At 64.5% G+C, this 227,367-nt stretch carries 205 protein-coding genes and 2 pseudogenes (1 of these 207 running past the window's edge); 110 read left to right on the top strand and 97 right to left on the bottom strand.

The window, feature by feature from the left end:
* Positions 1-115: 115 nt before the first annotated feature.
* The gene (locus tag FIU66_RS17365) at positions 116-292 is read left to right on the top strand and encodes a hypothetical protein (RefSeq protein WP_167624138.1); all 177 of its coding nucleotides are present in this window, start codon (positions 116-118) and stop codon (positions 290-292) included.
* 320 nt (positions 293-612) lie between these two features.
* Here the strand turns inward: FIU66_RS17365 and FIU66_RS17360 are convergent, their stop codons facing one another.
* The gene (locus FIU66_RS17360) at positions 613-2,343 is read right to left on the bottom strand and encodes an alpha/beta hydrolase (RefSeq protein WP_240544818.1); all 1,731 of its coding nucleotides are present in this window, start codon (positions 2,341-2,343) and stop codon (positions 613-615) included.
* Between FIU66_RS17360 and FIU66_RS17355 the strand changes: the two genes are divergently transcribed.
* Both FIU66_RS17355 and FIU66_RS17350 read left to right on the top strand, forming a co-directional pair.
* Positions 2,344-2,589 (top strand): hypothetical protein, encoded by a 246-nt coding sequence (locus FIU66_RS17355; protein ID WP_167623881.1) that lies wholly within the window; start codon positions 2,344-2,346, stop codon positions 2,587-2,589.
* 77 nt (positions 2,590-2,666) lie between these two features.
* Positions 2,667-3,509 (top strand): PhzF family phenazine biosynthesis protein, encoded by an 843-nt coding sequence (locus FIU66_RS17350; RefSeq protein WP_167624136.1) that lies wholly within the window; start codon positions 2,667-2,669, stop codon positions 3,507-3,509.
* 66 nt (positions 3,510-3,575) lie between these two features.
* Here the strand turns inward: FIU66_RS17350 and FIU66_RS17345 are convergent, their stop codons facing one another.
* Positions 3,576-5,408, bottom strand: coding sequence for a heavy metal translocating P-type ATPase (locus tag FIU66_RS17345; protein WP_370528988.1), 1,833 nt, complete (start codon positions 5,406-5,408; stop codon positions 3,576-3,578).
* A 201-nt stretch (positions 5,409-5,609) separates the two neighbouring features.
* A complete protein-coding gene (locus tag FIU66_RS17340) occupies positions 5,610-6,962 on the bottom strand; it encodes a calcium-binding protein (RefSeq protein WP_167624134.1) in 1,353 nt (450 codons plus the stop codon).
* A gap of 696 nt (positions 6,963-7,658) precedes the next feature.
* On the opposite strand from FIU66_RS17340, the gene FIU66_RS17335 reads away from it, so the two are divergent.
* On the top strand, positions 7,659-10,646 hold the full coding sequence (locus FIU66_RS17335; protein WP_167624133.1) for a hypothetical protein: 2,988 nt from the start codon (positions 7,659-7,661) through the stop codon (positions 10,644-10,646).
* Positions 10,647-11,022: 376 nt separating this feature from the next.
* Positions 11,023-11,289: a GtrA family protein gene (locus tag FIU66_RS18345; RefSeq protein WP_370528979.1), complete on the top strand. Its 267-nt coding sequence runs from the start codon at positions 11,023-11,025 to the stop codon at positions 11,287-11,289.
* A 143-nt stretch (positions 11,290-11,432) separates the two neighbouring features.
* Here FIU66_RS18345 and FIU66_RS17325 read toward each other — a convergent pair whose 3' ends face one another.
* The 9 genes from FIU66_RS17325 to FIU66_RS17285 all read right to left on the bottom strand — a co-directional run bounded on the left by FIU66_RS17325 (position 11,433) and on the right by FIU66_RS17285 (position 23,518).
* Positions 11,433-13,721 (bottom strand): arginine/lysine/ornithine decarboxylase, encoded by a 2,289-nt coding sequence (locus tag FIU66_RS17325; RefSeq protein WP_167624131.1) that lies wholly within the window; start codon positions 13,719-13,721, stop codon positions 11,433-11,435.
* Positions 13,722-13,936: 215 nt separating this feature from the next.
* On the bottom strand, positions 13,937-14,104 hold the full coding sequence (locus tag FIU66_RS17320; RefSeq protein WP_167624130.1) for a hypothetical protein: 168 nt from the start codon (positions 14,102-14,104) through the stop codon (positions 13,937-13,939).
* Positions 14,105-14,533: 429 nt separating this feature from the next.
* Positions 14,534-15,664, bottom strand: a complete 1,131-nt coding sequence (locus FIU66_RS17315) for a M20/M25/M40 family metallo-hydrolase (RefSeq protein ID WP_167624129.1) — start codon at positions 15,662-15,664, stop codon at positions 14,534-14,536.
* Entirely contained in the window at positions 15,661-16,836 is a 1,176-nt protein-coding gene (locus FIU66_RS17310; protein ID WP_167624128.1) for a M20 aminoacylase family protein, read from the bottom strand. Before FIU66_RS17310 ends, FIU66_RS17315 begins: the two co-directional genes overlap by 4 nt.
* Positions 16,820-18,493 carry an ABC transporter ATP-binding protein gene (locus FIU66_RS17305; RefSeq protein WP_167624127.1) on the bottom strand — a complete coding sequence of 558 codons (1,674 nt, stop codon included), beginning with the start codon at positions 18,491-18,493 and terminating at the stop codon, positions 16,820-16,822. The genes FIU66_RS17310 and FIU66_RS17305 overlap by 17 nt, the downstream gene beginning before the upstream one ends.
* 4 nt (positions 18,494-18,497) lie before the next feature.
* Positions 18,498-19,373 (bottom strand): ABC transporter permease, encoded by an 876-nt coding sequence (locus FIU66_RS17300; protein ID WP_167624126.1) that lies wholly within the window; start codon positions 19,371-19,373, stop codon positions 18,498-18,500.
* Positions 19,373-20,314 carry an ABC transporter permease gene (locus FIU66_RS17295; RefSeq protein ID WP_167624125.1) on the bottom strand — a complete coding sequence of 314 codons (942 nt, stop codon included), beginning with the start codon at positions 20,312-20,314 and terminating at the stop codon, positions 19,373-19,375. Before FIU66_RS17295 ends, FIU66_RS17300 begins: the two co-directional genes overlap by 1 nt.
* Positions 20,315-20,377: 63 nt before the next feature.
* Positions 20,378-21,943 carry an ABC transporter substrate-binding protein gene (locus FIU66_RS17290; RefSeq protein ID WP_167624124.1) on the bottom strand — a complete coding sequence of 522 codons (1,566 nt, stop codon included), beginning with the start codon at positions 21,941-21,943 and terminating at the stop codon, positions 20,378-20,380.
* Between the two features lie 42 nt (positions 21,944-21,985).
* On the bottom strand, positions 21,986-23,518 hold the full coding sequence (locus FIU66_RS17285) for a M81 family metallopeptidase (protein ID WP_167624123.1): 1,533 nt from the start codon (positions 23,516-23,518) through the stop codon (positions 21,986-21,988).
* Positions 23,519-23,674: 156 nt separating this feature from the next.
* On the opposite strand from FIU66_RS17285, the gene FIU66_RS17280 reads away from it, so the two are divergent.
* The 3 genes from FIU66_RS17280 to FIU66_RS17270 all read left to right on the top strand — a co-directional run bounded on the left by FIU66_RS17280 (position 23,675) and on the right by FIU66_RS17270 (position 26,440).
* Positions 23,675-24,391: an IclR family transcriptional regulator gene (locus tag FIU66_RS17280; protein WP_370528978.1), complete on the top strand. Its 717-nt coding sequence runs from the start codon at positions 23,675-23,677 to the stop codon at positions 24,389-24,391.
* A gap of 295 nt (positions 24,392-24,686) precedes the next feature.
* Positions 24,687-25,274, top strand: a complete 588-nt coding sequence (locus FIU66_RS17275) for an ANTAR domain-containing response regulator (RefSeq protein ID WP_167624122.1) — start codon at positions 24,687-24,689, stop codon at positions 25,272-25,274.
* Positions 25,271-26,440: an ABC transporter substrate-binding protein gene (locus FIU66_RS17270; protein WP_167624121.1), complete on the top strand. Its 1,170-nt coding sequence runs from the start codon at positions 25,271-25,273 to the stop codon at positions 26,438-26,440. The genes FIU66_RS17275 and FIU66_RS17270 overlap by 4 nt, the downstream gene beginning before the upstream one ends.
* On the opposite strand, the gene FIU66_RS17265 is transcribed toward FIU66_RS17270, so the two are convergent.
* The 15 genes from FIU66_RS17265 to FIU66_RS17195 all read right to left on the bottom strand — a co-directional run bounded on the left by FIU66_RS17265 (position 26,437) and on the right by FIU66_RS17195 (position 42,572).
* Positions 26,437-29,064: a nitrate reductase gene (locus tag FIU66_RS17265; RefSeq protein WP_167624120.1), complete on the bottom strand. Its 2,628-nt coding sequence runs from the start codon at positions 29,062-29,064 to the stop codon at positions 26,437-26,439. The genes FIU66_RS17270 and FIU66_RS17265 overlap by 4 nt on opposite strands.
* A gap of 10 nt (positions 29,065-29,074) precedes the next feature.
* Positions 29,075-29,410 (bottom strand): nitrite reductase small subunit NirD, encoded by a 336-nt coding sequence (gene nirD / locus FIU66_RS17260; RefSeq protein WP_167624119.1) that lies wholly within the window; start codon positions 29,408-29,410, stop codon positions 29,075-29,077.
* Complete coding sequence (gene nirB / locus FIU66_RS17255) at positions 29,407-31,836, bottom strand: nitrite reductase large subunit NirB (protein ID WP_167624118.1); 2,430 nt, start codon at positions 31,834-31,836, stop codon at positions 29,407-29,409. Before nirB ends, nirD begins: the two co-directional genes overlap by 4 nt.
* A 10-nt stretch (positions 31,837-31,846) precedes the next feature.
* Positions 31,847-33,061 (bottom strand): nitrate/nitrite transporter, encoded by a 1,215-nt coding sequence (locus FIU66_RS17250; RefSeq protein ID WP_167624117.1) that lies wholly within the window; start codon positions 33,059-33,061, stop codon positions 31,847-31,849.
* Positions 33,062-33,402: 341 nt separating this feature from the next.
* Positions 33,403-34,149: a fumarylacetoacetate hydrolase family protein gene (locus tag FIU66_RS17245; RefSeq protein WP_167624116.1), complete on the bottom strand. Its 747-nt coding sequence runs from the start codon at positions 34,147-34,149 to the stop codon at positions 33,403-33,405.
* Positions 34,146-35,084, bottom strand: a complete 939-nt coding sequence (locus tag FIU66_RS17240) for a sugar kinase (protein WP_167624115.1) — start codon at positions 35,082-35,084, stop codon at positions 34,146-34,148. Before FIU66_RS17240 ends, FIU66_RS17245 begins: the two co-directional genes overlap by 4 nt.
* Positions 35,085-35,087: 3 nt before the next feature.
* Complete coding sequence (locus tag FIU66_RS17235; protein ID WP_167624114.1) at positions 35,088-36,008, bottom strand: 2-hydroxyacid dehydrogenase; 921 nt, start codon at positions 36,006-36,008, stop codon at positions 35,088-35,090.
* On the bottom strand, positions 36,005-36,739 hold the full coding sequence (locus tag FIU66_RS17230) for an amino acid ABC transporter ATP-binding protein (protein WP_167624113.1): 735 nt from the start codon (positions 36,737-36,739) through the stop codon (positions 36,005-36,007). Before FIU66_RS17230 ends, FIU66_RS17235 begins: the two co-directional genes overlap by 4 nt.
* A gap of 52 nt (positions 36,740-36,791) precedes the next feature.
* Positions 36,792-37,589 carry a transporter substrate-binding domain-containing protein gene (locus FIU66_RS17225; protein WP_167624112.1) on the bottom strand — a complete coding sequence of 266 codons (798 nt, stop codon included), beginning with the start codon at positions 37,587-37,589 and terminating at the stop codon, positions 36,792-36,794.
* A gap of 19 nt (positions 37,590-37,608) precedes the next feature.
* Positions 37,609-38,265 carry an amino acid ABC transporter permease gene (locus tag FIU66_RS17220; protein ID WP_167624111.1) on the bottom strand — a complete coding sequence of 219 codons (657 nt, stop codon included), beginning with the start codon at positions 38,263-38,265 and terminating at the stop codon, positions 37,609-37,611.
* Position 38,266: 1 nt separating this feature from the next.
* Complete coding sequence (locus FIU66_RS17215; RefSeq protein WP_167624110.1) at positions 38,267-38,935, bottom strand: amino acid ABC transporter permease; 669 nt, start codon at positions 38,933-38,935, stop codon at positions 38,267-38,269.
* A 66-nt stretch (positions 38,936-39,001) separates the two neighbouring features.
* Positions 39,002-40,009 carry a LacI family DNA-binding transcriptional regulator gene (locus FIU66_RS17210; RefSeq protein ID WP_167624109.1) on the bottom strand — a complete coding sequence of 336 codons (1,008 nt, stop codon included), beginning with the start codon at positions 40,007-40,009 and terminating at the stop codon, positions 39,002-39,004.
* A 130-nt stretch (positions 40,010-40,139) separates the two neighbouring features.
* On the bottom strand, positions 40,140-40,400 hold the full coding sequence (locus FIU66_RS17205) for a DUF6525 family protein (protein ID WP_167624108.1): 261 nt from the start codon (positions 40,398-40,400) through the stop codon (positions 40,140-40,142).
* A gap of 5 nt (positions 40,401-40,405) precedes the next feature.
* A complete protein-coding gene (locus FIU66_RS17200) occupies positions 40,406-41,626 on the bottom strand; it encodes a GTP-binding protein (protein ID WP_167624107.1) in 1,221 nt (406 codons plus the stop codon).
* Positions 41,627-41,714: 88 nt separating this feature from the next.
* Entirely contained in the window at positions 41,715-42,572 is an 858-nt protein-coding gene (locus FIU66_RS17195; RefSeq protein WP_240544817.1) for a DUF1206 domain-containing protein, read from the bottom strand.
* A gap of 199 nt (positions 42,573-42,771) precedes the next feature.
* On the opposite strand from FIU66_RS17195, the gene FIU66_RS17190 reads away from it, so the two are divergent.
* The 14 genes from FIU66_RS17190 to FIU66_RS17125 all read left to right on the top strand — a co-directional run bounded on the left by FIU66_RS17190 (position 42,772) and on the right by FIU66_RS17125 (position 57,238).
* Positions 42,772-43,773 carry an ABC transporter substrate-binding protein gene (locus FIU66_RS17190; RefSeq protein WP_167624106.1) on the top strand — a complete coding sequence of 334 codons (1,002 nt, stop codon included), beginning with the start codon at positions 42,772-42,774 and terminating at the stop codon, positions 43,771-43,773.
* A gap of 14 nt (positions 43,774-43,787) precedes the next feature.
* Positions 43,788-44,810: an iron ABC transporter permease gene (locus FIU66_RS17185; protein ID WP_167624274.1), complete on the top strand. Its 1,023-nt coding sequence runs from the start codon at positions 43,788-43,790 to the stop codon at positions 44,808-44,810.
* Positions 44,807-45,571, top strand: coding sequence for an ABC transporter ATP-binding protein (locus FIU66_RS17180; RefSeq protein WP_167624105.1), 765 nt, complete (start codon positions 44,807-44,809; stop codon positions 45,569-45,571). Before FIU66_RS17185 ends, FIU66_RS17180 begins: the two co-directional genes overlap by 4 nt.
* Positions 45,572-45,706: 135 nt before the next feature.
* Positions 45,707-46,735 (top strand): LacI family DNA-binding transcriptional regulator, encoded by a 1,029-nt coding sequence (locus FIU66_RS17175; RefSeq protein WP_167624104.1) that lies wholly within the window; start codon positions 45,707-45,709, stop codon positions 46,733-46,735.
* Between the two features lie 200 nt (positions 46,736-46,935).
* Positions 46,936-48,246 (top strand): ABC transporter substrate-binding protein, encoded by a 1,311-nt coding sequence (locus FIU66_RS17170; protein ID WP_167624103.1) that lies wholly within the window; start codon positions 46,936-46,938, stop codon positions 48,244-48,246.
* A 6-nt stretch (positions 48,247-48,252) separates the two neighbouring features.
* Positions 48,253-49,230 (top strand): carbohydrate ABC transporter permease, encoded by a 978-nt coding sequence (locus tag FIU66_RS17165; protein WP_167624102.1) that lies wholly within the window; start codon positions 48,253-48,255, stop codon positions 49,228-49,230.
* Complete coding sequence (locus tag FIU66_RS17160) at positions 49,227-50,066, top strand: carbohydrate ABC transporter permease (protein ID WP_167624101.1); 840 nt, start codon at positions 49,227-49,229, stop codon at positions 50,064-50,066. Before FIU66_RS17165 ends, FIU66_RS17160 begins: the two co-directional genes overlap by 4 nt.
* Positions 50,063-50,929, top strand: a complete 867-nt coding sequence (locus tag FIU66_RS17155) for a sugar phosphate isomerase/epimerase (protein WP_167624100.1) — start codon at positions 50,063-50,065, stop codon at positions 50,927-50,929. The genes FIU66_RS17160 and FIU66_RS17155 overlap by 4 nt, the downstream gene beginning before the upstream one ends.
* Positions 50,926-51,780 carry a PfkB family carbohydrate kinase gene (locus tag FIU66_RS17150; RefSeq protein WP_240544816.1) on the top strand — a complete coding sequence of 285 codons (855 nt, stop codon included), beginning with the start codon at positions 50,926-50,928 and terminating at the stop codon, positions 51,778-51,780. Before FIU66_RS17155 ends, FIU66_RS17150 begins: the two co-directional genes overlap by 4 nt.
* Positions 51,777-53,186 carry an FAD-binding oxidoreductase gene (locus tag FIU66_RS17145; RefSeq protein WP_167624099.1) on the top strand — a complete coding sequence of 470 codons (1,410 nt, stop codon included), beginning with the start codon at positions 51,777-51,779 and terminating at the stop codon, positions 53,184-53,186. Before FIU66_RS17150 ends, FIU66_RS17145 begins: the two co-directional genes overlap by 4 nt.
* Before the next feature lie 48 nt (positions 53,187-53,234).
* Positions 53,235-54,356: an ABC transporter ATP-binding protein gene (locus FIU66_RS17140; protein WP_167624098.1), complete on the top strand. Its 1,122-nt coding sequence runs from the start codon at positions 53,235-53,237 to the stop codon at positions 54,354-54,356.
* Positions 54,357-54,412: 56 nt separating this feature from the next.
* Entirely contained in the window at positions 54,413-55,426 is a 1,014-nt protein-coding gene (locus tag FIU66_RS17135) for an SIS domain-containing protein (RefSeq protein ID WP_167624097.1), read from the top strand.
* A gap of 184 nt (positions 55,427-55,610) precedes the next feature.
* Complete coding sequence (locus tag FIU66_RS17130; RefSeq protein WP_167623880.1) at positions 55,611-56,105, top strand: DUF6790 family protein; 495 nt, start codon at positions 55,611-55,613, stop codon at positions 56,103-56,105.
* 104 nt (positions 56,106-56,209) lie between these two features.
* Positions 56,210-57,238 (top strand): helix-turn-helix domain-containing protein, encoded by a 1,029-nt coding sequence (locus FIU66_RS17125; protein ID WP_167624096.1) that lies wholly within the window; start codon positions 56,210-56,212, stop codon positions 57,236-57,238.
* 1 nt (position 57,239) lies between these two features.
* Here FIU66_RS17125 and FIU66_RS17120 read toward each other — a convergent pair whose 3' ends face one another.
* On the bottom strand, positions 57,240-58,595 hold the full coding sequence (locus FIU66_RS17120; protein WP_167624095.1) for an MFS transporter: 1,356 nt from the start codon (positions 58,593-58,595) through the stop codon (positions 57,240-57,242).
* A 194-nt stretch (positions 58,596-58,789) separates the two neighbouring features.
* On the opposite strand from FIU66_RS17120, the gene FIU66_RS17115 reads away from it, so the two are divergent.
* The 5 genes from FIU66_RS17115 to FIU66_RS17095 all read left to right on the top strand — a co-directional run bounded on the left by FIU66_RS17115 (position 58,790) and on the right by FIU66_RS17095 (position 67,212).
* Positions 58,790-59,293: a hypothetical protein gene (locus FIU66_RS17115; protein ID WP_210254101.1), complete on the top strand. Its 504-nt coding sequence runs from the start codon at positions 58,790-58,792 to the stop codon at positions 59,291-59,293.
* Between the two features lie 111 nt (positions 59,294-59,404).
* Entirely contained in the window at positions 59,405-59,899 is a 495-nt protein-coding gene (locus FIU66_RS17110) for a DUF6622 family protein (protein WP_240544815.1), read from the top strand.
* 54 nt (positions 59,900-59,953) lie between these two features.
* Positions 59,954-65,941: an autotransporter outer membrane beta-barrel domain-containing protein gene (locus FIU66_RS17105; protein ID WP_167624092.1), complete on the top strand. Its 5,988-nt coding sequence runs from the start codon at positions 59,954-59,956 to the stop codon at positions 65,939-65,941.
* A gap of 245 nt (positions 65,942-66,186) precedes the next feature.
* Positions 66,187-66,666 (top strand): DUF992 domain-containing protein, encoded by a 480-nt coding sequence (locus tag FIU66_RS17100; protein WP_240544814.1) that lies wholly within the window; start codon positions 66,187-66,189, stop codon positions 66,664-66,666.
* A gap of 72 nt (positions 66,667-66,738) precedes the next feature.
* Positions 66,739-67,212, top strand: coding sequence for an HXXEE domain-containing protein (locus FIU66_RS17095; protein ID WP_167624091.1), 474 nt, complete (start codon positions 66,739-66,741; stop codon positions 67,210-67,212).
* Positions 67,213-67,416: 204 nt separating this feature from the next.
* Here the strand turns inward: FIU66_RS17095 and FIU66_RS17090 are convergent, their stop codons facing one another.
* The 3 genes from FIU66_RS17090 to FIU66_RS17080 are packed head-to-tail and all read right to left on the bottom strand — an operon-like array spanning position 67,417 to position 70,575.
* Positions 67,417-67,827: a hypothetical protein gene (locus FIU66_RS17090; RefSeq protein ID WP_167624090.1), complete on the bottom strand. Its 411-nt coding sequence runs from the start codon at positions 67,825-67,827 to the stop codon at positions 67,417-67,419.
* Positions 67,828-67,831: 4 nt separating this feature from the next.
* The gene (locus FIU66_RS17085; protein ID WP_167624089.1) at positions 67,832-70,117 is read right to left on the bottom strand and encodes a xanthine dehydrogenase family protein molybdopterin-binding subunit; all 2,286 of its coding nucleotides are present in this window, start codon (positions 70,115-70,117) and stop codon (positions 67,832-67,834) included.
* Positions 70,117-70,575 carry a (2Fe-2S)-binding protein gene (locus tag FIU66_RS17080; RefSeq protein WP_167624272.1) on the bottom strand — a complete coding sequence of 153 codons (459 nt, stop codon included), beginning with the start codon at positions 70,573-70,575 and terminating at the stop codon, positions 70,117-70,119. The genes FIU66_RS17085 and FIU66_RS17080 overlap by 1 nt, the downstream gene beginning before the upstream one ends.
* Before the next feature lie 203 nt (positions 70,576-70,778).
* Here FIU66_RS17080 and FIU66_RS17075 point away from each other — a divergent pair, with 203 nt between their 5' ends.
* Positions 70,779-72,245: a sodium:alanine symporter family protein gene (locus tag FIU66_RS17075; protein WP_167624088.1), complete on the top strand. Its 1,467-nt coding sequence runs from the start codon at positions 70,779-70,781 to the stop codon at positions 72,243-72,245.
* Positions 72,246-72,305: 60 nt separating this feature from the next.
* Here the strand turns inward: FIU66_RS17075 and FIU66_RS17070 are convergent, their stop codons facing one another.
* Both FIU66_RS17070 and FIU66_RS17065 read right to left on the bottom strand, forming a co-directional pair.
* On the bottom strand, positions 72,306-74,015 hold the full coding sequence (locus FIU66_RS17070) for a catalase (protein WP_167624087.1): 1,710 nt from the start codon (positions 74,013-74,015) through the stop codon (positions 72,306-72,308).
* 65 nt (positions 74,016-74,080) lie between these two features.
* Positions 74,081-74,587, bottom strand: coding sequence for a MarR family winged helix-turn-helix transcriptional regulator (locus FIU66_RS17065; RefSeq protein WP_229849310.1), 507 nt, complete (start codon positions 74,585-74,587; stop codon positions 74,081-74,083).
* Between the two features lie 109 nt (positions 74,588-74,696).
* Here FIU66_RS17065 and FIU66_RS17060 point away from each other — a divergent pair, with 109 nt between their 5' ends.
* Both FIU66_RS17060 and FIU66_RS17055 read left to right on the top strand, forming a co-directional pair.
* Positions 74,697-75,887 carry a hypothetical protein gene (locus FIU66_RS17060; RefSeq protein WP_167624086.1) on the top strand — a complete coding sequence of 397 codons (1,191 nt, stop codon included), beginning with the start codon at positions 74,697-74,699 and terminating at the stop codon, positions 75,885-75,887.
* Complete coding sequence (locus FIU66_RS17055) at positions 75,887-77,143, top strand: Zn-dependent hydrolase (RefSeq protein ID WP_167624085.1); 1,257 nt, start codon at positions 75,887-75,889, stop codon at positions 77,141-77,143. Before FIU66_RS17060 ends, FIU66_RS17055 begins: the two co-directional genes overlap by 1 nt.
* A 31-nt stretch (positions 77,144-77,174) precedes the next feature.
* On the opposite strand, the gene FIU66_RS17050 is transcribed toward FIU66_RS17055, so the two are convergent.
* Positions 77,175-78,623: a PAS domain-containing protein gene (locus FIU66_RS17050; protein WP_167624084.1), complete on the bottom strand. Its 1,449-nt coding sequence runs from the start codon at positions 78,621-78,623 to the stop codon at positions 77,175-77,177.
* A 230-nt stretch (positions 78,624-78,853) separates the two neighbouring features.
* On the opposite strand from FIU66_RS17050, the gene FIU66_RS17045 reads away from it, so the two are divergent.
* From FIU66_RS17045 to FIU66_RS17015, 7 genes are read left to right on the top strand one after another with little or no spacing between them, the layout of a single operon-like run.
* Positions 78,854-79,837, top strand: coding sequence for a LacI family DNA-binding transcriptional regulator (locus tag FIU66_RS17045; protein ID WP_167624083.1), 984 nt, complete (start codon positions 78,854-78,856; stop codon positions 79,835-79,837).
* The gene (gene xylA, locus FIU66_RS17040) at positions 79,834-81,138 is read left to right on the top strand and encodes a xylose isomerase (RefSeq protein ID WP_167624082.1); all 1,305 of its coding nucleotides are present in this window, start codon (positions 79,834-79,836) and stop codon (positions 81,136-81,138) included. The genes FIU66_RS17045 and xylA overlap by 4 nt, the downstream gene beginning before the upstream one ends.
* Before the next feature lie 12 nt (positions 81,139-81,150).
* Positions 81,151-82,209 carry a sugar phosphate isomerase/epimerase gene (locus FIU66_RS17035; RefSeq protein WP_167624081.1) on the top strand — a complete coding sequence of 353 codons (1,059 nt, stop codon included), beginning with the start codon at positions 81,151-81,153 and terminating at the stop codon, positions 82,207-82,209.
* Positions 82,206-83,348, top strand: a complete 1,143-nt coding sequence (locus FIU66_RS17030) for a Gfo/Idh/MocA family protein (RefSeq protein ID WP_240544813.1) — start codon at positions 82,206-82,208, stop codon at positions 83,346-83,348. Before FIU66_RS17035 ends, FIU66_RS17030 begins: the two co-directional genes overlap by 4 nt.
* Complete coding sequence (locus FIU66_RS17025) at positions 83,333-84,838, top strand: sugar ABC transporter ATP-binding protein (protein WP_167624080.1); 1,506 nt, start codon at positions 83,333-83,335, stop codon at positions 84,836-84,838. The genes FIU66_RS17030 and FIU66_RS17025 overlap by 16 nt, the downstream gene beginning before the upstream one ends.
* Positions 84,835-85,827 (top strand): ABC transporter permease, encoded by a 993-nt coding sequence (locus FIU66_RS17020; protein ID WP_167624079.1) that lies wholly within the window; start codon positions 84,835-84,837, stop codon positions 85,825-85,827. The genes FIU66_RS17025 and FIU66_RS17020 overlap by 4 nt, the downstream gene beginning before the upstream one ends.
* 25 nt (positions 85,828-85,852) lie before the next feature.
* Positions 85,853-86,800 carry an ABC transporter substrate-binding protein gene (locus FIU66_RS17015; RefSeq protein ID WP_167624078.1) on the top strand — a complete coding sequence of 316 codons (948 nt, stop codon included), beginning with the start codon at positions 85,853-85,855 and terminating at the stop codon, positions 86,798-86,800.
* A 20-nt stretch (positions 86,801-86,820) separates the two neighbouring features.
* Here the strand turns inward: FIU66_RS17015 and FIU66_RS17010 are convergent, their stop codons facing one another.
* From FIU66_RS17010 to FIU66_RS16985, 6 genes are all read right to left on the bottom strand, one after another.
* The gene (locus tag FIU66_RS17010; RefSeq protein ID WP_240544812.1) at positions 86,821-87,723 is read right to left on the bottom strand and encodes a DMT family transporter; all 903 of its coding nucleotides are present in this window, start codon (positions 87,721-87,723) and stop codon (positions 86,821-86,823) included.
* 116 nt (positions 87,724-87,839) lie between these two features.
* A complete protein-coding gene (locus FIU66_RS17005) occupies positions 87,840-87,992 on the bottom strand; it encodes a hypothetical protein (RefSeq protein ID WP_167623879.1) in 153 nt (50 codons plus the stop codon).
* Between the two features lie 129 nt (positions 87,993-88,121).
* A complete protein-coding gene (locus FIU66_RS17000) occupies positions 88,122-89,198 on the bottom strand; it encodes a PLP-dependent cysteine synthase family protein (protein WP_167624077.1) in 1,077 nt (358 codons plus the stop codon).
* A gap of 62 nt (positions 89,199-89,260) precedes the next feature.
* Positions 89,261-90,787, bottom strand: coding sequence for a UxaA family hydrolase (locus tag FIU66_RS16995; RefSeq protein ID WP_167624076.1), 1,527 nt, complete (start codon positions 90,785-90,787; stop codon positions 89,261-89,263).
* Positions 90,788-90,852: 65 nt separating this feature from the next.
* Positions 90,853-91,785, bottom strand: coding sequence for a DMT family transporter (locus FIU66_RS16990; protein ID WP_167624075.1), 933 nt, complete (start codon positions 91,783-91,785; stop codon positions 90,853-90,855).
* A gap of 88 nt (positions 91,786-91,873) precedes the next feature.
* The gene (locus FIU66_RS16985) at positions 91,874-93,619 is read right to left on the bottom strand and encodes an alpha/beta hydrolase (RefSeq protein WP_370528977.1); all 1,746 of its coding nucleotides are present in this window, start codon (positions 93,617-93,619) and stop codon (positions 91,874-91,876) included.
* An 88-nt stretch (positions 93,620-93,707) separates the two neighbouring features.
* On the opposite strand from FIU66_RS16985, the gene FIU66_RS16980 reads away from it, so the two are divergent.
* On the top strand, positions 93,708-94,211 hold the full coding sequence (locus FIU66_RS16980) for a lipocalin family protein (protein ID WP_167624074.1): 504 nt from the start codon (positions 93,708-93,710) through the stop codon (positions 94,209-94,211).
* 12 nt (positions 94,212-94,223) lie between these two features.
* On the opposite strand, the gene FIU66_RS16975 is transcribed toward FIU66_RS16980, so the two are convergent.
* From FIU66_RS16975 to FIU66_RS16960, 4 genes are read right to left on the bottom strand one after another with little or no spacing between them, the layout of a single operon-like run.
* Entirely contained in the window at positions 94,224-94,757 is a 534-nt protein-coding gene (locus tag FIU66_RS16975; RefSeq protein WP_370528976.1) for a sarcosine oxidase subunit gamma, read from the bottom strand.
* Positions 94,758-94,766: 9 nt separating this feature from the next.
* Positions 94,767-97,742 carry a sarcosine oxidase subunit alpha gene (locus FIU66_RS16970; protein ID WP_167624073.1) on the bottom strand — a complete coding sequence of 992 codons (2,976 nt, stop codon included), beginning with the start codon at positions 97,740-97,742 and terminating at the stop codon, positions 94,767-94,769.
* A complete protein-coding gene (locus tag FIU66_RS16965; protein ID WP_167624072.1) occupies positions 97,739-98,032 on the bottom strand; it encodes a sarcosine oxidase subunit delta in 294 nt (97 codons plus the stop codon). Before FIU66_RS16965 ends, FIU66_RS16970 begins: the two co-directional genes overlap by 4 nt.
* A gap of 10 nt (positions 98,033-98,042) precedes the next feature.
* A complete protein-coding gene (locus FIU66_RS16960; protein WP_167624071.1) occupies positions 98,043-99,296 on the bottom strand; it encodes a sarcosine oxidase subunit beta family protein in 1,254 nt (417 codons plus the stop codon).
* Positions 99,297-99,406: 110 nt separating this feature from the next.
* Between FIU66_RS16960 and FIU66_RS16955 the strand changes: the two genes are divergently transcribed.
* Positions 99,407-100,402 (top strand): GlxA family transcriptional regulator, encoded by a 996-nt coding sequence (locus FIU66_RS16955; protein ID WP_167624070.1) that lies wholly within the window; start codon positions 99,407-99,409, stop codon positions 100,400-100,402.
* A gap of 7 nt (positions 100,403-100,409) precedes the next feature.
* Here FIU66_RS16955 and FIU66_RS16950 read toward each other — a convergent pair whose 3' ends face one another.
* Positions 100,410-101,435 (bottom strand): GlxA family transcriptional regulator, encoded by a 1,026-nt coding sequence (locus tag FIU66_RS16950; protein ID WP_370528975.1) that lies wholly within the window; start codon positions 101,433-101,435, stop codon positions 100,410-100,412.
* Positions 101,436-101,634: 199 nt separating this feature from the next.
* On the opposite strand from FIU66_RS16950, the gene FIU66_RS16945 reads away from it, so the two are divergent.
* Together FIU66_RS16945 and FIU66_RS16940 are read left to right on the top strand one after the other, a co-directional pair.
* Positions 101,635-103,341 (top strand): dihydroxyacetone kinase family protein, encoded by a 1,707-nt coding sequence (locus FIU66_RS16945; protein WP_167624068.1) that lies wholly within the window; start codon positions 101,635-101,637, stop codon positions 103,339-103,341.
* Between the two features lie 108 nt (positions 103,342-103,449).
* A complete protein-coding gene (locus FIU66_RS16940; protein WP_167624067.1) occupies positions 103,450-103,860 on the top strand; it encodes a BLUF domain-containing protein in 411 nt (136 codons plus the stop codon).
* Between the two features lie 124 nt (positions 103,861-103,984).
* Here FIU66_RS16940 and FIU66_RS16935 read toward each other — a convergent pair whose 3' ends face one another.
* Positions 103,985-105,088 (bottom strand): transglutaminase family protein, encoded by a 1,104-nt coding sequence (locus tag FIU66_RS16935; RefSeq protein WP_167624066.1) that lies wholly within the window; start codon positions 105,086-105,088, stop codon positions 103,985-103,987.
* A gap of 31 nt (positions 105,089-105,119) precedes the next feature.
* Between FIU66_RS16935 and FIU66_RS16930 the strand changes: the two genes are divergently transcribed.
* From FIU66_RS16930 to yghX, 9 genes are all read left to right on the top strand, one after another.
* A complete protein-coding gene (locus FIU66_RS16930; RefSeq protein ID WP_167624065.1) occupies positions 105,120-105,299 on the top strand; it encodes a hypothetical protein in 180 nt (59 codons plus the stop codon).
* Between the two features lie 11 nt (positions 105,300-105,310).
* Complete coding sequence (locus FIU66_RS16925; protein ID WP_167624064.1) at positions 105,311-106,282, top strand: tripartite tricarboxylate transporter substrate binding protein; 972 nt, start codon at positions 105,311-105,313, stop codon at positions 106,280-106,282.
* 58 nt (positions 106,283-106,340) lie between these two features.
* The gene (locus FIU66_RS16920; protein ID WP_167624063.1) at positions 106,341-106,811 is read left to right on the top strand and encodes a tripartite tricarboxylate transporter TctB family protein; all 471 of its coding nucleotides are present in this window, start codon (positions 106,341-106,343) and stop codon (positions 106,809-106,811) included.
* A gap of 13 nt (positions 106,812-106,824) precedes the next feature.
* A complete protein-coding gene (locus FIU66_RS16915; protein ID WP_167624062.1) occupies positions 106,825-108,324 on the top strand; it encodes a tripartite tricarboxylate transporter permease in 1,500 nt (499 codons plus the stop codon).
* Positions 108,325-108,390: 66 nt separating this feature from the next.
* A complete protein-coding gene (locus tag FIU66_RS16910) occupies positions 108,391-109,263 on the top strand; it encodes a GntR family transcriptional regulator (protein ID WP_167624061.1) in 873 nt (290 codons plus the stop codon).
* Positions 109,264-109,320: 57 nt separating this feature from the next.
* Entirely contained in the window at positions 109,321-111,921 is a 2,601-nt protein-coding gene (locus tag FIU66_RS16905; RefSeq protein WP_167624060.1) for an aconitate hydratase AcnA, read from the top strand.
* A gap of 31 nt (positions 111,922-111,952) precedes the next feature.
* Positions 111,953-112,195, top strand: a complete 243-nt coding sequence (locus FIU66_RS16900) for a type II toxin-antitoxin system Phd/YefM family antitoxin (protein WP_167624059.1) — start codon at positions 111,953-111,955, stop codon at positions 112,193-112,195.
* A complete protein-coding gene (locus FIU66_RS16895; protein ID WP_167624058.1) occupies positions 112,192-112,566 on the top strand; it encodes a type II toxin-antitoxin system VapC family toxin in 375 nt (124 codons plus the stop codon). The genes FIU66_RS16900 and FIU66_RS16895 overlap by 4 nt, the downstream gene beginning before the upstream one ends.
* A gap of 84 nt (positions 112,567-112,650) precedes the next feature.
* The gene (gene yghX / locus FIU66_RS16890) at positions 112,651-113,550 is read left to right on the top strand and encodes a YghX family hydrolase (protein WP_167624057.1); all 900 of its coding nucleotides are present in this window, start codon (positions 112,651-112,653) and stop codon (positions 113,548-113,550) included.
* A gap of 41 nt (positions 113,551-113,591) precedes the next feature.
* On the opposite strand, the pseudogene FIU66_RS16885 reads toward yghX, so the two are convergent.
* Positions 113,592-114,088 (bottom strand): annotated as a pseudogene (locus FIU66_RS16885) (NAD(P)/FAD-dependent oxidoreductase); the annotation flags it as partial.
* 88 nt (positions 114,089-114,176) lie between these two features.
* Positions 114,177-115,541, bottom strand: coding sequence for an FAD/NAD(P)-binding protein (locus tag FIU66_RS16880; RefSeq protein WP_167624056.1), 1,365 nt, complete (start codon positions 115,539-115,541; stop codon positions 114,177-114,179).
* Between the two features lie 357 nt (positions 115,542-115,898).
* Between FIU66_RS16880 and msuE the strand changes: the two genes are divergently transcribed.
* The 5 genes from msuE to FIU66_RS16855 are packed head-to-tail and all read left to right on the top strand — an operon-like array spanning position 115,899 to position 120,424.
* Positions 115,899-116,477 carry an FMN reductase gene (gene msuE, locus FIU66_RS16875; protein WP_167624055.1) on the top strand — a complete coding sequence of 193 codons (579 nt, stop codon included), beginning with the start codon at positions 115,899-115,901 and terminating at the stop codon, positions 116,475-116,477.
* A gap of 23 nt (positions 116,478-116,500) precedes the next feature.
* Positions 116,501-117,847, top strand: a complete 1,347-nt coding sequence (locus tag FIU66_RS16870; RefSeq protein ID WP_167624054.1) for an LLM class flavin-dependent oxidoreductase — start codon at positions 116,501-116,503, stop codon at positions 117,845-117,847.
* Between the two features lie 4 nt (positions 117,848-117,851).
* Positions 117,852-118,658 (top strand): ABC transporter permease, encoded by an 807-nt coding sequence (locus FIU66_RS16865; RefSeq protein ID WP_201281148.1) that lies wholly within the window; start codon positions 117,852-117,854, stop codon positions 118,656-118,658.
* Between the two features lie 33 nt (positions 118,659-118,691).
* Positions 118,692-119,660 carry an ABC transporter substrate-binding protein gene (locus tag FIU66_RS16860; protein ID WP_167624052.1) on the top strand — a complete coding sequence of 323 codons (969 nt, stop codon included), beginning with the start codon at positions 118,692-118,694 and terminating at the stop codon, positions 119,658-119,660.
* Positions 119,657-120,424: an ABC transporter ATP-binding protein gene (locus FIU66_RS16855; RefSeq protein ID WP_167624051.1), complete on the top strand. Its 768-nt coding sequence runs from the start codon at positions 119,657-119,659 to the stop codon at positions 120,422-120,424. The genes FIU66_RS16860 and FIU66_RS16855 overlap by 4 nt, the downstream gene beginning before the upstream one ends.
* 39 nt (positions 120,425-120,463) lie before the next feature.
* Here the strand turns inward: FIU66_RS16855 and FIU66_RS16850 are convergent, their stop codons facing one another.
* The 7 genes from FIU66_RS16850 to paaN all read right to left on the bottom strand — a co-directional run bounded on the left by FIU66_RS16850 (position 120,464) and on the right by paaN (position 128,573).
* Positions 120,464-122,407: a 3-hydroxyacyl-CoA dehydrogenase NAD-binding domain-containing protein gene (locus FIU66_RS16850; RefSeq protein ID WP_167624050.1), complete on the bottom strand. Its 1,944-nt coding sequence runs from the start codon at positions 122,405-122,407 to the stop codon at positions 120,464-120,466.
* A 1-nt stretch (position 122,408) separates the two neighbouring features.
* Complete coding sequence (locus FIU66_RS16845) at positions 122,409-123,110, bottom strand: ABC transporter ATP-binding protein (protein WP_167624049.1); 702 nt, start codon at positions 123,108-123,110, stop codon at positions 122,409-122,411.
* On the bottom strand, positions 123,097-123,876 hold the full coding sequence (locus tag FIU66_RS16840) for an ABC transporter ATP-binding protein (RefSeq protein WP_167624048.1): 780 nt from the start codon (positions 123,874-123,876) through the stop codon (positions 123,097-123,099). The genes FIU66_RS16845 and FIU66_RS16840 overlap by 14 nt, the downstream gene beginning before the upstream one ends.
* Complete coding sequence (locus tag FIU66_RS16835) at positions 123,873-124,829, bottom strand: branched-chain amino acid ABC transporter permease (protein WP_201281147.1); 957 nt, start codon at positions 124,827-124,829, stop codon at positions 123,873-123,875. The genes FIU66_RS16840 and FIU66_RS16835 overlap by 4 nt, the downstream gene beginning before the upstream one ends.
* A 2-nt stretch (positions 124,830-124,831) precedes the next feature.
* Positions 124,832-125,704, bottom strand: coding sequence for a branched-chain amino acid ABC transporter permease (locus FIU66_RS16830; RefSeq protein ID WP_167624046.1), 873 nt, complete (start codon positions 125,702-125,704; stop codon positions 124,832-124,834).
* A 71-nt stretch (positions 125,705-125,775) separates the two neighbouring features.
* The gene (locus FIU66_RS16825) at positions 125,776-126,918 is read right to left on the bottom strand and encodes an ABC transporter substrate-binding protein (RefSeq protein ID WP_167624045.1); all 1,143 of its coding nucleotides are present in this window, start codon (positions 126,916-126,918) and stop codon (positions 125,776-125,778) included.
* 26 nt (positions 126,919-126,944) lie between these two features.
* Positions 126,945-128,573, bottom strand: coding sequence for a phenylacetic acid degradation protein PaaN (gene paaN / locus FIU66_RS16820; RefSeq protein WP_167624044.1), 1,629 nt, complete (start codon positions 128,571-128,573; stop codon positions 126,945-126,947).
* Between the two features lie 113 nt (positions 128,574-128,686).
* Here paaN and paaG point away from each other — a divergent pair, with 113 nt between their 5' ends.
* From paaG to FIU66_RS16800, 4 genes are all read left to right on the top strand, one after another.
* Positions 128,687-129,481 (top strand): 2-(1,2-epoxy-1,2-dihydrophenyl)acetyl-CoA isomerase PaaG, encoded by a 795-nt coding sequence (gene paaG, locus FIU66_RS16815; protein WP_167624043.1) that lies wholly within the window; start codon positions 128,687-128,689, stop codon positions 129,479-129,481.
* Entirely contained in the window at positions 129,478-129,921 is a 444-nt protein-coding gene (gene paaI / locus FIU66_RS16810) for a hydroxyphenylacetyl-CoA thioesterase PaaI (RefSeq protein WP_167624042.1), read from the top strand. The genes paaG and paaI overlap by 4 nt, the downstream gene beginning before the upstream one ends.
* Positions 129,922-129,943: 22 nt before the next feature.
* Positions 129,944-131,254 carry a phenylacetate--CoA ligase PaaK gene (gene paaK / locus FIU66_RS16805; protein ID WP_167624041.1) on the top strand — a complete coding sequence of 437 codons (1,311 nt, stop codon included), beginning with the start codon at positions 129,944-129,946 and terminating at the stop codon, positions 131,252-131,254.
* Between the two features lie 76 nt (positions 131,255-131,330).
* Entirely contained in the window at positions 131,331-131,930 is a 600-nt protein-coding gene (locus FIU66_RS16800) for a TetR/AcrR family transcriptional regulator (protein WP_167624040.1), read from the top strand.
* A 24-nt stretch (positions 131,931-131,954) separates the two neighbouring features.
* Here FIU66_RS16800 and FIU66_RS16795 read toward each other — a convergent pair whose 3' ends face one another.
* The 11 genes from FIU66_RS16795 to FIU66_RS16745 form a co-directional block, all read right to left on the bottom strand.
* Positions 131,955-132,368, bottom strand: coding sequence for a hypothetical protein (locus FIU66_RS16795; RefSeq protein ID WP_167624039.1), 414 nt, complete (start codon positions 132,366-132,368; stop codon positions 131,955-131,957).
* A 107-nt stretch (positions 132,369-132,475) separates the two neighbouring features.
* Positions 132,476-133,090, bottom strand: coding sequence for a transferase hexapeptide repeat family protein (locus tag FIU66_RS16790; protein WP_167624038.1), 615 nt, complete (start codon positions 133,088-133,090; stop codon positions 132,476-132,478).
* A complete protein-coding gene (paaZ, locus tag FIU66_RS16785) occupies positions 133,090-135,153 on the bottom strand; it encodes a phenylacetic acid degradation bifunctional protein PaaZ (RefSeq protein WP_167624037.1) in 2,064 nt (687 codons plus the stop codon). Before paaZ ends, FIU66_RS16790 begins: the two co-directional genes overlap by 1 nt.
* A 31-nt stretch (positions 135,154-135,184) precedes the next feature.
* Positions 135,185-135,934: a Phenylacetic acid catabolic protein gene (locus FIU66_RS16780; RefSeq protein WP_167624036.1), complete on the bottom strand. Its 750-nt coding sequence runs from the start codon at positions 135,932-135,934 to the stop codon at positions 135,185-135,187.
* Positions 135,935-135,941: 7 nt separating this feature from the next.
* Complete coding sequence (gene paaE / locus FIU66_RS16775) at positions 135,942-137,015, bottom strand: 1,2-phenylacetyl-CoA epoxidase subunit PaaE (RefSeq protein ID WP_167624035.1); 1,074 nt, start codon at positions 137,013-137,015, stop codon at positions 135,942-135,944.
* Between the two features lie 39 nt (positions 137,016-137,054).
* The gene (gene paaD, locus FIU66_RS16770) at positions 137,055-137,576 is read right to left on the bottom strand and encodes a 1,2-phenylacetyl-CoA epoxidase subunit PaaD (RefSeq protein ID WP_167624034.1); all 522 of its coding nucleotides are present in this window, start codon (positions 137,574-137,576) and stop codon (positions 137,055-137,057) included.
* 4 nt (positions 137,577-137,580) lie between these two features.
* Positions 137,581-138,444: a 1,2-phenylacetyl-CoA epoxidase subunit PaaC gene (gene paaC / locus FIU66_RS16765; protein ID WP_167624033.1), complete on the bottom strand. Its 864-nt coding sequence runs from the start codon at positions 138,442-138,444 to the stop codon at positions 137,581-137,583.
* Complete coding sequence (paaB, locus tag FIU66_RS16760; protein WP_167624032.1) at positions 138,444-138,728, bottom strand: 1,2-phenylacetyl-CoA epoxidase subunit PaaB; 285 nt, start codon at positions 138,726-138,728, stop codon at positions 138,444-138,446. The genes paaC and paaB overlap by 1 nt, the downstream gene beginning before the upstream one ends.
* A gap of 51 nt (positions 138,729-138,779) precedes the next feature.
* A complete protein-coding gene (paaA, locus tag FIU66_RS16755; RefSeq protein WP_167624031.1) occupies positions 138,780-139,778 on the bottom strand; it encodes a 1,2-phenylacetyl-CoA epoxidase subunit PaaA in 999 nt (332 codons plus the stop codon).
* Between the two features lie 14 nt (positions 139,779-139,792).
* The gene (gene pcaF / locus FIU66_RS16750) at positions 139,793-140,998 is read right to left on the bottom strand and encodes a 3-oxoadipyl-CoA thiolase (protein ID WP_167624030.1); all 1,206 of its coding nucleotides are present in this window, start codon (positions 140,996-140,998) and stop codon (positions 139,793-139,795) included.
* Between the two features lie 121 nt (positions 140,999-141,119).
* On the bottom strand, positions 141,120-141,953 hold the full coding sequence (locus FIU66_RS16745) for a PaaX family transcriptional regulator C-terminal domain-containing protein (protein ID WP_167624029.1): 834 nt from the start codon (positions 141,951-141,953) through the stop codon (positions 141,120-141,122).
* Between the two features lie 129 nt (positions 141,954-142,082).
* Between FIU66_RS16745 and FIU66_RS16740 the strand changes: the two genes are divergently transcribed.
* Together FIU66_RS16740 and FIU66_RS16735 are read left to right on the top strand one after the other, a co-directional pair.
* A complete protein-coding gene (locus FIU66_RS16740; protein WP_167624028.1) occupies positions 142,083-143,081 on the top strand; it encodes a bile acid:sodium symporter family protein in 999 nt (332 codons plus the stop codon).
* 44 nt (positions 143,082-143,125) lie between these two features.
* Entirely contained in the window at positions 143,126-144,073 is a 948-nt protein-coding gene (locus tag FIU66_RS16735) for an asparaginase domain-containing protein (RefSeq protein ID WP_167624027.1), read from the top strand.
* A gap of 12 nt (positions 144,074-144,085) precedes the next feature.
* Here FIU66_RS16735 and FIU66_RS16730 read toward each other — a convergent pair whose 3' ends face one another.
* Genes FIU66_RS16730 through pedF form a run of 6 tightly spaced genes read right to left on the bottom strand, consistent with a single transcriptional unit; the run spans position 144,086 to position 149,424 of the window.
* Positions 144,086-144,481 (bottom strand): hypothetical protein, encoded by a 396-nt coding sequence (locus FIU66_RS16730; protein ID WP_167624026.1) that lies wholly within the window; start codon positions 144,479-144,481, stop codon positions 144,086-144,088.
* Positions 144,463-145,095, bottom strand: coding sequence for a pentapeptide repeat-containing protein (locus FIU66_RS16725; protein ID WP_240544836.1), 633 nt, complete (start codon positions 145,093-145,095; stop codon positions 144,463-144,465). The genes FIU66_RS16730 and FIU66_RS16725 overlap by 19 nt, the downstream gene beginning before the upstream one ends.
* A gap of 48 nt (positions 145,096-145,143) precedes the next feature.
* On the bottom strand, positions 145,144-146,994 hold the full coding sequence (locus FIU66_RS16720) for a PQQ-dependent methanol/ethanol family dehydrogenase (RefSeq protein ID WP_167624025.1): 1,851 nt from the start codon (positions 146,992-146,994) through the stop codon (positions 145,144-145,146).
* 40 nt (positions 146,995-147,034) lie between these two features.
* On the bottom strand, positions 147,035-147,979 hold the full coding sequence (locus tag FIU66_RS16715; RefSeq protein ID WP_167624024.1) for a quinoprotein relay system zinc metallohydrolase 1: 945 nt from the start codon (positions 147,977-147,979) through the stop codon (positions 147,035-147,037).
* Complete coding sequence (locus FIU66_RS16710) at positions 147,976-148,737, bottom strand: quinoprotein dehydrogenase-associated SoxYZ-like carrier (protein ID WP_167624023.1); 762 nt, start codon at positions 148,735-148,737, stop codon at positions 147,976-147,978. The genes FIU66_RS16715 and FIU66_RS16710 overlap by 4 nt, the downstream gene beginning before the upstream one ends.
* Positions 148,738-148,752: 15 nt before the next feature.
* Positions 148,753-149,424 (bottom strand): cytochrome c-550 PedF, encoded by a 672-nt coding sequence (pedF, locus tag FIU66_RS16705; RefSeq protein WP_167624022.1) that lies wholly within the window; start codon positions 149,422-149,424, stop codon positions 148,753-148,755.
* A 141-nt stretch (positions 149,425-149,565) separates the two neighbouring features.
* Between pedF and FIU66_RS16700 the strand changes: the two genes are divergently transcribed.
* The 26 genes from FIU66_RS16700 to FIU66_RS16575 all read left to right on the top strand — a co-directional run bounded on the left by FIU66_RS16700 (position 149,566) and on the right by FIU66_RS16575 (position 179,822).
* Positions 149,566-150,147: a rhodanese-like domain-containing protein gene (locus FIU66_RS16700; protein WP_210254104.1), complete on the top strand. Its 582-nt coding sequence runs from the start codon at positions 149,566-149,568 to the stop codon at positions 150,145-150,147.
* 23 nt (positions 150,148-150,170) lie between these two features.
* On the top strand, positions 150,171-150,839 hold the full coding sequence (locus FIU66_RS16695; RefSeq protein ID WP_167624020.1) for a response regulator transcription factor: 669 nt from the start codon (positions 150,171-150,173) through the stop codon (positions 150,837-150,839).
* 39 nt (positions 150,840-150,878) lie between these two features.
* Positions 150,879-152,060 carry an FIST N-terminal domain-containing protein gene (locus tag FIU66_RS16690; protein WP_167624019.1) on the top strand — a complete coding sequence of 394 codons (1,182 nt, stop codon included), beginning with the start codon at positions 150,879-150,881 and terminating at the stop codon, positions 152,058-152,060.
* Positions 152,060-154,276, top strand: coding sequence for a PAS-domain containing protein (locus FIU66_RS16685; protein WP_167624018.1), 2,217 nt, complete (start codon positions 152,060-152,062; stop codon positions 154,274-154,276). The genes FIU66_RS16690 and FIU66_RS16685 overlap by 1 nt, the downstream gene beginning before the upstream one ends.
* A gap of 91 nt (positions 154,277-154,367) precedes the next feature.
* Positions 154,368-155,456, top strand: a complete 1,089-nt coding sequence (locus tag FIU66_RS16680; protein ID WP_167624017.1) for a catalase family protein — start codon at positions 154,368-154,370, stop codon at positions 155,454-155,456.
* Positions 155,453-157,714: an FdhF/YdeP family oxidoreductase gene (locus FIU66_RS16675; protein WP_167624016.1), complete on the top strand. Its 2,262-nt coding sequence runs from the start codon at positions 155,453-155,455 to the stop codon at positions 157,712-157,714. The genes FIU66_RS16680 and FIU66_RS16675 overlap by 4 nt, the downstream gene beginning before the upstream one ends.
* 96 nt (positions 157,715-157,810) lie before the next feature.
* Positions 157,811-158,074, top strand: a complete 264-nt coding sequence (locus FIU66_RS16670) for a WGR domain-containing protein (protein WP_167624015.1) — start codon at positions 157,811-157,813, stop codon at positions 158,072-158,074.
* 123 nt (positions 158,075-158,197) lie between these two features.
* Positions 158,198-159,550 carry an ISNCY family transposase gene (locus tag FIU66_RS16665; RefSeq protein WP_167624265.1) on the top strand — a complete coding sequence of 451 codons (1,353 nt, stop codon included), beginning with the start codon at positions 158,198-158,200 and terminating at the stop codon, positions 159,548-159,550.
* Between the two features lie 61 nt (positions 159,551-159,611).
* The gene (locus FIU66_RS16660; protein ID WP_167622019.1) at positions 159,612-159,884 is read left to right on the top strand and encodes a hypothetical protein; all 273 of its coding nucleotides are present in this window, start codon (positions 159,612-159,614) and stop codon (positions 159,882-159,884) included.
* 195 nt (positions 159,885-160,079) lie between these two features.
* On the top strand, positions 160,080-161,087 hold the full coding sequence (locus FIU66_RS16655) for an IS30 family transposase (protein ID WP_167624014.1): 1,008 nt from the start codon (positions 160,080-160,082) through the stop codon (positions 161,085-161,087).
* Positions 161,084-161,413 (top strand): helix-turn-helix domain-containing protein, encoded by a 330-nt coding sequence (locus FIU66_RS18340; RefSeq protein ID WP_370528984.1) that lies wholly within the window; start codon positions 161,084-161,086, stop codon positions 161,411-161,413. Before FIU66_RS16655 ends, FIU66_RS18340 begins: the two co-directional genes overlap by 4 nt.
* A gap of 95 nt (positions 161,414-161,508) precedes the next feature.
* Positions 161,509-162,102 (top strand): TetR/AcrR family transcriptional regulator, encoded by a 594-nt coding sequence (locus FIU66_RS16645; RefSeq protein ID WP_167624013.1) that lies wholly within the window; start codon positions 161,509-161,511, stop codon positions 162,100-162,102.
* A gap of 131 nt (positions 162,103-162,233) precedes the next feature.
* Entirely contained in the window at positions 162,234-162,785 is a 552-nt protein-coding gene (locus tag FIU66_RS16640; RefSeq protein WP_240544835.1) for a TetR/AcrR family transcriptional regulator, read from the top strand.
* Positions 162,786-162,808: 23 nt separating this feature from the next.
* The gene (locus FIU66_RS16635; protein WP_167624011.1) at positions 162,809-163,993 is read left to right on the top strand and encodes an efflux RND transporter periplasmic adaptor subunit; all 1,185 of its coding nucleotides are present in this window, start codon (positions 162,809-162,811) and stop codon (positions 163,991-163,993) included.
* Between the two features lie 9 nt (positions 163,994-164,002).
* Positions 164,003-167,113: an efflux RND transporter permease subunit gene (locus tag FIU66_RS16630; protein ID WP_167624010.1), complete on the top strand. Its 3,111-nt coding sequence runs from the start codon at positions 164,003-164,005 to the stop codon at positions 167,111-167,113.
* Positions 167,114-167,204: 91 nt separating this feature from the next.
* Positions 167,205-168,593, top strand: coding sequence for an efflux transporter outer membrane subunit (locus FIU66_RS16625; protein WP_167624009.1), 1,389 nt, complete (start codon positions 167,205-167,207; stop codon positions 168,591-168,593).
* A gap of 257 nt (positions 168,594-168,850) precedes the next feature.
* The gene (locus FIU66_RS16620; protein WP_201281146.1) at positions 168,851-169,570 is read left to right on the top strand and encodes a hypothetical protein; all 720 of its coding nucleotides are present in this window, start codon (positions 168,851-168,853) and stop codon (positions 169,568-169,570) included.
* 444 nt (positions 169,571-170,014) lie between these two features.
* A complete protein-coding gene (locus FIU66_RS16615; protein ID WP_167624008.1) occupies positions 170,015-170,443 on the top strand; it encodes a MarR family winged helix-turn-helix transcriptional regulator in 429 nt (142 codons plus the stop codon).
* Entirely contained in the window at positions 170,440-172,074 is a 1,635-nt protein-coding gene (locus FIU66_RS16610) for an MFS transporter (RefSeq protein WP_167624007.1), read from the top strand. The genes FIU66_RS16615 and FIU66_RS16610 overlap by 4 nt, the downstream gene beginning before the upstream one ends.
* The gene (locus tag FIU66_RS16605; protein ID WP_136651378.1) at positions 172,071-173,114 is read left to right on the top strand and encodes an HlyD family secretion protein; all 1,044 of its coding nucleotides are present in this window, start codon (positions 172,071-172,073) and stop codon (positions 173,112-173,114) included. The genes FIU66_RS16610 and FIU66_RS16605 overlap by 4 nt, the downstream gene beginning before the upstream one ends.
* Before the next feature lie 41 nt (positions 173,115-173,155).
* Complete coding sequence (locus FIU66_RS16600) at positions 173,156-173,728, top strand: HdeD family acid-resistance protein (protein WP_136651377.1); 573 nt, start codon at positions 173,156-173,158, stop codon at positions 173,726-173,728.
* Positions 173,729-173,950: 222 nt separating this feature from the next.
* Positions 173,951-175,042 carry an alpha/beta hydrolase gene (locus tag FIU66_RS16595; protein WP_167624006.1) on the top strand — a complete coding sequence of 364 codons (1,092 nt, stop codon included), beginning with the start codon at positions 173,951-173,953 and terminating at the stop codon, positions 175,040-175,042.
* A 1-nt stretch (position 175,043) separates the two neighbouring features.
* Positions 175,044-176,006, top strand: coding sequence for a DUF4105 domain-containing protein (locus FIU66_RS16590; protein ID WP_167624005.1), 963 nt, complete (start codon positions 175,044-175,046; stop codon positions 176,004-176,006).
* Positions 176,007-176,353: 347 nt separating this feature from the next.
* Positions 176,354-177,403: an HlyD family secretion protein gene (locus tag FIU66_RS16585; protein WP_240544834.1), complete on the top strand. Its 1,050-nt coding sequence runs from the start codon at positions 176,354-176,356 to the stop codon at positions 177,401-177,403.
* Between the two features lie 10 nt (positions 177,404-177,413).
* Positions 177,414-178,481: an FUSC family protein gene (locus FIU66_RS16580; RefSeq protein ID WP_136651302.1), complete on the top strand. Its 1,068-nt coding sequence runs from the start codon at positions 177,414-177,416 to the stop codon at positions 178,479-178,481.
* A gap of 381 nt (positions 178,482-178,862) precedes the next feature.
* Entirely contained in the window at positions 178,863-179,822 is a 960-nt protein-coding gene (locus tag FIU66_RS16575; RefSeq protein WP_167624264.1) for a YdiY family protein, read from the top strand.
* 73 nt (positions 179,823-179,895) lie between these two features.
* Here the strand turns inward: FIU66_RS16575 and FIU66_RS16570 are convergent.
* Positions 179,896-180,075 (bottom strand): annotated as a pseudogene (locus FIU66_RS16570) (AI-2E family transporter); the annotation flags it as partial.
* A 330-nt stretch (positions 180,076-180,405) separates the two neighbouring features.
* Between FIU66_RS16570 and FIU66_RS16565 the strand changes: the two are divergent.
* The gene (locus tag FIU66_RS16565; protein WP_167624003.1) at positions 180,406-180,714 is read left to right on the top strand and encodes a hypothetical protein; all 309 of its coding nucleotides are present in this window, start codon (positions 180,406-180,408) and stop codon (positions 180,712-180,714) included.
* A gap of 98 nt (positions 180,715-180,812) precedes the next feature.
* Here the strand turns inward: FIU66_RS16565 and FIU66_RS16560 are convergent, their stop codons facing one another.
* Both FIU66_RS16560 and FIU66_RS16555 read right to left on the bottom strand, forming a co-directional pair.
* Entirely contained in the window at positions 180,813-182,399 is a 1,587-nt protein-coding gene (locus FIU66_RS16560) for a hypothetical protein (RefSeq protein ID WP_167624002.1), read from the bottom strand.
* A 99-nt stretch (positions 182,400-182,498) separates the two neighbouring features.
* Positions 182,499-183,077: a recombinase family protein gene (locus FIU66_RS16555; protein ID WP_167624001.1), complete on the bottom strand. Its 579-nt coding sequence runs from the start codon at positions 183,075-183,077 to the stop codon at positions 182,499-182,501.
* A 544-nt stretch (positions 183,078-183,621) separates the two neighbouring features.
* Here FIU66_RS16555 and FIU66_RS16550 point away from each other — a divergent pair.
* Positions 183,622-184,380, top strand: a complete 759-nt coding sequence (locus FIU66_RS16550; RefSeq protein WP_167624000.1) for a ZIP family metal transporter — start codon at positions 183,622-183,624, stop codon at positions 184,378-184,380.
* Positions 184,381-184,601: 221 nt separating this feature from the next.
* Here the strand turns inward: FIU66_RS16550 and FIU66_RS16545 are convergent, their stop codons facing one another.
* A complete protein-coding gene (locus tag FIU66_RS16545; protein WP_167623999.1) occupies positions 184,602-185,924 on the bottom strand; it encodes an Nramp family divalent metal transporter in 1,323 nt (440 codons plus the stop codon).
* A 97-nt stretch (positions 185,925-186,021) separates the two neighbouring features.
* Here FIU66_RS16545 and mntR point away from each other — a divergent pair, with 97 nt between their 5' ends.
* Positions 186,022-186,474 (top strand): manganese-binding transcriptional regulator MntR, encoded by a 453-nt coding sequence (gene mntR / locus FIU66_RS16540; protein ID WP_167623998.1) that lies wholly within the window; start codon positions 186,022-186,024, stop codon positions 186,472-186,474.
* Between the two features lie 45 nt (positions 186,475-186,519).
* Here mntR and lspA read toward each other — a convergent pair whose 3' ends face one another.
* Genes lspA through FIU66_RS16525 form a run of 3 tightly spaced genes read right to left on the bottom strand, consistent with a single transcriptional unit; the run spans position 186,520 to position 189,879 of the window.
* Positions 186,520-186,996, bottom strand: a complete 477-nt coding sequence (gene lspA / locus FIU66_RS16535; protein WP_167623997.1) for a signal peptidase II — start codon at positions 186,994-186,996, stop codon at positions 186,520-186,522.
* Positions 186,993-187,592 (bottom strand): isoprenylcysteine carboxylmethyltransferase family protein, encoded by a 600-nt coding sequence (locus FIU66_RS16530; protein WP_167623996.1) that lies wholly within the window; start codon positions 187,590-187,592, stop codon positions 186,993-186,995. The genes lspA and FIU66_RS16530 overlap by 4 nt, the downstream gene beginning before the upstream one ends.
* A gap of 28 nt (positions 187,593-187,620) precedes the next feature.
* Positions 187,621-189,879, bottom strand: coding sequence for a heavy metal translocating P-type ATPase (locus FIU66_RS16525; RefSeq protein WP_167623995.1), 2,259 nt, complete (start codon positions 189,877-189,879; stop codon positions 187,621-187,623).
* An 86-nt stretch (positions 189,880-189,965) separates the two neighbouring features.
* Between FIU66_RS16525 and FIU66_RS16520 the strand changes: the two genes are divergently transcribed.
* From FIU66_RS16520 to FIU66_RS16480, 9 genes are all read left to right on the top strand, one after another.
* A complete protein-coding gene (locus FIU66_RS16520; protein WP_167624262.1) occupies positions 189,966-190,400 on the top strand; it encodes a helix-turn-helix domain-containing protein in 435 nt (144 codons plus the stop codon).
* Positions 190,401-190,904: 504 nt separating this feature from the next.
* On the top strand, positions 190,905-192,086 hold the full coding sequence (locus FIU66_RS16515; RefSeq protein ID WP_240544840.1) for a M23 family metallopeptidase: 1,182 nt from the start codon (positions 190,905-190,907) through the stop codon (positions 192,084-192,086).
* A gap of 63 nt (positions 192,087-192,149) precedes the next feature.
* Complete coding sequence (locus FIU66_RS16510) at positions 192,150-192,596, top strand: disulfide bond formation protein B (RefSeq protein WP_240544833.1); 447 nt, start codon at positions 192,150-192,152, stop codon at positions 192,594-192,596.
* On the top strand, positions 192,593-193,255 hold the full coding sequence (locus FIU66_RS16505) for a thioredoxin domain-containing protein (RefSeq protein WP_167623993.1): 663 nt from the start codon (positions 192,593-192,595) through the stop codon (positions 193,253-193,255). Before FIU66_RS16510 ends, FIU66_RS16505 begins: the two co-directional genes overlap by 4 nt.
* A gap of 14 nt (positions 193,256-193,269) precedes the next feature.
* Entirely contained in the window at positions 193,270-193,851 is a 582-nt protein-coding gene (locus tag FIU66_RS16500) for an SCO family protein (RefSeq protein ID WP_167623992.1), read from the top strand.
* Positions 193,848-194,330 (top strand): copper chaperone PCu(A)C, encoded by a 483-nt coding sequence (locus FIU66_RS16495; RefSeq protein WP_240544832.1) that lies wholly within the window; start codon positions 193,848-193,850, stop codon positions 194,328-194,330. Before FIU66_RS16500 ends, FIU66_RS16495 begins: the two co-directional genes overlap by 4 nt.
* A complete protein-coding gene (locus tag FIU66_RS16490; protein WP_167623991.1) occupies positions 194,312-194,926 on the top strand; it encodes an SCO family protein in 615 nt (204 codons plus the stop codon). Before FIU66_RS16495 ends, FIU66_RS16490 begins: the two co-directional genes overlap by 19 nt.
* On the top strand, positions 194,923-195,387 hold the full coding sequence (locus FIU66_RS16485; RefSeq protein ID WP_167623990.1) for a DUF411 domain-containing protein: 465 nt from the start codon (positions 194,923-194,925) through the stop codon (positions 195,385-195,387). The genes FIU66_RS16490 and FIU66_RS16485 overlap by 4 nt, the downstream gene beginning before the upstream one ends.
* Before the next feature lie 36 nt (positions 195,388-195,423).
* A complete protein-coding gene (locus FIU66_RS16480) occupies positions 195,424-195,948 on the top strand; it encodes a murein L,D-transpeptidase family protein (RefSeq protein ID WP_167623989.1) in 525 nt (174 codons plus the stop codon).
* Positions 195,949-196,052: 104 nt separating this feature from the next.
* On the opposite strand, the gene FIU66_RS16475 is transcribed toward FIU66_RS16480, so the two are convergent.
* Positions 196,053-196,712 carry a L,D-transpeptidase gene (locus tag FIU66_RS16475; protein WP_167623988.1) on the bottom strand — a complete coding sequence of 220 codons (660 nt, stop codon included), beginning with the start codon at positions 196,710-196,712 and terminating at the stop codon, positions 196,053-196,055.
* Between the two features lie 208 nt (positions 196,713-196,920).
* Here FIU66_RS16475 and FIU66_RS16470 point away from each other — a divergent pair, with 208 nt between their 5' ends.
* A complete protein-coding gene (locus FIU66_RS16470; RefSeq protein WP_167623987.1) occupies positions 196,921-197,193 on the top strand; it encodes a hypothetical protein in 273 nt (90 codons plus the stop codon).
* A gap of 48 nt (positions 197,194-197,241) precedes the next feature.
* On the opposite strand, the gene FIU66_RS16465 is transcribed toward FIU66_RS16470, so the two are convergent.
* From FIU66_RS16465 to FIU66_RS16455, 3 genes are all read right to left on the bottom strand, one after another.
* Entirely contained in the window at positions 197,242-197,907 is a 666-nt protein-coding gene (locus FIU66_RS16465) for a L,D-transpeptidase (protein WP_167623986.1), read from the bottom strand.
* 486 nt (positions 197,908-198,393) lie between these two features.
* A complete protein-coding gene (locus tag FIU66_RS16460; RefSeq protein ID WP_167623985.1) occupies positions 198,394-198,711 on the bottom strand; it encodes a type II toxin-antitoxin system RelE/ParE family toxin in 318 nt (105 codons plus the stop codon).
* Positions 198,712-198,713: 2 nt separating this feature from the next.
* Positions 198,714-198,968 (bottom strand): addiction module antitoxin, encoded by a 255-nt coding sequence (locus FIU66_RS16455; protein WP_167623984.1) that lies wholly within the window; start codon positions 198,966-198,968, stop codon positions 198,714-198,716.
* Positions 198,969-199,353: 385 nt separating this feature from the next.
* Between FIU66_RS16455 and FIU66_RS16450 the strand changes: the two genes are divergently transcribed.
* From FIU66_RS16450 to FIU66_RS16440, 3 genes are all read left to right on the top strand, one after another.
* The gene (locus tag FIU66_RS16450; RefSeq protein ID WP_167623983.1) at positions 199,354-199,935 is read left to right on the top strand and encodes a recombinase family protein; all 582 of its coding nucleotides are present in this window, start codon (positions 199,354-199,356) and stop codon (positions 199,933-199,935) included.
* Positions 199,935-200,231 carry a hypothetical protein gene (locus FIU66_RS16445; RefSeq protein ID WP_167623982.1) on the top strand — a complete coding sequence of 99 codons (297 nt, stop codon included), beginning with the start codon at positions 199,935-199,937 and terminating at the stop codon, positions 200,229-200,231. The genes FIU66_RS16450 and FIU66_RS16445 overlap by 1 nt, the downstream gene beginning before the upstream one ends.
* Before the next feature lie 395 nt (positions 200,232-200,626).
* Positions 200,627-201,384 (top strand): IS5-like element ISPso2 family transposase gene (locus tag FIU66_RS16440; RefSeq protein ID WP_167623981.1). Its coding sequence is split into 2 segments (ribosomal slippage): positions 200,627-200,951 and positions 200,951-201,384, totalling 759 coding nucleotides; the frame shifts between segments, so codons are not numbered across the junction.
* A gap of 14 nt (positions 201,385-201,398) precedes the next feature.
* Here the strand turns inward: FIU66_RS16440 and FIU66_RS16435 are convergent.
* Complete coding sequence (locus tag FIU66_RS16435; RefSeq protein ID WP_167623980.1) at positions 201,399-202,292, bottom strand: LysR family transcriptional regulator; 894 nt, start codon at positions 202,290-202,292, stop codon at positions 201,399-201,401.
* Between the two features lie 253 nt (positions 202,293-202,545).
* Here FIU66_RS16435 and FIU66_RS16430 point away from each other — a divergent pair, with 253 nt between their 5' ends.
* A complete protein-coding gene (locus tag FIU66_RS16430) occupies positions 202,546-203,520 on the top strand; it encodes an IS481 family transposase (RefSeq protein ID WP_167623979.1) in 975 nt (324 codons plus the stop codon).
* Between the two features lie 83 nt (positions 203,521-203,603).
* Here the strand turns inward: FIU66_RS16430 and FIU66_RS16425 are convergent, their stop codons facing one another.
* From FIU66_RS16425 to FIU66_RS16395, 7 genes are all read right to left on the bottom strand, one after another.
* Positions 203,604-206,012 carry an FAD-dependent oxidoreductase gene (locus FIU66_RS16425; RefSeq protein WP_167623978.1) on the bottom strand — a complete coding sequence of 803 codons (2,409 nt, stop codon included), beginning with the start codon at positions 206,010-206,012 and terminating at the stop codon, positions 203,604-203,606.
* Between the two features lie 148 nt (positions 206,013-206,160).
* Positions 206,161-207,816 (bottom strand): electron transfer flavoprotein-ubiquinone oxidoreductase, encoded by a 1,656-nt coding sequence (locus FIU66_RS16420; RefSeq protein WP_167623977.1) that lies wholly within the window; start codon positions 207,814-207,816, stop codon positions 206,161-206,163.
* A 70-nt stretch (positions 207,817-207,886) separates the two neighbouring features.
* Positions 207,887-208,771: a formyltetrahydrofolate deformylase gene (gene purU / locus FIU66_RS16415; RefSeq protein WP_167623976.1), complete on the bottom strand. Its 885-nt coding sequence runs from the start codon at positions 208,769-208,771 to the stop codon at positions 207,887-207,889.
* Between the two features lie 110 nt (positions 208,772-208,881).
* The gene (gene folD / locus FIU66_RS16410; protein ID WP_167623975.1) at positions 208,882-209,772 is read right to left on the bottom strand and encodes a bifunctional methylenetetrahydrofolate dehydrogenase/methenyltetrahydrofolate cyclohydrolase FolD; all 891 of its coding nucleotides are present in this window, start codon (positions 209,770-209,772) and stop codon (positions 208,882-208,884) included.
* A 21-nt stretch (positions 209,773-209,793) separates the two neighbouring features.
* Positions 209,794-211,188 carry an MmgE/PrpD family protein gene (locus FIU66_RS16405; protein ID WP_167623974.1) on the bottom strand — a complete coding sequence of 465 codons (1,395 nt, stop codon included), beginning with the start codon at positions 211,186-211,188 and terminating at the stop codon, positions 209,794-209,796.
* Between the two features lie 378 nt (positions 211,189-211,566).
* The gene (locus FIU66_RS16400; protein WP_167623953.1) at positions 211,567-212,835 is read right to left on the bottom strand and encodes an IS256 family transposase; all 1,269 of its coding nucleotides are present in this window, start codon (positions 212,833-212,835) and stop codon (positions 211,567-211,569) included.
* Positions 212,836-213,006: 171 nt separating this feature from the next.
* Positions 213,007-214,476 carry a phenylacetate--CoA ligase family protein gene (locus tag FIU66_RS16395; protein ID WP_167623973.1) on the bottom strand — a complete coding sequence of 490 codons (1,470 nt, stop codon included), beginning with the start codon at positions 214,474-214,476 and terminating at the stop codon, positions 213,007-213,009.
* An 84-nt stretch (positions 214,477-214,560) separates the two neighbouring features.
* On the opposite strand from FIU66_RS16395, the gene FIU66_RS16390 reads away from it, so the two are divergent.
* Positions 214,561-215,538: an IS481 family transposase gene (locus tag FIU66_RS16390; RefSeq protein WP_167623972.1), complete on the top strand. Its 978-nt coding sequence runs from the start codon at positions 214,561-214,563 to the stop codon at positions 215,536-215,538.
* Positions 215,539-215,709: 171 nt separating this feature from the next.
* Here FIU66_RS16390 and FIU66_RS16385 read toward each other — a convergent pair whose 3' ends face one another.
* From FIU66_RS16385 to FIU66_RS16360, 6 genes are all read right to left on the bottom strand, one after another.
* Positions 215,710-216,642 carry an electron transfer flavoprotein subunit alpha/FixB family protein gene (locus FIU66_RS16385; protein WP_167623971.1) on the bottom strand — a complete coding sequence of 311 codons (933 nt, stop codon included), beginning with the start codon at positions 216,640-216,642 and terminating at the stop codon, positions 215,710-215,712.
* Between the two features lie 21 nt (positions 216,643-216,663).
* Positions 216,664-217,413, bottom strand: coding sequence for an electron transfer flavoprotein subunit beta/FixA family protein (locus FIU66_RS16380; protein ID WP_167623970.1), 750 nt, complete (start codon positions 217,411-217,413; stop codon positions 216,664-216,666).
* Between the two features lie 34 nt (positions 217,414-217,447).
* On the bottom strand, positions 217,448-217,966 hold the full coding sequence (locus FIU66_RS16375) for a thioesterase family protein (RefSeq protein WP_167623969.1): 519 nt from the start codon (positions 217,964-217,966) through the stop codon (positions 217,448-217,450).
* Between the two features lie 194 nt (positions 217,967-218,160).
* Positions 218,161-219,793, bottom strand: a protein-coding gene (locus tag FIU66_RS16370) for an IS66 family transposase (protein WP_167623968.1) whose coding sequence is annotated in 2 segments (ribosomal slippage) — positions 218,161-218,307 and positions 218,309-219,793 — 1,632 coding nt in all. Because the reading frame shifts where the segments join, the coding sequence is not laid out codon by codon here.
* 60 nt (positions 219,794-219,853) lie between these two features.
* Entirely contained in the window at positions 219,854-220,138 is a 285-nt protein-coding gene (gene tnpB / locus FIU66_RS16365; RefSeq protein WP_370528987.1) for an IS66 family insertion sequence element accessory protein TnpB, read from the bottom strand.
* 308 nt (positions 220,139-220,446) lie between these two features.
* A protein-coding gene (locus tag FIU66_RS16360) for an IS3 family transposase (protein WP_167623966.1) occupies positions 220,447-221,582 on the bottom strand; the annotation gives its coding sequence in 2 pieces (ribosomal slippage) (positions 220,447-221,318 and positions 221,318-221,582; 1,137 coding nt in all).
* A gap of 330 nt (positions 221,583-221,912) precedes the next feature.
* On the opposite strand from FIU66_RS16360, the gene FIU66_RS16355 reads away from it, so the two are divergent.
* The 5 genes from FIU66_RS16355 to FIU66_RS16335 all read left to right on the top strand — a co-directional run.
* Positions 221,913-223,481 carry an ABC transporter substrate-binding protein gene (locus tag FIU66_RS16355; protein ID WP_167623965.1) on the top strand — a complete coding sequence of 523 codons (1,569 nt, stop codon included), beginning with the start codon at positions 221,913-221,915 and terminating at the stop codon, positions 223,479-223,481.
* Between the two features lie 122 nt (positions 223,482-223,603).
* Entirely contained in the window at positions 223,604-224,560 is a 957-nt protein-coding gene (locus FIU66_RS16350; protein ID WP_167623964.1) for an ABC transporter permease, read from the top strand.
* Entirely contained in the window at positions 224,550-225,407 is an 858-nt protein-coding gene (locus tag FIU66_RS16345; protein WP_167623963.1) for an ABC transporter permease, read from the top strand. The genes FIU66_RS16350 and FIU66_RS16345 overlap by 11 nt, the downstream gene beginning before the upstream one ends.
* The gene (locus FIU66_RS16340; protein WP_167623962.1) at positions 225,404-227,020 is read left to right on the top strand and encodes an ABC transporter ATP-binding protein; all 1,617 of its coding nucleotides are present in this window, start codon (positions 225,404-225,406) and stop codon (positions 227,018-227,020) included. The genes FIU66_RS16345 and FIU66_RS16340 overlap by 4 nt, the downstream gene beginning before the upstream one ends.
* 251 nt (positions 227,021-227,271) lie before the next feature.
* A protein-coding gene (locus FIU66_RS16335) for a hypothetical protein (protein ID WP_240544831.1) crosses the window boundary here: on the top strand, positions 227,272-227,367 show its start. The gene runs 300 nt beyond the window's last position; only the first 96 of its 396 coding nucleotides appear in the window; the start codon lies at positions 227,272-227,274; its stop codon lies off the right edge, out of view.

Genomic DNA, 227,367 nt, shown 5'->3' with positions numbered 1-227,367 from the left:
TGCAGGGCTGCGTCGAGGTCTGGCGGTGCTGCGCCGGAAGATGCCGCGGGATGGCCGCCCGAGTGTCGTAGCACAGGGCCTGCGGCTGACGAACCCTTAGTGTGAAGGACATATCATGGACAGTGCATCACCCCCCGTCGATCTGCCCGAGGATCTTCGCCGCGGGCTCGACGTCGCGGCAGGCGAGGCGGGCAAGACGCCTTCGGCCATCATCGTCGAGGCGCTGGAGCAGTTCGGCATCAAGCGGCTTAGCGAGGATCAGTTCCAGAAACGCCTGACCGGATCGCAGTGAATGCGCTTCATGGCATCCGTCTGGCGCTGCGATCATCAAGTCGCCTCATCCAAGTCTCGCCCGTGCCTGATGTCGGCAGTGCACGAAATGACGCTCGGACGGGGGCAGCAGCATGCGCAGGAAAGGAAAAAGGGCGCCACAAGGGCGCCCAATCGCGGAACCTCGACCGTTGGAACGGTCGGGCGCCAAGCGACCACAAGGTGTGAACAAAAACCGGCACTTCCCAGGATTGTGCCATACTGATGACTTAAGGTTAACCTTGTGACGATCCGCCTATAGGCCGGATCATGGCCGGTCATACGCCACATGGCGTATGGGCCTCACTTTTTCCGGCGGGCCATCGCGATGATCCTGTCTATGACAAGTCCGCTGCGCTGATAAAGGATCAGTTCAGCCGCGTCGGGCACAGGTTCGACCGTGATCTTCGGGTTCAGCTTGTGAAGCCTGTGGCAGGCAGCAAGGTCAATTCCCGGATCGTCGAGCGGAGCCAGATAAAGCAAGGGGACCGCCAGATCCCGCAGCGCCCCGTCGATCGGATGGTGGGTCAGCTGCAATTCGCGAACAAAGGTGACATGGCCCTGCTTGAGCGCGTGTTCGCAGGCGTTGCGGATCAGCGCGGTCCAATCGGGGTTGCGCAGCGTGACCTGGTTGATCGGGTTGGTGCGAAAGGCGCGCTCCAGATACCAGTCGAGGCCGTGCTGCCGCATCATCCGGTGCCCCGACTTCGCCATCAGTTCGGCGACCCAGGGTGCGCTTCCGGCCAGTTGCAGCATGACCCTCTGGATCTTCGGAAGCCGTTGGAGGCCGGGAATGTCGAAGCCCCCCGCATATCCGACGGCGATGAGGCCGTGGAAACGGTCGGGATGCGCGGCAGCTTCGGCCACAAGCGGCAGGACCCCGTCCGCCTGTCCCACCCCCAGGCAGGGCCGGCCCACGATCCGGTCCAGAAACTCGCGCAGCGCGACGATGTTGTCCTCCATGACATCAAGCGATGCGTCCATCGTGCTGTTGCCATAGCCCGGCCGGGACGGCAGATACAGGCAGATCCCGGCCTCCTTCAGCCGGGCCTCGCATTCGGCCGGCAGAAGATAGGTCATCGTCATCCCGCGCGACATGACGACGGGCAGCCCGTGCCGGTCGCCCATCCAGGTCCAGGCGATCTTGCGCCCCCGGGCCGTATGGATGATGCTTTCGCGGCTCAGGGGGTCGTGCCAGACCGGCGCGGCCCCCGTCAGCCCGACCTGTTCGCGGCTTGCCACCATGGCAAGAAGACGCATCAGCTCGATGTTCGAGGGCGCGCCCATCTTGCCCATGATCGTCTTGATCTGGGTCCGGATCGTCAGCAAGGACACGCGGCGCTTTTCGGCAACGGCCTCGAGGTTCCGGAGCTGGAAGAACAACTGGGCCACGTCGCATTCCGCCTGCGTCAGGCCAAAGGCTTGTTGCAGCCTGTCCCCGGCACGCGACGCCCACGCGATTTCAAGCGAACGGATCGCGATATGGGCACGGTTCTGGCCCGCCGCCCGAAGAAGAAAGGCTTCTGCCAGCAAGGTCTGGCCGTAATCCTCGGCGGCCGGCAGGATCGTGAGAATGGCTTGTGCCCCGTTGGAATGGGCGCCAGAGGCCCGCAACAAGGCCTCGTAGTCGTCGCGCGACCCTGGGGCGATCAGCGCCGGGTCGATCTGCGCGCCCTGCCTGACCCCGAAGGCACGCTCTCCGGCGATGTTGATGCTGGCCACCCGCCCATTGGGCGAAATCACGACGGCGGGGCCGGGAACCTCGGAAACCGCGACCTTCAACGGGTCGCTGGTCGCCGGAGCGCCAAGATTGTCGAGCGTCTCTCGAAAGGTCACCAGCTGGCCGAACAGACGCCGAGACAGCCGGGTCTGCGAGGTTCCGACATCCGAGATCGTGAGCTTTCTTTCCCAGCCCGATATCATGTCGTCGAAGGCCGACTCGTCCAGGACCGAGCGATAGGTGCTGGCAAGCAGGTCCAGATCGGTGCCGTCTTCCGCATCCTCGTCGTTATCAAGCTGCGGCGACAGAAACATGTGCTGATCGGCAAGGGGGGTCTTCGGTTTTCGATCTGGCACAGCGGTTCCTCATGGGATGGGGCAGAAAACCGTAAACATTCCTGCGCGGCCCGATCAACTGAAACGGAACAGGAAGATTCAGATTTCCTGTCCTGGTTGATCGTCGTCGAAGATCACCAGCCGACGCCTCTGCCCGATCGGAAGGGAGACGCCTTTGGTCCGCCGGATCAGGCCATTGGGGCAGCATCGAAATCCGGGAATTGACGACGGGCCTTGCAACCGTCACGTTTCGCAAACCTGCCCGCAGGCCGTGCAGGATTGGAACCCCAAGCGAGACCCAGATGCCGGACCTGTCCTTCCAACAAGTCGATGTGTTTTCTTCCAAGCCGTTCAAGGGAAATCCGGTGGCGGTGGTGATCGGCGCGGATGATCTGTCCGAGCGCCAGATGGCCGACTTCGCGAAATGGACCAACCTTAGTGAGACGACCTTCCTTCTGGCGCCGACCATGCCCCAAGCGGACTATCGCCTCCGCATCTTCACGCCTTCAGGCGAGCTTCCCTTTGCCGGTCATCCGACGCTGGGGACCTGCCACGCCTGGCTGACCAGCGGCGGGCGGCCACGCAAAGAGGTGATCGTGCAGGAATGCGGGGTGGGACTTGTGGCGGTGCGCCGCCATGAAGGCCGGCTGGCCTTTGCCGCGCCGAAGCTGCTGCGAACCGGCCCTGTCGAGGAAGCCTTGCTGGACCGCATCGCAAGCGGGCTGAAGATCGCCAGAAGCGCCATCCTTGATGCCCAATGGGCCGACAACGGCCCCGGCTGGGTCGCTGTTCAACTCGGCTCGAGGGCCGAGGTTCTCTCGCTTGATCCCGACCATGCCGCGCTTGGCGATCTCAAGCTTGGCGTGGTCGGGGCCTGGGACGAAGCGCAGGACGGGACAGAGGCGCAGTTCGAGGTCCGGGCCTTTGCCATGGGTGTCGGCGTGAAGGAGGATCCGGTCACCGGCAGCCTGAATGCCAGCCTTGCACAGTGGCTGATCGGAAACGGCCGTGCACCCCGATCCTATGTCGCCAGCCAAGGAACGGCGCTTGGCCGGGCCGGTCGGATTCATGTCGATCAGATCGGGGACGACATCTGGATCGGCGGGGACACCATGACCAACATCAGCGGGACCGTGAGCTTCTAGCCCCAATGCGTCACGAGGAGCAGTGCGGGCGCAGCCGGCGCTTCCACTCGGAAGGACACAGCCTGCTTATGCTGAGACTGCTTTCTGGCTGGATTGCAGGTCCGTGCTGGCGCCTGCGGGGCGGATGCGCAGGGCGCGCAGGGCGTTCAGGATCACGGCCACGTCGATCGCTTCCTGGATAAGCGCCCCCTGTACGGGGTTCAGATAGCCGAAGGCGGCGGCGATCATGCCCCCGATCGACAGGCCGATGCCCGCTACGACGCTTTCAAGCGCGATGCGGCGGGACCGCAGGGCGATCTCGATCCCCGGGCCGATGCGGTCCAGGCGGTCGACCAGCAGAACGACGTCGGCGGCCTCGGCACTTGCGGCGGCGCCGCGCGCGCCCATTGCCACGCCCACATCGGCGGCGGCCAGGGCGGGGGCATCATTGACGCCGTCGCCCACCATCATCACAGGCCCGTGCTTGTGTTCGGCCAGGACCAGCAGCACCTTCTGGTCGGGGGTAAGGCCCGCGCGGATGCCGTCGAGGCCCAGCCCCCGGGTCACGCGGCGGGCGACCTCGGCCCGGTCGCCGGTCGCCAGCAGGATCCGCTCGATCCCCTGGCGACGCAGGCCCGCGAGCATCTCGGCCGCGCCCTCGCGAAGGGGGTCCATCATCACCAGATGCCCCGCCATGTGGCCGTCCACCCCAACCGCCACCATGACTGAACCCGCGGCCTGTGCCGGATGATTGCCCGTATAGCCCACCCGCCCGGCCACGAAACCGTTTCCGCCGACGATCACCTGCCGCCCTTCGACGATCGCGACCACGCCTTCGCCGGGGGTTTCGACCATGTCCTGCGGCACCGGCAGATCCAGCCCCCGCGCCTTGGCCGCAGCGACGATTGCCTGGGCGACGGGATGCCTTGATGCCTGGTCGGCCGCTGCGGCCAGGCGCAGGACTTCGTCCTTGGCCATGCCGGCGCTGTCGATGGACTGGATCCGGGGCCGCCCGTCCGTCAAGGTGCCGGTCTTGTCCAGGATCAGCGTGCGGATGCGGGCCATCGCCTCCAGCGGCCGGGCGCCCTTGACCAGCACGCCGAAATGGGCGGCCCGCGACAGGCCCGCCACCAGGGCCACGGGAACGGCCAAGATCAGCGGGCAGGGGGTCGCCACGACCAGCACGGCCACCGCGCGGATCGGATCGCGGGTGAACCACCAAGCGGCGCCCGCAATCAGCAGCGTGACGGCCAGGAAGCCCAGCGACCAGCGGTCGGCCAGCCGCGCCATGGGCGCGCGGGACCGCTGCGCTTCCTCGACCAGTCGGACGATGCCGGCATAGGTGCTGTCGCGGGCATCATGGGTGGCACGGAGGTCGAAAGCCTCGCCCACGTTCATCGACCCGCTCATCGCTTCGGCACCTTTGACAAGGCGAACCGGCAGCGACTCTCCGGTCAGGGCAGAGGTATCGAGGAATGCGGTCGCGGATTCGACATATCCGTCCACCGGCACCACCTCGCCCTGCCGGATCAGCAACCGGTCGCCGGGCTGCAGCGCGTCAAGGGGCACGTCTTCAAGTCGGCCGTCGCGATGACGGGTCGCGGTGCGGGGGACGCGGGACAGAAGGTCGCGCATCTCGCGTCGTGCACGGCCTTCAGCGAAACTTTCAAGAAAGGTGCCGCCGGAATACATCACGGCGACCACCGCCGCGGCCAGCGTTTCGCCAAAGAACAAGGCCGCTGACATCGACAGCGCCGCCACGATGTCCAGGCCGACCTCGCCTCGCGCAAGGCTGCGCAGGATCTCGATCAAGAGGGAGGCCAGGACCGGCAGGACGCCGGCTGCCCAGGCCAGCCGCGCCAGATCGGGCCGTGCCCCCAGGTGCAGCGCCAGTCCCGCCGCCAGCCCCGCAAGCGCCATGATCAGAAGCAGAGTCTTGAGCCGGTCCGTCTGTCTGTGGTCCACGCCTGTCCCCCGCGGCGTCCGCGAACTTGCATGGCGACCGGCGCCCCGCCGGCCTTGTCCGCAAGCTCCCATGACCATTGCGCAGAAAGAACATCGCGTCGAGGTGGTTATGTCTTTGCCCAGCAGAGACACTAGCGCTTAGAAAACCCCTGCCGATCAGGCGAAGGTAAAGTCGGCCTCAACCAGTCCCGTGACATCCAGAAGCGTCACAGCATTGACACCCGCAGCCCGAAGACAGGCGGCCCCGATATCGATGACGGTGTCAGTGCCGTTACTGCTGACATAGGCATCGCCATCGCCAAGCGAACCGGACCTGTTCGTGTCAAGCTGGCGCCAGGACAAACCAGTGCCCAACAGCAGGATGCAGTCACCGTCAGCCTGGCGGAAGTCCATCACGGTATCGAGTCCGCCCCTTGGCCCGAAGACGAAGGTATCGGCGCCGCCGGTCAGGCTGTCCACGCCGACGGACGATGGCGTGATGATCCCGTCGCCCCAAAGGGCGTCATCGCCTGCCCCGCCGTGCAACGTATCATTGCCGCCGGCCAGTATCGCACCCGATCCCGAAGCGGAGCCATCGCCGTAAATCCTGTCCTGCCCGTCGCTGCCGAACAGCAGATCGTCCCCGCCGATCAGGCTGGCGGAAAAGCCACCCGCCACGACGGTGCCGTCACCCCACAGGATGTTGTCGCCCGTTCCGCCGCGCAGCGTATCATGCCCGCCAGTCAGAACCCCCGGCCCGATATACACGACGCCCACCTCTCCATCCCCGAACAGGGTGTCGCGGCCGGCCCCGCTCAGCAACAGGTCATTGCCCCCCGACAATGTGGGATAGGCCAGCCCGTCGCCCATCATCAGGTCATCGCCATCGCCTCCATGAAGCGTGTCATGACCGCCTGTCACGGATTGCGCCCGCCCGTCCCCATAAAGGGTATCATTGCCCGCGCCGCCCTTCAGAAGATCGCGTCCGCCGACAAGAACGCTTGTCGTGCGCCCGAAGCCGGCGTCCCCATCGCCCCAGAGCATGTCATTTCCGCGCCCGCCGTCCAGGACGTCATTGCCCCCGAACAGATCGCCACGCGCAAAAGCACCGCCCGCCCGTCCGTCGCCATAGATCACATCATTGCCCGACCCGCCTGTCAGGGCGTCGCGCCCGCCCGTCAGGACTGCCGTGTCACCGCTGTCTGCAAGGGCCGCGCCGTCGCCGTATAGGGTGTCATTGCCGGCGCCGCCAAGGACGGCGTCGTCCCCACCCTTCAGAAGGGATGTGCCCCCAAGGCCGCTTGTCACGCTGCCATCACCATAGATCAGGTCATCGCCGTCGCCGCCATCCAGAAGATCGGCCGCACCTGTCAGCGAAGCAGGCTCAGAACTGTCCAGAATGACCGGCCCGTCGCCACCGATCGTATCTGCGCCGTTCAATCCCATGATCCAGTCGCGGCGAAGCGTGCCGTGCAGCAGATCGGGTCCAGTCGTGCCCGGAATAAATCTCAATCCCGCTGTAAGCTTCATGTGCTTTCCTTTGAGCCGCTGAAGGTTTCAGGATCGTGGTCGATTAGTCAGTTCACGATGATCTTCAATTCCGCAGTATATCGCAGTTTTGGTTCTTATGACTGATTCTTTGCAAGACCATCCAGAATCATCGCCAGAAACTTGAATGCCCGGCATTGGGGGGATTTGGAGGAAACATGGTTCATGCAGAAAAGGGTATCTGGTAGTAATAATGGATTCGGCGACATGAAGTTTTCGTCGCAGCCAGTATCACCTCGCGGGGTGACCTTAAGCCGTTGGAATGAAGGGCGGCAGGCGAACCGTCTTGCATGATGCGTTCTTGCTGATGATTTCATCGAAGACAGCCACAACCTGGCTTGTCGATCCTGCTACATGAGCCAACTGGAACATCTCGCCCAGCTCTTGTTTGCAAGCTCGGACGCCCTGGGTTCTATGAATAAAGTTGATGACAAAACACAACATCTGGAAAGCAGTAGATCGTCATTCTCATTCTGAAATAAGGCGACCGTCCATAATTGAATAAAGCTGATAATTGGATTATGATAATTGAGTCGAAGTTATGAAGACAGATCGATTTGTTTTTCTCGTTCTAAAAGAGCGAGGCGATATTTTTTACGGCTGCGCCATATGCCCGGTGACGTTTCCCGTTTTGGACAAACCGTTCAGGAATGAACAAGGGCACAGGGAGTTCTTTCAATGACCACGCGTTATGATCCCGCCCTTGGGGCGCATGTCACTGTCAATTCGGACGGAAGAGTTCAAAGCATAAGGCACAGTCAGGCCTATATAGAGACGGGCGAGGCGATCCCCCGCGTTTCTGCCGAAAGCTATCTGCGCCAGTTCGCGGGGCCGTTGCAGATTCCGGCCAGCCAGCTTGCCCATCTTGAACGGAAGGTATCCTTCTTCAACCCGCAGGAGGCGCCGCCCGAGTTTCAGATCCACGACGAGAAACAGTCAATGGACGGAACGACGGTCGACTTCTACCAGACCTTTCATAACACGCCGGTATGGCGGCGCGGGGTGGCGGTCCACATCAAGCAGAACCCGGACCGGGTGATCAAGTCGACCCGCAACATCGAAGAGGAACTGGAGGGAAAGCTTCCCGACCAGGAGGTGATCGACCATTTCCGTCGCCAATTCGCCGAGCTTCAGGTCAATCGTGCTCAACGCGAGGCGCTTCACAGAAGCGGGCTTCCTTCTGCCGAACCGCAAGGCGAGGATGGGGATCGTGAAGCCGAACTGGTGGGGATGGTGCGTCAGGCTCTCAGGCGTCCACAGGGAAAGGGGCGTGGCGAACGCGACGAAGATTCGATCTTTCGCAGGGGTGCAGTCACCCGCCTTCTGAACGGCCGTTTCTTCATTTACAAATACCGGCCCGAACTTCGCCTTGGCGGTAAGCCACAGCAAGACCCCGTTCTCCGCGAAGATCCGTCCGAAGAACAGGCAGAGCCGCCCTTGCCGCGCCTTCCGCCGGTTGATGAGCGCATTCGGCCGGGGATCGCCTATCTCGTCGCCGAGATCATCTTCGAGATCGATCATGTCGTCTGGCTTGTGCTGCTAGAGGTCGAGACGCGCTCGATCCTCTACATCGAACGCATGACCTGTGGCGTCAACGGGCTGGTGTATCGCCGCGATCCGATCAACAAAACGGGCGATCTTACCGTTACCTCGAACCTCAACAACGCGCAGTTGAACCCCCATCGTGACGATGTGTTCCTTAACGATCTGGGGGCGCCGTCAGGCGGAAACCAGGCCCTGACGGGAACCTATGTCACCGTCGCCAATGTAGAATCCCCGAACATCGCTTCACCGACCCGTCCAGCAGGCTCGGATTTCGACTATGATGTCCGGAGCGACAACTTCTCGGCAGTGAATGCCTATTACCATCAGACGGAACTCTTCCGGACCATCGAGAGCATGGGCTTCCCTCGGTCGACCTACTTCGATGGGACGACCTTCCCGACACGGGTCGATCATCGCGGCTTGGGGGGCACGGGACTGGACATCAATGCGCACTGGTCACCGAACGGGACCGGCGGGACGGATCACCAATGCTATGGCCTGGGCGACGTGACGGACACAGCAAATCCTCTTGGGCGAGCCGTTGATCCCTACGTCCACTGGCACGAGATGGGCGGCCACGGCACACTGGGGGATCATGTCGGCTCGGGCAATCTGGGGTTTGCCCACAGCCATGGCGACGGCCTTGCCGCCATCCAGAACGATCCGGAATCGGCGCTTCGCGCGACGGCCGATCGGTTCCGCTACGCCCCGTTCCGGCCCAGCTTGACGCGTCGCTTCGATCGCGCCGTGGGTGCGGGCTGGGCATGGGGCGGCGTCAATGATGATGGAGGCTACGGGTCCGAGGAGATCCTGGCCACCTCGCACTTCCGCATCTACCGATCGCTAGGGGGTGACTCGGATGATCTTGCCCGGCGCCAGCATGCGGCGCGGATGACGACCTATCTGATCCTGCGCACCACCGGCGAACTCACGCCCGGGACGAACCCGTCAAGCGACGAGCTTTGGTGCGAGGAAATGCAGGCCGCCGATCTTCTGAACTGGACCAGCGAGGGATTGTCGGGCGGGGCCTATAACAAGGTCGTCCGCTGGGCCTTCGAGAAGCAGGGAAGCTTCCAGCCGGCGGGCGCCCCCAGCCCCGTGACGACGGAAGGCCAGCCGCCGGCCGTCGATGTCTATATCGATGATGGCCGCGGCGGCGAATACCCTTACCAGGCTGTCCACTGGCAGAACGGCTCCGTCTGGAACCGCAACGCCTCGGACAACATCTTCGGACACCAGAACGCCATCGACGGCGCCACGAACTATGCTTACGCCCGCGTGCGCAACCGCGGCACCCAGGCCTCGGGCCCGATCACGGTTCGTGCGTTTCATTCGCTTCCGGGCGCGGGACTTGTCTGGCCGAACGATTTCGTCGAGATGAGCCCCGTGGGCGGCGTTACGGTGGCATCCTTGGCAGGACGAAGCCTGGAAGAGGTGACAGCCGGCCCCTTTTCATGGGAGCCGAACATCAACGCCTATGGCCATGACTGCCTGCTGATCATCGCAACGGCAGCAGGCGACCCGAGCAATATCGACAACTTCTCGCCGACCGAGACGATCCAGGAATGGCGGCTCGTCCCCCATGACAACAACATCGCCCAACGCAATGTCAGCGTCGTGCCAGGCGGCGGCGGACCCGAGGCCTTCATTGCCAGTCTGGACGGCGCCTTCTTCATGGCGGGCAACAATCTCAATCGCCGGGCCACGATGGAGCTGAGGCTGAACATGCCCCCTGCCTTGCAGGAACGGGGCTGGGGGATCGCCTTTGACGGCATCGGCGCCGGCAACAAGTTCACGCTGAGGGCTGGCGAGAAGCGCAAGATCGTTCTTCGCGTGAAGCCGGGCACGTCCTTTGGCGCATCGGCCTTTGCCGGCACAGCCAACAGCGGCATCGAGATCGAGCTTTTGGCCAATGGCATCCTGATCGGGGGCATGTCCTACCAGATCGACCCTGAGTTGAAGCAGGTCTCGGGTGGCAAGAAGCCGAAAGATCACCCATGCCAAGGTCCGGGGCAGGACCTGCTGGATTGCCTCCAGGTCAGCGGCGGCCGGAAGGTCAAGAAGGTCTGCGTCCGCAAGGTGTCGCTTGACATCGAGCTTGACGGCGATTGCGACTGCTGAGTGTCTGTGGCCTGCTGCGCGTTTCATGGGCAGCAGGCCAGCATCGAGTCCTTGACGTTCAAGCCATGCGCAGGCGGCAAGCCCCGACCACAGAGAATACCCACACCGCAGGCATAACTCGGCCCACGGCGACTGCTGATCTTGCGCCAGCTGGCGCAAATAACGACCGGGTGCCGCTCATCACGGGACGCCCCAGCAGGACGGCTGACCAAACTTCAGCCACTGCGCCCGCTTCTTAGTCTTGAAATCGAAGGGAGGAGGAACTGGAGCAGCAGGCCACGCGAAAACACGGTTCTCTATTGTGCAGCTTGCTGCTACATGGGACCATTAATTGGTTTTCGAGTATGTGCATGATGAGACACTGCTGTGATTATTGATGCACATCATGTCCGGTCCTCTCCTTAGGCCAAATTCTAGCATCAGATGGAGGAGTTATCGGGGGTCACAGCACGCGTTACAGTTTGTACGCTTCATTGTTTCGCTTGCGGTGGGATTGCTTTCAAACATGGCGATCATGGCGATAAGCGTCCATGCTTTCAAACTGGACTATCAGACCGGCTTTCTGCTGGCTCTGATTTTGGTGCCAATGCTGAGCTTTATGATCAATCGATCCTGGGTCTTCAGGGAACCACAACGCGGGTAACTCGTCCCGCTTTTGTTCAAGAACCCATTCCTGTGCCCCTCCTCCTGGACTTGGACAGGGATCATCGCGCCCATTGCCGTGGTGTCCCGTCAGTTCCGCCAGGACTGGCGTAGCTAGAAAGAAAGGCACCTGCCGCCGCCCTCTCAAACCGCCACGCAGTCGGCATAGTGGCAGATCTCGCCGTCTTCGTTTGTTTCGGTGACCAGGCCGTGGATGTCGGTTTCAAAACCGGGGCATTCGCGGGCGAATTCGCGGTTGAAGCGCAGGTAGTCGACGATCTTGGCGTTGAAGGTCTCGCCGGGGATCAGAAGCGGGATGCCGGGCGGATAGGGCGTCACGAGGCTTGTCGTGATACGCCCTTGCAGGTCGTCGATCGCCACCCGCTGGGTCTTGCGCCGCGCGATGTGAGAGAATGCCTCGGACGGGGTCATCGCGGGATGGTGGTCCGACAGATAGATTTCCGTCGACAGGCGCGCGACATCGTATTTCGCATAAAGCGCATGGACGTGCTGGCTGAGATCGCGCAGGCCCATCCGTTCGTAGCGGGGATGCTTGGCGCAGAATTCCGGCATCACGCGCCACAGGGGCTGGTTGCGGTCATAGTCGTCCTTGAACTGCTGGAGCGCCGCGACAAGCGTGTTCCAGCGGCCCTTGGTGATGCCGATCGTGAACAGGATGAAGAAGCTGTAAAGGCCGGTCTTTTCGACGACGACGCCATGTTCTGCCAGGTATTTAGACACGATCGAAGCCGGGATGCCGGTGGTGTCGAAGCGACCCTCGATGTCCAGGCCGGGGGTGATGATGGTCGCCTTGATCGGGTCCAGCATGTTGAAGCCGGGCGCCATGTCGCCAAAGCCGTGCCAGCTGTCCTCTCCGTCGCGCTGAACGCCTTCGCTGTCGGTGCGGCGCAGCACCCAGTCCTTGGTGCGGCCGATCCCCTCTTCCTCGAGCGCCTCTGGCCCCCAGACCTGGAACCACCAGTCGTTTTCGCCGAACTCTTCGTCGACCTTGCGCATGGCCCGGCGGAAGTCCAAGGCCTCCAGGATCGACTCCTCGACAAGCGCCGTGCCGCCGGGCGGCTCCATCATCGCGGCGGCCACGTCGCAGCTGGCGATGATCGAATACTGCGGGCTGGTCGAGGTATGCATCAGGTAGGATTCGTTGAACAGGTGACGGTCCAGCTTCACCTCGTTCGAGTCCTGGACCAGCACATGGCTTGCCTGAGAGATGCCGGCCAGCAGCTTGTGGATCGACTGGGTCGCATAGGTCACCGAATGCTGCGTCCGATCGCGCTTGCGGCCCATCGCGTGATAGGTGCCATAGAACGGATGGAAGGCCGCATGCGGGATCCAGGCTTCGTCGAAGTGGAGATTGTCCACATAGCCATCCAGCATCCGCTTGATTTCCTCGGTATTGTAGAGGACGCCGTCATAGGTCGATTGTGTCAGCGTCATGATGCGCGGCTTGACCTGTTCCGCGTCCACGTCCTGCAGCAGGGGGTTCGACCTGATCTTGGCCCGGATGGATTCCGGCTCGAACTCGGAATGGGCGATGGGGCCGATGATGCCCCAATGGTTGCGGGTGGGCCGCAGGAAGACCGGGATGGCGCCGGTCATGATGATCGCGTGCAGGATCGACTTGTGGCAGTTGCGGTCCACGACGACCACGTCGCCGGGCGCGACCGTATGGTGCCAGACCATCTTGTTCGAGGTCGAGGTGCCGTTGGTCACGAAGAAGCAATGGTCGGCGTTGAAGATCCGCGCGGCATTGCGTTCGGACGCGCCGATGGCGCCGTTGTGGTCCAGAAGCTGGCCAAGTTCCTCGACCGCGTTGCAGACATCCGCCCGCAGCATGTTCTCGCCATAGAACTGGTGATACATCTGCCCGATCGGCGATTTCAGGAAGGCCACGCCGCCCGAATGGCCCGGACAGTGCCAGGAATAGGACCCGTCCTCGGCATAATCCAGCAGGGCCTTGAAGAAGGGCGGCTGGATCCCCTCAAGATAGCTTTTCGCCTCGCGGATGATGTGCTTGGCCACGAATTCCGGCGTGTCCTCGAACATGTGGATGAAGCCGTGCAATTCGCGCAGGATGTCGTTGGGCAGGTGCCGGCTGGTCTTGGTCTCGCCATGCAGGAAGATCGGAACGTCGGCATTCTTCCACCGCACCTCCTCGATGAAGGACCGCAGGTTCACGACGGCCGGGTCAAGGTCTGGGCCGGGGCTGAACTCCTCGTCGTCGATCGACAGCACGAAGGCACTGGCGCGGCTTTGCTGCTGCGCGAACTTAGACAGGTCGCCATAGGTGGTGGCGCCCAGCACCTCGAAGCCCTCTGCCTCGATGGCCTCGGCCAGGCCGCGGATCCCAAGCCCCGAGGTGTTCTCCGAGCGGAAGTCTTCATCGATGATGACGATGGGGAAACGAAACTTCATTGGTCTTCCTTTTCGGGCGTCACCTTGGTTGCCACGTTCTTTCCAGTGTGGACTGGCCCGTCAAGGCCGCGCGGATAGCTGAACACGGTCGTGATGATGATCATCGCCAAGATTGCATTCCATCCCGGCGGCATCGAAGGCGCAGACTCCTGCTCTGCCTGTCATCCGTCCCATGCGATAAAGATGTCGCGTCCGCGATGGAAGCCGCTGCGGCGCTACTCGGTCGGATCGTCGCTGGCAGGTCCGGCGCCGGTCTTGCGGTCGAACCTGGGCTGCCGTGCCGTGCCTGACGGTTTGATTGGGCCGTGCCCCTTTCGCAGCGAAGGACGGGTGGTCTGATCCTTCTCCAGATCGTCTGCCACGCCTTGTTCTTTGTCGGACATCGTCACCTCCTGCGCCAACTTCAGGATCAACATTTTCCGGCAGGGCATCGTTCCTCTTGGCGATAGGCGGCCGTGGCCGTGCCTTTGTTCAAGGCGATGGCGATCCTGACCCTGCCCGGCCTTGCTGGCGGCAGTCGGCGTGGCATGGGTGCCGAAGACTATGCTCTCGCAACGCAAAGTTTTTGTTTCGAACTTGGAATGCCAAGGGCAGGCCTATCCTGCGAAACGGTTGTTCTTGTGCTGGGACGGAGAACGCGCGGTCGGAAGCCGCGCCGTGCTGATGCACAACGCGGCGAAATCCTTGCCCGACCGGCAGATCAGGGCCTTGTGGCCCATTTCGCGGCGCGGGAGGCACCAATGCGAGTCTGGCGAAGGGCAAAGACCGAACCTCGATGCGGACTCTCGGCTGTCCAACGACGATTACGGACGTCACTGGATCTCGGTCAGCAGGCCGGCGGCAAGCCTTGCGCGTTCCGACAAGCTCGCGATCTCGATATGTTCGTTCAAAGTGTGCAGTCCCTTGCCGCGAACGCCGATCGAATCCAGCGTTGGCACCCCCATGGCGCCAGTGAAGTTTCCGTCCGAGCCGCCGCCGGCGCTGCCTGCTGCCAGATCGAAGCCGATCCGGGACGACAACTGCCGCGCCAGGTCGTAAAGCGCCATCGTGCCGGGCTGCGGTTCCCAGACCGGGCGGGTGACGCCGCGGGTCACGATGAACTCGACGCCGTCTTCCTCTCCTTGCAGGGCCAGCATGGCGGCGACGCCCCGATCCAGATCATCTTGCGTCTTCGCCATGCTCAGAACCTCGGCCCGGCACGAGGATGAGACGCAGTTGACCCACTGCCCGGCATGGATCACGCCAACCGAGAAGGTGCAGTCCTCGGTGGTCATGGCCTCGATCTGCAGGATGCGCTTGGCCATCGCGGCGATGGCCGACCGCCCGTCCTTGAGCGCCCAGCCAGCGTGGCTGGGACGACCCTGCGTCAACAGGTCGAAGCGTGCAATGGCATAGCGGCCGATCACCGCGCCGCCATCCGGCGAGGCCGGCTCGGGCACCAGGACCGCGCGTTGGCCCCGCGCCGCGTCCTCGATCAGGCCGCGCGTGGCGGGGGTGCCGACCTCCTCGTCCGGGGTGAACAGGAAGGTGACGGGCAGGGGCGTGGTCAGGCCGGCCTTGCCGATCTGGCGCATGGCTTCCAGGAAGACATAGTTGCCGCCCTTCATGTCCATGATGCCGGGACCATAGGCCAGCCCCCCTTCGCGCCGGAAGGGCAGGGTCTCCAGGGTGCCGATGGGATGGACGGTGTCCATGTGGCCGGACACGAGGATGCCGGGCTTGCCCTGATCGGGGTGCGGAAAACTCGCGCGGATCGAGGTGCCGAAGCCCTTGGTACCGGGGATCGTCTCGACAGTGGCGCCGATGGCAGCCAGGTCGCGGGCAGCCAGGTTCATCATCCGGCTGACGGCAGCCGCGTCCCAGGTGGGGCTTTCGCATTCGATCCAGGGGCGCAGGCCGTCCAGCATCCGGTCGGCGTCAAACGGTAGGTCCAGGGCGCTCATGCCGCGTCCCCCAAGGGCAGGCGGCGTTCGATCAGCCGGGCATAGATCGAGGCGCCCACCGGCAGGATGGCGGGATCCAGCACGAAGCCCGGATTGTGCAGCGGCACCGTGCCCGCGTGGCCCAGGTTGCCATAGGCGCCCGGCACCTGTTGCAGCATGTCGGCGAAATCCTCGGACCCGGTAAAGGGTTCGCTCTCGGTATCGACCTGGGCTTGGCCCACGACATCGGCCGCAGCCTGCGCCCATGCATCCGTCAAATCCTCGTCATTGACCAGCACATCGAAGATTTCGCGGAACTCGACGGTGATGGCGACGCCGAAGGCCCGTGCCATTCCGTCGCAGATGTCGCGCATCCGGGACTGCATCAGGTCGCGCACCTCGGGCCGGAAAAAGCGGATCGTCCCGGCCAGGACAGCCGTTTCCGGCACCACGTTATAGGCGCTGCCTGCATGGATCTGGGTCACGGACAGCACCGCGCGGTCAAGCGGTGCGACATTGCGGCCCAGCACGGTCTGGAACTGGCCGACAAGGCCGGATGCGACGACCAGTGCGTCGCGCGACTGGTGCGGCATGGCGGCGTGGCTGCCCTTGCCGCTGACCGCGATGTCGAAGAAGGACGCGCCTGCCATGGCGGGGCCGCGGCAGATCGTGGCCTGCCCCGGCTTGCCGGTGGGCTGGTTGTGCATCCCGTAAACCTCGTCCACCGGGAAGCGTTGGAACAGCCCGTCCGCGATCATGCCGCGCGCGCCGCCCAGGCCTTCCTCGGCCGGCTGGAAGATGAAGACGGCGGTGCCGTCGAAGTTGCGGCTGGCGGCCAGGTATTTCGCGGCGCCCAGCAGCATCGTCGTGTGCCCGTCATGGCCGCAGGCGTGCATCTTGCCCGCGTTCCGCGAGGCATAGTCCACGCCGCTGGCTTCCTGGATCGGCAGGGCGTCCATGTCGGCGCGCAGGCCGACGCGCCGGTTGCCCTGGCCGCGTCCCCGCAGCAGGCCGACGACGCCCGTCTTGCCGACGCCTTCATGCACCTCGTCCACACCATATTCGCGCAGCTTGGCCGCCACGACCCCTGCGGTGCGCACCTCCTCCAGCCCGATCTCGGGGTTGGCGTGCAGGTCCCGGAAGATGGCGTCCAGTTCGGGGGCGGCAGCGTCGATCTCAGGCAGGTTGGGCATGGGTCACCTTCGGCAGTTCGCGGAAATTGTGGAAATCCCAGAACCGGCCGGGCGCGGCGTCGATCAGGGCGCGGGTATAAGCGTGGGCTGGGGCTGCCAACACCTCGGCGGCGGGGCCGTGTTCGACAACGGCGCCGCGGCTCATCACGATCACCTCGTCGCAGATCTGGGCCGCCACGCGCAGATCGTGGGTGATGAAGACGATGGCGATCCCCAGGTCGCGCTGCAACTGGTCCAGCAGATCCAGCACCTGCGCCTGCACCGACACGTCGAGCGCCGACACGGCTTCGTCCGCCACCAGCACATCGGGGCGCATCATCACGGCCCGCGCGATGGCGATCCGCTGGCGCTGACCGCCGGAAAACTGGTGGGGATAGCGCGCCAAGGCATCCTCCGGCAGCCCCACGACGCCCATCAGGCGCGCGGCCTCGGCCAAGGCCTCTCGGCGGGGGGTGCCATAGTTCAGCGGACCTTCGATCAGGCTTTCGGCAATGGTCCAGCGGGGGTTCAGCGACCGCATCGGATCCTGGAACACCACCTGCAGCTTTTGACGGTGCGGGCGCAGGGCACGGCGCGAAAGATCCGCGATGTCGGTGCCGTCCAGCATGATCCGTCCCGATGTCGGGTCGATCAGCCGCATGATGCAGCGCGCGACCGTGGACTTGCCGGACCCGGATTCGCCCACGATCCCCAGGGTGCGCCCGCGCGACAGGGTGAAGGCCACGTCCTTGGCGGCATGGGCCTGCGGCAGCGACTTCAGGATGCCGCCGCCCCCATAGACCTTGTTCAGAGCCTCGACCCGAAGAACCGTGTCACCGGCAACCGCCCGCGCGGCGCGGGGCGACAGGCTGGGGACGGCCGACAGCAGCTTGCGGGTGTAATCGGCCCGGGGATGGCGCAGCAGGGTTTCAACGGGGCCATGTTCGACGATCTCACCGTGCTTCATCACATAAACCGTATCCGCGATCTCGGCCACGACGCCCATGTCATGGGTGATGAACAGCACCGCCGTGCCGTGTTTCTGCTGCAATTCGTCGATCAGCGACAGGATCTGCTTCTGCGTGGTCACGTCCAGGGCCGTGGTCGGCTCGTCCGCGATCAGCAGAACGGGTTCCAGCACCAGGGCCATTGCGATCATGATCCGCTGGCGCTGCCCGCCCGAAAGCTGGTGGGGATAGGACCGGAAGATGCGGTCCACATCGGGCAGATGCACCTGTTCCATGATCGCCAAGGCGCGCCTGCGGCGTTCGGCGACGGGCAGGTCGGTGTGAAGCTCCATCACCTCCATGATCTGGTCGCCGACCCGCAGGACAGGGTTCAGCGCCGTCATCGGTTCCTGGAAGATCATGGCGACGCGGGCGGCGCGAAGCTCGCGCATCTGCGCTTGCGTCAGGGGCAACAGGTCGCGGCCCTGCAGGGCAATTGTCCCTGACGCGACCTTCAGAGCCTCGGGCAGAAGGCCCATGATTGCCAATGAGGTCACCGACTTGCCGGACCCGGATTCGCCCACAAGGCAGACGGTTTCGCCCTGCCGGATGGTTACGTCGATGCTCTTCAGAACCTGAGGGTTGCCCGGCGTTTCCGGCAGGCTGACGGTCAGATTTCGGGCCTGAAGCGCGACGGGCGCGGCGTCGAAATTGCGTGTCTTGAACAGCATCGGTCTATCCCGCCCGTTTCTTCAGCCGCGGGTCCAGCATGTCGCGTGCGGCATCGCCCAGAAGGTTGATCGACAGGATGCACAGCGACAGCGCCAGCCCCGGATACAGGATCAGTTCCGGCTTGATGCGGAAGAACATGCGCCCCTCGGCCATGATGTTGCCCCAGGTGGGGGTCTCGGTGCTGACGCCCGCGCCCAGGAAGGACAGGATCGCCTCGGTCAGGATGGCGGAGGCCAGGATATAGGTGCCCTGCACGATCAGGGGCGCCAGGGTGTTCGGGACCAGGTGGCGGACCAGGATTTTCGGCATTGATGTGCCAAGGGCGATGGCGGCCTCGACATAGGGTTCCTCGCGCGCCGCCAGCACAACGGCCCGGACCAGGCGCACGACGCGCGGGATTTCAGGAATGGTGATGGCCGCGATGACCGACCCGACCGACGGCCCGTTCAACGCGACAAGCGCGATGGCCAGCAGGATCGACGGGATCGCCATCAGCGCGTCCATCATCCGCATGATGATCGCATCTGCCGTCCGAAAGAAGCCCGCGACCATGCCAATCACCAGCCCGATCAGGACCGAAACCACGGCGGTGGCGATGCCGATGATCAGCGACAACTGGCCGCCGATCAGCACCCGGCTGAAGATGTCGCGGCCGAAATTGTCGGTGCCCAGGGGGTGCCCTTCGATCGGGCCTTTCAGGCGAGCCAGCGGGTTCATGGTCAGCGGGTCATGCGGCGCGATCCACTGCGCCAGCAGCGTCAGCACCACGATGACAGCCAGGACCATGGCGGCGATCTTGCTGCCCCAGCCGAACTGCGGCAGCCGCAGCGCGCGAAGGACCGGCTGCATGGCAGAGGTCGGCGGCGGAATGGGGGACATCAGTAGCGGATCCTCGGGTCAAAGAAGCTGTAGCTGAGGTCGATGAGCAGGTTCACCAGCACGTAGAGAAAGCTGGTCAGCAGGATCATCGCCTGGATCACCGGATAGTCGCGGGCCAGGATGGCATCCACGGTCAGCCGCCCGATGCCGGGGATGTTGAACACCGTTTCCGTCACCACCACGCCGCCGATCAGCAGCGCGAAGCCCGACCCGATCACTGTCAGGATCGGGACTGCCGCGTTCTTCAGCGCGTGGCGGAACAGGACGGTGCGTTCCGGCGCCCCCTTGGCGCGGGCAGTACGAATGTAATCCTCGCCCAGCACCTCGAGCATGTTGGCCCGCGTCATGCGCGCGATCAGCGCGATATAGATCGTGCTCAGCGTCAGCGCGGGCAGGAAGGCGTTGGACAGGAATGCGCCCAGGCCGCTGCCGACGGGCGTATAGCCTTGGACCGGGAACCAGCCCAGCTTCAGCGAAAAGATCAGGATGAAGAGATAGCCGATCACGAAGACCGGGACCGAAAAGCCCAGGACCGAGAAGGTCATCACGGCATAATCAGCCCCGCTGCGGTGCTTCCAGGCCGCCAGCACCCCCATCGGCACGGCCATGGCGACCGACATGAGGATGGTCAGGATCGCGATGGCGAAGGTCGGGCCCATCCGGTCGGCGATCATGGCGGACACCGGCGTGTTCGAGATCAGCGAGACCCCCAGGTCCCCCTGCAGCAGCCGCCCCAGCCAGGTTACGAACTGGATATGCAGCGGCTGGTTCAGGCCCATCGCCTCTCGGATGCGTTCAAGCTGCGCGGGGGTTGCCATGTCGCCCGCGATGATCGCGGCGGGATCGCCCGGGGTCAGGCGCAGCAGCAGGAAGACGAAGACGGCGACCAGCAGCATCACGGGAATGACGGCCAGGATGCGCCGCAGGATGTAACCCAGCATCAGGTTTCCTCGGATCGGACGGGCAGGTCAGGGGCAGCGGCGCGGCGCCGCCCCCGCAGGCGATCATTCGGCCTTCTGAAGGTTCCAGAACACCGGCACGGGCGAGTTGATCATGTCCGTGATACCGGCGCGGCGTGCCTGGGGCAGGGTGTACTGGCCCAGCGGGATCAGCAGTCCGTTGTCGATGGCATGGGCCTGGATTTCCTCGGCGACGGCCTTCTGTGCTTCGGCGTCGGTGGCGTCGATGAAGTTCTCCTTCAGTTCCTCGACCTTTTCATCGGTGGGCCAGCCGAACCAGGCGTCATCGCCCCGGCCGTTCAGCATCGGGTTCGAGATCGGGTTCGAGATTTCCGGCACCATCCAGTTGGTGATGAAGATGTTCCATCCGCCTTCGGCCGGGGCCGCCTGGCTGGCGCGGCGGGTCACCAGGGTTTGCCAGTCCATCGGCTGCAGATCGACCGTGAAGCCCGCCTCGCGCAGGGCCTGGGACACCACGACCGGCTGCGTGGCAAGCGCCACCATGTCGGTGGGGGCCATCAGCACGACAGGTGTGCCGTCATAGCCTGCTTCCTCCAGCAGCGCCTTGGCCTCGTCGACGCCCCCGCCCTGCGTCAGGGTCTCGGTGCCGACCTCGCTGCCCAGGGGGGTGCCGCAGCCCATGATGGCGCCGCAGACCTGGTAGTATTCAGGATTGCCGACCATCGCAGCCAGCACGGGTTCCTGCTGGATCGCCTTCAGCGCGGCCTGGCGGATCTGCTGGTTGTCGAAGGGCGGGTGCAGGAAGTTCATCCGCACCATGGTCTGCATCCCGGTCGGTTCGCGCTTTTCCACGACGATGTTCGGATCGCCTTCCAGCAACGGCAGCAGATCGACCTGCATCTGTTCGATATAGTCTATCTCTCCGCCCGAAAGGGCGTTCACGGCAGTCTGGATGTCGGGCATGTTGACCCATTCGACGCGGTCGACGTTCACGACCTTGCCGCCTGCCATCCAGTCGGCGGGCTCGTCGCGGGGAACGTATTCGTCGAACTTTTCATAGACGACGGTCAACCCGGGCTGGAACTCTTCTTTCACGAAGCGGAAGGGGCCGGAGCCGGTGTAGTCGGTGATCGCCTCGTCGGCCGAGGTTTCGGCGACGCGGGCCGGCATGATGAAGGGCGGCAGCGCCGACTGCTTGGACAGCATGTCCAGCATCGGCACGAAGGGTTCGGTCAGGGTCCAGGCGATGGTCTTGTCGTCCGTCGCCTCCAGGCTGGCGGTGCGGTCCATGATGACCTGCCCGCCCGCGTCCTTGAGCCCCCAGCGTTTCAGCGAGGCAACGGCGTCGGCGGCCGTCACCGGCGTGCCGTCGTGGAAGGTCAGCCCGTCCCGCAGGGTAAAGGTATAGGTCAACTGGTCGTCCGACACGGCCCAGTCGGCCATCTGCGGCTGCGGCTGGAACTGGCTGTCCTGCGCGATCAGCACGTCATAGATCATGTAGGCGTGGTTGCGGGTGATGTGGGCCGTGGTAATGACCGGGTCCAGGACGCGCAGTCCAGAATGCATCACGGCCTTGACCGTCGTTTCGGCCCAGGCGGTGCCGGTCAGCATGGTCGAGGCAAGAAGCGTCGCTGTCAGTCGGTTGAACATGAGGTCCTCTCTGTCGATGGTTGCCGCGGGCCGATCTTGGCGTCAGCCTTGCGCGGGTGGGGTGAATGGCAGGCCGCCCGGTTCCAGCCGGATGCCGGGGTGCAGGTGGCGAAAGGGCAGGCTGGCCGGGCTGATGGGCATCGGCCCTGGCGCGGCGCAGATCAGGATGGCGTCGGCGATGGGCGCGAAATCGGCGCGAAAGTGGTTCGAGCTCTTGACCACGAGGATGGCCTGCGCCTCGGGCTCGATCCCCAGGAAGCGGAACATCTCGCGGTCGGCCATCTGGGCCTTTTCAGAGGCGACAGCAACTCGGACCCCGCCGATGCGCAGGCAGGCACAAGGGCCCAGTTGCAGATGCGCCCCGCCATAATAAGGGCCTGTCGCGTGGCAATGGCCGTCCGACAGGCTTTCGACCTCGAAGGTGGCTGTATAGGGCGCGTCGCCATCGATGCCGGACTTGCCGCCGAGCGAGATTTCGATCCGCGCCCCTTTCCCCGCGGCATGGGCGGCGGCGGCTGCCTGAGGGTCGCTGATCAGCCCGATGGCCGCGTCCTGCGCATCCGCTGCGACCAGTGCCCGCAACATGCCCGTCGTATCGGAATCGCCGCCCGCGCCGGGATTGTCCTGCGTGTCGGCGATGACGACGAGGCGCGTGGCCGTGGCGGCAAGGCGCTGCGCCTCGGCCACGCCCTCGTCGGGCAGGAAGAACCGGCCCTGGAAGGCAGGCTCGGCCTCGCGGACAGCCCCTGCGATGCGGTCGGCGGCGTCGTCGGCCTGGTCCTGGCTTTCCCCATAGGCCACGACCGAGGGGCGGCAATCGGCGAAATCCGCCGCCGGAAAGCCCATGAAGAACGACGCGCAGATTCCTTTGGCGTCGAAGTCCGCCACTAGGTCGTAAAGCCCGGCCGCGGGCTGGCCCATCGTCGATTGCCAGGCGATCGGGATCAGGAAATCAAGCTGCCGGAACGCCTTGAAGTTCGCGCGTCCCCGCATCAGGCGATCCAGTTCGGCCGCTGCCCGCTGTCCGGTCAAAGCCATGTCTACATGCGGATACGTGCGGAATCCCACCAGCCGGTCGGCCCCATGGACCATCTGCGCGCTGATGTTGCCGTGCAGATCAAGCGCGGCAACGATGGGAACATCGGCGCCCACGACATCACGCACCCGCGCGATCAGCGGCCCTTCGCCATCGGGGGCGCCTTCGGCCACCATGGCACCATGCAGGTCCAGGAACACGCCGTCCACCGGCAGGACCCGGCGCAGGCCCTTGACGATCTCGTCAGTGATGGCCCCATAGCAGGCGGCGGTCACCGGTGCCGACGGGACGGCCCCCGCCCAGACCAGCGGCAGCAGTTGCCAACCATGGCTTTCGGCATGGTCGATGGCGCCGGCGACCGGCAGGTTGACCTGCCGCGCGCGTTCCAGGATCTGCGCACCCCGGCTTAGCGGCAGATAACCGCCGCCTTGTTCAAAGGCGGCCATGTCCGCCGGGCTTGGGGCAAAGGAATTGCTTTCATGGACGAACCCCGCAAGAGCAACGCGCGGCGCCTGATCTTGATTGGAAGGTTCCGACATGCTGTATTGCTGTCCGATACAAGTGCATTGCATCGTGAGTTTATTGACCGCAATTTCCTTATGTCAACGTCGGAGATGCAGATGATGCAGCAAAAGTCGGAACCAGCTTCTTCCGAAGATGATGATCCTCTTTTCATTCAATCACTTGCGCGCGGAATGACTGTTCTAGAGGCATTTCGCCAGGCGGAAGGTCCGCTGTCGCTGGCACAGATCGCTGCCCGGACGGGGCTGACCCGCAGCGCGGCGCAACGCCTTGTGCATACCTTCCGCAAGCTGGGCTACCTGACCCTGTCCGAGGATGGGCGCGGCTTTCGCCTCGACCTGCCGATCCTGGACCTGACGCATGATTACCTGCGGCTGAACCCCCTGGTCCGCCGCGCCAGCCCGGTGCTTCTGGAACTGCGGCGCAATGTCCGCGAACGCGTCGACCTGTCGCTGTTCGACGGGCGGCGGATGGTTTACGCCGCGCGGATGCAAAGCAAGCGCGAGACGTTCTTTGCCACGCTGGTGGGCAACAGCGTGCCGACGGCCTGCACCTCCGGGGGCTGGGCCGTGCTGGCGATGCTGCCCGAGGCCGAGGTGGACGCGATCCTGGACGATCACCCGATCCCCCAGATCACGCCCCGCACGTTGACCGATCCCGCCGCCATCCGTCGCCAGATCGCCCTGACGCGCGAGAATGGCCATGCCCTGGCGATCGAGCAGATCCTGATGGGCGAGGTGGCCCTGGGGGTCGCCATACCCGACGCAGACGGGCGGCCGATAGCCGCCATCCACATCGCGGCATCGCTGTCGGAATGGGCCCCCGAGGATTTCCGCCGACGCGTCGCCCCCCTGGCCGCCGAGGCTGTGCGCAGCATCCTGCCGGGCTGACGGTGCGCCGCAGGGTAGGGCTGCACTGACCGGAATCGTGGCACCGTATTGGCATCACGACCAGGCGGACGGTGCGGCGCTGCATCGTGCCGACGGGCAGGGTCTCTGCCCCGGCAGTTGGCCCTGCCCTGGCGAGACCGCACCTAGATCGCTGAACTCCACCACACAGCGGACAACCGTTGCCTTGATCTTGGGCCACAAGGGCGATGCCTGCCCGTTTCTTGACCACTCCTGCCCGGCCGCATCCACCCGACATTGCGCAGGGAAGGGCCGACGTGCCACGACGGGGGCAGCCATGTCGAAGCCTCTTCTCATCGTCGTTGTCGAACCCGACCCGGATCGCGCCCAGCCCATTGCCGAAGGGTTGCGCGACACCGGGCAACACGACGTCCGCATCATCGCGGAACAATCGGGCCTTGCGCGCAAGGTGGCCGAACTGCGTCCCGATGTGGTCCTGATCGACATCGCCAACCCTTCGCGCGACGTGCTCGAGGAACTGGCGCTTGCATCTGGGCCGTCCGAGCGGCCCGTGGCGATGTTCGTGGACAGGTCGGACGAACAACTGACGCGGGCGGCCATCGAGGCCGGGATTTCCGCCTATGTCGTCGACGGGTTGCGCGCGGAACGGATCAAGCCGATCCTGGATGCGGCCATCGCCAGGTTTCACATCTTCCAGCAGATGCGGGCCGAACTGGCCGCCACCCGCGCCGCGCTCGAGGAACGCAAGATCATCGACCGGGCAAAGGCGCTGCTGATGAAGGCGCGCGGCCTGGACGAGGAAGCGGCCTACGGCCTGCTGCGCAAGGCGGCGATGGATCAGGGCAAGCGCATGGCCGATATCGCGCAACAACTGGTGATGGCGGCAGGGTTGCTGGGCCGATGACGACGCTGCGCCTCGGTTATGTTCCCCTGATCGACGCGGCCCCCCTGATCGTCGCGCAGGAACTGGGCTTTGCCGCCGAAGAAGGGCTGAGGCTGGATCTGGTCCGGCTTGGCGCTTGGGCGCAGGCGCGCGACATGCTGGGCGCCGGAATGATCGAGGCAGCCCACATGCTGGTGCCCATGCCGGTGGGGCAGGCGCTTGGGCTTGGGCCGTCGCTGCCCCCGATGGATCTGGTCATGTTCCTGTCGCACGGGGGGCAGGTCGTGGCCGTCAACCGCGATCTTGAACAGCGCCTGCGCGACAGGGGCCATGATTTCGCATTCAACGACGCGCGGGCCGCCGGTGCTGCTCTACGCCAGGCGGTGACGGGGCGGCTGCGGATCGGCGTGCCCTTTCATTTCTCGACCCAATTCGAACTGGTCCGGCATTGGCTGGCAAGCTGCGGCCTTGCCGCGTCCATGCTGGACCTCGTCACCGTGCCGCCGCCGATGATGGCAAATGCCCTGGCGCGCGGCGAGGTCGAGGCGATCTGCGTGGGCGAGCCCTGGGCCAGCGTTTCGGTTGACCGGGGGCTGGCGGCCCTGCTGCTGCCCGGCACCGCGATCTGGGCCTCTCCCCCCGAAAAGGGGCTGGTGCTGCTGCGCGATTTTGCCGATGCGCGGGAACAGGAAGCAGGCGCGTTGATGCGGGCCGTCTGGCGGGCGGGGCGCTGGCTGGACGAAGAAGGCCGTCGCGGCACGGCGGCGGAAATCATCTCTCGGCCCGCCTATCTGGACCTGCCGCCAGAGCTTGTGGAACGCGGGCTGACAGGGCGGATGACCGTCTCTGCCCGCGGCGAGATCCGGGAAACGCCCGGTTTCGTTTCCTTCAACGAAGGGGCAGCCAGTTTTCCGTGGAAAAGCCTGGCCGCGCTTTTTGCGCAACGCTTGGCCCTGGCGCATGGCCTTGACCCGCAGGACGCGGGGGTCCGGGCCATGGGGCATTTCCGCACCGATCTTTACCGCCGGCACCTGCGTCCTGCGGGGGCGCCCCTGCCCGGTGCCTCGCAACGGATCGAGGGGGCGTTGTCCGCCGACCGCACGGTCGCTGCGGAACGTGGCAGCATGATCCTGCGCGCCGACGGCTTTTTCGACGGCATGACCTTTGATCCCGCCGCAGTTGGCTAGCCGACCGGGGCCTCCGTCCTGCCCGCCGCCGCGGTGCGAAGCAGGTTTTTCAGGTCGGGCTTGCACGACCCGCAATTCGTTCCGGCGCCAAGCGCGCGCCCGATGGCCTCGACCGTCATCAGCTTTTGCGTTTCGATGCCGTGCAGGATCGTGTTCATGCCGATGCTGAAGCAGGCGCAGACCAAGGCCCCCGCATCAGGCTGGTCGGCCCCCGGACGCCCCGCCAGGATGTCGCCGCCACATCCGGCGTTCAGCGAGGCGATCAGGTGGCTGCGCGACAGCATGACGGGATGGGGCGCGACAAACAGCGCGGCCTGAAGCCGGCCATCCGCGATGAAGGCCAGGCGCCGGATGCCCTTCCGGGGGTCGTGGACCGCCAGCGGCTCGCCTGTCATGCCAAGCATGGTGCGGGCTGTCTGGGTCCAGTCCTGGGGCTGGTCGGTCCCGGCCAGTTCCGCCTGGTGGCCCATCGGCAGGACCGCGCGTGCCCAGTAATCGCAGGCGGGCTGGATGGGACGGGTAGACACTGCAAAGCCATACCATTCTGCCTTGAACGGCCTGATCGCCACATTGGCAGATTTCGATGCCGGCTGGCCCGAGACGGGGTCAACCACCCCTGGCACCAAGGCGTCGATGCGTGCGCGGGACGCCGTCTCGTTCGTCCAGTGGATCGGCGCGAAGGGGTGGCCAGGCGCCACGCGGTCCGTCACCAGAACCCGAAGGATGGCGCTTCTATGGGGGCTTGCCACCTGAGCCAGGTCCGCATGCCGCAGGCCAAGCCGGGCGGCGTCCGCCGGGTGCAGTTCCAGGAACGGCTCGGCCAGGTGGCGGGACAGGCGCGGCGACAGGCCGGTCCGGGTCATCGTATGCCAATGGTCGCGGACACGGCCGGTGTTCAACAGGAACGGCCAGGCCCCGGGGGCGGGCTGTGGAAGGCGCGGCGTCACGGATACCATCCGCGCCCGGCCCGAAGCTGTGTGGAAGCGGCCGTCGCCGAAGAAGCGTCCGCCCTTGCGGCGGGGGGATTGCGGCCAGAGGAACGGCTGCAAGCTGTCGTATTGCGGCCCGGTGATGCCGGCATGGTCGGATATGTCGAAGTCGCCGCCAAGTGCGCCCGCCACGCCCGACAGCGCCGCATGTTCGGCAAAGACCTGCCCCGGGCTGTCCCAGGCAAAGGCATCGGCCCAGCCCATGCGGGCGGCAACATCGGCGATGATGCGCCAGTCATCGCGCGCCTGTCCGGGCGCGGCAAGGCTGCGCCGCTGGCGGCTGATGCGGCGTTCGGAATTGGTGACGGTGCCGTCCTTTTCGCCCCATCCCGTGGCCGGCAGCAGCACATGGGCCAGGCGCGTCGTGTCCGTCCGCGCCATCATGTCGGACACGACCACGAAATCGCAACCGGCGATGGCACGGGCGACGCGGTCGGCCTCGGGCATTGACACGGCAGGATTGGTGCAGATGATCCACAGGGCCTTGATGCGGCCGTCCTCGACCGCGCGGAACATGTCGACGGCCTTGAGGCCGGGCTTGGCGGCCATGCGGGGCGCCTGCCAAAATTTTCGCACCGCATCGCGATGCGCGGGGTTCTCGATCTCTAGGTGGCAGGCCAGCATGTTGGACAGGCCGCCGACCTCTCGACCGCCCATGGCGTTGGGCTGGCCGGTGACGCTGAAGGGGCCGGTGCCGGGGCGCCCGATCCGGCCGGTCGCCAGGTGGCAGTTCAGGATGGCATTGACCTTGTCGGTGCCGCTGTCCGACTGGTTGATGCCCTGGGAATAGACGGTCACGACACGCCCGCTGCCGCACCACAGATCCAGGAACTGCTGCAGCGCGCTGTGCGGCAGGCCGGTCGCCTGCGGCAGCGTGGCCCGCGCCGTGGCCAGTGCCTCGGCCAGGCCATCGGGTCTATCCGTCACAAGCCCGCGCCGGTCTATCTCGGCCAGCAGCAGGTTGAACAGCACGGCGTCAGATCCCGGCGCCAGGGGCAGGTGCAGGTCGGCGATGTCGCAGGTGGCGGTGCGGCGGGGGTCGACGACGACGACCTTGGTGCCCCGTGACTCGCGCGCGGCGGCCAGGCGTTGATGAAGGACGGGATGGCACCAGGCGAGGTTCGATCCCACCAGGACCACGCAATCGGCCTGTTCCAGATCCTCGTAAAGGCCGGGCACGGTGTCCGATCCGAAGGCGCGCCGATGCCCCGCCACGGAGGATGCCATGCAGAGCCGCGAGTTCGTGTCGATATTGGCGCTGCCGATGAAGCCCTTCATCAGCTTGTTGGCGACATAGTAATCCTCGGTCAGCAACTGGCCCGAGACATAGAAGGCCACCGAATCCGGGCCATGGCTGGCGATGCAGTCGGAAAACCGCCGCGCCACAAGGTCAAGCGCCTCATCCCAGCCTGCGTCTCGGCCGTCGATCTGCGGGGCCAAGAGGCGACCCTTGAGGCCGACCGTTTCGCCCAGGGCCGATCCCTTGACGCAAAGCCGGCCCAGGTTCGCGGGGTGGTCGGGGTCGCCCGCGACCGCCAGCCCGCCCGCGCCGTCGGGCGTTGCAAGGATCCCGCATCCGACCCCGCAATAGGGGCAGGTGGTCCGGATGGCGGGGCGGGGGTTCTGCATGGTCATCGGCAATCCTTCAGGCGGCGGCGCTGCGGCGGATCAGGCTGGCGTCGATCAGGATGCGCCCCCCCTGGACCCGGACGGCATAGGTCCCGACTGCCCCGTCGTCCGCGCCTTGGGCCTGCCCGGTGTTCAGGTCGAAGACCCAGTTGTGCAACGGGCAGGTGACCGCCGTGCCGTGGACGATGCCTTCGGACAGCGGCCCGCCCTTGTGGGGGCAGCGGTCGTCCAGGGCGAAGACCCTGTCATCGGCGGTGCGGAACACAGCCACGCAGCCTTGCGCGGTCCTGACCAGGCGCGCGCCTTGCCGGGGGATGTCGTCCAGGGATCCGATGTCGACGAAGACGGTCATTCCGCGGCCTCCAGCGTCAGGTCGGCGAGGGGCGCCCACTTGGGCGTCTCGGTGGGGGTGGAAAGGTCGGCCCAGGGGTCGCGGCGATAAACGGACTGGCTGATCTCGAACCGTTCGACCAGGGCGCGGCGGTTTTCCAGGTCGTCCACGACCTGCGCCTTGATCCAGTCGAGGCCCACCTTGCCCATCCACTTCCAGATGCGGTCCAGGTAGCGGGCGTGTTCCCGGTAAAGCTGGGTCACGGCCAGGATGATCTCGACCGCCTCGTCCTCGGACGGGGTGGATGCGAGGGGTTGGGTTTCCTTGACCTCCATTCCGGCCGCGCCGCCGATGACGATGTTATAGCCCGAATCCACGCAGACGACGCCGATGTCCTTGCAGGTGGCTTCGGCGCAGTTGCGGGGACAGCCGGACACACCCAGCTTCAGCTTGTGCGGCGTCCACGACCCCCACATCAGCTTTTCCAGCCTGATCCCGAGGCCTGTCGAATCCTGGGTGCCGACGCGGCAGAACTCCTTGCCGACGCAGGTCTTGACCGTGCGCAACCCTTTGGAATAGGCGGCGCCCGACACCATCCCGGCGGCGTTCAGGTCGGCCCACATATGCGGCAGGTCCTCCTTGCGCACACCCAGCAGGTCAATCCGCTGCCCGCCTGTGACCTTGACCATCGGCACGTTGTATTTCTCGGCAGCATCCGCGATGGCGCGCAGTTCGGCCGGAGTTGTGACGCCGCCCCACATGCGCGGCACCACCGAATAGGTGCCGTCCTTCTGGATGTTGGCGTGGTTGCGTTCGTTGACGAAGCGCGACTGGCGGTCGTCGCGGTATTCCAGCGGGTATTCCGCCAGCAGGTAGTAGTTCAGCGCCGGGCGGCAGGAATGGCAGCCGCCCACAGTCTTCCAGCCAAGCTCCTGCATGACGGCGGGGATGGACTTCAGCCCCATCGCCCGGATCAGGCGGCGCACGTCCTCGTGGCTGTGGTCGGTGCATTTGCACAGGCCGGCGGGGGTATCCTGAACCTCGCCCCCCAGAGCCAGGGCCATGACCTGCTGGACCAGCCCGCTACAGGTGCCGCAGGAGGCCGAAGCCTTGGTGCAGGCCCGCACGGTGTCCAGCGTGCAGGCGCCGCCTGCAACCGCATTCATGATTGCGCCCTTGGAAACGCCGTTGCAGCCGCAGATCTCCGCTTCAGGCGGCAAGGCTGCAACGGCCGCCATAGGGTCCGGGGCGGCACCCCCCTGAAAGGCCGGACCGAAGATCAGCGTGTCGCGCATTGGGCCGATGTCGGTGCCATCCTTCATCAGCCCATAGAACCATGCCCCGTCGGCGGTATCGCCATACATGACCACGCCGACGATGCGGTCGCTTTCCAGCACCAGTCGCTTGTAGATGCCGCGCCCCGGATCGCGGAAGACGATATCCTCGCGCCCCGGCGCTTCGGCGAAATCGCCCGCGCTGAACAGGTCGCAGCCCGTGACCTTCAGCTTGGTCGCGGTCTGCACGGGCGCGAACATCGCCGGCTGGTCCAGAAGCGTCTGCGCCAAGACCTTGGCCTGGTCATAAAGGGGCGCGACAAGGCCGAAGACCTGGCCGCGATGTTCCACGCATTCGCCAAGCGCGAAGATATGCGGATCGCTGGTGCGGAGGGCGTCGTCCACGACGATGCCGCGCTCGACCTCAAGATGCGCGTCATTGGCCAGCCGCACTTCGGGGCGGATGCCCACGGCCATGCAGACCAGGTCGGCGGGATAAACGGTGCCGTCCTCCAGCAGCACGGCCTCGGCCCGGTCGGTGCCCAGGATGGCCTTGGTCGCGCCCTGGCAATGGACGGTGATGCCCCGCCGTTCCAGGTCCTTTTGCAGCAGGTATCCCGCTGCCGGGTCAAGCTGGCGCTCCATCAGGTGGCCCATGAGGTGGATCACGGTGACGCGGGCGCCGCGCGCGGCCATGCCGGCCGCGGCCTCAAGCCCCAGCAGCCCGCCGCCGATCACCACGGCATCCTTGCCCGCCGTGTCGATCATCGCTTGCGTGTCTTCAAGGTCGCGATAGGTGACAACGCCCGGCAGATCCTTGCCCGGAACGGGGATGATGAAGGGCGCGGACCCGGTGGCGATGACAAGCGCGTCATATGGCGCGCCGCCGCTGCCCGAATAGACCACGCGGTTCTTGCGGTCGATCCGGACCACCGGCTCTCCGAAGCGGCAGTCGACGCCGTGGGCGGCATACCAGGCGTCGTCATGGGTGACGATCTGTTCATAGGTCTTTTCGCCCGACAGGACCGGCGACAGCATCAGCCGGTTATAGTTCCCGCGCGGTTCCGCGTTGAACAGCGTCACCTCGTAGGCGTCGGGGGCGGCGTCGAACAGTTGTTCCAGCATCCGGCCCGAGGCCATGCCCGCGCCAATGACGACAAGTTTCCTTTTCATGGCTTGCTCCTCAGGCGGCTTGCAGGACGGTGCGGGACCGGCGGATCGACAGGTGCATCCAAAGGGTGCAGCCCGCGACCAGCAGGAACAGGACGGCAAAGCAGCTGGACCACGATCCGGTCTGGTCCTTCAGCCAGCCGAACAGCAGCGGCAGAAGAAAGCCGCCGAGGCCGCCGATCATGCCGACCAGACCGCCCACCGCGCCCACGTTCTGCGGGTAATAGCTGGGGATGTGCTTGTAGACGGCGGCCTTGCCCAGGCTCATGAAGAAGCCCAGCATGAAGATCACCAGAAGAAAGCCTGCGACCGGCAGGCCCGGCAGCAGGACCAGGATGGCGGTCGCGGTCAGCGACACCATGAAGGTCGCGTAAAGCACCGACCGCGCGCCGATCCGGTCCGACAGAACGCCCCCGTAGGCGCGGAAGATCGAGGCGGGGACCGAATAGGCGGCCCCGACCAGCCCGGCGGTCTTCACGTCGAAGCCGTAGACCCCGATCAGGAAATGCGGCAGCCACAGCGCCAGGGCTACAAAGGCGCCGAAGCTGAAGAAGTAATAGGCCGAAAAGCGCCACACCCGCAGATCGCGCAGGGGTGCGAACTCGGCTCTCAGGCTGCGAAGCGGCGCTCGGCGGCCGCGATTGGCCGCGGTGACCGGATCATCGGTTGAGAAGGCCCAGAACAGCAGCGCGGTCAGCGCCAGCACAGCCGCCCAGATCTGCGCGGTGGCCTGCCAGCCAAGGGCGATCATCACAAAGGGCGCGGCAAACTTCGTGACCGCTGCCCCGACATTGCCGACCCCGAAGATGCCAAGCGCGGTGCCCTGGCGCGCGCCGTCGAAGAAACGCGACACGTAAGCCACGCCGACGGCGAAACTGCCACCGGCGATGCCCACGCCCAGGGCGGCGACCAGCATCTGCGGATAGGTCGTGGCCCAGGACAGAAGAAAGGTGGCCGCCGCGGCGGCAAGCATGGTCAGCGTGTAGACCAGCCGTCCGCCCAGGCGGTCGGTGGCGACGCCCAGCACGACGCGGACCAGGGATCCCGTCAGGATCGGGGCGCCGACCAGCAGGCCGAATTGCGTCTCGGTCAGGGAAAGCTGGTCGCGGATCTGGATGCCGATGATGGAAAAGATCGTCCAGACCGCAAAGCAGACGGTGAAGGCTGCGGTGGACAGGCTCAGCGCGCGACGCGCATCGCCGGAGGCGGCGGGAATGGGGACGGACATGGATGCTCCGATGGCTGACGGGGATCAGTGGCTGTCAGAAGCGCGATGCCGAGAAGCCGGGCAGGACCGGCCACACCGTGACGCTTCGGGAATTGCCGCATCGTTGCGAGCGGGCCGGTGGCGCTTCGTTGCGCCGGGCCATGAACCAGTCCTTAGCTTATGAGGGGTGCCCCGGCCCATCCATTCGGCGTTACTCGCCCGCTGAAGATGTTTTCAGGGGATGACCTGCCTGCTTTGTGCCTGCAGTGCCTGTATCCTGGTCAGTTTGGAAACGCGTGCGGGACGAGATAACGGGTTTGAAGTCGATCGGGCAGAATCACCCTGTCGCTCGAAGGCAACGGCTATTCGGCCTTGTAGTGCAGGCTGGCCGAAACCTCGGCCCCGCAGGCGGTGGCGCGGGCGCGCGTGGCGCCGTTCAGCGGCAGCGGGCCGAGCCTGGCCCCGGTGATGATGAGATCGCCCCGGCGCAGCGGCAGGCCTTGCTGCGCGGCATGACTGGCAAGCCACGCCAGGAAGGAAAGGGCGTCGTCCGGGCCTTGCACGGTTTCGGCGGCCTCGACAGGCTGGTCGTCCAGCCACAGGCGGATGCCCAGCGGTCCGCTTGTCGCCTCGCGCCAGTCCTCCAACGGGTCGCCCAGCACGATCCCGCCCGCGCTGAAGGCGTCGGCCATGGCCTCCAGCGGAGCGACCGCCGTCCGGTCGGCATAGCGCGAGGCGACGATCTCGAAGCAAAGCCGCACCTCGGCGATGGCGGCCAGGACCGCGGCCTCGTCCGCGCCGGGGGCAAGATCGGCGCCAAGGATCAGGGCGGTCTCGACCTCGATGGAGGCGTCGGGGGGCAGGGGCGGCGATGTGTCGCCCGAAGATGCGATCAGCCCGCCGGGCAGGGCGCCGGCATGACGGTCGCGACCGCCCAGCAGCGCCATCTTCCAGGCCCCTCCGCCCAGTTCGGCGATCACTGCGCGCTGCACGGCATAGGCCGCCGCCGTATCGGGCGGCGTCACCGGCAGGCCGGGCGGACGGGGCGCGCCCTTGCGGATGTCCAGCAGCGTGCGTGCGGCGGCGGCGGCGTCAAAGGCAAGGGTCATGGCAGGCTTTCGTTCGTTGGCAGAGCGGGCATCGCGGTGCGGGGAATGACTGCGCCCGGATGTGTCACGACAACCGAGGCAAGCCGCGCCCCGGCGGCAATGGCCCTGTCCACCGTCAGTCCCGCCATGCGCGCGGCAAGAAGCCCCGCATTGAAGCTGTCGCCCGCGCCGGTGGTATCGACAGCCGCCACGGGGGGCGGCAACTCGTGCCGTTCACTCCTGTCGCTTCCGGTGGCGCAGCGCAGGACGGGTCCGCCGCCGGTGGTCAGGATGATCTCGGCATCGGTCATGCCGCGCAGGGCAGCGACGGCCCCGGCCGGGTCGGCGCTGCCGAAGCAGGCCGCCATGTCGTCAAAAGAAGGCAGCAGCAGCGAAGCCAGCTTTGCCGCACGGGCGATCGCATCCCTTGCGGTCGCGGCATCGGGCCACAGGGCAGGGCGGTAGTTCGTGTCAAAGACCACGGCCGCCCCCTGCGCCCGCCGCTGTTGCAGCGCGTCCAGCAGCGCTGCTCGCCCCGCCGGGCGCAACACGGCCAGCGCCACCGCGGACAGGAACAACGTGTCGGCATGATCCAAAGCATCAAGACCCGCGCCGTCCCCGAACATGTCCCGGAAGGGCGACTGGTCGCGCCAGTAGGCGAAGCTGCGTTCGCCTGCCGCGTCGGTGGCGACGAAGCTGAGACCCGGCCGTGCGCCCGGACGTTCCAGCAGGAAGCGGGTATCAACGCCTTCCCCTGCTATCTGTGCGCGAAGCCATTGGCTGTGCGGGTCGTCCCCCAGGCAGGACAGGTAGCCGACCCTTCCCGGCCCCATCAGCCGCGCCAGGTAGATGGCGGTGTTCAGCGTGTCGCCCCCGGCCCTGCGGTCGAAGGTCGAGGGGGCGTCGCGCCGGCTGGTGAACTCGATCAGCGGCTCGCCGATGGACAGGACGCGCATGGGTCAGCCGGGATAGGGGGTGGGCAAGGGCTGGCCCGCGAAATGGGCGGCGAGGTTGTCCAGCACCAGTTGCGCCATGGCCCGCCGCGCCTGGACCGTGGCCGATCCGATATGCGGCGTCAGCACGCAATTCGGCGCATCCAGCAGCGACTGCGGCACGTCCGGTTCGTCGTCGAAGACATCCAGTCCCGCCCCGGCAATGGTGCCCGATTGCAAGGCAGCAGCCAGCGCCGCCGTGTCCACGACCGGCCCGCGGGCCACATTGACGACGATCCCCTGGGCGCCAAGCGCAGACAGGACGGCGGCATCGACCAGGCTGCGGGTCCCCTCGCCACCCGCTGCGGTCACGAACAGCAGCTCGCAATCCTGCGCCAGGCTGACCGCATCGGGGCGGAAGCTGTCGGGGCTGTCGGGCCTTTCGCTTCGGGCGGTATAGCTGACAACCATCCCCAGACCGCGCAGCATGTCCGCCAGCCGCCGGCCGATGCGGCCATAGCCGAGGATCCCGGCCCGCCGGTCCAGGACCGAGGAAGCCAGCCCCAGCTTGCCGCCCCCGGCCCATTGGCCCGCGCGGACGAAGCGGTCGCCCTCGGCCACCTGCCGGCCCGTGGCAAGCGCCAGGGCCAGGGCCATTTCCGCCACGGCCTGCGACAGCACGTCGGGCGTCGTGGTCACGGCGATGCCGCGGCGCGCGGCCTGGGCCAGGTCCACCGCATCGACGCCGACGCCGTTCACCGCGATCAGCCGCAGCGCGGGAAGCTGCGCCATCTGCGCCGTCGACAGGCCGACATTGCCTGCGGTCACCACCGCCTCGACATCGGCGGCATCCGCGATGTCGCGCAGGACGTGATAGTCGCCTTCCAGCCGCTGGGCCATGTCCTGCGGCTTGAGGTCGGCGAGGCAAAGGATCCGGGGCCGGGTCATGCGATCTGCCCCAGGAAGTTGCGCAGGCGGTCATTCTGCGGGTTTCCGAAGAACGCGTCGGGCGCGCCTTCCTCGACGATGACGCCCTTGTCCATGAAGATCACCCGGTCGGCGACGGCGCGTGCGAACTCCATCTCGTGCGTGACGCACAGCATGGTCATCCCCTCGCGGGCAAGGTCGATCATCGTGTCCAGAACCTCCTTGACCATCTCGGGGTCGAGGGCCGAGGTCGGTTCGTCGAACAGCATGATCCGCGGCTTCATGCACAGCGCGCGGGCGATGGCCACGCGCTGCTGCTGGCCGCCGGACAGTTGTGCAGGATACTTGTCGGCCTGTTCGGGGATCTTGACGCGTTCCAGGTAATGGCGGGCAGTCGCCTCGGCCTCGGCGCGCGGGGTCTTGCGCGTCTTCATGGGCGACAGGACGCAGTTCTCCAGCACGGTCATGTGCGGGAACAGGTTGAAGTTCTGGAACACCATGCCGACGTCCTGGCGCACCTTGGCCACGTTGTCGCCGCCCGCGGTCAGTTCCACGCCGTCCACCACGATGGTGCCGGACTGGATCGGTTCCAGCTGGTTGATGGTGCGGATCAGCGTGGACTTGCCCGACCCGGACGGGCCGCAGATGACGATGCGTTCCCCCCGCCGCACGGTCAGGTCGATATCCGCCAGGGCATGAAAGCCGCCGTAGTATTTGTTGACGGCGCGCATGATGATCGCGTCTTCGGTCATTGTCCTGCTCCCTGCAAGAAGCGGCCCGGCCGCGGGGGCCGGGCTGTCGCGGTTACTCGGCGGTCTTGACGAAGTCGGGCAGCGGCTCGCCCAGCCATTTCTGGTGGATTTCGTCCAGCGTGCCGTCGCTGCGGGCGGTCTGGACAAAGGCGTTCACCTTTTCCAGCAGCGCGTCGGATCCTGGCGCCACCGCGATGCCCTGCACCTGGCTGGACAGGTCGAACTTCTTGTCGAACTTGCCCGCCGCGACCTTGTCCACCTGCAGGAAGACCACATTCGACAGGCCGATCAGGTTGACCTGGCCCGACAGCAGCGCCTGAACCGCGCTTGCGTCGTCGTCGAAGCGGCGGATTTCCGTGCCCTCGGGGGCGACCTCGGTCACGCCGGTGTCCTGCGTCGAGGCGCGGGCCACGGCGATGGTCTGTCCGGCCAGATCGGCGGGTTCCGCCACCTCGGTTCCCGTTGCGCCATAGACGGCGATGCTGATGCCCGCATAGGGGGCCGAGAAATCGACCCGTTGGGCCCGCTCCTCGGTGATGCCCAACGAAGCCACCAGCACGTCCACCTGCCCCGACAGCAGATAGGGGATGCGGTTCGGCCCCGTCACCGGCACGATCTGCGCCTGCACCCCCAGCGATTCCGCCAGGGCCTTGGCCACGTCGGCGTCATAGCCGTCGGGCGTGCCCGAGGCGTCCTGGATGCCAAAGGGCGGGAAATCGACCAGCATCCCGACCTTGATCGTGCCGGCGCTTTCGATGGCGGCCAGGTCTGCGGCGGATGCGGGCATGGCAAGGCCCAGGGCCAGCGAGGACGCGGCCAGGGCGGTGAACAGGCGACGGTTGAGCTTCATGGTTTCTCCTCCTCGAGATTCAGCGGGTGACGGCAAGGCGCATCCGCGCCTCGAGCCTGCGGGCCATCAGCGACAAGGGCCAGCACAGGATGAAATACAGGATGGCCACGGTGCCAAAGACCAGGAACGGCTTGAAGGTGGCGTTGTTGACGATCTGGCCCGCGCGGGTCAGTTCGGTGAAGCCGATGATGGATGCAAGCGAGGTGCCCTTGATCAGCTGCACCAGGAAGCCCACCGTCGGCGCGGTGGCGATGCGCATGGCCTGGGGCAGCACCACATGGCGCATCCGGTGGGGATATGACAGCGCAAGGGCCGTCGCGGCCTCGGTCTGGCCCGAGGGGACGGCCTCGATGCTGCCGCGCCAGATTTCGCCCAGATAGGCGCTTGCGTGCAGCGTCAGGGCGACGGCGGCGGCCAGCAGGGGGTCGATCGGCAGGCCCACCACGGCCAGCCCGAAATAGACCAGGAACAGCTGCATCAGCAGCGGCGTGCCCTGGAACACCTGGATGAAGCCCGCCGAAATCCGGCGCAGTGCCTTGCTGCCCGAGGTGCGCGCCAGGGCGATCAGCAGGCCGCCCACCGCGCCGCCAAGGAAGGCCACGGCCGACAGGACCAGCGTCCAGCGGACGGCCATGACGATGAACATCACATCGGCGGATGAAAACTCGCGGATCATGTCAGCGGCTCGCGGGATAGGTGAAGAAGGCGCGGCGGACGACGCCGAACAGCGTGGAAAAGCCGAGCGCCAGCAGGAAATACATCACCGTCAGGACCAGGTAGATCTCGAAGCTGGCGAAGGTGCGGGCGTTGAGGTCCGCCCCCGCCGAGGCCAGGTCGTTGGCCGAGATGACCGAAACCACGCTGGAGGTCAGCATCAGGTAGATGAACTGGCTGGTCAGCGCCGGATAGATGTTGCGCAGCGCGGGCACCACGACGACATAGCGGAAGATATGGATCGGGCTGAGGCCAAGCGCCCGCCCGGCCTCGATCTGGCCCTTGGGGATGGATTCGATGCCCGCGCGGATGATCTCGGTCCCGTAGGCGCCGACGTTGATGACAAGGGCCACAAGCGCCGCCGTGTTCGGCGACATCGAGATGCCTACGGCGGGCAGCCCGAAGAAGATGAAGAAGATCTGGATCAGGAAGGGCGTGTTCCGGATCACCTCGACATAGACATCGACCAGCCACCGCAGCGGGCGGATGCCCGAGGTCTTCGCGACTGCGCCCAGCAGCGAGACGATAAGGCCAAGGATCATCGCCAGGAACGACAGCCGCACCGTCAGCCATGCCCCGTAAAGCAGCAGGTCGAGGTTATCGAAAACCGGCTGGAAGTTGAACTGATACATCTGCCCTCCCCTGCGGATGTGTCGCTTCCCGTATTTAGAACGATCTAAAACAGAATCGACCGGAAGTCAAACCTTTTGGAAGCTGCTGTCCCTGACGACCAGCCGGGGGGCCACGATGTCGCGTTGCGGCACAGCGGCCGGATCGGCCAGCCGGCGCGCCAGAAGCCCTGCCGCGTTCCGCCCGATGCGTGGCGCGTCCATGGCGACGCTGGTCAAGGCGGGATGGGTCAGTTCGGCCAGGGGCAGGTCATCCAGGCCCACCACCGCGATGTCGCGGCCTGGTTCGCATCCCGCGCGGCGCAGGCCCGCCATCAGGCCGGCCGCAAGCACGTCATTGAAGCACAGGACCGCCTCGGGCCGTGTTCCAAGCGCGAGGATCTGCGCCGCCGATTGCGCCGCGCCTTCCCAGGTCAGATCTGCCTCGACAACGCCCGCATTGGTGATCCCGGTTTCCGTCAGGGCGCGGGCAAAGCCCGACAGCCGTTCCTCTCGGGCCGAGGTGCGGGCGGTGACGGACAGGAAGGCAAGGCGGCTGTAGCCTTGTGCGACCAGATGGCGTACGGCAAGCCTGACGGCCGCGACATAGTCCGCGCCGGCGAAATCCAGCGGCGGCCCCACTTCGCGAAGGGCCTGGACCAGCGGCATTCCCCATCCCGCGATGCGGGCAGGAAGCTGGGGTTCCGTGCCAACGGCGGGGCAAAGGATGACCCCGTCCACCCCATGCCCGCGAAACCGCTGAAGGATCGCGTCCTGGCGCCATGGATCATCCCGGCTGTTGGCAAGCAGCACCACACGGTCGTCCTGCGCCATCACATCCTCGACCCCCGACAGGAACTCGGTGAAGAACGAGTTGACGAGGTTGGGCACGATCACGCCCACCGTCCGGCTGGAATTGTTGCGCAGCCGCGCAGCGCCGATGTCGCGGACATAGTCCATATCGGCCATGATCCGCTCGACCCGCTCGCGGGTGTGGTCGGCAACCAGGGGGGATTTCCGCACCACCAGCGATACCGTTGCCCGCGACACCCCCGCGGCCTGCGCGATTTCCTCCAGCGTCACCCGTTTCTGCCGCATTCGCCGTCCCCCCGTGGCCTTGCGTTATGCGCCAAGGGCGGGGCGGGCTGTCAAGCCTGCTGCGGAACGGCCGGGGGATGACGACGGTCAAGTGGATGCCTGCACCGGTCGGACGTCGACTTGCCCTGTCTCAGACCGGATAATCCGGCCCCCACGTCCTGATCGCGTCCCGGCGCAGCATCGCGCGTTCAATGGCGTCAAGCCGGTTGCAGCGGTCTTCCGCATTGCCGTCCCGGCCGGCCTTCCGCCAGATGCGCGCGGCTGAACGCGCGCTCCAGGGCAGGGCGGCCCGGGCCAGCCAGCCGCGAAGCTCTGGCGGCAGATGGTCGAACTCCTCCATCGGCCGGGCGCGCAGCCGTTTCCGGAGCGAAGTCGCAAGGTTCCCGCCCATGGTCGTCAGGCCGCCCCGCGAGCGCCCCAGGCGGGGAAGGGATCGGGCAGCTTGGCCCAGCTTTCGGGGGCGAAATCGTCACCGGCGACAAGGGCGGCGTCAAGGGCGCCGGTGATTGCGGCAGGGTCCATGCCTGTGCCGATGAAGACGATCTCCTGCCGCCGGTCGCCCCAGGGATCTTGCCAAAGGCGGGCAACGGCATCCAGGCCTTCGGTCACCGTGGGCCAGTGCTTGCGCGGCACGCCCGCCCACCACCGCCCCAAGGGACTGACCGAGGAGATCGCCCCGGCCAGGCTGAACTCGGCCACCCAATCCGGGCGCGAGGCGATCCAGAAATGGCCCTTGGCCCGGATCACGCCGGCCAGGTCGCCGTTCAGAACCGCATGGATCCTAGCGGGATCAAAAGGCCGCCGCGCGCGATAGACGAATGAGGAAATGCCGTATTCCTCGGTCTCGGGGATGTGGTGGTCGAAGCCGTAAAGCTCTTTCGCCCAAAGCGGATGCTGATGCGCCCGGTCAAAGTCGAACAGCCCGGTTTCGAGGATCAGCGCCGCATCGACGCGGGCGAAGTCGGTCTCGATCAGCCGGGCATCTGGGTTCAGCGCGCGGATGATGCTGCGTGCCTGGGCCAGCCTGTCGCGGCCCGCGGCCGTGATCTTGTTCAGCACGATCACGTCTGCAAACTCGATCTGGTCGGTCAGCAGGTTGGCCAGCGTCCGGTCGTCGCCACCGCCCAGGCTTTCGCCCAGGTCGGACAGGACGTCGTGGCTGGAGAAATCGCGCGTCAGGTTCGCGGCATCGACCACGGTGACCATCGTGTCCAGTCGCGCTACGTCCGACAGGCTGTGGCCCGCATCGTCACGGAAATCGAAGGTGGCGGCAACGGGAAGGGGTTCGGCGATGCCGGTCGACTCGATCAGCAGATAGTCGAACCGGGCTTCGCGGGCCAGACGACCCACCTCGGCCAGCAGGTCGTCGCGCAGCGTGCAGCAGATGCAGCCGTTGGTCATCTCGACCAGGGTTTCCTGCGACCGCAACAGTTCGGTTCCCGCGCGAACCAGGTCGGCGTCGATATTGACCTCGGACATGTCGTTGACAATCACCGCGACGCGGCGGCCGTCGCGATTGTTCAGCACATGGTTCAGAAGCGTGGTCTTTCCGGCGCCCAGGAAGCCCGACAGGACGGTGACGGGCAGACGGGGATCGTCCAGGGATGAAGGGGGCATCGGCGTGTCCTGAAACGTAATAACGTAACAATCCGTATACCCAGTCACCGGGACGCCATGCAAGAGGCGATTGCGCCGGGGCTGACGGTCAGCGGCCTCCGGTCGCCCCGCCGATCAGCTTGTCCGCCAGGCTGCGGATGTTCGGATCCGAGGCTTTCGGGACGATCCGGTAGGCCGCATTGACGAAGCAGAAGATCGCGAATCCGACCAGGCCCAGGCAGACCCCGATCACCAGAAGCCGCCCATACGCCTGTTCCGATAGCCAGGAAAACGCCTCTCCGACGCCGCCGGCCTCTTGGGGATTGGCCCGCCAGGAAGCGAACAGGAACAAAAGCCCGATCACGCCTATGACGACGCCCTGCGCCATCACGCCTGCCTTCAGCACGCTGTTCCACCGGGCGGTAAAGTGGTTGGCGCGCAGGTGCTTGCGATAGTCGTTGCGCCAGCCTTGCCGCAGGTAATAGGCGCCGGCACCCAGGATCAGCAACGCGACAAGGCCGATCAGCCAGCGGCCCCCTGGCCAGGCCATGACCGCACCGACATAGCGCGGGATGCTTGAGCCTTCGCCTTCGGACCCGGAACCGAACAGCAGCGAGAAGGCCAGCACTCCGATCCCCAGGTGAATGATGCCCGTCACCACCATGCCCAGCCGGGCAACGATGCCCTTTGCCTCGCTGCCGTAATCCTCAAGGTCCCAGACGGCGTCGACCACGCGCCAGACGGCATAGGCCAGCATCCCCAGAAGGATCAGGAACAGCGCCGCCCCGCCGCCCCAGCTGCTCTCAAGCCAGCCAAGGGCCGAGGACGTGTCCTGCGCCTGTCCACCGCGATAAAGCGACCAAAGCGAAATCCCCGCCACCGCCAGATAGACCAGCCCCCGCCCGCCATAGCCAAGCCGCATCAGCGGGATCGCCCATCCCATGTCGTTTCCGGCCATCTTCGCCATGTCTCATCCCCCTGCTTGCGCATGCGCCACCGGCGCGCCTATCGCAACTCCTGTCCCAGCGGATGGATCCTTCGCCGCAGGCGGCCGCGCCTGCCCCAGGGCGCCGCAGCCATCCTGAAATAAGGGTTGAGTGCCCGCCGCAGCCCCGATAATGCAGCCAGACAATTTTTATCGGGATTGGACGACGATCATGCGGAACATGCGCCCCCGGCATCTGGCCGGCATCGCCCTTGCGGTCCTTGCGGCCCCGGCCGTGGCCCAGCCGACCAGCTATCCGCTGGTGATCGAGAATTGCGGGCAGCAGGTGACCTTTACAAAGGCGCCCGAGCGCGCGGTGGCCCTGGGCCAGAACAGCGCCGAGATCCTTTTGCTTCTGGGTCTCCAGGACCGCATGGCCGCCACTGCCTTCTGGCCGAACAAGGTGCTGCCCGACCTGGAAAAAGCCAACAGCCAGGTCGAAGTCCTGACTGTCGAGTTTCCCACGCTGGAGGCGGTGCTGTCCAAGCAGCCCGACTTTGTGCCGGCCATGCTGTTGACGCTGATGGGTCCAGACAGCAAGGTCGCCAAGCGCGAGGATTTCGAGGCCCTGGGCATTCCGACCTATCTGTCCCCCAGTGCCTGCTCGACCGCAATGGATGCGAACGACGCCTATGGCAGCCGGGACGCCCTTTGGACCATGGACCAACTTTACCGCGAGATCGACGACATGGCGCGGATCTTCGATGTGGCCGACCGTGGACAGGCGGTGATTGCCGACTTCAAGGCGCGCGAGGCCGCCCTGCGCGCCGAGTTCAAGGACCGCGAGGATCTGACCTTCCTGTTCTGGTTCTCCAGCCCCTCGCCCGCCGATGACGCTTATCTGGGCGGCGGGAACGGCCCTTCGGGCTATATTGCGGACATCCTTGGCGGCTCGAACGCGGTCAAGACCGAGGCGGAATGGCCGACGCTGGGCTGGGAAGGCATCATGGCGGCCAACCCGACGGTGCTTGTCGCGTCGCAGGTGGACCGCAACCGCTGGGACCTGGACAATGCCGAGGCCAAGATCGCCTACCTGACCTCGGACCCCACCGTCAGCCAGATGGAGGCCGTGAAGGCCGGACGCATCGTGGTGATGAGCGGGGCGGCGATGAACCCCAGCATCCGCACCCTTTACGGCGCCGAGGAAATTGCCCGCCAGTTGAAGGCGCTTGACCTGCCGTGACCGATATCGGCCAAATGCGGGGCGGGTCCGGCTGGCTTGCGCTGTTCCTGGCGCTCGTGCTGGGCGTGCTGGTCCTTGCCGTCGCCCTGGCGGCGGCGATCGGGGATTACGGCATCGGCTTGGGCACCGTCTTCGCGGCGGTCACCAACGGGCTGGGCCTGACCCATGTCGATATCCCGCCCATCGAGCAGAGCGTGGTCTGGGACCTGCGCCTGAGCCGCGCCCTTGTGGCGGCGCTTGCCGGGGCTGGCCTGGCCATCTGCGGCGCGATCCTGCAGGCGCTGCTGCGCAACGCCCTGGCGGAACCCTTCGTGCTGGGCGTCTCGGCCGGTGCCTCGACCGGGGCGGTGGCGGTGATCGTGCTGGGCATTGGGGCGGGCGGGCTGTCGCTGTCGATGGGCGCCTTTGCCGGGGCCTTTGCGGCCTTTGCGCTTGTTGCGCTGCTCTCGAACGGGGCGACCAGCGGGCCGAACCACACCATCCTGGCCGGTGTCGCGGCCTCGCAGCTGTTCAACGCGCTGACCTCGTATATCGTCACGACCTCGGGGAATGCGCAGCAGGCGCGGGACGTGATGTTCTGGCTTCTGGGCAGCTTCGGCGGGGTCCGCTGGCCGGATTTCCAGCTTCTGCTGGTCGTGGTGGCGCTTGGGCTGGCAATCTGCCTGCTGATGGCGCGGTCGCTGGACGCCTTCACCTTCGGCGACGAGGACGCGGCGGCGCTTGGCGTGCCGGTCGGGCGGATCCGCCTGATCCTGTTCGCCGTGACCGCGATGATGACGGCCACCATCGTCAGCATGGTGGGCGCGATCGGCTTCGTGGGCCTGGTCGTGCCCCATGCCGCGCGCTATGTCGTGGGGCCCATGCACATGCGGCTGCTGCCCGCCTGCGCGGCGGTGGGCGCGGTTTTCCTGGTCCTGGCAGACATTGCGTCGCGCACGGTGGCGGCGCAGCAGACGGTGCCCATCGGCGTGGTCACGGCCCTTGTGGGCGTGCCCTTCTTCACGTTGATCCTTTACCGCTCGCGGCCCCAGGGATGAACGTGGTGGCCCGGAACCTGGTCTGGGGCGTGCGCCGCCGGACCATCGTGCAGGACGTGTCGCTGTCGGTGGCCGAGGGCGAGGTGCTGGGCCTGATCGGCCCCAACGGGTCGGGCAAGTCCTCGCTTCTGCGGCTGCTGGCCGGGCTGCGGCGTCCGGCCTTGGGCCGGGTCGAGATCGGCGGCCGCGACATCGCCCACGTGCCGCGCCGGATGCTGGCGCGACAGGTGGCCTTTGTGCAGCAGAACGCGGCAACCGACACCAATGTCTGCGTCCGCGATGTGGTGCGATTGGGACGGACGCCGCATCGGTCCGCCCTGTCAGGATGGTCGGCTGCGGACGAGGCGGCGGTCTCGGCTGCGCTTGCGCGGGTTGACATGTCGGGTCATCAGGCACAGCCCTGGCAAACCCTGTCGGGGGGCGAACGCCAACGGGTCCATATCGCCCGCGCCCTGGCGCAGACGCCTCGCGTCCTGTTTCTGGACGAGCCGACCAACCACCTGGACATCCACCACCAGATCGAGATCCTGCGCCTGATGCGCGACCTGGACCTGACCAGCATTGTGGCGCTGCACGACCTGAACCTGGCCGCGATGTTCTGCGACCGGATCATGGTCCTGCAAGCAGGCGCCGTCATTGCCTGCGGCACGCCCGAGGAGGTGCTGACCCCGGCGCTTCTGCGCGCGGTCTTCCGGGTCGAGACCGAGGTGACGCCGTCGGGCCGGCCGGGACAGCCCCATATCCGCTTCACCGCGACCTGAGGGTTTCCGCAATCCTGCCGCCATCCACGGCCCTGGCCGCACGGTCCGCCGCGAAGTGCTTGAAACATCTCGGCAGGGTCTGATACTCGCAGGACAGGGCTGCCGGGCAGCTGTCGCATTTCCAAAGAGGCAGTCTTGGCCCGAACGAAGTCCACCACGGTCAAGGATGTCGCTGCCGCCGCAAATGTTTCCCGGGCCACGGCGGCACGGGCATTGAACGGCTATGGCTATGTGGGCAGCGAGGCGGCCGAACGCGTGCTGGAAGCCGCGGCACGGCTTGGCTATCGTGGCAACCGGGTGGCGCAGGCGCTGCGGCAGGGGGGCCTGCCGATCATCGGCTTCGTGCCGGGGGACATCCAGAACCCGTTCTTCGCACGCGTGGCCCATGACATCGACGTCGCCGCGCGGGGCAGCAAGCACAACCTGCTGATCGCCAGCAGCGAAGAGGATCTGGAGCAGGAACGCGCGCTTCTGGACAACCTGCGCGCGCTGAACGTCCGCGGGATGATCGTGGCGCCCGCCTCGGCCAACGACAACCTCCACCTGGCGCGCCTGGTGCGCGAGGGCACGCCCATTGTCCTGATCGACCGGGTGCTGGACGACCTGCCCTGCGACAGCGTCGCGGTCGACAACGAGGGCGGAGCGCGCGAGGCGGTCGAACATCTGATCGCCAACGGCCATCGCCGGATCGCCCTGATCCACGACGACGCGCGCATCGTCACGGCGCGCGACCGGCAGGCGGGCTATGTCAAGGCGCTGCAGGCCCACGGGCTGCCGGTGGACCAGCGGCTGATCGCCGTGTCGAGTTCGACGGTCCAGCATGCCATCGACGCCACCATCCGCCTGTTCAGCCAGCCCGAACGGCCCACCGCGCTGTTCACGGTGGACAGCGTGATGACCACCGGCGCCTTGCTGGCGCTGCGGTCGATCGGCCTGACGATCCCCCGGGACGTGTCGCTGATCGGTTTCGACGACTTCGACCTCGCCACCTTCACCGATCCGCAGATCACGGTGGTCGCACAACCCGTGGGCAAGATCGGGCCGGTGGCGGTCAAGATGCTTCTGGAACGCATCCGGGGCCTGTCCGAGCCGCCCCGCCACGTCCGGTTCCAGACCCGGCTGATCTGCCGCGGTTCCGTGTCGCGGATTTTCCGCCCGGCCTGAAATTTCCTCTTGCCAGCTTCGAAGCGCTTGCTCTACTCATTGTGAGACCGATCTCTCAACGCCTTCCGTCGATCTGTGAGATCGGTATCAGAATCAGAATAAACAGGTTCCGGAAGGTTTTCCGGAGCGCCCGTCTTGGACGGCTCAAGACGCTAGAACACCGGGAAAACCGGGCAACAACGCAACAGTGGAGAATCAGGATGCAACGGTCATTACGGTCCATGACGGCAATCTTCGCCGCTACCTCGGCCTTGGGATGTGCAATGGCGGCGGCGCAGACCGAGATTGCCGATCCCTCGGCCCCGGCCCAGCACGAGGGGCAACTTACTGTCCTGACCAAGTTCGGGATGCAGCGCCTGGCGCCCTATTTCGAAACGCTGGCCCGGCAATATGAAGAAAAGAACCCCGGCGTCACCATCGAGCTGATCCAGGAAGACGACGACAGCATCAAGGGCAAGACCAAGACCCTCGTTGCCTCGAATTCGGTCCCGGACATCTTCTTTTCTTGGACCGGCACCTGGGGCGGAAACTTCATCCGCGGCAAGCGGGCCGTGGATCTGACGCCGGTCGTCGGCGCCGATAGCGACTGGGGAAAGACCTTCGCGCCCGCCGCCGTGGACGCCTTTGTCTATGACGGCAAGAACTATGGCATCCCGCTTTATCTCGACGCCAAGTTCATGGGCTATAACAAGACGATCTTCGCCGATCTTGGAATCGCCGAACCCCAGGATCTCGAGGCGATGCTCGCCGCCTGCGACACGATCAGGGACGCGGGCATCACCCCCATCTCGTTCGGCAACAAGGAAGCATGGCCGGGGATCCACTATCTGGGCCAGCTTCTGGCCTACAACGTCCCGCGCGACGTGCTTGAACGCGACTTCGATCCCGCAACGGCCCAATACGACCATCCGGGCTATGTCGCGGCATTGGACCAGTTCGGCCAGATCCTGGAACGCTGCACCATTGGCGCGGGCGTGAACGGGGTGTCCTATCAGAACGCCATCCAGGATCTCAGCGACGGCCGCTCGGCCATGTACTACCAGGAGATCATCGAGTTCGACAACGCGGCCTCGGCCAAGACCAAGCTGCAGCCCCAGGATTTCGGGTTCTTCCCCTTGCCCGCCCCGAAGGATGCGGCGGGCGATCCCAAGGCCCTGGAAGGCGCGCCCGAGGGATACATGATCAGCACCGCCTCGGCCAATGTGCCGCTGGCCCTGGACTTCATGAAGTTCGTGACGACCGTGGACAATGCCAAGCTGCTTTCGGCGCCGCCCTTCGGTCAGCCAAGCGCGGTGGTCGGCGGCAGCGACCCCGCGCAGATGAGCCCCGCCGTGGTGGAGGGGCTGCAGAGCATCGCCGAGGCCTCGTATCTCATGCAATGGCTCGACACCGTGAACCATCCGCGCGTCGCGGCTGCATGGCTGTCCGGCCTGCAGGCCTTCATCGGCGGCACCATGTCGGCCGAGGACGTCGTGACCCAGGTCCGGGACGCCGCGGCTGCGGCGGGCTGAAGAATCATGGCCGCCACCTCTCAGATCATTCGGAACGGCAGCGTCGCGGGCGCTGCCGCCCCCCGCCTCGCGATCCCGCAGAGAAGGCGGCTTGAACCGCGAAAGCTGGCAGGCAGGCTGCTTGCGCTTCGCTGGATCGCCCTGGCGCTGATCATCGTCGGCTGGTTCGTCTATTACCCGATCGTCGACAACTTCCTGGTCAGCACCACCAACCAGGACATCTTCACCGGCGAGGTGACGCATGTCGGGCTGGACAACTATCGCAGGCTGGCCGACGATCCGGTCGTGCTGACGGCGCTGTGGAACAACACGGCCTATGCCCTGCTGTCGATCCTGTTCCAAGTCTTCGGAGCCTTCTGCCTGGCCTCGATCATCGAAGGGCTGCGGTCCACCCGCTGGCGCAATTTCTGGCGCGCGGTTTATTTCGTGCCCTCGGCCATCTCGACCACGGTCACGGGCCTGTTGTTCTATTTCATCTACCAGCCGAACATCGGCATCCTCGACGGACTTCTGACGGGCCTCGGGTTCGAGCATCTGTCGCGGGTCTGGCTGGGCGACGAAGGCACTGCGATCTATGCCATCATCGCGATGAGCCAGTGGCAAGGCTTCGGCTATTCGACGCTGCTGTTCACCATCGCCATCCAGAAAATCCCGCGCGAGCTTTATGACGCCGCGCGCATGGATGGCGCAGGTCCGCTGCGGCAGCTTTGGAACATCACCTTTCCCCTGACGCGCGAGATGACGGGCATGATGATCATCGTGACCATCACCGGCGCCTTCCAGGTCTTCAACGAGGTGATGGTGATGACCGGCGGCGGCCCGAACAACTCAAGCCAGGTGCTTGGCACATGGCTTTACCAGCAGGGCTTCATCCAGAACGACATGGGCTATGCGGCGGCCATCGCCTCGGTCGTATTCGCGGTCACGATGCTGGCAGCCTCGGCGCAGCTCTGGCTGACCCAGCGGCGGAGGGTTCAGGCATGACGGCGGCGTCCTCGCGCAGTTTCTGGGCCGGCATGAGCCAGGCTTTCCTTTGGGCGCTTCTGCTGTCGGTCGGCGTGGTCGTCGTCTATCCGCTGCTGTGGATGGCCCTTGGCGGCTTCAAGTCCAACAGCCAGATCTTCGAACAGCCCTTCGCGCTGCCCTTGCAATGGTCCTTCGCGAACTACCTGTCCGCATGGCAGGGCGTCCAGGGCTACATGGTCTCCAGCCTGCTGATCACGGTGGTCTCGACCGTCACGACCGTCTTCATCAGCGCTTGGGCCGCCTTCGGCCTGACCCGCACGCCGATGCCCGCCAAGCCGCTGGTCACCGCCATCGTCCTGGGCGGCATGATGCTGAGCCCGACCGTCGCCCTTGTGCCCCTGGTGCGGATGCTGCAATCGCTTGGCCTCTATGACACCCACTGGGCGCTGATCATCCTCTACACGGCGTTCCGGGTGCCCTTCACCACCTTCCTGATCCGCGCCTACATGCTGGATCTGCCGCGCGACTTGGACGAGGCGGCGATGATGGACGGCGCGAATCCGGGGCAGATCTTCCGCCGGATCATCCTGCCGCTGTGCCGCCCGATCATCATGTCCTGCATCGTCCTGCACATCCTGTTCGCCTGGAACGAATATCTTTTCGCGATGATCTTCACCAACAACCCGTCGGTGCAGACGCTGCCGGTCGGCCTCACCTCGATGATGTCCAAGCAAGGCACGGACTTCGCACAGGTCTTCGCAGCCATGACGATCTCGGCCCTGCCCATCGTCATCATCTTCTTCCTGACGCAGCGGTATTTCATCCGCGGCCTGACCGAAGGGATCGGCAAATGAACCCGCCTTCTCGTCGCCTTTCGGCCGATCAGCTGATCGGCGCCAACTTCGGCTTCCAGCACCTTCCCCTGTCCGAGGCGGCCGAGGCCATGCGCGGCTTCGGGATGACCCGGATCGAGCTGTGGGGCATCGCGCCGCATCTGGACCTGTTCCGGGCCGACGATGCCCGCATCGACGGAATCGCCCGGATCCTCGACGACAGCGGCCTGCGCCTGCACTGCCTGACGCCGGAACAGGTGGTCTATCCCGTCAACATCGCCTCGGGCGACGACGCCTACCGGCAGGCCAGCATCGACCTGTTCCGCCGGGCAGCCGACATCTGCGCGCGGCTTGGCGGGCAGTACCTGTTCCTGACCCCCGGCCGCGGCTTCGAGAACGAGCCGCCCCAGCGGGCGTGGGACCGGTCGGCCCAAGCCCTGCGGATGATCGCCGACCATGCCGCCGACCAAGGCCTGCGCTGCCTGCTGGAGCCGTTGCAGCGCCGCGAAAGCAACATCGCCCACAGCGCGCAGGATCTGCGCCGCCTGCTGGAGATGGTCGGGTCGGACAAGGTGGACGTGGTGCTGGATACCGTGGCCATGGCCTGCGCGGGGGATACGGTGGCCGATTACCTTTCGCTGTTCGGCGACAGGCTGGCCCATGTCCATGTGGTGGACGGCACGCCGGCGGGTCACCTGGTCCTGGGCGACGGCAGCCTGCCGGTCCTGTCCTGGTTGGACGACCTGGCGCAGGCCGGTTATCGCGGCACGCTGACCTTCGAACCCTTCGGCGACGGCAGCTATGCCCTCGATCCGGTCGCCGCCTGGACAAGGAACATGCTGGCCATCGCGCCCCATCTTGAACCCGTGGAGGCGTTGACGTGACGCTTGACCTGATCGCCGTGGGCGACAACTGCCTGGACGTGTATCTGTCCAAGGGTCACATGGCAGTGGGCGGCAACGCGCTGAACGTCGCGGTCCAGTGGCGCCGGCTGGGTCTGGCGGCCCGCTATCTCGGAGTCGTCGGAAAGGATGCCGAAGGCGACATCATCCTGGCCGCTCTTGGGCAGGCGGGGCTTGATCCCGCAGATGTGGAACGGCGCGACGGCAGCACCGCCGTGACCCTGCTGCAAGAGCAGGGGGGCGACCGGCGCTTCCTGCTCGAGGATCTGGGCGTCGGCCTGGGCTATGTCCCGGAACCCGGGCGCAAGTCCCTGATGATGGCGGCGGACTGGGTGCATCTGGGCACCAACACCCCGGTTTCCCTGGTCCAGGATCTGGTGCGGTCTGGTCGGCCCTTCAGCGTCGACCTTTCTACCCGGCATGACGCGCTGCCCCTGGACGGGGTTCCGCTGGCCTTCGCCTCGGGTCCGGAACGGGCCGACATCCCGGTCGAGCCGATCCTGGCCGCCTTCCGCAGGCGCGGCGCGCGGCGCACGATCATGACCTGCGGCAGCAGGGGCGCCTATCTGGACGACGGTGTCGGCGTCCGCCATGTCGCGGCCTGGGTCGTCGATCCGGTCGACACCTGCGGGGCGGGCGACAGCTTCATAGCTTCGTTCCTGGCGGCATGGCTGAAGGGCCTGCCGGACGACGATGCGCTTCTGGAAGCTACCGCCGCCGCCGCCGCGACCTGCCTTCACGAGGCGGGCTATCCCCAGACGCTGGGCCGCATCCCGTCCTGGCTTCTTGAAAAATATGCCGATGTCATCGCGTCCGCAGAGGTGCAGGAATGACTGTCTTCAGTCTTTGGAAACCGACAATAGCCGCCGATGCGGACCGATCGTTCTGGCTTCAGGACATCGGGGCAAAGCCGGCGACACAGCCCTTGGCGGGCGATCACGACTGCGACGTGGCCATTGTCGGCGGGGGCTTCACCGGCCTGTGGACCGCGCTGCGCCTGAAAGAGCAAAGCCCCGGCCTGAAGGTCACGATCCTCGAGGCCGACCAGTGCGGCGCGGGTGCCTCGGGGCGCAACGGCGGTCAGGTCCATACCTGGTACGCCGAACTTGACCTGCTGACCCGTCTGGTCGGCGAAGGCGAAGCCCTGGCACTGTGCCGCGCCACAGCCGATGCGGTCGAGGAGCTGGCGGCCCTGCAGGCCTCGGGCACCATCGACATGGACCTGCGGCTGGACGGCTGGATGTGGACCGCCAGCTCGACCGCGCAGGAAGGGGCCTGGGGCGCGGCACTGGCCTTGTGCGACAAGACGGGGACAAACCCGTTCCTGCCCTTGGCAGCGGCCGAGATCCGCAGGCGGACGGGATCGGACGCATCCTATACAGGCATCGTGGAACCGCGTGCCGGGACCGTGCATCCGGCCAAGCTGGCGACGGGCCTCAGGACGCTGGCCCTGTCCCGTGGCGTGACTGTCCACGAGGGGACGCCCGTGCTGGCGGTCGAATCCGGCCAGCCCTGCACCCTGCGCTGCCCCGGGGGTCGGGTGCGGGCGGCCAAGGTGGTGCTGGCCACCAATGCCTGGGCATCCGCGATCCCGGAACTGCGGCGCTACATGTATGTCGTCGAAAGCCAGATCGTCGCGACCGAGCCGGTGGGCGCCACGCTGGACCGGATCGGCTGGACCGGCGGCGAATCCATCTGCGACGCCCAGTCCCATGTCCTTTATTACCATCGCACGCCGGGCGGGCGGGTCATCTTCGGCCGGGGCAGCGGGCTGATCGCCTATGGCGGCAGGATCGGCGCCCCCTTCAACCGCCGCCCCGAAGGCGCAGCCGACAACATCCGCGAACTGGGTCGCGTCTATCCCGAACTGGCGAACGCGCGCATCGACCATGACTGGACAGGGCCGATCGACTGCATGGCCGAACATCTGCCGGTCTTCGGCACGCTTTCCGGCTGCCCGAACGTCTTCTTCGGCGTGGGCTACAACGGAACCGGGATCGCGCAGACCCCCGTCGGCGGCCGGATCCTGGCCAGCCTGGTCCTGGGCAAGGACGACCGCTGGAGCCGCAGCGGCCTTGTCGGCCTGACCCGCCGGACCGCCCTTCCGCCCGAGCCGATCCGCTATCTGGGCGCGCGCGCGGTGCGCCACGCGATCCGCATCCGCAACGACCTTGAAATCCAGAACCGCAGGGCCGGGCCGCTGGTCCGCTGGCTGTCGGAAATGACGCCGGGCCGCTGAACCCACGGGGGCAACAGGCGCAACCGGCACCACAGGAAGGATAATGGGATGGCCGAACTGAGGCTGAGAGACATTCGCAAGAACTACGGCACCGTGGAGGTGCTGCATGGCATAGATCTCGACATCCGGTCGGGCGAATTCGTGGTCTTCGTAGGCCCCTCGGGCTGCGGCAAGTCCACGCTGCTGCGGGCCATCGCCGGGCTCGAGGATATCAGCTCGGGCGAGTTCCGCATCGACGGCGCGCTCATGAACGACGTGGCCCCGTCGCAGCGCGGCATCGCGATGGTGTTCCAGTCCTATGCGCTTTACCCGCACATGACCGTGTTCGACAACATGGCCTTCGGGCTGAAGATCGCAGGCTTCCGGAAGGACCAGATCGCCGCCCGCATCCGGCAGGCCGCCGAGATCCTGCAGTTGACCCCCTATCTTGACCGCTATCCCCGCGCGCTGTCAGGGGGGCAGCGCCAGCGTGTGGCGATCGGGCGGGCCATCGTGCGCGACCCCAAGGTGTTTCTCTTCGACGAGCCGCTGTCGAACCTGGACGCGGCCCTGCGCGTGGCCACCCGGATCGAGATCGCGAAGCTGAAGCAGGCGATGCCCGGCGCCACGATGATCTATGTCACGCACGACCAGGTAGAAGCCATGACCCTGGCCGACCGGATCGTGGTCCTGCGGGACGGCCGGATCGAGCAGGTCGGATCGCCTGTCGAGTTGTACCGTCGGCCCGCGAACCTGTTCGTCGGCCAGTTCATCGGCTCGCCCTCGATGAACGTCCTGGGGGGCACGCTTGCCCGGACGGGGTCTGGCACCCGCGTCGAGCTGGATGCGGGCTTCACGGTTGCCGTTCCCATTCCGACCGAGGCGGCCATGCAGGGACAGCGCGTGCATCTGGGCATCCGCCCCGAGGATCTGCGGCCATGCTCCACGGACCCGCTGTTCCGCGCGACGATTTCCCTGGTCGAGCAACTGGGCGAGGTTCAGTTGACCTATCTGGACCTGCCCGGCCTTGCCGCGCCCCTGATCGCCAAGCTGCCGGGCCACCTGGACCTGCACCCGGGCCGCGACATCGGCCTGACTGCCGAGGCCGCGAATCTTCATCTTTTCGACCGGCACGAAAACGCGATCCGCCCAGCGGAAGCCGGGCACAAGGTCGCAGTGCCCGCGGAATGACCGGGCTGTCCCGCCATCCCTTTCCACCTTTCCCAATCTGAACTGAAGGAACCGACATGTTCAACTTTGACGAAGCCCGCTTTCTCCGCATCCAGAAGGGGGCCGTCGATCTGGCGCCCCGCATCGACCACGAAATCGGCGCCGCCATCGCGGACGGCGCCCGCAACCTTTACTTCCTGGGAACAGGCGGCGTCGCCTATCTGATGGAGCCGGCGGTCCAGCTTCTGCAGCGCAAAAGCAGCTTTCCGGTGTTCAAGGACTTCCCGGCCGAACTGGTGTTGACCGGGTCCGCGAACCTGACGGACAAGTCCATCGTGGTCATGCCCTCGCTGTCGGGAACGACCCGCGAAAGCGTCGCGATGCTGAACAAGGTCAAGGAAGTGGGCGCGAAGATCATCACCCTGATCGGCCATGCCGACACGCCGCTGGGGCTTGGCGGCAATCCGGCATTGGTCAATTTCGCCGAAGACGACACCTCGTCCGAATCCTTCTACCTCCAGTCGCTTCTGGTGGCCTTGTCCGTGATGAAGGCCAAGGGCGAACTGCCCAACTACGACGCCCTGGTGGCCGAACTGGCGACCGTGCCCGCCGCGCTTGTCCAGGCAAAGGCCGCTTTCGAGCCCCGCGCCGAGGAGTTTGCCCAGATCATCGCCGGATCGGACTATCACATGTTCACCGGCGCAGGGAACATGTGGCCCGAGGCGCTGTACTATGCCACCTGCATCCTCGAGGAGATGCAGTGGATCCGCACCCGGCCGGTCCATGCCTCGGACTTCTTCCATGGCCCGCTGGAACTGATCGACACGGGCGTGAGCCTGGTCCTGTTCCGCGGCGAGGATGCCTATGATCCCCTGGCCGTCCGGGTCGAGGAATTCGCCAAGCGCTATACCGACAAGCTGACGGTCATCAACACCGCCGACTATTGCCCCCGCGACCTGTCGCCCGAACTGCGCGCGCTTCTGTCGCCCGCCTTCATGGCCACCCTGATGGAGCGGCTGAGCGCCTATCTCGAGGTAATGCGCGACCACCCGCTGGTGACGCGCAGGTATTACAAGCGCGTCGCCTATTGATCCCGCGGTCATAGGTCAGCACGCGGCCCCGCGCCCCTTCCGGCGGCGCGGGGCCATGATCGTTTGCCTAACGGCGCGTTGTCCGTGCCGCAGCTTGAGACGGCAGCACAAAACTTGAGACGCCCGGCCAAAGACCGGCGTGGCCGGGCGTGCTAGGACAGTGGCAGCAACCGTGGAGCTGCAAATGAGCATCGGACAAAGCAACGCCCGGACGGGGCATGGGCATGACATTTTCGTTCTGTCGACGACCGTCGTTCTTCCGGTGGCCTTCGTCCTGTTCTTCCGGGCGGCAGGAAGCGGGGACCATGTCGTCGCGCTTGCCGGGACATGGTTCGTGTTCTGGGGGATCGGCATCCGTCTGCTGGTGGCCGGGATCTCGCAGGTTGTGCGTCCGTCGCTGACGGCGGCCGGCATCCTTGGGATCGCGGATCCCGCTGCCGAAAAACTGGTCCGTGAACTGGGGATCGCCAACATCGCCATGGGCTTGCTTGCGACCGCAAGCCTGGTGGTTCCGGCATGGACAGCCCCGGCGGCCTTCCTGGGCGCTGTGTTCCTGGGCCTCGCCGGCCTGCGGCACGGATCGGAGAGGTCGCGAACCCGCCCGCAGAACCTGGCGATGGTCACCGACCTTCTCGTGGCGGCGGTGGCATTGGGCTATCTGCTTCTGGATTCGCGATGATCCGCAAGCCCGGTGCTGTGGCGGATTGACAGAAGGCAGGCAATTGCGACAACACAAGACCATCCGGTCGGCCACCGCCGGCCTGCGGTTGTGCGGGAGCTCTTATGACGAGTGACCAAGCCTTGCCCCTTCCCGTGAAGCGCTTCTCGACGCAGGGTGTCGCCGAAGGCGAGAAGTTCGACATGTGGCGCGAAACCGTGCAGCAGATCCATGACCTGCAATTGCCCGACGGCGCCCTTCCCAAAAGGTTCGAGGCGGATGTCTCGGCCTGGTCGCTGGGGCATCTGGCGGTCGCGGGCGGGTTCTTCACCGAACGAAGGATGGTGCGGACCGAGAAGATCACACGGCGCCTGCAGATCGACCAATACCGCATCCTCCTGCCCTTGGAGGGCACGATCATCCGGCACCAGGCCCGTGATCAGCGCAAGCTGGTGCGGCAGGGGCAGATGATCTTTTCGGACCTGGCCCGCGCGGAAGAGGCGGATTGCGGGACCGGACGCCTGATGCAGTTCATCGTGACCCGGGACACGCTTGATGCCCTTCTGCCGGGGCCGCGCGACCTTCATGGCTTTGTGCCGGAAGGACCGGTGGCGGGACTGGTTGCGGACCACCTGGCGGCCCTGGTCCGGAAACTGCCGTCCCTGGCGGCCCGCGATGCCGAGCCGGTGACCCGGGCGACCCTTCAACTGATAGCCGCGACGGCCGCCCCGGCGCAGCTGACAGCGGAAACGGGTCGCCCTGTTCTGGACATGGCCAAAAGGCAACGGATCCTGCGCCATATCAACAAGCACCTTCTGGACCCCGATCTTGGGCAGGAAACGCTTCTGGCGACATTTGCCATGTCGCGGGCGTCGCTTTACCGGCTGTTCCAGCCCCTTGGCGGCGTTGCGGCCTATATCCAGGAACGCAAGCTGCACCGTCTTCGGGCCGAACTGACCGGGCCCGGCCCCCATCACCTTGGCCAGTTGACCTGGAAATACGGCTTCTCAAGCCAGGGCCAGATGAGCCGCGCCTTTCGCGCCCTGTTCGGCCACGCACCGCGCGACACCCAGCCCGGAGAACCAGCCCCGGCCTGGGGCAGGGCCGGCACCGACGACTTGTCCTTTTCCGAGATCCTGCGCCAGCTTCAGTGACCTAGCCCAAGATGTCGACATGCCGGGTTTCCTGCCCGACAAGCAGGGCGGCAAGGGTCACCAGGGCCACCCCCGACAGGTAAAGCCCCGCCCAGACCGGGCTTCCGGCCCCGGCACGCCACAGCGCGATCATAACAAAGGGCGCCGTGGAAGCGCCCAGCATCGAGGCAAGGTTATAGGCCATGCCGGTCCCGGTATAGCGCAGGTGGCTGGGGAACAGTTCGGACAACAAGACGCCGATCGGGCCGAAGGTCAGGCCCATCAGCACAAAGCCCGTGATCAGCCAGATCAGCAGCCCCCAGAAGCCCGACGACAGCAGCGGCACCCAGATCAGGCCAAAGACCGCAATCGCGGTCGTCACGCACAGCATCAGCGGCCGGCGGCCGAAACGGTCGCTGAGCGGACCCGAAACCGCCGTTGCCGCCGCAAAGAACATGACGCCAAGGATCAGAAGGGCCAGGAAGCTGGTATAGTCATAGCCCAGGCCGGGAAGCGGCGCATCGGGCGCGGCGCGGCCATAGGACAGGGAAAAGGTGCTCATGGAAAAGAACAGGACGGTCGTCGCCAGGGTATAAAGGGTTCCCAGGACAACCGCAGGTCCGCATTCGCGGAACAGGCTGCCCAGGGGCAGGGGGCGGATCCGGCCGCTTGCCTCGCTGCGGCGAAAGGCTTCGCTTTCGACCAGCGTCAACCGCACCCAGATCCCGATCATCGCCAACAGCCCAGCCAGCAGGAAGGGCAGGCGCCAGCCCCATTGCAGGAACGCATCCGAGGGCCGGCTTGGATCGTCGGATGGAAGCCATGTCCCCAGGGCAAGGAAAACGCCGTTGGCCAGGATGAAGCCGAAGGGGGCGCCCAGTTGCGGGAAGGTGCCGAAGGTCCCCCTTTGACCAGCCGGGGCGTTTTCGGTGGCAACGACGACCGCGCCGCTCCACTCGCCGCCGATCGCGAAGCCCTGCGCCATGCGCAGGATCACCAGCAGCAACGGTGCCCACCAACCCATCACATCGTGGACCGGCAGCAGCCCGATCAGGCAGGTGGCCGCGCCCATCAGCACCAGTGATCCCGTCAGCGCAAGCCTGCGGCCCTTGCGGTCCCCTAGATGGCCGAACCAGATCGCGCCGGCGGGGCGGGCGACCATGCCGGCGCCGAAGACCGCCAGCGACGCCAGAAGCGAAGCGGTCTCGTCCCCCGCGGGAAAGAACAGGTGCGGAAAGACCAGAACCGCGGCAGTCGCATAGATATAGAAGTCGTAGTATTCGATCGTCGTTCCCACCAGCGAGGCGACGAAGACCCGCGACGCCGGATTGCGGACCGGATCTGCCACCCCTTCCGACAAGGTCTTGTCCTCTGCCAAGGCGGCTCCTTTGGACCGAATACACCCCAAGCAGTTGAAGGGTCTCGGCCGTCACCTGTCAACGACGGCCTGCCCCCAAGGGCCGCCAGATTGAGACGCAGCGCAAAATGTTGAGACGCCCTGCCAAAGCCATGGGCAGGCCTTCACGCTAATGTCGAAGGACAGGCTTGGAGAAGGAGCCACCCGTGGGAATCATGGCCGAATGCAGTTGCGCAGTAGTCCAGGTGGACGGGATGTCCTTCCTGTGCCTGCTGCGCGGTCAGGATCTGGCGGCGGTGGAAGCGCCCTTTGGCTGTCATGACCTGTCAGGCTCGCCCCTGGACGGCGCCTTGGTGGTTTCGGTCATGCCGGGCGGGGAACAGGTGGATTTCTGCTGGGCCAGTCTTGGGGCCGACCAGCTTGTGCAGCCGGTAGCCGGCCTTCAGGCAGGGGTGGCCGGCGCCATTGCCGCCCGGCTTTACGGCCTGGCGCCGGGCCTTGGCAGGATGCTGGGCCGCGATCTTGCGGATCCTGCGATCCAGGTCTTCCTGCCGCCCGAAGATGCCTGGTGGCACGGAACATGGAAGGCGGGGCCGATTGCCGGGACCCCTGGCCGGTTTCACGCGACGATGGTGATGCATGGCGAGATGGTGATCCCCGACGCCGTGGCGGCGGGACGCGCGCCGATCCCGCCGCCGGGGCCAGCTCCGCGAGATTGAGACGCAGCGCAAAAACTTGAGACGCCCTGCCAAAGCCGGAAAGCCGGCAATCGGCTAGAACATGGAAGACCTTCCCTGGAGATCATCATGTCCGAGATATTCCGACAGTTCATGGTTCAGACGCCTCTTTGGGTATGGGTGCTGCTGGCCTATCTGATCCATCGCGGGATCAAGGCCCGCCGGCCTGCCAGGAGCAGTCTGGCAAAGCTAGCCGTGGTTCCGGCGATCTTCACGGCCTGGGGCCTTGCGGATCTTGCAAGGCTTTACGGCCTTGAAGCCGGCACCGCCGCCTTGTGGCTGGCAGGCATCGCCTTGGGAAGCGTCATCGGCTGGCGGCTTCTGGCCCGTGCCGACATCCGGGCGGACGCATCCAGCGGCATGATCAGCCGGCCTGCCGACATGACCTTGCTGCCGCTTCTGCTGGTGACCTTCGGGGTCAAGTACAGCTTTGGCGTCATCGCAGCGACCTCGCCCCAACTTCTGCACCATGCGGGCTTCCGCGCTGCCGATCTGCTGTTGTGCGGTGCCTTTACCGGCATCTTCATCGGCAAGTTCGCCCGCTACGCCCTGGCCCATCGAACAACACGCAGCGCCTTCGGCGCCTGACGAACCGACAGTCCATCATTCCTTCATCAACCCCCCTGGGGGAACGGAGACATCATGTCCAAGCATCACACCGCAACCAAACGCCCCGCCGATCCAGACATGCCCGCGCTTCGGCGCCATCGGCAAAGCCTGCTGGCGATCCTTCTGGCCACGACCGCATTGATTGCGGCGGGCGGATTGGCCCCGGCCCGCGCCCAGAACTGCGATCCGGGCAACACCTGCCTTTACGACGAAAGCGGGACCAGCGGGAAGGACGGAACCGACGGCAGCGGCGACAATCCCGGCAACGACGGGACCGATGGCACACCTGGCGGGGACATCCTCGGGCTGCAGCTGGACAACATCATGGACCTTGCCACCGACGGGGTCACGGCGCCGCTGCAGGTCACCTCGGCCGGCGGCAGCGGCGGGCATGGCGGCAACGGCAATCCCGGCCCGGTGGATTCCTGGCGCAACCGTGGCGGCAACGGCAAGCCCGGCCAGAACGGCGGGTCGATCGGCCTGACGGTAGGTCCGAATACCTCGGGCAAGTCCTTGGGCAGCACCACGCCGATGAACGCCATCTCGATCTGGTCGGTCGGCGGCAATGGCGGCGGCGGCGGGATCGCGACCTATGCCTCGGACGGGTCGAGCGACGGGTTCTCGGCCGGTGGCGGCAATGGCGGCACCGTCACGCTGGACATCGGCGGAACCTGGACAAGCACCTCGGCTGCCGCGCTTTACGCCACCAATGTCGGCGGAACCGGCGGCCTGGGGAAGGACACGGGCATCGGCCTGCAGCCGGATGGCACCCCGGGGGGGCAAGGCGGCAACGGCGGCGATATCGACGTCACGCTGAGGGGCACCTTCACGGGGAATGACTATGGCGCCTATGTCGTCAGCCAGGGGGGCAATGGCGGCAGTGGCGGCAAGGGATACACCACGGTCGGCGGGCAGGGAGGCGATGGCGGCGATGCCGGGCACGCGTCGAATGCCACGGCCACCTTGGCATCGGGGGCCGAGGTTCTTGCAACCGGGCCGGGGGGCGCGGCGCTTGGCGTCGTGTCGATCGGCGGGACCGGCGGCACCGGCGGCGGCGGATCGGCCGCGGGCAAGGCCGGCGCCGGGGGCGCGGCAGGAAACGCCACGGCCCATCTGAACGGGACCGCCTATACGTCGGGGCTGGCACAAAGCTATGGCGTGCTGGTCCAGTCGCTGGGCGGCGCGGGCGGTCTGGGCGGTCATTCCGGCAGCTGGTTCAACCCCATCAGCGGCGACGGGAACACCGGCGGCGCGGCCGGCAATGCCGCGATCGACGGCACGGGCGCCGTGGTCCAGACCGGGCAGAGCGGCGCGGCCGGCGACAACAACGCAGCCGTCGTGGCCCAGTCCATCGGCGGCGGCGGCGGCGTCGGCCCGGATTCCAAGGACGGCTGGTTCGCGATCGGGGGCAATGGCGGCGACGGGTCGAACGGCGGCACCGCCAGCATCGCCTTGCAGCAGGCCAAGATCGACACCTACGGCTTCGGATCGACCGGGCTTTTGGCGCAATCCATCGGCGGCGGCGGCGGGAAAGGCGGCGATGCCACCAAATCATCGGGCGTGATCGTCAACATGGTGATCGGCGGAACCGGCGGAAATGGCGGCGGCGCCGGCGATGCATCTGCCGGAATGGGCAGCGGCGGCTCGGTCACCACCCGGGGCGATCATGCGGCGGGCATCGTGATGCAGTCCATCGGCGGCGGCGGCGGCGCGGGCGGCGCAGGCTATGGCAGTTCCTATTCCGGCTTCTATGGCGCGTCGATCTCGGTCGGCGGGGACGGCGGCAACGGGGGAAGCGCGGGCACCGTCAACACGGCCGGCGGCCTGGTAAACGGTGGCGCCGTCGTCACCTCGGGCTCGGAAAGCTTCGGGATCCTCGGCCAGTCGATCGGCGGCGGCGGCGGCACCGGAGGCGCGTCGAGCGCCAAGAGCGTGGCCAAGGCCGGCGGGGAATATCCGGGCTTCTCGCTGGCCCTGTCGACAGGCGGAAAGGGGCAGAACGCCGGGAACGGCTCGACGGTCAAGCTTTCCAGCCAGGGCCTGGTCGCGACGCGCGGCGGCGGCGGCATCGGGATCCTGGGCCAGTCGATCGGCGGCGGCGGCGGCACGGGCGGGGACGCGGCAGGGGCCTCGACCGTGTCGGGCGGCGGCTTCAACTTTTCGGCCAGCATTGCCCATGGCGGGACGGGTGGCGGCGGCGGAACGGGGGGTGATGTCACGGCCCGGAACGACGGCCTCATCTTCACCGCGGGCGAAGCGGCCGACGGCATCCTCGTGCAGTCCATCGGCGGCGGCGGGGGCAGCGGCGGCGCGGGCGATTCCAAGTCGAGCACCGGCGCGGACAAAAGTGCATCGACAAGCATCGCCCTTGGCGGCTCGGGCGGTTCGGGCGGTCAAGGCGGCAATGTCTTTGCAACCAACACCGGCGCCATCGCGACGCTTGGCGACGGGTCGCACGGGATCGCCGCGCAGACCATAGGCGGCGGTGGAGGCAAGGGCGGCGGCGCTGCCGCCTCGAACTCAGGCACCGTCCAGGCCTCGGTGATGGTGGGCGGCAAGGGCGGAAACGGTGGCGACACCTTCTACCGCGGGTCGGATTCCACGGTGACCAACCAGGGTTCGATCGTGACCTTTGGCGCTGATGCCCATGCGATCTTCGCGCAATCGATTGGCGGCGGCGGCGGGGCCGGCGGCAAGGCAGGAACATCCTCGGCCGATGCCAAGTCCAACAATGACGGGTCTAATGGCCAGGCCCCCCAACTGGACAACCTGTTCGGCACCATTGCTCAGAATTTCATCAACGGTGCCGACAAGGCGATGGACGGTTACGACAACATCACGAAGCTTCTGGGCACCGTGAACCAGGGCCTGGGCAATGCGGATACCGGCGTCGGTGACGACGGCTTGGCCGATGCGGCCGACGAGACCGCCGAAAGCGGCGGCAAGACGGAGGACGACAACGATGCGAAGTCGATTGCCGTGAACGTGGGGGTCGGCGGCAGCGGCGGCCTTGGCGGCGCGGGTGGCGTCATGACGGTGAACAACCAGGGGGATGTCGCCACCCTTGGCAAGCATTCGGATGCCATCGTCGTCCAGTCCATCGGCGGCGGCGGCGGCAAGGGCGGCGCGGCCTCGACGGCAAGCAGCGGCGACTATTCCGGCCAGATCTCGGTGGGCGGCAGCACGAACAGCGGCGATGGGAAGAAGAAGGGGGTGAACAGCGACAACGGCGGCCAGGTCTTCGTGACCAATTCGGGCCAGGTCGTGACCATCGGCGCCCTGGCGAACGGCATCATCGCCCAGTCCATCGGCGGCGGCGGCGGCATCGGGGGGGCGTCCACCGCGACCTCGACCGGCAGCGACGGCAAGAAGTCCTACGCCCTCAACATCGCGCTTGGCGGCAATGCCCAAGGCTATTACGGCGTGTCGGAATCGGCGCAGGTGACAAGTTCCGGCGCAATCGAGACGCGCGGCCATGACAGCTATGGCATCATCGCACAATCGGTCGCAGGCGGTGGCGGCATGGTCAAGGCGCTGGCCACGGATCTGGACAACGCGGGCGGGTCCGCCTCGACCAAGTCATCCAAGGATTTCGCGGCGAACATCAAGCTGGGCGGAACTTCGACGAACATGTCCCGGCCCTCGGGTCCGGCCATTGTCACCACCTCGGCCGGGGGGACGATCACGACCAGCGGGGACAACTCGGTCGGCATTCTTGCGCAAAGCGTTTCCGCGGGCGGGGGCCTGGTGCAGGGCGGCAAGCCCAACGGCTCGACCGCGGCCGACTTCATGGGCACGGGAAGCCGGACCGGCAGCGTTCAGGCGGGTGATCCGTCTAATGCCACAAGGGTGACCGTGGGCGCCAACATCACGACGGGCGGGGCGGGCAGCTTCGGCGTCTTCGCCCAATCCGTTGGCGGCGGCGGAGGGATCGCCGGCGACCTGGGGCATACCATGCAAAAGGTTCGCATCAACCGCAGCGGCAGCAAGCAGACCGGCAACGGCGGCGACGTCGCGGTGGATGTGTCGCGCGGGGCCTGGGTGACGACCACCGGCCCCAACGCCCCAGCCATTGTGGCCCAGACCGTCGGAGGCGGTGGCGGCTGGTTCACCAACAACGCCGCGGCCTATATCGGCTCGGGCGGCGGGTCCGGCTCGGGAGGACTTGTGACGGTCAATGTCGCGGGTGTCGTCGATGCGCAGGGCGCGGCCTCGGTCGGCGTGCTGGCCCAGTCGACCGGCGGCGCGGACAACGGCGGCTCGGGCACGGGCAACCAGGTCCAGATCAATGTCGGCAGCGCCGGCGACGGATGCGACTTTTCCAACGGCAACAACTGCGGCGCGGTGAAAGGCGGCAACGGGTTCCAGGACGACGCGGCAGCCATCTACATCGTCGACGGCAGCCAGAACGCAGCCAGCCCGGACACCCTGACGAACTATGGCTATATCCTGAGCCATGACACGAACCAGGGCACCGCCGTCTATTCCAGCGGCGCGACCTTCAATGGCCAGAACTTTGGCCAGATCGCCGGCAACATCCACCTGCGGAACGGCAACATCACCAACAACGGCTCGGGCACCATCACGCCCTACCAATCCATCAGGCTGGGCGGCGGCACGCTGACCAACCGGGGCACCCTGGATCTGACCCACAAGGCACGGGTGACAGCGCTTGAGGGCAATTATGACGGCAAGGGCGGCAGCCGGCTCGTGCATGGGGCCGACTTCGCCAAGGGCACTGCCGACCGGCTGGACATCTCGGGCGATGCAAGCTTTGGCGGCGAGTTCACGATCCGCCCCACCACCTTGCGCAAGGGTCGCGTCGAGATCGCCCGCGTCGGGGGCGACCTGAAGCTTGGCGAAAGCGCCCAGACGGTCGAGGGCACCTTCTTCACCTATGGCGTCGCCCTTGGCGGCGGTTCGGTGACGGTGACGCCGCAGGCGGCCATGCGGGATGCGGCTGCAGGGATGGGCGACAATCGCGAAGCCATCGCCAGCCATCTTGAAGACCTTTGGGATGCCGGGGTGCGGATGGATCATGGCTATGCCGCCCTGGCGGGGGTCGATGCCGCAGATGCGGCGGCGACGCTGGACATGCTGTCGGGCCAGGCGCTTGGGCTGATCGGGGCGACCCGCTATCACGCAAGCCAGCAGTTCGTCGACGGCATCTGGTCGGGCTGCGATGTCGGCGCCCAGGGCCGCTGCGGATGGGGCAAATGGACCGGCAGCCGGGCCACGATGGACGACGATTCCGACGCCGGCGGCTATGAGGCCCGCTCGTGGGGCTTCCACATCGGCGGGGCGCAGGCCATCGCGGACAACATGACCGTGGGCGGGGCGATCGGCTATGAGAACCTGTCGGCCGAGGATCGCACGGGCGTCGGCAAGGTCGACGGCGACAGCGTCCAGCTGGGCGGCTTCCTGACCTGGAGCCAGGGCGACTGGCGCTTGTCGGGCGCGGCCGAGATCGGCCACGGCTGGTTCGACACCGACCGCCAGATCGCCCTGGGTGGCCTGGGCGGCCGGGCCACCGGATCGACGGACAGCTGGCACGCGGGCCTGCACGGCCGGGCCGCCTGGCACCGCGCCTTTTCCTGGGGCTTTGTCGAGCCGCGCCTGGACGTAAGCCTGCTGCATGTCCGCACCGACGGCTTTTCCGAAAGCGGGGCCAGCCCCTTCAACCTGTCCGTCGGCAAGACCTCCGACACCACCCTGATCGTGACGCCGGGCATTGCGTTGGGCCATGACGTGGCCCTGTCCGGCGGCTCGACCCTGAAGCTGACGGGCAGCCTGGGATATGCGCTGATGTCGGACGACGCCTGGTCGCCTTCGGCAAGCCTTGCCTCGGGGGTCGACGCGTTCGAGGCCCGCACGGCGCTGCCCGACCGGCTGTTGAAGGTCGGTCTGGAAGCTGAACTTGTCACGACCGGCAATACCAGCTTCTCGGCGGCGTATCGGGGCGACTTCGGCTCGGGCTATGACAACCACACAGCCGAGATCCGGGTCGATTACCGGTTCTGAAGCCCGCCGTCCAACCCGGTCCCGCCGAGGCGGGGCCGGTTCCCGGCCCTTGCCCTGGGCCAGCACGCCGTCCGGTTGAGACGTCATGCGAAAACCTTGAGACGCCGGGGCAAAGCCTCTGGGCACGCTCTCTGCTAGAACCAAGGCGTGGCCTAGCGGCGCCACCACAATCCCCTTGCCGATCTTGGCGCCCCTCCAGCGGACTTGGACCGGCTTTCCTTCAACATCATCACGGATGACCGAAAATGAAGATCCTGAAATCAATCCTTGCGGCAATGGTGATCGCGGCCAGCACGGTCGCGGTGGCGGATGCCCGCGTGTCGGCGCATCTGGGCGTCCTGTCTTGCGACGTTTCCTCCGGCATCGGCCATATCCTGCGCGAGAAGCAGAGCATGCGCTGCGTATACCGCGCCAATGGCTCCAGCCGCGGCGACATCTACGAGGGCACGATGCAGGAATGGGGAATCGAACTGGGCGCCACCGAGGCTGGACAGCTTGTCTGGGGCGTAGTGTCGGCGACTACCTCGGGCGTGCCGACGGGCGCCTTGGCCGGCGAATACTTGGGCGTCAGCGCGGATGCCTCACTTGGCGTGGGCATGGGGGCCAATGTCCTGGTCGGCGGGAACCGCCGTTCCTTCTCGCTCCAGCCGATCTCGGTCGAGGGCCAGACCGGCGTCAACATCGCGGGCGGCGTGACCCGGATGACACTTGTGCATCAAGGCTAGCACCGCCCGGCCCGCCGCTTCTTCGGGACCGGTGGGCTGCATCCGATGGTTCATTCCTTCATGGAGACGATCATGTCCCTGTCTGTCCTTGCCTGGCTTTGCCTGGCCGCCTATGCGCTCCACGCTCTCGAGGAGTTCCAGATGAACTGGCGCGATTGGGCGCAGGACATCCTGAAGCTGCCCGTCGGCTGGCCAGACTTCTATGTCACCAATGCCGCCGTGCTGGTGCTTGGAGCCGTGCAGGCGCAGGTGGCACTGGCCCTGCCTGCCGTTCCGCTGGTCTTCGCATCATTGATGCTGATCAACGCGGTCTTCTTCCACGTCCTTCCCACCATCGTCACGCGAGTTTACTCTCCCGGCACGGCGACGGCCGTGCTGCTGTTCCTGCCGCTGGGCGTTCAGGTCTTCCGCAACGCGACGGCAACAGGTTCCGCCGGGCTGCGAACCTGCCTGGCGGCCCTGGCCGGAGGCGCGCTGTTGATGGCATTCCCCGTCGTGATGCTGAAGATCCGGCACCGCCATCACACTGCCGCGGCCAATGCATGATGCATGGTCGAGGCGTCAATGGAGCGGCACGCTTCACAAGGACGCCGGACCGAAGGGCCGGGCCGATCCTGCCCTGCCTGACTTTGCAGAACCGGAGGCGGCAGGAAAACGGTTTTCCGCCGCCCCTCAGTTGTCAGCAGGTGCGCCTTTGAGGCAGTGCAAGGCGCGCCCGCAGTTCGCTGCAGGGGCTATGCTGGTCAGCTTCTATTCCTGTTCCTGCTGATCGGCCAGCAGGTCGGCCAAGGCGGTCACAAGCGTTTCGCGGCAGGCGGTGGCGTCCTGGGCACGGGCTTCGTCAACCGAGGCACGAAGCTGCTGGACGCGGGCCCCGGCCTCGGCGGGCGCGGCATGACCGGGGGCTTGTTGGGGTTCGGGATCCTCTGCGGCTTCCAGCCCGGTCTCGTCCTCGCCCGGCGCCTCGGTCTCGGTCATGGCGCGGGCCTCACGGGCGCCCGCAACCCCTTGGCCGCCCGATGACGCGGCGATGGATTCGCGCGAGGCCCGGTCAAGCACTTCGTCCATCAGGTCCAGGTGGGGGCCGCAATCTGCGGCCGCCGGACCGGCAAGGGCAAGAAAGGCTGCAGCCAGGGCTGGGGAAAAGGTTTTCATCGTCATGCTCCTAGCTGCGCAACTGATCGGCCACGGGCAGGGCGCGGATGCGCTTGCCGGTGGCGGCGAAGATGGCGTTGGTGATGGCGGGCGTCACGGGTGGCAGGCCGGGTTCCCCCACACCGCCCAGCGGTTGCCCATAGTCCCCCCCGCCTACCAGATGGACGTGGATTTCACGCGGGGAACTGTCCATGCGCGGCACCAGATAGCTGTCGAAATTGTCCTGCTGCGCACGCCCGTTGGCAAAGGTGATCCGCGACATCAGGGCCTGGCCCACGCCCATGATCACCGCCCCCTCCATCTGTGACCGAATCCGGTCCGGGTTCACGTGCGGGCCGCAATCGACCGCGATATGGACGCGGGGGATAAGGACATTGCCGTCGCTGACCTCGGTCTCGGCCACGACCGCGACATAGGTGACGAAGCTGTAATGGGCGGCAAGGCCCAGCCCGCTGCCCTCGGGCATCTCGCGGCCCCAGCCTGCCGCATCCGTCGCGGCTTCGATCACCCGGCGCAACCGGCCCGTGTCGATGGGATAGCGGGCCGGATCCTCGCCATAGTTCCAGACGTCGCCCTGTTCAGTCGGATCGATCCTGCGGGCAGGGCCGATCACCTCCAGCAGATAGTCGCGGTGGTCGCGACCCGCCTCGTGCGCCAGTTCGGCGATAAAGGACTGGATCGCGAAGGCATGGGGGATGTTCGACACGGACCGATACCAGCCGATGCGGGTATGGGCCTGCGCCTGCGGGTTCTCGGCCCGGACGTTGGGGATGTCCAAGGGCATGTTGGTCAGGCCCATGCCCAGCTCGAAGGGCAGCTTTTGCTTCGGGTCCGGCGCGAAGATCGACCCGATCGTGGGCGCGGCCGTGCGGTGCAGCCAAGCCGTGGGACGGCCGTTATCGTCCAGGCCCGCCTTCAGATGCTCGGCAGAGACGGTGTGGAAATAGCTGTGGTGCAGGTCATCCTCGCGCGTCCAGACCACCTTGACGGGCGCGCCGTCCATCTCGCGGCTGAGAACTGCGGCCTCGACCACGAAATCAGGCTTGGACTTGCGCCCGAAGCCGCCGCCCAGCAACGTCACGTTGACGGTGACGTTCTGGGGGTCAAGACCCAGCTTCTCGGCCACCCGCACGCGCGTGACCTGGGGTGCCTGGACGCAGGCCCAGACGTCGCAACGGCCGTCGCGGATCATTGCAAGCGCCGCCGGGGGCTCCATCGGCGCCTGTGCCAAGTGGGGAATGTAGTATTCGGCCTCGAAGGTGCGCGTGGCTTCCTGCAGCGCCGCCAGGGCGTCGCCCTGGTTGCGCACCGCGACGCCATCCGTGCTGCGCGCGGCCTGTTCCAGTTCGGCCCGGAAGGCCTCGCTGTCATAGGCGGCGTGGGGGCCGTCCTCCCATTCGATGCTCAAGGCCTCGCGTCCGCGCATGGCGGCCCAGGTATTGGTGGCGATCACCGCGACGCCGCCCAGGGGCTGGAACTCGGACGGCTGGGGCGGGGCGTCGATCACCACGACCCGCTGCACGCCCGGCACCTTCAGCGCCTCGGTGTCGTCGTGGCTGGCGACGCGGCCGCCCACGACGGGGGGGCGGGCGATGACGGCGAACAGCATCCCCTCGGCCTTGGCGTCCATGCCATAGGTCGTGGCGCCGGTGACGATGTCGGGGTTGTCGATCAGGCCGATGTCGTCGCGGCCGATATAGCGGAACTGGTCGGGCGATTTCAGGACCAGACCTTCGCGTGCGGGGACGGGGCCTTCGGCGGCGCGGGTTGCCATGTCGCCATAGCCCGCCTCGCGGCCCGAGGCCGCGTGGCGCAGGATGTGGTTTTCGGCCGTGACCTCCTCGACCGGGACGCCCCATTCGGCGGCGGCGGCTTCGCGCAGCATCTGCCGCGCGGCGGCACCCGCCCGGCGCATCGGGTCGAAGAAATGGCGCAGGCTGCGCGATCCGTCAGTGTCCTGGTTGCCGTAGGTGGGTTCGTCCCCCGGCGCCTGCGCGACTTTCACGCGGGCCCAATCTGCCTCAAGCTCGTCCGCGACGGCCATGGCGATCGAGGTGCGGACCCCCTGGCCCATCTCGGACCGATGCACGGTGACAGTCACCGTCCCGTCGGGATCGATGGCCACGAAGATGTTCGGGTCATCCTTCCACCCATGCGGCATGGCATCGGCGCCGAACTTCAGGGGCTCTTCCGGCGCGTCCTGCGCGCGGGCGGGCAGGTTGACCGCCAGGACCAGGGCACCCGCGCCCATGCCCAGCAGGACCGCGCGGCGGCTGAGGTTTTCAAGAACAGCCATCAGCCTGCCTCCTGCCCGGCGGCACGCTTGATTGCGGCACGGATGCGCGGATAGGTGCCGCAGCGGCAGATGTTCTGGCTCATCACCGCGTCGATGTCCTCGTCCGTGGGATCGGGGTTTTCCGCCAGAAGCGCCGCGGCCTGCATCATCTGGCCTGTCTGGCAATAGCCGCACTGGGCCACGTTCAATTCGCGCCAGGCGATCTGCACAGGGTGGCTGGCATCGGGGGACAGGCCCTCGATCGTGACGACCTCGGCGCCCTCGGCCACCGACATGGGGGTCACGCAGGAAAAGCTGGCGACGCCGTCGATATGGACCAGGCAGGCCCCGCAATAGCCTGCGCCGCAGCCGAACTTGCTTCCTGTCAGTCCCAATTCGTCGCGCAGATACCACAGAAGCGGCATCTCTGCCTCTCCCTCGAAGCTGCGCGGCTGCCCGTTCACGGTCAGATCCATGATGTCCCCCCTTGCTGGTGCGGCGGGTGCATGACCTGCCGCGTCTGGCATCGCTTGGCCCCGCCCGAAACATCGGCAGGACAACACCCCATAACGGCAAAAGCGAAAGTCTGTTCCCGCCATTTCGCGCGACGGGCGAGGATGCTGGCTTGACAAACCCTGGCCGCGCCAGTGTTTTGCGCGCAAATTGGGGGAGATACACCAATATGGACAAAATTGAATCCTTCCTGGGGACGGTAGGCGGCATCGTCTGGGGGCCGTTCATGCTGATCCCGCTGCTGCTGGGAACGGGCATCTACCTGACCTTCCGGCTGGGCGGGATCCAGTTCCTGCGCCTTGGGGCCGCGCTGCGGTTGGGCTTGATCAAGCGCAAGGACGACGATGCCGAGGGCGACATCTCGCAGTTCCAGGCGCTGACCACGGCGATGGCCGCCACGGTCGGGACCGGCAACATCGTGGGCGTCGCGACCGCGATCGGCATCGGGGGTCCCGGCGCGCTGTTCTGGATGTGGGTGACGGCGCTTCTGGGAATGGCCTCGAAGTATTCCGAAGCCTTCCTGGGCGTGCGCTTCCGCACCACCGACACGGCCGGCGAGAAATCCGGCGGGCCGCAGTATTACCTGGAACGCGGCATTCCGGGTGGCTTCGGGCGGTTCCTGGCGCTGGCCTTCGCGATCTTCGCCGTCTGCGCGTCCTTCGGTATTGGCAACATGACGCAGGGCAATTCCATCGCCTCGAACCTGGAACGCAGCTTTGCCGTGCCGACCTGGGTCACGGGGGCGGTGCTGGCGGCGATGACGCTGGTGGTGCTGGTGGGCGGCATCAAGTCGATCGGCCGCGTCACGGCAGGCTTCGTGCCGGCGATGATCCTTTTCTATGTCCTGGGGGCGCTGTATATCCTGGCCGTGAATATCGGCGACGTTCCGGCAGCCTTTGCCACCGTCTTCAGCGAAGCCTTTACCGGCAGTTCGGCCGTGGGTGGCTTCCTGGGTTCGACCATCATGATCGCGGTGCAATACGGCGTGGCGCGGGGGATCTTTTCCAACGAATCCGGCATGGGTTCGGCCGCCATCGCCGCGGCCTCGGCCCAGACGACGCATCCGGTGCGGCAGGGGCTTGTGTCGATGACGCAGACCTTCATCGACACGATCATCGTGGTGTCCTGCACCGGGCTTGTCATCATCACGACCGGCGTCTGGAACCAGACCGACCCGGCCACCGGCCAGCAGATCTCGGCCGCGATCATGACGGGCGAGGCCTTCACCCACGGCTTGCCCGGCCAGTGGGGCCACTGGATCGTGACGGTCGGGTTGGTGCTGTTCGCCTATTCCACCATCCTCGGCTGGGCCTATTATGGCGAACGCAACGTCGAACGGCTGGTCGGGCGCGGTGGCGTGATGCCCTTCCGGGTGCTGTTCTCCGCCGTGGTCTTCTTCGGCTGCACGGTGCAACTGGGCGTGGTGTGGAACTTCTCGGACGTGATGAACGGGTTGATGGCGATCCCGAACCTGATCGGGCTGCTGATCCTGTCCGGCCTGATCGCGCGCGAGACGCGCCATTACCTGCGCCACGACCCCAAGCTGGAAGCGTCCCGCGCCGAGATCGAGGCCTTTATGCGGGGCCAGCCGGGATGGGAGGACTGGAAGGCGTCCGAGCGTTCCGTCCACCGCTAAGGGTGATGCGACATAAGAAAGGGGCCGGAGAACCGGCCCCTTTTTCCTTGCCTGTCCCGGTCAGGAACCGGCCGCCTGCGACCGGTGGGCCGCCTTCTCGGGTGCCCCCGGAAGCCCGCCCAGGACCTCCTCGGCGGTGGTCTGGCGGTTCTTGACGGAACTGGTCCACTGGCCCCAGACGGTCGGGTCGATCTTGTCGCCATTCGCGCCCAGGTTTTCCAGGCGGCGCTGATCCTCGTCGGTCAGGACCTGGCCGGGCAGGGGGGCCAGGTGCTTCAGGTCGGCGGCGGTGATGCCCAGCATCTCGCCTACGCGGGTGCCATAGTCGTCATGGACCATCAGGAAATGCCAGACCATGCGTTCCTGCACGTCGCGTTCGCACTGGCCCAGCAGCGTGCCCATGTTCAGCACCAGGTCGTCGCGTTCCCAGTCCATCATCGTGCAGTAACGCCCGCGCGCCTGGACATAGTCGTTGCGCCGTTCCAGCACGCTGCGGGTCAGGCGGCCCCGGATCTCGGGCGGGTTGTTGGGCGCGTCGCGCCGCGCTTCCTGCAGCCCGTTGTGGATCGAGGGCTCATAGTTCACATGCGGGTTCTGCCCCGGCGCGATGTCGCGGCCAAAGGACATCTGCCCGCCGTCATAGTTGGTGGCGACCTTCGCGCCCTTTGCCTGGTTCACCGGCAGTTGCAGATAGTTGGTGCCGACCCGGTACCGCTGCGTGTCGGAATAGGAAAACGTCCGCCCGACCAGCATCTTGTCGTCGGAAAAGTCCAGCCCGTCGACAAGCACCCCTGTGCCCATGGCGATCTGCTCGTTCTCGTCGAAGAAGTTCTCGACATTGCGGTTCAGGGTCATCACGCCGACATGGCGCAGCGGAAAGTCCTTTTCCGGCCAGATCTTGGTGTCGTCCAGCGGATCCCAGTCCAGTTCGGGATGGTCGTGATCCTCCATGATCTGGACATACATGTCCCATTGCGGATAGTCGCCGCGCTCGATCGCGGTGAACAGGTCCTTCGAGGCGGACCCGAAATCCTTGCCCTGCACCTTCTCGGCCTCGGCCGCGGTCAGCGATGCGATGCCCTGGCGCGGGTGGAAGTGGTATTTCACCAGCACCGTGTCGCCCGCCGCGTTCACCATCTTGTAGGTGTTCACGCCGAAGCCTTCCATGTGGCGATAGCTGGCCGGGATGCCGCGCGGGCTGAACAGGTGCGTCAGCATGTGCATCGCTTCGGGCGTCTGGCTCATGAAGTCGAAGATGCGGTTGGGTTCCTGGCGGAAGGTCACCGGGTCGGGCTTCAGCGAATGGATCACGTCGGGAAACTTGATCGCGTCGCGGATGAAGAAGATCGCCAGATTGTTGCCGACCAGGTCCCAGTTGCCATCCTCGGTATAGAACTTGACGGCGAAGCCGCGCGGGTCGCGCGCCACCTCGGAACTGTCGCGCCCGCCGATCACGGTGGAAAAGCGGATCGCCAGCGGCGTCCTCTTGCCCTTGTCCTGGAACAGCTTGGCGCGGGTGTATTTCGACGCGGGCTCGTCGCCGATCATGCCGGTCGCCTCGAATTCGCCATAGCAGACGAAGCCGCGCGCATGGACCACCCGTTCGGGGATCCGTTCGCGGTCGAAATGGGTGATCTTTTCCAGGAAGTGATAGTTTTCCAGCGTCGCTGGGCCGCGCGGGCCGATCGTGCGCTGCGACTGGTTGTTGGTGATCTGGTGGCCCTGCCGGTTCGTCAGGGTCCTTTTGCCGTCCGGGGCTTGGTCTTCCATAGCGGTTCTCCGTACTGCGAAGGGAAAGCCTAGAGGAAACGACCGGGGGCGCAACCCGGTTCGATTCAACCCATGACTTGTGACCGCGTCAGCAGCGGCCCTGCCGCGAGCTTGCGGCAAAGCGCCAGGAAATCCTCTTGTTCGGAACGGGTCAGGGGCGACATCAGTTCCGCCTGCCGCGCCGCGACAGGTTCGAGGATCCGGTCCAGCAGCGCCAGACCCTGCGCCGTCGGGTGAAGCCCCTTCGCCCGAGCGTCGTCGGGCAGCGGATCCTCGCGCACATGGCCCCGCCGGACCAGCAGCGCGACCGCGCGGCTGATGGTGTTCTGGGGGCGGGGGAACAGCACCTGGATGTCACGCGCCCGCAGTCCCGGAAACTGCGCGATCGCGTAAAGGGCCGACCAGGCCTGCACCGGCATGTCGTGGCGCCTTTCGATGAAGCGGTTGGTGATCTGGTTGTTGGCCAGCACGACATAGCTGACCGCCATCAGATAGCGCAGGTCGGATGCCATGATCCGGTCCAGCATCTGCCGCCCGTCCGGGCAATCCTGCCCTCCGCCGCCGTCATTCATCGCCTTCTCCTTGCACGGGGATGGTTCCGCGATTGCAGTTTACATCCATTTGGATCAATTGTCCCTTCCGGGCGTGCTGCACGGCGCCCGGATATTCAGGACCCATCCTATGCCGCAACTGCTTGCCTTTTCGATCATCGCCCTGATCCTGTTCATCGGCGACGCGATCTCGACCCGGACGAAGTCATGGCTGCCCTCGGTCTTCGTCTGCGCCATCCTGTTCATGCTGGGCTACTGGACCTTCTTCCCGCAGGACATCGTGGCCCTTGCGGGCTTCCAGACGCCGATCGTCTTTCTCGCGATGTATCTGCTGATCACCAACATGGGCACGCTGCTGTCCTTTGCGGAACTGTCGCGCCAATGGCGCACGGTGGTGGTGTCGCTGGCTGGGATCGGCGGCATCATCGCGGCGTTGCTGACGCTTGGTGTCCTGGTTCTGGACTACCAGACCGTGATCGTGGCGACCCCGCCGCTGGTGGGGGGCGTCGTCGCCTCGCTGATCATGTCGCAGGCTGCGGCGGATGCGGGGCTGGCCAGCCTGTCGGTGCTGGCGATCCTGATCTATGTGATGCAAGGCTTTGTCGGCTATCCGCTGACCGCCGTGATGCTGAAGCGCGAAGGGCGCCGGGTCCTGGCACTGCACCAGGCGGGCAACTGGCAGTCGCGCGCGCCCATGGACCCCGGCAGCCATGCCGAGGACGCCGCACCCCCGCGCATGTTCGCGGCCATGCCCCCGGCCTATAACAGCTACTACTTCAAGTTCCTGCGCCTTGGTCTGGTCGCCCTTCTGGCCTGGGGCACTGCGGAACTGCTGAAGCCGGTGTTCGAGGTCAGCCCCTTCGTGCTGTGCCTGGTCTTCGGCGTCATCGCGACCTCGGCGGGGTTCCTGGAACGCCAGCCGCTGCGGTCGGCCAACGCCTTCGGCTTCACCATCCTGATCCTGATGGTGTTCATCTTCGACGGGCTGAAGCGCGCCACTCCCGACATGCTGGGCGAACTGGCCTGGCCGCTGGTCGTCATTATCGGCATCGGCGTCGCGGGCATGTATCTGGCATCCTGGATCGCCGGGCGGCTGCTGGGCTTTACCCCCGCGATGGCATTCGCCTGCGCGCTGACCGCACTTTACGGCTTTCCGGCCGACTACATCATCACGAACGAGGTGGTGAACAGCCTGTCCGACGATCCGGCCGAACGCGAGGTGCTGACCGCCCACATGCTGCCGCCGATGCTGGTCGCGGGCTTCGTGACCGTGACCATGGTCTCGGTCGTCCTGGCCGGCATCTTCGTGGGGCTGCTGTGATGACCTATGCCGATCCCAAGCGCATCGAGGCGCTGATCGAAGGGCTGGACCGCTTCAACGCGACGCCGGGCAACGGCACCACGCGCCTGACCTACAGCCCCGAGTTCCGGGCGGCCAGCGACTGGCTGCGCGCCCGGATGGAGGATGCGGGCCTGACCGTGCGCGAGGACGCGGTGGGCAACCTGTGGGGGCGGCTGGAAGGCCGCGACCCGACGCTGGCCCCGGTCCTGATCGGATCGCATTTCGATTCCGTCCCGAACGGCGGGCGCTTCGACGGCCCGGCGGGCGTGGTCGCGGGGATCGAGGTGGCACACCTGTTCCGCCAGCACGGCCTGACCCCCGACCGCCCGGTCGAGGTCATCGCCATGATCGAGGAGGAAGGCGCGCGTTTCGGCGGCGGGCTGATGGCCTCTCGCGTCCTGACGGGCAAGATGGATACGGCGCAACTGCGCGAGATCGCAGATGGCGCAGGGGTCACGGTGGCCGAGGCCCTGGCCGCCTATGGCCTGAACCCGGCGCAGGCGCATCGCGCGCGGCTGGCGCCGGGCGCGATCCACGCGTTTTTGGAACTGCATATCGAACAGGGTCCGGTGCTGGAGGCGAACGGGCAGGATGTGGCGATCGTGGACCGTATCGTCGGCCTGTCGCAGCTGAAGGCCACCTTCCGCGGCCAGGCGGGCCATGCCGGGACAACGCCCATGGCAAACCGTCGCGACGCCCTGGTGGGTGCGGTCGGGGCGCTGTCGCAACTGCCCGACCTGGCCCGGCGGATCGGGGGCGACGCCGTCCTGACCGTCGGCAAGCTCGAGGTGCTGCCGGGCGGCGCCAACGTGATCCCCGACCTGGTGACCTTCACCGTGGACATCCGCGCGCCCGCTGAACAGGTTGTCACCGACCTGATCGCCCAGACCCGCGCAGTGATCGAACAGGCGGGCGGCAACGGTCTGGCGGTGACGGTCGAACAGCAGTTGCTGGTCAGCCCGACGCCATTGTCGGCCGACCTGCACGCCGCGCTGTCGCGCAACGCCGACGGCCTGGGTCTGCGAAGCCGCACGATGGTCAGCGGGGCAGGCCATGACGCGATGATCTTTGCCGATTTCGCGCCGACGGGCCTGGTCTTCGTGCCCAGCCGTGACGGAATCTCGCACGCGCCACAGGAATGGACGGATTACGATCAGCTTGCCCGTGGCATCGACGTGATGTTCCTGACCGCCTGCGACATTGCAGGGGCGGGTCGCCCGGCTGCTGCAGAATGAACCTTGCCGCCGCGGGCCCGTCCGCGGCGGATTACTTCGCCACGAAGCCGGTCAGGTCGTCCCAGTCTGCCCGCAGCTCGAAATGAATGCCGCCCGGACGATACTCGACCTCGGCAGTGCCGTTGACGGTGGCGGACAGGGCCTTCTCGATCATCCGGCTGCCAAAGCCGGTGCGGGTCGGGGCGGTGACAGGAGGGCCGCCGATCTCGTCCCAGGTCAGGACGAACTGGCTTTTCTCGATGTTCCATTCGATCCTGACCCGCCCGCTGTCGCCGGACAGCGCCCCATATTTGACCGCATTGGTGGCAAGCTCGTGCAGGGCCAGGGTCAGGGCACTGCTGACGCCGTGGCTGATCTCGAGATCGGGGCCGAAATGATGGATCCGGCCGTCAGCGTTGAAGGGCCTGACCGCACGGTCCACCGTCTGGCGCAGACCGGCCACGTCCCAGTCCTTGCCGGTCAGGATGTCGTGGGCACCGCCAAGCGCCTCGATCCGCTTGGCGACGACCTGCCGCATCTGGCTGGCGGGCAGGTCCGCGCGCAGCGACTGGCTGACGATGGCCTGGACGGTAGCCAGCGTGTTCTTGATCCGGTGGCTCATCTCCTGGGTCACCAGCATCCGATAGGCTTCGGCTTCTTTGCGGTCGGTGACGTCCGATGAAATCCCGCTCATCGTCAGGGGTCTGTGGTGTTCGTCGAACCGGGTCTGCGCACGGATCTCGACCCACCGAATCGACCCGTCGGGCAGGTTGATGCGGTATTCGATGTTGAACTCTCCATCCCCCTCGTAAGCCGCCGCCAGCGTCCTTTGCCACCGGTCGAAATCGTCCGGATGGATGGCATCCAGCAGGTCGCGATAGCTGAAGTCGTCGGAAGGTCCGCGGCCGAAATTGGCCTTGCACAGGGGCGATACCACAAGCCGCTGGGTTGGAACGTCCAGCGTCCAGGTGCCAAGGCCGCCTGCCTTGAGGGTGAACTGCAGGCGCTCCTCGGCCGCGGAAAGATCCGCGATGCGGCGCTTCATCTCGCTGTCGCTGTTTCCGTCGCGGGCCGGATCGCCCAGCTTGTCCTTGGTCACGTCCAGTTGCGAGGCGAAGAAATAGGTCACATCGCCGCCGTCGAAGACCGGGGACACCAGCACCCTGTTCCAGAAGATGCTGCCGTCCTTCTTGTAGTTCAGCAACTCGACCTCGATCGGCACAAGATCCGCGATCGCCTGCCGGATCCGGTCGATATCCTCGGCATTGGTGCCGGGGCCTTGCAGGAAGCGGCAGTTGCGGCCCAGCGTTTCCTCGCGCGTGTAGCCGGTCAATCGTCCGAAGGCGTCGTTGACGAAGACGATCGGATTGTCCGGTTGGCGGGGGTCTGTGATGAGCATCGGCATCCGTGTGGCCCGCATGGCCGCCGCGAACGGATCGGAGCCCGCCTTGGATCGATGGATCTCGTTGTCGATACGGCGGTCTTCGGAAGGTCTGCTCATTCGGCCCTGGATTTAAGCGGGTTCTCGTCGTCGGGGTAAGCTATTCGCAAGCGGTGCATTTGTCATCCTATAGAACGCAACGTGAGCACGGGAAGTTCATGATCCTTGCGCAGAACAATTGCGTCCCCTGCGTCCGGAAGTTGCGGCGATGAAACGGTAAGCCGCCGAAGAAAATGATTGACGTCTGTCATTTTCCGCCCGATCTTTCCCCTGGGGGAGAACAATGTCTTATGGGAAATCCGACGCTGCATGACGTGGCGCGGGTCGCCGGGGTCAGCTATTCGACTGCCGACCGCGTTCTGAACGGACGCGGCGGCGTGGCGTCGAAGTCGATCGAGCGGGTCCGCCAAGCCATCGAGGATCTGGGTTATCGTCGCGACATGATGGCGGCCAACCTGTCGCGCCGGCGCAGCTATCGCTTTGCGGTTTGCGTGCCGCAGGGGGATCACGGCTTCTTTTCCTCGATCCGCCGCGCCTTCCTGGCCGAGGCCGAGGCGCGGGCAGGACAGCGCGTCACCATCGAGATCTGCGACGGTTCCGCTGCGCCGCTGCCCCAGGATTGCGACTGCGCCGTCATCGTGGGCGCGGGAACGGACAGGCTGACCCCGGCGATTGCCGGGCTTGCGGCGGGCAATGTGCCGGTCGTGACGCTTGTGTCCGACATTCCCGGTTCGCGCCGCGCCTATATCGGCATCGACAACGTCGTGGCAGGGCGCACGGCCGGGCGCCTTCACCGGATCGCCCACCGGGGCCGGCCTGTCCGCGTGCTTCCCGTGCTGGGATCGGCCTCGTTGCGCGATCACCGCGACCGTCTTGCCGGCGTGGCCGAGTCATTGGGACAGGCAAGCCTTTTGCCCCCGATCGAAGTCGCGGACAACGCCGACCAGATGCGCGACCTGCTGGGCCGGGCGCTGCGGGAAGACCCCAGGATCACCGGCATCTATTCCATCGGCGCAGGCAATCGCGGGCTGATCCCCCTGATGCGAAGCCTGGGCAGCAGCCGCCCCTTCATCGTGCTTCACGAACTGACCCCTCATTCCCGCGCAGCCCTTCAGGACGATCTGATCGACGTGGTGATCGACCAGAAGCCGGCCGAGGAGGTTGCCTCGGCCCTGGACGCGATGAAGGCCATTGCCGATGGCGAGACGCCGGCGGGGGTGACGATCACGCCCGCCATCTTCTTCAAGGAAAACCTCCCCGAGGATCCCGCATGACCGGCTATTTCGATTCCATCCCCCGCCTTGCCTTCGACGCCGAGGCCGAAGGCCCCGCCTTCCGCCACTATGACCCGGATGAAAGGGTCATGGGCAAGCGGATGGAGGATCACCTGCGCTTCGCCGTGGCCTATTGGCACAGCTTCGGCTGGGAAGGCGGCGATCCCTTCGGCGGGCGGACCTTCGACCGGCCCTGGTTTCCCGCCGACACGATGGCCCTGGCCGAGGCGCGCGTCGATGCCGCCTTCGACTTCTTCCGCATCCTGGGCGCGCCCTTCTTCTGCTTCCACGATCACGACGTGCGGCCCGAAGGCGCCAGCCTAGGCGAAAGCCGCGACCGGCTGAACCGCATCGCCGACCTGATGGCCGCGAAGATGGCGGATGGCGGGCCGCGCCTGTTGTGGGGCACCGCGAACCTGTTCACCAACCGCCGCTACATGGCAGGCGCCGCGACCAACCCCGACCCGGATGTCTTCGCCTATGCCGCCGCGACCGTGCGCGACTGCCTGGACGTGACGCACCGGCTTCGCGGCGAAAACTACGTGTTGTGGGGCGGGCGCGAGGGCTATGAAACCCTGCTGAACACCGACCTCGGGCGCGAGCTGGATCAGATGGGCCGCTTCCTGTCGATGGTGGTCGATTACAAGCACAAGATCGGCTTCAAGGGCACCATCCTGATCGAACCCAAGCCGCAGGAACCGACCAAGCACCAGTATGATTTCGACGTGGCGACGGTTTACGGCTTCCTGTCGCGCTATGGGCTGGAAAAGGAAGTGAAGGTCAATATCGAGCAGGGCCACGCGATCCTGGCGGGCCACAGCTTCGAACACGAGATCGCGCTTGCCAATGCGCTTGGCATCTTCGGGTCGATCGACATGAACCGCAACGACCAGCAGTCTGGCTGGGACACCGACCAGTTCCCCAACAGCGTGCCCGAAGTGGCCCTGGCCTATTACGAGGTTCTGCGCGGTGGCGGCTTCACAACCGGCGGCACCAATTTCGACGCCAAGATCCGCCGCCAGTCTTTGGATCCCATTGATCTGGTGATGGCCCATGCCGGCGCGATGGATGTCTGCGCGCGGGGCCTGAAGGCGGCGGCCCGGATGCTTCAAGAGGACCGGCTCGAATCCGCGCGCCGCGACCGCTACGCCGGGTGGCAGCGCCCGGACGCACAGGCGATGCTGGAACCCGGCGCGACGCTGGAGGGGATCGCGGACAAGGCAGTGGCGGCCGGGCTTGATCCGCAGCCCGTTTCTGGGCGGCAAGAGATGCTTGAAAACCTGGTCAACCGATATGTCTGAGGGGAAAAGACCATGAAGACCATCAAGGGCCCGGCGCTGTTCCTGGCGCAGTTCGCGGGCGATCAGGCGCCCTTCGATTCCTGGGACAGCATCACCAGATGGGCGGCCGATTGCGGCTATGCAGGCGTGCAGGTCCCAAGCTGGGACGGGCGGCTGTTCGATCTGGCAAAGGCCGCGGACAGCAAGTCCTATTGCGAGGATATCGCCGGAGTGGCCCAGGCCAACGGCGTCCAGATCACCGAGCTTTCGACCCACCTGCAGGGCCAGCTCGTCGCTGTCCACCCGGCATATGACGAGGCCTTCGACGGCTTCACCGTGCCCGCCATGCGCGGCAATCCCAAGGCGCGGCAGGAATGGGCGGTCGATCAGGTCAGGATGGCCCTGACCGCCAGCCGCAACCTGGGCCTGACCGCAATGGCCAGCTTTTCCGGGGCGCTTGCCTGGCCCTTCGTCTATCCCTGGCCGCAGCGCCCGGCAGGCCTGGTGGAAGCGGCCTTCGACGAACTGGCCCGCCGCTGGCGCCCGATCCTGGACCATGCCGAGGATTGCGGCGTGGACATCTGCTATGAGATCCATCCGGGCGAGGATCTGCACGACGGCGACAGCTTCGAGATGTTCCTGGACCGCGTGAACGGCCACGCGCGGGCGAACATGCTGTACGACCCGTCGCACTATGTCCTCCAATGCCTTGATTACCTGGACAATATCGACATCTACAAGGACCGCATCCGGATGTTCCACGTCAAGGATGCCGAGTTCAACCCGACAGGGCGCAAGGGCGTCTATGGCGGCTTCCAGCCATGGGTCAACCGGGCCGGACGCTTCCGCAGCCTGGGCGACGGGCAGGTCGACTTCGGCGCGGTCTTTTCCAAGATGACGGCCAATGACTTTGACGGTTGGGCCGTGGTCGAATGGGAATGCTGCCTCAAGCATCCCGAGGACGGGGCGCGGGAAGGGGCCGAGTTCGTGCGCCACCACATCATCCGCGTGACGGAAAAGGCCTTTGACGATTTCGCGGATGGCGGCACGGACGATGCCGCGAACCGCCGCATGCTGGGGATTTCGGAATGACGCGCATCAGGCTTGGCATGGTCGGCGGCGGCAAGGACGCCTTTATCGGCGCGGTCCACCGCATCGCCGCCCGCATCGACGGAGAGTTCGACCTTGTGGCGGGGGCGCTGTCCTCGACGCCGGAAAAGTCGCGCGACAGCGGCGCGGCCCTGGGGCTGGACCCCGACCGCTGCTATGGCAGCTTCGAGGAGATGGCCGAGGCCGAGGCCAACCGCGAGGGCGGGATCGAAGCAGTAGCCATCGTCACCCCGAACCATGTCCACGGCCCTGCCGCCGCGGCCTTCCTGCGGCGCGGCATCCATGTGATCTGCGACAAGCCCCTGACCGCCACGATGGCGCAGGCGGCAGAGCTTGAGGCGGCGATCCGGCAGTCGGACGCCCTGTTCATCCTGACCCACAACTATACCGGCTATCCGATGATCCGGCAGGCCCGCGCGATGATCGAGGCGGGCGATCTGGGACAGGTCCGCGTGGTCCAGGTCGAGTACGCGCAGGATTGGCTGACCGAGGCATCTGAAACCACCGGCACCAACAAACAGGCCGAATGGCGCACCGATCCCGAACGCAGCGGGGCAGGGGGATCCATCGGCGACATCGGCACCCATGCCTATAACTTGGCCTGCTTCGTCACCGGGCTGACGGTGGAAAAACTTTCCGCCGATCTGCAAAGCTTCGTGCCGGGGCGGCGGGTGGACGACAATGCCCATGTCATGCTGCGCTTCGGCGGCGGGGCGCGAGGGATGCTGTGGTGTTCGCAGGTCGCGCCGGGCAATGAAAACGGCCTGCGCCTGCGCGTCTATGGCGAGAAGGGCGGCCTTGAATGGGCGCAGGAGGATCCGAACTATCTGTGGTTCACGCCCTTTGGCGAGCCGAAGCGCCTGCTGACGCGGCGCGGGGCAGGGGCGACGGATGCGGCCAATGCCGTCAGCCGCACGCCGGGCGGCCACCCCGAGGGCTATCTTGAAGGCTTCGCCAACATCTATGCCGGGGCGGCGCAGGCGATCCGGGCGGCGCAAGCCGGGCAACGCGACCCGGTGCTGGATATCCTGCCTGGGCTGGAGGAGGGGCTGGCGGGAATGCGCTTCATCGACGCCTGCGTCCGGTCCGCCCGCGAGGATGCGGCATGGGTGACGCCGTGACCGTTCTTGCCCTGCGCAATGTTTCCCGCAGCTTCGGCCCGATCGAGGTGCTGCACGGCGTCGATATCGCCCTGCGCCCCGGTCGGGTCCATGCGCTGATCGGCGAAAACGGCGCGGGCAAGTCCACCACCATGAAGATCATGACCGGCTATCAGCCGCCGTCATCGGGGCAGGTGCTGCTGGATGGCCAGCCTGTCACCTTTGCCAACATGGGCGCGGCCGAGGACCAGGGGATCTCGATGATCCACCAGGAATTCAACCTGGCCGAACAGTTGACGGTGGAACAGAACATCTTCCTGGGCCGCGAGTTGAAGCGCGGGCCTTTCCTGGACAAGCCCGCGATGCGGGCGCGGACGAAGGAACTGCTGGACCGGCTGGAATGCCGCGTCTCGCCCGACCAGGTCGTGTCCACGCTGTCCAACAGCGACAAGCAGATGGTCGAGATCGCCAAGGCCCTGCTGCGCGAGACCCGCGTGCTTGTCATGGACGAACCGACCGCCGTGCTGACGCGGGCGGAAACCGCGATCCTGCTGCGCCAGGTCCGCGCGCTGCGCGAGGCGGGGACGGCGGTGCTGTTCACCTCGCACAAGCTGGACGAGGTCGAGGAGATCGCCGACGACCTGACCATCATGCGCGACGGGCGCGTGGTCTGGACCGGCGAGGCCGCGCAGATGGACCAGCACAGCATGGCGAACGCCATGGTCGGGCGCGAGATGTCGGATCTGTTTCCCGTCAAGGCCGCAACACCCGGCGAAGTCGCGTTGGAGGTTCGTGGCCTGTCGGTGCCGGGTTTTTCCCGCGACATCGGCTTCACCTTGCGGCGCGGCGAAGTCCTGGGCGTTGCGGGCCTGATCGGTTCGGGCCGGACCGAAACCTTCGAGGGGTTGTGCGGCCTGCGCCCTACCACGGGCGAGGTGCGGGTCTTTGGCCAACCGGCCCGCATCGATCATCCCTGGCAGGCGCAAACGCTTGGCCTGTGCTACCTGACCGAGGATCGCAAGACCCGCGGACTGCTGCTGGGCAAGGGGTTGCGGGAAAACCTGACGCTGCAGGCGCTGTCGAAGTTCGACCGGGGCCTGCTGGACACGGGGGCCGAGGAACGTGCCCTTGACCAAGCCATCACGGATTTCGACATCCGCGGCCATCGTGGCGCGATGGTCGGCAACCTGTCGGGCGGCAACCAGCAGAAGCTGCTGTTCGCCAAGACCATGCTGGCCGATCCGCAGATCATCATCATCGACGAACCGACGCGCGGCATCGACATCGGCACCAAGCAGCAGATGTATGTCCTGATCCGCCGCCTTGCCGCCGAAGGCCGCGCGATTGTCGTCATATCCTCGGAAATGCAGGAGGTGATCGGGCTTTCCGACCGTATCCTGGTCATGCGCCACGGCCGCATCACCGGCGAACTGGACGGCGACGCTACCGAAGATGCCATTGTCCGCCTTGCCATGGGCGTGACCCCGACCCCCTTGAAGGAACCCGCATGAGCGACGCAGCCGTTGCCGCCTCACCCCGCCGCCTCCGCATGACCGTGATCGGGCCGATCCTGGCCCTGGTCCTGCTGGTCATCGCCGGCGCGCTGATGAACCCCAACTTCCTGGGCTGGGACAACGTGACGAACGTCCTCGCCCGCTCGGCCTTTATCGGCATCATCGCCGTGGGCATGACCTTCGTGATCACGGCTGGCGGGCTGGACCTGTCGGTCGGGTCAATGGCAGCCTTCATCGCCGGGCTGATGATCCTGGTGATGAACAGCCTGATCCCATCGATGGGCGCGGGGATCCCGGTGATCCTGGTCGGCATGGCCGTGGCGCTGCTGGCAGGCCTTGCAGCGGGGCTGCTGAACGGCATCCTGATCACCCGCCTGGGGATCGAGGCCTTCATCGTCACCCTGGGATCCATGGGCATCTATCGCAGCCTTGTCACCTGGCTGGCCGACGGCGGCACCCTGTCGCTGGATTTCGGGCTGCGCAGCCTTTACCAGCCGGTCTATTACGGCGGCATCTTCGGCATCACCTGGCCGATCATCGTCTTTGCGGTGGTTGTGGTGATCGGAGAGATCGTCATGCGCTCGACCGCCTTTGGCCGCTATTGCGCGGCCATCGGATCGAACGAGCAGGTCGCCAAATATTCATCCGTCCGCGTGGACCGGGTGCGGCTGATGACATATGCCGCGCTTGGCCTTTTGGTGGGCATTGCCACCATCATGTATGTGCCGCGCCTTGGTTCCGCATCATCGGCCACCGGGATGCTGTGGGAACTGGAAGCCATTGCAGCCGTGATCATCGGCGGCACCGTGCTCAAGGGCGGCTTCGGGCGCGTCTGGGGCACGGTCATCGGCGTGCTGATCCTGACGCTGATCGGCAACCTGCTGAACCTGACGGATTTCGTATCGCCCTACCTGAACGGTGCCATTCAGGGGGCCATCATCGTTCTCGCTGTTGTCTTGCAGCGCGAAGGCAAAGCCCGCACCTGAGCCGGGTTCACATGGGAGGAAAGACATGAAGCATTTCGTATCGGGACTGGCCATCGCCGCCGCATTGGCCGCGCCGGCCTGGGCGCAGGACGGGGAAACCAAGGTGATCGGCGTGTCGATCCCCGCGGCGACCCATGGCTGGGCGGGCGGCATGAACTATTTCGCGCAGGCCACGGTGGACCGGCTGGAGGAAACCTATCCGCAGCTCGACTTCGTGCTGGCGACGGCATCCGACCCCGCCAAGCAGGTCAATGACATCGAGGACATGGTTGCCACCCGCAACATCGACGCGCTTGTCGTCCTGCCCTTCGAATCCGAGCCGCTGACCGGCCCGGTCCAGAACGTCAAGGCATCCGGCGCCTGGATCACGGTTGTGGACCGCGGCCTGTCGCAGGAGGGGATCGAGGATCTGTATGTCGCGGGCGACAACCCCGGCTTCGGTCGTGTCTCGGGCGAGTTCATGGCAAGCGCTCTGCCTGAAGGCGGCAAGATCGTCGTGCTGCGCGGCATCCCGACCACCATCGACAATGAACGGGTCGAAGGTTTCCAAGCCGCGATCCAGGGCAAGAACATCGAAGTCCTGGGCATGGAGCATGGCGACTGGAACCGCGACAAGTCCTTCACGGTGATGCAGGACTTCCTGTCCAAGCACCCGCAGATCGATGCGGTCTGGGCCTCCGACGACGACATGGCCGTGGGTGCCCTGGGTGCCATCGAGGCTGCGGGCCGGGACGACATCAAGTTTGTCCTGGGCGGCGCGGGCATGAAGGAGATGATCAAGCGCACCATGGACGGCGATGCGATGATCCCCGCCAACGTGACCTATCCGCCCTCGATGATCTCGACCGCGATCGAGATCACGGCCGTCGGCCTGGTGTCGCAGGCCCCGGTTTCGGGCGATTTCATCATCGGGTCGGTGCTGGTCACCCCCGAGAACGCCGAGAACTACTACTATCCCGACAGCCCGTTCTGATCGGACAAGGTCGCGGCCCCTCAGGGGGCCGCGACTGCGGCGGCGGCCCTGCGACGCTCGGCCATCACGGCCTGGAAGTTCGACAGCAGGATGATGCCCCCGCCCAGGAAGACCCACAGGTCGATCGCCTCGCCATAGAAGTAATACCCGACGACGGCCGCCATCGGCACGCGCAGGAAGTCGATGGGGATCAGGATCGAAGCGTCCAGCCGCTTGAGCGCCTGAGCCTGGCAGAAATGCGCCGCAAGCGCGCCAACGCCCGCGACCAGCATCCAGGGAACATCCGTGACCGCCACGGGCCGCCAGTCGGTCAATGCTGCGATCAGGCCCAGGGGCAGCTGGATCAGGATCATCCAGACCACGATGGCGCCAGGCGAGCAGTGCTGCGTCAGGCGTTTCACCAGGATCAGCGACAGCCCGTAACCCGCCGCCGCGATCAGCACCAGGACCGCTGCCGGATCGACCATGCCGATGCCGGGGCGCACGATCACCATGACGCCGACAAAGCCGCCCACCGTCGCCAGCAGGCGCGGGCCCGTCAACCTTTCGCGCAGCAGCAGCCATGCGAACAGCGTCACCCAGATCGGCATAGTGAATTCCAGCGCGAAGACCGAGGCCAGCGGCAGCATCACGACACCGATGGTCCAGAAGTACTGCGCGGTAAAGTGGATCACGTTGCGCGCCACATGCAGGCGCAGCTTGGCCGCGCGGCGCACCTCGGGGAACAGGGCGCGGCCCAAGGCCAGGATCACGAACAGGCCCACAAGGGCGCGGAAGAACAGCACCTGCCGGATCGACAGGGTTTCGGCCATTTCCCGCGATCCGACCGACATGCCGATAAAGGCCGTCATGGACAGCGCCATCCAGATCAGCCCCTGGCCGAAGTCGGACCGTCCTGCCAAGGTCGTCGTGCTGCTGTTCATCCTGGTCCCCCGGCCTTCAAACCGCCGGACCATAGGCCGGATCGCCAGCCGGGTGAAAGACCAGAAAAACAAAAGGCCCGCCAATGGCGGGCCGGATCATCGGAAAGCCGCGGCGATCAGGCGCGCGACAGGGCGTCCATGGTGGCCGGGGTCGGCTTGATCCCCAGGCGGCGCAGGTCGGCCAGGGCAGGGGCGTGGTGCGAACGCACGGCGGCCGAGGCGGAAACGGCGGCATCCAGCACATCCAGGAACGCGCGAATGCGGGTCATGGCGTTGCGGAGGGCGGTCATGGTCAAACTCTCTTTCTGTCCTTGGTTGACAGATGAGAGATGGACCACGACCGCCTTGCCGCAATGCGGCATCTGCGTACACCCGCCATGCAGGGGGCGCAGGGATCGTCAGCCCATCCGGTATCCGGGGGTGGATTCGGACAGCGCGCGTTCCTCGTCGTCCATGTCCTCGGCGAAGGGTTCGAACAGGGGCGTGGACAGATAGCGTTCGCCGGTGTCGGGCATCATCGACAGGATGACGGTGCCGGGTTCGGACCGTTCGGCGATGCGCATCGCCACGGCAAAGGTGGACCCGCCCGACACGCCGGTCAGGATGCCTTCGCGCGCGGCCAGCTTGCGCGCCCAGTCCATGCCCTCGGCCCCGGGGATGGGGATCATCTCGTCATAGCCGCCCTTGTCCAAGGCTTCCTGCAGGACCCAGGGGATGAAGTCGGGGGTCCAGCCCTGGATCGGATGCGGCTCGAAGGCGGGGTGGCTGACGGCGGGGGCGTGGTCGGGGCCGCGGTCCTGCGGGGTGCCGCTGCTGACCAGGGCGGCGTTGGCGGGTTCGGTCAGGATGATCTTCACCTCGGGCCGTTCGCGGCGCAAGACGCGCGACAGGCCGCTGACGGTGCCGCCGGTGCCGTATCCGGTGACGATGTAATCCAGCCGCTGCTCCGCGAAATCGCCCAGGATTTCCTGCGCGGTGGTGGCCTCGTGGATGTCGGCATTGGCCTCGGTCTCGAACTGGCGGGCCAGGAACCAGCCGTGCTTTTCCGCAAGCTCGACCGCCTTGTTGTACATGCCCGTGCCCTTCTGCGCCTTGGGCGTCAGCACGACCTTGGCACCCAGCATCCGCATCAGCCGCCGCCTCTCGACCGAAAAGCTTTCGGCCATGGTCACCACCAGCGGATAGCCCTTCTGCGCGCAGACCATGGCAAGGCCGATGCCCGTGTTGCCGCTGGTCGCCTCGACCACGGTCTGGCCGGGCTTCAGGGCGCCGGACCGTTCCGCAGCCTCGATGATGTTGAGCGCCAGGCGATCCTTGACGGATGCGGCGGGGTTGAAGAACTCGGCCTTGACATAGATCGTCACCCCTTCGGGGGCGAGGTTGTTGATCCGGATCACCGGCGTGTCGCCCACGGTGTCCAGGATGCTGTCGTAAAGCCTGCCGCGCCCCCTGGTCGTCCTGATCGTCCCTGACATGCCGAACCCTCCTGTTGTCGCGATATTTGCCCGTGATGATAACACCGAAAGCGGGGGCGGGGCTACATCACTGCCCCGATCTGCCAAGGCACGAATTCGTTGCGGCCATAGCCCAGATCCTCGGACTTGGTCTTCTGTCCAGATGCGACGGCCAAGATGTTCTCGAAGATCTCGGCGCCCTTTTCCTCCAGCGACACGCCCTCGACGATGTCGCCGCAGTTGATGTCCATGTCGTCCGGCATCCGCTGGAACAAGGGCGTGTTGGTCGCCAGCTTGATGGACGGCACCGGCTTGCAGCCATAGGCCGATCCGCGCCCGGTCGTGAAGCACAGGATGTTCGCGCCGCCCGCGACCTGGCCCGTCGCGGCCACCGGGTCATAGCCCGGCGTGTCCATGTAGACGAAGCCCTTGCGGTCGATCCGTTCGGCGTAACGGTAAACGCCGCGCAGGGTCGAGGTGCCGCCCTTTGCCACCGCACCCAGCGACTTTTCCAGGATGGTGGTCAGCCCGCCGGCCTTGTTGCCGGGCGAGGGGTTGTTGTTCATCTCGCCCCCGTTGCGGGTGGTATAGTCGGTCCACCAGTCGATCAGATCGACGATCTTCCGGCCGATCTCGGGCGTTTCCGCGCGGGGGGTCAGCAAGTGCTCGGCGCCGAAGATCTCGGGCGTTTCGGACAGGATCGCGGTGCCGCCCTGGCGCACCAGAATGTCGGCCGCGACGCCAAGTGCGGGATTGGCCGTCAGGCTGGAATAGCCGTCCGAACCGCCGCATTGCAGGGCCAGCGTCAGCTCGGACGCCGGAACCGCTTCGCGCCGCGCCCGCGCCGCCACGGGCAGCATGTCGCGCAGGCGTTCCACGCCCGCGTCGATGGTGCGCCGGGTGCCGCCCGTGTCCTGGATGGTCAGCGACTGGAAGTGGTCCCCTTCGGCGATGCCATAGGTTTCCTTCAGCCGGGCGATCTGGAATACCTCGCATCCCAGGCCCACCAGCAACACGGCGGCGAAGTTCGGGTGGCTGGCATAGCCCCATTGCGTGCGCGCCAGCAGGTCATAGCTTTCGCCCTTGCTGGCCATGCCGCAGCCCTGCCCATGCGGCAGCGCCACGATGCCGTCGATGTCGGGATAATCGTCCAGCATCCCCGACCGCATCGCATGGTCGGCGATGTAATCCACCACCGTGGCCGAGCAGTTCACGCTGGACAGGATGCCGATGTAATTGCGCGTGCCCACGCGCCCGTCGCCCCGGCGGAAGCCCTGGAAATGGGCCGGAACCTCGCCCTGGCGCAGGCTTTCATGGGGGCGGGCTTCAGAGGCGAAGGCATAGTCGCGTTCGAAGTCGCCGCCCATGGTGACGTTCTGTTCGTGGACCCAGTCACCCGGCGCGATGTCGGTGCTGGCAAAGCCGATGATCTGGCCGAACTTGCGGATCGGCTGGCCCGCCGGGATCGCGCGGGCGGCAATCTTGTGGCCGCGCGGGATGCGGCGGGTCGTGGCGATGCTGCCTTCGACCGCCGAACCCGAGGGCAGGTCGCCGATCGCCACGACGATGTTGTCGGCCTCGTTCAGTCGCAGGATATGCGGCCTGTCCATGCGATCCCCTCCTTCTCGCGCTACCGGCCGATTAAGAACCGCAGAACCGCGACGTCAACCGCAGATCAGCCCTGCGGCGTCATTGCCTTGCGCTGCCGGCTTCGTTCCAGCCCCAGTTGCCGTTCGCGCCAGATGATCGCGATGCCCGCGCCGATCACAAGGGCCGCCCCGGCCAGGACGACGGGCGTCGGCGCCTCGGCGAAGACATACCAGCCGATGGCGATGGCAAGCAGCATCGAGACGTAATCGAAAGGCGCCACCAGCGACGCGTCGGCATAGCGATAGGACGAGGTCAGCAGGATCTGCGCCACGCCCCCCAGGATGCCGCTGCCCACCAGCAGCGCGGCCGTGGTGGCATCGGGCATCACCCAGCCAAAGGGCAGCGTCAGCAGCCCCAGCACGGTCGAGGTGAAGGAGAACCAGAACACGATGGCCGAGGTGCGTTCGTTCTGGACCAGCTTGCGGATGAACAGTTGCGCCAGGGCCGCCATGACCGCGCCCCCAAAGGCCGCCACCGCGCCCAGCATCCGATAGGGATCGGCCGGGCCGTTCAGCCGCAGTTGCGGTGACAGCACGATCAGGACGCCGGTCAGCCCCAGCCCCACCATCGACAGGCGGAACAGGCGCACGTCCTCGCCCAGAAACATCGCCGCGAAGATCACCACCAGCAGGGGCGAGGCATAGCCGATCGCCGTTACCTCGGGGAAGGGCAACAGGGCAAGAGCCCAGAAGTTCAGCCCCATGGCGACGGTGCCGACGATGCCGCGATAGAAATGGCCCATGGGGCGCACCGTGCGGAACCCCACCGCCAGTTCGCCGCGCAGGGCCAGCCAGGCCACGATCACCGGGATCGCGAACAGCGACCGGAAGAACACCTGCTGGCCCGGCGGGACGCTGGCGGTTTCCGCCGTGGCCTTCAGCATCGCGGCCATGACCGTGAACACCGCCACGCTGGCGCATTTCAGCAGGATGCCCTGCATCGGGTTCTGAGGTGTCATTCTGGGACCATCCGTCTGGCCCGGCATGGTTAGGCGGCGACACGGCCCGCCGCAAGGGGATTTGCAGATGATGCAGAAATGGCCGCGGTCAGTCGGCGCTGCCCCCTTGTTGGGCCTGCAAGCCCTGGAAATGGCGCCGCAGCCGGTCGAGACCGGCCTCGTCCCAGCCAGGAGGCTGGGTCACCGCCATCCATGGCGCGATGTGGTCGTCATAGGCGTAAAGATGCCCGTGACCCATCGGCACATGCAGGGACACCGCCATGTCGAAGGCAAGCTGCAGGAAGCTGACGATGGGATACCAGCGAAGGTCGGTCGAGACATCGGGCCCGCGCGGCGTCTCCATCCAGTCGGGGCGGCGCCAAGCGGAACCGGGGTCGAAGAAGACGATCGGGTCACTGGCATATTGCAGATAGACGATGCGGATGCCGCCCCAGACATCCTGGGGCGACAGGCCCTGCCGGCCGTTCGTGAAGCGCACCGTCTGGCCCTGGTCCATGCGCGGCAGCCATTCGGGCGAGGCCGGGTCGCGTTCCCGCGTCAGGGTCTGCCACAGGGGGCTGACGAAGGGCGGCCCGACCCACAATGCGCCCGCGAAAGGCTGGTCGATCATCTCGTAGAGCCGCAGCGACTGTTGCGAACTGTAGGCGCCCAGGCTGAGGCCGTAGAGATACAGTTCGGGCCGCTCGCCCTCGGGAAGCGTCCGCCAATGGCGATACACGGCGCTGAACAACTCGCGCCCCGCCTCGGCCGAATATTCGGGTTCGACCAGCAGCGAAATCCAGCTTTGCAGGTAGGAATACTGGATGGCGACCGTCGCCACGTCGCCGCGGTGCAGGTATTCCAGCGTCGTGACCGCCGCCGGGTCAAGCCAGCCGGTGCCGGTCGGCATCGCCACCACAAGGATCGACCGGTCGAAGCCGCCGATCCGGTCCAGTTCAGCCACCGCCAGGGCGGCCCGATCCTCGGCGGTCTCGGCGGCGTTGAGGCCGACATAGGCGCGCAGGGGCTGCATGGTCCTGCCCCCGGTGACGGCGGCAATGTCGGCGGCCGTGGGCGTGGTGTGGACGTAGTTGCGCCCCTCGCGCCCCAGGTCCTGCCAGGCCACCAGGGATGCGGGGCTGCCCGGGCGCATCGGGTCGGACGGGGGCTGGATGTCGGGCGGGATCACCGCGTCGAGCGCGCGGGCCGAACTGTCGGCCGTGCGGATGAAGCCGCTGAACAGAACGCCGTTGGCCAGCGACCACAGCAGGATGCCGCCGATGATCAGCCCCAGCAGATGCGCGGCGCGGCGCGGCATCACCTGTGCGATCCGGGCGATCAGGCGGCGCACGAACAGCGCCGCCAGCTTGCCCAGGATCAGCAGCGCCGCCGCTACCAGAAACGCCAGCGTGCCGATCATGAGGGGAAGTTCGGGCGGGGCGGGGGCCATCCCCATGGCCGCGCGAACGTCGTTCTGCCAATCCGTCGCCTGCGCCAGAAAGGACGCCACAATCAGCGTCGCCAGCGTCGCCAGGGCCAGCAGCACCTGCCGCCCCGTCCGGCCGTGGAGCAGGGGCAGGTCCAGCGTGACCCAGATCCACCGCAGCAGCACGGCCAAGCCGTATCCTGCGGCGAAGCAGACGCCGGCCAGCACGCCTTGCACCCCTTCGCCGCGCGGGATCAGGCTGGGCGTCAGCGAGGCCGCCATCAGCAATGCCCCCAGCACCAGCCCGACGCCCGAGACATTCTCTACCACGAAGCGGAAGAGGCTGGCGGGCAGGGCGGGTCGCGGGTTCGGCATGGGCTCTCCGTTGCGGCACAGGCAGATCAGGACCGAACGGCCCTCGACCGTCAAGCCTTTGCAGGGCAGCCCCGAACCGTCGTGAAGGAAACCCTGGCGATGCGTGCATGGTTGGGTCGCACCGGAAGGAAAGGAACATCCGATGTCCGAAACCCTGCACACCGTCGCCCATGTCGATCTGGACCGCTATCTGGGCACCTGGTACGAGATCTGCCGCCTGCCTCTGAAATGGGAACCCGAGGGCGCGCGCGACATCACCGCGACCTACAAGCTGAACGAGGACGGCACGATCCGCGTGGACAACCGCTGCCTCGACGAGGAAGGAAAGCCGACGCAGGCCTTGGGCCAAGCCAAGCCGGTGGATGACAGCAACGCACGGCTGACGGTCAGCTTCCTGCCGGAATACCTGCGGTGGATCCCCTTCACCAAGGGCGATTACTGGATCATCCGCCTGGCCGAGGACTATGGCGTTTCACTGGTCGGCACCCCCGACCGCAGGAACCTGTGGCTGCTTGCCCGCCGCCACGACCTGCCGCAAGCAATGCGCGACGACTACCTGGCGACCGCGCGGGCCGAGGGTTTCGACCTGTCCGCGCTGATCACGCCCACGCAAAGCGGCAAGATGATCGAGATCCCGCCGGCGTGAAGAAGGGGCAGACTACAGGTCTGCCATCACCTCGTCCTGCACCTGGGCCAGCAGGGCGCAGACATGCGGAACAAAGCTGCGCCAGATGTCCATGCGGAAATCGGTCGGGCCATCGCGCCACAGGATCACGGTGGCGCTGTCGAAGACCGTGCGCGCGGCCGATCCCACGGGCATGGCCGCGATGTTGCGCGGGCAGCAGGAGGCCAGCACGTCCAGCACGGCCGGGCCGGACAGGCGCAGGGTGATTTCCCGGTCGCTGATGTCCACAAGGCTGTGGGGCGCTTGCGCGTAGGCGGCGCGCGCAGGCGCTGCCGGATCCGTGCCCTCGGGCGCCACGATCAGCCATTCGTCGGGCCCAAGGCACAACGCCTCGGTTCCGTTCGCGGCGGCACGGGTGCCCACGCGGGTAGGCAGATCCAGCCCAAGCGCCCGGCCCAGCGTTTCGCGATGGGCAGGCTTGACCCGCAGCGACAGGCGCAGGGATGGGGCCACATCCTCGATACGGATCGCGGCGGCGACGAAATCGTGTTTCTGACTGGTCATCATCGCTTCTCCTTATGCCTTCAGCCGCAGGCCTTCGGGATCATAGAACACCGTCGAGGTGATGCGCGCCTTCCGCACGCCGTCCGGCATTGGCACAAAGACCGTCTCGCCCATCTTGTCGAACCCGCCCTCGATCACCGCCATGGCGATGGGGTGGCCCATGGTGGACTGATAGGATGACGTGACGTGGCCGACCATCCGCATGGGCTTGGGCTGGTCCGGGTCCAGCACGATCTGCGCACCCTCTTGCAGCAGGCTGCCGTCCTCGGTCAGCAGGCCGACAAGCTGCTTGCGACCCTTGGCCGTGATGTCGGGACGCGACAAGGAACGCTTGCCCACGAAGTCCTTCTTGGCCTTGCCGACCGCCCAGTCCAGGCCCGCATCGGCCGGCGTCACCGTGCCGTCGGTGTCCTGCCCCACGATGATATAGCCCTTTTCGGCGCGCAGGACGTGCATCGTCTCGGTGCCGTAGGGGCAGATGTCATAGGGCTTGCCGGCCTCCATCAGCGCGGTCCACAAGGCCAATCCGTGGCGGGCGGGGACATTGACCTCGAAGCCGATCTCGCCGGTGAAGGACAGGCGGAACAGGCGGGCGGGCAGACCGGCGACCGTGCATTCCGCGCAGGACATGTGCGGGAAGTCGTCCCAGTCCAGGCCCTGGACCAGCGGCTTCAGCATGGTCAGCGCGTTGGGCCCGTTCAGCGCGACCGTCGCCCATTGTTCCGTGGTCGAGGTCAGCCAGACATCCAGATCCGGCCATTCGGTCTGGAGGTAATCCTCCATCATCGTCAGCACGCGGGCCGCGCCGCCGGTGGTGGTGGTGACGTGGAACAGGTCGGGTGACAGCCGCCCGATCACGCCGTCGTCGCGGATGAAGCCGTCCTCGCCCAACAGCAACCCATAGCGGCAACGGCCAGGGGCCAGCTTGGTCCAGGGGTTCGTGTACATGCGGTTCATGAACTCGACCGCATCGGGGCCTGCGACCTCGATCTTGCCCAGGGTGGACGCGTCGAAGATCCCCAGGGACGCCCGCGTGGCCTTGCATTCGCGCAGCACGGCGGCGTGCATGTCCTCGCCCGGTTTCGGGAAATACCAGGCGCGGCGCCATTGGGCGACGGGTTCGAAGACCGCGCCATTCGCCTCGGCCCAGGGATCGATGGGCGTCTTGCGGGTCAGTTGGAAGGTCTCGCCCCGCAGGTATCCGCAGAAGGCCCCGAAGCTGGTCGGCGTATAGGGCGGGCGGAAGGTCGTCAGCCCCACCTGCGGCGGAGCCTTGCCCAGGGCATCGGCGGCGATCATCAAGCCGTTGATGTTGGACATCTTGCCCTGGTCGGTCGCCATGCCGTTCGTCGTATAGCGCTTGACGTGTTCGATGGACCGCATCCCCTCGCGCACTGCCAGGCGGATGTCCTTGGCGGTCACGTCGTTCTGGAAGTCGATGAAGGCCCGCGCCTTGCCCGCATTGCCGTCGGTCGGCAGTTCGGTATGGGTGACCCCGGTGCCGGGGCGGTCGTTTCCGACGGTGAAGCGGGCGTCATGCCCCGCGCGGCCCAACCCTGCAAGCGCGCGCAGCCCCGCCGCCGCGCCGTCGGCCAGCACGGGCTGATAGCCCCAGAGGCCGCGCCCCGCGCCGGCAATCTCGCAATCCTCGGTCTTGCGGTCGGGCAGGAAGGTCTGACCGTCCCAGGCCAGCGAACCCTTGGTGTGGGAAAACAGGTGCAGCGAGGGTGTCCAGCCGCCCGACATCAGCAGGCAATCGCAGGCGATGTCATGGCCCGCTCCGACGGTGTCGCCCCGAACAAGGGCGGCACGGACGGATTTCACGCGCAACCGGCCCGTGGTCGTGGTGACGGTGTGGCTGGCAAGCACCTTGATCCCGCGCTTGCGGGCGGCCTCCAGCAGATCCGGGCGCACCGCGTCCCGCGTGTCGATGATGGCCGCGATCCTGGCACCGTGGTCGGCCAGATCAAAGGCGGCATACCAGGCGCTGTCATGGCTGGTCACGACCGCCGGGTTGTCGCCCACGCGCACGCCATACTTGTGCAGATAGGTCTGTGCAGCGCCGGCCAGCATCACGCCGGGACGGTCGTTGCCGTCGAAGACCAGCGGCTTTTCCAGCGCGCCCTGCGCCAGCACGACCTGGCCTGCGCGCACCCGCCACATGCGTTCGCGGGGCGCGCCATTGGGCGGGTTGTCCAGGTGATCCGTCAGCCGCTGGCACAGGCCCACCATGTTCTGGTGGTAATAGCCGATGGCCGTGGTCCGCGTCATCAGCCGCACCCCTGCCGCCCGCAGGCGGCCAAGCTGCGCCTCCACCCAGTCCCAGGCGGGCTTGCCGTCGATCTGCACGGCGGGGTCGGACAGCAGCGATCCACCCATTTCGGGGTTCTCATCGACCAGCGTCACGTCCGCGCCCGACTGCGCGGCGGCCAGAGCAGCGGCAATGCCCGCCGGACCTGCGCCGACGACCAGCACGTCTGTATGCAGATAGCGGCTGGCATAGCGGTCCGGATCTGGTTCCGTGGGCGACTTGCCCAGGCCCGCCGCGCCGCGGATCACGGGTTCATAGACCTTGTCCCAGAAGGATTTCGGCCACATGAAGGTCTTGTAGTAGAACCCGGCCGAGAACAGCATATAAGCCCGGTCGTTGATCGCGCCCAGGTCGAAGGACAGGTTCGGCCACTTGTTCTGGCTTTCCGTGACCAGGCCCGCGCGCAGTTCCTGGACGGTGGCGCGGGTGTTCGGTTCGAACCGACCCGCCCCGCGCGAGGTGCCGATCAGCGCATTCGGCTCCTCGGACCCAGCGGTGACGGCGCCGCGCGGGCGGTGATACTTGAAGGACCGGCCCATCAGGTGAACGCCATTGGCCAGCAGGGCCGAGGCAACCGTATCGCCACGCAACCCCTGGTAGGTCTTGCCGTCGAAGGTAAAGGATACGGGCGCGGAATGATCGACCCGGCCCTTGCCCATGATGCGATAGCGGCTCATTCGACGGTCTCCTGGGGCAGAGGGGGACGGGGCAGGCCCGCCTTGTAGGTCATCAGGAAGCGATCGCTGACCGTGTCGCGCAGGGCGTTGAAGAAGCGCCCGCAACCGACATGCCGCCAGCGTTCGTAATGCGGGCCGCGCGCATTGGTGCGGATGAACAGATAGTCGCGCCATTCCTCGTCCGACAGGGCAGATGGGTCGGCGGGGCGGGCGATATGCGCTTCGCCCGCATAGGTGAATTCCAGCTCGGGCAGGGTGTCTTCGCAATAAGGGCAGCGGATCAGCAACATGGCGGGTTCCTCAATGCGCGACGGCGGCGGCGGCGGCTTCGTCGATCAGCCGGCCGGTGGAAAATCGTTCCAGCGTGAAGGGGGCGTTCAGCGGGTGCGGTTCGTCCTTTGCGACGGTGTATGCCAGCAGATGCGCGGCGCCCGGCGTGGCCTTGAAGCCGCCCGTGCCCCAACCGCAGTTGACATACAGGCCCTTGACCGGCGTCTTGCCCAGGATGGCGGACCGGTCGGGGGTCACGTCCACGATGCCGCCCCATTTGCGCAGCATCCGCATCCGGGTGAAGATCGGGAAGACCTCGCAGATCGCGGCCACGGTGTGTTCGATCAGCGGCAGCCCGCCGCGCTGCGAATAGCTGGTGTACTGGTCGGTGCCCGACCCGATGACCAGTTCGCCCTTGTCGGACTGGCTGATATAGGCGTGGACGGTGTTCGACATGACCACGCAGGGGAAGATCGGCTTCACCGGTTCGCTGACAAGCGCCTGCAGGGGGAAGCTTTCCAGCGGCATCCGCAACCCGGCGCTGTCCATGACGACGCTGGTGTTGCCGGCGGCCGACACCGCGACCTTACGCGCGCGGATGAAGCCCTTGGCGGTATCGACGCCGATCACCGCGCCGTCCGGGCCGCGCCGGATCGCGTTGACCGCGCAGTTCTGGATGATGTCCACCCCCCGCGCCGCCGCCGCGCGGGCATAGCCCCAGGCCACGGCGTCATGGCGCGCGGTTCCCGCCCGCATCTGCAAGGCCGCCCCCACCACCGGATAGCGCGCATCGGGGCTGATGTTCAGCGGCGGGCAGAAGGCCTTGGCCTCTTCCTTGGTCAGCCAGCGGTTGTCCACGCCGTTCAGGCGGTTGGAATGCACGTGACGCTGGAAGGACTGAACGTCATGGGTGTTGTGCGCCAGCATCATCACGCCGCGCTTGGAATACATGACGTTGTAGTTCAGTTCCTGCGAAAGGTTGTCCCACAGATCAAGCGCGTGGTCGTAAAGCTTGGCGCTTTCGTCATACAGGTAGTTCGAGCGGATGATCGTGGTGTTGCGGCCCGTGTTGCCGCCGCCCAGCCAGCCCTTGTCGATCACGGCGACATTGGTGATGCCGTGTTCCTTGGCCAGGTAGTATGCCGCGCCCAAGCCATGCCCGCCCGCGCCGACGATCACCACGTCGTATTCGGCCTTCGGCTGACTGTCGGGCCATTGCTCGCGCCAGCCCTTGTGGCCGTTGAGTGCCTGCTTGAGAAGCGAAAAGGCTGAAAAGCGGGTCATGGCGGGGCGGACCTTCTGGCGATTCCGGTATCGAACCAAAGTGCCAGAAAGCGACGTGGACCGACTGGATCCCTGCGCCAGCACCGTGTTACATTTGCGTCATGCGCGACATGACTGTTCCCCCTGCCAATTCCCTGCGCCTGCGCGTCGGCTTCGTCCTCGCCCGGCGCTTCACGCTGTCGGCCTTTGCCAATTTCGTCGATGTCCTGCGCCTGGCCGCGGACGAGGGCGACCGCTCGCGCCCGATCCGCTGCCAGTGGCGGGTGCTGGCACCATCGTCCCAGCCGGTGCAGTCCAGTTGCGGCATCGCCGTCACGCGGGACGAGAAGCTGGGCGACCCGTCGCGCTTCGACTATATCGTGGTCGTCGGCGGTTTGATCGACGAGATCGAGCGGCTCGAGCCTGACTACATCGCCTTCCTGCACCGTGCGGCCCAGGCGGGCGTGCCGCTGGTGGGGGTCTGCACGGGCGCCTTCATCCTGCACAGGGCAGGCCTGATGGACGGATACCGCTGCTGCGTCAGCTGGTTTCACCACGAGGATTTCCTGGAACAGTTCGACGGGCTGCGCCCTGTGTCCGACCAGATCTACGTCGTGGACCGCGACCGGCTGACCTGTTCGGGCGGGGCAAGTTCGGCCCATCTGGCGGCTTTCCTGATCGACCGGCATATCGGCCGGGCGGCGGCGCAGAAAAGCCTGCATATCATGATCATCGACGAGGCGATGGCCCCCGACGATCCCCAGCCCGGCCTGCCGCTGGATCTGGCGACCGACGATCCGCTGGTCCGCCGGGCGCTGCTGATGCTGCAACAGAACATGGATACACCCCCGGCGGTGGCCGAGGTCGCGGCCCATCTGCAGGTCAGCCGCCGCAAGCTGGAACGGCATTTCGCGGCCTCGCTGGCGATGTCGCCCGCCGATGCGTTTATGCGGATCCGCCTGTCGCAGGTCCGGATGCTGCTGGCGCGCCCCGACCGCACCATCAGCCAGATTGCGGCCGAGACAGGCTTTTGCGACGCATCCCACCTGATCCGCGTGTTTCGCGATGCATCCGGCATGACCCCCGAACAATGGCGCAAGACCGCGCGGCAGGATGCGGCCGCCTGACGCGCCCTCAGCTTGCCAGGGCCAGCACCGTATCCTTGCGCTCAGGGATGGCCAGAACGGATGCCGCGCGCTGAACGCCCCGCTCGCGATAAGGCGAGGTGGCGTAGCGCTCCCGGTAGCATTTCGAGAAATGCGACGAACTGGCAAAGCCGCAGGCCACCGCGATCTCGATCAGGGGCAGGTCCGTGTTCAGCAGCAGTTGCCGCGCACGCGCAAGCCGCGCTTCCAGGTAATACCGCTTGGGGCTGCGGTTCAGGTATCGCATGAACAGCCGTTCAAGCTGGCGCGTGGACATGCCGGCATCTGCGGCCAGTTGCGGGGGACTGACGGGGTTTTCCAGGTTCGCCTCGATCCGTTCGACCACTGCGGCAAGGCGGGGGTGGCGGATGCCGATGCGGGTGGCGATGGACAGCCGCTGGCGATCGCGCCCGGTGCGGATCGCGGTGTGCAGCATCTGGTCCGCGATCTGCGCCGCAAGGTCCGCGCCATGCGCCTGTCCGATCAGGTGCAGCATCATGTCGATCGAAGATGTGCCGCCGCCCGCCGTCAGCCGCGTGCCGTCGTCCACGAAGACCTGCCGGTGCAGATCGACGCCGGGAAAGGATTCCGCGAAGGAATCGTGGTTCTCCCAGTGGATCGTGGCCCGGCGCCCCTCCAGCAGGCCGGCCTTTGCCAGGACATGCGCGCCGGTGCAGACAGCCCCCAGCCTGGCCCCCGTCCGCGCCTGCCGCCGCAACCAGGCCAGCACGGCGCGCGAGGCCTGCGTGGCAATGGCATCGCCTCCGCAGACGATCACCACGTCGTCACGCATGGCCGCAATATCGCCGTCCAGCCCGCCGTCCAGACGGATCTGCGACCCGTTCGAGCAGGTGGCGAAGTCCCCTGCGGCGCCGACCAACCGCCATTCATAAACGGTCGTCCCGCCCATCTTGTTGGCCAGCCGCAGCGAATCCAGGGCCGCGGCAAAGGGCAGCATGGTGAAGCGGTCAAGAAGAAGGAAGATGAAGCGCCGGGTGGTCGGGGGATGCGTCATGGACCCTCTCATTGGCGAAGCTGCAGGCATTCCGTGACGGAAGGGTGACAGACTATCCCGCCCCGGCGGTGGATTTTCGCGACAGAACGATATGAAACTTGCGGCAATCAGCCGGCCCCGCGACGGCCTGTGACTTGACTGCGGGCTGTGCCATGCTGGTTGCCGGATCGGCCCATCCCCAGGAAAGGACATTCTGCAGATGACCAAGGTTTTCGACCAGCCCCAGCTCTTTGCCGAAACCGCGCTGAAGGGCTTTTGCGCGGCCAATGCCGACCGCGTGGCAATGGTCCCCCATGGCGCCGTTCGCGCAGCACCTGGCGCGCCAGGCAAGGTGGCGCTGCTGGTCGGCGGCGGATCGGGCCATTATCCCGCCTTTCTGGGCTATGTCGGAACGGGATTTGCCGATGCGGCCGTGGCGGGCGACGTCTTCGCCTCGCCTTCGGCCGCCTGGATCCACGGCGTTGCCAAGGCTGCGAACCGCGGCGGCGGGGTCATCATGGGCTTTGGCAACTATGCGGGGGACGTGATGAACTTCGGGACTGCTGCCGAACGGCTGCGGGCCGAGGGGATCGACGCCCGCCTTCTGGTGGTTACGGATGACGTGGCAAGCGCGCCTGCCGGTGAACGGGCCAGGCGGCGCGGCGTGGCGGGCGACCTGCCCGTCTTCAAGATCGCCGGCGCGGCAGCCGAGGCGGGAATGGACATCGACGCGGTGATGGCCGTCGCAGAAAAGGCCAACGGCGCCACCGTCTCGTTCGGGATCGCCTTTGACGGCTGCACGCTGCCGGGGCAGGGCAAGCCGCTGTTCGCGGTGGATGCGGGCCAGGTCGGCATCGGCCTGGGCATCCATGGCGAACCCGGCATCAGCACCCAGGCGATGGTGCCCGCGGCCGATCTGGCGCGCATCCTGCTGGATCCGCTGCTGGCCGAGCGTCCTGCAGGCCATGACGGCCGCGTGGCGGTGATCCTGAACGGCCTCGGGCGCACGAAATACGAGGAACTGTTCGTCCTCTGGCATCACCTGACCGGTCTTCTGGCCGAGGCGGGCCTGACCGTGGTCCAGCCCGAGGTCGGTGAATTCGTCACCAGCCTCGACATGGCCGGCTGCTCTCTGACGATAACCTGGCTCGACGACGAGCTTGAGGCCTTCTGGCGCGCCCCCGCCGACGCCCCCGCATTTCGCAAGGGGACCGTGGCCCCGCCGCCGGCGGCCGAGGCACGCGACAACCACACCGCGAGCGTGGCCGAGGTCGTTCCCGGCAGCCCGCAATCGCAGCAGGCGGGGCACCGCGTGGCCGCGCTGATCGGCCATGTCGCGAATGCCCTTGCGGATGCCGAGGAGGAACTGGGCCGCCTGGATGCCCAGGCGGGCGACGGCGATCATGGGCAGGGCATGGCGCGGGGTTCCGCCGCCGCCGCCGCTGCCGCCGAAAAGGCGGTGATCGCCGGGGCGGGCGTGGGAACTGTCCTGTCGCTTGCGGGCGATGCCTGGGCCGAACGCGCGGGCGGAACCTCGGGCGCGCTGTGGGGCGAGGCGCTGCGTGCCTGGGGACAGGTGCTTGGCGATGCGGACACGCCATCGGCCTTGGCCGTTGCGCGGGGGGCGCAGGCGGCCCTTGAGGCGATCATCAGGCTGGGCGGCGCAAAGGTCGGCGACAAGACGCTGGTGGATGCGCTGATGCCCTTTGTCCAGGTGCTGAACGAACAGGTCGCAGCGGGCGAAAGCCTCGGCGTGGCCTGGGCCGCCGCTGCCGCCCGCGCCACTGATGCCGCCGATGCCACCGCGCAACTGACGCCACGGCTGGGCCGTGCGCGGCCCCTGGCCGAGCGCAGCCTTGGCCATCCGGATGCGGGCGCAGTGTCGCTGGCGCTTTGCGCCCGCGTGGTCGGCGCGAAGCTGGGGTAAATGCCCGGCTGCAAGGGCGATGGCGGACAGGCCAGCGGGATCCGGCCCTGGAACCGATCCGGAAGCCGCCGCGTTATGCGCAGCGCCACAAGGGGACAATCTGCGGGCATGACGGACCTGATTGCGATCCTATACCGCAGCGAAGCCTTGACCAAAGCCGGAAGCGGAGAAGACACCCGCATTCTGACCGCTGCCCAGGGCCGCAACGGATCCCTTCTGGTGACAGGCTTTCTTCACCGGGAAAACGATGTCTTCTACCAGTGGCTGGAAGGTCCCGCGGCGGCGGTGCGCACCGTCTTCGCCTCGATCGCGGCCGACCGCCGGCACCGCGATGTCCGCAAGCTGAGCGAGTTCGCCATCGATGAACGCAGCTTTCCCCGCTGGTCGATGGCCTATTCCGACGGGTCGGCCACGTCTCTGTTCGACTGGGCTGCCAAGGCGGGCATCTCGCTTCACATGGTGCAGCCGGACCGGATCCTCGCCTTCCTGCAATATTGCAGCCAGAGGAGCCTGTTCTGACAGGATGCGGCGCAGGGGCGGCAATGTTGCGCTTGGTCGCTGCTGCGCTTGAACCCGCGCACCGTCATCACGCCAAGGCAGGCTTCATGGCAGGGGCGGGGGACATTGCCCCCGCCCCGGCTGGTCAGACCGCCGTTGCGGTCATCTCATAGGCGAAGGACTTGGCATCCAGTTCGTCAAGCTTGCCCTGCGGGGTCAAACCCTGCGGATACATCAGGAAGGGCAAGGTTTCTCCGTCGCGGCCGGGCAGCGCCAGGTCGCTGGCAGTGTTGAAGGCGACCCAGTTGCCTTCCCAATTGCCTTGCAGCGCGGCGTTGACCGGCGCGACCAGCGGATCGGCGGGATCCTTGATCCAGGTCTCGGTTTCCGCGCGCATGACCTTCAGCACGTCCGCCGGATCCATCGCGACCCAGCCAAGGCCCGACAGCCAGACCTCGGCCCGGCAATGCTGCGCGCCGGTAACGGTGGGGCTGTTCGCGCCAAGCTGCTTGTAGCCAAAGGCCGAAGGCGCGACCCGCACGCCATAGACATCGCGCGCCGGAACGCCCGCCGCCCGGACAAGGCCCACGAACAGGCCGTTCAGGTCGGCGCATTTCCCGCCAAGGCCCGCAGTCGTCAGCGTGGCCTGGATGTCGCCCGACCCGCAGCCCGCCACGTCCATGTCGCGGTGGCAGTTGGCGACGATCCAGGCATAGACCGCCGCGACCTTTTCGCGATCGGTGACGGCGCCCTTGGTGATCTGCGCGGCCTTCTCGGCGACGATCCCGTCCAAGGGCTTGTGGCTGCTGCCGGTCAGCGCGGCCTGCAGGACGGCCGGATGCTCGGAAACTCGGGCGGTCTTGGACCAGTCCGTCACGCGGCCGCGCGTCTCGACCCGGCTGGTCAGGGTCAGGGTCGGCTTTTCCGTGCCTGCGTCGAAACGGGCGTGCAGCATCTTTGCGCCGCTGGCGGGGTCGGTGACGATCTCGGCCTGGGCCGCGTTGCCCGTGAAGCTGTCGCCGACCGACCGCTGCCATTCGGTCTGGACCGAGGGCACCGGCAGCCAGACCTGCGAAGGGCCGTTCTTTGCAAGCGTGATCGTCGTCTGCAGGTCGTAGGCAGTCCATTCGCCCACCTGCGGCGCATAGGTCTGGCCCGCGAAGGCCGGGCGCAGCGCAAGCGGCATCATCGGCAGAAGCCCTGCGGCAAGGCCGGCCTTGAGGATGGAACGGCGGGTAGAGCGGGACATAGGGATTCCTTTCGTGGCCGGGTCTTCTTCCATGATGCGACATTTCCCGCCGATCCGGAAGCGCCTGATCATCATCGTGCTGGTCATGCGGTTTCCGCCTGATATGCTGGGCATCACGGCGCTAGATGGACCCGCCGTCCCTCCCGAAAAAGAAATTGCATTTTATCTTGACGAAGTGCACCATGCCTTGGATCGCGAACATGCGACATGAGGGAGGATACAATGACGTTCTTTCGTTCCCGGCTGGCGGCAGCCTGGCTGGTCGCCGCTGGCGCAACCCTGGCGGCTCCTGCGACGATGGCCCAGGATCTGGAACTGTCGATCATCGCGCCCGCGGGCGCCGGCGGGGGCTGGGATTCGGCGGCGCGCGCGCTGCAAGAGGTGATGATGTCCACCGGCAACGCACGCAGCGTGCAGGTGATCAACGTCCCCGGCGCGGGCGGCACCGTCGGCCTGGCGCAGTTCGTCCAAGGCGCGGCCGGCAGCCCGAACCAGATGCTGGTGGGCGGCATCACGATGGTCGGCGCGATCATCACCAACAAGGCGCCCTACGACCTGACCGCCGTCACCCCCATCGCGCGGCTGACCGGCGACCCGCTGGTGATCGTGGTCCCCGCCTCGTCGCCCTATCAGACGATGGCCGACCTGATGGAAGGCATCAAGGGCGACGTGGAACGCACGATCTGGGCCGGCGGCTCGGCCGGTGGCGCGGACCACATGCTGTCGGCCCTGGTGACCCAGGCTGCCGGCCAGGACCCGGCCAAGGTGAACTACGTCGCCTATTCCGGCGGCGGCGAGGCCCTGGCGGCGATGCTGGGCGGGCAGGTGACGGCGGGGATTTCCGGCTATGGCGAATGGCAGGGGCAGATCGAATCGGGCGACCTGCGGGCGCTCGCGATCTCGTATCCCGAACCGATCGAGGGGATCGAGGCCCAGCCCCTGAAGGCCCAGGGCATCGACATCGAACTGGTCAACTGGCGCGGCATCTTTGCCGGTCCCGACCTGGCCGAAGCCGACAAGGCCGCCCTTGAGCAGGCGATTGCCCAGACGGTGCAATCGCCCGAATGGAAGGAACTGCTGGCCGCGCGGGGCTGGTCCGACTACTACGCGCCGTCGGACGAATTCACGGCCTTCATCGCCTCGGAATCCGAACGGGTGAAGTCGATCCTGACCTCGATCGGCCTGGCCGAGTGACGTGACCGGGACGGGGGCCGGGCGGTCCCCGTCTTTCTTTCAAACCGGGGGAAACGTCTTGTCCACACCCACCGCCAAGGGGCTGCACAAGCCCACGCTTGTCATCGGCATCGGCCTGTTCGTCCTTGCCTTCATCACCTGGCGCGACGCCAGTGCGATGCAGATCCGCGCCACCTACGGGATGGGCGCGGACGCCGCGTCCTATTTCGTCGCGCTGTTCCTCGCGGTGATGGGGGCGGGCCATCTTGTGGCCGCGTTCCGCTGGCAGGACGACCCCGGCCCCACCGACTGGAAGGCCGTGGGCTGGGTGGCCCTGGGCCTTGCCAGCCTGATCGCCGCCCTGTGGTTCGGAGCGGGCTTCATCGCCGGCTCGACGCTGCTGTTCGTCTTCACCGCCCGTGCCTTCGGCCGCCGCGCCTGGCTGGCCGACCTGGCCCTGGGCTTCGTGCTGTCCCTGGGCATCTTCCTGCTGTTCAACAAGCTTCTGACGCTGTCCCTGCCGATGGGCCCGCTCGAGCGGCTGTTCTAGAAAAGGCGTCACCATGGAATCGCTTGCCTTTCTGATGCAGGGCTTCGGCACCGCGCTTGACCCGATGAACCTGGCCTTTGCCGCCATTGGCGTGCTGCTGGGCACGGCGGTGGGCGTTCTGCCCGGCATCGGCCCCGCGCTGACCGTGGCGCTGCTTTTGCCCATCACCTTCAAGCTTGATCCGGGCGGATCGCTGATCATGTTCGCGGGCATCTATTACGGCGGGATGTACGGCGGATCGACCACAGCGATCCTGCTGAACACACCGGGCGAAAGCGCCTCGGTCGTCACCGCGCTTGAAGGCAACCAGATGGCCCGGCGCGGTCGCGGCGGCCCGGCCCTTGCCACGGCGGCCATCGGATCCTTCGTGGCCACGCTGATCGCCACGGCGGGGCTAGCCTTCTTCGCGCCGATGCTGGTCAAGGTGGCGATCCAGTTCGGGCCCTGGGATTATTTCGGGCTGATGCTGATCGCCTTCGTCACCGTCTCGGCCACCTTCGGATCCTCGCCGCTGCGGGGGCTGACCAGCCTGGGGCTGGGCCTGTGGCTGGGCCTTGTGGGCATCGACCAGCTGACCGGCCAGACGCGCCTGGCCTTCGGCGTGCCGAACCTGCTGGACGGGATCGAGGTGACGACGCTGGCCGTCGGCCTGTTCGCCCTGGGCGAGGCGCTGCATGTCGCGTCCCGCCACCTGTTCAGCGACGAAAAGCCCATCGCGATCAAGGGATCCGTCTGGATGTCGCGCGAGGACTGGAAGCGGTCCTGGAAGCCCTGGCTGCGCGGCACCGCCATCGGCTTTCCCATCGGCGCCCTGCCCGCCGGCGGGGCCGAAATCCCGACCTTCCTGTCCTATACGACCGAACGCAAGCTGGCCGCCAAGCCCGAGGAATTCGGCCAGGGCGCCATCGAGGGCGTGGCCGGTCCCGAATCCGCCAACAATGCCTCGGCCGCGGGAACGCTTGTGCCGCTTCTGACGCTGGGGCTGCCCACCTCGGCCACGGCGGCGGTGATGCTGGCGGGCTTCCAGCAATACAACCTCCAGCCCGGACCGCTGCTGTTCGTGCAGCACCCGGATCTGGTCTGGGGTCTGGTCGCCTCGCTGTTCATCGCCAACGTGATGCTGCTGATCCTGAACCTGCCGCTGGTGGGCCTTTGGGTTCGGCTGCTGAAGATCCCGTTGCCCTGGCTTTATGCGGGCATCCTGGTCTTCGCCTGCATGGGCACCATCGCCGCCAATCCATCGGTGGTGGAACTGATGATGCTGGTGGCCTTTGGCGTGCTGGGCTTCCTGATGCGGCGCTATGACTATCCCATTGCGCCGGTGGTGGTGGGGCTGATCCTGGGGCCGATGGCCGACAGCGCGCTGCGCCGGTCCCTGCAGATGAGCCTGGGCGACCCGATGATCCTGCTGCAGCACCCCGGATCGGCCATCATGATCGCCATCGCGGCTATTGCCCTGGTAGCGCCCTTCGCCTTCAAGGGCCTGGCCCGCTTCCGCCAGGACGAGGACTGACCCCCTGCACCCTTTGCGGCGCGGTCCCCCTGCGGGGCCGCGCCTCTGATCCCGACAGGAGGATGCATGGCCAGAGCGAGCCTTTCGCCTCAGATCATGGCGCGGATCGTCGATCACGCGCGGCAGCACGACATGAAGGCAGGCCAGCACTTGCCCGCGCAGGTCCTGGCCGACAGCTTCAAGGTGTCGCGCCAGCCCATCGTCGGCGCGCTGAAGAAGCTGCAGCAGATGGGCATCGTCCAGGCCTCGCCCAATCGCGGCTATTTCCTGGCCTGCCACGCGGCTGATATTCCCGCAATCGATGCGGAAGCAGCGGGCGACGACGGGCTTTACAACCGCATTGCCGCCGACAAGCTGGCGGGCAACCTGCCCGACCGCCTCAGCGAGAACGAGTTGATCCGCCTTTACGGCGTCACGCGCGGGCGGCTGCTGCGGGTCCTGCGCCAGATCGCCGACGAGGGCTGGATCGAGCGGCTGCCCGGCAATGGCTGGGAGTTTCGCGAGATCCTGACCTCGCCCAAGGCCTATGCCGATGCCTATCAGTTCCGTGCCGCAACCGAGATGCAGGCCCTTCTGCTGCCCAGCTTCCGCATCGATGACGCAGCCTTCGCCGCCGCCCGCCGCCACCAGCAGGCCCTGCTGCAAAGCTATGGCAGCGAAAGCCGCGAAAAGGTCTTCGGCACCAATATCGAGTTTCACGAGATGCTGATGACCTGCGCCAACAACGACTTCTTCCTGGATGCGGTCCGGCGCGTGAACCGTGTCCGGCGGCTGATGGAATACAGCATCACCCATGACCGGACGCGGATGCCCCAGCAATGCCGCGAACACCTGCAGATCCTGGACCTGATCGAGGAACGCGACATGCAGGCCGCCGCGACCTTTCTTTACCGCCACATCCGCGAAGCCGGGAATATCAAGACAAGCCTGCTGGGCTGACTGATTGCATTTAATAATCACTTAATGCTATTCTGGCGCGACAGCGGGGGATGGGCGATGCAGCATGTAACGACATATGGCGGATGCCGGATCATCGACCTGCCCGCCGCCGCCGGCGCGGACCTTCGGCGCCTGCCGCATATCCACCGCCTGCTGCTGGAAAACCTGCTGCGTGCCTCGTCAGATCCGGAACAGGGGCGGCAAGCGATCCTGGACTGGCTGGCGACCGGCCGCAGCACGGCCGAGATCCCCTTCCAACCGGCCCGCGTGCTGATGCACGACACCACTTGCGGCCCAGCCCTCGTCGACATCGCCGCCATGCGGTCCGCCCTGGCCGAGGCAGGCCATGACCCGGCATTGCTGAACCCGGTGCTGCCCGTCGATGTCTCTACCGATCATTCGCTGGCCGTCGATGCCTATGCCAGCCCTGGCGCGATGGAACGCAACATCGCCAATGAATACCGCCGCAACGGCGAACGCTATCGCTTCATGAAATGGGCGACGAATGCCCTGTCGAACTTCCGTGTCCACCCGCCCGGCACAGGCATAATGCATACGCTGAACCTGGAACGGCTGGCGAGCGTCGTCACCACGCGCAACGGCTGGATGATGCCCGACACGCTGATCGGCACCGACAGTCATACGCCCATGATCAACGGCATCGGCGTCCTCGGCTGGGGCGTCGGCGGAATCGAGGCCGAAAGCGTGTTCTTCGGGATGCCCGTCATGCTGCGCGTGCCCGAGGTGGTCGGCGTCAGGCTGACGGGACGGCTGCCCGAGGGCGTGACGGCGACCGACCTTGCGCTGACGGTGACGGAACGGCTGCGCCGGATCGACCTTTCCGACCGCTTCGTCGAGTTTTTCGGACCGGGTGTTTCGACCCTGTCGGCGGGCGACCGGGCCGTCGTCGCCAACATGACACCCGAGTTCGGGGCGAATACGGGCTTCTTTCCTGTCGATGCCGCCACCATCGCCTATCTGCGCCAGACCGGGCGCCCTGCGGATCATTGCGCCATCGTCGAGGGGTATTGCCGCCGCCAGGGCCTCTGGTTCGATCCGACGGAAACCCCGGTCTTCACCGACAGCCTGACGCTGGACCTCTCGACAGTCGAAGTCAGCCTGGCTGGTCCCCGCCGCCCGCAGGATCGGATCCCGGCATCCGCCACGGCCCAGGCGACCGCCGCCCTGCGCGGCGCAGCCCAGCCCGCCCCCGAGGGCCAGTCCCCGGATGGGGCCGTCGCCATCGCGGCCATCACCAGTTGCACCAATACCAGCGATCCGCGCCTGCTGGTCGCCGCCGGCCTGGTCGCGCGCAAGGCCCGTGCGCTTGGGCTGCGCCCGCCCGGCCATGTGAAGACCTCGCTTGCGCCCGGATCGCCCACCGCCGAACGCTATCTGCGCCGGGCCGGCCTGCTGGAGGATCTCGAGGCCATGGGCTTTGGCATCGTGGGCTATGGCTGCACCACCTGCATCGGCAATTCCGGCCGGCTGCCGGACACGGCGATCCAAGCCCAGGCCGAGGGGCGACTGCAGGTGGCCGTCCTGTCCGGCAACCGCAACTTTCCCGGCCGCGTCCATCCGCAACTGGACGCAGGCTTCCTTGCCTCGCCGCCGCTGGTGGTGGCCTTCGCGCTTGCAGGCGATGTGGAACGCGACATCCTGCGCGATCCCATCGCACCGGGCGTCCACCTGTCGGACATCTGGCCCACGGGGGCCGAGATCGACGCGGCCCTGGCCCAAGCCATCGACAGTGCCGATTATCAAGCCGCCTATGACGGGGCCGAGGCAAGCGCAATGTGGCGTGACCTGGATGCACCCGCGACACCGCTGTTCCCGTGGGATCCGGCCTCGACCTATATCCGCCGTCCGCCCTTCGCGGGCTTCGCGGGTCCGCGCGACCCCCGGATCAGCGCCGCGCCGATCCTGGTGCTGGGGGACGACATCACGACCGACCATATCTCGCCCGCAGGCGCGATCCCGCGGAACAGCGACGCGGGCCGTCATCTGGTGGAACAGGGCGATCCGGTCCATGACCTCAACGTCTATTCCTCGCGCCGGGGAAACTGGCAGGCGATGCTGCGGGGGCTATTCACCAACCGCGCGGTGCGGAACCTGCTGGCCCCCGGCATTCCGCCCGGCAGCACGATCCTGCCCGACGGCCAGATCATGCCGCTGTGGCAGGCGGCGGACCTTTATCGCGCCGAAGGGATGCCCGTGGTGATCGTCGCGGGCGAACGCTATGGCATGGGATCGTCGCGCGATTGGGCGGCCAAGGGCGCGGCGCTGCTGGGCACGCGTGCAGTGCTGGCCGTGGGTTTCGAGCGCATCCACCGCGCCAACCTGATCGGCATGGGGATCGTTCCGCTGCGCCTGTCTGCGGGCGTCACCCCGCAGTCGCTGGCCCTGACGGCCAACGACAGGATCGACATCGACCTTGACCCCGCCTTGCTGTCACCCCGCACGCAGGTCCGGGTGACGCTGCGCCGGGCTTTCGGAGCGGTGGAGGTTTTCGAGGCCCAAGCTGCCATCGAAACCCATCTGGAAGTCGAGACGCTGGCGATGGGCGGGCTGATGCCGCTGATCCTGGATCGGGTGACGCAAGGCCCGTTTCAAGCTGGCAAGCCGCAGGCCGCGATCTTGCGCACCGACCCATCGTGACCTACATCTTGGTCAGAAAAGGGGACATGCCATGCGGATTGCCATTGCCGAAGCCAAGGCCCAGTTCGCCGACCTGATCCGCCGCGCCGAGGCGGGCGAGGAGATCGAACTCACCCGCTATGGCCGCCCCGTGGCGCGCCTGACCGCCTCGCCCGCCCGTGCCAACAGCTTGATCGGCTGCGCCAAGGGACAATTCCGGCTTCCCGACGACATGGACGAAGGCGACGACCAGGTTGCCGACCTGTTCCGGGCCAGCCGCATCCTGCCAGGATGAGGCTGCTTCTGGACACCCACATCGTCCTGTGGGCGATGCTGGACGACCCGCGCCTTCCGCCTCGACTGCGGGACGCCATTGGCGGCGCCGAAGCCGTCCACATCAGCGCCGCCTCCGTCTGGGAGGTGTCGATCAAGGCGGGCCTTGGCAAGATGGACGTGCCGCATGACCTGTTCGATCGCGTGCTTGCCGCAGGCGCGCAGCCCCTGCCGGTCACATGGGTCCATGCCCGTGCGGTGGCAGCCTTGCCCCAGCATCACGCCGATCCCTTCGACCGCCTGCTGATCGCCCAGGCAGGGGCCGAGCGGTTGACGCTGGTGTCCGTAAACCGGCAGTTCCGCGCCTATGACGTGGCGCTGCTGGACGACTGACCTGCCGCCGCTGTCCAAACTGTGATCCCCACCCGCCGCGATCCGCCGCTAGGATCCCGCCACACGCAAACAGGGGATCTTTCCATGACACGACTGACCGCCAAGGATTTTCCGCCCGAACTGCTGGAACTGTATGACGGCTATGCCCATGGACGCATCACCAAGCGCGAATTCCTGGACCGCGCCGCGAAATACACCGTGGGCGGCATGACCGCGCTTGCCCTGCTGAACACCCTCAGCCCGAACTACGCCCTTGCCCAGCAGGTGGCGTTCACCGATCCGGGCATCCTGGCCGAATACATCACCTATCCGTCGCCCCAGGGCCACGGAGAGGTGCGCGCCTATCTGGTCCGTCCCGCCACCGACGGCGTGGCCAATGACACGCCCGTGCCGGGCGTGGTGGTCGTCCACGAGAACCGCGGCCTGAACCCCTATATCGAGGACGTGGCCCGCCGGGTCGCCAAGGCCGGCTTCGTGGCTCTTGCGCCGGACGGGCTGACCTCGCAGGGGGGCTATCCGGGCAATGACGAACAGGGTCGCGAATTGCAGCGTCAGGTCGATCCGGAAAGGCTGATGAACGACTTCTTCGCCGCCATCGAGTTCCTGATGGCCAGCGACATGACAACCGACAAGGTGGGCATCACCGGCTTCTGCTATGGCGGGGGCGTGTCGAATGCGGCGGCCATCGCCTATCCCGAATTGGCCGCAGCCGTGCCCTACTATGGCCGCCAGGCCCCGGTCGAGGATGTGCCCAGGATCCAGGCGCCCCTGCTGTTCCATTTCGCCGAGACGGACGAGAACGTGAACGCCACCTGGCCCGCCTACGAGGCCGCGCTGAAGGAACACGGCAAGCGCTACGAGGCCCATGTCTATCCCGGCACGAACCACGGCTTCCACAACGATTCCACGCCCCGCTATGACGAGGCCGCTGCAAATCTGGCCTGGGACCGGACGTTCGACTGGTTCAGGACGCATCTGGCGTGACGGGACTGCCCGCCCGGTTCGCCGGCCGGGCGGGTGCCTGCTTAGGACAGGTGATGGACTTCCTGCAGGCCATAGATGGGCGTGTCGATCCCCACCTGCCGCGCCTTCAGTTGCAGCGCCAGATACAGTGAATAATGCCGCGACTGGTGCAGGTTGCCGCCGTGGAACCACAGGCCCGGCTGCTGCGTCGGCTTCCACATGTTGCGCTGCTCGCCTTCCCACGGGCCGGGATCCTTGGTCGTGTCCGACCCCAGGCCGCAGCACTTGCCGACCCGGTCCGCGACGTCCTGCCCGATCTGGTCCGCAGCCCGGTGATCTCCCGCACCTGGCTGCGTGCCGGCTTCACCTCGCCGTCGATGATCGACCGGCTTGCGCCCGCGTCGAAGCAAGAGCCCGGCCGGCGCAGATGTTTCATGAACGGGCCCGCGGTGTCGCCGCCGAAGTCCAGCTTGAAGCCCGCCTTTCTCGGCCCGCAACAGAAGCCTGCGTCGTGCTTGCGGATATCGTCATGAATCGGCACCTGTCGGTGACGATATGGGCGGGCGAGAGGCGGACGGGGTGAAGGCAGCAGCTTTCGATGCAGCGCCGCCAGCTTTCTGACAGGGCGCTGTCCCGGCGCGGCGGGATCAGGCCGCGACGGTTTCGGTAATCCGCCGCGCGAGGATGGTGGTCTGTGCGCGGATGTCGGGGATCGCGGTGATTTCCCAGAAGGCCGCGCGCGATACGGGGCCGATGGCGTGCAGCCGGGCGGATGGCCTGCCCATGCGGTCGATGACACCGCAGTCGGGTGATACGTCCAGACCGATCCGCATGGGGTCGATCCGCGCAGTGCCATCCGCAATCAGCGCCGCGAACAGGGGCGAGGCATGTTCAAGCGGATCGCGCCGGATGCCCCGGCAGTCGACGATGCGCCCGGCCTCGATCCGCGCGGGACCGGCGGGGGTGGCGATCCGGGCGACCAAGCGGTCCCCCTCGCGGCCCGCCTCCAGGAAGCGGCCGCGCAACAGGCGCAATTGGCCCATTCCCATGGCTTCGGCGATCCGGGCCGCGGATTCCGGCGGCATCCGGTGGCGGTGGATGTCCCACCAGGGCGCCGCATGGCGCAGGAAGCGCGCACGTTCCGCGACGGGCATCGCCGCCCACAGCCTGCTGACATGCGGACGGATGCCGTCCACGGCGTCGCGCCAGTTGCCGCCGTCGCGTTCCGCCTGCCGCGCAAGGTCGCGGGCCCAGCGGAACAGGGTGACGGCACGAGCATCCGGCGGCAGGTCGGCATTGTCGATCCGCAGGGGGTTGGCCTGGGCATGGGGTCGGGGCATCAGGCCGCGGCGCGACAGCGCCACGATCTCACCGCGGTGCCGGCGGTTCATCAGCGACAGCACCTGGTCCACCATCGACAGGCCCGTGCCGATGATGATGACCCTGCTGTCGGGATCCAGGTCGGCAGGCGGTTCCCATGCGCCTGACAGCACGCCCGCGGGATCAGGTTCGGGCAGGATATGGCCCGTCGCCAGCACCACCTGATCGGCCCGCAGCACCTGCCCGTCGTCCAGGTGGATCGTCATGTCCGTCCCGCCCTTGTCAATGCGCAGGCATGTCCGGCGGATGCAGGCCAGGCGCGAGGGGTCCGCCTGCCAGGGCGACAGAAGATCCGCCAGATAGGCACCATAGGTCGGGCGGCTGACAAAGGCCGCCGGGGCGTCCCCATGCCCGGCCCGTGTCCGCAGCCAGCGGCGGAAATGGTCGGGATCGTCGGGAAACGCGCTCATGTTCTGGACGCGCGTGTTCAGCAGATGCTGCGGATCCTCGGTCGAATAGGCGATGCCGCAGCCCAGCATGTTGCGCCCTTCGACAATGGTCACGCGAAAGCGGCCCGGATGGGTCAGCAGATGCGTGGCCATCAGCACGCCGCTGGCACCGCCACCGACGATGACGACATGGGCGGCAGCCCCATCTGCAGGCGGGGGTGTCATGCGCAGGGTTCGGGTCATGGGCGACGACCGGGGCAGCAGGCGTGGCAAGACGTGGATGAAAGCGACATTCGGGGCATCAGCGATCTCCTTCTGGTTATTACTCTAGCAGGAAGATCGTGATTTTTCGTTCCCTATGCAGCGCAGGAAGGGAAAAAACATTCCCCGCACAGGGCAAGGGGGAGGACGATCTGACCTTCAAGACGGGCCAATCCTGTATTTTGTCCGGACGGGGCTTTTGACCTTGCAGAAGGATTTCCCCTTTCCGGGGCCGTCCCCGACAGCCCTCGACCCCAAAGGCGCCAGTCTTTGGAATGGCCAATCGGGCAGGGCAGCGCGATATTCACGACAATTGCAATCGTCATTTAGGAGAACTTCATGACCCTTCGCATCGCGGCTTTTGCAGGCAGCCTCAGCAACCCGTCGCGGACCCGCGCCCTGGTCGAAAGCGCGGCAAGCCGGGCCGCTGCCCGGTTCGGGGCCGAGGCCTTTGTCCATGACCTGTCGGACCTCCAGCCGTCGCTGGGCATGGCCGGATCACTGGGGGAACTGCATCCCAAGGGGCGTGCCATCGTCGATGACATCCTGTCCGCCGACGCGCTGATCGTCGGCAGCCCGGTCTACAAGGGCAGCTATACCGGCCTGTTCAAGCATCTGTTCGACCTGATCGACCCCCAGGCTCTGGCGGGCAAGCCGGTCCTGCTGACCGCCACCGGCGGCGGGGACAGGCACGCCCTGGTCATCGAGCACCAGTTGCGCCCGCTTTTCGCCTTTTTCGAGGCCGCCGTCCTGCCGACCGGCGTCTATGCCGGCGGCGCGGATTTCCAGGACGGCCAGCCTTCGTCGGACGCGCTGCTGGCGCGGCTGGACCGTGCGGTGGACCAGCTTGCCCCCTGGCTGGGCCGGCCACGCGCCGATCCGCGCATCGAACGCCCCGCAGCGCTTGCCGCCCTTTGACAATCCCTTTCCAGGAGCATCCCATGACCCGCAAGATCCGCCTTGGCGCCTTTCTTCCCGGCGGCGGCCAGCACATCGCCAGCTGGCGTCATCCCGACCAGCCCGCAGACGGCGCCGTCAACCTGGACTTCCACATCCGGCTTGCCCAAGAAGCCGAGCGCGGCCTGTTCGACGCCTATTTCCTGGCCGACGGCCTGGCGACCGGCGGCACCTCCGAGGGCGGCCCGGCCCGCATCGCCGGGTTCGAGCCTGTGACGCTGTTCGCGGCATTGTCGGCGCATACCTCGCATCTGGGTTTCATCGCCACCGCGTCGACCACCTATGAGGAACCCTACAACACCGCGCGCAAGTTCGCCTCGCTGGACCTGATCTCGGGCGGGCGCGCGGGCTGGAACGTGGTCACCACCGCGACCGAGGCCGCCGCCCGCAACTTCAACCTGGACACCCAGCACCCCCATGCCTTCCGCTATTCCCGCGCGGCGGAGCATGTCGAGGTGGTGCGCAAGCTCTGGGACAGCTTCGAGGACGACATCTTCATCCGCGACAAGGACAGCGGCACCTTCCTGGACCGCGCCAAGCTGCACCGCGCCCATCACCAGGGCCAGCATTTCAAGGTCGAGGGGCCGCTGAACGTGCCGCGGTCGCCCCAGGGTCATCCGGTGATCGTCCAGGCCGGCCAATCCGAGGACGGGCGCAGCCTGGCGGCTGCCACGGCCGAGGTGATCTTCACCGCCCATCAGCGGCTGGACACGGCGCAAGAGTTTTACCGCGACATCAAGGCCCGCGCCCGCGGGCTGGGGCGCGATCCGGACCATGTCCTGATCATGCCCGGCGTATCGCCCTTCGTGGGCCGAACGGAATCCGAGGCGCGCGAGAAATACGAGGAATTGACAAGCCTGATCCTGCCCGAGGACGGGATTTCCCTGCTGAACGGCCTGACCGGCGGCACGCTGGATCTGTCTGGATTTGACCTTGACGGGCCGCTGCCCCCCGCGCCGCCGACCGAAGGCATGAAGTCGCGCCAGGCGCTGATCCGCCAGATCGCCGACGACAACAACTTCACCATCCGGCAGCTTTACCAGTGGGTGGCGTCGGCCCGCGGGCATTACACCGTCATCGGCAGCGCCACCCAGATCGCCGACATCCTTCAGGACTGGTTCGAGAACGAAGGCGCGGACGGCTTCAACATCCTGCCGCCCTGGTTGCCGACGGGGCTGACCGATTTCGTGGATCTGGTGATCCCGGAACTGCAACGCCGCGGCCTGTTCCGCACCGCCTACGAAGGCCGGACCCTGCGGGCGAACCTTGGCCTGCCCTTCCCCGTGAACCGCCATGCGGCCGCCCACGCCGCGGCCCAGGCGGCGGAGTGACGCCATGACGCTGCAACATCTCGACACGCCGGTCCGCCGCATCCGCGGACTGCCCGCGCCGCCGGTCCGCGCCTTCCTGTCGCGCTATGGGCTGGTGTTCGCCTTCCTGGCCTTGTGGCAGGTCTCGGGCACGCTGGGCTGGATCAGCCCGGCCGTGCTGCCGCCGCTGGATGCCATCCTTGGCGCGCTGTGGACCGGCATCGCCAGCGGTGCCCTGGTGGACGACATCGCCATCAGCCTGCAACGCGCCGGCCTGGCCTTCGGCGCGGCCGTGGCCCTTGGGATCCCCCTGGGGCTGCTGATGGGGCAGCTGCGGCCGGTCGAGCACGCGCTCGACCCGATCCTGCAACTGTTCCGGCAAACCTCGGCCCTGGCGCTTTATCCGGTGTTCATCCTGCTTCTGGGGCTGGGCGAGACGTCGAAGGTCTTCGTGATCTTCTGGGCCACGCTGTTCCCGACGCTGCTGGCGACCATCGGCGGCGTCAAGCAGGTGGACCGCAAGCTGATCGAGATGGCCGAAAGCTATGGCGCGGGCCGCTTGCAGGTGTTCCGCCGGGTCGTCCTGCCCGCATCGGTTCCTGCGATCTTCGTGGGCCTGCGTTTGTCGGCCACCACCGCGCTGCTGCTGCTGATCGCGGCCGAGATGATCGGCGCGAACAAGGGCATCGGCTTCCAGGTCATGAACGCCCAGTACAACTTCCAGATCCCGCTGATGTTCGCGGCGATCCTGCTGATGGCGGGGCTGGGCCTTGCCGCCAATGCCGTCCTGGTCCTGCTGCAACGGCGGCTGTGCCGCTGGTCGCTGGACTGAACCCACCCCCACCCGTTTCCAAAGGATACGACCATGAAACACGTCCTGATTTCGCTTGCCCTGTCCACGACCCTGACCGCCCCGGCCTGGGCCGATGACGTGGTGATGCGCTACATGCCCAGCCACGGCGGCGTCAGCGCCCATGACCTGGCCCAAGAGCTGGGCTATTTCGACGGCACCGGCATCGTGCTGGAAAGCGCGGGCTATGCCTCGGGCGGGCCGGAATCGCTGATGGCGCTTGCCGGCGGCTCGATCGAGATCGGCAGCGCGGCAACGGCAGCGGTGCTGAACTCGATCATCGGGGGCAATGACTTCGTCGCGGCATACCCCACCAACGGCATCAATGACCAGGTGCAGTCGATCTTCTATGTGCTTGAGGACAGCCCGATCCAGTCGGTCAAGGATTTGCCCGGCAAGACGGTCGCGGTGAATACGCTGGGGGCGCATCTGGATTACACCGTGCGCGAGGCGCTGCACCAGAACGGTCTGCCCGCGGATTCCGCCAACCTGGTCACGGTGCCCGGCCCCCAGCTTGAACAGGTGCTGCGATCCGGCCAGGTCGACGTGGCGGCCTTCGGATATTGGCAAACCACCTTCGAGGGCGCTGCACGCCAAGCCGGCGGGTTGCGCGCGATCCTGGACGATACCGACGTGCTGGGAGAGATCGCAGGCGGCTTCACGGTCCTGCGCAAGGATTGGGTCGAGGACCATCCCGAAGCCGCGCAGCAGTTCATCCGGCAGTCGGCCCGCGCCCTGGACTACGCCCGCGAACACCCCGAGGAAACGCGCCAGATCATCGCACGTGTCCTTGAGGAACGTGGCGAGAACCCCGGGGTCGCGCAGTATTTCGCAGGCTTCGGCGTCCGGCCCGGCGGGCTTGCGACTGAACGCGACATCCAGTTCTGGATCGACGTGCTAGTGCGCGAAGGCAAGCTGGCCGAAGGCAGGCTGAAGGCCAGCGACATCCTGCTGGTCACCGGGGACGAGGTGGCGCTGAAATGACGGCCGACACCGATACCCGCGGACAGGTGGCGCTGCGCCACCTGTCCAAGGCCTTCATGCTGAACGGCCAGCCCCTGCCGGTCCTGCGCAACCTGTCGCTGGACATCCGCGCGGGGGAATCCTTGGCCATCGTCGGCCCGTCCGGCTGCGGCAAGACCACCCTGCTGCGGCTGCTGGCGGGGCTGGAACAGGCCGACAGCGGACAGGTCCTGATCGACGGGCGTCCAATCCGGGGCGTGGGCACCGAACGCGCCGTGATCTATCAGGAACCGCGCCTGCTGCCCTGGCTGACGGTGCTGGAAAACGTGGCCTTCGGGCTTGAGGTGCGGGGCATCGGTCGGGGCGCCGCGCAGGACCGGGCGCGGCATCACATTCGGCTGGTGGGCCTTGCCGACTTTGAAGGCGCCTATCCCCGGCAGTTGTCGGGCGGCATGGCGCAGCGCGTGGGCATCGCTCGCGCGCTGACGGTGCAGCCGGAAATCCTGCTTCTGGACGAACCCCTGGGCGCGCTTGACGCGATGACCAAGCTGACCATGCAAGAGGAACTGACCCGCATCTGGGCCGAGGAAGGCGTGACCATGATCCTTGTCACCCATGACCTTGAAGAGGCGATCTTCCTGGCCGACCGGGTGCTGGTCCTGTCGCGCGACCAAGGCGTTGGTCCCCGGCTGATCGACGTGGACCTGCCCCGCCCGCGCGACCGCAGCCAGCAGGACTTCGTGGCGATGCGGCGGCAGCTGATGGCGGAATTCGGGCTGCACTAGGGCAGCCGCCCGGTCATGCCACCGGACCGGCCTGGCCGGTCAGCCCCGGTGGCCGGTCGCCCACATCGGACCGCCGCGCCAGCGGGGGAAGCCATAGCCGTGGATCTCGACCAGGTCGATGTCGGACGCCTTGGCGGCGATGCCTTCGTCCAGGATCGCCTGGCCCTCGGCCGCCATCTCGGCGACCAGGTGGCGGGCAATGGCGTCGCGATCCATCGCGGCGCGGGTGGAGATCCGTTCCGCCAGCAGGTCGGCCACAGTCGCGGATGGCTGCGGCTTGCGGTCGCCGGGGGCATAGTCATACCAGCCACCGCCGGTCTTCTGCCCCTTGCGGCCGGCGCGGACCAGGACGTCGCCCAGGGTTTCCGGCACGTCCTGCCCCGCCGCCCGCGCGCCTTCGCGTTGCAGATATGCGATGTCCAGCCCGCCCAGATCCTGCGCCTCGAAAGGCCCCATCGCCAAGCCGTAGTCACGCATGGCTGCGTCGATATCCGCGATCGCGATGCCCTTACGGACCAATGCCTCGGCGCTTGTGCGGTAGCGTTTCAGGATGCGGTTTCCGATGAAGCCTTCGCAGATGCCGGACTGCACGGGGATCTTGTTCAGCATCCGGCCAAGCGCAAAGCCAGTGGCAAGCGTCCGGTCCGAGGTTTCGGGCACCGGCACGATCTCCAGCAGGCGCATGACGTTGGCGGGGCTGAAGAAATGCAGCCCGATGAAGCGGCCGGGGTTCGGCAGCCCTTCGGCGATCAGGCGCGGGTCGAGGTAGGAGGTGTTGGTCGCCAGCACCGCGTCGGGGCGGCAGGCCGCGGCAAGCTGATAGAAGACCGCGCGCTTGACGCCGATCTCCTCGAACACCGCCTCGATCACCAGGTCGGCGTCCGAGAGGGCGGCGTAATCGGTGGTGGCGGTGACGCCCGCCATGCGGTCCTGGGCCTGCGCCTCGGTCAGCTTGCCGCGCTTCACGGCGCCCTCGAAGATGGCGCGCAGGGTGGCCATCCCGCGCTTCAGTGCCTCGTCGTCGCGTTCGATCAGGGTGACGGGAATGCCTGCGTCGCGCAGGGTCGCGGCGATGCCTGCGCCCATGGTGCCCCCGCCGATCACGCCCGCGCTTCGCAGCGGCAGGGGATCAACGCCCGTCAGATGCGCGGGACGGGGCGCGGCGCGTTCGGCAAAAAACACGTGGCGCAGGGCCGCCGCCTGATCGGACCCACGCAAGTCCAGGAAAGTCTGGCGCTCATGGGCCAGGGCCTCGGCAAAGGGCGCTTCCGACGCCTTGCGTAGGCAGTCGAGCGCGCGCAGCGGCGCCTCGGCGCCCTTGGCGGCTTTCGCCACCGCCTTGCGCTTTTCGTCCCAGAAACCAGGATCGGGCGCGGTGACAGACCGCACGGATACCGGGGGCGGCAGGTCGCGGGTCAGGGCATCGCGCGCAAAGGCCAGGGCATGGGCTTGCAGGTCGTCCGCGAAGACCGCATCCACCAAGCCCAAGGACAGCGCCTTTGCAGCCTTCACCGGCTTGCCGGAGGTCACCAGTTCCACCGCGGCCTCGACGCCCGCCAGACGCGGGGTCCGCACGGCTCCGGATGCGCCCGGGACGATGCCCAACGACACCTCGGGCAGGCCGACCGATGCACCCTCCACCGCCACACGGAAGCGGCAGCCCATCGCCACCTCGAAGCCGCCGCCGAGCGCCGAGCCGTGGATCGCAGCCACCCAGGGCTTCTGCGCCCCCTCGATCCGGTCCACCAGATCGGGCAGATGCGGCGCCTGCGGCGGCTTGCCGAACTCGGTCACGTCGGCGCCCGCGATGAAGGTCCGGCCCGCGCAGACCAGCACCACGGCGCGGACCTGCGGGTCAGCGTCCAGCGAGGCCACTGCGTCCCAAAGCCCCTGCCGCAAGGCCTGCGACAGCGCGTTCACGGGCGGATTGTCTATGGTCACAACGGCGATCTCGCCCTCGCGGGTGATGCTGACAACGGACATTCTATATCCCCAGATAGGCTTCGCGAATGCGCGGATCGGCGATCAGGTCCGCCGCTGCGCCGGACATGGTGATGCGGCCGGTTTCCATGACATAGCCCCGGTCCGCGATCTTCAGCGCGCCGAAGGCGTTCTGTTCGACCAGAAGGACCGTGACCCCAAGCGCCTTCAGCCCGCTGACCACGTCGAAGATCTGCTGCACGATGATCGGGGCCAGGCCCATCGACGGTTCGTCCAGCAAAAGGCAGGACGGGCGGCCCATCAGCGCGCGGGCCATCGCCAGCATCTGCTGCTGCCCGCCGGACAGCCCGCCCGCCGCCAGGTTGCGTTTCTCGCGCAGGATCGGGAACATCGCGAAGGCGTCCTCCATGTCCTTTTCCACGCGGTCGTCGGTGAACAGATAGGCGCCAAGGCGCAGGTTCTCCTCGACCGTCAGGTTGGTGAAGATCTGGCGGCCTTCGGGCGATTGGGTCAGACCGCGCGCCGGGCGGCGATGCGCGGGAAGGCCGGTCAGGCCCTCGCCCCGGAAGGTGATGGTGCCGCCCGAGACCGGCTGGGTGCCTGACAGGCATTCCAGCAGCGTTGTCTTTCCGGCGCCGTTGGCGCCGACCACCGTCACGATCTCGCCCGAGTCCACATGCAGGTCGATGCCGTGCAGGACTTCGATCCGGCCATAGCGCGACCGCAGCCCTTCAACCGTCAGCATAGGTGGCCTCCGTTCCAAGGTAGGCGGCGATGACCGCCGGGTTGCGGCTGACGCTGGCAGGATCGCCCTCGGCGATCTTTTCGCCATGGTCCAAGACGACGATGTGGTTCGATATGCGCATGACCATCTTCATGTCGTGTTCGACCAGCAGGATCGCCACGCCGGATTTCGCGACCTCGGCGATCAGGTGGTCAATCTCTTCAGTTTCCACGGAGTTGCAGCCTGCGGCGGGTTCGTCCAGCAGCAGGATCTTGGGCGACAGGGCCAAGGCGCGGGCGATCTCCAGCCGTTTCAGCGCGCCATAGGACAGGTTCCCGGCCTCCCGCTCGGCCGCGCGGTCCAGGCCCACGCGGGCCAGCAATTCGCGTGCGCCTGCCTGCGCCTGCGCAGCGCGGCGGCGGGACGAGGGCAGGTTGAACAGATCCGCCAGCACCGGCCCGCGTTCCTGGAGATGATAGCCGGAGATCGCGTTTTCCAGCACGGTCATGGACTGGAAGATCTGCAGGTTCTGGAAGGTCCGCGACATGCCGCGCCGGGCCAGCAGATGCGGGGCCATGCCCGTGACATCCTCGCCCCCCAGAACGACGCGTCCCTGCCCGGCCTGATAGACGCCCGAGATCATGTTGAACAGCGTGGTCTTGCCCGCGCCGTTCGGCCCGATGACGGACGTGATTTCCCCCGGTTGCACGGTGAAGCTGACATCGTTCACGGCCTTGAGGCCGCCGAAGCTGATGCCCAGCCCCTCGACTGACAGAAGCGCGGTCATTCGTCTTTCCCCCGGACCTTGCGCAGGATCGACGGCAGCAGCCCCTGCGGCAGGAAGATCATCACCAGCATCATCACCAGGCCCAGCACAAGCTGTTCGTATTCGGCAAAGACCGTCAGCACCTGCGGCAGCAGCGTCAGCACGGCGGCGCCGAAGATCGCGCCCAGGACCGATCCCACGCCGCCCAGGACGGCCATGGTCACCATCTCGATCGAGTGCATGAAGCCCGCGACATCCGGCGTGATGAACTTGTTCTGCAAGGCCAGCAGCGACCCCGAGACCGAGGCATAGACGGCCGAGATCACGAAGGCCTGCAGCTTCAGCCGGGCCACGTCCACGCCCACGGTGCGGGCCGCGACCTCGGACCCGTGCAGCGCGCGCAAGGCGCGGCCAGTGGGGCTGTTGAACAGGTTCAGCGCCAGCCATGCGGCCAGGATCAGGACGATGCCGCAGAAGAAATACCAGAACTGGCCGTTGGTCAGGTCAATCCCTGCATCCCGCAGCAGCCCGCGCAGGCCCAGCTCCGGCACCTCCATCCCGTCGGGGCCGCCGGTCAGTTGCCGTTCGTTGTTCAGGACCATCGACACCAGGATGCCGAAGCCCAGGGTGGCGACGCCCAGGTAATAGCCCTTGAGCCGCAGGATCGGGCGGCCGACCAGCCAGGCCAGCACGGCGGAAATCGCCGCCCCCAGCACAAGCGCCAGCGAGGGATGCAGCCCCAGATGCACGGGCGCCAGCGCGCAGGCATAGGCGCCGATCCCGGCGAAACCGGCATGGCCCAGGCTGATCTGGCCCGCGTATCCGGTCAGGATCACGATGCCGGTCACGGCGATCGCGTTGACAAAGATCAGCGCGCCGACGCGGTAGTAATAGCCCGAAGGGAACAGCATCGGCGACAGCGCGACCAGCACGGCAAGGACCAGCAGCGTGGCGGATTTGGCGGAAATCTTCATGGTCACACCCGCTCGGTCGATTTGGCGCCGAACAGGCCCTGGGGCATGAAGAACAGCACCAGCAGGATCACCACGAAGGCGGCGGCGTCCTTGTATTGCGACGACAGGTATCCGGCCGTCAGCGCCTCGATCAGGCCCAGCAGAAAGCCGCCCGCAAGCGCGCCCTTGGGATTGCCCATCCCGCCCAGCATGGCGGCGGCAAAGCCCTTGAGCGCGAAGGCCAGCCCCACGTCATAGGAGGTCAGGGTGATCGGCGTCGCCAGCACGCCCGCAAGCGCGCCGATGCCCGCCGACAGGGCGAAGGACAGCGTCATCACGAAATTGGTGTTGATCCCCACCAGTTGCGCGGCCAGCCGATTGTTCGACGTGGCCAGCACCGCGCGCCCTGTCAGGGTGCGGGTGAAGAACAGCCACAGGCCCACGAAGACCACCACCGCGCCGCCGATCACCCACAGGCTTTGCGGCAGGATCGTCGCCCCGCCGATGCGCAGCGGCGTGTCGCCCGAAAATGCCGGGAAGCTGTGGATCTGCTTGCCGAACAGCAGTTGCGCGCCGCCCCGAATGAAGATCGACGCGCCGATGGTGATGATGATCAGCGACACCACGGGCGCGCCGCGCGCGGGCTCGATCGCCAGCTTGTTCATGACGACGCCGATGGCCGAGGTGACGACGATCGCGATCAGCGCCGCCAGCGGCAGGGGCAGGCCCGCCGCGTGGCAGACAAAGGTCAGCATCCCACCCAGCATGACGAATTCGCCCTGGGCGAAGTTCACCACGTCGGACGCGTTGTAAATGATCGTGAAGCCAAGCGCGACAAGCGCATAGACCGCGCCCACCGTCACGCCCGAAAACAGGAATTGCAGCAGTTCCGCCATGGCGACCCCAAAGCTGTCAGGTGATGCCGCCCCCGGACCGTGCGACCGGTCGGGGCGCGGCGGTCAGCGGATCATTCCACCACGGTCCATTCGCCGCCCTTGATCTCGAGCATGCGGAAGGCAGAGAGGTCGAGGCCCAAGTGATCCTCGGCCGACATGTTGTAGATGCCGGTGGTGCCGGCCAGGCCGCTGGTGGACTCGATGGCGTCGCGGATCGCCTGCGGCTCGGCGCTGCCGGCGCGGGTGATGGCGTCCGTCAGGATCAGGAAGGCGTCATGGGCATAGCCGCCGAAGGTGCCGACCGAGGTGCCGGTCTTTTCCTCGAAAGCGGTCTTGTAGGCATCGACGACGGGCTTCTGCGGGTCGTCCGCGCCCAGTTGGTCCGCGATCAGCAGGGCGGTGCCGGGAAGGCGCACGCCTTCGGCGGCCTCGGCCCCGGCCAGCTCGATGAAGCCGTCGGAGGCCACCCCGTGCGACTGATACAGCGGCAGGTCGATGGCAAGCTGGCGATAGTTGCGCGTCACGATGGACGGGCCCTGGCCGAAGCCGGGGTTCAGCACGGCCTGCACGCCTTCGGTGTTGCGGATCTTGGTCAACTGCGTGGTCATGTCCGCGTCGGTCGGGTTGTAGGTCTCGTCCGCGGCGACGGTGATGCCGTATTCGCCCACCACGTCCTTGCACTGCGCCTGCATCGACGCGCCGAAGCCGTCGGTGCCCGAGATCATGCCGATCGTGGTGATCTGGCGCTTCTGCATGTCCTCGAAGATCTTCTGGCAGGCCATGCGGTCGGTATGGGGCGTCTTGAAGGTGAAGGGCTTGACCGGGTCGATGATCTCGATGGCGCCGGCCAGCGAGATGAAGGGGATCTCGTTGTCCTCGGCGACCGACAGGATCGACATGGAGGTGCCGGTGGTGGATCCGCCGATGATCGCCACGACCTCGTCATCCTCGATCAGGCGGGTGGCGAAGGTGCGCGCCTTGTTGGGATCGCCACCGTCGTCATAGAGCGTCAGGGCGATTTCCTCGCCGTTGATGCCGCCGTTCTCGTTGATCTGCTCGACCAGCATTTCCAGGGTCTTCGCCTCGGGGTCGCCCAGGAAGGCGGCGGGGCCGGTGGCGGATACCGATGCGCCGATGCGGATTTCGGCGGATGCGGCGGTGGCGCCCAGGGCCAGAGCCGTGGCAAGGGCCGTGGTGGTCAGGGTCTTCTGCATTGTCGTCTCCTCCCCAGAGAACTTGGTCAAACGGTAACGGCGGCGGGCCTGCGCCACATCACGCGGCGAAAGCGGGTCGCGACAAAGGCGGTGTCGGTCAGGCTGGCGTTTCCGGCGGGGTTGGCCCCCGTCACATGGAAATCGCTGAAGGCCGCCGACTGGTTGACGAAGATGTTGCCGGTCAGGTTGACCGACAGGTTCACGCCTGCGCGGGCGAAGGCGCGAACGGCGCGCCCGATGCGGGCATCGTCGGTGTCGTAGAGCGCGGCTGTGATGGCGCCCTTGGTCGCAGCAAGTTCGGTGGCGCGGGCAATGCCGTCGTCGGCATCCGCGCAGGGGATGACGAAACCCACCGGACCGAAGCATTCGTCCTGCGCGACAGGGGCGTCGGCATCCACCGCCAGCAGCAGCGGCGTGCCGTCGCGGATGACGCGGCCCTGCGCGCGGGCCTGTTCCACCCGGTCGTGCGTGGCGGGATTGGCGATGGCGCCGCAGATGCCCGCCGCCTGCTTGGGATCGGCCAGCAAGGTGTCGATGGCTGCGGCCAGACCGGCTGCCACCTGATCGAAGGACTTGTGCCCCTGATCCGCCGCGATCCCGCCTTGCGGCACATAAATGTTCTGCGGCGCGGTGCACATCTGCCCGGAATAAAGCGACAGCGAGAAGGCCAGGTTCGCGCACATTCCGTCGAAATCGTCGGTCGCCGCGATGACGATGCTGTTGACGCCGGTTTCCTCGGTGAACAACTGCGCCTGCCGGGCATTCTCGCGCAGCCAGGTGCCGAAGGTGGATGATCCGGTATAGTCGATCAGCCGCACGGCGGGGTCGGTGGCAAGCGGCTTGGTAATCTCGGTGCCCGGTTCATCGACGGCCAGCAGGATCGCATCGGCGGGAAGGCCCGCTTCGGCCAGAACCTCACGCGCGACCTGGACGGTCAGGGCCAACGGCAGGATCGCGCCCGGATGCGGCTTCACGATCACCGGGTTGCCGGTCGCAAGGCTTGCGAAGATGCCGGGATAGCTGTTCCAGGTTGGGAAGGTGTTGCAGCCGATCGTCAGGGCGATTCCCGCAGGCACCAGCGTCCACTGCTTGTCGATCACAAGGGCAAGGGCCTTGCCCTGCGGCTTTTCCCATCGGGCGGCATCGGCGAAGCGGGTCATTTCCGTCCACGCCACGGCAACCGCCTCGAGCCCGCGATCCTGCGCGTGGGGCCCGCCCGCCTGGAAGGCCATTGCGAAGGCTTGGCCAGTGGTGTGCATCGTCGCATGGCCCAGCAGGAAGCTGATCCGGTTCAGCCGCGACAGGGTCTCCAGGCAGGCGCCGACGCGCTGTTCCACGCTCGCCGCCGCCAGATCGTCAGCCGCAGCCTGCGCCGCCGCGATCAGGGCAGGCGCATCCGCCGCCGGATAGGTGATGCCCAGCGAATTGCCCCAAGGCGAAACCTCCGCCCCAAGGCGGCGCTGCTCGGGGTGGCCGGGCAAGGCGAACTTGCTGCCCAGAAGCGCCGCATAAGCTGCCTCGCCATCCGCCTTGGCCGTTTCGCCATAGAACTTGCCGCTGGGCACCTCGGGGAAGGGGGTCCAGAAGCCGCGCGCATGAAGCGCCTGATCGGCATCCTCCAGCATCCGGCGATGACGGGTAAACAATTCGGTCATGGGCTCCTCCGCCGGCTTCCTCCTCCGGCTTGCAAATATCATTGACCGGCCGGTCGGTTTATGCAACAGATTTCTTCGAGGAGGCCGAGAAATCGGCACGAAGGGAGAAGACCATGACCGCATCCCCCACGGTGCTGTCGGCCTTGGCCGACGGTGTGCTGACGCTGACGTTGAACCGTCCCGAGAAGCTCAATTCCTTCAACGAAGAGATGCACTTGGCGCTGCGGGACGGCATCCAGCGGGCGCATGACGATTCGGCGGTGCGCGCGGTGCTGCTGACCGGCGCGGGGCGCGGCTTCTGCGCCGGGCAGGACCTGGGCGACCGCGATCCGCGCAAGGGCGGACCCGCGCCGGACCTGGGGAAAACGCTGGACACCTTCTACAACCCGACGCTGCGGCTGATCCGCAGCCTGGAAAAGCCGGTCGTCTGCGCAGTCAACGGCGTGGCGGCGGGGGCAGGGGCCAACATCGCCTTCGCCTGCGACATCGTGCTGGCCGCGAAATCGGCGAAATTCATCCAGGCCTTTGCCAAGATCGGCCTGATCCCCGACGCGGGCGGCACCTGGCATCTGGCCCGTATCCTGGGAGAGCCGCGCGCCAAGGCCTTGGCCCTGACCGCAGAACCCCTTTCCGCCGAAGATGCCGCAGACTGGGGCCTGATCTGGAAGGCGGTCGAGGATGTCGAGTTGATGACCGAGGCGGAAGCCCTGGCCCGGTCGCTGGCCGCAGGCCCGACCCTGGGCCTTGGCCTGACCAAGCGGCTGATCCAGCAGGCCGCGACCAACAGCCTGGACCAGCAGCTTGACGCCGAACGCGACTGCCAGCAGCAGGCGGGCCGCAGTGCCGATTACGCCGAGGGCGTCACCGCCTTCCTGGAAAAGCGCCCGGCCCGGTTCAGCGGCCAATGAAACCCGTCAGCGAGATGACCCCGCAGGAGATCGCCGAAGCCTCGGCCCGCGCCATGTGGAACGACGATTCGGCCAGCCAGCGGCTTGGTATGAGCCTGGACTACATCGCGCCCGGCCGGGCCACGCTGTCCATGACCATCACGGACACCATGTCGAACGGCCACGGAAACGCGCATGGCGGCTATATCTTCACGCTGGCCGACAGCGCCTTTGCCTTCGCCTGCAACAGCTACAACCAGATGGCCGTGGCGCAGCATTGTTCCATCACCTACCTGATCCCCGGCCGCATCGGGGACCGGCTGACGGCGACCGCCACGGAAACCTCGCGCCGGGGCCGGTCGGGCATCTACGACATTCGCATCACCAACCAGGACGGCGACCACGTGGCCGAGTTCCGCGGCCATTCGCGCACCATCAAGGGCACCCATCTGCCCGCCTGACCACCTTCCAGGGAGGAGAACCATGGAAAAGCTGACCCCGAACCCCAAGGATCTCGACCCGATCGAGACGGCGTCGCGCGACGAGATCGAGGCGCTACAATTCCACCGCATGAAGCGGTCGCTGAAGCACGCCTTCGAAAACTCGCCCTTCTACCGCAAGAGGTTCATCGAGGCCGATGTCCACCCCGAGGACCTGAAGACCTTGCGGGACATCGCGAAGTTCCCTTTCACCGTGAAGCAGGATTTGCGCGACTGCTATCCCTTCGGCATGTTCGCCGTGCCGCAGTCCAAGCTGGTGCGCATCCACGGATCGTCCGGCACCACCGGCAAGCCGACTGTGGTGGGTTATACCCAGGCCGACATCGACCATTGGTCGAACCTGATCGCCCGGTCGATCCGCGCAGGCGGCGGGCGCCCCGGCGACATGCTGCACAACGCCTATGGCTATGGCCTGTTCACCGGCGGCCTTGGCGCCCATTACGGGGCCGAGCGGCTTGGCTGCACCGTGGTTCCCATGTCAGGCGGCATGACAGAACGGCAGGTGACGCTGATCAACGACTTCAAGCCGCGGATCATCATGGTCACGCCATCCTACATGCTGTCGATCCTGGACGAGTTCCGCCGCCAGGGCCTCGACCCGCGCCAGTCGTCGCTGCAGGTCGGCATCTTCGGCGCCGAGCCCTGGACCAATGCCATGCGCCACGAAATCGAGGAAGCCTTCGACATGCACGCCGTCGACATCTATGGCCTGTCCGAGGTGATGGGACCGGGCGTAGCGATGGAATGTGTCGAGACCAAGGACGGCCTGCATGTCTGGGAAGACCACTTCTACCCCGAGATCATCGACCCCGTGACGGGCGAGCCGCTGCCCGACGGCGAAATGGGCGAACTGGTCTTCACCACGCTGACCAAGGAAGGCCTGCCGATGGTGCGCTATCGCACCCGCGACCTGACGCGGCTTCTGCCCGGCACCGCCCGGTCCATGCGCCGGATCGAGAAGATCACCGGGCGCTGCGACGACATGATCATCCTGCGCGGCGTCAACGTCTTTCCGACCCAGATCGAGGAGCAGATCCTGAAATGCACGGGCCTCGCCCCGCATTTCCAGATCGAACTGACCCGCGAAGGCCGGATGGACTGCATGACCGTCCATGTCGAATGCGTCGAGGAATATTGCGCGGCGGATGCCCGGGCCGTGTCGGCCAAGGAACTGTCGCATCACATCAAGTCTGTCGTAGGCGTCTCGACCCGGATCACGGTGCTTGATCCCGGCGGCGTTGCCCGGTCGGAAGGCAAGGCCAAGCGGGTGATCGACAACCGTCCGAAAGAATAAGTCCGCGTCGGGGGCCGTGGTGACTTTGCCGCGGCCCCCGGTTAAAGCGGCACACGACCAACAGGAAAGTGACCCCATGGCGCGAACGCGCGCACAGGATTTCGAGGAAAAGAGCCGCATCATCCTGGATCATGCGGCGCTTGTCTTTGCCGAACAGGGCATGGAAAAGGCCTCGATGTCGCAGATCGCCCAGCAGGCCCAGGTCAGCAAGGCGCTGCTTTATCATTACTATCCGTCCAAGGACGCGCTGATCTTCGCGATCATCATGACGCATCTCGAGGAGTTGCAGGGGGCTATCGAGGCTGCCGACGACCCGGCCCTGCCGCCGCACCAGCGGCTGCGCAGCCTGGTGGGCGCGGTGCTGGACACCTATCGGGGGGCCGACAACCAGCACAAGGTGCAGTTGAACGCCACCGCCGCGCTGACCGACGACCAGAAGGCGCAGATCATGGAGGTCGAGCGCGGCATCGTGAAACGGTTTTCCGCCGTTCTGGACCAGATCAACCCGGACCTGAACAACCGCGAACGCCCGCTGCTGATGCCCGTCACCATGTCGCTGTTCGGCATGATGAACTGGGTCTACATGTGGTTCAAGGACGGCGGCCGCATCAGCCGCGAGGATTATGCGGACGTGGCGACGACGCTGATCCTGGAGGGGATCAAGGCAGTGAAATGAGGGGCCGGCGCGCGGCCCCCCCGATCAGTTCGAGAACGCGTTGATCAGGTTGATGACCGCCAAGATCTTCTGCGTGTTGCTGTCCACGCGATAGATGCTGTTGTCGTCGCGGTAATAATCCCACCCGCGCCGGTCTTCGAGGTCGTAGCGCCGGGGGTCGCGGATGATGGCATAGTCGCCACGCCGCAGCACGTCGCCCACATGGTGGCGGTGATGATCGTGTTTCCTGGCATGGCCGGGCGGAATGCAGCGCGGCCCCTTCTTGGCAAGGCCGGGAGGGCAGTGGGCATCATGGCGGTCGCGGTGTTCGTGCCGTTCGACGTGACGGGCATGAGCCTTGCCGTGGCCCTTGCCATGTCCCGGATCCGCAACTGCCGGCGCGCCGGCAAGGGTGGCGAAGATCAACCCGGCCGCGGTCAATGTCGATGCAAGCTTCATGTCCACGGTCCTGACAGACTCGATGAGGATATAAGGCGCAACCGGCTGTTCCCGCACCATGAAAAACCGCACGTGGCGACAAGGCGCCGACAGGTGCAGGACCGCGGCTACTTCTCGAACCTTTTCCGGGCCATGACCAGCGGATCGTACTTCGGCGCCTCGGCGCGGCGCCGGTCCGGCTCCACCTCGGACAGCGCGACCGCCGGGGCCAGCTTCTCGCGCGCCTCGACCGCAAGCTGCTGATAGACGCCGGTGCCCTGCCGCTTCCAGGCGATCTCCTCGGCCGACAGTTCGCGCACGACCTTTGCGGGGGATCCGATGGCCAGCGAGTTCGGCGGGATCCGCGCGCCGGCCTTCACGAAGGCCATGGCGGCGATGATGGTGTTCTCTCCCACCATCGCTTCGTCCATGACCACGGCGTTCATGCCGACCATCGCGTTTTTGCCGATATGGCAGCCGTGCAGGACGGCGCCGTGGCCGATATGGCCGTCCTCCTCGACCACGACATCCTTGCCGGGGAAGGAATGGACCACGCATGTTTCCTGCACGTTCGACCCTGCGTGCAGCACGATGCGGCCGAAATCACCGCGCAGGACGGCGCAGGGGCCGACATATACGCCGGGGCCGATGATCACATCGCCAATCACCACAGCCTCGGGGTGGACGAAGGCCGAGGGGTCGATCACCGGCACGATGCCGTCCCAGGAATAGACCTTCGCCATCACTCCACCGGCGGCCAGGTTTTTGCGACCATGGTCAGCACGTCGTATTGCGCAACCACTTCGCCCTTCTGGTTCGTCACCTGGCAGTCCCAGCGGACCTCTCCGTGGCCTGCATTTTCGCGCGGGTTGATCTCCTTGCAGGTCAGGCGGACCTGCAGCGTGTCGCCGAAATAGACGGGGGTCAGGAAGCGCAGGTTGTCCACGCCATAATTCGCCAGCACCGGGCCGGGATTCGGCTCCACGAACAGCCCGGCGGCGAAGGAGGCGATCAGATAGCCATGCGCCACGCGGTCGTCGAAGAAGGGGTTGGCCTTGGCCGCGTCGCTGTCCATATGGGCGTAGAAGGTGTCGCCGGTGAAGTTGGCGAAATGCTCGACATCCTCCTGCGTCACCTGGCGCGCCGCCGTGACCAACTGGTCGCCGATGCGAAGGTCCGCCAGGGACTTGCGGAAGGGATGGATGCCTTGCTGCGTCTCCGCGCCCTCGATCCAGCGGCCCGTGACCGCCGACAGCAGGCGGGGCGTGCCCTGGACGGCGGTGCGCTGCATGAAATGCTTGACGCCCCGGATGCCGCCCATCTCCTCGCCCCCGCCTGCGCGGCCGGGGCCGCCATGGACCAGCGGCGCCAAGGGCGAGCCATGCCCGGTGGACGACTTGGCCGAGGCGCGGTTGCCGATCAGCACCCGCCCGTGGAAGGGCGCCACGCCCAGAACCACGCGTTCGGCCACGTCCTTGTCGTCCGTGAAGATGGACGACACCAGCGACCCACGTCCGCGTGCGGCAAGCGCCACCGCTTCGTCAAGATCGTCATAGGCCATGACGGTGGAGACCGGCCCGAAAGCCTCGCAATCATGGACCGGGGCGGCGTCGAAAGGCTTGTCGGCGTAAAGCAGGACCGGGTTCAGGAAGGCGCCCTTTTCGGCATCGCCCGAGGCAATCCGCACGTCGTCGGGATTGCCCGCGACGATTTCCGCCACCGCCTGCAATTCGCGGATGCGCGCCCGCACCTCGTCCCGCTGGCCGAGGCTGGCGAGCGGACCCATCCGGATCCCTTCGTCGCCCGGCATCCCCAGAGCGGTCTTGTCCAGCCGGTCCCGCAAAGCGGCGATCAGTGCGTCAACCTGCCCGCGCGGGGCGATGACGCGCCGGATCGCGGTGCATTTCTGGCCCGCCTTCGAGGTCATCTCGCGCGCGACCTCGCGCACGAACAGGTCGAACTCGGGCGTGCCCGCCACGGCATCAGGGCCCAGGATGGTGGCGTTCAGGCTGTCGGCCTCCATCGTGAAGCGGACGGAATGGTTGACGATCGCGGGATGCGTCTTCAGCTTGCGGCCCGTGTGGGCCGAGCCGGTGAAGGTCACGGCGTCCTGTTCGGTCACATGGTCCAGCAGGTCGCCCACCGATCCGCAGACCAGTTGCAGCGCGCCTTCGGGCAGGATGCCGGTGTCGATGATGCGGCGGACCACCAGCTCGGTCAGATAGGCGGTCTGGCTGGCGGGCTTGACCAGGCAGGGGACGCCCGCCAGCAGCGTCGGCGCGATCTTTTCCAGCATCCCCCAGACGGGAAAGTTGAAGGCGTTGATATGGATCGCCACGCCATGCAGCGGCGACAGGATATGCTGGGCGCTGAAGCTGTTGTCTTTCGACAGCGGCTCCACGTCGCCGTCGGTCAGGACGCGGGTGTTTGGCAACTCGCGCCGGCCCTTCGATGCGAAGGTCAGCATGGTGCCGATGCCCCCCTCGATATCGACCCACCCATCGGAACGGGTCGCGCCGGTATGCAGGCTTTCGGCGTAGAAGTCTTCCTTCTGCGCCATCAGCGCCAGGCCAAGCGCCTTCAGCATTCCCGCGCGTTCATGAAAGGTCATGGCCCGCAGCCTTGGCCCCGCCTTGGTGCGGCCATAATCAAGCGCCGCGGCGAAGTCGATGCCGGTGGAATCGATCGTCGCCACCGGCGCGCCGGTGGCGGCGTCCAAAAGGGTCTGCCCTTCCTTCGCACCGGGCACCCATTCCCCGCAGACAAAGCTTTCCAAGCGGCGCGGGGCGCGAAGCGTCATGGTCATGGCAGTTCCTTTTTCGTCAACGGGGCGGGGTTCACAGACCCAAAGCGCCCAAATGTTCGCCGACCAGCTTTTCCCAGCGGGCCAGCAGCGTTTCGTTCGGCGTGTGGCGGATGCCGAATCGTGCCTGCGTGTCGTAGCGGGCCGAGTTGGCAACGCCGAACCCCGCCGCCACGCGCGGACGCCAATAGGCAAGGCTTGCCTGCACTTCGGACTGACCGCCGTTCCCGACGATCCGGGCCAGTCCTTCCAGTCCCAGTTCGGCATGGCGCGCCTCTCGCGGGGCGATCTCGCGGAAGACCTCTGCCAGAGGGGTGTAGGAGACGCGGGCCAGTTCATCCATCTGAACGCCGGTGGCGAGGCCCTGCAGCACGTTCATCACCACCGCGTCGGTCCAGCCGTTGATCGGGTAATGGAACACCGACAGGCGCATGTCGCCTTCACGCCGTACGGCACCCAGGTCGGTGCCGCGGTCTACGCGGGCGGCCCAGTCGTGCTGGGTCTGATAGCGGCGCGTGTCGGTGCCGAAATCTCCCATCACCGCCAGGACACGTTCCGCATGATCCGCCTTTTCCAGCGTGATCCGGCTGGCCGCGATCCGTTCCTTTATGCCCGGCGCGAAGTTGATGGACGAGGCAAACCCGGCGGATGCCGCCAGTTCGCTGTCCACGAAGGACGACATCAGCCGCATCAACTCGCCGCGATAGCGGGCGGGGACATTGCCGAGCGCGGTCAGGACACCGCCCTGGGCCAGATAGTCCTCGATGTTCATCGTGTCGGACATGGCGCCCTCATTCGTCATAGGTCACGACGACGCGGTCGGTCAGCGGATAGGACTGGCAGGACAGCACGTAACCGGCGCGCACCTCGTAGTCTTCAAGCGCGTGGTTCACGGCCATCTCGACCTCGCCCTCCAGCACCTTGCAGCGGCAGGTGGAACAGACGCCCGCCTTGCAGGAATAGGGCGCGTCCATGTTGCTGGCGATGGCGGCGTCCAGGATCGTCTGGCCTTCGCGCGGCATGGAAAAGCTGCGGGTGGCGCCGTCCAGCGTCACGGTGGCCTGCGTTCCCTCGCCCGCTTCGGTGGCCTTGGACACCGGGCGGGCCTTGGCGCGGCCCGGCTGGCCTGATGCGAACAGTTCGAACCGGATCTGGTCGTCGCGCAGCCCGTGGTCGCGCAGGGACTGCGCCACGGTCAGCATCATCGGTTCCGGCCCGCAGATGAAGGCGGCGTCCACCGATTTCGGGTCAATCCAGCGGTCGAACAGCGCCGTCATCTTGGCGGCGTCGATGCGGCCTGTGAACAACTCAATCTCCTGCGCCTCGCTTTCCAGCACATGGAGGACCGAGAAGCGGCCGAGATAGAGGTTCTTCAGATCCTCAAGCTCCTCGCGGAACATGATGCTGCTGATCTGTCGGTTGGCATAGACCAGCGTGAAGCGCGAGTTCGGTTCCCGCCGCAGCACCGTCTTGACGATGGACAGCACCGGAGTGATCCCCGATCCGGCGGCGAAACCGACGTAATGGCGGGCGGCATCCGGGTCCAAGGGCAGGGAAAACTTGCCCATCGGCGGCATCGCCTCGATCATATCGCCCGGCGCCAGGTTCTCGTTCGCCCAGGTGGAGAAGGCCCCCCCATCGACACGCTTGATGCCCACCTGCAGGCAGCCGTCATCGACGCCCGCGCAGATCGAATAGGAGCGGCGCAGTTCCTCGCCATCGAAGCTGCGGCGGAAGGTCAGGTATTGCCCCTGGGTGAAATCGAACAGGGCGCGATCCTCGTCGCGGGGGGCCAGGGTCACGACGACCGCATCGCGGGTTTCGCGGCGCACATCGGTGACCTTCAGGGGCAGAAAGCGTGCCATCGGGGTGTCTTTCCTTGGGCGTCTAGGGGGGACGTGCAGTCAGATGCACTTGAAATAGTCGAAGGGTTCCAGGCAATCGGTGCAGCGATAGCTGGCCTTGCAGGGGGTCGAGCCGAACTGGCTGACCTTCTGCGTATGGGTCGATCCGCAGCGCGGGCACTGGATGGTCAGGTTGTTGCCCATCAGCCGCGACACCCGGCCCGCCAGCACGCCATCCGCCGCCGTGCCATCGACCGGGGGCGCGATGCCATAGGCGCGCAGCTTCTCGCGCCCCTCGGCGGTGATCCAGTCGGTTGTCCAGGCGGGGGCAAGCTGGCGCTTCAGTTCCAGCTTCTCGATGCCGTGGCTGCGCAAGGCGGCCTCGATGTCCAGGTTGATGACGCCTGTCGCGGGGCAGCCGGAATAAGTCGGCGTGACCGTGACCACCAGGGTGTCGCCCTGCCATTGCACGTCGCGGATGATGCCCAGGTCGGTCAGGCTGATGACGGGGATTTCCGGGTCCGGCACCTGCGACAGCCATTCCCAGATCTGGTCGGTATGGGGCAGCGTGGTGACGGACATGGCATCACCACCTGGCGCCGGGATAGGCGCGCTGCAGGAACTGCATCTCGGCCAGGATATAGCCCAGATGTTCCGTGTGGATGCCCTTCTTGCCGCCCGGAGTCTTGACCCCGTGCTGCCATGCGTCGGTTGGCGCAGCCAGCGTGGCCTCGTCCAGGACCGCCGCGACGGTCCTGTCCCAGGCGGGTTTCAGCGACGACGGCAGCGGCGCGATGCCCGCGTCGGACATGGCCCCATCAACGGCGTCGTCCACGAACATCTCGCCCGTATAGGACCACAGCTTCGTCAGCGCGGCCTGCATCCGGGCGCGGCTTTCCTCGCTCCCGTCGCCAAGCCGGATCACCAGGTCGGCGGACCGTTCCAGATGATAGGCGACCTCTTTTTCCGCCTTTGCGGAGATGTCGCCCACACGGCTGTCTGACGACGTCTTCAGCGCCCGCAGCAGTTCGATGTGGAAGGCGTCGAACAGGAACTGACGCATCAGCGTGACACCGAAATCGCCGTTGGGAAGCTCGACCAGCAGCAGGTTGCGGAAGGCGCCCGCGTCGCGCAGATAGGCCAATGTGTCGGCGTCGCGGCCCTTACCCTCGACCTCGGCGGCAAGGCCCAGCCACAATCGACACTGGCCGATCAGGTCAAGCGCCTGGTTGGCAAGCGCGATGTCTTCCTCGAGCGCCGGGGCGTGGCCGCACCATTCCGACACGCGATGGCCCAGGATCAACGCATTGTCGCCCATCCGCTGCAGCCATTCGCTGAACTGTTCCTGCCCGGCATCGGGGGCCGGCACCGCCACATGCCCGCTGTCGGCCAGGGCCTGACCGGCAAGCGCGGTCAGGTTCGGGGTGGTCATGTCGGGAAGCGACGGCATCACATATGCCCTATCTCGTCGGGGATGTCGAAGAAGGTCGGGTGGCGATAAACCTTGCTGTTCGACGGATCATAAAGCGGCCCCTTTTCCGAGGGCGAGGACGCGGTGATGTCATTCGACTTGACTACCCAGATCGAAACGCCCTCGTTGCGGCGGGTATAAACGTCGCGGGCGTTGCGGATCGCCATCTCGGCGTCGGGCGCGTGCAGGCTGCCGACATGGCGGTGGTTCAGGCCGTGCTGGCCCCGGATGAAGATTTCCCAAAGCGGCCATTCGCTGGACATGATGGCTCCTCCCAAAGATGCGGGTTGTGGCTGGGTGCGCGGGGCGCGTCCCTATTCTGCGGCGTGGCGGGCCGTGCGGGCGCGTTCGCCGGCCTTGGCGGCGTGCGCCATCAGCCCGTCACGGAACCAGGCGCCGTCCTCCCAGGCCTTGACGCGGGCGCCCAGGCGTTCGGCGTTGCAGGGCCCGTTGCCGGCGATCACGGCGAAGAACTCGGACCAGTCCGGCTCGCTGAAGTCATAGCCGCCCTTTTCCTCGTTCCATTTCAGGTCCGGGTCGGGAACGGTCAGGCCCAGGTATTCGGCCTGCGGCACCGTCTGGTCCACGAACTTCTGGCGCAGTTCGTCATTGGTGTTCATCTTGATCTTCCACGCCATCGACTGCGCGGAATGGACCGAGTCCTTGTCGGACGGGCCGAACATCATCAGCGCCGGATACCAGAAGCGGTTCAGCGCGTCCTGCGCCATGGCCTTCTGTTCCGGGGTGCCTGCGCACATCTTCATCATGATGTCGTAACCCTGCCGCTGGTGGAACGACTCCTCCTTGCAGATGCGGATCATCGCGCGGGAATAGGGACCGTATGACGTGCGCTGCAGCGGAACCTGGTTCATGATCGCCGCACCATCGACCAGCCAGCCGACCGCGCCCATGTCGGCCCAGGTCAAGGTGGGATAGTTGAAGATCGACGAATACTTCATGTTGCCGCTGTGCAGCTTTTCCAGAAGCTCGTCGCGCGACACGCCCAAAGTTTCCGCGGCGCAATACAGGTAAAGCCCATGCCCCGCCTCGTCCTGGACCTTGGCCAGCAGGATGGCCTTGCGTTCCAGCGTGGGGGCGCGGGTGATCCAGTTGCCTTCGGGAAGCTGGCCCACGATTTCCGAATGCGCGTGCTGGCCGATCTGGCGGATCAGCGTCTTGCGATAGCCCTCGGGCATCCATTCCTTGGGCTCGATCTTCTCGTTTCGGTCGATGCGGTCCTGGAAGGCGATCTCCTCGGGCGTCATGTCCTCGCGGGATTTCGACCCTTCGGATTTGACCAGCTGTGCATACATGGCAGTCCCTCCCTTCAGACGCGTTCGATGATGATGGCGATGCCCTGGCCCACGCCGACGCACATGGTGCAAAGGGCGTATTTCCCGCCGGTGCGGATCAACTGGTACATCGCGGTGGTGACAAGCCGGGCGCCGGACATGCCCAAGGGGTGCCCGATGGCGATGGCGCCGCCATTCGGGTTCACGCGCGGATCGTCGTCGGCAAGTCCCAGGTCACGAAGCACGGCCAATCCCTGCGCGGCAAAGGCTTCGTTCAATTCTATCACATCCATCTGGTCCAGCGACAGGCCCGCACGTGCCAGAACCCTGCGCGCCGCAGGCACCGGGCCGATGCCCATGACGCGTGGCGCGACTCCGGCGGCGGCCATTGCCAAGATGCGCGCCTTGGGCGTCAGGCCTTGGGCGCGGGCCGCGTCCTCGGACAGGATCGCAAGGGCTGCCGCGCCGTCGTTCACGCCGGATGCGTTGCCCGCCGTCACCGTCAGGTCGGGACCGTTCACGCCCTTCAGCTTTGCCAACGTCTCGACCGTGGTGCCGGGGCGGGGATGTTCGTCAGTATCCACCGTCACGTGGTCGCCCTTCTTCTGGGGCACATGAACCGGCACGATCTCGTCCCGGAAGATGCCCGCGGCCTGGGCCGCGGCCCAGCGGTCTTGGCTGCGTGCGGCGAAGGCGTCCTGGTCGGCGCGGCTGATGCCATAGTCAGCTGCCACGTTGTCGGCGGTTTCCGGCATCGAGTCCGTGCCATAAGCCTTGCGCAGCGCGGGGTTCGGGAAGCGCCAGCCGATGGTGGTGTCGTAGACGGCGTTGGCGCGCGCAAAGGCTGTTTCGGCCTTGGGCATCACGAAGGGCGCGCGGGTCATGCTTTCGACGCCGCCCGCGACCATGAAATCGCAATCGCCCGCACGGATCGCACGCGCCGCCATGCCGATCGCGTCCATGCCCGACCCGCACAGCCGATTGACCGTGGTGCCCGGCACACCGATGGGCATCCCCGACAGCAGCACGGCCATGCGGGCCACGTTGCGGTTGTCCTCGCCCGCCTGGTTGGCGCAGCCCAGGATCACGTCGTCCACGGCAGACCAGTCCACATCTGGATTCCGCGACATCAGCGCCTGCAACGGCAGCGCGGCCAGATCGTCGGCCCGGATCGTCGCAAGCGCCCCGCCGTACCGGCCGACCGGCGTGCGGATCGCGTCGCAGATGAAGGCATCAGTCATGAAAGACCCCAGTGATTTCCAGATGAGGCCGATGATTCTCCCAATTCATCGACCAATTGGTCAGCTTATATCAGACCAGACATTACGCCGCAAAGGAAAATGTGCATGGTGCTGTAATGTTTCAAGCCAAGGCGTGAAGCCGCGCCTGCGTCCGGGGGGTGTTTTCCGGCAGGGGGCCGTCCTCGCCTTCCATCACCTGCGCGATATGCGCTTCGGCCAGGGGGGACAGGGCGGGATAAAAGTCGCTGAACAGCGCCTGCGCCGCGTGTCCCGGCCAGCCGGCGGGCAGGGCTTCGGCAGGCAGGCCGGGATCGCGCAGCAGGACGCCGCGATATAGATGGACCAGCAGCAGGCGGGCGATCAGCGCGTCCTCGGGCGACAGGGCAGGGCCATCCGCCAGCGGGCCGAAGCGATCAAGGACAATGCGATAGCCGTCCGCAAGCGCTTGGAGATCCCAGAAGGCCGCCAGCCGCGAAAGCTGGTCCACACCGGCGACGGGCGCCGCGCGCAGGACAAGGCCTCCGGTTTCGGGCAGGTCGCCGCGCGCCGGGCAGATCCACAGGTCGCCCCCTATCCGCGCCATCCGGTGGCTGCGGGCCACCTTTTCGGGCATGTCGGGATGCAGCATCACCAGCCAGTCGCCCGAGGGCTGCGGCCTAGCGTAAAGCATCCGCGCCGCCTGGGCGAATTCGGCGCGGGCGGCAGGGGCAAGGCGATAGAAGCTGCGTCGCCCGACGCGCGTGCCCTGAAGCCTGTCGGCCGAGACCAGCCTGGACACCGCCGTGCGGACCAGGTTCTCGCTGATCCCGATGCGCGAGCAGATCTCGATCAGGCTGCCGATCCACAGGACTTCGCCCCGCGGCACCACCACGTCGCCATAGACGGTGACGATGAAGGACCCGGCGGTGATCGGCAGGCCGTCGGTCAAACGCAGGATCAGGTCGGTCGGGCTCATCGTCGGATCCGGTTGGGGGCGCAGGCCTTGGCCTAGGGGCAGGGGGGCACGATGTCAAACAGGCGCCCCTTGGATCGGCGGCGCGGGGACTGTAGAAGCAGCGGGAACGCATCATCCGTAGGATATCCCATGTCCCTGCGCAGGGCCGAGGCCGTGCTGGCCCGTTTCGGCTTCGACCGCTACATGCTTCTGCTGATCCTCACGGTGGTGCTGGCCAGCGTCCTGCCGGCGCGGGGCGGGGCGGCGGTGGCGCTGTCCCATCTCACCTACTGGGTGATCGCGCTGCTGTTCTTCCTTTACGGCGCGAAGCTGACAACGGCCACGATCGTTGCGGGGCTGGCGAACTGGCGGCTGCAGCTTACGGTGCTGGCGCTGACTTTCGTACTGTTCCCGATCCTGGCCCTGGGCCTGAAGCCCTTGTCGATGATCTGGCTGCCCACGGCCATAGGCGTCGGGTTCCTGTATATCGGCTGCATGCCCTCGACCGTGCAAAGCTCGATCGCGTTCACGGCGGTGTCGCATGGCAATGTGGCGGGGGCGGTCTGCGCGGCCTCGATCTCGAACCTGATCGGGGTGGTGCTGTCGCCCCTGCTGTTCGCGGTCCTGATCCCCCAGGGGACCGGCTACGGGATCGAGCCGTCGGCCATCTGGAAGATCGTCCAGCAGATCCTGCTGCCCTTTGCCCTGGGCCAATTGTGCCGCCCGCTTCTGGCCGGACTGCTGGCGCGGCACCGGACCGCGACGCTGGTCGTGGACCGGGGGTCGATCCTGCTGATCGTCTATTCTGCATTTTCGGCAGGGGTGGTGAACGGCATCTGGCAGGTCATCTCGGCCGGGTCGCTGGCGATCTTGGTGGGCCTGTGCGCGGTCCTGTTGGCGGCGGTGATGGGTGCTGCCCTGCTGGCCGCACGCAGCACCGGCATGGGTCATGCGGACCTGATGGCGGTCCTGTATTGCGGATCGACGAAAAGTCTGGCGACCGGGCTGCCCATGGCGGGGATCCTGTTCGCGGGGCAGGACATCTCGCTGGTCATCCTGCCCTTGATGATCTTCCACCTGCTGCAACTGGGCGTTTGCGCGATCATCTCGCAGCGGATGGCGGGCCGCGCGGACCTGCGGCCCGCCTGATCCCGCAATTGACAATGCCCGCGCCCGGCGTCGATCCTGCGCCCATGAACAAGCCCCATGCTAGCGGCCCGACGGCCCGCCCCGAAACCGATCCGCCGCTGATTGCCGTCATCGCCACCGGCGGCACCATCGCCAGCCAGCAGAACGAGGATGGATCAAGCAGCCCCCACCTCGGCGGGCAGGCTCTGCTGGCCCGCCTGGGGGCGCTGCCCCCCGTCCGGCTGAAGCCCGTCGATCTGTTCGCCAAGGATTCCTCGACCCTGACGCTTGCGGACATGCAGGCCGTCAGCGACAGCGTGGGGGCCGAGCTTGCCGCGGGCGCGGCAGGTGTCGTGGTTTTGCACGGAACCGACGCGATGGAGGAGACAGCCTTGCTTCTGTCGCTCCAGCATCCCGGTGCGCCGGTGGTGCTGACGGGCGCGCAGTTCACGGACGATCACCCGCAGGCCGATGGTCCCGCCAACATGACGGCCGCGATCCGCGCGGTTCTTCAAGGCGGGGGCGTGCGGCTGGCCTTCGGCGGCCGGTTGCTGCCCGCCTGGGGGCTGGTCAAGCACGCGACCGACAGCGCCGATGCCTTTCGCCTGGCCGTCGATGCGCCGCCGCCCGCGTTGATCCTGACCGCGCCGGTCGGCAATGTGCGCGTCGATGTGGTGGCGATCCATCCGGGTGCCGAGGCGACGCATCTGGACGCGAGCCTTGCGGCAGGGGCGCAAGGGATCGTGCTGGCGGCGTTGGGGTCGGGCAACGCCTCGGCCGCGATCACCAGCGGAGTGGCGCGCGCCCACGGGGCGGGGGTGCCGGTCGTCATCTCGAGCCGGGTTCCGATGGGGCGCCTTGCCGCCAGCTATGGCGGCGGCGGGGGCGGGCATGACCTGGTGCGCGCCGGGGCGGTCCTGTCTACCGTTCTGCGGCCGGGGCAGGCGCGGGTGCTGCTGGCGGCCCTGATCGCGGCGGGCGAGGCGGATCGCGCCCCGGACGTCTTTGCCTAAGGGAAAAAAGCCTCAGGGACCGGACAGCTCGATCCGCCAGCCACCCGAGGCGTTGACCTGCAAGCGATAGGTGCCCGGCATCTCGATCAGGAAATGCCCCGTGCCCGCGCCGCCGTGGTGGAGGTTCTGGACGACCGCGCCCGTGGTGTCGTCCAGCAGATAGGCGACCAGGATCGCGTCGTCGCTTTCGAACCCCAGCATCTGCGGCCCGGTTACGGTGAATGGTCCCGCCATGCCGCTGCCCTGGCCCTCAAAGAACGTCCCACCCGGCAAGGGCAGGGCATCGTAACAGGCAAGCCGCGCCCGGTCGTCGGATAGGGCACGGCAGTCCGACAGTTCCCCGGCTGCGGCCTCGGCTGCCAGGCAGGTCGCCAGCAGCAGCGACCCGATCACCAATCGACGGGGCACCCGGTGCAGTTCTCCATATGCACGCCTTCCCAGATGGTGAAGCGGTTGGTGTTGTCGCCCAGAGTGGCGTTGGCCAGGTCGGCATTGTAGAACTTGGCCTCGGACAGGTTGGCGGCGACAAGGGTCGTGCCGACCAGGCGGGCCTTGTTGGCCCAGACGGCCTCCATCGACACGGCGGTCAGGTTCGATCCGCTGAAGTCGATCCCGGCCATGCGGGAATAATCCAGATTTGCCCCGGTCAGGTCGGCGTCGCGCACGGTCGCGCCTTGCAGATAGCTTTCGGACAGATCCGCCCCGCGCAGATCCGCGCCGGTCAGGGTGGCACCTTTCAGAAGCGCGCCGTGCAGGTTCGCGCGCACCAGCCGGGCGCCTGACAGGTCCGTGCCGTTCAGGTTCATGCCCGACAGATCCTGGTGGCTCAGATCGACGCCGGGGCAGGACGCGCCGGGTTCCAGCCTGCAACCGTCGATGGTCTGCGGACCCTCGGGCAGGTCGTCGGTATCGGTGATGATGCGGTAACCGGTGCCGGGCGTGACCGGCATTGGGTCGGCCATGGCCCCATGGGCGGACGGCGCGGCCAGCAGCAGGGCCAGGGCAATGGAATGGCGATACATGGTTCCCCCTTGAAAAAGCGCGGGGGCGCGATGCCCCCGCCGCCGTTGTCAGTTGGCCGAGGCCAGCAGTTCCGACGGGATCTCGAAGACCCAGAAGGACCCGCCCTGGCTGACCTGCGTGGTCAGTTGCGCCATGTCGCCGCCCCACAGCGGCACCGCGCCGCCATAGCCCGAGGCGATGCCCAGGTATTGCTTGCCGTCCATTTCCCAGGTGATCGGGCTGCTGACGATCCCCGAGCCGGTCTGGAACTTCCACAACTCCTCGCCGGACTGGGCGTTGAAGGCCTTGACGTAACCGTCCGAGGTGCCGGTGAAGACCAGGTTGCCCGCGGTCGCCAGCGTGCCTGCCCAAAGGGGAAACTCTTCCTTGTGTTCCCAGACCTTTTCCCCGGTGGCGGGGTTGAAGGCGCGCAGGGTGCCGATGTGGTCGTCATACAGGCGCTTGATGCGGAAGCCCTGCCCTAGATAGGCCGCGCCCGCCTGGTAGGTCACGTTTTCTGTCCAGTAGTCCTCGGTCCAGTTGTTGGCGGGGACATAGAACAGGCCGGTGTCCTGTGAATAGGCCATCGGGTTCCAGTTCTTGCCGCCCAGGAACGGCGGGGTGACCTGGATGGTGGCGCCCTTCGTCTCGCCTTCCTCGGGCAGAGGGGGTCGCTGGCCCTCGACCTCGATCGGGCGGCCGGTTTCCAGGTCGATCCCCTTGGCCCAGGTGATTTCGTCGACAAAGGGGAAGGCGTTCAGCAGCGCGGTGGGGCGGTTGATCTCTCCGCCACGCTGGGACAGGGCATCCACGTCGGTCACGTAGAAGAAGCCGTTGCGGTCGGCATGGGCGCCCGCGCGATGGGTGTTGCCGTCCTTGTCGGTATAGTCGAACAGGATGATCTCGTTGTTGCCGGAAAAGTCCCAGGCGTCGTTCGGGGTGTGCTGGTAGAAGCCCACCAGTTCGCCCGTGGTGGGGTTCACGTAAGCCTGCCCCGAAGTGTAGAGGCTGTCGCCTGGCGTCCTTGCCCAGGTGTTCCATGGGGCTGGGTTGCCTGCGCCCACGACGATGGTGTTGCTTGCCACGTCAAAGGCCGCCGACTGCCAGGGCGCGCCGCCGCCGTGGTTCCAGGCCTCGACCTTCTCGCCGTTCTCCTGGTTGGGCCAGCTTGGCGCCGAGGCGTCGCCGGTGGTGCGGCTGTCCTTGCCCTCGAAGCGGCCCATGTGGCCTTCGACGAAGGGCAGCATCCAGATTTCCTCGCCCGTATCCACGTCCCGGGCGTAAAGCTGGCCCACCACGCCGAACTCGTCGCCGGACGATCCGTGGATCAGCATCATCCGGCCGGTTTCCTTGTCCTTGATGACGGTTGGCGCACCAGTCATCGTGTAGCCGACCTTGTGGTCGCCGAACTTCTCGCGCCACTCGACCTTGCCGGTTTCCTTGTTCAGCGCATAGATGCTGGCGTCCAGGGCGCCGAAATAGACCTTGTCGCCATAGATCGCGGCGCCCCGGTTCACGACGTCGCAGCAGGGGCGGATGTCGTCGGGCAGGCGAGCCTCGAACTTCCATTTTCGCTCGCCGGTCTTGGCGTCAAGCGCCCACATCCGGGAATAGCTGCCGGTGATGTAGATCGTGCCGTCATGGACGATGGCCTGGGTTTCCTGGCCGCGCTGCTTTTCGTCGCCAAAGGAAAAGGCCCAGGCCGGGCGCAGGTGCTTGACCGTTTCGGCGTTGATCTGGTTCAGCGACGAATACCGCTGGGCATTGTTGCCCAGGCCATACATCAGGACATCGTTCGTCGTCTCGTGGTCGTTCAGGATGTCCTCCCAGGTGACATCCTTGGCGATGGCGGCCGACAGGCCCCCCGCGACCAGCAGCGCGAGGGCGCTGACGGACGGGATGGTGAAAGCTTTGCGCATACTCTCCTCCTTGATGGCAAACTTCGTTTCTGGTCGTCTGTCAGACGCTGCCGCCGATGACGGGCAGGGCGCTGATCTCGTGCGCGCGCCATTGCTGGACGGTGGCGCGGCGGTATTCGGCGGGATTGGCGCCCAGATGGGCAAAGGCGGGCATCGGACCGGCGGCAAGCGCTTCGGCCGGTGTCAGGCCCAGGCTTGCCGCTGCGTCCATGCGGGCGGCGAAGGCGTCGAGATAGGCCAGGGTCTGCACGACCGCACGGCTGTCGCGGTGGAAGGGACCGTGGCCGGGAATGGTGCCGCTGACGGGCAGCCCGCCCAAGATGGCCAGGGCAGCCCGCCAAGCCGCAAGGTCGGCATCGGGAAAACTGGGCGCGCGGTCCAGGAACAGCAGGTCGCCCGCGATCAGGGTGCCGGTCCGCTGGTCGATCAGCGCCAGGTCGGCCCCGGTATGGCCCGACAGCGCCATCACGGTCAGGCCGCGCCCGCCGATGGTCATGTCGCCCCCTTCGACGGCTGCCGTGGCGGGCAGCGGCGCCGTGCCCTGCATCCACGACCCGAGGATCCGGTACAGCCCGTCCGACAGCCCCTGCGCGCCGGCCTTTTGCGCGGCGATGGTGCCAGGCAAGGCCTGGATGGGGCGGTCGGCGAAGGCCCCGTTGCCGAACCAGTGGTCCGGGTGGTGATGGGTGTTCAGCGAAGCCGCGACCCCGCCAAGGCGCCCATCGGCAAAGGCGCGCAGCGCGGCACCGTGGCGCAGCGTGCCGCCGGTATCCACCACGACCGCGCCCTCGGGCGTCTTGAGCATCGCCACGTTGCAGATCGCCCCGCCGTTGGCAGGGGCGATGCTGTCCTGCGCGCCTTCGATCAGCCAGACGCCATCCGCGACCTGCCGGGGCTCCAGCCGGTATTCCGGCGCGGCCCGCGCGGGAACCGGCAGCAGCGCGGCGGCGGCACCCAGCAAGGCCTGGCGGCGGGTGACCCTCATGCCGCGACCCGTCCCGAGAAGCGGAAGCCGCTGGTATCGCGCGCGGTGATGCCCACGGGACCGCGCGCCAGATCCGGGGGCAGCAGGAAGGTCAGGACCGGGTTTTCCTCCAGCGGTTCGTGGATCTCCAGCCGCGCGATCTCAGCCCCCGCTGCATCTGTCAGGGTCAGGTCGGTCAGGTGATGGGCGGGGACGCCGTCGGCAAGGCCCGTGTCCATCGGGTGCCGGATGCCCACGCGCAGCCGCCCCGTTTCCGGCCACAGCCTGGCGCGCATCTCGCCAAAGCCGTCCTGCCAGTCGGGGCGGGCATGGGTCACGGCGGGCGCCGAACAGCCGCCGCCCATCGCGTCGATGAAGGCGCCGCCCATGATCCATTCGCCCCCGCTCAGAGCCGAAGCCCGGATCGGCCCGGCAATCTCGTATTTCACGCCAAAGCCAAGCAGCGGCAGGGCGCGGCCCGGATGGAACACGAGGGCCAGCGGAAAGGGGCTGTAGTCGATCGTGACGACCATCCGTTCGACGCGATCCAGCCCGGTCGCATCGGCCAGGGCAGGGACATGGCGCGCATCCTCGGCATTGCCGGGGGCCAGAAGGCGCAGGCCAGGATCCGTGCGCCAGACACCGGGAACGCCCAGCAGATCGGCGCTGTGCAGGTCCCACATGCCGCTGTCCAGCCGGTCCGGCCGGGTCAGCCCGCCGCCAAAGGCGGCAAGCCCGGCCTCGCCGCCCGGCAGCAGGTGGGACAGGATCGCCGCCACGGCCCCGCGTCCCCGTCAGTCCCGCACGGCGGCGGACAAGGTTTCGATCGCAGCCTTCACATGAGGGGGCTGCGTCGACAATTGCCAAGCAGCCTCGTCAAAGGGGGTGATCGCGCGGGGCGCGCCCGACAAGGGCTCGAAGCCTTCGCCCGCTGCGGCAAGTTCGGTCGCAAGGGCGGTGGCTGCGGCCTCGTCATCGGCGACCGAGGCCAGCTTGTCGCGCAGCTCGGTCAGCTTGCCCTGCTGGTCGGCGATTTCCACGTCGTCGGCGCGGGTCTCGACATAGGTGCGGATCGCCCAGATCGCCTGCTGGTTCAGGATACCCTCGAAGGGCGGCATCTTGACCGCCCCGTTCTGTTCATAGCCGTGCAGGATGCGGTCCAGGAACCACTCGTCCCCGAACTCGTTCGCCTCGAGATAGCGCAGGTCGGGGGCCAGCCCGCCCGAGATCGCCTCGAGTCCGTGGCACCGCGCGCAGTTGCTGTTATAGCCCTTGGCGCCGACCTCGACCGCCTTGAACAGCACTTCGGGCGCGGCTTGGCGCCAAGGGTTTTCGGTTGCCATCTCGGCGGGCAGGTCGGGCAGGCCAGCCGTGTCCACCGCCTGTGGCGCGGTATCGCCATGGCCCAGTGCGGCCGCCGCCCCCAGGATAATGCCGAAACCGGCCCAGATCGTTGCCTTGCGCATTCGAAGCCCCCTCGATTACTTTCAGGCAGGATCAAGCCAGGCAGGCGGATCCCACAATTCTCCAATGGTCCCGGCGGGGGGTGCGGTCTTAGGCCAAAGGTCGAATTGGTGGCGCGGCGTCGGCCGTGGGAAGCTGGCGCGATGAACATGCTGCGCCTGATCCCCGCCGCGCTGATCGCGCTGATGCCGCAGACCGCCGGGGCCGAAGCGGTCTTCGACCCGGCGACCGGGCTGCGCGTCGCTGCCTATCGCGCGCCGGTCCCGGACAGCGTGCCCGGCGGGCGGGTGGTCGGCGCCGATGAGGTCGCGGCAATGGCGGCAGGGGGCGCGCTGCTGATCGACGCAATGGCCGCGCCGGGCCATGCCCTGACCCCCGAAGGCGCATGGATCATCGCCGAACCGCACCGGACCATCCCCGGCGCCCATTGGCTGCCCGAGATCGGGCGCGGCCGCCTGGACCCGTGGATCGAGGCGGGGCTGCGCGCCTCGCTTGCGGATTGCGACCGGGCGCGGCCTGTGGTCCTGTTCTGCAAGACCGACTGCTGGATGAGCTGGAATGCGGTGCAGCACCTGGCGGGTCTAGGCCATCGCGAGATCGGCTGGTATCCGGGCGGGGTGGATGACTGGGCCAATCAGGGGCGCGACCTGGTTCCCGTCGATCCGCTGCCGCTGGGACGCCCGCTTTGCACGATGGACGGGGTTGGCCCCGATGCCCTAGACTGACCGAAATGCAAAGGGCATCCGCCATGACCCAGAACCCGACCCGCACCATCGCCTCGGTCCTGATCGTCGAGGATCACCCGCTGTTCTGCGACGCCTTGTCGATCACCTTGCAGATCGTCGGAGGAATCAGCAGCGTGCGGACCACCAGCTCCATCGGCGACTGCCTGCGCCAACTGGCCATCGGTCCGCAGCCCGACGCGGTGTTCCTGGATCTGAACCTGCCCGATGCGGACGGGCTGGACGGCCTTCTGAAGGTGCGCAAGGCGGCCCCCGACGCGGTCCTGCTGATCGTGTCATCGCTGACCAGCCCTGCCATCGTGAACGCGGCCATCGACTTCGGCGCCTCGGGCTATGTGCCCAAGCACAGTCAAAGGCAGGTGTTCCAGGATGCCTTGGCCCGCATCGCGCGCGGAGAGATCTACCTGCCCGAGGGCTTCGTGGCCCCGGACGGCCCGAGGCCCCTGGCGCAGACCCGGGACCGGCTGGAAAGCCTGACCACGCAGCAGTCGCGCATCCTGTCGCTGATATCGGAAGGCAAGCTGAACAAGCAGATCGCCCATGACCTCGACATCGCGGAATCGACCGTTAAGGCCCATGTCACCGTCATCATGCGCAAGCTGGGCGTGCAGACCCGCACCCAGGCAGTGCTGGCAGCCCAGGCCGCGCGGTTTGACAGCCTTGGCGCGCGGTGACATCCTTTCCCCCAGGGAGAGGCGCGGACAGGCAGGCTTATGGACGGAGGAGGAGATCCGACCGCCGCCCCGCCGCGGGCGGGGTCAGGCATAGGCAGGCACGGCATCCTTCGCCGGGCGCAGGCGCCTGCCGGGGATCCGGGCGCGGCGGCGCGCCTGGCGGCGGATCTGGGGCCGGGCATCGCGCTTGCCCTGCTGTTCGTGTCGCCAAGCGCGAATTTCGCCGCCACGATGGCCGCCGCCGCCCGCGCCTTCGGCACCACCCCGGTCCTGGGATGCACCACCGCCGGAGAGATCGCGGGCGGCTATGTCGAAGACCGGATCGTCGCGGTAGGCTTTCCCGCATCCGATTTCGCGGCGGAAACCATCGCCATCCCGGATCTGGACCGGATCGAACCCGGCGCGCTGATCGACCGGATGATCCGCGCCCGGCAGGCGCTTGCGGCCGGCCGGCCCGGCTTCGCCCATGAATTCGCCTATCTGATGGTCGATGGCAGCACCTTGCGAGAGGATGCGTTGATGGCAGTGGTGGGCCACGGGCTGGGGCCGGTGCCGCTGTTTGGTGGATCGGCGGGCGACGGGGCGCGCTTTGGCCAAAGCTATCTGGCACAGGGTGGAGCCGTGCGCACCAACGCGGCCTTCCTGACCTTCCTGCGGACCCGCTGCCCGGTCAAGGTCTTCAGCTTCGACCACCTGGATGCGGGGCCGGGGCAGATGGTCGTGACCGGGGCCGATCCGGCCCGCCGCAAGGTGCACGAGATCAACGCGGTCCCCGCCGCCGCCGAATACGCCCGCCTGCTGGGCAAGCCCGCGGGTCAGTTGGACCCCTTCACCTTCGCGGCGCATCCCCTGGTGGTGAAGGTGGGCGGGCGCTATCACGTGCGCTCGATCCAGCGGGTCGAGAACGGCACCGACCTGATCTTCTTCAGCGCCATCGACGAGGGCGTGGTGCTGACCTTGGCGACATCGCGCGACATGGCCCGGTCGCTGGACGCCAACCTGGCGGGCTTGGGGGACGGGGGCCGCGTGGACAGCATTTTGGCCTGCGACTGCATCCTGCGCCGGATCGAGGCGCAGCAGAAGCAGCAGATCCGCAACGTGTCCCAGGTTCTGGCCCGCCACAACGTCACCGGCTTTTCCACCTATGGCGAACAGTTCGGCGCGATGCACGTGAACCTGACCATGACCGGCGTCGCGATCTATTCGCCCGAGGAAGACTGATGGACAACCTCGTCGATCCGGCCGAGCCGCCGGACATCCAGATCGCCCGGCTGAAGAAGATCAGCGCCGTCCTGATGCGGCGCGTGGAAACCCAGACCGACCGCGACGGCGCCGCCTATTCCCAGTTCGAACGCGCCGTGGTGCTGGAGGATCAGGTCCGCCGCAGGACCGAGGAACTGGAACGCGCGCTGCGGCTGCTGAACGAATCCAACGCCAAACTGTCGGCCGCCAACAGCCAGATCGAGGGCGCCCGCCGCGACCTTGCAAGCGCCATCGAGGCCGTGCAGGAAGGCTTCGCCCTGTTCGGCGCCGATGACCTGCTGCTGCTGTTCAACGGCCGCTTCTGCTGGCAAATGCCCGAGGTGCGCGCCCAGTTGCGGCCGGGAATGCGCTTTGCCGACTATGTCCGGATCGTCAGCCGATCGGCCAAGCTGCACCTGCCCGCGGGCCAGACGCCCGATGACTGGGCGGCCACCCGGATGCAGCGGCACCGGCGCGACCATGTGATCTTCAACCTGGCCCTGATCGATGACCGCTGGCTTCAGATCTCGGAACATCGGACGGCGAACTCGGGCACGGCCATCGTGCAGACCGACGTGACCGAACTGATGCGGGCGGAACGCGAGCAGCGCGAAAGGCTGCTGGACAATCAGGGGCGCATCATCCGCGCGACCCTGGACCATCTGGCGCAGGGCGTGGCGATCTTCGACGCGCAGGGCCTGCTGGCAGGCTGGAACCGGCGCTTCCGTGTGCTGACGGGCCTGCCGCCGCAGACCTTCACGCTGGGGACGCGCTTTCAGCGGGTGACGGAACAGATGCTGCAACTGTTCCGCCCGGCGGGTCCTGGCGACACGGCGCGCATCGCCGACTGGATGCAGGGGCAGGATGGGCAGGGGCAGGATGGGCGTGGGGCGCTGTCCTTCGAACTGGTCCAGCAGGGGGGCGGGCTGACGCTGGACGGCTTTGCGCAGCGCCTGCCGGACGACGGTTTCGTGCTGTCCCTGACCGATGTCACCGCCGAACGCGATGCGCTGCGCCGCCTGGCCCGCGCGAACGAGGAACTGGAAGCCCGGGTCACTGCGCGGACCGACGAATTACGCGATGCGCTTGCGCAGGCGGAACGATCCAATGCGTCGAAGTCGCGCTTTGTCGCCGCGGCCAGCCACGACCTGCTGCAACCGTTGTCGGCCGCCAAGCTTTACCTGTCGGCCGCAGATACCGCTGGGACCAACAGCAATGTCCAGAAGGCCGGCGAGGCGCTGACCAATGTCGAACGCATCATCGAGGCGCTTCTGGACATCTCGCGCCTTGAAACCGAGGAGGAGCAGCTTGCACAGGGCGATCTGGCGCTGAACGACATCCTGTCCTCGCTTTCGTCCAGCTTTGCGCCGGCAGCGGCAGCCAAGGGACTGCGCTTCCGGGTGCGGCCTTCGGAAGCCCATGTCATCAGCGACGGGCTGTATCTCCAGCGGATCGTGCAGAACCTCATCTCGAATGCGATCCGCTATACCGACCGGGGCGGCGTCTTCGTGGGCGCGCGGCGGCGCGGCGACAAGGTGCAGATCGAGGTTTGGGACAGCGGTCCCGGCATCCGGGACGAGGATCGCGCAGTGATCTTCCAGGAGTTTCGCCGCCTGCATCGCCGCGCCTCGGCCAGCGAGGGGATGGGCCTGGGCCTTGCCATCGTCGAGCGTGCCTGCGCCCGGCTGGACCACGGCCTGGACCTGCTGTCACGGCCGGGTCGCGGCAGCGTCTTTCGCGTGACCGTGCCCCTGGCCGCCGCGGGGGCCCGCAACAGCCGGGACAACGGCGATCCCCGGCACCTGTCGTCGCTGGCCGGGGCGGGGCTTCTGGTGCTGCTGGTGGACAACGACCACGAACTGCGCCGGGCGATGGTCGCGCTGCTGGAAGGCTGGGGGATCACCGTGCTTGACGCGGAAGGCCCCGAGGATGCCATCGCCCTGATCGACGAGATGGACTTCGTGCCCGACGCGATGCTGATCGACTATCAGTTGAACGACGACGTGGACGGGCTGGATCTGGTCGCAATGCTGCGCCGGCGCTTCGGCTGGCGACCGGCGCGCATCATCTCGGCCGACCGTTCGCCGGTGCTGCGGGAACGCTGTGCGCGGATGGGCCTGTTCCCGATGCCCAAACCTTTGGATACCGAGGCGCTTTATCATTTCCTGTCGAACGTGAACCCGGCAATTGCCTGACTTGTGATGCCCCGGCGGCGGCCTGGGGCGGAACGCTTTTCCGCCGGACCTGTTGACCCCTTGCCACACCAGCCGCAGCAAAGGGTCGACCATGCAGCCTCCAGTCCGCTATTCCCCCGATGTCGAAACCGAGGGTCCGGACGAGGGCCGTGTCATCGACGAGCTGTCGGAAACCCTTCGCGACATCATGGAAACGACGTCCAGGGACTATGGCCACGCGGTCCGGTCCGTCCACGCGAAAAGCCACGGCATCCTGCGCGGCGAGCTGGAGATCCTGCCCGGCCTTCCCGCCGAACTGGCCCAAGGCATCTTCGCCCGCCCCGGGCGGCATGGCGCGATCATCCGCATCTCGACCAATCCGGGGGATCTGCTGCACGATTCAATTTCGGTCCCGCGCGGGCTTGCGCTGAAGGTGATCGGCGTCGAGGGCCCGCGGCTTGAGGGGGCCGAGGGCCGGAACCAAGACTTCATCTTCGTGAACGGCCCGGTCTTCACCGCGCCCGATCCCCAGACCTTTCTCAAGAACCTCAAGCTGCTGGCACGGACCACCGACAGGGCGGAATGGGCCAAGCGCGGGCTGTCGGCGGTTCTGCGCGGGGCAGAAGGGATCGTCGAGGCTGCCGGCGGCGAAAGCGCGACGCTGAAGACCCTGGGCGGCGCCCCGAATGTCCATCCGCTGGGCGAGACCTATTTCACCCAGACCCCTTATCGACATGGTGACCATGTCGCGAAGCTGTCTCTGCAGCCTGCCTCGGCCAGCCTGACGCGCCACTCGGGGCAGGTCATCGATACCCGTGGACGGCCCGACGCCATCCGCGAGACGGTGGCCGCGGACATGCAGACCGGCGACGCGGTCTGGAACCTGCGCGTGCAGCTTTGCCGTGACCTGGACAGGCAACCTGTCGAGGATCCCTCGGTCCTGTGGGACGAAGCCGACAGCCCCTTCGTCACCGTAGCACGCCTGCATGTCCCGGCCCAGACCGGTTGGACTGAAGAGGCGGCCGAACTGGTCGATGACCACATGCGCTTTTCCGTCTGGACGGGGATCCAGGACCACCGTCCCCTGGGCGCGATCAACCGCGCCCGACGACGGCCTTACCGGATGTCGGCCGATTTCAGGCAGCGGTTCAACGGCTGCCCGATCGATGAACCCATCCCGACTGCGGAGGCCGGAACATGAGCCGGGAAGAACGCGGACAAGACCCGACGACGCCTTTCTACGACCGCCCCACCGGGGGCTGGGGTTCGCTGAAAAGCGTACTGAAACATGCCGCCAAGGATCGCATCCGGCTGGGCGTCGTGGAAACGCTGCGCCGCCAGAACAAGCCCGGCGGCCATATGTGCACGTCCTGTGCCTGGGCCAAGCCACCCTCGCCCCACTTGGCCGAATTCTGCGAGAACGGGGCCAAGGCGACCATCTGGGACCTGACCCGCGACCGCTGCGGTCCCGACTTCTTCGCCCGCCATACGCTGGCCGAATTGCGGACCTGGTGCGACCACGACCTCGAGGCGGTGGGGCGGCTGACGCATCCGATGCGCTATGACCCCTCCAGCGACCGTTATGTCGAGACGACCTGGCCCGAGGCATTCAAGGCCATAGGCGCCAAGCTTCGCGGACTGGATCCGAAATCGACGGTCTTCTATGCCTCGGGCCGCGCCAGCCTCGAGACCTCGTATCTCTACCAGCTTTTCGCGCGGCTTTACGGGCACAACAACCTGCCCGACAGTTCCAACATGTGCCACGAGACCACCAGCGTCGCGCTGAAAAGCACCATCGGCGAAGCCGTGGGCACCTGCGTCCTGGATGATTTCGACCACTGCGACCTGATGCTGTTCTTCGGCCAGAACACCGGCACGAACAGCCCGCGCTTCCTGCATCCGATCCAGCAGGCCGTGAAGCGCGGCTGCAAGATCGTCACCTTCAACCCCATCCGTGAACGCGGCCTTGTCGAGTTCACGAACCCGCAAAGCCCGACCGAGATGCTGTCGCGGCGCGGCACGCCCATTTCGGATCTTTACCTGCAACTGCGACCGGGCGGCGACATCGCGGCCATCGCGGGGATCTGCAAGCACCTGCTTAAGATCGGTGCCGTGGACCGTGATTTCATCGCCGAACACGGACACGACTTCGATGCCTTTGAAGCCTGGATCCGTGCATCCTCTTGGGACGATATCGAGGCGGCATCGGGCCTGCCGCGCACCGACCTGGTCGAAGTGGCCGAGATCGTCGCGGCGTCGCAGCGCGTCATCGGCATCTATGGCATGGGCCTGACCCAGCATGTCCACGGCAGCGACAGCATCGGAATGCTGGTCAACCTGCTGCTGATGGGCGGCCATATCGGCCGACCCGGCACCGGCATCTGCCCGGTCCGCGGCCATTCCAACGTCCAGGGCCAACGCACCGTCGGCATCTCGGAAAAGCCCGAACTGGTGCCGCTGGATCGCCTGTCCGAACTGTTTGCCTTCGATCCGCCGGAAGACACCGGCATGACGACCGTCGACGTCGTCCAGGGCGTCATCGACGGCACCGTGCGCGGCTTCATCGGCCTGGGCGGCAACTTCGCCCGTGCGATCCCCGACCAGCACCAGGCCGATCCTGCCTGGGCCAGGCTGGATCTGAATGTCCAGATCGCCACCAAGCTGAACCGCTCGCATGTGCTGGTGGGCGACGGGGCCTGGCTGCTGCCCTGCCTGGTGCGCGCGGAACGCGACCGCCAAAGGACCGGGCCGCAGGCGGTATCAATGGAAGACAGCCTCAGCCACATCCACGGCTCGATGGGGCGCAGGCCGCCGGCATCGCGCCACCTTCTGTCGGAACCCGCCATCATCGCAGGCATTGCCAAGGCAACGCTGCCGCCCAAGCCGCAGGTCAAATGGGATGACTGGGTGGGCGACTATGCCAGGATCCGCGACCTGATCGAGGCGACCTATCCCGACCAGTTCCGCGACTTCAACGACCGGCTGTTCCAGGCGGGCGGGTTCTATCGCGGCAATTCGGCGCGCAGGCGGGATTGGCAGACCGACAGCGGCAAGGCCCAGTTCACCAAGCCTCAAGGCCTTTCTGCCTTGGGCGAGGAACCGGGACAGGGCGTCTTTACGCTGATCACGCTGCGGTCGAACGACCAGTTCAACACCACCATCTATGACTTCCACGACCGCTTGCGGGGGCTGGAGGGGGACCGCATGATCGTCCTGATCTCTCGGCCCGAGATGGAGCGGACGGGACTGGCCGAGGGACAGCGCGTCACCCTGGTGTCGGCCGTCGAGGATGGCGTCACCCGGCGGATCGAGGGGCTGAGCGTCGTGCCCTATGACCTGCCGCCCGGCTGCGTCGCCGCCTATTATCCGGAAACGAACCCGCTGGTGCCGCTGGCCTGGCATGACCGAGCCTCGAAAACCCCCGCCTACAAAGGTGCCCCGGTGCGGATCGAAGCCTGAAGGGGGCTGGAACACATCATCACGGGGAATCGTTTGGGCGGGTCCGATTCACAATGATCATTGGATTTTCCGAAAGCGTGGCCGGATACTGGAACCATGACACAGGAACAAAGCAGCCTGCTTCTGGCCCGTCGTGATCCGTCGCAAAACGTGGCGCGGTTCTACCGGATCGAGATCACGCCCGACCTGTTCGGCGGCGTTGTCCTGATCCGCAACTGGGGCCGCATCGGCCATCACGGCCAGGAACGGCGCCACTGGTTCGCCGACCTTCCCGACGCGCAGCGCGAACAGCAGCTATGGCTTCGACGCAAGCTGCGCCGAGGCTATGGCACACAGGAAGCCGATGGCGGCAACGATTGATGTTCCATAATCTTGGTTATTAGTCCCGGAGGTATAGCCGCAAAGTTAAAATGTCTCACCTCTGCAATTCAGGAATGTCACACTCCCTGGATGAGCATCGTGTCGATCCTTGGGAGCCGAGACATGGGATGGGTGATGATGAGTGAACGGGAACTGAACCGGGTCAAGGTTCTGAGCCAGGTGCTGCAAGGTGGGATGTCAGCCGTGAGTGCGGCCGATGTTCTGGACCTGAGCCGCAGACAGGTTCACCGGCTGCTGAAGCGGTTCGGGGCTGACGGCGCGGCGGCAATCCGGCACCAGGCACGTGGACGGGCATCGAACAACCGGATCGACCCGACGATCCGGGAGGCTGCCATGTCGCTCGTTCGGGACCGCTATGCCGACTTTGGCCCGACCTTGGCGGCCGAGAAGCTGGCGGAGTGTCACGGGCTGACAGTGTCGCGCGAGACCTTGCGCAAGTGGATGCAGGATGCGGGTTTGTGGCTGTCGCGCAAGCAGCGCCGAACATTCCACCAGCCGCGCCTGCGCCGCGAGTGCCTTGGCGAGCTGATCCAGATCGACGGCTCGGATCATCGCTGGTTCGAGGATCGCGGGCCGGCCTGCACCTTGTTGGTGTTCATCGATGACGCCACCAGCACCCTGATGCACCTGGAATTCGTCCGTTCCGAGAGCACCTTCAGCTATTTCGGAGCCCTGGAGCGGTATCTGACGCTGCATGGCCGGCCCGTTGCCTTTTACTCCGACAAGCACACCGTGTTCCGGGTGCCAAAGCAAGGTGCCAGGACAGGCTATGGGATGACCCAGTTCGGCCGGGCCTTGAACGAACTGAACATCGAGATCCTGTGCGCCAACTCCTCGCAAGCAAAAGGTCGCGTCGAGCGCGCCAACCGCACCCTGCAGGACCGTCTGGTCAAGGAACTGCGGCTGGCCGGCATCTCCGACATGGAGACTGCCAATGCCTTTCTTCCCGGCTTCATGGCGCGCTACAACGCGCAGTTTGCCAAGGTGCCACGCCGTGCGGACAACCTGCATCGGCCACTGAATGTCGAACCGGATCGGCTGCGTGACATTCTGTGCTATCGCGACGAACGCTATGTCAGCAGCCAGCTGGCCTTTTCCTACGACCGGCTGCGGATCATTCTGGCCGAGAACGAGATCACCCGCGATCTGCCGGGCAAATACGTGGACAGCTATGAGTTCGCGGACGGCCGGCTGGAGTTCCGCTGGAAGGGTGTCTCGCTGCCCTACTCCGTGTTCGACAAGGATCAGCGGGTGACCCATGCGGCCATTACCGAGAACAAGCATCTGAGCGCGGTCCTGGAATACATCAAGGCCGAGCAGGACAAGGCTCCGCCGAAGGTGCACCGGGTCGGCAAGCAACGGACCCGCTACACGCCCACGGGACGCCGCAACAACGGCTGGAACTCCTCGGCAGCCCGCAAGGCAAAGGCGCATGCCGCTCCACCCCTGGAATGACGCTTCCCTGGCCCAGTTGCGGTGATACCCTGTGCTTTGATCGAGCACGCAGGGCAAGAACATGGCAGACAGCGCAGAGCCGGAGATCATCTTCTCGGATCTGACACAGGACGTGCTGATCGATGGCCACCGGTTCTCTGTCGAGATCTACCGGACATCGATCTCCCCTGGCTGGGTGCTGTCGGTCATGAACAGGTTCGGCACCCTGACGATTTCGGATAACCCGCCCTATCTTGTCGATGGTCTTGCCTGGCGGGATTTCGAGAAGCGGGTCGAAACGAAGGGCGTGCGCGCCTTCTACTCGCCAAAGGAACGTCGAAAGCTTCGGCTCTGACCGCATGGCCGATCAGGGCTCCGATGCTCGAGGTCTCCGCCCTGCCCGGCCATGCTTGCCCACCTTCGGTGAGACATTCCTACTTTGCGCAGCCGAGGACATTTCAACTTGGTTGCAACAGGAGGTATAGCACGGGCACATTCCATTCTGGAATGCATCACTCGATAGTTTCCTGAAACACTTCAGGAGGATGTGATGCGGCGCCCTTTCACCAACCTGACGCTGGACGAACGCCGTGTGATATCGCGGCGGCTGCAGGCCAAGGTGCCGAAGACGAAGATTGCGCAGATGCTCGGCCGCAGTCGCTCGACCATCACCCGCGAAGTCAAACGCAACTGGTGGCATGACAAGGATGTGCCACAGGCGGATGGCTACTGGCATGTGACGGCTCAGTCCCAGGCTGATCGTAGGCGGTCACGCCGGCGCAAGCTCGAGCGTCTTCCGGACTTGCGCGCCGAAGTAATCCGCTGTCTGCACGAAGGCTGGTCACCCGAACAGATTGCGGGTCGGCTCAGAATTGAACCTGCCGCCCCGCACCGGCTCTGCCATGAGACGATCTACCAGTATGTCTACTCTGCCGAAGGTCAGTCCGCGCAACTGGCGCGCCTCCTGCCCGAGCGGCGCCGAAAGCGGAAGCCACGCTATGCCCGCACGCCGCGCAACCGGGTCTTTCCTGTGGAAACCAGCATCCACAACCGGCCGCCTGAGATCAACGATCGCAGCCAGTTTGGCAATTGGGAGGGTGATTTGATGATCTTTGAGCGTGCTCAAGGTGACGCCAATGTGGCGACGCTGATCGAACGCAAGACCCGCTACACGGTTCTGCTGCGCAACAACGATCGGAAATCCAAGCCCCTCATGAACCGCCTGATCCACGAGATGTCACCCCTGCCTGCCGAGGCGCGGCGCTCGATCACCTTTGACCGCGGCCTCGAGTTCGTCGCCTGGCGCGAGTTGGAAACCGGCATGGGCACGAAGGCGTGGTTCTGCGACCCACAAGCTCCTTGGCAAAAGGGCTCGGTCGAGAACATGAACAGGCGGCTCCGCCGCTACCTGCCTCGGGACACTGCTGTGTTGCAGCTGACACCTCGTTCGATGAGGATGATGTGCCAGCGCCTGAACGCCACGCCCCGGAAGTGCCTGGGCTACCGAACACCCACCGAAGCATTTCGAGATGAGCTGATACGACTGGAGGCACCATGATGAACCCTGCCCCGCAGGACTGGTGCATTCAGAATGGAGCCTGCACGGCAAAGTTAAAATGTCTCACCTCTGCAATTCAGGAATGTCACACTCCCTGGATAAACATCGTGTCGATCCGTGGGAGCCGGGACATGGGATGGGTGATGATGAGCGAACGAGAACTGAACCGCGTCGAGGTTCTGAGCCAAGTGGTGCAAGGCCAGATGTCAGCTGTGACCGCGGCCGATGTTCTGGCGCTGAGCCGCAGACAGGTTCACCGGTTGCTGAAGCGGTTCGGGACTGACGGCCCGGCGGCGATCTTGAACGCTGACGAAAAAGCAGCCTAATCATTGAACCACGAACTCTCCGGTAAACCCGGGGCGGTTCAAAGCTTGGGCTGAAGTAGGCCGTTCGCTGGACTCAAATGCTTCTGGGGTGCTCCATGGCCATCAAGTCAACGCTAGAGAGTCGCAGACGGCTGCAAACCTCGCGCAAGATCCAGTGGGCGGCCCTGAAGCTGGCACTACGCTACGGCTACGATGACATGACAACCGAAATGATCGCGGCTGCGGCGGGCATCAGCCAGCGGACCTTCTTTAACTATTACCCGAACAAGGGTGCAGCGATCATCGGACCTTCAACCGGCTTCGACGACCAGGCGGCGGCATGGTTTCGGGCCTCGTCGGGCTCACTCCTCGCCGATCTTCTCCAGGCGCTGTACCAGCATCTAGCCAACATCGTCGTGGATCACAGCACCCCGCAAGTGATTGGCGAGCTACTGGGAACGTCACCGGAACTGCAGCGGATCCTTGATGGGGTTCTGAAACAGTTCGGCAACCAGATTGCGGACCTGCTTGTAACCAGAATGGGAAAGGAGGCGCGCCGAGATGCAGAACTGCTCGGCACTGTAGTCTCGCATGCCTTGGGAAACACTATTTGTTCGTGGGCCAACGACCAGGCGATGTCCGCCAACAGCATCATCGAGGTTTCCTCGTCAAGGCTGCAAGCGCTTCGCGGCAATCTGGCGCTCATTTAGGCAGCCCTTCTAATCCAGATGCGATTCATGACCAAGTCGCTTGACCCTGCCGCGGTTTATTCTATACGAACGTTCGACTATCATCCGAGGGACTCATGGGCCGAAAGCGCACGATCGACAGGGACGCCCTTATGGATGGCGTGGAAAGCGTTGCGCGCCGCGAGGGGGTAAGTGGTCTCAGCATCGATGCCCTGGCCAAGGAAGTCGGCATCAGCAAGTCCAGTGTTGTTTATGACTGCGGAAGCAAGGCCGGGCTGCTGGCGGCCTTCACTCGTCACAAGATCGGCCAGTATCGCGAGCGTTTTGGCGATGCCCTGCAGGCTCATGCCGGGCAGCCGAACGCCTGGTTGCGCGCGATGATCGACATGGGGCGCGAAGGGCCTTCGGATGACGACGTGGCGATCACGATGCTGATCAGCGCCAGCATGGGTGAGCACGCTGAATGCCGTGAACTGATGCGTGCATCCCTTGCCGAGGATGCCCGCCGCGTCGCGGCAGATGCCGAGGACCAGGGAAAGATGCTGCAGCTTCTGCTTGCGGTCCATGGCCTGTTCTTTCTCGAATGTTTTGGGCTTCACCGTTTCGATGAGATCACCCGCCAAGAACTCCTCGACGGGCTCATGAAGTCCCTTGAGGCCGACAAGGGATCGTCCGCTGCGGCCACTACCCATTCCAACAAGTAATCCTTCTTTCCGAAAGACCGACCATGCACAGATCTCGAGTCCTGACCGGGCTTCTTGTTGCGCTGCTGGCCCAGCCGGTGGCTTTGCGCGCAAGTGCGCAGGATATGCCGCCCACGCCCGTCAGCGTCCTGACCATGACACCGCAACCCTTGCCCGTGGTGAACGAGCTGCCCGGACGCGTTGCTGCGACCCGCACCGCCGAGGTGCGGCCCCGTGTCGGTGGCATCGTCGTCGAGCGGATCTTCACGCAAGGCTCTGTCGTGAAGGCCGGCGATGTTCTCTACAAGATCGACCCCGCGCCCTATGCGGTGCGCGTTGCCAGTGCCGAGGCCACCCTGGCGCGGGCCGAGGCGACCCGGCAGAACGCCCAGGACCAGCTTGCCCGCACCGAGGCGCTGCGCGAACGCCGCGTCACCGCAGGAGTGGATCTTGAAAACGCCACCACCACCCTGGCCCAGGCCGATGCGGACGTTGCCATCGCCAATGCCAGCCTCCAGGAAGCGCAGCTGAACCTGGGCTATACCGACGTGACCGCCCCAATCGACGGCGTCGTCGGGCGCGCCCTGGTGACCGAAGGTGCCCTGGTCACCGCGCAGACCGACATCCTGGCCACGATCCAGCAGCTTGACCCGGTCTATGTGGACGTGACCCAGTCATCCGCGCAATTGTTCGCCCTGCAACGCGCACGGGCAGCCGGAGAGCTGATGATGACCGCGCCCGACGAGGCGCAGGTCCAGCTGTTCTTCGATGACGGGTCGGCATACCCGCATATGGGCAAGTTGCTTTTTTCGGAAGCCAGCGTCGACAGCTCGACGGGGCAGATCACGCTGCGGGCCGAGTTCCCCAATGCGGACGGGATGCTGTTGCCGGGCCTTTATGTCCGTGCGCGGCTTGAACAGGCTGTCCGCGAAAACGCGCTCAGCATCCCGCAGATGGCGGTTCAGCGCGACACCAACGGCCAGGCCTTTGTTTACGTCCTGAAGGGCGAGGACACCGTCGAACGCCGGGACGTGTCCCTGGGCCTGACCTTCAAGAACGAATGGTTGGTCGAAGATGGCCTGCAGCCCGGGGATCGTGTTGTCGTCGAAGGGGCGCAGAAGCTGTACCCGGATGCGAAGGTCGTCGCGGAACCCGTCAATGCAAAACCTGAGGCAGCCGCCACGCAATCCGCCCGGCCTGCCGCGCAGACCGCCAATCACAAGGGCTGAGAACGCAGCATGGCACAGTTCTTCATTCTTCGCCCGGTCCTGGCCTGGGTGATCTCGATCTTTATTGTCATCGCCGGGCTGATTGCCCTGCCCCAGATGCCGATCGCCCAATATCCCCAGGTCGCGCCCCCGCAAATCCAGATCTCGACCTTCTATACCGGCGCCTCGCCCAACGAGATGTACCAGTCCGTCGCCCAGCCGATCGAGGAGGAGCTGAACGGCATCCAGGGCATCCAGTACTTTGAATCGACCTCGGACGTGTCAGGCGCGATCTCGATCACGGCGACCTTTGAACCGGGGACGGATGTCGGCACGGCGCAGGTGGATATCCAGAATGCCGTCAGCCGGGTCGAACCCGTGCTGCCGCAGACGGTCGTCGACCAGGGTGTTACCGTCGAGGAGGCCGGAGCAGGCTTTCTGATGATGGTCTCCTTGACCTCGTCGGATGGGTCGATGAACGATGTGGCGCTTGGCGATTACATCAACCGCAACGTCGTGGGCGAAATCCGCCGCATCGACGGCGTCGGTCGCGCCCAGGTCTTTGCATCCGAGGAAGCACTGCGGATCTGGATCGATCCCGACAAGCTGACCGGCCTCAACCTGTCGCCGGCTGACGTGTCGGCGGCGATCCGCGCCCAGAATGCCCAGGTGGCGGCAGGCCAGATCGGCGCGGACCCGAACCCGGTGAACCAGCAACTGACAGCGACCGTCCTGGTCAGGGGCCAGCTGACCCAACCCGAGGAATTTGGCAATATCGTGCTGCGCGCCAACCCGGACGGATCGACCGTGCGGCTTCGCGACGTCGCCGAGATCGAGGTCGGCGCCGACACCTACAACTTCGCCTCGCGCCTGAACGGCCAGCCGACGGCTGCGGTGGGGATCCAGTTGTCCTCGACCGGCAACGCGCTTGCCACGTCCGAGGCTGTGCGACACACGATGGAGGAACTGTCGGGCTTTTTCCCCGAGGGCATCGAATATGCGATCCCCTATGACACAGCACCGTTCGTGGAAAAATCCATCGAGAAGGTGATCCACACCCTGATCGAGGCCGTGATCCTGGTCTTCGTGGTGATGTTCCTGTTTCTGCAGAACTTCCGCTATACGCTCATCCCGACGATCGTCGTGCCGATCGCACTGGCAGGCACCATTGCTGTCATGCTCGTGGCGGGCTTCTCGATCAACGTGCTGACGATGTTCGCGATGGTGCTGGCTATCGGCATCCTGGTGGACGACGCCATCGTCGTCATCGAAAACGTCGAGCGGATCATGGCCACCGAAGGGCTGCCGCCAAAGGAGGCCACGCAAAAGGCCATGGGCGAAATCTCGGGCGCGATCATCGGCATCACGCTGGTGCTGGCGGCCGTGTTCATCCCGATGGCCTTCTTCCCCGGATCGACCGGCATCATCTATCGCCAGTTCGCGCTGACGATGGTGGTATCCATTCTGTTCTCGGCCTTCCTGGCGCTGACGCTGACGCCCGCGCTTTGCGCGACCTTCCTCAAGCCAATCAAGGGCCATCACGAGAAGAAGGGCTTCTTCGGCTGGTTCAACCGCAAGTTCGATGCGGCCACCGAACGCTATGGCCGGGCGGTGGCGATGCTGACACGGCGGACCGGCCTGGTGATGCTGGTCTATCTGGGCATTGTCGTGCTGACGGGTATTGGCTTCAGTTCACTGCCCACGGGCTTTCTGCCCGACGAGGACCAGGGCTTCATCATCTCGGACATCCAGACGCCCCCGACCGCCAGTTCGCAGCGGACCGACGCGGCCATCGAGGTGATCGAGAACCATTACGGCCAGAACCCCGCGGTCGAGAACGTCGTCGGCATCCGGGGCTTCTCGTTCTCGGGTCAGGGGCCGAATGCGGGGCTTGCCTTTATCACCTTCACGGACTGGTCCGAGCGCGACCAGAGTGCCACCCAGATCGCCAATGAGGCCAACATGGCCTTGTTCGCGACCAAGGACGCGCAGATCTATTCGCTGTCGCCCCCGCCTATTCCCGGCTTTGGCACCTCGGGCGGGTTCAGCTTCCGCCTGCAGGATCGTGGCGGCAATGGCCAGCAAGCCTTGAACGCGGCGGCCCAGCAACTGATTGCAGAGGCCCAAGCAGGAGGTGTCGTTACTGGGCTGAGGGTGGAAGGTATGCCGGCGGCGGCCCAGGTGAACGTCCTGATCGACCGCGACAAGGCCCAGACTTTTGGTGTGGCCTTTGCGGATATCAACCAGACCCTGTCCGCGAACCTGGGCTCGTCCTATGTCAACGACTTCCCGAACCAGGGCCGGATGCAGCGCGTGATCGTGCAGGCGCAGGAAGAAAGCCGGATGCAGGCCGAGAACGTCCTGAACCTGACGGTGCGCAATTCGAACGGCGGAATGGTCCCGTTCTCGTCCTTTGCGACGGTGGAATGGAACCAGGGTCCAAGCCAGGTGGTGGGCTATAACGGCTATCCTTCGGTGCGGATTGCCGGGAATGCCTTGCCCGGCTTCTCGTCGGGCGCGGCCGTGGCCGAGATGGAACGGCTGGCGGCGGCGCTGCCGGAAGGCTTTGCCTATGAATGGACCGGCCAGACGCTTGAGGAGATCAATTCAGGCAACACCTCGACAATCCTGTTCGCGATGTCGATCCTGTTTGTCTTCCTGTTGCTGTCCGGGCTGTATGAAAGCTGGGCTATCCCGCTGTCGGTGATGCTGGTCGTGCCCCTGGGGATCATCGGATGCATTGCGGCGGTGATGCTGCGCGATATGCCGAACGACGTTTATTTCAAGGTCGGCCTTATTGCCATCATCGGGCTTTCCTCTAAGAACGCCATCCTGATCGTGGAATTCGCCAAGGATCTGCGCGAGGAAGGCATGAGCCTGATCGATGCGGCCGTAAAGGCGGCCAAGCTGCGCTTCCGTCCGATCCTGATGACCTCGCTGGCCTTCACTTTGGGCGTCGTGCCGCTGGCCATCGCCACGGGTGCTTCGGCGGCGTCCCAGAACGCCATCGGCACCGGCGTGATCGGCGGCATGATCTCGGCCACGATCCTGGCGGTGTTCTTCGTCCCGGTGTTCTTTGTCTTCGTGCTGGGCCTGTTCAGCCGGATGCGCCGGAAAGGCACCGAGGCTGCCGCGGTCTAAGCGTGATGCCGGTCTTTTGCGGGCGGGGGCCTTGATCCCGCCCGTCTTCATTCGTGACGGCCATCTTTGGCTATGCAGAAAGTTCGATTCAATGTCGAAATCCCTTACCTTCTCGCGCCGCGCCCTTCTGGGATCCGTGGGTGCCACGCTGGCGCTGTCCGCCTGTGGCCAGCTGCCGTCCCAGCAGGCCTTTGAAGCGGACCTGCCGGAACGCTTTGCAGCCGACTCGCCTGCCCGACGCGCCGGTGCCCATGCCTGGTGGGCCGCGTTCCAGGACAGCAATCTGGACAGTCTTGTCGCCGCCGGGCTGGCGCGCAATCTCGATGTCCTGACCGCCCTGTCGGTCATCCGAGAAGCGCAGGCCAATGCCCGGCTGGTTGGCGCGAACGACCTGCCACAAGTCGCCGCGCAGGCCGCAGCCTCGCGCGGGGATACCGACGGCAATGGGCCGATCATCGACCAAAGCTCGGGCACGCTTGGCGTTTCGTGGCTGATCGACCTTTTCGGTGCCAACCGTGCGGCGCGGCGCGGGGCCGGCGCTCGCCTTGATGCGGCCTACCTGTCGGCCGAGGTCGCGCGCCTGACCGTGGCCAGTGCCATCGCCCAGGCCTATGTCGATGCGCGATACTTCCAGCAGGCGACCAGCCTGACCCGCCAAAGCCTGGAAAGCCGCCGCCGCACGCTGGAAATGACCCGCCAACAGGATGTGCTGGGAAGCGTATCGCGGATCGAAGTATTGCAGGCCGAGCAGCTTGTCACCCAGGCCGAAGCCGCCCTGCCTACATTGGAACTGGGCTTTGATCAGTCTGTCAATCGCCTGGCCACGCTTACGGCAACGCCCAGCACCGACATTGCCGCCCGGACCCGCCGCGGCGGCAGACAGCCCCGCGCGCGGTATCGTGCCAGTGTCGGGGTGCCGGCCGATGTGGTCCGTGCCCGTCCCGATGTCCGCGTGGCCGAACGCCAGCTTGCCGCGGCAGTTGCCGATGTCGGACAGGCCAAGGCGGCCTTCTATCCGCAACTGACGCTGAGCGGCACGGTGACCCCCGTCGATCTGGGCCGGGCCGGCAGCCTCAAGACCTGGAGCTTCGGGCCGCAGCTTTCCGTCCCGCTGTTCAACGCCGCCAACCAGGCCAACCTCTCGGCCGCCGAGGCGCGGGCCGAACAGGCGCGGCTTGCCTGGCTCGCCTCGGTCCTGAACGCCGTCGAAGAGGTCGAGAACGCCTTGGCGGGATACAACCGCGACGCACGCGCCGTGGATGCGCAATCCCGCCTTGTCGCCAATGCCTCCGAAGCGGTGGATCTGACCCGGACCGCCTATGAGTTGGGCGATGCCGCGTTCTTCCCGGTGCTGGATGCGGAACGGACCCTTTTGGAAGCCCGCCAACAGCTTGCCAACGCCGTGCGGCAGCAGGCGCTGAACTTCATTGCGCTCAGCGTGGCGGCCTCAGGCGGGGTTGGTATCGCAAACGGTTCGTAATCCTTCGCCAAATCGGAGATATTCCCGTTCCCTGTGCTCGGAGCGGTGGCCGGACACTCCGGCTGTAGCCCGGCAGGGAGTCCTGGGAAGGGGCGAACTGGGCTGCGATGTTCACGGTGGTGAGGTAAGAAACGGCCGGCTATTTTTCGTGCTGTTTTGGGTGATTTTCCTCACCACCAGGAACGTCCCAGTGCCGTGCGCCAGTAAGCCCTAAGCATCATCGCACGGAGTGTCGCATCGACAGGCAGTGTCAGAACATGACCTTTGCCCGGTGCATAAAGGAAAGTTTTATCATGTCACATGGAAGGCCTGTCCGGCCCGCCCGTACCCTTTCGCTTATGCTAGGCATCACCCTGGCCGGCCTAGGCATCGATCTGCTGATGCACGATGCCGTGTCGGAGATCTTCAAGGAAGGCCACTCGGTTGAGGCTATGTCAGTCGTCATCCTTATCGCTGCCGCCGCTTTCTGGTGGAACGGCCATCGGAACCTGACCGGAAGTGAATGGCACGTGCCCGTCATCCTGATCCTGATGGCGCTCCGCGAACTCGACGTCGACAAGCGCGTCACCTCAGAAGGCGTGCTGCAGCTCCGGCTTTATACTGGCTCCTCGCCGTTGTGGGAAAAAGCCTTGGGCCTTGCAGTGGTCTTGCTGATCCTCGTCTGCGCCTGGAGGCTTGCACGCATCAGCCTACCTCGCTGCTGGCGCGGATTGCTGCGAGGGGCGAACTGGGCTTGGCTCGTGGCCACTGGCGCGGCTCTGATCGCGATTGCCAAGGCAATGGATGGTCTCGACCGCAAGCTTGCGCCTTGGGGCATTGCGGTGGATCCAGTCACGGCCATGAGGGCAGGCCGGATCGAGGAGGTCTTGGAACTTGTAGCTTATATCATGCTGGCACAGGCAGGGGTTTATGTGGCGCAAATGGTAGAAGTGCCCCAAACAATGCCACATGTCAGTCCGACTTGGAGGCCACGGTAACGATAACCGAACGCCCCGGTGCGAGATATTCACCTATCTCTTGTTCTGGGTGTCCGAGACGCGCACTGGCGGACGCTGAACGCTCTCGGTGAAGTTTTCGGTGCGGTCTACAGTCTATGTGCGGAACTGTTTAGTTCCGGCACTTGGTGGATCGGTTCCAGAGGAACCGATCAGGCTCTGGCTTGGGGGCAAGAGTGCGCCCTGCTCTGCAGGGAGCCCACCTGCTTTCCAAAGATTATCGCCATCACGCCGGTGATCAGTCGACGTCAAAATTTTCGTTGCCAGGATTTGCTCGTGCGCCCGAACCTTGGCGTGCCGTCACCGGGATGCTGTCTCGCGCTTCAACCCGTACCCGCACGCGAACCAGACGGTTCCCCCTTGCAAGTCTTTACTATGCTGTCTAGGTAGCACGCTATCTATTTATCGTGATAAAAGTTCTTCCTCATGACCGACAGCACCCCCCTCGTTCTGACCTTGTTCCGGCTTCTGAAAGAACTGCGGCGCAATTACGACGACGAGGTGCGCGAACTGGGCCTCTCCTTCTCACGTGCCCGGGTTCTGTCGGTGCTGATGCGTCACGACGGCGCTACCCAGGCAGAGCTTGCCGCTGCACTGGACATGGCCGCACCCAGCCTGAAACGCCAACTGGACCTGCTTGAAGCGGAAAAACTCATCGAGCGGCGCGGCCTTGGCGGCGACGCCCGCAAGCGGGCGCTGTTCCTGACCCCGCGCGCCAAGGCGCTTCCCCTTAACCGATACATGGACCGGATCCGTGACCAACTCCTTGAAGGGATCAGCCCCGAGGAGCAGGCGCAGCTTCACAGCGTGTTGGAGCGGCTGGCCGACAACGCTGCACGGATGAACGACAAATGAGCGCAGCCGAGGATCGGATCTCGGCTGTTCCGCCGGCGCAGCCGCCTGCCAAGCCCCTTGCTCTCGTATTGGGCTATATGCTCGCAGGCGTGGTGCTGGCCATGGCGCAGGGACTGGGACAGGGTTTTGTTTCGGCCAACGTCCAGCAGTTCGCCGGCGATCTGGGCATCTCGGCCACGGATGCAAGCTGGCTGATGGCCGCCTATCTGATCCCGCGCTCATCGCTGCCGCTGATGCTGATCAAGATTCGCACCCAATTCGGCCTGCGCCGCTTCGCCGAGGTGGGCATCGTCTGCTATGTCGTCGTGGCCTTTGGTTCGGTCTGGATCGAGGATATGCGTTCGGCCGTGGTGATGCAGTTCCTGGCCGGAGTCACCTCGGCCCCGCTTTCAACGCTAGCCTTCCTTTATTTTCTCGAACCGCTGCCGCCCGCATGGAAGATGCGCCTTGGCCTGCCGCTGGCGCTGAGCCTGATGATGCTCGGACCCTCATTGGCGCGGGTCATCTCGCCGTCGCTGATCGGTGATGGCGGTCTTTTGCGGATCCATCTGCTGGTCCTGGGCCTCGCCCTGATCTCGTTGATGCTGGTCTATCGGCTGCGGCTGACGCCCGTGCCCCATGAGAAGGTCATCAAGCCAATGGATCTGGTCAGCTTCGCGCTGATCAGCTTTGGCTTTGGCGGCATTACCGTGGGCGCCATCATGGGACCGATTCACTGGTGGACGGCCACGCCCTGGATCGGCGTCCTGCTGGCAGCCTCGGTCGCGGCCTTGGCGGCGGCAGTGGTTATCGAGCTTCACCGCAAGGCGCCGCTGCTGGACATCCGCTGGCTGGCAACCCCGGCCATGCTGCACCTGACCGGGACGCTGCTGCTGTTCCGGCTGCTCTTGTCGGAACAAAGCGCCGGCGCACCGCGCATGTTTCAGGTGCTGGGGGTAGCGCCCGAACAGATGACCGGGCTTTTTGCAGTAATCTGCTTGGCCAGTATGTTCGGGGGCCTGGCCTGTGTCGCCTGGATCAAGCCCGGACGCGAGCCGCAGTTCCATTTCGTTGCGCTGATGCTGATCGCCGCGGGCGCCTGGATGGATTCGCAATCCACGCTGGACACGCGGCCGGAACAGATGCTCGTCAGCCAGGCGATGATCGGCTTTGCCGGGATGCTGTTCATGCCGCCCGCGATGATGGCGGGGTTGATGGCGGCCTTGAAGAAGGGACCGAACTACCTTCTGTCCTTCGTGATCGTGTTCCTTTCCACCCAGAGCATTGGCGGGGTGATCGGCGGCGGGATCTTCACCACGCTGGTCAACTGGCGGCAGGCCTTCCATCTGCAGGCTCTTAACGAACAGATCACCACAGCGGCTCCCTTGCTGGCAGCCGAAATCGCGCAGCGTATGGCTGCACTGGCTCCGCAGATCGCCGATGCGGCATCGCAGCGCGCCCAAGCTGTCGCGCAGATTGCACAAGAAGCATCGAGGCAGGCCTTCGTGATGGCCTACAACGACCTTTATTTCCTTATCTTCCTGATTGCGTCCGCAGGGCTGTTCTTTCTCGTCCTCCATGTGACGCGCGACTGGATGGCCGCCCGTGCGACCTCCTCCCCTTCCTCCTCTGATGCCGGGCCCCAGACATGAACAAGACCCATATCCTTCCCACCACCATCGCCATGGCCATCGGCATTTCCGGCGTTCTGCTGGTGCTTTTTGCCTGGCACCTGCCGCCATTCCGTTCTGCGGAACCGACGACCGAGAATGCCTATATCCGGGGCCGCGTCACCTCAATCGCGCCACAACTGTCCGGTTATGTGAGCGAGGTCTATGTCCACGACTTCCAGGAGGTGAAGCAGGGCGATCCCATCGCCCGGATCGACGACCGCATCTATCGCCAGAAGCTCGCACAGGCCCAGGCCGGTCTGGAAACCGCGCGTGCTGCACTGGCCGTAAGCGAGCAGAATGTCCGTTCGGCCGAAGCCGTCCGACGCGCGAACGAAGCAGCCTTGGCATCCGCCCGCGCGGGCCTTGCCCTGGCGGAGGCCGACGACCGCCGCGCCGAGGAGTTGTCGTCACGCGGCGTGTCAAGCGACACGGCCCGCGAACAGGCGCAACTCGCCCGCCAGCAAGCCGCCGCCGCTGTTCAGCAGGCCGAGGCGCAGTTGGAGATCCAGGTCCAGAACATCGAAAGCGCCCGCACCGAGGTGGACGCCCGCCACGCCGATATCGCCAGCGCCGAGGCGACGGTGGAATTGGCGCATCTTGATCTTGCCAATACCGAACTTCACGCACCCGAGGCGGGACGGCTGGGTCAGGTCTCTGCCCGGCTGGGGCAATATGTAACGGCCGGCACGGCCTTGGTTCCGCTTATCGGGCAGGAGGTCTGGATCGTCGCCAACTTCCCCGAAACCGGAATGCATGGAATGCGGCTTGGACAGCGGGTGGATTTCACCGTCGATGCGCTGCAGGGCCGCCATTTCAACGGCAAGGTCGAGGCATTCTCGCCCGCGACAGCCTCCGAGTTCAGCCTGCTGGCGGGATCAAATACAACCGGGAACTTCACCAAGATCGTGCAGCGCCTGCCGGTGCGCATCTCGATCGATCCGAGGCAGGAGATGAGCGAATATCTGGCGCCCGGCCTTTCGGTCACCGTGACGGTCGACACAAAGGCGAGTCAGTCGTGAGGGCTGACAAGGGAAATGGTCGAAACGGAAAGGACGAAAGCATGCACGATACAAATGGCAAGGCCACCGGCGGTCTGAGCGAAGCCCTCGCTCAAGCGAGACAGAACTGGGGATGGCTGGTCGCGCTTGGAGTGGCGCTGCTGGTTGCCGGCGGGTTTGCGGTGGCACAGGCGGTTCTGTTCACTATGGCCTCGATGATAATGATCGGGGCACTGATGATCGTCGGTGCGCTTACGCATATCATCGCGGCATTTCGAGGTCAGGGCTGGAAGCATTTCCTGCTCTGGCTTGCGGGTGGGACTCTTTACCTGGTTGCTGGCTTGGCGACGATTGCCAATCCGCTATTGGCCTCCAGCTTCCTGACGTTGCTGATCGGGGCATCCCTTCTGGCAAGCGGCATCGTAAGAATCTGGATGGGAATCAAGGCGCGCCCGGATCGGGGATGGGGATGGCTGCTTGGAGGAGGCATCGTTACCCTTCTGCTCGGACTTGTCATCGCGACCGGCTGGCCCGTCAACAGCCTCTGGCTGATCGGCCTCTTCCTGGGCATCGAACTGGTGATGCAGGGCTGGTCCTATATCGCGCTCGGTATTGCGCTACGCGCCAGAGCCTAAGCGGCGGTTGGCAGGGACAGGGTCGGGTTTGCACTGGACGGCTGCCCTGCTTCTGCCCGGTGCAAACCCGACCAGGCAGCGAGGTTCTCGAACCAATCATCCGCCGGCTGCAGGTTATGCTCGGGACACTCCCCAACTCTCTGTTGCCGCCGCAGAAACTTGCCCCAATACCTACCTGCTTGGCGCCGCACACTGCCACTTCCTCCCAGCTACGAGACCAGAATGATCAGACCTTCGCTTCTTCTTTTCTGCTGCGCCTTGGCCGGCTGTGCAGCGCGACCGGACGCGCGCACCATCTGGCCCGTTGCCGCATCAGCGCCCCATGGTAAAACCGAGCAGATATTCGTGGCGACCACTCGGAACACGGCACAACTTCCGGCAGATGGCTTCACGAGCCTGCGCTCCCCGCAACCCCATTTCGCCGAGTTCACCGTCTCCATTCCGCCTAACCACGTTTCCGGCGAGATCGAATGGCCGAAGGGCCAGACAAACCCAAAAACCGACTTCGCAGTCGCATCCCATACGCGCCTTGATGAGGAGGCCTTCATCCATCGCGTGAATGCTGCGAGCGAGAACGGCACGGGCGTTTTCGTCCATGGCTATAACTACAACTTCCCCGAAGCCCTGTTCCGCACGGCGCAGATGGCGGCCGATGCTCAGATCTCCGAAGCGCCGGTGCTTTTCTCCTGGCCATCGAGTGCATCGCTGCTGGGCTACGCCAGCGACCGGGAGTCGGTGACCTATTCCCGCGATGCCCTGGCCGAACTTCTGACGGGGCTTGCCGATACCTCTGGTGGAAAGCCGGTGACGGTCTTTGGCCATTCCATGGGCGGCTGGCTCGTGATGGAGACGTTGCGCCAGATGAGAATTGCGGGCGAGGATGAGGCGCTGTCCCGTCTGGAGGTCGTGCTTGCGGCCCCTGATATCGATGTGGATGTGTTCCGCCAACAGCTGGCTGTTATCGGGAGAATGGAAATCCCGATGGTTGTCATGGTGTCGCCAGATGATCGTGCGCTTGGGCTGTCCGCGGTTGCAGGACAGCGCACGCGCGTGGGCGCACTGGATATCACTGATCCTGCCGTCCAGGCCGCGGCACAGCAGAGCGACGTGGTCCTGATCGACATATCGGCTGTCGGTGCCAGCAGCCGCCTCAATCATGACAGGTACATCCAGCTGGCATCGGCCTTCCCCGCATTGGGCAGGGAGATGCGACAGGGGAGCACATTCACCGAGGCCGGTGCCTTTGTCCTGAGTTCGACCGGACAAATCCTTTCGGCACCTTTGCGGGTCGTCGACGCGGCCTTGGGACAATAGAATGCAGCGCAAGCTCGGAGCAGTGCTTTTCGGCGCCGCATTGATGTTGTTTCTGGCCTGGATCCTTGCAGCGTTCTTGTTCCAGTTCGAACGTTTCGCCCTGATCGCCTGTATTGGCGCCGTCGCCCTGACCGGCATGCTTGGCGTTCTTGCCAGACGTAACTTGCGACACGGCTGGATGGCGTTCATCTTCTGCCTGGCGGCTGCCACGCTCTGGTGGTCCAGCATCCCGCCCCAACAGGATCTGGCCTGGGCGCCGGATACTGCCCGGGGCGTGACGGCGGAATTCCAGGGCGATACCGTCATCGTGCACAACATCCGGGATTTCATCTGGGAGGATGAAAACACCGCGACAGAGCAGTGGAAGTCCGAAACCTACTCTTTGAACGCGATAACCTCCGTCGATCTTCTGACATCGGTCTGGTCAAGCCCGGCAATCGCCCATGTGCTGATCAGTTTCGGATTTTCCGATGGTCGGCATCTTGCCTTTTCCGCCGAGATCCGTCGGGAGGCTGACGAGGAGTTTTCCTCGATCGGTGGGTTCTTCAAGACGTTCGAGCTGGTCCTGATCGCAGCGGAGGAGCGTGATATCGTGAAGCTGCGCACGAACTTCCGGGGTGAGGACGTTTCCCTGTTCCCGTTGCGGCTCAAGCCCGAACAGGCAAGGCTTCTGCTGGTGACGTATCTGGAACGAGGCAACCAGCTTGCCGCCGAACCGGAGTTCTACAACACCATCACGGCAAACTGCACGACCGTTATCTTTCGTCTGGCACGGCTCGTCGATCCAGGTCTTCCTTTCGACTGGAGGGTTCTGGCATCAGGGTATCTCCCCGCCTATCTGTTCGATCTTGGTGCCATCGACACGACGAAGCCTCTCGACGAGACCCTTGAAGATGCGCGGATTACATCCCGTGCAGTTCTGCTGAGCCCGTCCGACAACTATTCCACCGGCATTCGGAGATAAGCAGGCTCAGGCCCTCGGTCACGGGTGGTCCCGATCCAGCTTTTTCGGCCAAACCATTGCTCACCCAGACAACGTTGCGCCATCAGCATGACGTGCAGCACTCAAGAGGCCAAGGAGGGCGGAGGCGCAAGGCGATGCCTTCTCGGAACCCGGTCGTCGGGCAGAGGGCCGCCCAAGCATGAACCCTGGGTTGAACAAAACCAAGACCGGTCCCGTTCGGTGTCCGCAACCTCAATACCAATACCAAGTCAGGTCAGCCCATGCCGTCTTCTCCGCCGCCCCTTCCCTCGCCTGCCGAACCCGCGACCGTACCACCCACGGAACCGCGCCGCCGGAGCCCGGCTGTCGTGGTGCTGCTTGTCGTACTGATGCTGATCGGCGGCATCCTCTACTGGACCGTCGCTTCAGATCACCATGCGCCCGGCTCGTCACGCGGCATTGTATCGGCCAACGTGGCGCAGATCTCGCCGCGTGTGTCGGGCCGCGTCATCGCTGTCGAAACGGAGGACAATGCAATCCTTGAGGCCGGAGCGGTGCTCTTCAGGATTGATCCCCGACCTTTCGAGATTGCAGTGGAGACGGCACGCGCCAGTCTCGCGCAGGCTGTTCAGGGCGTCGCTGCCTCCTCCGCGCAGCTTGAAGCAGTCCAGGCACAGGTCGCGCAGGCGCGGGTGGCCGCCGAAGACGCGCGCGCCACAGCTACACGCACTGCGTCGCTTTTTGAGCGTGGCATCACCACTGCTGCAGCGCGGGATCAAGCGCAGGCAGCCCTCGACACGGCAGAGGCTGCTCTGGCCGCCGCAGAAGCCAATGCCGAGGGCGCGCGCCAGCAACTTGGCTCCTCGGATGCCAGCAATCCCCAGATCCGCAGCGCCGAACTGGCCTTGGAGCAGGCGGAGTATGACCTTCTGGGCACCACGGTGGTTGCCCCCTCCCGGGGAGTGGTGACCAATCTGCACATGACTGCCGGGCAGTTCATCAATGCGGGTGCGGCCGGTATCACATTCATCAACTCCGACGCGGTCTGGATCACCGCTGACCTGCGCGAGAACCAGCTCGTCAACGTGGTCTCCGGGGATCGCGTGACGATGACCTTCGACGCCGTGCCGGGGCGAGTGTTCGACGGGCACGTCGAATCCATCGCCTGGGGCATCAACCCGGGGCGCTCCGAGGCGGGCGGCCTGCCAGTCAACACGCCAGCCTCGCAGTGGTTTGAGCCTGCCCGCAAGATGCCCGTCCGTATCGTGCTTGACGGCGGCATGGAGGCTTGGCCACGGGGGGCGCGGCTGGGAGGCAAGGTCGGCATCCTGATCCATCCTGAGGGCGGCAGTCACTGGGTGACGGGCGTTGCGGCCTTCTTCCAGCGGCTTGGTAGCCACATCAGCGCCTTCTACTGAGGAGGGTGCGATGTATGTCCCCCCGCGCCCTCGACGTGAGGATGATCCCTGGTTCGCCCTTCGCCTGGGGCTTTGCGTGGTGGCGAGCTTCGCTGCCATGGCCTGGCTCAACCCGGCGCTCGGCACCATGGTCGCCGTTCTGCCCTTCGGCCTGCTCGCCGGCCAACGCAAGGCGTTCAGCTTCAGGATCATCGCTGCTCCCATCATGTTCGGGCTGGTGATCTGGGTCATGGCCGCTCTGGTGGCAGTGGTGCGGCCCACTCCGGCATTGCTCATGCTGGTCATGTTGCTGCTGTTCTTCGTGGCCTTCTACCTGACCCGCCGCACCGGCAGCGGCGTCGGCATGCTGATCCTCGTGGCCGCCATGATGATGTCGATCGCCGGCATGAAGACGCCGGCATTGCTCAACGTCTTCCGCGACGGCTTCCTGCTCGGCTGCGGGGTGGCCCTGGTGATCAACCCGCTCCTCTATCTTGTCGTCCCTTCAGCGACACGCGAGGTTCACGTGGACGCGCCGCGACCGGCCGCAGGTCACCACGGGGCAGGATCATTGATCAGGGCCTTGGTCGTCTTCGGGCTTTGCTTTTGGTTTTATGCCGTGTTGCCCCCATCAGACATCATCCTGGCAATCTCGGCCATTTTCCCGCTCATCTTCCCGACCCGCCAAGAAGCCTTTGCGGAGGCGGTCGAGCGGAGCCTGGCGACGTTCTATGGCGCCGGAGCGGCCGTTGCAGTCCTTATGGTTATGACCGTCTCGGGAAGCTTTGCACTTCTGCTCTGCCTTGTATTCGTGGTCACCTTTCTGTTCGGAGAGAGGATGATCAACGGCCCTCGATCGGCCTCGGTCTACCAGTTCGCGACCTCCGTCGCGATCGGCGTCGTGGCAACAGTGCTGACCTCGGGCTCGCCGAGCACAGCCGTGATCGGGCGTATTGTGCTGACGCTCCTCGGCTCGCTTGGAGCCGCGCTTCTTATTGCGCTGCTGGATCGTGTGTTCCTTGCGCCCATCCAAGACCCCGACGACCACAGCCCGCATCCTGCCATTCAACGCTGGAAATGGGGCAAGGAGCTGATGTGACAGCCAAGGTGAGCTGGATTCAGGTGCCTCTGCTCACTGGTTCAGAAGTCTTCAGCAAAGAAAGATGAACCGGCGGTGAACTCGGGAGTGCGTAAAGAACTGGCTCCCACAGGTCGTTCCGCGCCTTCACCAAGAGGCCATCCTTGCCTCTTCGCCGTTTGGACCATCCCGATCACAGGAGCAAAGAGCCAAAGACGTGGATCGGCTGAGTATCGCCGATCGTTTCCATTACCTTGCCTCATGCTGTTGTTCTTATGTGACATTCCAAAGTAAAATTCTCTTAGCACATGTTGTGCTCGCAACTGCTTTGGCAGTGGTGGGTTATGGCGGTGCGGAACACAATCGGGGATTTTTCTGTCTCCGATTTGCATGAGTGAAAAGATGAACAATAAAAACATACTGCTGAGCAGCGCTGCTATCTTCGCCACCCTGGTAACAACGGCCTTTGCCCAAACCGAGATTGCGGCAGGTGCTGACGCCACCGGCATCAGCGCGATCAACGACCGCATCATCGACGTCGAGGATGCCGTCGTGGACGATTTCGACCGTGACAACGACGATGCACGCTTTGGCAACCCGGATCGTCGCGAAGGCCTGTTCGGCTCCTTGGCCCTGACCTATGCCGGCAGCACCGGAAACTCCGAGAGCCAGGACTTCTCGCTGGCCGGCCGTCTGTCGAACAACGCCGGCCCCTGGCAGCAGTCGATCGGCATGCTGCTCGAATTCGGCGAGGATGAAGACGGCGACAAGGACAAGGAAGAGGTGTCGACCATCTATGATGGTGCCTACTACTTCAACGATCGCCTCTATGCCTTCGTTCTGGGCCGCTTCAGCATCGACGGCCTGGCCAATGGCGATCGCCTTGGCGAAGATGATCCGGAAGATGTTCGTGAGGATCTGAGCGACTTTGCCCGGGACGGCTTCATCGGCGTGGGTCCGGGCTATCGTGTGATCAACACCGAGCAGACCGCATGGCGCGTTCAGGCCGGTGTCGGTTATCGCTACACCCAGACGGGTGCCCAGAAAGCGGGCTTCGACTTGGTCCGCAATGACGCAGGCGGCTATGACCGCGTCGACGTGAATGACTCCTCGGACAGCGGCGTCGGCTACATCGTCTCGTCGCGCCTGTACCACCGCTTCAACGACACGGTGTTCATCACCAACGATACAGACTACCTGTCGTCGGAAGACTCGGATGACGTGATCACCAACCAGTTCGGCGTGAACTTCCAGATGTCCGAGCAGTTGGCGACCCGTGTCAGCTACACCACCGAATACCAGGAGAACCGTGACATCCGCACGGACAACACCCTGGGCGTGTCGGTCGTCTACGGCTTCTGATTTCCCTCAATCAGATGTCTCTCTGGGAAAGGCGATCGAAAGATCGCCTTTCTTGGTTAAAGGACGCTCCCTGTCAGCTCTGCTCCTCCACAAACAGCAGCCATACCGCCACGAACAGGGCTGCAATCAAAGGGCCGATGACAAAGCCGTTCATCCCGAACAGGGCCAGTCCTCCAACCGTCGAGACCAGGATCAGATAATCCGGCAGGCGCAGGTCCTTGCCAACCAGCTGCGGCCGCAGCAGGTTATCGATGGTACTTTTGGCCTCTCAGCGCCGTGTAGTGGAAGAACTCCATCGCCTGGCTGGAACATGCGAAGATGCTTCATTGTCTTCAGTCATGAACGAAGTAAAGAAAAGGGAGGTTTTCTTTACTTAAGCTGCGGGTCAGGGCGTTCGTTGCTGTAGATTTCTGCGCTAATTGGCAGGGTTCTGCTGGCGCTATTTGTCAGCGCCTCACTCGAGCCATAACTGGAAAGCCGACGTTCAGGTAAGGTGGAAGGACGACCCCAGGAGCTCACAGCCGCCGTTGGCGTGAGCGTTAGTGCCTCGACAAATAATGCGGCGCTAACTTAGCCTTCAGGAATGCTCCAGCTCGTTCAAGCTCCTGAATTCCTATTCGCAGTGCTTGCTGCGATACTGCTGCTGATGGTGGGTGTCCTGCCGGCCATGTTTATGACCAAGTTTCTACGCCAAGTGTGGCTAACAACCTTTGGCCTCGGACCCTTTGTTTTTGGTCTCTTTCTTTGGAACTACAACTTCGATCAGCAGCCTAGTGGCGATATCACCCAAGCAGTGGCCCAATTGATAGCAGTTCCCTTGATTTGCGCGGGATCCCTTCTCAGCATTGCGGCAATGCTGTCTTGGCGTGGTGCCGATCGTTCGAAATCATAAACTGGCACGTAAAGCCTCGAAAGGGCAGCTACGTCCGCTTTGCTGTCGGTTCTATCGTGGTGTCAGCCTACGTCGCACTTACAGGAACTCCGGTGTCATCAATCATCGCAGCCTCTGATCAGATATGCTGAATTGGCCGAGTTGACCAAGACTGCGCCTTGCTCCGGGAGATCGCCAGCCAGCCCGACAATCGCCTCATAGTTGCCGGTGACTGCGCTAAATTCAACCAGATCGGGGCTGGTGTACATGCGCTGCCATGACGAAGATCGAAGGATGAAATGACCCAACAATGCGCTGTAATCGAGATCGATCAGGGAGTTCCGATCTTCGGGCATCTGGATTGGGCGGAGTTGCAGATCGGCGCTGATCTCGGCAAGGCCGCCACCCAACTCATCGACCACGTAGCGTCCCCCGATGCTGCGTAGAACTCGTTTAATTCCGTCATCGGGTGCCAGCATCGGCAGATCGCGCAGCGACTTGCCATCGTATCCGGCAACTCCATGTTCATGCGCGATCAATGTCAGGCCACTCGGGGCGTGAAAGATGGCACTGTTGAGCGGCACGGATCCTGAACGCTGCTGTGCGATCTGGACGCCCGGCACAATCTTGGGATTGCCAGGGTGCGCCTCATAGAGCGCGTCTTCGGCCGAGACCAAGGGAGGCTGTTCACGCCCGTTGCTTGCAAGGGGTTCATTTGGAAAGACCAGAACCTGTCCACTTGGCTCATGGATGATGATTTCCCCGGAAAGCTGGTAGTCCAGAACTGTGGCATCCTGGTCATTCTCAATTCGGCCAACAAGCACACGATCTTCAAGCATCACCCACAAATCGCCGCTGGCGGACTGATGCACCTGGAACATCTCGAATGGGGACTGGATATATAGGCTTTGAACGTCCGCAAGACGTGCGATCCTTCGCCATTTCGTACCTGTATCGCGCCGAAACCAGATCTCGCCACCGGCGGGAAGAAACATGCCGATGTTCTCGATCGTGACCGGGGTCCAGCTTCCTGGTTTCCAGTCTCTCGGCATCATCAACGGCACGACGCCATCCTGCGTGATCTCTAAAAGGCCTGTGCCAGCCAGGGCATAAAGTGGTGGTACCCCGTCGTTGCTGTGGTCCCTCCGGCGATCCTCATGGCGGCGCTTTGTTCCCGAAGCTGAAAACCCGCGCAGACCCTCGACCTGATCCAACGGTAGTCGAACAAAACCGCCCGTATCGGGCGCAAACCGATACAAGGCAGCCTTCACACGGGAATAAGCCCAGATCTCACCATCGGTCCATCGGACCAGCACCGGCATAAGGCGGTTCCAGAGGTCGAGTGGAGGGTCGTTGAAGGGCACAAGCTGACCATCTTCGACTGTCAGGATGGTTTTGGCGCCAAGGTTAATCATCGGCGTGTCGAGGCCAGGAAACGTGATGAGTTCGCTGGTAATCGCCAACTGGCCTAGTGCGGGCTGAACTCCTTCAGCGAGAGGAAGCGGTTTACTGCAGAACTCGTCTGCCTCAGCCGAAATTGCGCCACAAATCATAAACGTCAGAGAGCCTGCCACACTCACCAAGGTAGATGCGCGATTTCCGCCTGCTATCACGATGGTTCCCTCTTTGAACATTTGGATCAAAGGTAATCCAAACTGTTGCCATAGATCATAAGAAAGAAGCTTGAAAAGCAACGGCAAAGCCATCCTTTGCTTGCCAGATCGGAGAGAAGATCGTCTTCTTTCGTCCGCATCTCAGTAGTTGCGCCTTACTCTTTGAATAACCGCTTCCGCGCAGTGCCCAAGCTATCCGTTTGCATTGTTTTTCGGTTCGCCATTTCTCAGGGCAGCGTACAAAGCGGACTTGCCGACTTTCACGCGTGCGGCGGCCTCGCGGACGGTGAGACCGGTCGCAATTAGATGGCGGGCGCGTGCCACCCTTTCCGGCGTGGCGGCCATCGGCCGGCCACCCTTTCGCCCCCTTGCTGCTGCTGCCGTGAGTCCTGCATTCGTCCGTTCACGGATCAGATCGCGCTCGAACTGTCCTAGCGCGCCGAAGATATGGAATACTAGCCGGCCGGAGGGAGTCGTTGTGTCGATGTTTTCGGTCAGCGACCGAAACCCCACGCCGCGATCTTCCAGGTCGGCGACGGTCTGAAGCAGATGCGTCATAGACCGGCCGAGGCGGTCGAGCTTCCAGACCACGAGAATGTCGCCGTCCCGCAGGAACGAGAGCGCTGCGTTCAGACCCGGGCGCTCGGTCCTGGCGCCGGACACCCCGCGATCCTCGAAAATGCGGGTTGCTCCGGCAGCGTGGAGGGCATCGAGCTGAAGGGCGAGATCCTGCTCGGCGGTTGAGACACGGGCGTATCCGATGAGGGACATGGGTCTCCGGCGGAAAACTATGCGCCGGGGCATCCGACACACTCCATTTGTCCGCAAAGCCGTCCAGAAATCAAGTTGTCCGATAAGCCATTTCTGCGATGGTTTACGGACAGGTTCGATCATCTTCCATTTAACGGACGTTTTTCGGAATTCACATGAGCAACGTGCTGAACGATAGGGGATCCCCAATCGGACGCTACAGGAAAAGAGTTCGGAGCGGCGAACCACAGAGCTGGCCGCATGTCCTAATGCCGGGCTTAGCTCCCGTTCGCTGCGTCGGCGCAATAACGTTAAACCGGATCAAAGCCACGCTTGGATAGGAAGTTTGTTGCGCACTGGTTCTCTAGACCCTGTCTTACGACACTTGCGTCAAACTCTCCTGCCCTCATCGCATTGTTGCGCCTGCGGCACCCTAGCCCTTGTGAGGCATAGCGTAGAACGGTGTCAACGGCGGTCACAATCCAGTCACGCGCGGTCTTGACGTGTTCAAGATCAAGGAAACTGCATTTCGCCTCTGGCGTTGAACCAAGGGCGAGGAGAAAGAATGAGCGATCTGTGGGTGGTTATCGGTCTAGCCTTGCTTCCTGGCTTGGGTAATCTGGCCGGCGGCATGATGGCAGAGTTTGGCCGCACTACTCCGAGGCTTCTTAACTTCGCGCTGCACGCCGCCTCGGGCATTGTCCTTGGTGTCGTCGCTATCGAACTCATGCCGGAGGCACTCGATAATCTCGCCGGCTGGTGGATTGCTGCGTCTTTTGCGGCAGGTGGTGCAGCCTATGTTGGTGCCGAGTCGCTGATCGAGAAGATGAGCACCTCGAAGAACGGCGGCGGCAGCAGCATGTGGATGATCTATGTTGCAGTCGCCGTCGATCTCTCCGGCGACGGCCTTATGATCGGGACGGGCTCTGCGGTCGCAACATCGCTGGCCGTGGTGCTCGCCGCGGGGCAGGTGCTGGCTGATTTGCCAGAAGGTTACTCGGTTGTCGCGAACCTCAAAGAGAAAGATGTGCCGCGAACACGGCGTATCGCAGCTTCGCTGTCCTTCCCGCTCTTCTGCCTTGGAGCGGCTCTAATCGCCTGGTTCCTGCTGCGGAGCGCGCCGGATGCCGTCAGATACGTCACTCTGAGCTTTGTTGCCGGGCTTCTGTCGGTTGCCGCAGTCGAAGACATGCTAGAAGAGGCGCACGAGGCGGCCACCGACAACCGCACTTCGGCGCTAGCATTCATCGGTGGTTTCGTACTCTTCACCCTCGTCTCCGCCGGACTGGAAGCAGTCATGGGTGACGGCAGTATGGGCGGTTAGGGCGGCGCAGACAGGCAGGAAATTTCCGATGCTGTATGATCATGAGTATAGACAGGTCGGCAGGAGCTCTGGCTGTGTGAACGGTTGGCAGGTCTTTGCTCCGGCTTCTTGGTCGCCAAGACCGACGCCTGTTGCATTGCATGAGCATCCTTTCAAACTGCCAAACCTCTGGTTACCTGAATTTAAAAAGGAATCCTGCCGTTACACAAATAATCCGATCTTTACTCAATTAGCACTGTTGCGAGTAGGTTCACGTTGAGCGCGATGATTGTGATAGCAATCAGGGCACAAAGCGCGGTCAGCCATTTAGGCGACACCATTGCTCCCATTTTTGCACGGCTGGCCGTAAACATGACCAATGGCACGATGGCAAAGGGCAACTGGAAGGACAGAACGACCTGGCTGAGGATCAGCAGCTGCCCAGTGCCTTCGCTGCCATAAAGCAGGATCACCACCGTCGCCGGCAGGATCGCGAACCCCCGAGTAATCACTCGTCGCAACCAGGGCTGCAGCCGCAGCCGGATAAAGCCTTCCATCACGATCTGTCCTGCCATGGTTGCGGTGACAGTCGAATTCAGTCCCGAACACAGCAGCGCCAACCCGAACAGGACGGGGGCGATTGCGGATCCCAGTAACGGCTCCAGCAGCAAATGCGCCTTGTCGATCTCGGCTACGTCAGTCTCCCCGACGGTATGAAACGCCGCCGCTGCCAGGATCAGGATCGAGGCATTGATGGTCAGCGCGAACATCAGCGCAATGGTTGAGTCCCACGTCGCCAGGCGCAGCGCCTCTCGTCTTGATCGCAGGTCGAGACGATAGGCGCGGGTCTGCACAATCCCGGAATGTAGATAAAGGTTGTGCGGCATTACTGTCGCGCCAATGATCCCGAGTGCAAGATACAGCATGTCGGGATTTCCGATGATCTCGCGGCTTGGCGCAAAACCCGCGATCACGGCGCCCCATTCTGGATCAGCGAGCGCGATCAGCACTGCGAAACAGACCGTGATCGTCCCCAACAGCGCGATGATGAGCGCCTCGATCCACCGAAAGCCCTTGTTCTGAAGCCACAGGATCAGGAACACATCAGCTGCGGTGATGAAGATCCCGATCTCAAGCGGGATGCCGAACAGCAGGTTCAGGCCGATTGCGGTGCCAATCACCTCGGCCAGATCGGTTGCAATGATCGCCAGTTCGGCAAAGATCCACAGGGGGATGGATACCCACCTGGGATAAGCGTCTCGACAGGCTTGCGCCAAATCCCGCCCTGAGGCCACTGCAAGGCGTGCGCACAACGACTGCAGGAGTATGGCCATGATGTTGGACAGCAGCGCCACGAACAGCAGCGTGTAACCGAAGGCCGCTCCTCCTGCCAACGAGGTCGCCCAGTTGCCCGGATCCATGTATCCGACGGCGACCAGATAGCCAGGACCGATAAAGGACAAAAAGCGGCGGAAAGGCGTCATTCCGCCGCCTACGGCGATCGTGCGGAAAACCTCGGAAAGGGATGGAGTGTCGCGCTCTTGGCGCCAGGCTTTTGATGACATGGGCTGCAACTTTCCAGAACACTCGAAAAGTTAGTCTCGGCTAAGAATTTACCCTTTGCCTTTGCCTGTCAATCTACGATGTGCAACAGTTCTCCCAATGACATGTGATAGCTCTTCAACTGAAGCCACTGATGAACCCCGTCTCGCCGACAGTCGCGCCGAGGCCTTCCAGGAAGTGCGCAGCGCACGGCGCAATGAACTGGCGGAAGATTACGTCGAACTTATTGCCGAGCTCATCCACGAGCACGGAGAGGCCCGGCCTGTTGCCATCGCTGCGCGCTTGGGTGTGCGCGCGCCAACGGTGACCAAGGCACTGGACCGGTTGGCCAGGGAGGGACTAATCACCCGCGAACGATATCGCTCGGTCTTTCTGACGGAGAAGGGTCGTGCCTTGGCTCATGAATGCCGCCGTCGTCATGAGATTGTCCTGCGCTTCTTGATCCGCCTCGGCCTTGATGCCGAGACGGCTGAACGGGACGCCGAAGGCATCGAGCATCACGTCAGTGAACGAACATTGGCTTTGTTCGCGGGCTACGCCGATCAGGCGTAGACTGGCACCCAACACAAACTGTCCAGCTTTATAGTCTTGCCCCGGTTAAAAAGCAGGTTCCCTGGATTTCGACGAGCGACGCCATGCGATGAAGACCAGCAAGGCCCCCATGGTGATCGCGATATCGGCGCCGTTGAACGTGGGCCAGTGCCAATTCCGCCAGTAGAGATCGATAAAATCGGTGACCGCACCCTGTCGCAGTCGATCGATGATGTTGCCGAGCGCGCCGCCTACGATCAGCGCAAGACCTGTCCGCTCAAGGAGGCCTCCCGCACGAAATGCCATAATCGCGAACACCAAGGCAAGCCCGCCCGTCAGTGCTGACATGAGCAGCGGCCGTCCTGTCATGGCACCAGACATCATGCCAAAACTGGCTCCTTCGTTGAAGCCAAGCGTCACATTAAACCCAGGAACAACGGGCAAGATATCTCCGGGAGAAAGCAGCAACAGTGCCGCCGTCTTGGTGGCCTGATCTGTCAGCACGGTGGCACCAACCAGGAGAATGAGCAGGGTCGCCTTCATGTCGCGCTTCCCCTGTGAAGGCCGATCCAACGCGGCACAGTGTTAAGATAATGCTCATAGTCTCTTCCCAACGCCTGCCGCAGCGCGGTTTCCTCGGATCGAACCTGTGTGGCTGCTGCCCAAAGGAAGAGCATAGGAGCGAAAAGCGTGGGAACTGCAGGAACGGCGAGACCCACCCCCGCAAGCAGCATGAACTGACCCACAAAGGTCGGGTTGCGGCTGAAGCGATAAAGCCCGCCTGACACAAGTGCGCCCGTTGCACCCTCGGCGACACCCACACGCCACGAGCTGCCCATCGACATCTGCGCGGCGAAGGCCAGCATTGCGCCGATCCCGGCAAGAAAGGCGCCGATCAGGCTAAGCGCCACCGCCTCACCCTCGGTCCAAAAAGGGTCGATCTTGTGCAGGGCGGGCCAGGCCAGCCAGAGCAGCGGGCCAAAAAAGGCTAGAACAAAGGCTGCCCTAAATCCGAACGCTGCCCAGCGATCGCGTCCCCTGGCTTGGCCAAACAGCCAGATCGACGTCCTCGCTGCCTGAGCCGCAATGGCGCTGCCCCAAAAAAAGAGCAGCAGATAGCCCGCCAACAGCGCCAGCACGGACCAGCCAAACCCTGACAGCACGGCCTCAGCCCTCACGCTCGGGATTGAAGCCCAGCAGGCGGAGCGCGTTCAGCGTAACAAGCACTGTAGCCCCGGTATCGGCAAGGATTGCAATCCAAAGGCCAGTGATCCCCAGCACTGTCGTCACAAGGAAGACCACCTTCAGACCAAGCGCGATGGTCACGTTCTGCCGAATGTTGGTCATGGCCGCGCGGGCAAGCCGGATCTGTGCCGCGATATCGGTCACCCGGTCACGCAGAATGGCCGCATCGGCGGTTTCCAGCGCCACATCGGTGCCCGATCCCATGGCTACGCCGATGCTGGCCTGCTTGAGGGCAGGAGCATCATTGATGCCGTCACCGATCATCATCACGCCGCCCTGTTCGTTCATCTCGCGGATTGCGCTGAGCTTGTCCTCTGGCATCATGTCGGCTTGGAACTGCATGCCCAGACCTTCGGCAATAGCCGCGGCGGTGCGGGGATTATCCCCTGTCAGAATGGTCGATGTGATTCCCATAGCCGACAATTGGCGCACCGCTTCTGCAGCGTCGGCACGGGGTTCGTCCCGCATGGCAATGAGGCCAAGCGGAATGCCTTCGCGATAAACGGCCACGGCGGTCTTTCCCTGCTCCTCGAACATGGTCGCTTGCCGCAGACCGAGTTCATCCAGGCCGCCATTCTCGGAGGCATGTCGGGGCGAGGTCACCCAAGCCGGCGCATCACCCACTGTTGCGACGACTCCCCGTCCTGCCAGTGCGCGTGCATCGCGGGCGGGAAGGGCAGGGACGCCAGCCGTTTCGGCCCTGTTCAGGATAGCCACTGCAAGCGGATGACTTGATCCGCTTTCGACACCTGCCGCGACCTCAAGCAGCTGCGCTTCGGTCGTGTGGCCAAACGGAACCAGATCGGTGACTTGCGGGCGGCCATGGGTCAGGGTGCCGGTCTTGTCAAACGCTACCTTCGAGACCTTGGCGGCGGCCTCGATCACAGCGCCCCCCTTCATCAGCAAACCTCGCCGGGCGCCGGTAGACAGCGCAGATGCTATGGAGGCAGGAACCGAGATCACCAACGCGCAGGGACAGCCGATCAGCAGCAGCGCCAGCCCGCGATAGATCCAGGTATCCCAGGACTGGCCCAAGACCAGCGGGGGCACCACGACCACAAGGACCGCGACCGTGACGATGGCGGGCATATACCAGCGGCTGAAGCGGTCGATAAAGCGCTCGGTCGGCGCACGCGCCTCCTCGGCTTCTTCGACAAGACGGATGATACGGGAAATGGTATTGTCCTGGGCGGCCTTGATCACGGTGACGCGCAGCACGGCCTCGGTGTTGATCGAGCCCGCGAAGACCCTCTCCCCCGGACCGCGTGTGGTGGGCACGCTTTCTCCTGTCACCGGGCTTTCATCGATGCCGGATATGCCTTCGATGATGTCTCCGTCGGCCGGGATCCGATCGCCCGGTCGGACCAGAACGGACTGGCCCACCTGAAGACTGGCGGCGGCGACTTCGCGTGTCGTGCCATTTTCCTCCAACAGCGCGGTTTTCGGAACCAGATCGGCCAACGCGCGGATGCCGTTGCGAGCCTTGCTTGCGGCGACGCCCTCAAGGACCTCTCCGACGGCAAACAAGAACACAACCAATGCAGCCTCTTCCGCTGCATTGATGAACAGCGCGCCGATGGCAGCGACTGTCATCAGCCCCTCGATGGTGAAGAACTGGCCGGATCGTGCCGCAGCAATGGCACGGCGGGCGATGGGGGCAACACCGATCAGGCAGGCCGCGACAAATGCCCAGGCACCAACGCGTGGCGCGAACAGCTCCACGCTCCAGGCCGCAGCCAGCAGCAGACCGGTGAAGATGACCAGTTTGCCCTTGCCGGTCTGATACCAGTTCTTGCCGCGATCGGCTGGGTCATCATGGACATGGCCGGGACTGCCATGCCCGGAATGAGCGGCATCGGCCCCAGCGGGACGTGCGTGATCATGCGCCTCGTGATTGGCGCCGGATGCCGCACCAGGAAGGACGAACTCCTTCTTCTCGGCCCCGCGTGGCGTGATCCCGTATCCCAAAGCTCGCACGGTCTTTTCGACCTGCTCCCGGTCGGTTTTGTTTCCGTCCAGGGTCAAGCGAAGACGTTCGGACATGATGCCGACCTCGACCCCACTGACTCCCGGCAAACGGGCCACAGCGTTTCTGATCTTGCCGGCACATGATCCACAATCCATGCCGGACACTGTCCAGTCGCAGACGGTTTCGTCAGCCAGATCCGATTTCGTCATCATTCTCTCCTCCGCCGAAGCAGGGCGGTTGCCATCATCGAATCAGGGTTCTAAGTGCTCTAGCTACTATAGGTTCAAGGAGAATCTTGATGCTGACCATCGGAAAGCTCGGATCATCAACCGGCGTAAAGATCCCCACGATCCGCTATTATGAGCAGATCGGCTTGTTGCCGGAGGCCGAGCGCAGTCCTGGCAACCAGAGGCTTTACACCCACAAGGCACATGAGCGTTTGGTTTTCATCCGTCACGCACGCGACCTGGGATTTTCGCTGGAGGCAATCCGTGATCTGCTCAGCCTGTCGGACAATCCGGATCAGCCCTGCGCCGCGGCGGATGCCATCGCAAAGGCACAGCTTGCCGAAGTCGAAAGCCGTCTTGCCCGACTTGCCGCACTCAAGACAGAACTGGAGCGCATGGTGGTGCAATGCGCGGGCGACAGGATTTCCGATTGCCGGGTCATTGAAGTCCTCAGCGATCACTCCCTGTGCATCACCGACCACGCCATCGAGGATGCGAATTCTTGACGGAGGCTGCGCATCCTGCGCTGCTCATTGTCTGGTGCGTCAACTGTGCGCACCAGTTCCTGTAGCCGGCAAGCTGTTCCCATTGCGAGAGGCTGGAACATCTCCGCATCTCCCTTCCTTGCCGCGACCAACTGACAAATCTGTGATCCCTCCAGATTTGCCTTGAACCTCTAGCTGCTTGAGGTTGCAGAAGGCCCAACCGGCCGCAATGAGCAGGACAGACAAAAATGATACCTTTCGGACATCGAGTGGGCAGATGCTGACGCTCCTCGGGGCTACTCTGGGGGTCTGGCGCGGGATGATCCGCGCCAGCCAACTGGGCGGAAACAGACTGGACATGGTCCAGTATGCCATCGCTCACGCAATTGCTTTCGGACTGCTGGGAGCATTTGTCGGAATAACCCTCGGACGTCTTTTCACGCCATGAACCGGAATGCTGCCGCTTGCTGGCTGTCTCCTGCAGCCAAAGCGACGCTTCCCACATCTGACGGGATATCAGACTTGATGATCTTGCGAACCCTGCTTCTTGTCGGCGCTGTTGCCGTGACCGCGCCGCTACACGCCGAGACCCTGAGCGAGCCCGCGCCCCCGGCGGGACAAACAGCCAATCTTTCGCAACACGAGGTGGTGGCGGGCGATACGCTGGACGCGATTCTGTCTCGTGCCGGAATAGCCGCAGAAACGCGGAACGAGGCGGCACTGGCCATTGCGGATGTTTTCGACCTGTCGACCTTGACCCCTGGCCAAGTGCTGAGATGGAGCGTGTCGGAAGATGATCCCGCCCGTTTGAAGCGCCTGTCGTTGTTGATCGAGAACGGCACCGATATTGTTCTCGATTTCAGCAAGCCTCTTGAGGCTGCCTTGGTCAACACTCAGATCCAGGTCCGAGATCGCCGCGAGGCCTTCGTGCTTGTCGGGCCGCTTTATGATGCGCTTGCAGAACGAGAGGCGCCAGAGAGCTTTGCTGTCGATCTTGCTGCCCTCCTGGCGGGACATATCGATTTCCGCCGTGACCTGAAGGGCGGAGAGCGCGTGGCGCTGATCTGGCAGGAAAGTGCTCTGCCTGACGGTACAATCCTGGGAGAGCCTCGGCTGTCCTATGCCCGGCTGGAGCTGAACGGGCATATTTACGAACTGGTAGCAGGTCCACCGGACGAACCCGCCATTCTGTTCAAGAATGGCAAGCCGGTGCAGCACACCGCTCGACCTGTCATCGGTGCGCGTCTGTCTTCGGTCTTCGGCAAGCGAAAGCACCCGGTTCTTGGCGTAGGGCGAATGCATACCGGGGTTGATTACGCCGCAAAGATTGGCACGCCTGTCAGGGCGACCGGGGCGGGCAGGGTGATTTTCGCAGGAACCATGCGGGGATACGGCCGGACCATCGATATTGACCACGGTGGCGGCGTTGTGACCCGCTATGCCCATTTGTCTCGCTTCGCCCCTGGTATCGAGAGGGGCACTCAGGCGAGCGCGAATGACCATATTGGCGATGTCGGTGCGACAGGCCTCGTAAGCGGGCCGAACCTGCACTACGAAGTTCGTGTCGATGGCCAGCCGACAAACCCGATAGAGAAAACGCCGGCATTACACGCCATGGCGATCAAGCCAGGCGATCTGTTGATGCTTGCGACGGCAAGGGTCGCGACCGGGTTCTTCATCAGCACGAATGTGGAGAACAAAGGCTGATGGTAGCCGGAGATGGCTGCCGGCCGGCAGGACGTTCCAACACGAAATCGGAGACTATGTTCGATGTTCGACTTGCCCATGCGTGACTCCCCGACCTCCCGCGCCGAGACGCTTTTGTTCATCGCCTTCTTGGTGGCCTTGGGCGCGACATTGGGCGCGCTCTTCATTGGTGAGGTGCTGGGCCAGACCCCTTGTATCCTCTGCTGGTATCAACGCATCGCGATGTTCCCGCTGGTGCCGATCCTGGCTGTCGGCCTCTGGCGGGGTGATGCGATGGCAAGGATTTATGCACTGCCGCTGGTTCTGGCGGGACTTGCGGTCGCGCTCTGGCATTCGGGACTTTACGCCGGGCTGATCCCGGAAGGCATCAGTCCTTGCACCCAGGACGGTCCATCCTGTTCCGACCGCACTAAGATGACCATCCTGAGGCTGCCCATTCCCTATCTTTCGCTCGGCTGCTTTATGGCAATCGCGCTGTGCCTGAACCCCATGAAAGGAAAACCATCGTGAACCGAAGAACCATCGTCGTGAGCACCCTTGCCCTGGGCGCAGGCGCATTTGCCGGTGGATCGTGGTATGTCACGCGGCAGCGTGAAGCCGAACAGGCCGCTGTCGAGCGTGCAGCCTTGGAGGCCCAACCCGATGCGCTCATCCGGCCGCATTCGCCGATCCTCGGGCCAGCCGATGCGCCAGTGACCCTTGTGGAGTTCTTTGATCCGTCTTGCGAGGCCTGCCGAGCCTTTCATCCGGTTGTCAACGAGTTGCGTCGCGAATATCCCGTCCAGCTTCGCGTGATCTTGCGATACACGCCGTTTCACGATGGTTCGGACGAGGCCGTGCGCATTCTGGAGGTTGCGCGTCGTCAGAACGTTTTCGAGCCGGTGCTTGACATTCTGTTCTCCGAACAGCCGACTTGGGCACTTCATGGTCAGCCGCGGCTCGATCGGGCTTGGCAACTGGCAGGTCAGGCTGGACTGGACCTGGAACGCGCGAAGTCCGAGCGGTTACATCCTGATATCACCGGCGTGCTAAACCAGGACATGGCCGATGTTCAGGCCATGGGAATCCAAGCGACGCCCACCTTCTTTGTTGGTTCCGAGAGGCTGACGGATCTCAGCATCGAAAACCTGCGGGCGACGGTTTCGAACGTCGTGTCGGGACTCGGGTGAGGCGCGCGACATCAATGAGCTTGCGAACGATCCGCTTTATCCTTTGGGGACTGGTGTGCGTGGTCCTGGCCGTTATCGCGATCCAACTCTGGGGTGGACGGCAGCAGACCCCGCAAACCTTCCAGCCAGACTTCGCCCTGCAGGACGGAAACGGACAAACCCATACCATGGCCGACTTCCGGGGAAAGTTCACTCTGGTTTTCTTCGGCTTCACGAATTGCCCCGATGTCTGTCCGACGACCATGTCCGAAGTGGCCCAAGTCATGGACGATCTCGACGCCGATGCGGATCGGGTGCAGCCCTTGTTCATCTCAATCGACCCGGAGCGGGACCGCAGACAGGGTCTGACCGAATATGTGGCGGCCTTCCATCCGGCAATCCTTGGCTTGTCGGGGGATGATGCCGCCACGAAGGACGCTGCCAACAGCTTCAAGATCTATTTCGGACGTGAAGAGGACCCATCCGCTCCCGACGGCTACACTATGTCGCATAGCCCGGGGCTGTTTTTGATCGGGCCGGATGGTGAATGGCTGCGCCAGTTCGCCTATGAAACCCCTGCTGCCGAAATTCTGGCAGCTATCGAGGAAAGGATATGACCATGAAAGCCTTCGGGGTTGCATTTGGATTTGCAATGCTCCTTCCCGCACTTGCCTCGGCCGATTGCGCCAGCGTGACAGCGGGCGAGCTCACGATCTCGAAGGCTTGGTCGCGTGCCACCATTGGCACCCAGCGGCCGGCTGCGTTCTATGTTGAGATCCGCAATGACAGCGAAGCGGATGATCGCCTAATCGGGATCGAGACACCGATTTCGGGAATGCCGATGCTGCACCAGACAGTTATCCAGGACGGGGTCGCCTCGATGCCGCATGCCGAGGCTGTTGACGTTCCGGCAGGCGAAACGGTCTCTCTGTCACCTGGCGGCTACCACGGCATGTTGATGGAGCTGAACACGGCTCTTTCCGAAGGCCAGTCCTTTCCTGTCACCCTGACCTTCGAGCAGGCAGGGGCAGTCGAGATCGACACCCATGTCCTGTCAATACGCGCGCAGGAGGCGCAATGCGACGTCGAAAACTGATCCTCGGTGGGGCGGGTCTTCTTGGCGCATTTGGCTTCACCCTGGGCCTCGGAGCATGGCGCAGTGGCGACCTGCGTTGGCTGACGGACGTCAGGGAAACCGAGAACGGTCGGCCAGACCTCTCCCGGATGGCGTGGCGGCTGATCGATGATCGGGGCAATCCTGTCGTCCCGCAGGATTGGCTTGGCCAAGCCAGCATGGTCTTCTTCGGCTTTACCTGGTGTCCGGATGTCTGCCCTACCACGCTGATGGATATTGCAGATTGGCTGGAGGGCCTTGGGCCGGACGCAGACCGGATCCGGGTCGCCATGATCACCGTCGATCCTGAACGGGATAGCCCCGAGATCCTGGCCGAATACTTGTCGAATTTTAATTCCAGGATTCGCGGCCTGACGGGCTCGGCTGACGCTGTCGCCGAAGCCGCCAAGGCCTTTGACGTGACCTACACGCGCCTGCTGCGAGATGACGGGGACTACACCATGAACCATACATCCGGCGTGTTCGTGTTTCATCCGTCAGGTGAACTTGCCAGTACCATCGACTTTCATGAGGAGCGCCGCTTCGCGGTGCCCAAAATCCGGAGAGCCATCGGATGAAGCATGCCTTTCTTATTGCAGTTACCCTGCTGGCAGCGCCTTTGTCCTCGGAGGCGCAGGAGGTTGTCCCTGCCATTCATGTTGTCGAGGGACAAGGCTGCGAATGCTGCGTGAAATGGACAGAGTATCTGCAACAGCAGGGTTTCGACGTGACCGCCGAAGAACGCTTCGGCGTCCTGCTGATCCAGCACAAGATCGACCTTGGTGTCCCCGCCAAACATTATTCCTGCCACACCGGCCAGATCGACGGCTATTTCCTCGAAGGCCATGTGCCCGCCGAAGATATTCGAAGGCTGCTGGAGGAACGGCCCGATGCAGCAGGCTTGGCTGTGCCCGGAATGCCCTATGGCAGCCCCGGCATGGGGCCCGAAGACAAGCGCGAAGCGTATGACGTGTTGTTGATACGCAAAGACGGAAGCAGCGAAGTGTTCACCAGCTATCCCGCTGCCGACGGCATTTAGATCAGTCATTTATACCTTAGGACGGAGCAATCCTGAATGGCCAGTTTAAACCGGCGTCATTTTTCCCTGGCAGGCTTGGCGGCCCTTGCGGCGTGTGGCGCTCCGACGCCGCAGACGCCGACGTTCAAAGTCTATTCCGGTCCCCTGGTCACCCAGGTCGTCATTCAGAAAGGGCAGCGCCGCATGTATCTTCTGAATGGAACGACGGTGCTGAAGTCTTATGATTTCGGCCTGGGATTTCAGCCGGTCGGCCACAAGCAGTTCGAGGGAGACGGCAAGACCCCTGAGGGGCTTTATTTTGTAGACCGCTTCAATCCTCGTAGCCGGTATCACCTTTCTGTCGGCGTGTCCTATCCGAATGAGCGCGACCGTGCTTTTGCGGAACAATTCGGTCGCGATCCCGGCGGCGATATCATGATCCATGGCCGTGGGCCGGAAGGTAACCGGCTGGTGCGCCAGAAACGGGACTGGACAGCCGGGTGCATCACTGTCAGCGATGAGGAGATTGAGGATATCTATGCCATGCTGCAGCCTGGCGTCCCGATCGTGATTCATGCCTGACAGATGGGATGAGACGGGCGGGAAAGCTGTCCCATCATTACTGAGGCTTCTAGAAGGGACGCCAGCGAACAGGTTCGTTGGCGTCTTCCTGTAAGGAAAAGCTTCTAGAACACCGTCACCTGCGTTCCGATCTCTGCCAGCTCGTAGAGCCGGGTAATATGCTCATTATAGAGACCGTAGCAGCCGTTAGAGGACTTTCGGCCAATCTTCCGTGTGTCGTGTGTGCCATGGATCAAGTAGGCTGGCCATGACAGATAAAGGCCGTACGGTCCCAAGGGATTGTTCGGATCTCCGCCCTCGACACGTTGCGGCAGATTGGGATCCTTTTCCCGCATGCTGGGCGTTGGTGTCCAAGGCGGGTTTTTTGCCTTTCTGACAACTTCAGTTTCGCCCCGGCGGGTCAGATCTTCGGTGATTGGGATAGAGCACGGGAAGACCAGGTTGACTGATCCGTCACCCGACCAGTAATGCACTGCACGCGAGGTCACATCCGCAAGGATCACGCCTTTTCCCAAGCTCGGGTAAAACTCGCTCCAGTGTCTCGCGCGAAACGACGACTGATTGCGCCGGGGATCTGCGCTTGGATCGACCTGATAGGCACCGAGATCGGGTGCCCCACCGGTCGAGGGACCGCCATAGACAGGCTGCCCGGTATAAGGGTCGAAACCCTGCGCCGGGGCGCCGCCGCCCGGCAACACCGTCGCTGTTGCCAGCAAGCCACCTAGAAAGCGTCGACGGTCGCTACCTGTGTCCTTAGGGACCATTCACTGCCTCGTGTTTTTGGATAAGTTATCCAACAATTATAAAAGGGTACTCTTAGAAAGGCACTTGGCCAAGGAGACGAAATGCCGCGTTGTTCAAGATGCTGTGCGTTCCGGATGCGACCTACTGCTGTCGGCAACTGTCGTGCTTGTGCGCCGCGCTATCCAGTGCGAGGGATGCTTGACAAGCTAATCACGCAAGGAGACATAAATGAGAAACAAATCCCTCATCATCTTGGCGATTGTCCTGATCAATGCCGGTTGCGGAAACATGGCAACAAGGACAGAAGTCACACAAACCGGATCCGAAAATCTTTCCCCAGAGCTCCTCGCGCTGGCTGCGCCGGGGCAGGACGTTACCTCGGCCCGTCTTCTGCCAGAAGATAACTGCTATTGGTACGAGCATCGCGGGCAGGTGGAAACAACACTTCTTCCACTTACCACGGCTGAGGGCCGTCCAATTTGCATGCAGTCACAAGCCTGAGGCCACTCGGGCGTATGATCAGACCTGCAACTCCAGCAAAGGTGTGGCCTAGCTACGCGTGGTCACACTTTCTGCGGCCGAATAAAGAAACGCAGTGGAGCCGATTTCTACCTTTGGATAGAGATCGTTGATATGCGCCATGACCATCCGCACGCAGCCAGAACTGGCGCTAGTGCCAATGCTTCTAGGAAACGGGGTTCCGTGGATGCGCAAGTAAGTATCCCGGTCGCCGACATAGAGGTAGAGAGCCCGTGATCCTAAAGCGTTTTCGGGACCTGGCTCCATTCCACCTTCGAATTGGGCATAGGTCTCCGGCTCCCTGTCAATCATGCTCTGCGTGGGGGTCCAATGAGGCCATTCGACCTTTCGCTTAATCGTATAGACCCCCGGTTCGTATAGGTCCCCTCGACCTATGGCCACGCCATAGCGCATTGCGGTTCCCCCCGTCTCGATATGGTAAAGATACTTCGCCACAGCATCTACATGGATGTCACCTGCCACCAGGCCATCATTGGCCTTTACCCTTTGAGGCAAGAAACGAGAGTGCACACCCCAGGGATTGGAGGTGGAGGGATTGTAACCGGCAGGCGTAACCTGTGCGTCCCAAGCAGCCTTCTGTGCTTCAGTCGGCCATGATGCCGCAAACAAAGGACCTGAAATAGTCGCCGAAAACAGCGCTGTCGTTGTGTGAATAAAGTGTCGTCTAGTCACCATCTTTTACGCTCCTATTCTTCCTCGGCATCTTCCCGGCCCATGCTATCAACGCAACCTGCTCAGCCCGCTAAATGGATTTCTAAGATCAAATTTTCTTGTGAATTCGTTACTTATCAAAGACGGTGAATTCCTGATTGAGCGGCAGCTAGCGACATGTCCAACCTTTCGAAGAGCTAAAGGGTCAGCAATAACTGGATGACGAAGCCGCCGAGGGAGGGGTGAAAGCTGAAGAGCTCCGCGCCAACATAAGTGTAGGATTCCCATCAGGTTGAGGTGGCCTTGCTGGAAGGCGCGGGTGCAGGCTCCATTCTGAATAATTGGATTTATGGAACAATATCAAATTCTTAGTCTTATTTCATCAGATAATTACAAGTCAGGCCTTTTGAAACGCCTCGTTATGATCTGTCCGGATTTGATAGGCTAACTTGTTAAGTCGTGCCAAGCTGCCAGAAGTTGTCACGGCTTCGAACTGCTCGCTATCATAGGTCACTCGCGCCTGAAGTCCTCTGCGAAACGGCCGATCTGGTGCATGCGTTCATGCAGGACTGTCACAATGCCGATGTCGCCATTGGAGAGCCGGCGCCAGTAGACGAAATGGTGCTCGTAGCGGAAGAAGAAGCCGTTCACGCCGAACTCGGCCGGGATCGGGCGGGAGGCAACCCCATGCGCCTCGATCTCATCGAAGGCTTCGAAAAGGCCAATGATATAGCGATCAGCCTGAGCTTCACCCCAGCGCTCTCGGGTATATCGATAAATATCGTCCAACCGCAGTGATGCGGCTTCCTGGATGCGAATGGTGGCCATGATCAGCCCTTGTTGCGAGCGATCACCTCGGCTGCCGTCAGGGATCCATAGCTGTTATCAGGTGCGGAAAACGCCTTGGTCAGTTCGGCCTGTAGGCGAACAAAGGCTTCAGTCTCGGCCCGCTCCTTGTCCCGGCGGATCAGGTCACGGACATATTCACTGACATTCTCGTAGCACCCATCCTCACCAACATTGGTCGCAACGAAGTCACTCAACACCGGGCCGAGTCGCACGGTCATGGTTGTGGTCTGAGCCATGAGAGATCCTTTCTGATTACGTCTTCAATATGACCATTATCGAATACGACGCAAGAAGCAGGTGCTCCTTGGACATTGCTTGCTTGAGCTTCAAAGGCGCATGCAGACAATTTGTTCAGAGACCCCTGCCCTTCACACCAAGTCCTCCTTTCAATCCCATGATACTTCTCCAGAGGGACCGCTATCACCGCTTTACTGCTGCTGTTCTGGTCACCACAGCATGTCACGAATACTTTTTGTGTCCGCTCAGCCATCGTTCAAAGGACGGCCAGCTTGCCGCTGAACAGGCCCGTTGAAGACCAGCATTTGCTGGCAGGACTAAATCTCAGATGACCGGTCCGATATTTTTTGCAATGAAGGGGCGGCTACTGTTACAGATCAGGGCATGACACAGATCTTGATCGGCTACGCCCGCTGTTCCACCGACAAACAGGACCTTGCTGCGCAGAAGGGCATCCTTGCCAGCTTCGGAGTTGCCTCCGATCGCATCTACACCGACCACGGCTTTACCGGCACGAACCGCGCCCGCCCTGGTCTCGATCAGGCGCTTGCAGCCTTGCGAGAAGGCGACACGTTGGTGGTGCCAAAACTGGACCGCCTGGCGCGTTCCGTCCCCGACGCTCGCGACATTGCCGACAAGCTGGCCGCGCGCGGGATCAAGCTTCAGCTTGGCACCTCAATCCATGATCCGACCGACCCAATGGGCAAGCTGTTCTTCAACATCCTGGCGACCTTTGCCGAGTTCGAGGCCGACCTGATCCGGATGCGGACCCGTGAGGGCATGGCTGTGGCCCGAGCCAAGGGCAAGCTGCGGGGCAAGAAGCCGAAGTTGTCGGATCGCCAGCAGCAGGAGCTGCGGCGCATGTATGACACGGGGGAGTATTCCATCAGTGATCTGGCAGAGGTGTTTTCGATCTCGCGGCCGACCGTGTATCGCACCTTGGGCAGGCAGGCGACGGTGGCGTGATGACAGATGATCCAAAGCCTCCGCGCCCACCGTCCCTGAAAAGCGAGACCCGCCAGACGAACTGGCGCCGCACCAATTTGCCGAAGTATCAGGCCCATCTTGCGGTTCAGCGCGCGCTCATGTCTGGCGCACTGGAAAAGCAGGGCTGCGAGGTCTGCGGCGCGGCCAAGGTCGATGCCCATCACGACCGATATGATGAACCCCTGAACGTGCGGTGGCTATGCCGGAGCCACCACGTCAAGCTCCATCATTATGGCGAAGATATGTTTCCGATCGGTCGCACTGCAGATGATTGATCACAAGATAAAAATCGCGATCATGCAAGATGTCGGAATACAATCTTGAGGGTATTTGGAATATCTGATTTTCTTAGCGCCTTTCCAGACAAGGAGAGCGTCTGATTGCAGAGATGTTGCACCTGTACGGAAAGAGAACGTTATTTATAAATTTTTTGAGCTGTAAGGGAAAATACTATCAGAATAGCAGGTAATTTCAAGAACACCCTATTGCCTTTGAAGTGCCGATAGTGCTGCCTCAGCTGGTGCAAGGGAGCGCTGTAAAGCGGGCTCCAGCTGTGTCAACCTTTGCAGTATATGCATAAGTTTGCCTGCTCTCTCCTGATTTTTAGGGTCAGGATGCATTGATTTCTGTTGCGCTGCGTGATTCACGCCTCCGAAAACGGAGCGGTGACATGAGCGATCTCTTCTGGCTGACCGACGCGCAGATGGCGCGCCTGGCTCCCTTCTTTCCCAGGTCGCACGGGAAGCCCCGGGTTGATGACAGACGGGTGCTGAGCGGGATTATTTTCATCAATCGCAATGGCTTGCGTTGGCGCGATGCGCCCGCCTCGTATGGCCCACATAAGACGCTCTACAGCCGGTGGAAGCGTTGGAGCGAAAAGGGCATCTTCGCGCGGATGATGGCCGGGCTGGCGGCGGAACACGGCGAGAAAACGACCGTGATGATCGACGCAACATACCTCAAGGCCCATCGAACGGCGACCAGCATGGCCGCCATAAAGGGGGGCGTGGTCGCCTGATCGGTCGAACCAAAGGCGGTATGAACACCAAGCTGCACGCCATCTGCGACAGTCAGGGGCGACCGATCGACCTGTTCGTCACCGCTGGACAGGTCAGCGATTATATCGGCGCTCGGGCCCTGCTGAGTGGTCTGCCAAACGTCAAATGGCTACTCGGAGATCGTGGCTATGACGCTGACTGGTTCAGAGAAGCGTTGCAGGACAAGGGGATACGTGCCTGCATCCCAGGCCGGAAGAAACGCAAGACGGCGATCAAATACGATAAGCGAAGATACAAGCGGCGTAACCGCATCGAGATCATGTTCGGCAGGCTCAAGGACTGGAGGCGCGTCGCGACCCGCTATGACCGATGCCCCAAGGTGTTCCTCTCAGCCATCGCCCTCGCGGCTCTCGTCATCTATTGGTTATGAATCCTGACCCTAAACTACTCGTGTCGCAGATCTGTGATTGCAGATCGAAGCCACGCTGAAAGTTTGGTTATATCGCGCCGCCGCTGAGTTTTGTTTGTACAAAGATAATAGTATATATCCACGCCATCTTGCTCTCCCATCGGCGCGATAAGCTCGCCCGCCCGCAGTCTATCAGCTAAAAACCTTTTGGAGCCGAGTATGACACCGCGACCCAATAACGCCGCGTTCAAAAGGACAGACGGATCATCAAGGGCGAGCCCGCGCCGGACAATATTTTTATCTACGCCGGTTTGTTCACACCAGCTTTCCCACCATTGATAATCAAATTCGTGTACTACGCCCGTCTGTTTGAGAAAATTGCCCGGACTTTCTCCTTTGTTTTTTCTCCAGAGCGCGGGAATGCACATTGGAATCAGCTTGTCCTGCAAAACAAATTCGAAGGATTCATTGCTGATTATTGTGCGTGAGAAAAAAATCTTGATATCATAAGGTGCTTCTCGCTCGTTCGGAGGGGCCAAAGAGTGATGGATAATAACTTCGGTATCTTTTTCCGCGTCAAGGAATTCACCTATCCGTGCCATCAGGACATGAGTAGAGATAAGTGGGGAAACACTTAAATGAATTCGCGATGTGCGCTTTCCTTTGGAAATGCTGTTCGTAACGTCGGCTAGCTTCTCAAAGCACTCTGCCGAAACTTCAAGCAGCTCCAGACCTTTCTCGGTCAGCTCTATTCTCTGATGAAGGCGTGTGAACAGCTTGACATCAAGCTCTTGCTCCAGAAGCCGAACCTGATGGCTGACAGCCGCTTGGGTTACGTTTAGCTCGTTGGCTGCCAACGTGAAGCTCAGGTTACGACCCACTGCCTCGAAATAACGAATTGCGAGGAGGGAAGGTAAGCGCTGCTTCATCTGATTTCTTTCTAAGCATCCCATGACGGGGCCCGTCGTCGCGCAATTGTCGCCGATCCCCGGAGATTACGGCTTCCGGGCGATCTTGACTAGGACTTTTGACGGCGAGCATTGGCGGTCTCAGCCGGTATGAGGACGCGCTCTTGGCGCTGGACCCTACTTGTTCCATCCCGGATGATCACATAGACCTTCGCCGGTCTTCCTTTTTCACGGCAAGGTCGATCCTGCGCGAGGTTCGGGAGGGGGTGGGAGGATGCTGATTTCTCTGCACAAGCAAGCGACCACAACGCCAAAGATCCGGGCCGCGATCCAGGCGAGCAGCGAACCGGCATGGCTGGTGGCAGAGCGCTACGGGATCTCCGAGCAGACGGTGTGGAAGTGGCGCAGCCGCGATGACGTCCACGACCGCAGCCACACGCCGCACCGGCTTCAGACGACATTGACGCCTGCCCAGGAGGCCGTCGCGGTGGCGCTGCGAAGGGCGCTTCTCTTACCGCTCGACGACCTGCTCGCGGTCGTGCGCGAGTTCCTCAATCCGCACGTCTCGCGTTCGGGCCTCGACCGCTGCCTGCGTCGCCATGGGGTGGGAAACCTGCAGGCGTTGAAGCCCCGGGAGCCGAAGCCCGCGCACGACAGCTTCAAGGCCTATGAGCCCGGTTACCTGCACATCGACATCAAGTATCTGCCGCAGATGGCCGACGAGGATCGCCGCCGCTATCTCTTCGTGGCCATCGACCGGGCGACCCGATGGGTCTTTGTGCGCATCTACCCGGCGCAGACCGCGGCCAACGCGCGGAGGTTCCTCCGGGACCTTGAGCGTGCCGCACCGATGAAGATCACCCGCGTGCTGACCGACAACGGAAAGGCCTTCACCGACCGGCTCTTCGGCCTGCGCAAGCGTGCGGCCACAGGACAGCACGAATTCGACCTGCTCTGCGCCGAGCTTGGCATCGAGCACCGCCTCGCGCCTCCGATGCGGCCACAGACCAACGGTATGGTCGAGCGCTTCAACGGCCGGATCGAGGACGTCCTGCAGAGCCATCGCTTCCACAGCGGCGAGGACCTGGAGCAGACCATCCTGCGATATGTCCACCTCTACAACACGCAGCTCCCGCAATCAGCCCTGAACGCCCGAACACCCATCGGCGCTCTCAAGGACTGGCAACGTCACAGACCCGAGCTGTTCAGGAAACGCGTCTACAATCTCGCGGGATGTGACACCTACTGATGATTGACGATTCACAGCTTTTGCCGGGCTTACATTCGCCCGGCACAAGCCGCAGATCTGCATGTTCAAGACTGTTGCTGGCTTCAGCTCCGAAGCCGCTGGTTCTCTGCATCATAGGCGGCGTCGGTCAGAACCGTGGCCGCGTAGCGGTCACCGTTCATCTCGACCTCAAAGGTCGCGCCCTTCTCGGCGAACTCTGGTTCGACATAGGCAAAGGCAAGATTCTTGCCCACTGCATGACCAAAGCCGCCCGAAGTGATGCTGCCGACGATCCGATCGCCGGAATACACCGGCTCTTGCCCGATCACGTCAAGATGCGGGGCATCGATCTCAAGATAGGCAAGCTTGATCTTGATCCCGTCGGCCAGACGCTTCTCGATCCCTGCCTTGCCGGTGAAATCGCCTTTCTTGAGCGAGTAGAATCGGTTCATGTCGGCCTCGACCAGCGAGATTTCGTTGGTCAGCTCGGACCCGAAACCACGGTAGGCCTTTTCCATCCTCAATGAATTCAGCGCGTAAAGGCCAAAGTCACGAATGCCATACTCCTCTCCGGCCTTCATCAGCGCCAGATAGACCTTGCGCAGCGATGCGGTCGGAACATGCAATTCCCAGCCAAGTTCGCCGGCGTAAGAGATGCGCAGCGCGCGAACCTGAGCCCCTTCGATCTTGATCGTGCGCGCCTTCAACCACGGGAACGCCTCGGTGCTCAGATCTGCGCTGGTGATCTTCATCATTGCATCGCGCGTCTTCGGACCCGACACGACCAGGACGCCAAAGCCTTCGGTCACATCGGTCAGTTCGACATTCTCGCCCGGCAAGATCGCCGCGCTGAGCATGTTGAAGTCGCGGTTCTGCATCGAGCCGGCGCTGGTCAGGTAGAAACGCTGCTCATCAATGCGGGTGATGGTAATTTCGGCATCGATTTCCCCGCCGGCAGTCAGCAGGTGGCACAACGCGATATCACCGATCTTGCGCGGGGCGCGGTTCGCAACGACCCGGTTCAGATAAGCCTCTGCATCGGCGCCCTCGACTTCGAATTTCGAAAAGCTCGACAGGTCGAGAACTCCGATAGCCTCGCGGACCGCTTTGCACTCGGCGGCGACGATGTCGAAAGTGCTGTTCCGGCTGAAGCTCAGATGCTCCGGCTCACCGTTGGAGAAGAACTTGACGCGTTCCCAACCCATCGACTCGCCGAACTCGGCGCCTTTGTCGCGCAGATCTTCGTAGAGCGGCGAAACGCGCAGCGGCCGACCGGTTTTGTAGAAATACCCAGGCGGATGAATGTCATACATGTGCGACGATGCTTCGGTCGTGCGCTCGCGCACCCAGCCCTCGTTGTGAATGCTGCCGAAACGGCGCGGATCCAGCGAGGTCATGCTGATTTCCGCTGCGCCATGCACCATCCATTGGGCAAGATATTTGCTGCAACCCGGCCCCTGCGCGATGCCGGTGGTCGAGCCGCAGTTCAGCCAGACATTCTTCAGGCCGGGCGCAGGACCCACGAGCGGCACCAGATCCGGCGTGTGGGCGATAAAGCCCGAAATGACGCGGCGCACGCCAACCGTGCCGAACAGCGGCATCCGCTCCATCATCTGTTCAAGCCAGGGCGAGATGTGGTCCAGATCCGGCTCCAGCAGGTCCATGTCAAAGGACCACGGCACATCATTGGTATAAAGCTTAAGGCCAGCCGTTTCGTACGGCCCGCCAAGAAGCCCCTTTTGCTCCTGCCGCATATAGGACGAGGAGCCCGGATCACGGACCACCGGCAGCTCACCGGGACGGTCGAGCAGTTCCTCGACCGGATCGGTGACCAGATACTGGTGGATGACGTTAACCAGCGGCACGTCCAGATCGATCCATTTGCCGACCTTGGTGGTAAAGAAGCCCGCAGCGATCACCAGATGTTCGCAGGTGATGTTGCCTTTGTCGGTATAGATCGTCCAGCCGTCGCCGTTCGGTTTGATATCCGAAGCAAGGGTGTGCTTGTAGATCGTCGCGCCCAGCTTGCGCGCTGCGATCGCCATCGCATTGGTGGCGCTGGTCGGATCGACGTGACCGTCATTGGGCGTATAAGTACCACCGACGACATCGTGCAGCTCAAGGTAGGGATGAAGCTGGCGGATCTCATCCAGGCCGACGACATGCGCCTCGACTCCCGCCTGTTTGGCGATACCGACGACGTTTTTGTGCCAGTCCAGTTCGTCCTTGTCGCGCGCAAGCCGGATGCCGCCCGCTTTGTGCCAGCCCGTTGCCTGGCCCGTCTCTGCTTCGAGCGAGCCATACATCTTGATGCCTTCGTCACAGATCTTTGCGAAGTTCAGGCTGCCGTTGAAGTGCGGACACTGCCCGGCGGCGTGCCAGGTCGTCCCGGAGGTCAGTTCGCCCTTCTCGATAAGAACGACATCGGTCCACCCCTCTTTCGCAAGATAATAGAGTGTGCTGACGCCGTGGATGCCGCCGCCGAGCACGACGACCTGTGCATGGGATTTCATGGCCCTGTATGTCTCCGGTTATAGCATTTCTTACAGTCTGAAATTGTCAGGACCCACTCGCAACAAACTATATCTTATGAAGCGAAAGCGAAAGCTAATGGTGCTTGCGCGGCGTTCAAAAACTTGGGCCGGGGCAATTTCGGTGTCGTTACATATTGGGATAGTTGGGCCCGTCGCCACCTTGCGGTGTGGTCCAGGTGATGTTCTGGCTTGGGTCCTTGATGTCGCAGGTTTTGCAGTGGACGCAGTTCTGGAAGTTGATCTGGAAGCGCGCCGCATCGCCTTCACCGATCACCTCATAGACGCCGGCCGGGCAGTAACGTTGCGCAGGCTCGGCATATTTCGGCAGGTTGACCAGAATCGGGACCGAGCTATCCCGCAGCTTCAGATGACATGGCTGCGTTTCTTCGTGGTTGGTAAAGGAAAATGCCACGTTGGTCAGTCTGTCAAAGCTGAGTTTCCCATCGGGTTTTGGGTAGTCGATTGGCTTGTAGGCTTTGGCTTCACCAGTTGATGCAGCATCGGTCTTGCCATGCTTGATCGTGCCAAAAAGAGAAATGCCGAACAGGTTGTTCGTCCACATGTCCATACCGCCACAAATCAGCGATGCGACCATACCCCAGCGAGACCAGATCGGCTTGACGTTACGCACCTTTTTCAGGTCTTGCGCGATTTGGCCCGAGCGCAGGTCAGTTTCGTATTCCAGCAACTCGTCGCCCGCGCGCCCGGCCGCGATGGCTTGTGCCGCCGCCTCGGCTGCCGCGATCCCTGAAAGCATGGCATTGTGGTTGCCCTTGATCCGAGGAACGTTGACGAGGCCCGCCGTGCAGCCAAGCAGAACGACTCCCGGCGCTGTCAGTTTCGGAATCGATTGCCAGCCCCCCTCGGAAATCGCCCGCGCGCCATAGGCCACACGCTTGCCACCCCTCAGAAGCTCCTCGACCATCGGGTGATGCTTGAACCTCTGAAACTCCATATAGGGATAGAGGTGCGGGTTCTTATAGTTCAGGTGCACGACAAATCCGACGAAGACCTGATTGTTCTCAAGGTGATAGATGAAGGAACCGCCACCGGCGTTCGACCCAAGCGGCCATCCCATGGTGTGGGTGACCGCGCCCTCGCGATGTTTCCCGGGGTCGATTTCCCAGATCTCCTTCATGCCGAGGCCGAACTTCTGCGGGCAATGACCCTGAGACAAGTCGAACTTCGCCATGACCTCTTTCGTCAGAGAGCCGCGCACACCCTCTGCCAGCATCGTATACTTGCCGCGCAGCTCCATACCCGGTTCGTATTGAGGGCCTGGCGTTCCATCCGGTTCCAGTCCGGCTTCGCCCGCGACCACACCGGCGATCCGATCACCATCCCAGACGATGGCCGAGGCCGACATGCCGGGAAAGATTTCGACGCCAAGCTCTTCGGCTTGCTCCGACAGCCAGCGGCAAACATTCGCCATCGAAACGATGTATTTGCCGTGGTTCGACATCAGCGGCGGCATGACCCAGTTCGGAATCCGCACCTGTCTGTTTGGCCCGAGGATAAAGAAGTTGTCCTCCTTTACCTCAACGCTGACCGGAGCGCCCCTGTCCCGCCAATCTGGAATCAACCTGTCGAGGCCGACGGTATCCAATACCGCCCCTGACAAAGTGTGCGCCCCGACTTCCGAACCCTTCTCAAGAACGACGACGCTCAGGTCAGGGTCGATTTGCTTCAACCGTATTGCCGCCGACAGTCCTGCGGGACCGCCACCGACGATCACCACGTCATAGTCTACTGACTCGCGTTCAATCTCTACATTCTCAGTCAATTGCTGGATCCATCTATTCAGAATCTGGCCCTATCACTGGGTTTGGCGCAGGGAGGGCTGACTTTCCGTTTCAGCCCATTTTTTCGCTTGCATAGCTTCCCGGCGACGGCGGGAAGACGACGGTCTTGTTGCCGTTCATGAAGACGCGCTTGTGGATATGGGCATGGATGGCGCGGGCCAGCACCTGGCTTTCGACATCGCGGCCCAATGAGACGTAATCCTCGGGCGACTGGGCGTGGGTGACGCGGATGATGTCCTGCTCGATGATCGGGCCCTCGTCCAGATCCGCCGTGACATAATGCGAGGTCGCGCCGATCAGCTTCACCCCGCGCTCATAGGCCTGCTTATAGGGGTTCGCCCCCTTGAACGACGGCAGGAACGAGTGGTGGATGTTGATGATCCGGCCCGACATCGCCTTGCACATCTCGTCCGAGAGCACCTGCATATAGCGCGCCAGCACGATCAGTTCCGCACCGGTGTCGCGCACGATGCGCATCTGCTCGGCCTCGGCCTGCGGCTTGTTCTCCTTGGTGACCTTGATGCAGTGGAAGGGGATGTCGTGGTTCACCACGACCTTCTGATACTCCATGTGGTTGCTGATCACCGCCACGATGTCGATCGGCAGCGCGCCGATGCGCCAGCGGTACAGAAGGTCGTTCAGGCAATGGCCAAAGCGGCTGACCATGATGATGACCTTCATCTTTTCGGCCTCGTCATGGAATTTTGCCACCATGCCGAAGCTGTCGGCAGTTTCGGCGAAATCGCCCTCCAGCTCGGCCAGTCCCAGCCCCTCCTCCGAGCTGAAGCTGACACGCATGAAGAACCGGCCGGTCACGGTATCGTCGAACTGGCTCGAGTCGGTGATGTTGCAGCCCTTCCCGGCCAGATAGGTCGAGATGGCGGCCACGATGCCGCGCTGGGTCGGGCAGGTGACGGTCAGGCAGTATTTGGTCATCAGGCTCTCCACTGTCGTTCTGCGGGGGGCTTGGCCCCGGCTTCTTTCGTGTTCAAATATCCCGGGGGAACGCCCGGCAAGGGCGTGGGGGGCAGAGCCCCCTGTCGCGATCAGCTTGACTCCAGTTCGGGATCGGGCAGCCCGTTCGCGCGGCAGCAGGCGGTCAGCGTATTGGCCAGAAGGCAGGCGATGGTCATCGGCCCGACCCCGCCCGGCACCGGGGTGATGGCGCCGGCGACCTGCACGGCGCTCTCGAAGTCAACGTCGCCGACCAGCCGGGTCTTGCCGTTCTCCTCGATGCGGTTGATGCCGACGTCGATCACCGTGGCGCCGGGTTTCACCCAGTCGCCGGTGATCATCCGCGGCCGGCCCACCGCCGCGATCAGGATGTCGGCGCCGCGGCAGATCGCCGCCAGATCGCGCGAGCGCGAATGCGCGATGGTGACGGTGCAATTCTCGGCCAGAAGCAGCTGTGCCTTCGGCTTGCCGACGATATTGCTGCGCCCGACCACCACCGCGTTCAGCCCCGAGAGATCGCCCAGCCGGTCGCGCAGCATTAAGAGGCAGCCCAGCGGCGTGCAGGGCACCATCGACTTCTGCCCGGTGCCCAGAAGGCCCACGTTCAGAATATGAAAGCCGTCCACGTCCTTTTTCGGGTCGATGGCATTGACCACCGCCTCGGCGTCCATATGGCCGGGCAGCGGCAGCTGCACCAGGATACCATGCACCGCCGGATCGGCATTCAACCGCTCTATCACCGCCAGGAGCTCCTCCTGCGAGACTGAGGCCTCCAGCTTGTGCGCCCACGAATTCATCCCAGCTTCGCGGGTCTGGATCCCCTTGTTCCGGACATAGACCTCCGAGGCCGGATCCTCGCCCACCAGAACAACCGCAAGCCCAGGAGTGATGCCGTTTTCCTGTTTCAACCGCTGAACATGGTCAGCTATCGCCGCGCGCAGATTGGCCGAAAAAGCCTTACCATCAATGATGCTCGCCATCATTTTCTCTTTATGTTGGGTGGATCAGGTCTTCATCCGCATTAGCGCTGTAAGATCGGAGAGATTTCCGACGCTCTCCAGATCTGTCAGCTGATCGAGAAGCACCTGACAGTTTTTGCCCAGAACCGGCTCGACAAGAGCGCGGAATTTTTCATATATCACCTGGTCAGACATGAATTTCGACGGGCTTCCGCTTGGGCAGGTGCTGCTCTCCTCCAACTCTTGCCCGGAGTGGGTCGTTATCTTGACGCGCGCGCCGATATCGCCCTTGGTATGATAAAGTGTGTTCATCCCGGAATCCGTATGAACGCGAACGCGACGGGAATATTCGGTCAGAAGAGGATTGTGCAGCGTGTCCGGCGCGAACCATGCTGCGCCGCGGATGATGCGGTGCAACAGCATCGTGACCGAATAGGGCAGGCTGAACTCGGCATCGACCATGTCTTTCGGACCATAGACCTCGAAGGCCTGCACCCAATCGAACGAGTAGATGTCGACCGATGCGATGTCTTCTGCACGCAGAGTGTTCGCTGTGATGATGGCATCGACGCAATCCAGCGCTGAGTGCTGCCAGCGACAACACGGATAAGCCTTCATGCTGAGGTCCATCACCGAAAAGCGCTCGCCCAGTCCGGCAACCATTGTGTCAAAGTCGCATTGATCCGAGCCGGCCATGATCCAGAATCCCTTTGGGCCGTCCAGAATGAACCGGTTGCCTACAAACCCTTTTTCGGCAAGCAGCGCAGCGGTCGTTCCCGTCCAAGCCGCCCAGCCCGTCGGCTCCTTGACCCAGTGAATTGGGCGTTCCTCAAGCTCCCACCCCCATTTCTGGGTATTCGGCAGTGGCGCCGTCGCGCCCGCGATGCCGTAAGCATGCTGGGTCTGAAGCAGATCGAGATTGAGGATCCGTGCCGCGGCGGCTGCCGCACCCATTGTTTGCCAGGTTCCGACGTTCCAGACCTGCTGCAAGCGTTCATAGCTGGGTTGGATTGCCTTGCCGATGCGGTTTCCGACGTCATATCCGGTCAGAATAGCAGTAATGAGGTCCTTGCCGTTGCTGCCACGCAGTTCACCTGCGGCAAGGGCGGCGGGGATGACGCTGGCGCTTGGATGCCCGATCCCCTCCAGCGTTTCGTCAAAATCAAGTGAATTTGCATTTGTGCCGTTCAAAAGCGCAGCGGTCGCGGCGCCAAATCCGGCAGTTTCGCCGATGATCGTGTGTGGCCCAGTTTCACCGGACGCTGACATGGTGCTGAGCATCGCCTGACCCAATGCGGTGGGCGCCCCGCCGAACGCGCAAGCGATCGTATCGATGATAAATCGCTTCGCTCGCTCAGTGACATCTTTGGGATATTGCTCGAACCGGGTTGTGACGGCGTATTCAGTGAGAATTTTTGTGACTTGAAGGTCGTTGCTCAACGCTTTCTCCGATCAGATGCGGCCATGACGTGATTCCGCATCCACCTTGCCGTCTTCTAAAGGCCCTGCGGAAAGGTCGACTTGTCATCGCCCTATACTGGGATGGGTTTGGGGTGGGGTGGCAAGAAAATCTGCCTTTCTCATCTATGATTTAATCTAATGCACGGCCGGGCAGAGTTGTCGGTTCGGAGCATCAGCGGTCTGGTCTGACACGAAGCGATCGGAACGGCGAATCTTTGCGCACGGCATAGGCTGGGCGGGACAGCACAACTGGCCCGCACTCCCAGAAGGGGTGCGGAAACAACTGCAGGGCAGTGGCTACTCTGTTCGGAGTATTTTCGGTTCGAGCTATGGATAAATTTGGGTGACGCGACTTGATCAGGCGGCGCGGCTTTGGTTGGCATCGTCAGCGACGACCCCGTCGGTAAATCTGACGCCTTCGATGACGTGTGGCAACTGGTTTGTGCCGTTGAGCTTGCGCCACTTCTTCGATGCGGCCCGGACCAGGGTGAAGACCATCAGCTTTGCGGTTTTCTGGGACAGTGCGCCCTTGGTGCGGACAGTGCGATGTCGGACGGTGGCAAAGACACTTTCAGTGGGGTTCGAGGTGCGCAGATGCTCCCAGTGTTCGGCCGGGAAGTCGTAGAATGCTAGCAAGGCCTCGTTGTCCTTGGTCAGGCAGGAGACGCCACGCTGGTATTTGGCGGCGTATTTTTCCTTGAAGATCTCGATGGCCGCCAATGCCGAGGCGCGGGTTGCGGCATGGGAGATCTCGCGCAGATCGGCGGTGACAGCGGGCTGCATGGATTTGGGGAAGCAATTGAGCACATTCGCCATCTTGTGAAACCAGCAGCGTTGATGGCGGGTGCCAGGAAAGACCTCATCCATGGCCTTCCAGAAGCCCAAGGCGCCATCGCCGACAGCCAGTTCCGGCGGCACGGCAAGGCCGCGGGCCTTGAGATCGACCAGCAGCTCGCGCCAGCTTTGCGCGCTCTCGCGCACCCCGACCTGGAAACCGACGAGTTCCTTCTTTCCTTCGGGTGTAGCCCCGAGGACCACCAGCATGCACTCGGCTTGCGGCTCCATACGGGCCTGAAGGTAGACGCCGTCGGCCCAGATGTAGACATAGCGGCGTGCCGAAAGGTCGCGGCGCTGCCAGCGGTCGTAATCCTGCTGCCAACCTGCCGTCAGCCGCGAGATCACACCAGGTGACAGGTTCGGGGCATCCGGTCCCAGCAGCGCCGTCAGCGCCTCCTGAAAGTCGCCCATGGACACGCCACGCAGGTAAAGCACCGGCAGCAGCGCATCGAGACTGCGGGAGCGCCGCGCCCACCGTGGCAGGATGTTGGAGGTGAAGCGGATCCTCTTCTCCGCTCCCACGGCAGCGCGGTCGCGGACCTTGTGCCGTTTCACGGCGAGCGGCCCGATCCCCGTCTGGATCGTCCGCTCCGGCCCGGTCCCGTGATGAACAACGCGCTGACGGCCATCGGACAGCCGCTTGTCCGCAAAGCGGGCAACAAAGTTGGCCGCCTCGGCCTTCAGTGCGGCGGCCAGCATCTGGCGTGCGCCCTCACGGGCAATCTCGGTTAGCGGGTCAACGATCGAACCAGGCTGGTGAAGCGGGCTGATCGTGGTATTGTCGTTCATGGCGTATCGCTCCTTCGGGAGGTTCTGGCAGGCTTCAGCACCCGCCACGATACGCCGCCTTCTCAGGCTCCATCACCCATTTTCAGCCATAGCCCCTGTAAGGTCACCAGTGGTCTTTTGAGAGCAGGGTCGTCTAACATGAGCACCTGACCAGAACAGGCCCAGGTCCAGCTAGCGCAGATCTTTCCAGCGGCGAGCTTTATAGTCACTCACCTCGATATTTGGAACAATCTCAATCTTAAAGTTAATGCCAAGACGACTCTTTACCGCAGTCTGGGCACGAGCAATAATCTGATCTGTCGAAGCATCTGATGCGCCAGAGCGTAATTGCAGCCGCAAATTCGCCACATCAGCGAATGATTCGGTGCGGGTCAGGATAACCTCATATTGCTCGATTTCCGGCCAAGAAAAGACGAGGTCGTCAACAGCCTGCGGGTAGATGTTGATTCCCTTGACCTTCTTCACGTCATCAATTCGGCTGATCGACGCCATTTCCACGCCGTGGAAATTTCGAACCGAGCCCTTGCGTCCGCCTTTCTGAAAGACAGCGCCGTCGCGGACGCGGTTGCGCACGACCGGATTGTCAAAATGATACAGGCTTGTGATGACCAGCTCACCAAACTCGCCATCTGCCACCGGAATACCGGTTTCGGGATCGACAACCTCCATCAGAACATAGGGATCGACATTCAGCAGAGAGCCGGGAGCGCCGGCCTTTCCAACGCCGCTTTCGTCAGACCACATAAAGTCGGCACGCATACTTGCGCAACCGAAGCGGTCATAGGCCTTTGCTCCCCACATTTCCTCGATCGAGTTAAGGAAGGGCAGGCTCGCACCTTCAAGCCCGGTCAGCAGCGTGTTGACGCCGCTTTTGCGCGCTTCCTCGCCCATCACGGTTGCCAGCGTCCCGAAATACGAGGTGCTGCCAAACAATGCTTTGGGATTGAACCGGCGGATGTGGTCAACTTTGGTTTCCGCGTCGTAGTTGCCGACGGGCAGCACAGTCAGGTCGGCGGCGACCGCGCCCTGATACTCTACCCGGCCGCCCGCGAGCATGGTGATCGGCAGCGTCAACAGCACGATATCGCCAGGCTTCATTCCGGCCCATGCCATACCGTAACGATAGAGCTCTTCCATCGCCTTCAGTTCACGCAGGCTGCAAGCGTGCAGTTCTTTGCCCTGGCCACTTGTCCCGCTGGTAGTGTAAAGATCGGTGCGTCCAAGATTGTCGTTGATGCTGCCGGAGCGCGTGCCGAACGGAGGGTGGGCTTCCTGATCGGCGACGATATGTGATTTTTCAATCATCGGCACCATGCGAAAATCGTCGAAAGATTTGACTTTCGATACGTCGGTCCCAGCCTCTTTCCAGTGGTTGGCGTAAAACGGGTTTGTCTTCGAAACATAATCCAGCATCGCAAGAAGCTTCTGGAGTTGCATCGCGTCAAGTTCGTCGCGAGACATAGTCTCCATGTCGCGATTATAAAAGCGAGGCTCGGTCATTTCACTATGGCTCCTGCGGCAAGAGGTGTTGAGGCCGATGCTATTGAGAAGATCCGACGATGACACATGATTAAGTTTTTTTTCTGCATGAGTTTGGCTGCATTCGAAGATAAAGCGGCAAAGAACATCTATCTGTTCCATCCCGGATGATCACATAGACCTTCGCCGGTCTTCCTTTTTCACGGCAAGGTCGATCCTGCGCGAGGTTCGGGAGGGGGTGGGAGGATGCTGATTTCTCTGCACAAGCAGGCGACCACGACGCCAAAGATCCGGGCCGCGATCCAGGCGAGCAGCGAACCGGCATGGCTGGTGGCAGAGCGCTACGGGATCTCCGAGCAGACGGTGTGGAAGTGGCGCAGCCGCGATGACGTCCACGACCGCAGCCACACGCCGCACCGGCTTCAGACGACATTGACGCCTGCCCAGGAGGCCGTCGCGGTGGCGCTGCGAAGGGCGCTTCTCTTACCGCTCGACGACCTGCTCGCGGTCGTGCGCGAGTTCCTCAATCCGCACGTCTCGCGTTCGGGCCTCGACCGCTGCCTGCGTCGCCATGGGGTGGGAAACCTGCAGGCGTTGAAGCCCCGGGAGCCGAAGCCCGCGCACGACAGCTTCAAGGCCTATGAGCCCGGTTACCTGCACATCGACATCAAGTATCTGCCGCAGATGGCCGACGAGGATCGCCGCCGCTATCTCTTCGTGGCCATCGACCGGGCGACCCGATGGGTCTTTGTGCGCATCTACCCGGCGCAGACCGCGGCCAACGCGCGGAGGTTCCTCCGGGACCTTGAGCGTGCCGCACCGATGAAGATCACCCGCGTGCTGACGGACAACGGCAAGGCTTTCACCGACCGCCTGTTCGGCCTGCGCAAGCGCGCTGCCACCGGCCAGCACGAGTTCGACCTGCTCTGCGCCGAACTTGGCATCGAGCACCGCCTCGCGCCCCCGATGCACCCGCAGACCAACGGAATGGTCGAGCGCTTCAACGGCCGGATAGAGGATGTCCTGCAGAGCCATCGCTTCCACAGCGGCGAGGACCTGGAGCAGACCATCCTGCGATATGTCCACCTCTACAACACGCAGCTCCCGCAATCAGCCCTGAACGCCCGAACACCCATCGGCGCTCTCAAGGACTGGCAACGTCACAGACCCGAGCTGTTCAGGAAACGCGTCTACAATCTCGCGGAATGTGACATCTATCCCTAACAGAGAGTGACAGTGAAGAGGACCGATCAGCGGCGGCCTGTCTGTCGACGTTCCATGAGTTCCGTAGGCCTCGGAAGGTCTGCGCTTCCGGAAGCAGCCGCGTTTTCAAAAAACACTTGGCGTGTTTGCCGCGCCCCCTGAAGAAGCGAGGGCACGGCATTATAGTAAGCTTCAGAGAGCCTTTTCGAGTTCAGGCAGGGCGACAAAGAGATCGCCTACGAGGCCGTAGTCGGCGACCTGGAAAATGGGTGCCTCTTCGTCATTATTGATCGCAACAATGACCTTTGAGTCCTTCATCCCCGCAAGGTGCTGGATCGCGCCGGAGATGCCGCATGCGATGTAAAGATCAGGCGCGACAACCTTGCCGGTTTGTCCAACCTGCCAATCATTGGGGGCGAAACCCGAATCGACAGCAGCGCGCGACGCGCCGACCGCCGCAGCTAGCTTATCGGCGACGGGCATGATGACAGACTGGAAGTTTTCTTCTGATCCGACGCCGCGCCCGCCAGACACGATGATCTTGGCCGATGTCAGTTCAGGACGTTCGGATTCCGACAGGTCGTTCGATACGAACGCAGACAGATCAGAGGAAATCGCTGCCGTCGAAATGGTCTCGACGGCAGCAGTTCCGCCCAGGGAGGCAGGCGTGAAAGACGTTGTGCGCACGGTCAGGACAGTTTTCGGCTCGCTCACCTGTACGGTCTGAATGGCATTGCCTGCGTAAATCGGGCGCTTGAACGTGTCCGAGGAGACAACATCCGTGATTTCAGAGACCTGCGAAACGTCCAGCAGCGCCGCGACGCGCGGCATCACACTTTTCCCGACCGCCGTCGCAGCTGCGATGAAAACGTCGTAATCGCCACCAAGCGATACGATCAGGGCCGAAAGCGGCTCTGCAAGGCTGTTGGCCAGTTCGGGGGCATCAGCCACCAGGACCTTGGCCACGCCCGAAAGCGCGGCGGCCTGCGACGCGATCTCTGCCACGTCTTCGCCGCTGACCAGAACATGCACATCGGCACCGACTTTGGCCGCGGCAGTAACGACTTTTGCGGTTTGATCAGAAAGGGCTACGCCATCGTGATCTGCAAGAATCAGGGTTGTCATATCGGGAATCTCCTCAAGTGCTTACAGAACGCCTGCTTCGGTCCTGAGCTTTTCAACAAGCTCGGCGACCGATTTTACCTTCACACCGCCTTTGCGGCCTTCCGGCTCTTCGGTGTTCAGCACTTTGACGCGAGCCGCCGTGTCGATGCCAAAATCGGCCGGGCTCTTTTTCTCAAGCGGTTTTTTCTTGGCCTTCATGATGTTGGGCAGAGATGCGTAACGCGGCTCGTTCAGGCGCAAATCGGCAGTGATCACGGCCGGCAGTTTCAGTGATATCGTCTGCAGGCCGCTATCAACCTCTCGGGTGACAGTCGCCTTGCCACCCTCCAGCGATACTTTCGAGGCGAAAGTGCCTTGCGACCAGCCCAGCAAAGCCGACAGCATCTGCCCTGTCTGGTTGCAGTCGTCGTCGATTGCCTGCTTGCCGACGACGATCAGCCCAGGTTCCTCCTGCTCGGCGACAGCCTTGACGATCTTGGCGACCGCGAGCGGCTCCACAACATCGTTCGTCTCGACCAGAATGGCGCGGTCCGCACCCATCGCCAGGGCCGTGCGCAGCGTTTCTTCGGCCTTGGCCGGGCCGACCGAAACGACCACGACTTCCGAAGCCAGGCCGGCTTCTTTCAGGCGCAACGCCTCTTCGATGGAAATCTCGTCGAAGGGGTTCATCGACATCTTCACGTTTGTGAGGTCGATTCCGGATCCGTCACTCGCCACGCGAACCTTCACATTGAAGTCCACGACACGTTTGACCGTCACAAGGATTTTCAATTCATGTCTCCCATATTTATAAGAGCTTACCGGATCAGTCGCTGCTGTCCGTCCCCTCCGTCTCTCGACGGATGGCGATTCGTGTTCCGGCACGAGCGGGCCGCGCCAGTTCTTTGTCCTTGCTGAACACATGGACCAGATTGGCCAGCTGGTAGCGGCCGAAGGGATAAGGCTTCGGCCCGGTTGGCCACTTCTTTACGTGCAGCAGCATGCATTCATGATAGGCACACACGGTGCCTTCACTGTTGCGCATCATCATCAGGACGTGCGCCGCTTTGTTGCTGATGTCGAGCACCTGGAAAGAGATGGAAACGGCGTCCCCCTCAAGGATTTCCTTGAGGAAGGTGATATGAGATTCCACAGTGTAGACGCTGCACAGCGTCGCCGCGCGATATTCGTCGTCGATTTCCAGCTTTCTGTGGAATTCGCCTTCCGCTCTTGAAAACAGCGTATGATAGCCGATGTCTGACAAGTGACGATTCAGGTCAATCCATTCTGCCGTCACGGGAAAATCCGTGATAAGTTCACGCGACATATTGGCCGGATCGATCATTTTCAGGCTCTTTCAGTTCGACAGTTAACCCACTGTGCTGGACAAGCCTTCGGGGCGGCAAGAAATCTCCATTGTCCGCCGCATGAGGCCAGATAATGGCTGGAAAGCCATGTGGGGACGGTGACCAGAGGGGTGTCAGCGCTCCTAAAGGCACTGCGCCGGCATTGATCGTAAGCCCACGGCGGGGACCGCGGTCAGGCAGCCTTGACTTGGCTGTCTTCGGCGCTCCAGTGCCACGGCAGCAATTCGGGCAGCCGTGAGACCGGCAGGTCGGAGATGCGGGCGATGACATCGGCCAGCCAAGCTTGGGGATCGATGCCGTTCAGCTTCGCGCTGCCGATCCAAGGAATACATGAAGGCGGCGCGATGGCCACCACGCTCGGAGCCGGTGAAGAGCCATGACTTCCTGCCAAGAGCCACACCGCGCAGCGAACGCTCGGCAGAATTGTTACTGAGGCAGACCCGGCCGTCCTGAAGGAAGCGGGTAAAACCGGGCCAATGCGCCGTCGACAGAAGGTAGTCGATCGCTTTGGCGACCCTGGCATGTTTTGAGAGCTGTGCCCGCGCAGATCGCAGCCATGTTTCCAGTTCCACGACCAACGGTGCCGAAAGGCGCTGGCGCGCCTCCAGCCGCGCAGCGGCATCAAGACCGCTGATCTCGCGCTCGACTTCGAACAGCTTATCGATGCGCTGCACCGCTTCGAAGGCGATTGGCAAGATCTCCTTGACTGACTTGCCCTTGCGGATATTGCCCTCGACGTCGGCAAGTTCGAAGAACTTGCGGCGTGCGTGCGACCAGCAGAGCGCGGGCAGAACAGGACCCGGCTTCCGATCACCCTGGTAGAGCTGGTTGTATCCGGCATAGGCGTCAGCCTGCAGGATGCCCTGCCAGCCCTTCAAATGCCCAAGCGGATGTTCGCCCGCCCGATCGCGGGAGAACCTGAAGACAACGGCCGGCGGAGCGGTGCCCGAGAATGGGCGATCATCCCGGACATAGGTCCAGAGTCGCGCCGTCTTCGTGCCGCCACGGGCAAGAAGCGGTACCGTCGTATCATCTCCATGAAGGCGCTCGGCCGCGAGAACATGTGCCTCGATCAGCGCCTGCAAAGGTTCCAGCAAAGCCGTCACCGCACCGACCTGGTCAGCCAGCGTCGAGAGGCTCAGGTCCAGACCTTCCCGGGCATACCGCTCGGCCTGACGGTTCAGGGGCTGATGCTGGCCATATTTTTCGAAGATGATCATCGCCAGAAGGCTGGGCCCAGCCCACCCCCGCGGAACGAGGTGGAACGGTGCCGGGGGCTGGCTGATCTTTTCACATGCCCGACAGGTGAACTTCTCGCGGACGGTCTGGATCACCTTCCATTGGCGAGGAATGACCTCCAGGGTCTCGGTGATGTCTTCCCCCATCTTCACAATACGATCGGAGCCACAGCAGGTGCAGGCCGTCGGAGCGTCAACCACCACCCGTTCGCGCGGCAGGTGGTCGGGGAAGGGCTTTTTCACGGGTTTGCGTCGCTCGAAGCTGGCAACATGAGCCGTCTGCCCCACTGCCTCCTCGGCCCGGACCTTGTCCTCGGCGGCATTGGCCACCAGTTCCTCGAGCTGCAATTCCAACTGATCGAGGAGACGGGCGCTACGTTCAGCGCTCCGGCCGTACTTGTCCCGGCGGAGCAGCGCGATCTCAAGCTTGAGCCCCGCGATCATCGCTTCCGAGGTCGAGACCACCGCGCGGGCCTGTGCGAGATCGGCCTCCGCCACCGCCGCACGCCCTTCAGCGGCGGCGAGCGCGGCACGCAGTTGCTCAAGTTCGGAGGCGCTCCCAGACATGGCAGGAACCTACCATGCCGACGGGGGAAAGCCTGCGCAAAACCGCCAGATGGAGAGGTTTTATCCAGCTTTTGCAGGTCTTTGTGTCCAACGCGGATTTCGCCAGTCAATCCCGTCGAGAAGATAGGCCATCTGCGCCGCTGATACCTGAACCGCTTCCCCCGATCCGCTCGAGGGCCAGATGAACTTCCCTGCCTCGAGTCGCTTCACATACAGGGACATTCCGACCCCATCATGCCATATCAATTTCACCAGATCGCCGCGGCGTCCCCGGAAGCAGAATATCTCCCCGGTGTATGGGTCCCGCCCGAGCCCCTGCTGAACTTGAAGTGCCAAGCTGCCCATGCCGCGTCGCATGTCGGTAACGCCGCCTGCGATCCAGACGTTCACGCCCGCCGGAAACGCGATCATTGCTCATCTACCACGGAAAGGAGCCGGGCCAGCGCCTCCGGGTCCACATTGGCCGGCACAACAAGTTGGCGTCCATTTCTCAGGGCAATCTCGACCCGCGCTTCCGGGTTCGGCGACCCGGACCTTGGTGATCTCATGCCTGATGGCTCGGCCAAAACCGTCAGAGGAGCAAAGGATGGCAGAGAGGGTCCGGGATTTTCGACCAGTTTGCCGCTCAGCTAAGCTCTGGCATGGGTTTCCTGTCAGGCAGCGGCTTTCAGGTTCTGGTTGGCGGTATCATAGGCCTCATCTGGCGTCAGCAACCCATGAGATGAGTGCGGACGTTTTTCGTTGTAATAGGTGATCCAGGCGCCGATCCCCTTGCGGGCCTCGGAGCCGGTCTCGAAGGCGTTCAGGTAGACGCATTCGTATTTGAGGGAACGCCACAGCCTTTCGATCATCCGGTTGTCGATCCAGCGACCGCGGCCGTCCATGGAGAGCTTCACCTTGGCGTCCAGCAACACCGCGGTGAACTCGGTGCTGGTGAATTGCGAGCCCTGATCAGAGTTGCAGATTTCGGGCGGCCCATATCGGGCCAGCGCCTCCTTCAGGGCCTCGACGCAAAAGCTCGCGTCCATGGAGTTCGAGAGCCGCCAGCTGAGCACCTTGCGGCTGTGCCAGTCCATGATGGCCACCAGGTAAAGAAACCCCCGGCGCATGGGAATGTAGCTGATATCGGTGCACCAGACCTGATTGGGGCGGGTGATGGCCAGACCCTTGAGAAGGTAAGGGTAAATCTTGTGTTCGGGGTGCTTCCTGCTGGTTTTCGGCTCCTGATAGATCGGCACAAGTCGCATGAGCCTCATCAGCCGGCGGACCCGATGCCGCCCGCACCGATGCCCTTCCCGTTGCATATGACGCGCCATTTGCCGCGAGCCATACCACGGCGTCTCGAGGAACTGCCGGTCGATGATGGTCATGAACTTCAGGTTCTCGGCGCTTTCGCCACGTGGCTGGTAATAAAGGCTGGAGCGCGCCAGTGACAGCAGGCTGCATTGCCGTCGGACGCTGAGATCAGGATGATCCTGCTTCACCGCTTTTTGCCTCCAGTGCCGAGAATGAGACTGGAGGCTGCCGACAAAAAATCCCGCTCCACAACCAGCTGGCCGATCTTGGCATGCAGCTTCTCGACCTCACCCGCGGAAATCGCCGGCTCAGCAGCGTTCTTGCCGTCAAACGCCGAGGCCATGTTCTCGATCGCGGTTCTCTTCCAGCCCGTGATCATGGTCGGGTGAATGTCATACTTCTTGGCCAGTTCGGCCGTCGTCAGTTCCTCACGTCTGGCTTCCAACGCCACCTTCGCCTTGAACTCGGCCGAATAGCGCTTCCGTTTCGTCATGCGGATCAGTCCTTCGTCAATCGCCAAAGCTTAACAACTGGTCCGAATTCCTGCGACCACCTCTTACCATTGATCCGCCCACCTCCGCAAAGAATGGCTGAGGAGTGTGGGCGCGCGGAATGAGGCAAGAAACCATGGCTTGTCGCCGCTCACGAAGCCCTGCGCATTAGAATTATCGATGCCGTCCTGAAGCAAGATTGTTTGCGTGACTTTGGGCCTTAAGCGGTAATCGCTGGATGGTGCTGGTTCGCAAAAAGACGCCGGTGCCGGACAAAAAATAAGAAGCTCGCTTAGCAGCAAGATCGTAGCTCATATCTCAGGGAGACATACATGAAGACTGGATCGCACAGACTTGCCCCCTCACGCCGCCGTTTCATGCAGGGAACCACGTTGCTTGCGGCATCCCTGATGCTGCCGGCAAGCTTTCGTCCGGCGCGTGCGCAGGCCGAAGCGCCTCAGCGTGGCGGCACGCTGCGGGTGGCGATGTCGCCGGGCAGCACGTCCGACTCGCTTGACCCGATGACCTATTTCGACAGCCCGACTTTCACGGCGGGCCTGACCTTGGGCAATTGCCTTGTCGAGATCGACAAGGACAAAAAGCCGATACCCGAACTGGCCGAAAGCTGGGAGGCAAGCGATACCTTCAAGCGTTGGAAGTTCACCCTTCGCAGCGGTGTAACCTTCCATAACGGCAAGCCTTTGACCTCTGCTGACGTGGTCTATTCGCTGAAGCGCCACTTTGCAGAGGGCTCGACTTCGGCTGCTGCCGGTCTGCTGGCGGACATCGCAGATGTCGTTGCTGACGGTGACCTTGGTGTCGTCATTACCCACAAAACCGGCACGCCGGACCTGCCTATCGTTATGGGCGACTTCCATCTGGTGATCATCCCGGAAGGTTTCACGGATTTCGCGAACTTCGTCGGCACTGGTCCCTACAAGCTGGTCCGTTTCGAACCAGGCGTGGTGCTGGAAACGCAACGAAATGAAAACTATTGGAAGCCTGACCGCGCATTCGTCGACAAGTTCGATCTTGTCTTCATCAACGATGACACGGCGGCTGCGAACGCTCTGATGACCGGCGAAGTTCATGCGGTCTCAAAGCTCAACGCGCAGATCGTCAAGCGTCTGCAGGCTGCATCGGACATGAATATCGTGGTGTCCGAAGGTGGGTCGGCGAACTCGTTGGACATGAACTGCCAATCGCGGCTTTTTGCTGACAACAATGTCCGCACGGCGATGAAGCTGGCTATTGATCGTCAGAAGATGGTCGAATTCATTGGCAGCGGATTCGGCACGGTTGGCAACGACAACCCGATCCCGTCGAATGACCCCTTCTTCAACAGCGCCATTTCGCAGCGAGAATACGACCCCGAACAGGCCAAGTTCTACATGCAGAAGGCTGGCCTCGATAGCCTTGACCTCACGCTTCAGGTTAGCGATGCCGCCTACGCGGGCGCAGTCGATTCGGCGGCACTTTTGCAGGAGTCGGCAAAACCTGCAGGCCTGAACATCACGATCAAGAAAGAGCCTTCTGATGGCTACTGGTCGAATGTCTGGCTCAAGAGCGATTTCATGGCCGCCTATTTCGGCACCCGCCCGACGCCGGACATGATGTTCTCGATCTTCTACAAAAGCGACGCTCCGTGGAACGAATCGCATTGGAAAAACGAGACGTTCGACAAGCTGCTTGTTGAGGGCCGTCTAACCGACGATTTCGACAAGCGTAAGGCGATCTATGATGAAATGCAGCAGCTCGCACATGATGACAGCGGCATTGCTATCTTCATGATGCCGTCGATCATCGACGCCTATGCCCCCGAAGTTCAGGGCGCTGAGCCCGATGGCGTGCGGACCATGATGGGAGCGCGTGTGGCGGAACGGGTCTGGTTGCTGAGCTGATCATATCAGTTTGCCCGCAGGCGAGCCATTCCCTGCGGGCAGGTCCCTAGCCAGACAGAACCGATGGACAGAGAGCGCCACCCGACCAGATCAGGCGGACCCTGCTCTCAAAACAGCAAGACGTGAACGCAATGAGAAATCTAATATTAACCCGCTTGTGCATGGCGATAGTGACGCTTTTCCTGGTGTCCGTGATCGTATTTGCAGCGGTTCGTTTTCTTCCAGGCGACATTGCGCAGCAGCTCCTCGGTCAGTCGGCCACGCCAGAGAATATCGCTGCATTGCGAAGTCAGCTAGGCTTGGATACGCCGGGCTATATCAGCTATTTTCGATGGCTTGGGGGATTGCTGCAGGGCGATCTTGGTCAATCCATCGCTACCGGTCGGGAAGTTTCAGAATTGATATCCGCCCGCCTTAAAAACACGCTTTTGTTGGCGGGGTTCACGGCGATTATTGCAATTCCACTGGGTTACCTTCTGGGCTTTCTGGGTGCTTTGTACAAAGGAAGCATCTTTGACCGCACGTCGAACGTCGTGGCGCTCGCCGTTGTCTCACTCCCGGAATATTTTGTTGCTTATGTTCTGGTCGTGTTCATGGCGGTCCATCTGGCTTGGTTCCCGGCACTTTCCCGGGTTTCTCCGTCAATGGGCGCATTCGAATATGTCGAGCGCCTGGTACTTCCGGCGATGTCACTGGGTCTTGTGATTGTCGCCTATATAATGCGCGTCACCAAATCATCGATCCTGAATGTTCTGGGCGAGGATTATATTCAGATGGCCCAGATGAAAGGAAACTCGCGCGCGCGGGTCATGCTTGTCCACGCGCTTCCCAATGCACTTGCGCCCATCATCAACGTAACGGCCATCAACCTTGCCTACCTCGTGGTTGGCGTGGTCATCGTCGAGACCGTCTTTGTCTATCCCGGCCTTGGTCAGTTGCTTGTCGATTCCGTTACGAAACGCGACATGCCTGTCGTTCAGGCGGTCTGTCTTATCTTTGCGGCGATTTACATCCTGGTCAACGCAATGGCTGACATCCTCATTGTTCTCTCAAACCCACGGCTCCGGCATGCCAAATAAAACAGCTACCTTCGCTCGTAAATCTGGCGTGTCATTGCCGTCATTCGAAACCGTTCTTGCGGCTATCGGTGCAACGATCGTCATCGCAATTCTCGTTACCGCGATTTTTGCTCCATGGATTGCGCCATATGGTGAAAACGCCAGCGTGGGCGGGGCCTATGAACCATGGTCCGCGCAGCATGTGTTCGGTACTGACGCTATCGGTCGTGATATTCTCAGCCGACTGATCTATGGCGGCCGCAATACGATCGGCCTGGCCGTAGCGGCGACCTGTCTGGCCTTTCTTATCGGCTCCGCTCTGGGCACGTCGGCCGCTGTGCTTGGTGGTTGGGTCGATGCGGTGCTGGGACGGTTCAACGACCTGATGATGGCCATTCCGCAGCTGATCTTTGCGTTGCTGATCCTGACGGTTGTCGGCTCGTCGGCGCTTACGCTGATCATCGTCATCGGTGTCCTTGAATCGACGCGGGTCTTTCGGCTTGCGCGCTCACTTTCCGTCTCGATCGTAGATCAGGACTTCGTCGAAGTGGCGAAATTGCGCGGGGAATCACTGGGTTGGATTGTGTTCCGCGAAGTCGTGCCGGTGTCGTTCCCGAACCTGCTGGCAGAGTTTGGCCTCCGTTTGGGCTTTGTAATCCTCTTTGTCAGCTCGCTTTCGTTCCTTGGCCTTGGCCTGCAACCGCCCACAGCCGACTGGGGTGCGCTCGTTCGTGAGAATGCCTCGCTGATCGCCTTTGGTGACATCACTCCGCTGCTTCCGGCTGGTGCGATCGCACTGATGACGGTGGCGATCAATCTGGTGGTCGATTGGTATCTTGCGAAAATCAGACGTGGGAGCGCGCTGTGAGCGATAATCAACTCTTGAACATCTCCGCCCTGCGTATCGAGGCTGGCTCGTCCGTGATCCTGCATGACGTGGATCTTGAACTGAAGCGCGGCGAGGTTCTGGGCCTTATCGGTGAATCCGGTGCAGGAAAGTCGACGCTTGGGCTGGCCGCGGCGGGTTTCGTGAAACCTGGATGTACCATCACCGGCGGTTCAATCCGGTTCGACGGCCAGGAGCTTGTCGGCATGGACCGCAAGTCGCTGGAAAAGCTGCGTGGCGTGCGGGTTGCCTATGTGGCGCAATCTGCCTCGGCTTCTTTCAATCCGTCCTTTCAACTGGGCGCCCAATGCGCTGAAACCGCGCTGCAGCACCATTTGATGTCGGGCAAAGAAGCGGACGAACGGGTGCACGACCTGTTTACCGAAATGACGCTGCCCAATCCGCAGCAGATTGTCTTTCGCTACCCGCATCAGGTGTCTGGCGGGCAATTGCAGCGTGCTATGACCGCGATGGCGATGGTTTGCCGGCCAGATCTGATTATCTTTGACGAACCGACGACTGCGCTTGATGTGACAACGCAGGTTGGCGTGCTGGCGTCGATCCGCTCGATTGTCGAACATTACGGCACGGCCGCCATTTATGTTACGCATGACCTTGCCGTTGTGGCCCAGATGGCTGACCGCATCATGGTCATGAAAAACGGCTGTCTGGTAGAGCAGGCGCCCACCCGCGAGATGCTGGCGAACCCAAAGGAAGATTATACCAAATCGCTTTTGGCGATCCGTAATTTCCGGATAGAAGAGCGCACGCGCGGCGACGATGCTCCAATCATGCAGATCAAGAACCTGAGCGCGGCCTATGGCGAGTTCAAGGTTTTGAACAACATCACTTTCGACGTCCCAAAGGCGCGGACGGTTGCGATTGTCGGCGAGTCGGGCAGTGGTAAAAGTACGCTGGCTCGCGTGATAACAGGGCTGCATCCTCCGGTCTCGGGCGCGATCGAGTTTGAGGGCAAAGGCCTGGCAGGCAGCCTGACCAAGCGGAGCTGCAAAGAACTGGAATCGCTACAGATCATCCACCAGTATCCGGACAAGGCGCTCAATCCCCGGCAGCGCATCGGAGATATCATCGGGCGCCCGCTGCGGCTTTATTTCGGCCTCAAGGGTGAGGCGCTGCGGAAACGGGTGTGCGAGATCCTTGAAACGCTCGAACTCGATCCAAAGAAGATGTACCACCGCCTTCCGCATGAGCTATCGGGCGGCCAGAAGCAGCGCGTATGTATAGGGCGGGCACTGGCCGCGTCGCCCAAAGTCATCATCTGTGACGAGGTGACCAGCGCATTGGATCAGGTCGTTGCCGAGGGTATCCTGAAAACGCTGATGCGGATTCAACAAGAATTGGGAGTTTCATATGTCATGATCACGCATGACATAGGTCTGGTTCAGGCAGTCGCGGATGAGGTTGTTGTTCTCAAATCCGGAAACATTATCGAGGCAGGTCCCAAAAGCCACGTGCTGAGCCCGCCATTTGCCGACTACACCAGACTGTTGCTGGCTTCAACGCCGGAAATGGACCCTGACTGGCTTAGCAATCTACTTGCCACGCGTGCGGGCGAGAAAGCTGTTGTGGACTAAGGTTGGTTGCTGTGACCCCCGATAACTTGTCCACCTAATGCTGGAGTCCGGCCGAAGAAAGACGACCGGACTTGAAGAGATTGCACTCCAGCGAAGAGCAGATCATCGCGACAGGCGGCAGGCTCTAGAGCGTGCCGCGGGCATCGAGATTTAGGATTCCCGGCTTGCCTATGATGTGCTTCCCTTCTGCTGAGGCAGGTATGGGGGGTCTGATGGGCAAGCCACATCCAATGGAGCTTCGGACGCGGGTCGTGGCCTATGTGGACGAAGGCCACGGACATCGCGAGGCGGCCCGGCACTTTCGAGTGTCGCCCAAATTCGTCAACGATCTGGTGAAGCTGCGACGC

Source organism: Paracoccus sp. AK26 (genome assembly GCF_011801365.1).
GTDB classification, from domain to species: domain Bacteria; phylum Pseudomonadota; class Alphaproteobacteria; order Rhodobacterales; family Rhodobacteraceae; genus Paracoccus; species Paracoccus aerius.
Note: the sequence above shows the minus strand (reverse complement) of the source record. Positions and strands in the feature narration are given on the sequence as shown.

What these genes read in the sequence shown, in the direction of transcription:
- FIU66_RS16630 (WP_167624010.1), top strand. Translation starts at nt 164,003, where the DNA reads ATGGCACAGTTCTTCATTCTTCGCCCGGTCCTGGCCTGGGTGATCTCG.
- FIU66_RS16645 (WP_167624013.1), top strand. Translation starts at nt 161,509, where the DNA reads ATGGCCATCAAGTCAACGCTAGAGAGTCGCAGACGGCTGCAAACCTCG.
- FIU66_RS17190 (WP_167624106.1), top strand. Translation starts at nt 42,772, where the DNA reads ATGCGCCCCCGGCATCTGGCCGGCATCGCCCTTGCGGTCCTTGCGGCC.
- FIU66_RS16680 (WP_167624017.1), top strand. Translation starts at nt 154,368, where the DNA reads ATGCAGCCTCCAGTCCGCTATTCCCCCGATGTCGAAACCGAGGGTCCG.
- FIU66_RS17225 (WP_167624112.1), bottom strand. Translation starts at nt 37,589, where the DNA reads ATGAAGCTCAACCGTCGCCTGTTCACCGCCCTGGCCGCGTCCTCGCTG.
- FIU66_RS17170 (WP_167624103.1), top strand. Translation starts at nt 46,936, where the DNA reads ATGCAACGGTCATTACGGTCCATGACGGCAATCTTCGCCGCTACCTCG.
- yghX (WP_167624057.1), top strand. Translation starts at nt 112,651, where the DNA reads ATGACACGACTGACCGCCAAGGATTTTCCGCCCGAACTGCTGGAACTG.
- FIU66_RS17215 (WP_167624110.1), bottom strand. Translation starts at nt 38,935, where the DNA reads ATGTATCAGTTCAACTTCCAGCCGGTTTTCGATAACCTCGACCTGCTG.
- FIU66_RS16880 (WP_167624056.1), bottom strand. Translation starts at nt 115,541, where the DNA reads ATGACCCGAACCCTGCGCATGACACCCCCGCCTGCAGATGGGGCTGCC.
- FIU66_RS16510 (WP_240544833.1), top strand. Translation starts at nt 192,150, where the DNA reads ATGTTCGACTTGCCCATGCGTGACTCCCCGACCTCCCGCGCCGAGACG.
- FIU66_RS16915 (WP_167624062.1), top strand. Translation starts at nt 106,825, where the DNA reads ATGGAATCGCTTGCCTTTCTGATGCAGGGCTTCGGCACCGCGCTTGAC.
- FIU66_RS17270 (WP_167624121.1), top strand. Translation starts at nt 25,271, where the DNA reads ATGACGACGCTGCGCCTCGGTTATGTTCCCCTGATCGACGCGGCCCCC.
- FIU66_RS16865 (WP_201281148.1), top strand. Translation starts at nt 117,852, where the DNA reads ATGACGCTGCAACATCTCGACACGCCGGTCCGCCGCATCCGCGGACTG.
- FIU66_RS16555 (WP_167624001.1), bottom strand. Translation starts at nt 183,077, where the DNA reads ATGTCCCTCATCGGATACGCCCGTGTCTCAACCGCCGAGCAGGATCTC.
- FIU66_RS16940 (WP_167624067.1), top strand. Translation starts at nt 103,450, where the DNA reads ATGACGGACCTGATTGCGATCCTATACCGCAGCGAAGCCTTGACCAAA.
- FIU66_RS17100 (WP_240544814.1), top strand. Translation starts at nt 66,187, where the DNA reads ATGAAGATCCTGAAATCAATCCTTGCGGCAATGGTGATCGCGGCCAGC.
- FIU66_RS16840 (WP_167624048.1), bottom strand. Translation starts at nt 123,876, where the DNA reads ATGACCGCGCTTCTGTCAGTCGAGGGGCTGGGCATCAGCTTCGGCGGC.
- FIU66_RS17110 (WP_240544815.1), top strand. Translation starts at nt 59,405, where the DNA reads ATGGTTCAGACGCCTCTTTGGGTATGGGTGCTGCTGGCCTATCTGATC.
- FIU66_RS16435 (WP_167623980.1), bottom strand. Translation starts at nt 202,292, where the DNA reads ATGAAGCAGCGCTTACCTTCCCTCCTCGCAATTCGTTATTTCGAGGCA.
- FIU66_RS17325 (WP_167624131.1), bottom strand. Translation starts at nt 13,721, where the DNA reads ATGAAGTTTCGTTTCCCCATCGTCATCATCGATGAAGACTTCCGCTCG.
- mntR (WP_167623998.1), top strand. Translation starts at nt 186,022, where the DNA reads ATGACATGTGATAGCTCTTCAACTGAAGCCACTGATGAACCCCGTCTC.
- FIU66_RS16970 (WP_167624073.1), bottom strand. Translation starts at nt 97,742, where the DNA reads ATGAGCCGCTATCGCATCATGGGCAAGGGCCGGGTCGATCATTCCGCG.
- FIU66_RS17035 (WP_167624081.1), top strand. Translation starts at nt 81,151, where the DNA reads ATGAAGACCATCAAGGGCCCGGCGCTGTTCCTGGCGCAGTTCGCGGGC.
- nirB (WP_167624118.1), bottom strand. Translation starts at nt 31,836, where the DNA reads ATGAAAAGGAAACTTGTCGTCATTGGCGCGGGCATGGCCTCGGGCCGG.
- FIU66_RS17060 (WP_167624086.1), top strand. Translation starts at nt 74,697, where the DNA reads ATGCCGCAACTGCTTGCCTTTTCGATCATCGCCCTGATCCTGTTCATC.
- FIU66_RS17340 (WP_167624134.1), bottom strand. Translation starts at nt 6,962, where the DNA reads ATGAAGCTTACAGCGGGATTGAGATTTATTCCGGGCACGACTGGACCC.
- FIU66_RS16995 (WP_167624076.1), bottom strand. Translation starts at nt 90,787, where the DNA reads ATGGACAGGCCGCATATCCTGCGACTGAACGAGGCCGACAACATCGTC.
- FIU66_RS17140 (WP_167624098.1), top strand. Translation starts at nt 53,235, where the DNA reads ATGGCCGAACTGAGGCTGAGAGACATTCGCAAGAACTACGGCACCGTG.
- paaZ (WP_167624037.1), bottom strand. Translation starts at nt 135,153, where the DNA reads ATGACCATGACGCTTCGCGCCCCGCGCCGCTTGGAAAGCTTTGTCTGC.
- FIU66_RS17335 (WP_167624133.1), top strand. Translation starts at nt 7,659, where the DNA reads ATGACCACGCGTTATGATCCCGCCCTTGGGGCGCATGTCACTGTCAAT.
- FIU66_RS17245 (WP_167624116.1), bottom strand. Translation starts at nt 34,149, where the DNA reads ATGACCCTTGCCTTTGACGCCGCCGCCGCCGCACGCACGCTGCTGGAC.
- paaK (WP_167624041.1), top strand. Translation starts at nt 129,944, where the DNA reads ATGGAAAAGCTGACCCCGAACCCCAAGGATCTCGACCCGATCGAGACG.
- FIU66_RS17050 (WP_167624084.1), bottom strand. Translation starts at nt 78,623, where the DNA reads ATGAGCAGACCTTCCGAAGACCGCCGTATCGACAACGAGATCCATCGA.
- FIU66_RS17070 (WP_167624087.1), bottom strand. Translation starts at nt 74,015, where the DNA reads ATGGAAGACCAAGCCCCGGACGGCAAAAGGACCCTGACGAACCGGCAG.
- FIU66_RS17135 (WP_167624097.1), top strand. Translation starts at nt 54,413, where the DNA reads ATGTTCAACTTTGACGAAGCCCGCTTTCTCCGCATCCAGAAGGGGGCC.
- FIU66_RS16385 (WP_167623971.1), bottom strand. Translation starts at nt 216,642, where the DNA reads ATGACAACCCTGATTCTTGCAGATCACGATGGCGTAGCCCTTTCTGAT.
- FIU66_RS17005 (WP_167623879.1), bottom strand. Translation starts at nt 87,992, where the DNA reads ATGACCCGCATTCGCGCGTTCCTGGATGTGCTGGATGCCGCCGTTTCC.
- FIU66_RS16545 (WP_167623999.1), bottom strand. Translation starts at nt 185,924, where the DNA reads ATGTCATCAAAAGCCTGGCGCCAAGAGCGCGACACTCCATCCCTTTCC.
- FIU66_RS16475 (WP_167623988.1), bottom strand. Translation starts at nt 196,712, where the DNA reads ATGGTCCCTAAGGACACAGGTAGCGACCGTCGACGCTTTCTAGGTGGC.
- paaD (WP_167624034.1), bottom strand. Translation starts at nt 137,576, where the DNA reads ATGTCCGTCACCACGCTGCCCCATACCGACCAGATCTGGGAATGGCTG.
- FIU66_RS16860 (WP_167624052.1), top strand. Translation starts at nt 118,692, where the DNA reads ATGAAACACGTCCTGATTTCGCTTGCCCTGTCCACGACCCTGACCGCC.
- FIU66_RS16780 (WP_167624036.1), bottom strand. Translation starts at nt 135,934, where the DNA reads ATGTCCGACACGATGAACATCGAGGACTATCTGGCCCAGGGCGGTGTC.
- FIU66_RS16685 (WP_167624018.1), top strand. Translation starts at nt 152,060, where the DNA reads ATGGACAACCTCGTCGATCCGGCCGAGCCGCCGGACATCCAGATCGCC.
- FIU66_RS16745 (WP_167624029.1), bottom strand. Translation starts at nt 141,953, where the DNA reads ATGAGCCCGACCGACCTGATCCTGCGTTTGACCGACGGCCTGCCGATC.
- FIU66_RS16430 (WP_167623979.1), top strand. Translation starts at nt 202,546, where the DNA reads ATGCTGATTTCTCTGCACAAGCAAGCGACCACAACGCCAAAGATCCGG.
- FIU66_RS16850 (WP_167624050.1), bottom strand. Translation starts at nt 122,407, where the DNA reads ATGTCCGTTGTCAGCATCACCCGCGAGGGCGAGATCGCCGTTGTGACC.
- FIU66_RS17105 (WP_167624092.1), top strand. Translation starts at nt 59,954, where the DNA reads ATGTCCAAGCATCACACCGCAACCAAACGCCCCGCCGATCCAGACATG.
- FIU66_RS16905 (WP_167624060.1), top strand. Translation starts at nt 109,321, where the DNA reads ATGCAGCATGTAACGACATATGGCGGATGCCGGATCATCGACCTGCCC.
- FIU66_RS16720 (WP_167624025.1), bottom strand. Translation starts at nt 146,994, where the DNA reads ATGCGCAAAGCTTTCACCATCCCGTCCGTCAGCGCCCTCGCGCTGCTG.
- FIU66_RS17285 (WP_167624123.1), bottom strand. Translation starts at nt 23,518, where the DNA reads ATGTCGGAACCTTCCAATCAAGATCAGGCGCCGCGCGTTGCTCTTGCG.
- FIU66_RS16945 (WP_167624068.1), top strand. Translation starts at nt 101,635, where the DNA reads ATGACCAAGGTTTTCGACCAGCCCCAGCTCTTTGCCGAAACCGCGCTG.
- FIU66_RS16950 (WP_370528975.1), bottom strand. Translation starts at nt 101,435, where the DNA reads ATGACGCATCCCCCGACCACCCGGCGCTTCATCTTCCTTCTTCTTGAC.
- FIU66_RS16480 (WP_167623989.1), top strand. Translation starts at nt 195,424, where the DNA reads ATGGCCAGTTTAAACCGGCGTCATTTTTCCCTGGCAGGCTTGGCGGCC.
- FIU66_RS16590 (WP_167624005.1), top strand. Translation starts at nt 175,044, where the DNA reads ATGCAGCGCAAGCTCGGAGCAGTGCTTTTCGGCGCCGCATTGATGTTG.
- FIU66_RS16790 (WP_167624038.1), bottom strand. Translation starts at nt 133,090, where the DNA reads ATGGCGAAGGTCTATTCCTGGGACGGCATCGTGCCGGTGATCGACCCC.
- FIU66_RS16575 (WP_167624264.1), top strand. Translation starts at nt 178,863, where the DNA reads ATGAACAATAAAAACATACTGCTGAGCAGCGCTGCTATCTTCGCCACC.
- FIU66_RS16935 (WP_167624066.1), bottom strand. Translation starts at nt 105,088, where the DNA reads ATGTCCCGCTCTACCCGCCGTTCCATCCTCAAGGCCGGCCTTGCCGCA.
- FIU66_RS16800 (WP_167624040.1), top strand. Translation starts at nt 131,331, where the DNA reads ATGGCGCGAACGCGCGCACAGGATTTCGAGGAAAAGAGCCGCATCATC.
- FIU66_RS16390 (WP_167623972.1), top strand. Translation starts at nt 214,561, where the DNA reads ATGCTGATTTCTCTGCACAAGCAGGCGACCACGACGCCAAAGATCCGG.
- FIU66_RS17230 (WP_167624113.1), bottom strand. Translation starts at nt 36,739, where the DNA reads ATGACCGAAGACGCGATCATCATGCGCGCCGTCAACAAATACTACGGC.
- FIU66_RS16795 (WP_167624039.1), bottom strand. Translation starts at nt 132,368, where the DNA reads ATGAAGCTTGCATCGACATTGACCGCGGCCGGGTTGATCTTCGCCACC.
- FIU66_RS17095 (WP_167624091.1), top strand. Translation starts at nt 66,739, where the DNA reads ATGTCCCTGTCTGTCCTTGCCTGGCTTTGCCTGGCCGCCTATGCGCTC.
- FIU66_RS16465 (WP_167623986.1), bottom strand. Translation starts at nt 197,907, where the DNA reads ATGGTGACTAGACGACACTTTATTCACACAACGACAGCGCTGTTTTCG.
- FIU66_RS17065 (WP_229849310.1), bottom strand. Translation starts at nt 74,587, where the DNA reads ATGAATGACGGCGGCGGAGGGCAGGATTGCCCGGACGGGCGGCAGATG.
- FIU66_RS16660 (WP_167622019.1), top strand. Translation starts at nt 159,612, where the DNA reads ATGGCAGACAGCGCAGAGCCGGAGATCATCTTCTCGGATCTGACACAG.
- FIU66_RS16450 (WP_167623983.1), top strand. Translation starts at nt 199,354, where the DNA reads ATGACACAGATCTTGATCGGCTACGCCCGCTGTTCCACCGACAAACAG.
- FIU66_RS17155 (WP_167624100.1), top strand. Translation starts at nt 50,063, where the DNA reads ATGAACCCGCCTTCTCGTCGCCTTTCGGCCGATCAGCTGATCGGCGCC.
- FIU66_RS16345 (WP_167623963.1), top strand. Translation starts at nt 224,550, where the DNA reads ATGCCAAATAAAACAGCTACCTTCGCTCGTAAATCTGGCGTGTCATTG.
- FIU66_RS16655 (WP_167624014.1), top strand. Translation starts at nt 160,080, where the DNA reads ATGCGGCGCCCTTTCACCAACCTGACGCTGGACGAACGCCGTGTGATA.
- FIU66_RS17275 (WP_167624122.1), top strand. Translation starts at nt 24,687, where the DNA reads ATGTCGAAGCCTCTTCTCATCGTCGTTGTCGAACCCGACCCGGATCGC.
- FIU66_RS17240 (WP_167624115.1), bottom strand. Translation starts at nt 35,084, where the DNA reads ATGCGCGTCCTGTCCATCGGCGAGCCGCTGATCGAGTTCACCAGCCGG.
- FIU66_RS17145 (WP_167624099.1), top strand. Translation starts at nt 51,777, where the DNA reads ATGACTGTCTTCAGTCTTTGGAAACCGACAATAGCCGCCGATGCGGAC.
- FIU66_RS17210 (WP_167624109.1), bottom strand. Translation starts at nt 40,009, where the DNA reads ATGCGGCAGAAACGGGTGACGCTGGAGGAAATCGCGCAGGCCGCGGGG.
- FIU66_RS16455 (WP_167623984.1), bottom strand. Translation starts at nt 198,968, where the DNA reads ATGGCTCAGACCACAACCATGACCGTGCGACTCGGCCCGGTGTTGAGT.
- FIU66_RS17310 (WP_167624128.1), bottom strand. Translation starts at nt 16,836, where the DNA reads ATGCCCAACCTGCCTGAGATCGACGCTGCCGCCCCCGAACTGGACGCC.
- lspA (WP_167623997.1), bottom strand. Translation starts at nt 186,996, where the DNA reads ATGAAGGCGACCCTGCTCATTCTCCTGGTTGGTGCCACCGTGCTGACA.
- FIU66_RS16375 (WP_167623969.1), bottom strand. Translation starts at nt 217,966, where the DNA reads ATGATCGATCCGGCCAATATGTCGCGTGAACTTATCACGGATTTTCCC.
- FIU66_RS16500 (WP_167623992.1), top strand. Translation starts at nt 193,270, where the DNA reads ATGAGCTTGCGAACGATCCGCTTTATCCTTTGGGGACTGGTGTGCGTG.
- FIU66_RS16495 (WP_240544832.1), top strand. Translation starts at nt 193,848, where the DNA reads ATGACCATGAAAGCCTTCGGGGTTGCATTTGGATTTGCAATGCTCCTT.
- FIU66_RS17020 (WP_167624079.1), top strand. Translation starts at nt 84,835, where the DNA reads ATGAGCGACGCAGCCGTTGCCGCCTCACCCCGCCGCCTCCGCATGACC.
- FIU66_RS16595 (WP_167624006.1), top strand. Translation starts at nt 173,951, where the DNA reads ATGATCAGACCTTCGCTTCTTCTTTTCTGCTGCGCCTTGGCCGGCTGT.
- FIU66_RS17205 (WP_167624108.1), bottom strand. Translation starts at nt 40,400, where the DNA reads ATGGGCGGGAACCTTGCGACTTCGCTCCGGAAACGGCTGCGCGCCCGG.
- FIU66_RS17295 (WP_167624125.1), bottom strand. Translation starts at nt 20,314, where the DNA reads ATGCTGGGTTACATCCTGCGGCGCATCCTGGCCGTCATTCCCGTGATG.
- FIU66_RS16550 (WP_167624000.1), top strand. Translation starts at nt 183,622, where the DNA reads ATGAGCGATCTGTGGGTGGTTATCGGTCTAGCCTTGCTTCCTGGCTTG.
- FIU66_RS16610 (WP_167624007.1), top strand. Translation starts at nt 170,440, where the DNA reads ATGAGCGCAGCCGAGGATCGGATCTCGGCTGTTCCGCCGGCGCAGCCG.
- FIU66_RS16640 (WP_240544835.1), top strand. Translation starts at nt 162,234, where the DNA reads ATGGATGGCGTGGAAAGCGTTGCGCGCCGCGAGGGGGTAAGTGGTCTC.
- FIU66_RS16400 (WP_167623953.1), bottom strand. Translation starts at nt 212,835, where the DNA reads ATGAACGACAATACCACGATCAGCCCGCTTCACCAGCCTGGTTCGATC.
- FIU66_RS17185 (WP_167624274.1), top strand. Translation starts at nt 43,788, where the DNA reads ATGCGGGGCGGGTCCGGCTGGCTTGCGCTGTTCCTGGCGCTCGTGCTG.
- FIU66_RS16930 (WP_167624065.1), top strand. Translation starts at nt 105,120, where the DNA reads ATGATGCGACATTTCCCGCCGATCCGGAAGCGCCTGATCATCATCGTG.
- FIU66_RS16735 (WP_167624027.1), top strand. Translation starts at nt 143,126, where the DNA reads ATGAACAAGCCCCATGCTAGCGGCCCGACGGCCCGCCCCGAAACCGAT.
- FIU66_RS16845 (WP_167624049.1), bottom strand. Translation starts at nt 123,110, where the DNA reads ATGCTGACGGTTGAAGGGCTGCGGTCGCGCTATGGCCGGATCGAAGTC.
- FIU66_RS16605 (WP_136651378.1), top strand. Translation starts at nt 172,071, where the DNA reads ATGAACAAGACCCATATCCTTCCCACCACCATCGCCATGGCCATCGGC.
- paaC (WP_167624033.1), bottom strand. Translation starts at nt 138,444, where the DNA reads ATGCCGTCGCTTCCCGACATGACCACCCCGAACCTGACCGCGCTTGCC.
- FIU66_RS16975 (WP_370528976.1), bottom strand. Translation starts at nt 94,757, where the DNA reads ATGATGACCAGTCAGAAACACGATTTCGTCGCCGCCGCGATCCGTATC.
- FIU66_RS16990 (WP_167624075.1), bottom strand. Translation starts at nt 91,785, where the DNA reads ATGACACCTCAGAACCCGATGCAGGGCATCCTGCTGAAATGCGCCAGC.
- FIU66_RS16525 (WP_167623995.1), bottom strand. Translation starts at nt 189,879, where the DNA reads ATGATGACGAAATCGGATCTGGCTGACGAAACCGTCTGCGACTGGACA.
- FIU66_RS17195 (WP_240544817.1), bottom strand. Translation starts at nt 42,572, where the DNA reads ATGGCGAAGATGGCCGGAAACGACATGGGATGGGCGATCCCGCTGATG.
- FIU66_RS17180 (WP_167624105.1), top strand. Translation starts at nt 44,807, where the DNA reads ATGAACGTGGTGGCCCGGAACCTGGTCTGGGGCGTGCGCCGCCGGACC.
- FIU66_RS17320 (WP_167624130.1), bottom strand. Translation starts at nt 14,104, where the DNA reads ATGTCCGACAAAGAACAAGGCGTGGCAGACGATCTGGAGAAGGATCAG.
- paaN (WP_167624044.1), bottom strand. Translation starts at nt 128,573, where the DNA reads ATGACCGAATTGTTTACCCGTCATCGCCGGATGCTGGAGGATGCCGAT.
- FIU66_RS16425 (WP_167623978.1), bottom strand. Translation starts at nt 206,012, where the DNA reads ATGAAATCCCATGCACAGGTCGTCGTGCTCGGCGGCGGCATCCACGGC.
- FIU66_RS17265 (WP_167624120.1), bottom strand. Translation starts at nt 29,064, where the DNA reads ATGACCATGCAGAACCCCCGCCCCGCCATCCGGACCACCTGCCCCTAT.
- tnpB (WP_370528987.1), bottom strand. Translation starts at nt 220,138, where the DNA reads ATGGGCAGCTTGGCACTTCAAGTTCAGCAGGGGCTCGGGCGGGACCCA.
- FIU66_RS16665 (WP_167624265.1), top strand. Translation starts at nt 158,198, where the DNA reads ATGGGATGGGTGATGATGAGTGAACGGGAACTGAACCGGGTCAAGGTT.
- paaE (WP_167624035.1), bottom strand. Translation starts at nt 137,015, where the DNA reads ATGGCACGCTTTCTGCCCCTGAAGGTCACCGATGTGCGCCGCGAAACC.
- FIU66_RS16740 (WP_167624028.1), top strand. Translation starts at nt 142,083, where the DNA reads ATGTCCCTGCGCAGGGCCGAGGCCGTGCTGGCCCGTTTCGGCTTCGAC.
- FIU66_RS17085 (WP_167624089.1), bottom strand. Translation starts at nt 70,117, where the DNA reads ATGGCTGTTCTTGAAAACCTCAGCCGCCGCGCGGTCCTGCTGGGCATG.
- FIU66_RS16715 (WP_167624024.1), bottom strand. Translation starts at nt 147,979, where the DNA reads ATGAGGGTCACCCGCCGCCAGGCCTTGCTGGGTGCCGCCGCCGCGCTG.
- purU (WP_167623976.1), bottom strand. Translation starts at nt 208,771, where the DNA reads ATGACCAAATACTGCCTGACCGTCACCTGCCCGACCCAGCGCGGCATC.
- FIU66_RS16565 (WP_167624003.1), top strand. Translation starts at nt 180,406, where the DNA reads ATGCTCCAGCTCGTTCAAGCTCCTGAATTCCTATTCGCAGTGCTTGCT.
- FIU66_RS17160 (WP_167624101.1), top strand. Translation starts at nt 49,227, where the DNA reads ATGACGGCGGCGTCCTCGCGCAGTTTCTGGGCCGGCATGAGCCAGGCT.
- FIU66_RS17220 (WP_167624111.1), bottom strand. Translation starts at nt 38,265, where the DNA reads ATGATCCGCGAGTTTTCATCCGCCGATGTGATGTTCATCGTCATGGCC.
- FIU66_RS16870 (WP_167624054.1), top strand. Translation starts at nt 116,501, where the DNA reads ATGACCCGCAAGATCCGCCTTGGCGCCTTTCTTCCCGGCGGCGGCCAG.
- paaA (WP_167624031.1), bottom strand. Translation starts at nt 139,778, where the DNA reads ATGTATGCACAGCTGGTCAAATCCGAAGGGTCGAAATCCCGCGAGGAC.
- FIU66_RS16470 (WP_167623987.1), top strand. Translation starts at nt 196,921, where the DNA reads ATGAGAAACAAATCCCTCATCATCTTGGCGATTGTCCTGATCAATGCC.
- FIU66_RS17125 (WP_167624096.1), top strand. Translation starts at nt 56,210, where the DNA reads ATGACGAGTGACCAAGCCTTGCCCCTTCCCGTGAAGCGCTTCTCGACG.
- FIU66_RS16355 (WP_167623965.1), top strand. Translation starts at nt 221,913, where the DNA reads ATGAAGACTGGATCGCACAGACTTGCCCCCTCACGCCGCCGTTTCATG.
- FIU66_RS17045 (WP_167624083.1), top strand. Translation starts at nt 78,854, where the DNA reads ATGGGAAATCCGACGCTGCATGACGTGGCGCGGGTCGCCGGGGTCAGC.
- pcaF (WP_167624030.1), bottom strand. Translation starts at nt 140,998, where the DNA reads ATGACTGATGCCTTCATCTGCGACGCGATCCGCACGCCGGTCGGCCGG.
- FIU66_RS17015 (WP_167624078.1), top strand. Translation starts at nt 85,853, where the DNA reads ATGAAGCATTTCGTATCGGGACTGGCCATCGCCGCCGCATTGGCCGCG.
- FIU66_RS16700 (WP_210254104.1), top strand. Translation starts at nt 149,566, where the DNA reads ATGAACATGCTGCGCCTGATCCCCGCCGCGCTGATCGCGCTGATGCCG.
- FIU66_RS16960 (WP_167624071.1), bottom strand. Translation starts at nt 99,296, where the DNA reads ATGACCCGCTTTTCAGCCTTTTCGCTTCTCAAGCAGGCACTCAACGGC.
- FIU66_RS17250 (WP_167624117.1), bottom strand. Translation starts at nt 33,061, where the DNA reads ATGTCCGTCCCCATTCCCGCCGCCTCCGGCGATGCGCGTCGCGCGCTG.
- FIU66_RS17300 (WP_167624126.1), bottom strand. Translation starts at nt 19,373, where the DNA reads ATGTCCCCCATTCCGCCGCCGACCTCTGCCATGCAGCCGGTCCTTCGC.
- FIU66_RS17130 (WP_167623880.1), top strand. Translation starts at nt 55,611, where the DNA reads ATGAGCATCGGACAAAGCAACGCCCGGACGGGGCATGGGCATGACATT.
- FIU66_RS17200 (WP_167624107.1), bottom strand. Translation starts at nt 41,626, where the DNA reads ATGCCCCCTTCATCCCTGGACGATCCCCGTCTGCCCGTCACCGTCCTG.
- xylA (WP_167624082.1), top strand. Translation starts at nt 79,834, where the DNA reads ATGACCGGCTATTTCGATTCCATCCCCCGCCTTGCCTTCGACGCCGAG.
- FIU66_RS16670 (WP_167624015.1), top strand. Translation starts at nt 157,811, where the DNA reads ATGACACAGGAACAAAGCAGCCTGCTTCTGGCCCGTCGTGATCCGTCG.
- paaG (WP_167624043.1), top strand. Translation starts at nt 128,687, where the DNA reads ATGACCGCATCCCCCACGGTGCTGTCGGCCTTGGCCGACGGTGTGCTG.
- FIU66_RS16445 (WP_167623982.1), top strand. Translation starts at nt 199,935, where the DNA reads ATGACAGATGATCCAAAGCCTCCGCGCCCACCGTCCCTGAAAAGCGAG.
- FIU66_RS16965 (WP_167624072.1), bottom strand. Translation starts at nt 98,032, where the DNA reads ATGTTGCTGATCCGCTGCCCTTATTGCGAAGACACCCTGCCCGAGCTG.
- FIU66_RS16490 (WP_167623991.1), top strand. Translation starts at nt 194,312, where the DNA reads ATGCGACGTCGAAAACTGATCCTCGGTGGGGCGGGTCTTCTTGGCGCA.
- FIU66_RS16515 (WP_240544840.1), top strand. Translation starts at nt 190,905, where the DNA reads ATGATCTTGCGAACCCTGCTTCTTGTCGGCGCTGTTGCCGTGACCGCG.
- FIU66_RS17290 (WP_167624124.1), bottom strand. Translation starts at nt 21,943, where the DNA reads ATGTTCAACCGACTGACAGCGACGCTTCTTGCCTCGACCATGCTGACC.
- FIU66_RS16690 (WP_167624019.1), top strand. Translation starts at nt 150,879, where the DNA reads ATGGACGGAGGAGGAGATCCGACCGCCGCCCCGCCGCGGGCGGGGTCA.
- FIU66_RS17280 (WP_370528978.1), top strand. Translation starts at nt 23,675, where the DNA reads ATGACTGTTCTAGAGGCATTTCGCCAGGCGGAAGGTCCGCTGTCGCTG.
- FIU66_RS16955 (WP_167624070.1), top strand. Translation starts at nt 99,407, where the DNA reads ATGACTGTTCCCCCTGCCAATTCCCTGCGCCTGCGCGTCGGCTTCGTC.
- FIU66_RS17315 (WP_167624129.1), bottom strand. Translation starts at nt 15,664, where the DNA reads ATGAGCGCCCTGGACCTACCGTTTGACGCCGACCGGATGCTGGACGGC.
- folD (WP_167623975.1), bottom strand. Translation starts at nt 209,772, where the DNA reads ATGATGGCGAGCATCATTGATGGTAAGGCTTTTTCGGCCAATCTGCGC.
- FIU66_RS16580 (WP_136651302.1), top strand. Translation starts at nt 177,414, where the DNA reads ATGTATGTCCCCCCGCGCCCTCGACGTGAGGATGATCCCTGGTTCGCC.
- FIU66_RS17345 (WP_370528988.1), bottom strand. Translation starts at nt 5,408, where the DNA reads ATGGCGCTTGCGGGGCTGGCGGCGGGACTGGCGCTGCACCTGGGGGCA.
- FIU66_RS16675 (WP_167624016.1), top strand. Translation starts at nt 155,453, where the DNA reads ATGAGCCGGGAAGAACGCGGACAAGACCCGACGACGCCTTTCTACGAC.
- FIU66_RS17075 (WP_167624088.1), top strand. Translation starts at nt 70,779, where the DNA reads ATGGACAAAATTGAATCCTTCCTGGGGACGGTAGGCGGCATCGTCTGG.
- FIU66_RS16910 (WP_167624061.1), top strand. Translation starts at nt 108,391, where the DNA reads ATGGCCAGAGCGAGCCTTTCGCCTCAGATCATGGCGCGGATCGTCGAT.
- FIU66_RS16615 (WP_167624008.1), top strand. Translation starts at nt 170,015, where the DNA reads ATGACCGACAGCACCCCCCTCGTTCTGACCTTGTTCCGGCTTCTGAAA.
- FIU66_RS17025 (WP_167624080.1), top strand. Translation starts at nt 83,333, where the DNA reads ATGGGTGACGCCGTGACCGTTCTTGCCCTGCGCAATGTTTCCCGCAGC.
- FIU66_RS16835 (WP_201281147.1), bottom strand. Translation starts at nt 124,829, where the DNA reads ATGAAGATTTCCGCCAAATCCGCCACGCTGCTGGTCCTTGCCGTGCTG.
- paaB (WP_167624032.1), bottom strand. Translation starts at nt 138,728, where the DNA reads ATGTCCAGCGAATGGCCGCTTTGGGAAATCTTCATCCGGGGCCAGCAC.
- FIU66_RS16830 (WP_167624046.1), bottom strand. Translation starts at nt 125,704, where the DNA reads ATGGCGGAACTGCTGCAATTCCTGTTTTCGGGCGTGACGGTGGGCGCG.
- FIU66_RS16635 (WP_167624011.1), top strand. Translation starts at nt 162,809, where the DNA reads ATGCACAGATCTCGAGTCCTGACCGGGCTTCTTGTTGCGCTGCTGGCC.
- FIU66_RS16855 (WP_167624051.1), top strand. Translation starts at nt 119,657, where the DNA reads ATGACGGCCGACACCGATACCCGCGGACAGGTGGCGCTGCGCCACCTG.
- paaI (WP_167624042.1), top strand. Translation starts at nt 129,478, where the DNA reads ATGAAACCCGTCAGCGAGATGACCCCGCAGGAGATCGCCGAAGCCTCG.
- FIU66_RS16925 (WP_167624064.1), top strand. Translation starts at nt 105,311, where the DNA reads ATGACGTTCTTTCGTTCCCGGCTGGCGGCAGCCTGGCTGGTCGCCGCT.
- FIU66_RS16520 (WP_167624262.1), top strand. Translation starts at nt 189,966, where the DNA reads ATGCTGACCATCGGAAAGCTCGGATCATCAACCGGCGTAAAGATCCCC.
- FIU66_RS17030 (WP_240544813.1), top strand. Translation starts at nt 82,206, where the DNA reads ATGACGCGCATCAGGCTTGGCATGGTCGGCGGCGGCAAGGACGCCTTT.
- nirD (WP_167624119.1), bottom strand. Translation starts at nt 29,410, where the DNA reads ATGACCGTCTTCGTCGACATCGGATCCCTGGACGACATCCCCCGGCAA.
- FIU66_RS17165 (WP_167624102.1), top strand. Translation starts at nt 48,253, where the DNA reads ATGGCCGCCACCTCTCAGATCATTCGGAACGGCAGCGTCGCGGGCGCT.
- FIU66_RS16625 (WP_167624009.1), top strand. Translation starts at nt 167,205, where the DNA reads ATGTCGAAATCCCTTACCTTCTCGCGCCGCGCCCTTCTGGGATCCGTG.
- FIU66_RS17010 (WP_240544812.1), bottom strand. Translation starts at nt 87,723, where the DNA reads ATGAACAGCAGCACGACGACCTTGGCAGGACGGTCCGACTTCGGCCAG.
- FIU66_RS16725 (WP_240544836.1), bottom strand. Translation starts at nt 145,095, where the DNA reads ATGTATCGCCATTCCATTGCCCTGGCCCTGCTGCTGGCCGCGCCGTCC.
- FIU66_RS17365 (WP_167624138.1), top strand. Translation starts at nt 116, where the DNA reads ATGGACAGTGCATCACCCCCCGTCGATCTGCCCGAGGATCTTCGCCGC.
- FIU66_RS17000 (WP_167624077.1), bottom strand. Translation starts at nt 89,198, where the DNA reads ATGTCAGGGACGATCAGGACGACCAGGGGGCGCGGCAGGCTTTACGAC.
- FIU66_RS17055 (WP_167624085.1), top strand. Translation starts at nt 75,887, where the DNA reads ATGACCTATGCCGATCCCAAGCGCATCGAGGCGCTGATCGAAGGGCTG.
- FIU66_RS16460 (WP_167623985.1), bottom strand. Translation starts at nt 198,711, where the DNA reads ATGGCCACCATTCGCATCCAGGAAGCCGCATCACTGCGGTTGGACGAT.
- FIU66_RS16695 (WP_167624020.1), top strand. Translation starts at nt 150,171, where the DNA reads ATGACCCAGAACCCGACCCGCACCATCGCCTCGGTCCTGATCGTCGAG.
- FIU66_RS17350 (WP_167624136.1), top strand. Translation starts at nt 2,667, where the DNA reads ATGCCGGACCTGTCCTTCCAACAAGTCGATGTGTTTTCTTCCAAGCCG.
- pedF (WP_167624022.1), bottom strand. Translation starts at nt 149,424, where the DNA reads ATGCGCAAGGCAACGATCTGGGCCGGTTTCGGCATTATCCTGGGGGCG.
- FIU66_RS16560 (WP_167624002.1), bottom strand. Translation starts at nt 182,399, where the DNA reads ATGGCTTTGCCGTTGCTTTTCAAGCTTCTTTCTTATGATCTATGGCAA.
- FIU66_RS17360 (WP_240544818.1), bottom strand. Translation starts at nt 2,343, where the DNA reads ATGTTTCTGTCGCCGCAGCTTGATAACGACGAGGATGCGGAAGACGGC.
- FIU66_RS18340 (WP_370528984.1), top strand. Translation starts at nt 161,084, where the DNA reads ATGATGAACCCTGCCCCGCAGGACTGGTGCATTCAGAATGGAGCCTGC.
- FIU66_RS17115 (WP_210254101.1), top strand. Translation starts at nt 58,790, where the DNA reads ATGGCCGAATGCAGTTGCGCAGTAGTCCAGGTGGACGGGATGTCCTTC.
- FIU66_RS16395 (WP_167623973.1), bottom strand. Translation starts at nt 214,476, where the DNA reads ATGGAACAGATAGATGTTCTTTGCCGCTTTATCTTCGAATGCAGCCAA.
- FIU66_RS16895 (WP_167624058.1), top strand. Translation starts at nt 112,192, where the DNA reads ATGAGGCTGCTTCTGGACACCCACATCGTCCTGTGGGCGATGCTGGAC.
- FIU66_RS16825 (WP_167624045.1), bottom strand. Translation starts at nt 126,918, where the DNA reads ATGCAGAAGACCCTGACCACCACGGCCCTTGCCACGGCTCTGGCCCTG.
- FIU66_RS18345 (WP_370528979.1), top strand. Translation starts at nt 11,023, where the DNA reads ATGCACATCATGTCCGGTCCTCTCCTTAGGCCAAATTCTAGCATCAGA.
- FIU66_RS17305 (WP_167624127.1), bottom strand. Translation starts at nt 18,493, where the DNA reads ATGCTGTTCAAGACACGCAATTTCGACGCCGCGCCCGTCGCGCTTCAG.
- FIU66_RS17090 (WP_167624090.1), bottom strand. Translation starts at nt 67,827, where the DNA reads ATGACGATGAAAACCTTTTCCCCAGCCCTGGCTGCAGCCTTTCTTGCC.
- FIU66_RS17235 (WP_167624114.1), bottom strand. Translation starts at nt 36,008, where the DNA reads ATGACCCGGCCCCGGATCCTTTGCCTCGCCGACCTCAAGCCGCAGGAC.
- FIU66_RS16900 (WP_167624059.1), top strand. Translation starts at nt 111,953, where the DNA reads ATGCGGATTGCCATTGCCGAAGCCAAGGCCCAGTTCGCCGACCTGATC.
- FIU66_RS16600 (WP_136651377.1), top strand. Translation starts at nt 173,156, where the DNA reads ATGCACGATACAAATGGCAAGGCCACCGGCGGTCTGAGCGAAGCCCTC.
- FIU66_RS16485 (WP_167623990.1), top strand. Translation starts at nt 194,923, where the DNA reads ATGAAGCATGCCTTTCTTATTGCAGTTACCCTGCTGGCAGCGCCTTTG.
- msuE (WP_167624055.1), top strand. Translation starts at nt 115,899, where the DNA reads ATGACCCTTCGCATCGCGGCTTTTGCAGGCAGCCTCAGCAACCCGTCG.
- FIU66_RS16980 (WP_167624074.1), top strand. Translation starts at nt 93,708, where the DNA reads ATGTCCGAAACCCTGCACACCGTCGCCCATGTCGATCTGGACCGCTAT.
- FIU66_RS16620 (WP_201281146.1), top strand. Translation starts at nt 168,851, where the DNA reads ATGACCTTTGCCCGGTGCATAAAGGAAAGTTTTATCATGTCACATGGA.